Raw genomic sequence first — 202,189 nt, 5'->3', positions numbered from 1 at the left:
CACCCGTTCGCCACTAATCCACCCGAAGGCTTCATCGTTCGACTTGCATGTGTTAAGCACGCCGCCAGCGTTCGTCCTGAGCCAGGATCAAACTCTCCAACAATGTCTTCGAATTCAATCGAGGCAAATTTTACTTGCTCTCAAAGGAACCTCAAACGAGGTTCAAATACATAAGCTCTACTGGCTTAGTTCACTAGCACACTGTTGAGTTCTCAAGCAACACACCCCAGATCGCACCAGGCAAAACCCAGCCTTATCCGAAGCAGTCATTCCTAGCAGTTTTTGGTGAGACACCCACTCAATCACCCTGAAGTGAGAGCTTGGTTCGTGTCCCGCGGCCACCCGGTTTCCCTGGCGACTTGGAGAACTTTACATGGCCGGAAACCCCTCGAAACAGGGGGGTACCTTAACGACATTTCCGCAGGTCAGCGAGCAGAAATGGGCCCGCAACGGTCGATCACCCGGTGATCGCCCCGGGGCCGCCCAGGTGGACGCCGGAGAAGAAACATTGCTCCGAGTACATTGCACCGTATTGATCTACGGGATTGCTCCGATTAGCGTCGGGCTCATGAGCACTGCGGAACTCGACGGCATCTCCGTCGCCTACGACGACCTCGGCAGCGGGTTGCCTGTCGTCCTCGTCCACGGCCACCCCTTCAACCGTTCGATGTGGCGTCCCCAGGCCGAGCGCTTCAGCCGGGAGGGCTACCGGGTCATCACGGCGGACCTTCGCGGGTACGGCGAGACAACGGTGGTCCCGGGCAAGACCGGGCTCGACGTCTTCGCCGCCGACATCGCGCGCCTCGCGGATCACCTCGGTCTCGGGCGCTTCGTGCTCGGCGGCCTCTCCATGGGCGGGCAGATCGTCATGGAGTTCCACCGCACCTACCCCGACCGCGTCGCCGGGCTCCTGCTCGCGGACACCTCCCCGCAGGAAGAGACCGAGGACGGCAGGCGCGTCCGCAACGAGATGGCGGACCGGGTGCTCGCCGAGGGGCTCGGCCCCTACGCGGAGGAAGTCCTGACGAAGATGGTCTCCCCGGAGAACGTCCGCACGATGCCGGACGTGGCGGCGCACGTCCTGGAGATGATGCGCACGACGCCCAAGGAAGGAGCGGCGGCCGCGCTCAGGGGCAGGGCCGAGCGCCCGGACTACCGGAACAGCCTCACCCAGGTGCGAGTGCCGAGCCTCGTCGTGGTCGGGACCGAGGACGAGTTCACGCCGGTCTCGGACGCCGAGCTCATGCACGACCTCATTCCCGGCTCCACCCTGGCGGTGATCGAGGGCGCCGCCCACATGCCTAACCTGGAACGCGAGGCCGAGTTCGACGCCGTGTTCGCACGGTTCTTGAAAGAAATTGGGTGATCGTCTCCATGTCCCGGAAGACCGTTTTCGTGACCGGTGCCAGCGCCGGGTTCGGCGTCGAGATCGTCCGCCGGTTCGCCGCCGACGGCGCCAAGGTCGTCGCGGCCGCGCGGAGTAAGGACCGGCTCGACAAGCTGGCCGTCGAGCTGGGCGAGAACGTCCTCCCCTTCGAGCTCGACGTCCGGAACGCCGACGCGGTAGCCGCGCTCCCCGGCACGCTGCCCGCCGAGTTCGCCCAAGTCGACCTGCTGGTCAACAACGCCGGCCTCGCGAAGGGCCTTGAGCCCGCGCACCGCGCGAAGCTCGACGACTGGGACCAGATGATCGACACGAACATCAAGGGGCTCGCGCATCTCACCCGCGCGTTGCTGCCCGGCATGGTCGAGCGCGGCCGCGGGCACGTGATCAACATCGGGTCGGTCGCGGGCTCCTACCCCTATCCCGGTGGCAACGCCTACGGGGCGACCAAGGCGTTCGTGCACCAGTTCAGCCTCAACCTGCGCGCGGACCTGCAGGGCACCGGCGTCCGGGTGACCAACGTCGAGCCCGGCCTGGTCGGCGGCACGGAGTTCTCCGTCGTCCGGTTCGAGGGCGACCAGAGCAAGGCCGACAACGTCTACAAGGGCACGACGCCGCTGACGGCCGCCGATGTGGCCGAGTCCGTCTTCTGGGCGGCGTCGCAGCCGGAGCACGTGAACATCAACGTCATCGAGTTGATGCCGGTGGTGCAGAGCTTCTCCGCCTTGCATATCCATCGGGAGAGCTGAGCCCGAAGAGGTCGAAGAGCGCCTGCTGTTCCGGGCTCCGCTCGGTCAGCAGGCGCCGGGTCCGCGGGCGGCCGCCGGTGGACGGGTAGCGCAGCACCGTCTCCCCTATCCCCGCGAGACTGTCCATCAGCTCGCGGACCGACAGGTTCATCCCGGCGCGGTCCGCCTCGCGCCGCATGAGGTGCGTGACCGTGGACGCGAGCACCGTGACCAGCGTGTGCACCGCGATCCGGTGCGGGGTCCAGTCCCAGCGCGGGGCCGGGCCGGTGACGGCGGGTCCGGTCAGCCAGCGGAACGTCGAGTCGAGGTGGGTCCGGGCCCGATACGCGGTGACGACCTCGGACACCGGCCAGTCGTGGTCGGTGACCAGCACCTGTTTGCCGAAGAACTCGTCGTGCAGCCGCGACACGGCGGCGTCGTCGACCTTCCAGGTCAGCCGGATCTCCCCCGGCTTCGTCCCCGTCAAGGAAGGGGAGAGCACCCGTTCGACGCGGCGGCCGCGGGTGATCCGCGCGATTTCGGCGTTCACCTGGCTCCGGTCGCCGCGGTACGTGCCCGCGGCCAGTGCGGCGTCGAGGCCGTCGAGTTCACGCGTCGCGGTGCTCAGTTCCTCGCCGAACGCGCGGGCCTGCGCGTTGTGCAGGATCTCCGAATGGGTCAGGATCACACGCCGCCGGACGCCCGCGACCACGGCTCTGGTGTCGAGAGCGGTCAACCCGGCGAAGCGCTCCGGGTCGACAGGTTCGCGCGCGGACGGCGGTTTCACCAGTAGCTCCGGATGCTCCGAAAGCGGGAGCGCACCGACGAAATGCCTTCCGAGGTCCAGTTGCGCTGCCTGGCCGGCGGTGAAGATCAGCGTGACGGGGTACAGCGAGCGGAGTTGCTCGGCGAGCGCGGCGAACGGCTGTGCACCTTCCCTCGGATACACGTGCGACGCCAGCGGGATCGCGCCGTCCTTGGTCACCACCAGGCCGAGCCCGGCGAGTTCGCAGCGGCAGGGCTCGGCCGTGGTGAAGGTGGCGAACTGCGGCACGTCGACGGCGAGCGCGGCGTTCCCCGTCCCCAGCCAGGAGAGCACCGCTTCGGCGACCGTGGTCTCGATCCGCGCGATCCGTTCCGGAGTGAGCCGTTGCAGCGCGCGCCGATGATTCGCCAGGTCGGCTTTGAGGAATTCGCGTGCGACACCGTCCTCCCACCAGGTGGCGAGGTCCGTGTCCGGTGCCGTCGCCCGGTGCAGGACGGCGAGCGCGAGATGCGTCCCCAGTGTGGTCGCGGCGCGCTGGGCTCCGACGGCTTCGTCGACCCGGCGCACGAAGTCGAGCCGTCGCAGGGTGGCCCACACCGCCGCGACGTCACCGAAGGTCCGGTGACGCGCTTCGCCGGGGGCGGAGACGTCACCCTCCATCGCGCGCCCGATCTCCTCGGCCGTGCCGAGGTAGCGCTGCGACACGACCCTGGGCTCGCCGTCGATCCGCGCGGAGGTGACGAGGTAGTAGTACGTCCGCCCGCCGACCTTCTTGCCGATCACCGAAGCCACACTTTAGGTAATACACTTCAGCCCACCGATCGGCAACCAAGATCACGCTCTGACCAGCGAGAACGGTGACCACACCCGCGCGGGTGACGCGGTGGCGGGATGCGCACTGGCAGGTGGAGCGAGTCCGGCCATAGCGTGCGGGAATGGCATCCCCTGCTGACGCGAACGCCCCCACCACCTCGGCGATGCGCCGGGCACTCGCCAGGGCGCGCGACGGGAAGACCCTCGACCTCACCGAGGCCTCGATCCTGCTCCAGGCGCGCGGCGACGACCTCAAGACGCTGTCCGAGCACGCCTCCCGGATCCGTGACGCCGGACTCGTCGCGGCGGGCCGTCCCGGCGTGGTCACCTACAGCCGTTCGGTGTTCATCCCGCTGACCCGGTTGTGCCGGGACCGTTGTGGTTACTGCACCTTCGCGACCGTCCCCGGCCGGGTCGAGTCGCCGTTCCTCTCCCCCGACGAGGTCCTCGACATCGCCCGCAAGGGTGCCGCGATGGGCGTCAAGGAAGCGCTGTTCACCCTCGGCGACCGTCCGGAGGACCGCTGGACGGCGGCGAAGGACTGGCTCGACGCGCACGGGTACGACGACACGCTGTCCTACGTCCGGGCGATGGCGATCCGGGTATTGGAGGAGACCGGCGTCCTGCCGCACCTCAACCCGGGTGTGCTGACCTGGCAGGACTTCCAGCGGCTGAAGCCGGTTTCGGCGTCGATGGGCATGATGCTGGAGACGACGGCGAAGCGGCTGTACACCGAGAAGGGCGGCCCGCACTACGGCTCGCCCGACAAGGACCCCGACGTGCGCCTGCGGGTGCTGGAGGACGCCGGCCGCAGTTCGGTGCCGTTCACCACGGGCATCCTGATCGGCATCGGCGAAAACTTCGAGGAACGCGCCGACTCCCTGTTCGCGATCCGCAAGGTCGCGAAGACCTACGGCGGCATCCAGGAAGTGATCGTCCAGAACTTCCGCGCGAAGCCGGACACCAAGATGCGCGCGACCCCGGACGCCGATCTCGAGGAACTCGCCGCGACCATCGCCGTCGCGCGGCTCGTGCTCGGCCCGAAGATGCGCATCCAGGCGCCGCCGAACCTGATCGGCCAGCAGTACGAACTGATGCTGAACGCCGGGATCGACGACTGGGGCGGCGTCTCCCCGCTGACCCCCGACCACGTGAACCCCGAACGCGCGTGGCCGCAGATCGACGAACTCAAACGCCGCACCGAGGCGCTCGGCTTCACCGTGCGCGAGCGGCTCCCGATCTACCCGGAGTACGTCAAGACCGGCGAACCGTGGCTGGACCCGCGGATGAACGCGCATCTCGCGCCGCTGACCGACGCCGAGACCGGGCTCGCGATCGAAGAGGCCATCCCGGTGGGCATCCCGTGGCAGGAGCCCGATGGCGGCTGGAAGGAGGCCGGGCGCACCGATCTGCACGTCGAGGTCGACACGGTCGGGCGTACGGAAGACCGCCGCAGCGACTTCGACTCGGTCTACGGCGACTGGGCCGAGATCAAGGGCAACATCAAGACCGCGCCGCAGCGGTTCGACCTCGACATCCGGGACGCCTTGCGCAGCGCGGAAAAGAACCCTGCCGGACTGTCGGACGACGAGGCGCTGGCGCTGCTGCACGCCGAAGGCCCGGAGCTCGACGCCTTCACCAAGATCGCCGACGACCTGCGGCGTGCGGTGAACGGCGACGACATCACCTTCGTCGTCACGCGGAACATCAACTTCACCAACGTCTGCTACACCGGCTGCCGGTTCTGCGCGTTCGCCCAGCGGCGCACCGACGCCGACGCGTACACGCTTTCGCTGGAGCAGGTCGGCGACCGGGTCGACGAGGCGTGGGCCGCGGGCGCGACCGAGATCTGCATGCAGGGCGGCATCCACCCGGATCTGCCGGGGACCGCGTACTTCGACCTCGCGGCCGAGGTGAAACGCCGTCAGCCGGACATCCATCTGCACTCGTACTCACCGATGGAGGTCGTCAACGGCGCTTCGCGGACCAACCTCTCGATCGAGGACTGGCTGGCGCGCGCGAAGGAAGCCGGCGTCGACTCGCTGCCGGGTACGGCCGCGGAGATCCTCGACGACGACGTCCGCTGGGTGCTGACGAAGGGCAAGCTGCCGACGTCGGAATGGATCAACGTCGTCACCACCGCGCACAAACTCGGCATCACCACGACGTCGACGATGATGTACGGCCACGTCGACACGCCGTCGCATTGGGTCGGGCACCTGAAGCTGCTGGCGAAACTGCAGCGGGAAGGCCTGGAGCGCAACGGGCGGCGCGGCTTCAGCGAGTTCGTGTTGCTGCCGTTCATCCACCAGAGTTCCCCGATCTACCTCGCCGGGCTCGCCAGGGCCGGGACGACGCTGCGCGAGAACCGCGCGGTGCACGCGCTGGCCCGGCTGCTGCTGCACGGGACGATCGACAACATCCAGAGTTCCTGGGTGAAACTCGGTGAAGAGGGCAGCCGCGCCGTTCTCCAGGGCGGGGTCAACGACATCGGCGGGACGCTGATGGAGGAAACGATCAGCCGGATGGCGGGAGCGGCCAACGGGTCGTACAAGACGATCAGCGACATGCGCGCGATGGTCGAACCGCTGGGCCGTCCGCTGCGGCAGCGGACCACCGAGTACGGCACGCCGACGGCGGAACGGATCGCCGCTTCCCAGGCGTCCGACGGCGTCGCGACAGCGGTGCGGCGGCCGCTTCTGCCGCTTGTCACCAGCTGACGAAAGCTCCATGACGGCCCCCTTATCCGCGTACGAACGCGGATAAGGGGGCCGTCACGTTCCGTGTGGCACCGCTCACAAGGCGCGGGGGTCGCGGGCGTTTTCTGTGCTAAACCCGAGAATCACTTCCGGGCCAGCCGAGAGGACGTCGATGACCGCGAGCGCAGTCCAGGTGGCCGACACCGCCCGCTATCCGTTGTCCGCACCGGGAAGCCCGGCGTGGCGCGAAATCGTTTCCCGGACCCGCGCCGAACTGCGGGAAACGGGCTGCAGTGTGCTGGCCGACTTCATCCGTCCGGAGCTACGTGACGCCCTTCGCCACGAAGGCGCGGAGATCGCTCCGGAGGCGTACGCGAAGGTCGAACGCGTCAACGCCTACAACATCGCCATCGACACTCCGCTGCCGGAGGGCCACCCCGGCCGCACGATCATGGAACGCGGCAACGCCTTCGTGGCACGCGACCGGATCCCGGCGACCGCGATCATCCAGCAGCTGTACGCGAGCAGCGAGTTCCAGCGGTTCGTCGCCGACTGCTTCGAGCTCCCCGAACTGCACGAACTCGCCGATCCACTGGCAGGCCTGGTGCTCAACGTGATCGAACCGGGCCGCTCGCATCCGTGGCATTTCGACACCAACGAGTACACGGTCAGCATGCTCACGCAGGAGGCGGCCGAGGGCGGTGTCTTCGAATATTGCCCGAACATCCGCACCGGAACGGCGGAGAACTTCGACGACGTCCGTGCCGTGCTGGCGGGCGAAGGGGATCACCTGATCCGACGGCTCACTCTGCGTCCCGGCGATCTTCAGCTGTTTCGCGGACGCTTCGCGCTGCACCGTGTGAGTAGTGTTCAAGGGGCAGTCGCCCGCCATTCCGCGATCTTCGCGTACAGCGAGCGTCCTGGGGTCATCGGCAGTCCGGAGCGGACGAGACAGCTGTTCGGCCGGGTCCTGCCGGAACACGTCGCATCCGCGGCGGTCCGGGGCGATCAGCTGCTCGACTAAGTCAGGAGCTTGGCCGTGCCATTGGATTCGACCGGCAAGATCTCTTTCGATCACATCTATACCGAGCCCGATCCTCGTGCGTTCTTCGGCACCTTGCGCAGACTGGACTACTCCATCCCACAGCAGGCGAAGGCCTACTTCGCGAAACTGATCGACGAGTACCGGGCGGAGACCGACGTCAAGGTCCCGACGGTGCTCGACCTCGGCTGTTCCTACGGCGTCAACGCGGCACTGCATCGCTGTGACACGTCGATGGAGCGGCTGTACGACCACTACCGGGACAGCGAAGCGCTGAGCCGGGACGAACTGATCGCGCGCGATCGGCGGATGGTCGGGGAGCTCGCCGTGAGCGACAAGGTCCGCTTCATCGGCCTCGACGCCTCCGCGCCCGCGTTGGACTACGCGCTCGCCGCGGGCTTCATCGACGACGCGATCCACGCGGATCTGGAAAGCGAAGACCCGACAGAGGAGCAGCGCGCGCTGCTGGCCGAAGTCGACATCGTCATCTCGACCGGCTGCGTCGGCTACGTCACCGAGAAGACCCTCGTCCGGATCGCGCGGGAGAACCGGCCTTGGATGGCGCATTTCGTGCTGCGGATGTTCTCCTACGCGTCGGTCGCCGAAAGCCTCGCCGATCTGGAGTACGACACGACCGGGGCCGACGGCGTCTTCCGGCAGCGGAGGTTCGCCTCGGCCGAGGAACGGACGCAGATCCTGGACAATCTGTCCGTCGCGGGTGTCGACCCGCGTGGGCTGGAGTCCGGCGGCCGGCTGTACGCGCGGCTGTTCGTCTCCCGCCCGGACGGCGCGGCGGGCGACCTCGCCGCCGCGCTGAACGCCCTTCCCCTTCGAGATCAAGGATGATCGTGAGCAGTCCGGAACCGTCCACCCGCACGTTCGGCAACGAGGAGGTCCTGCCGAGGGTCCCTGTCCCCGGCCTGGAGGACACCTGCCGCCGGTTTCTCGAGTGGTGCTCGCCGCTGCTCACCCCCGGCGAGCTCGCGGAGACCGAAGGCGCCGTCGCCGAGTTCCTCGCGGAAGGAAGCCCGGCGCACGAACTGCAGAGCGCGCTCGAAGCCTTCGACAAGCGGGAAGGCGTCCACAGCTGGCTCGACACCTTCTGGCCGTACCGCTACCTCGGCCGCCGCGACCGGATCGCGCTCAACGCGAACTTCTTCTTCCTGTTCACCGAATCCCCGCTGGGACAGCTGGAACGCGCGGCCGAACTGGCGGCGTCGGCGGTGGACTACAAGCTGAAGCTGGACGAGGAACTGGTGCCGCCGATAATGCTGCGCGGGCAGCCGCAGTCGATGGTGCAGCACAAGTACCTGTTCTCGGCGACGCGGATCCCCGGCGCCGTACAGGACACCGCGCGCACGCCGTACCGCGAGGACTGGCCGGGGCCGTCGAGGGCGCGGCACGTCGTGGTGTTCCACCGCGGCACCCCGTTCCGGATGGACGTCATCGCACCCGACGGCCGCCCGTACTCCCCCGAACAGCTGGTCGCGGGGCTGCAGGTGATCGTCAAGTCGGGGAACTTCGTCGAAGACCCGCAGACCTCGGCCGGGCATTTCACCACCAAGGCGAGGGCGGAGTGGGCGGCGACGAGGGAAGCGCTGCTCGCCGGTGGGAACGCGGCCGCGCTCGACGACATCGAGACGGCGCTGTTCTGCCTGTGCCTGGAGGATTTCGCGCCGGCGGACACGCAGGAGGCGTGCGACAAGCTGCTGCACGGCGACAGCGCGAACCGCTGGTTCGACAAGGCCGTGTCGCTGATCGTGTTCGAGGACGGCACGGCGGGGATCAACGTCGAGCACTGCGAACTCGACGGGACCACGATCCTCGGGTTCACCGACGCGCTGCTGAGCGGGACCAGGCTGGAGCGACCGCCCGCCGACGGCGTCCCGGCGTCCGAGGTCATCGAGTTCGTCCTGGGTGACGCGCTGCGCGAGGACGCCCGTGCCGCGGCGGTGGCCTTCGCCGAGTACGCCGACGCGACCGCTACGAAGACGGTGTCCTTCACCGACTTCGGCGCGAAGCGGGCGAAGGAGCTGGGGATGTCCCCCGACGCCTTCGCGCAGATGGCGTACCAGCTCGCGCACAAGCGGGCGAAGGGGATTACCGGCGCGACGTACGAGTCGATCGCGACGCGGCAGTACCAGAACGGGCGCACCGAAGCGATGCGGGTGGTGACGCCCGAGGTGCAGTGGTTCGTCCGGGTGATGGACGATCCGCAGGCCGACCGGCAGACACGTCAGGCGGCTTTCCGCGCGGCGGCCGCGAAGCACGTCACGCGGGCGAAGGAATGCCAAGCGGGCGACGCGCCGGAGCAGCACCTGTGGGAACTGCAACTGATCCAGAAACGGCGTGGCGTCGAGGACTCCCCGTCGCTGTACTCGTCGCCCGGCTGGCTGAAGATGCGCAACGACTACCTGAGCACCAGCTCGGCGCCGTCGGTGAACATCCGGTACTTCGGCTTCGGGTCGACCAGCCCGCAGTGCATCGGCGTCGCGTACGTGCTGCTGCCGGACTCGCTGAATCTGTACCTGTGCACACCGAAGCACGTGGCGCACGAGATGGAGCTGTTCGCGACGGAACTCGACGCCGCCATCCGTGAGCTGCAGGAGTTGCTCGCCTCTTGAGGGAGTGAGGCGGGCGTGGCGGAGTCTGTGATGGGCCGAAGGCGTCCTTCACCGCGTCGGATGCGGTGAAGGACGCCTTCGGCCCAGGTGCGGCCGTGGGCGATCGGCCCGCGCGTGTTGCGAAAGCCACTTTCGCAACCTTCAACGTTGCGAAAGTGGCTTTCGCAACACGCCATCCCTACATAACCCACCAAGTACGTGAAGGGCGCCTTCACGTACTTGGATAAGGTTCCGGCGTGCTGGGAAAACTGGGGTTGCCGGGTGCACTGCTGCTCGTCGTGACGGGGTGCAGTTCGCCGCCACCACCACCCGCACCGCCGCCGCCCGCGGAAACGCCGGTGCCGGGCACCGTCGAACCGGCGGGTTGTCTCGGCACCGGGATCACGGTGAAGTCCGGCCCGGTCGACGCCGCGCTGGGCCATCGCGCGATCGTGCTCACCCTCACCAACTGCGGCACGGCACCGCGCACGCTCACCGGCTATCCCGAAGTCCGCTTGCTGGACAAGGAAAAGCGGCCGATGGCCGTCGAGGTCGAGCACGGGTCGTCGTACATGGCGATCGATCCCGGCGTCAGCCCGCAGACGGTGCAGCCCGGCGGGACGCTGCTCTCGGTCGTCTCGTGGTCGAACACCGTCACCGTGGGCTCGCCGGAGGCGGGCGCCTATGTGACGGTCGCGGCCGCGAAGGGTGACCCGGAGCAGCGGATCACCGTCGACACCGACCTCGGGACCACCGGCAAGCTGACGCTGACCGCCTGGAACGCCAAGCTCAAGAACTGAACCCGCTACATCGTCTTCGACATCAGGAACGCCTGTTCGGAGCCGTCGACCACGAACGCCGTCCGCGACTTGGTGGTCGTGGGCAGTTCGCAGGAGAGCCACTTCACGCCGGACGGCAGGAGCGCCTTCAGCTGTTCCGGCGCCGTCGGAGCCCCCGCATGGCACTTGAGATCGCTGATCAGCTTCGACACGGCTTCGAGTGGAAGCTTCACCAGCGCGGACAGCCGCAGGTCGGACGGCCCGGGTGCCTCGATCCGGCCTTCGGAGACGCCCATCCGCTCCTCCACCCAGCGCGCCTCGACGATCTCTCCGATGTCCGGGAAATCCTCGGCGACCGGCGCCGTATCGGTGCGGACGGCCATTTTCTCCGGCGGTGCCGGGGCACAGGCCGCGATCAGGACGATCGCGGCCAGGCTCCCCAAGGTCTTCCCCATGATGCGCATGGGGACATCTTCGCTCAGGCGGTGAGCTTCAGGATGTCGATTCCGCGAGTGTTGTCGGCGACATAGACGTAACCCTTGTGCCAGTAGGGCGCCCACGCGGCGGCGTCGGCAGGCCGGAAGTAGGCGATCTGCTTCGGGTCGGTCGGGTCGCTGACGTCGAGGAACCGCGTGCCCTGCCCGTAGAACGACTGCACGAGGACCTTGCCGCGGATGTCGAAGTAGTGCGCGGAGCAGTCACCCGACGCCGGGTCGCTGCCTTCCTGACCTGCGACGCTCCAGGTGCCGACGGATTCGAGGCGGAACGGCTTCTCCGGCGTCGAGCGCCAGCCCTCGCCGTTGTACGAGTTCTTCAGCGACGAGATCGTCAGCACGCCGTCACCGGCACAGCCGTCGAGGAAGCTCTCTTCGGTGGCGTAGATGAGGTCGCGGCCGCGCCAGCGGTTCGAGTCGGCACCGTCGGCCGAACGGTGTCCCGCCGGGTGGAAGCTGTTGTGCATGAACTTCGACGGTGCCGCCGTCTCCTCGACCCCGCCGCCCGCGTAGGGCACCGGGTCGAACGCCGTCGCGCGGCGGACCTTGCCCTGGACGGGGTCGCGGTGGAAGCCGTTGGTCCAGTAGCCGCGGACACCGCCTCGTCCGGACACCCACGCCACGCCCTCGTCGTCGACCTGGACGTCGTGCACGTAGTCGGTCTTGCCGTCGTTGCGCGCGAGTTCGATCGGGTTCGGGAACGTCTTGGGGTTACGCGGATCGCGGATGTCGGTCACCCAGATCGGGCGGCCGCCCCAGTCCGCGGGCTGGTTCGCGGCCTTCGCGGGACCGCCGGTCCAGAGGTAGCGGCAGTCGTCGACGCAGCTGGTCGTATGGCCGGCGGGCACCTTGGTGTAGCTCAGGATGGCCGGTTTGTCCGGGTTCTTGAGGTCGATGATGTAGATGCCGGACTCGCCGGTCTGCGTGGTGCCGCCGTAGGCCCGCGGGTCCCGCGCGAGGAAGACGAGCTTGCGCTTGACGTCGACCTCGGTGTCCTCGGTCTCCCAGAGGCCGGGCAGGCTGACCTCGCCGATCAGCTTCGGCGCCGTGGGATTCTTCGTGAGGTCGTAGACCTTCAGGCCGAACTCGCCGGAAACCGCCATGACATCGCGCTTGCCGTACTGCAGGAACCCCATCGCGATGGCGCCTTGCGCGTCGGGCACGTTGCCGACGGCCTTGACGTTCTTCACCGCGCCGGGCGCACCCGCGACCCGGACCTTCTCGTTGGCCGGTTTGTCCTCTTCGCCGCACGCGGCGGCGGGCAGGCCGGTGGCGATCAAGGTCGCGGTGACCGTGGCGAGCGCCAGACACGAACGGAGCAACCAGTTTCCTCGCACAGAAACCTCCCAGGCTGGTCCCCTCACCATAAGATCACCACTTTGCCCGCACAACCACCGATGGTCGGTGTGAGACTGCTATGACATGACCATGCGCTCGCGTCTTCTGGCCCCGCTCCTCGCCGCCTCACTGGCCGCGGCGGGCTGCACGGAATCCGGTGAACCGCCCGCACCGGACGTTCTTCGCGTGGGTTTGGCCGCCCCGGCGACCCTCCTGCCCGCCGACATCCGTGACCAGCCCGGACGCATGCTCGCCGGCGCGTTGTGGACGCCGCTCTCCGATTACGACCCCGCGACGGGAAAGCTGACGCCACGCGCGGCGGAATCGGTCACCAGCGCCGACCGGATCACCTGGACGGTCAAGCTCAAGGACGGCGGGAAGTTCCACGACGGCACGCCGGTGACCGCCCAGTCCTATGTGGACACCTGGCAGGCGATCGGCGCGGAGCGGTGGCAGGCGTCGCGCGTGGTCAAGGATCTCCTGCGGGCCAAGGAGATCGCCGCGCCGGATCCGCTGACCATCCGGCTCGTGCTCGACCGGCCGTCCGGGCAGGTCCCGGCGCTGCTCTCGTCGCCCGCGCTCGTCCCACTGCCCGCGTCGGTGCTGAAGTCGCGCGATTGGCCGGGGTTCGCGCAGCGGCCCGTCGGCAACGGGCCATTCCGGCTGGACGGCGCCTGGCAGCCGTCCGGCGGCAAACTGATCCGCGTGGCGGACGCGCCGGGCAAGGCGCGTGTGATCGAACTGAAGACCGGCGACGCGGCGGCACAGTACGACGAGGTCAAGGCCGGGAAGCTCGACCTCTCCACGTTCGTCCCCGGTGATCGCCACGAGGCCATGCACGCGGATTTCGCGCAGCGGCATGTGATGTGGGCGCTGCCGACCGCCGCCTACCTCGGGTTTCCCTTGACCGCGAAGCATTTCTCCGACGCGACGGTACGTCACGGCTTCGCGCTCGGGATCGACCGCGCGGCACTGGAGGCCGGCGCTCTCGGCAAGCAGGTGGACCCGGCGAAGTCGCTCCTGCCGCCCGCCGTCGCCCCCGGTGAACGCAGCAGCACCTGCCGCCCCTGCACCTTCGACGCCGGAGCCGGGAAGTCACTGTTGACGCAGGCGGAGTTCCCGAACACGCCCGTCCACTTCGGACAGTCACCGGCGAGCTGGCTGCGCCCGCTGGCGGACCAGGTCAGCGCGGCCGTCGGTGTCCCGCTGGCCGCCGAGCCCGGGGAGGGACCGTTCGCGATCGACGTGACCCTGTTGACGCCGAGCCCGCAGGAGACGCTGGCCGAGATCGTGAAGGCCACCGGATACTCCAGTGACGGGTTCGCCGACCTGCTCAAATCGGCCGAGGAGACCGACGCCGCCGAAAGCGGCGAGGTCTACCGGCTGGTGGAGAACCAGTTGCTGCGGGATCTCCCGGTCGCTCCGCTGTGGTCCGGGCACGGGCACGCCGTCTGGGCGGAGCGGGTCGGCGAGGTGAAGGCGACCCCGTTCGGCGGCGTGGACCTGTCAGGCGTTTCGGTGCGGTGAGCCGAGCGTGCACTCCCCCGCGACGACGTCGATGAAAGCCGAGGTCAACGGGTCGGGCGTGCTGCGGCAATAGGCGGCGAGTGTGCGCCGGATCGCCGGTTCGGGCCACAGGACACGACCGTGGAAACCTTCGGGCAGCACGTTGGCCGGGACCAGCGCGGGACCGAGCCCCGCCGCCGCGAGCACCGGCGCCGCCGCGGTCTGCTCGGTCCGGACCGCGGCCCTCGGCTGGAATCCCGCCGCGGCGCACGCCTGGTCGACGAGGTCGGCCAGGCCGTTGCCCGGCGCGTAGTGCACCCACGCGCAGTCCGCGAGGGTCGCCAGGTCGACGACGCCGGAGCCGTCGTCCTCACGCGGCCCGTCGATCGGCAGGACCACGACGAACTCCTCGGTGCCGAGTTCGCGGACCGGTCCGACCCAGCCCGGCGGGACCGGTCCGACCGCGACGTCGGCCTCCCCCGCCGCCATCGCCTCCCGGAGTTCGTCCGCGTGCCGGAACTCCACCAGGCGGACGTCGACGTCCGGCCGTTCCCTCCGCCACACCCGCAACGCCGCGGGCAGGACACCGAGGCCGACCGAATAGACCGTGGCGATCTGCAACTCCCCGGCTTCCAGCCCGGACGCCTGCCGGGCCGCGCACCGCGCGCGTTCGGCGTCGGCGAGGGTGGCGCGGGCGTGCGGCAGCATGGCCCGCCCCATCGGGGTGAGCCGGACGCTGCGCGGCAACCGTTCGAGCAGCGGTCCGCCGACGCCCTTCTCCAGCGCGCGCATCTGATGCGACAGCGCGGGCTGTGTCACGTGCAGCAACTCCGCGGCCCGGGTGAAGGAGCCGGTGTCGACGACGGTCACCAGGTACTCGAGTTGCCGCAGACTGGTCATGAAGAGAGTTTATCGGAGCGGTGATATGTATGCCTTGGACTTATCGCAACGCCGGGTCCAGGCTTGAGGACATGAACGAAGAACGCAAGGTCGCCCTGGTCGCCGGGGCCAACGGGGTCATCGGCAAGAACCTGATCGAGCACCTGGAGACCCTGCCGGGCTGGCGTGTCATCGGCCTGTCGCGACGTGGCGGCCCCGGCCAGATCGCCGTCGACCTGCTCGACGCGGACGACACTCGCGCGAAGCTCGGCGGCCTGGACGACGTCACGCACGTGTTCTACGCGGCCTATGTCGACAAGCCGACCTGGGCCGAACTGGTCGCGCCGAACCTGGCGATGCTGACCAACCTCGTCGACGCGATCGAGCCCGCCGCGCCCACGCTGCGCCACATCAGCCTCATGCAGGGCTACAAGGTCTACGGCGCCCACCTCGGCCCGTTCAAGACCCCGGCACGCGAAGACGACGCCGGGCACATGCCGCCCGAGTTCAATGTGGACCAGCAGGACTTCTTGGAACGCCGTCAGACCGGGAAATCCTGGACGTGGTCGGCGATCCGGCCGTCGGTGGTCGGCGGCACCGCGCTGGGCAACCCGATGAACCTCGCGCTGGCCATCGCCGTCTACGCCTCGATCTCGAAGGAACTCGGCCTGCCGCTGCGCTTCCCCGGCAAACCCGGCGCGTACGACAGCCTCCTGGAGATGACCGACGCCGGACTGCTGGCGAAGGCCACCGTCTGGGCCACCGGCTCGGAGAACGAGGCGTACAACATCGCGAACGGCGACCTGTTCCGGTGGAGCGACCTCTGGCCGCGGATCGCGCGGTACTTCGACCTGGAGGTGGCGCCGCCGCTGCCGATGTCGCTGGACGTCGTCATGGCGGACAAGGAGGAACTCTGGACGTCGATCGCCGCGAAGTACGGCCTCGAGGTGCCCTACGGCGCGGTCTCGTCGTCGTGGGCGTTCGCGGACTTCGTGTTCGGCTGGGACTACGACATGTTCGCGGACGGCTCGAAGGCCCGGCGGGCCGGTTTCCACGAGTACGCGGAGACTTCGGCGATGTTCTTCCGGCTGTTCGACGAATTCCGGAAGGCGAAGGTGATCCCCTGAGGCTCCTGTGGGTGCTCAGATTCCGCACCCCCGAGTTACGTCCCCAAGCACGTGAGTCACGCCTTGCCGAAGTACATGAAGGCCCCCTTCCTTGCGCTAGGCGCAAGGAAGGGGGCCTTCATGTACTTCACGACCGGCCGCCGAGGTCACAGCCGTCCCACTGTAGGCAAGGAGACCTTCACTACCAGGAGAACGCGTCGCAGGAGCGACACCGACCCCGCGCCACGACACGTTCGACTTACCCCTCAATAGAACCGTCCGTACCACGCACGAGCCTTGACGCCTAACCCCGTCCGATGTACGGCATCGCGGTCGCCGTGACGGTCAGGAAGCCGACGTTCGCGTCCAGCGGCAGCCCGGCCATGTACAGCACGGCGTCCGCGACGTGCCGGGCGTCGAAGGTCGGCTCGGCCTTGACGCTGCCGTCGGCCTGCGGGATCCCGTTCGCCATCCGCAGCGTCATCTCGGTGGCGGCGTTGCCGATGTCGATCTGTCCACAAGCGACGTTCCAGGCCCGGCCGTCGAGCGAGATCGACTTCGTCAGTCCGGTGACCGCGTGTTTCGTCGCGGTGTAGGCGACGGACGCGGGGCGCGGGGCGTGCGCGGAGATCGAGCCGTTGTTGATGATCCGGCCGCCGCGCGGATCCTGCGCCTTCATCAGCCGAACGGCCTGCTGTGCGCACAGGAACATCCCGGTCAGGTTGGTGTCGACGGCGCGTTTCCAGTCCGCGAAGGACAGTTCGTCGACGGTCCCGCCCACCGACACACCCGCGTTGTTCACCAGGAGATCCAGCCGCCCCCATTCCGCGCGGACCGTCTCGAACAACGCGGCGACGGAATCGGGATCGGCGACGTCGGTGGGCGCGGGAAGCGCGTTCGCGTCACCGTCGGCGGTCTCGGCGAGCGCGTCGCCGCGGCGGCCCGCGAGTGCGACGCGATAGCCGGCGCCGAGTAACGCGCGGGAGATCTCCCTGCCGAGCCCGGAACCCGCTCCGGTGACGACCGCGGTCCTGCCGTTGCCCATCGATCCTCCTCGCAGACCGTGCCGGAGCGAACCGGCTCGGTCATCGTTTTCCGATTACCCGCGTCCGTTCAGGCTAGCGCGTCGCCGTCAACGGAAAACGTTCACCCGGCGGCCGTCGCCCCTTAAGGAAAACCGGTAACCCCTTCACCACATCGCAGCGATTCACCGGATGTGCCCAGGGGGAATTCACATCGTTCACTTCGTCGCCGGAGCGGTGAACAGTGACCAAGAATCCACGTTTCCAGCTGGTCCAGACCGGCGAACAGACCATCCGATGGCGGCTGCTCGGCGGCAACAACGTCTCGCTGGGTTCGGCGCCCGCCGACTGTCCACACGCCGAGGAATGCCTCGCCGCCATCACCTGGCTCAGCGCGAACATCACCGAGCTGACCAGCGATTTCAGTCATCTCAGCGGAGGCCGCTGGCGCTGGCGCCTGCATACGGAAGACCGGATCGTCGCGATCGCCAGCCACGCGTACGGGCGGCGTATCGAGGCGCAACGCGGCCTCGACCGATTCCGGTCCGCCACCACCGAAGCGTCCATCGGCGAAGGGATCGAGACCATAACCGATTGGCGCCGGAAATACCGCCGTGATTCCGACGGATATTCACCGAATCGTTCTCGGTGACGGCCGATCACGGAAAGTGCGTTACCCGGACATTAACCACCAGGACGTCGGGCGGGAACGCGAAGCACCGCCGCCGGACAGTGTTGCGGAGCGAGGATTGGCAGCAAGTCACGGAATCCCGTGACGACTTGGGGACTAGAGAAAGAGTGCAAACAAGATGCGTGCTCGTACCACTCGGTTTCTCGGCGCCACCGCGATCGCCGCGTGCGCCTGCCTCACCCTGACCGGCACCGCCTCGGCGGCCGCCCCGGCCAACGGCCTCGGTGAGGTCATCGCCGCGGCGGGCTCGGACACCACCGTCGACATCACCGGCGCGATCCTGGCCGACGCGAACGGCGGCGCCTGGAACAGCGACCCCGACAACTTCGTCAACGTGCCGCCGCTGCTGTCCGGCACCCAGACGTTCACCGTCCCGGCCGACCCGTTCGCCGACGAGGTCGTCTACAGCGCCGGCAACCCCGCCCCGAACGGTTCTTCGCAGGGCAAGGCCGCGCTGAAGGCCTCGGCCGAAGCGGGCGACGGCAAGATCGACATCGCGCGGTCGTCCTCGGCCCGCGGCTCGTCCGACCCCGCCACCTTCGAGTACTTCGCCTTCGCCACCGACGGCGTCACCTGGGCCTCTTCGGCCACCGGTTCGGGCGCGGGCCTGAGCCTGACGCTGGCGCAGCTGCGCGGCATCTACGACGGCTCCATCACCAACTGGAACCAGGTCGGCGGCGCCAACTCCCCCATCGCGGTCTACCTGCCGCAGACCGGTTCCGGCACGCTGAGCTTCTTCACCGGCACCGTCCTCGGCTTCGACCCGACCACCAAACCGGTCACCATCAAGCGGTTCCAGGAGCACGACGGCAACTCCATCCCGGTCGGCGACCGCGCCACCGCCATCGCGCCGTTCTCCATCGCGCAGTGGATCGCGCAGGGCAACACGGTCGTCGCCGACAAGCGGGCGGGCTTCACCGTCAACCCGCTGACCGGAGCCGGCTTCAACGGCTCCCCGGTCTCCGGTTCCGCCGGCAACTACACCCCCGCCTTCACCACGGCGTTCCTGGGTTCGCGCAGTGTCTACAACATCGTCGACTCCCGCACCCCCAGCTACGACCAGGCCAAGCGCGCCGTCGGCTTCGACGACGGTGACTCGGCTTCGACCGCCAGCCCGCTGTGCGGCGGCCAGCTCGCCGCCACGATCCAGCGGTACGGCTTCCTGACCGTGTCGGGCCCGAACGGCCTGTCCTGCGTCAAGTCCTGAAGCTCCTGAAACAGTGAAACGGCCCGGTGCGCGCGCACCGGGCCGTTTCGTGGTTCGAGCTTGTGCTACTTCTTCGGGGCGACGCCGAGGGCGGCGAGCGCCGGATCGGTCATGATCACGCCCGCCCCGGTCACCGGGTCGAAGCCGGGGGCGCCGAGGTCGATCGCGGTCGACGTCAGTGCCGTGCGGATCTCCGCCGGGGTGGCGGTCGGCTTGCCCTGCATGAGCAGCGCGGCGATGGCGGCGGCGCTCGGCGCGGCGGCGGAGGTCCCGAAGAACGGCTGGAAGCCGGTCACCGAGGTCGCGACGCCGTCGGCCGCGGTGATGTCCGGCTTGTTCCGCGTCGCACCACCGGTCGAGGACACGTTGCCGGGGGTGATCACCGAACCGTCCGGGTTGTAGAACTGGTGACGGCGACCGTCCGAAGTGAACCGCTCCCATTTGCTGGCGGCGGTGAACAGACCCGGGTACGGGCCTGTCGGGTTCGCCGGGTCACCGGTCTCGAGCGCGCGGCCGAAGGCACCGGCGGCCGGGGCGGCCGCGACACTGAAGGCGTTGACGGCTGCCGAGTGGCCGGAGGTGACACCGTTGGTGCTGAAGGCTTTCAGCGCGCCCGAGGTGACGAAGCGGCCACGGATGACGTTGAGCGCGATGAACCGGTCGGAGCCGCTGTACTTGACCACGGCGACCTTGAAGCCCGAGCCGCTGGCCGGGACCTGGGCGATCTCGTACGGGTTCTGGGTGCCGTTCTGCGAGCCTTCGCTGGAGGCGACGACCGAACCGGACGAGTTCAGGACGAACAGGTCGTAGTCGCTGGTGGCCTTGCCCCACGGGTCGGACCAGAACAGGGTGACGTAGCGGCCGACCGAGTTCGGCGAGAGCGCGTTGTACAGCTGGGTCGTGCTGCTCGGGTCGAAGTCGTGCGGCGTCCCGGTGATCCCGGAGATCTTGCTGGCCGAGCCGCGGAAGTCGCCCTCGTAGTAGCCGCTGGTGCCGTCGGTCAGGTTGCCCGAGTTCCCGGCGGAGGAGAAGTAGAGCGCGCCCGCCGCGGTCACGTCGTTGACGGCCTGCGCGACCGGGCCGTCCTGGAACGGCGACTCGTCGAAGTAGGAGACGTCGTCGACGATGATCGTGCACTTGCCGGTCGTGCGCAGCGCGCGGATGTTGTCGGCGAAGCTCTGCTCGCTGGTGAAGGCGGTCGCGAAACCGAGGGCGGCGCCGGGCGCCATGTCGTGGATGATCTCCAGCATCGCGGTGCCCTCGTCACCGCTGCCCGCCTGGCCGGGGAGGACGTCGACGGCGGGCAGTTCGCCGGCGGTCTGGGACGCCTTGAGCGACTTGATGCCGTCCGAGAGCACGCAGACCTTCTGGCCCGCGCCGGTGACGCCGTACTTGGTGCGGGCGGTGTCGTTGCCATGCGCCTTGTCGCCCTCGGCGACCTGCAGCGCGGCGGCGGTCTGCTTGGCGGCGGCCTGCCGCCGGTCCTGCGGGGCGGACTCGTTCCAGGTCATGGCCTGGGAAGCGGCCTTGACCTCGGCGACGTCCCCGCGTCCGGCGATCGTGTCGACGGCGTTCAGTGGCAGGTCGGCGCGGATCGCGCCGGCGGGAGAGGCGTGGCGGACGGTGCCGCCCGCTGCCTTGACGGCGTCCACGAGTGACTGGCCCGCGCCCTTGATGTCCACCGCGACCGTGCCGGCGTCACTGACGCCCAGCCCGGTCCGGTACTCGGGCAGCTTGCCGGCCAGGCCCTTGTCGGCGCGGAGGCGCTTCTCGATGACGAGCTGGCTCGACTGCTTGCGCTCGGCCGGGGTGAGGCTCTTCTTGATGCTCTGCAGTGCGGTGATCCCGGTCTGCGTGCGCGCCTCCTCCGACGGCTGGGCACCGGACACCGCGGTCGACAGCAGCAAAGCGCCGACCGCGACCGGAACCGAGCATGTGACCACCCGGCTGAATCTGCTCATCGAACTCTCCCTGTGTTCAGCAATCCAGTCGCGCTCCGGCTAAAGCACGCTGGTGGCATGACACTCCGTCAGAAGAATTCCTTCGGTTGCCCGAATGAGTTACCCCTGACCGGGTGTAATGGGGAGAATCTAAAGAGCTGTCGGTGATCAGTCCACCGACCAAAGTCGGGAACGGGCGAAGATCCACATCCTGAGAACGGGTTCGGCCCGAAAAGACCGAAATCCTGGATTACGCCCAAGCCGGAAAGAGCCGCCACAGCGCCAATGCCGCCAGCGCGGCGAAAGTGAGCAGGACCGGCCCGGTGATGACATAGGTCGAAACCGGACGCCACCGGCGATAAAGGAAAGTCGCCCCGGCCGCCGCCGCCACGAATCCGCCGAAGGCCAGCACCAGCCCGGCCCACGCGTCACCGTCACCGGTCCGGCCGTCCTGTGCGTCCGCCTTGCCGTTCTGCGGGGTCGGGCGGAACGGCCTGCCCTCCAGTGCGGCAGTCACCACCGTCGCTTCGGCCGAGGCCAGCGGCCACCACGAGGCCGAGGTCACCAGCGTCAGCCGATCGTTCTCGGTCTTGCCGTAGTCGACTCCCTCGTCGAGGGGCCGGGTAGCCGTGTCGGTCACCCGGTAGACGGACTTGCCCTGTGTCGTCGCGACGACGATCTCGTCACCCTTCACCAAGGCGTCGAGTGAGCCGAACGGGCCGCCGAACCCGGCGTTGCGGGCGGCGATCACGGCGTTGCCCGGCTGCCCCAGCCCGGCCGTCCCCGGGACGTGACCGGGGCCGGACGCGGTTTCCCCGCTCGACGCGCCTTCGATGACGACCTGCCGCACCTTCAAGGCCGGGATCTCCATGACGGCCACCGGCCTGCCGAACTCGACGGGTTTGGCGGGCGGTGCCGCGCCGAACAGGCTCTGGCTGGCGCCCAGCGCCACGCCGATCTCAGTACGGATCTCCGTCAGCGCCTTCCGCTGATCACTCGACTGCAGCATCGGGCCCAGCGCGTAGACGACCAGCGCCAGCGCCACCAGGGTGGTGACCAGCCACGCGAACACGACGGCCCCGATCCAGCCGGGGCCGAACCGCAGGAACTCCCTTTCTTCTACCTCCGTGCTCACGCCACGTCACCCGAGGGCTTGCGGCGGAGGAGAGCGAACAGCATGGCGAACGCGGCACCGATCCCGACCAGCGCCCTGGTCAGCCAGGACGGCACCGGCCGACCGGCCGCGAGATACGCCGTCGCGGACGGCAAGGTCGCCAGGATCACCAGCGCCACCAAGGGAATCAGGGCTCCGAGCGCACCCGCGCCCGCGAACTTCGGGATGTCGATCGACTCGGCGAGGTTCTTCGCCGCGGCCACGCTTTCCGGGGACGGGGCGACCGCGGGCGCCGGTCCGGTGGCGGCCGCCACCGGGGTGCCGGCGGACGAACCGGGCCCTCCGGAGGGCCCGCCCAAGGAAGAGTTGGCGGCCTGCGTGGCGCCGGTCGCGCCCGGCGGCGGCGGATTCTTCGCCGCTTCCTTTTCCTGGCACGCCTTTTCGGCGGTGCCGGTACCGATCTTGGCGACACGCCGGCCGGCGGTCGCGGCCAGTCCGGGACTCAACCGGACCATCCCGGGGGGAAGCAGTGACTGCCCGAATCCGGCCGCGAGGTTGGCGAACGACTTCAGCTGCTCCTGCTTCTCCTTCATCGGCTGACAGTTCGCGTCGATCAACGGGTTGACCGGAACGGCCAGGTATTCGACGAAGGTGAGCGGGTACGCGCCGTCCTGGGAAACGGTGCCGGTCTCGGCCGTTCCGTCGGGGCCGATCTTCATCGCGTCGGCCGCCAGCCGCAGGCTCTGCTCGGTCGGCGCGACGAAGTTCCCCTTGCCGTCCGGGAGCGCCACCGGCGTCCAGCGGTTGACCGTGGCCGTCGCGAGGTCGGTGATCACCCAGTTCATGCAGCCGCCGGCGCAGTCCGCGCCCCTGCCGACGACGGCGTTGTCGACGGTCTTGCGCACCGACAGCTGACCGGTCTTCGCGTCGACGTTGTTGATCCGGAACTTGCCGGGGTCCAGCGCGCTCAGATCGGCGATCACCCCCGGCGACTTCCCTTCCAGGTCACCGAAGTAGCCCTCCCCCTTCTTCGGGAAGACCCAGGCTTCGGGTGCCGATCGGACGAGAGCCCGGCTCAGGGTGAACGGGACGGTGCCCGGTCCCGACTCCCCCGTCGCGCCGAAGAAGTCGGTGTTGCCGCCGTAACCGGATCGGGCGTTCACCGCGATCACCCCGGCAGGCTGGCCGTCCTTGATGGCCGCGAGCGCCGGATTCCTGGTGACCAGCGGGGAACCGTTCTTGAAGATGCCGCCGCGCCCGTCGGCGTCGGGTACCTGCCCGCCCTTCGTGAACATGTTCGCCACTTCGTCGTAGGCGAAGGACAGGGTTCCGGTGAACTTCGAGTTGAGCGGGCTGCCCCCGTCGTTGACGTCGGTCGGGGACCAGCCGACCGCGGCGATCACGGCCGCGTTGATCCCGACGGGGACGTATTCCCGGGACCGCACGGACTGCGCGGCCAGCGCGTTCCCGCTTCCGGTGATCATGAGATCGGAGGCGCCCTTGTCGAACGCGGTCAGCCCGACGTCCTCGGTCTCGCTCACGATGTTGGTGGGCTGGTCGGACCGCGTGGGCGCGCACAGCGCCTGGTTCCAGGCGACCGCGGTCCGGCCGAGCCGCTCCGGCATGCTGGCGTTGAGCGTGTTCCGGCCGATCCCCTTGCAGCCCTTGACCCCGATCCCCGGCAGGTACGGCGTGAACTTGAGGGATTCGTCGACCCAGGTCACCGTCTTGCCCGCGGCGTCCTGTGCGGTGATCTGGATCGTGACGGTGCACGGATTGTTCTCGTCACAGGTGAAGGAGAACTGCCTTCTGGACTTCGCGCCGGTCACCGGGTCGACGACGACGGGATTGTCCGCCCACGGCACCTTCGGGAATTTGTCGCCGGGATTCACCGCTTTTTCATAAGTGGTGTAAAGCGGATCCCACGCCACCGCATGCGGGCGCAAGGTACCGCGCGGGATCGTCGTGTCGAAGACGATGTCGCCGGTCGTGCTGCTCCGCACCCTTTCCATCGACTGCATTCCCGCGGCCTTGCCGGTGAATTCGTCGCCGAATTCGTCCTGGCAGTAGGCCTGCACCCGGGTGAGCAGCGTGCTGTCCTTGCTCCACGGCGGGACATACACCTTCTTCATGAGATTGTCCGGCACGTCCTTCGGGCAGACGACGAGTTTCGCCTTCGCCCCCTTGGGCAGGCCAGAGAGCGTGATCCGCAGTGGATCACCGTTCTGCACCGCCGACAGATCGGCGGGCTCGGTCTTGAGCTTGTACGGCGGATTGGCGGGCGCCTGCGCCTGCGCGGCGGGGACGGACACCCCCGCGACCGCCAGTATCCCGCAGATCAGCACGATCCCGGCTCGTCTCGCACGGACCAGGAACACGGACGACTCCCCAGATTTCACGGGATCCAACGTCCACGAGTCACCCGTTCGGGGTCAACCGGCTCGGACCGTCTGCCCGCACTGATTCACAAACGCCCCGTCGGGCGTTCTCCGCGTGGACACCTTTCCCGGCGGCGGGCACCACATACTGGCCGCATCGAGGGGCGACGTGGTGTGCCCTGAACTCCTTTACTTGCCAACACGAAGGAAGGCCGCCCGTGACCATCGCGCCACCCCGGCCCGACCCGTCCCCACCCGGAACCCCGGTGCGGCGGGTGATCACCGAAGTCCTGTCACGGGCCGACCGCGCTTTCCGCCGCGTCACCACCGGCGCCGGGCTGACCATGCTGGCGATCCTCGTGGTCATCGGCTTCTTCCTCGTCTACCGCTCCGGGCCGGCCTTCGACGCGAGCGGTTTCGGGTTCTTCACCACGATCCGGTTCGATCCGGCCTCGGGTGTCCTCGGGGTGCTCGGCCTGCTCTACGGGACCATCGTGGTCGCGCTGATCGCCATCCTGATCGCGGTCCCGCTGAGCATCCTGGCCGCGTTGTTCATCACCGAGTACTCGAGCGGGCGGATCCGGGGGTTCCTGACCGGGCTCGTCGACCTGCTCGCCGCGATCCCGAGCCTGCTGTACGGCCTGTGGGGATTCGCCTTCCTCGGCCCGCAGATCGTGCCCGTCTCGCTGTGGCTCACCGAAAACCTCGACTGGTTCCCGTTGTTCTCGTCGAAGGAGAACGCGCTGTACATCCAGTCCATGTTCATCGCGGGTCTGGTGGTCTCGCTGATGGTCCTCCCGATCACGACCTCGGTGATCCGGGAGGTGTTCGCGCAGACGCCGCCCGGTGAGAAGGAGGCGGCGCTCGCACTGGGCAGCACGCGGTGGGGAATGGTCAGGACGGTGGTCCTGCCCTTCGGCCGAGGCGGCGTCATCGGTGGCTCGATGCTCGGGCTCGGCCGCGCGCTCGGCGAGACGATCGCCGTTTCCCTGCTGCTGCCGCAGGTTCCGGAGATCACGAAGCACGTCCTCCAGTTCGGCGGCGCGACGATCTCCGGCTTCATCGCCAACAACTCCGGCGCGTCGGGGCTCGCGCTGTCCGGGCTGATGGCCGCGGGTCTGGTGCTGTTCGTCTTCACCCTGGCGACGAACTTCACCGCGTCGGTGATCATCTCCAAGAGCCGTTCGGGCGCGGGGGTGGACGCGTGACCACGACGTTGACTCCCCCTGTCACCCCTTCACCGCGCAAGCTCGTCAAACGCCGTCCGTCGGAGACGACCAGGCAGGACCGGCTCGCGGCGCTGGGCTGCGCGGTGTCGGCCACGCTGCTCACCTGGTTCGTCATGCATCTGCTGCTGGATTCCCCCGGCTGGCTGGCCGACCTGATCGTCGCGTACCTGCTGTACCTGTCGATGCTCTACCTGGTCACCCGCGACCGGCTGGGCAGACTCGCCGCGTCGGACCGGCTGGTTTCCACCGTCGTCGTCAGCGGGGCGCTGATCCTCCTCGCGCCGCTGCTGTCACTGCTGATCTACATCGTCGCGGAGGGCGCGCCGTATCTGCGGCTCGCGTTCTTCACCCACGACATGTCCACGGTCGCGCCGACCGATCCGGTGACCGACACCGGCGGCCTGCACGCCGTCATCGGCACCTTGCAGCAGACCGCACTGACCTTGGTCCTGGTCGTCCCGCTGGGCGTGCTCACCGCGGTCTTCCTGAACGAGACGCGGTCCAGGTTCCGGCGACCGGTGCGGATCATGGTCGACGCGATGAGCGGCCTTCCGTCCATTGTGGCCGGTCTGTTCGTCTACGCGGCCTTGATCATCCCTGGCATCCAGGCGGGTGTGGGCTTGTTCAGCTACAACGGGATGATGGCCACGCTCGCGTTGACGATGGTCATGCTGCCGACCGTCACGCGAACCGTGGACGTCGTGCTCCGCCTCGTCCCGGACGGCCTGCGCGAGGCGTCGTTGGCGCTCGGCGCGAGCCGGGCCCGCACGGTGTGGTCGGTCGTACTCCCGACCGCGCGGACCGGCGTCACCACCGCCGTGATCCTCGGCATCGCCCGGGTGGCGGGTGAGACCGCGCCGCTGCTGTTCACCTCGTTCGGCGCGCTGGGGATGAACGCGAACCCGTTCTCCGATCCGCAGGAGAGCATCCCGCTGTTCATCTACCGCTTCATCAAACAGCCGCTGGAGAACGTCCAGCAGCGCGGCTACGTCGGCGCGCTCGTGCTGATCCTGCTCATCTTCGGCCTGTTCGCGATCGCCCGTGTGGTGGGCCGCGACCGGTCCAAACGCAAGGCGAAGAGAACCACCGTCAAGACACAGGAGAACCGGTGACCGACACTGAAGTGTCCTACGTGGACAGTCCGGCGCGCCCGCTGGTGGCACTGACCGGCGGTCCGCCGCCCGGCGCGGCGGAACTCGAATCCCGCGAGATCGGTGCCTGGTTCGGTGACCGCTTGGTGCTCGAAGGGGTTTCGCTGCGGATGCCCGCCAAGGAGGTGACCGCGCTCATCGGCCCGTCCGGCTGTGGCAAGTCGACCTTCCTGCGCATCCTCAACCGGATGCACGAGCTGGTGCCGTCGGCGTCGCTGACCGGCGAGGTCCTGTTGGACGGCAAGGACATCTACGCCGACGGGACGCGTCCGCAGCAGGTGCGGCTGCGGATCGGCATGGTGTTCCAGAAGCCCAACCCGTTCCCGGCGATGTCCATTCGCGACAACGTGCTGGCCGGGCTCAAGCTCGCCGGCGTCAAATGCGGTGACAAGGACGCCCTCGTCGAACAGAGCCTCGAACGGGCCGGGCTGTGGCGCGAGGTCCGCGACCGGCTGAGCTCCCCCGGCGGCGCGCTGTCCGGCGGGCAGCAGCAACGGCTCTGCATCGCGCGATCGCTGGCCGTGCAGCCGAACGTGCTGCTGATGGACGAGCCCTGCTCCGCGCTCGACCCGACGTCGACCCGGCGGATCGAGCAGACCATCGCCGAGATCGGGCACGAGGTGACGGTCGTGATCGTCACGCACAACATGCAGCAGGCCCAACGGGTTTCGGACCACTGCGCGTTCTTCCTCGCGGCCGAGAACGAACCCGGCCGGGTGATCGAACACGGTCCGACGGCCACCATCTTCAACGCCCCGTCGGACGAGCGCACCTTCGACTACGTGAACGGGCGATTCGGATGATCCGGCGGCTGGCCGCGCTGGGCGGGGTCACGGTGTTGCTGTCGCTGGTGATCACTCCCGGCGCCGCGGCGCTGTCCAGGGTCACCGGCTCCGGCTCCAGCTACGTGGGCCCGGCGATGAACGACTGGCAGAACGGCGCGACGTCACGCGGTATCCCGGTCAACTACTCGGCCACCAACTCGCCCGCCGGGGTCAACCAGTACGGCGACCGGACGGTGGACTTCGGCGGGACCGAGGCCGAGGTGTCCTCGCTCATCGCGGCCGGTGGCGGCGGCCTTTCCGCGCAGACCCGCGGCTACCAGTACGTCCCGGACGTCGCGGGCGCGGTCGCCGTGATGTACAACGTGACCGACCAGGGCGGGAAGCGCGTCGACTACCTGCACCTCACCCGGGAGGTGATCGGCCGCATCTTCAGCCGGGACATCACCCGCTGGAGCGATCCGGCCATCACCGCGACCAACGGCGGCAAGCCGCTGCCCGATCAGCCCATCACGCTGGTCGGCCGGACCGGGCAGTCCGGGACGACGGCGTTGTTCTACGACTTCATCGCCCACGCCGCACCGGCCGCCTACAACCGGTTCGTCTCCCGCAACGTCGGGAACGGCATGGGGAACCTGCCGTCGGGCGTACGTCCCATCCAGCTTCCCGGACAGGGGCCGGACGCCGAGTGGTACCGGCTGCTCGCGGACTCGGACCAGATCGCGAAGTCCGTGGGTTCGGGCAGCATCCCGTTCTCCATCGCCTACGACGAATTCGCCTACGCCCAGCTCTACAAGGTGCCGGCGGCGTGGGTACAGAACGGCGCCGGCCAGTACACGCAGCCCTACGCCGAGAACATCGCGGCCGCGTTGAAGCACGCGGAACTGCGGCCGGACCTGAGCCAGAAGCTGGACAAGGTCTACTCGAACACCGATCCGAAGTCGTACCCGATCTCGGCGTACTCGTACGTCATGATGCCGTGCACCAGCGGCCGTGACACCTGCCGCGGCGGCTACGGCGACCAGGGCAAGACCGACACGATGGCCGCGTTCCTCGAGCACGTCGCCTGCGACGGCCAGATCAACATGGCCCGGATCGGCTATTCGCCGCTGCCGCCGAACCTGTCGCAGGAGATCATGAACTCGAACGCGCGGCTCACCGGGCGACCGGCGAAGCAGCTCAACGCGGGCAACTGCGGCAACCCGACCTTCCACGGCAGCCTCGGCGCCGGGGCCGCCAGCCCGCCCGACCCGCTGGTGACCGGCGGGATCATCAACCCGGACGGCAAACCCAAGGCGGGCACCGGCGCCGCCGGCCCCAACGCCTCCACCGGCCCCAGCACCGGTCCGGCCGCCGGCGACAAGACCGCGACCGCCACGGCGAACCCCGACGAGGAGTCGGCGGGCGGCGGCTCGAAGAACTGGCGGGAGGCCGCACCGGCGGCCTACGACGAAGGCGGTTTCGGCGGTTTCGGGGGCTGGGCGGCGCTGGTGCTCTTCGTGGCGATCGTGGCGCCTTTGGTGGTGCGCGGGGTGGTACGGAAGTTGCGGTAAGCGTGGGGCTCGGCACCAGCACCCTTGCCTCACCGAGTCCGTGAAGGCCTCCTTGAGGGACCCAGAGTCCCTCAAGGAGGCCTTCACGGACCGGACCCGGCATCAAACCGCAGCCGGAACGAGGCTCACGGGAAGGTCAGCACGACCTTGCCCTGCCCGTGCCCGGTCTCGATCTCCCGGTGCGCCGCCGCGGCCTCGCCGAACGGATACGTCCGCCGCACCAGGAACCGCAGCTCCCCCTTGGCGTACAACGACGCCAGCATCCCCAGCCGCTCCGCCGACCTCGTCCCGGTGACCACTCGCGCCCCCGCTTCGGGCGCGCGGGCGTGCTCGACCAGAGTGAGCACGCGGTCCGGATTCCCGACCAGCTCCAGCGACAGATCGAAGGCGACTCCGCCCGCACCGTCCAGCGCCGCGTCGATACCGGACGGCGCGAGGGTACGCACCCGGTCGGCGAGGCCGTCGCCGTAGACCACCGGTCCGGCGCCGAGCGAGCGGACGTAATCCTGGTTCGCCTCGCTCGCCGTCCCGATCACCCTCGCCCCGCGCAACACGGCGAGCTGGACGGCGGCCGTGCCCACCGCACCCGCCGCCCCGTGGACCAGCAGTGTCTCGCCGCGGGCGACCCGCAGGCCGTCCAGCGCCAGATAGGCGGTCTGCGTCCCCGCCGTGAAGCCGCCCGCGACCTCCCACGGCATCTCCGCCGGCTTCGGCGTGACGTTCTCCGCGGGCACCACGATGTACTCGGCGTACGCCTGCACGGCGGTGAAGCCGAGCACCTCGGCCCCGGCGACGAGGCCGGTCACCCCCGAACCGACCTCGTCGACGACCCCGGCGAACTCGTTCCCCGGGACACGCGGCCAGCTCAGCGCGAGCCCCGCGGGTTCCCAGCCCGCCCGCACGGCCGCGTCGTACGGCTGCACCCCCGCCGCCTTCACCCGCACCCGGACCTCCCCCGCCCCGGCGTGCGGCTCCTCCAACTCCAGCACCCGGAGCACTTCCGGGCCACCGGCTTCCGTGAACGCGGCCGCTTTCATCTCGTTCCTCCAGTTCGTCGTCTGCCCCCAGCCTCATACCTCCAGATAGCTGGAGGTCAAGAACTGTCGGTGTGACGTTCTAAGCTGCGCTCGTGACGAGCTACCGCATCTCCAGGGCAAGCGCTTCCGACGCAGTCAAGGTGACCGCGCTGATGCACGAATCGGCCGCCTATCAAGGGGAGTACGCGTCGATCCTCGAGGGTTACCGGGTCACCGAGGACTACCTCGCCACGCATCCCGCGTTCGTCGCCCACGCGCAGCGGGACGTGGTCGGCTTCTACAGCCTCATCGAGTACCCGGCCGAGCTGGACCTGCTGTTCGTCGCCGATTCCGCGCAGGGCACGGGCATCGGCGCGTGGCTGGTCGAGCATATGCTCATTCAGGCCGCGGACCTGGGCATGACCGAGATCCGCGTCGTCTCCCATCCGCCCGCCGCCGGGTTCTACGAGCGGATGGGCGCCCGTCGTGTCGGGGTCGTGCCGCCCAGCCCGCCGAAGATCACCTGGGAGCGCCCGGACCTGGTCTTCGACGTCAAGAGTCCACCGCGCGGCTGAACCGGCCGATCAGTTCGCGCAGGTGCCCGGCGAATTCCGGGGAGTCGACGACGTCGAAGTCCGTGTCGAGCATGCCCAGGTAGAGCGCCAGATACGCCAGCGTGTCCGCGCCCGCCTTGAGCAGGCAGGTCCGCTCGTCGACGGCTTCGACGACGACGGAGGGCGGCACCTTCGCCGCGGCTTCGGCGGCCGGGGCGTGCAGCCGGATCGTCGCGTGATGCCGCCACAGCGCCGCGCCCACACCACGCTGGAGGTACGCGACCACGCCGCCTTCGGGTGGTTCGCGTTCCTCGAAACGTCGTCCGTTGGGCGTACGCGGCCGCACGCGGTCCGCGCGGAACGTGCGCCAGTCCTGCCTGTCGGCGTCCCAGCCGACGAGGTACCACCGGCGGCTCATGTGTACGAGGCGGTGCGGCTCGACCTGCCGCCGCGTCTCGGACCCGTTGTGTCCCACGTAATCGAATCGCAGGGTCTCGCGGTCACGGCAGGCGTTGGCGATGACCGAGAGCACCTCGGCGTCGACCGTGGGGCCACCGCCCCGCACCGCGAGCGTCGCGGAATTCAGCGCTTCGACACGACGCCGCAGCCGCGACGGCAGCACCTGCTCCAGTTTCGCCAGCGCGCGGACCGACGTCTCCTCGATTCCCGCGATCGTGCCGCCCGCGGCCGTGCGCAGACTCATCGCCACCGCGACGGCCTCCTCGTCGTCGAGCAGCAGCGGCGGCATGGCCGCGCCGGCGCCCAGGCTGTACCCGCCGGAGACACCGGGAGTCGCGTCGACCGGGTAGCCCAAGCCGCGTAGCCGCTCCACATCGTTCCGGATCGTCCTGGTCGTGACGTCGAGCCGCTCCGCCAATTCCGGACCCGTCCAGTGTCGTCTGGCCTGCAGCAACGACAGGAGTCGCAGCAGTCTCGCCGAAGTTTCCGTCATGGATCCCACCTTGTTCGCAATCGCGGAACGAACCTTTCCGCGATTGTTCCTAAGCTAGCCCCATGACCGACATCAAGCCATTCCGCTTCGCCGTCCACCGAAAGCGCGTCTGACGATGGAACTTCTGAACCCCCGGGCCCTCAACCGCGCGACCCTGGCCAGGCAGCTCCTGCTCGACCGCGCCGTTCTGCCCGCCGTCACCGCGATCGAGCGGCTGGCCGGCCTCCAGGCGCAGGCGCCCGACGCGTCCTACGTCGGTCTGTGGTCGCGGCTACGGGATTTCGAAGTGGACGAGCTGGCGAAACCGCTGGCCGCCCGTGAGGTCGTCCGGTCGACGTTGATGCGCGGCACGGTGCACCTGGTGACGGCCTCGGACGGCCTCGCGCTGTGGCCCACCATCAAACCGGTGGTCGAGCGGGGTTTCCTCGGCCACTATTCGCGGGAGGTCGCCGGACTCGATCTCGCCGCGATCGCCGAAGCGGGGCGGGCCCTGCTGGCCGAGCGGCCCCGCACGCGCGCCGAGATCCGCGCCGCGCTGGCGGACCGGTGGCCGGACGCCGACCCGACCACCCTCGCCTACGCGATCCAGAGCCTTCTCCCCCTCGCGCACGTGACCCCGCGTGGCCTGTGGGGCCAGACCGGTCCGGCCGCGTTCGCCCTGCTCGAAGAGTGGGTCGGCGCACCGATCACCGGCGGCATCACGCTCGACGATCTGGTGCTGCGCTACCTCAAGGCGTTCGGTCCGGCGACCGTCCGCGACGCGCAGGTCTGGTCGGGGCTGACTCGTTTGAAAGAGGTCTTCGAGCGACTGCGGCCCAAGCTGGTGACCTTCACCGACGTCGACGGCAAAGAACTGTTCGACCTGCCCGACGCACCGCGTCCCGACCCGGAAACCCCGGCGCCGCCCCGGTTCCTGCCCGAATACGACAACGTCCTGCTCTCCCACGCCGACCGCGTACGGGTGATCCCGGACGGTCGCCGCGTGCCGCTGCCACCGGGCAACGGCGGCCGCCGGGGCACCCTGCTCGTCGATGGTGAATTCCTGGCCATTTGGGCGATAAAAGGGGCGACACTGACGATCGAATCACCGAAACCCTTGCGGGATCAGGATTCGATCGCCGAAGAGGGCGTGCGGCTGGTGCGATTCGTAGTGCCGGATCAGGACCACGAGGTACGTTTCGACATCGGCGGGTAACGGTCCGGCCTTTTGCCGTAACGAAGGGCGGCGTTCGGGCGAAGCATGGCGCGTGGAGCCTGAAAGGAGCGGGCCATGGGCAAGAACTACGGATTCATGACGGTGCTTGCGGGGCTGGGCGCGCTCGCGGTCATCGCGGTGGCGGCGGTCATGCGGTACCCGAACACGTCGGACGTCACGGCGGTGATCACCGCGGCGGGAACGGTGATCGGCACCGTGGTGGGTGCCTTCTTCGGCGTGAACGCGGCCTCGGCGGGACGCGTGAAGGCGGAGGAAAGCCGCGATCAAGCGACCGCGGCACTGGTGAAGGTCGCGGGCGAGGCGGACAAGGGCAGCGACGTCGCGAAGGCGGCGATGGAAGGCGTGAGCTGACAGTCCTCTATGGACACTCAGTCGAGCGCGTCGAGCAGGGCGAGGTCCGGCGGGACGAGCGTCGTGGACAACACGAGCTCACGCAACAGGTTGTCGTTCAACGCGTTGCCGACCGGTTCGCCGACCTCTTCGCGCCGCAAACCGTAAACTCCGCCGGCGGACAACCGCCCCCGGACGTCGATGACGACGTGCTCGACCCGGCGGCTGGTCCATGTCTCGCCAGGACGGAGTTCGGCGAGGATCTCGGCCGTCTGCTGACGGGACAACGGCTGCGGATTGAGGTCGTGCAGGAGATAACGCTGCCCGAAGACGACCAGGACCAGGCGTTCTTCCGCGCTGAGGCGCCAGCGGCGGGGCGGCACGGTGACGTCGTCGTGCCGGGTGGCGGGCTGCCCACCGTCGGGACCGGCGACGTACAACTCGAGCAGATGCTCCCGCCTGCCCGAGCCGCGGACGAACAGCGGCGTGTACCCGTCCGACAGGGGGATCGGCTCCTCGCCGCGGGAAAGCCAGCGGGAATTCGGCATCCGGATGGGCAACTGGCCGGTGTTGCTGACCCACCACCGCCCGCCGGTGAAGTTCAACAGCCCGTGCCTGCGGCTGACCTGCACGTCGTTCTCGCCCACACACACGTCGACCTGCGGCCGATTCCGCCCGAAGGAGATCTCGCCGCCCTCACCGGGATCGACGGACACCCCGCCCGCCAGCGCGAGAGCGAACACCGCGCCGGGAGCCGACGGGGGCACGCCGAGCGCCAAACTCTCGTGCGTCGTCGTGAGCCGCTTCATCGTGCCTCCTCCAGGACCCGGGCAGTATGCGGGACCCCGCCGGGGACGGGTCCCCGTGTCGCGTTCATCCGTATGTTGGACTACATGATTGACTTCTCCAAGGACACCGTCTTCAAGCTCACGCCATGCAAACCGAAGGACATCGCGCCGACGGTGCAGCCGATCATCATCCCCGGCGAACAGATCATCTCCTCGTTCAAGGCGGTGCGCGACTTCGTGGTGTTCACGAACAAGCGGCTGATCGCGGTGAACGTCCAGGGCATGACAGGCAAGAAGAAGGACTTCACTTCGCTGCCGTACAACAGGATCCAGGCCTTCTCGATCGAAACCGCGGGCACCTTCGACCTCGATGCCGAGCTGGACCTCTGGTTCAGCGGGCTGGGGAACGTGCGGCTGGAGTTCCGCGGGTCGGACATCCGGGCCATCGGCCAGCTGATCGCCACGCACACGCTTTAGCGTTTTGGCGTTGACGATGTGGGAATCGGGACGTTGAGTGTCCCGATTCCCACATCGTCGGGAGCCTTGGCTTGATCAACGGAGGATTGGGGACGTTGAGCGTCCCCAATCCTCCGTTGATCCAGGTCGTGCCGTTGAGTGGGGAAGATTTGGGACGTTGAGCGTCTCAAGGCATGACCGCCGCTCATAGCCACCGGCCTGCGCGGCAGGGCTGGACACTTTCGCCCCGACCGACGTCGGACGGCCTGGCGCTCGCCCGGTGCGGACAGTGCCGGGGGGGTCGTGAGTGTTTGGGTCGTTAGAGCCAAGGGTGTCTTAGGTACCTATGTGGTTCCGGCTGCGGTTGGTGCCAGGCCGGTCCGTGAAGGACCCCAGTCAGGCTCACGTGAGCTTTCGCGGTCGTGGGGATGTCGTGAAGGGCCCCTTTGAGACGTTGAAGGTCTCAAAGGGGCCCTTCACGACACACCGGCCCGCCTCAGCCCGGACCGAGGCGGCCCCGCTGCCACGGCCGGGCAGGAACGCCACCGTGAGCCTCAGCGCCACAGCGACAGCACGTGAAAGACCCCATCCTTGCGCCTAAGTACAGGAAGGGGACCTTCATGAACTTCAAACCAGGCATCACGCAAGAAACGCCGCAGGTCACGCAGTACGTACCCAAGAGGAAGCTCGCCACAACGACCCAAAACACTCACGAGGACCTACATGTTGATCTTTTGAGTCCCCGGCTTTTCTGACGTGGGCATGATCGCTTCTTCTGACCTCTGACCTGCGCGGACAGGGCTGGACGCTTCTCGCGTGTTCTCACCCCTACCCGACGTCTGACGGCCTGGAGACGGCCTGGCACTCGCCCACTCCTCCCCCATCTCCCCGATACGAAGCCATCCACGCGGCCGTCGCGTCGAGTCAAGGCACGCTTTCCCGCCTTGACGCGTCGTGGCGGCCGTTGTGACGATCTGGCATCGGGGCGGTGGCTCCGCGTAACAGCCGTTAGGCCGTTTGCGACCTCTGAGCACGATCGTCTGTGCGAGGAGGCCGACGTGCTCTTTGGCGTACATGCGCGCCGCTGGCGGCGGCTACACCTGTCCACGGCTTCAGCGGGCGCACCGCCCGGCCGGTGGGCGAAGCGGAGCGGCAGCCCGCCGTGTCGGGCAAGGTGCGCCCGCAGGCGAGACGCGGACGCAAGGTGACCAGCGCGCCGCCGACGGCGGCGCGCCTTGATCCCATAGAGCCAAGTTCGGCAATGTTCAACTAGATACGATCGTGGAATCGGATGCATCGATGACCGAAGAATATGTAACCGTGCGCTCCACTTCCAACGTTAGCGCTGACGTTCACCCCTTACCCCTTCGGCAAAGTGAACGCACGCGCCTAGTCTTTATACCCACTCTGGTAGACAACGAGAACGATCCACAATCTCCAGTAAAGGCAACCTTCGCCTACCAAAAAAAGAAGACGGAGGACGCCTGGGAGGCCGAGACAGCAATCAATCTTGCAAGCCTACACAGCGGAGAAGGCGTAAAACTTGCACTAAGCGCAGAGGAAACAGCGAAATTATACATGTACCTGCAGGCGCTATACGATCTACATGATGCACGAGGAATTCGAAACGGGAGACGGCGATACCTACTTGTCGATACCGAGAAGCCAATGGCACAAGCGCTCGAAAAACTCCAGAGTTCCAGTTCTGCTGAGTCTATTTCTGCCGCTTTCGACTGGTTTGCGGCACAAGATGAGGACGTTCTAACAAAATACTTCAAGTCATCACCAGGCGAAGTACTTTCATCACTCGACAAAGCCCTTGGAATCAGCCGTATTGAGCGATTTATTGAGCGCGCAAAGGCGCTCATGTCCAGCGACAACGAGAGCGCATGGCAGACGCTGCTACAGGAAGAGAACTGGGCGGTCAGTCAGGTTTTCGCGGACCCAGTCGTCATCGTAGGAGAAAAGGTTTACGTAGGAGGGAAGGACTACACGAGGAAGAAGGGAAATGAGGCAGACTTTCTTTACCGCAGAGAAATCAGCGACGACTGCCTGATAGTTGAGATAAAGACACCGAAGACACCACTACTGTACACCAAGAAAGAGTACAGAAACCGCGTCTACAACATAGATAAAGAACTAGCTGGCGCCACACAGCAAATCAGGCAGTACAGCTACTCCCTAAGTGAATCCTATAGGCAAATCGCAGATCAGGACGATCCAGAGTTTCGCGCCTTTGCCCCAAGGCTACTTCTAATTATCGGCTCCTCAAGCTCGCTTGAAAACGTTACCCAGAAGAGAAGCTTTGAGTTTTACAGAAAGAATCAGCATGACGTACAGATCATCACTTTTGACGAACTGATTCGCAAGGCAGAGGCGCTTCTTGATCTTCTAAGTTCTTCGCCAGACACCTCAAGCGAACCAACGAGAATGATTAACTTCAATTCATATTGACCGCAAAGAAGCCGGGAATTCCTAGCTAAAGTACGGTCCAGGATGCGGCTCCAAAGCATTCTTGAGGCGCAACGATATGGAGGGGTGAATATTAACCTCTCCCATTTTGGAAGGACTCATCCAGAGAACTTCTTTACTCTCAGAACTCGTGCGCAAAGCACCTCCAGTCATAGTGGCACGGAAGCAAATCGAGAACTCCTGCCGCACTTCACCATCGTCGTAGGCGATGACGTGGTTCGGGTTCGAGTACAGGCCGATGACCCCGGTCACCTCGCACTCAATACCGGTCTCCTCGCGAACCTCCCGCACGGCGGCCTGCGCCAAGGTCTCACCGAGTTCGAGCTGTCCACCAGGGATCGAGTACAGGTCGTTGTCGGTGCGCCGGATCATGAGGATGCGGCCTTCGTCGTCCTGGATGAACGCGGATACCGCTACTGCGATGCTGTTCGCCTTGGGGGCGTTCGGGTCGTTGTAGTAGTCGACGCGTGCCATGCGTGGCCTCCTAGAAGGTGGCGGGTTTGGCGAGGTTCCAGACGGCTTCGAAGCTCTCCGAGTAGGTCTCGAAGAGGTCCCCGGCGGATAGTCGGCGGAGGTGCAGGGATGGGGCGTGGGCTCCCTGGAAGCCGTAGACGTGCGTGTTGATGATCATTTCGTCGTCGAAGCGGAAGATCGAGTTGTAGAGCGTGGTGTTGTGGAAGCGCATCTCCACCCCGTCTACCCCGATCAGCGGCCGGTAAGACGCCAGTGCGTTGCGGATACGCGCCGCAAGTGTCCCGTCGCCTAGCTGCTCCTCGTCCCCGCGCAGAGCGACACTCTCCCCCTCTGGATCTCCGAAAATCAGCCGAATCTTGGCCCCGGCCTGGGCTTTTGCCGTCAGGTCCTTGATGAACCGCGGGCGCTCCACCAGGAACAGCGCGGCGTGGACCAGAACTTCGACGGTGCCCGACGCTTCCTTGATCAGCCGGTCCCACAACTCGACGGGGATGGCGTTGCGATGCGGGAACACGCGCACGACCTCGGCGGCAGCCGTCTCGGCCTTGCGCTCCGGGGCCACCGAGTCCGGCCATAGATAGGTCTCGGACTCGCGCGCCATCGCGGCGATCTTGTGACGGTGCTTCGGGTACGGCGTCCGCCCCTTGGTGATCCACCGTTCCACGGTCTTCTGATCGACCCCGGTGGCGTCGGCGACTTGTTCCAGCGTGAGGCCGTTGCGCAGCAGGGCGTCCCGCAGGCGTTCGTTCGGCATCCGCCCTCCTAGGGACTTTTAGGGACGTCTTCGACCGTACCAGGGACGTCCCTAGATGTCCTGCCAGGTGGTGATCACGTCCCGCGTTTTGGCGGAGATTAGGTGCAGGTTGCCGGGGAGTCGCCCCAGCACCGAGACACCAAGAGGGAGGCAGGCATGACGACTCCAACCGCCAGTCGGGCAGCGTCCGCGCGTAGCTCGGGAACGTGGACAGCTCGCCGGTTCGTGATCTGAGCGCCCGATGCGCGACACGGTCCAGATCCACGTCACGGCAGACCTGCCGATCCGCGTCCGCGCGCTCACCTACGCCAACCGGGCGGAGATCCGTTTCGGCAAGGCGTTCCCCGTGGTCCTGCTCGTCGATTCCGACGCGATAGCGGTGCTGGGGAGAGAACTCGCAGAGGTACAGGCCGCACTGAGCGCGGCTGCCGCAAGGGGCAAAGACGGCGACGAAGTGCCGACAGACACAGACAAGCAAGGGAACTAACGACATGGCTATCTACAAGGGACACCGTTTCGCCATCGACTTCGACGAAGCGTTCGGACAGGGCCTCGTGATGGTCGGCGAGGTCTCGCCGGACAACGAGTACCAGTCGCGGGAAGACCGTGCTGCGGGTCGTCCGGCGCGTCAGCGGGTCGACGAGGTGACGGGCAAGCGTCAGTGGAAGGCCACCGTGACCGACCCGGACGAGACGAAGGCGAAGCGCGCTTCGTTCGAGATCACGCTGCTGGCCGACGTTCAGCCCGTTCCGGCTACGTCCGAGGTCCTGCCGGGTATGCGGCCGATCGAGTTGGAGGGCCTGACGGCTGAGCCGAAGGTGGCGGGCCAGGGCGAGTTCAAGTACCAGTCCTACCTGTTCCGCGCGACCGGCTTCAAGGCTGCGATGGGCGGTGGCGGATCCAAGTCGGGCCGGGCCTCCGCCGCTGCCGAGTCAACGTCCAAGGCGGCGTGATGACGGGCGGGGCGCCGGGGAGCCAACGGGTTGCCGTGGCTTCCCCGCACCTGGTCCAAGCCTGGGAAGCCGCTTACCGCCACTACAGCGCGATGACACAGCGAACTGCCCAGAGCGGGAATGCCCTGGCGGCGCATGACATGGCCGTCGCTTCCTTCGCGGTGGCGTCGGCGTGGCGGGATCTAGCGACTCAGGGCCAGTTGCCCTGGTGGGTATTGGCAGCGGTGACGGCGGCGGCCGAGGGATTCGAGGACAACGCGCGATCTTGGGAGCTGCGCGCTTACAGCGAGGAAGGGCACAGCCGTGGCGTTCAACGCGATGTGGAAGCCGGGACGGCAGGCGGTCGCGGGAATGCAGGGCAATGGTTCGGCGAACCCGGCCTTGGTGATCTACCTGGACCCGGACAGCTTGGCGATTCTGCCGCCATCCGATCCGGCCGAGTGGCCGGAGTTCATCCGGCTCCTTCGCCAAATCCGCGACAGCGCGGACGAACTGGCCGTGTTTCTCGGCAAGCACGCGGTGGTGCGCAATGACGACTCCGGGCCGGAATGAGCCGCAGACCCTCAAGGACGCGCACCTGGTCGCTTCCGCTCGTCGGCCGAGGCCTGGGTCGAACCGGTCGACGTGGTTGAAGTTCCACAAGGAGAACGCGCGCATGTATCAGGCCGTGTCCGATGTGGACCGCGCTCACCACCACGAGCTCAAGTACTGGGTCGGCTATGAGGAGCGGAAGGCCGAGGAGGTGGCCGCCCAGATCCAGAAGGAGAAGTCGCAAGCCAGCTAGAAACTGAACAACAGAGCAAAAACGCACGCGGGGACGTGCGGCGTACAAACACGTCCTCATGCGGTCTTCTTGTCCTGTAAGGCGCAGAAGCGGAATCCGGCTACCAACCTTGCCGCTCCTGCGCTGTCCACAACCTCTGGAAGTGAACAATGACAACGCTAAACGATGGCAACAAGCGTGCGCTAGACGGGGTCACCCGAACGCGCTGCGCACTCTGTAAGCGGTTCGCCAAGCTGTTGCCCGGTGAGAACGAATGTGCTCCCTGCCGGGGAATGCTCCCGCTAGACCTGACCGGCGGTGGTCGCCGATGAACACGAACGGAATCGGTTTCCTTCTTATCGGCGGCGGCGTGCTCGGTGTGGTGGTGTGGATGCTGCACAAGCTCGGACGCGCGCTCGCCACGATCGCGGAAGTCCTCGCCGCCGCTGCCGTGGTCTTCATCGCCTTATGGTCGGCCGTGAAGTTGTTGATGTGGCTAGGAAAGCAAGTCTTCACACACTGGCGGACCAGTCTCGGCGTCCTTGCCTTGGTGGCCTGGTGGCAGTGGCTTGGCTGGCTGTCGCTGGCCGTAACGGTGGGTTCGGTCGCGGTGGTCCTGGTGCTGTGGCGGCTGCTCGACGTGGTGTCGTTCGACCGGTGCTGTGGCCGGTTCCTGCGGGCGTGGTGGCTGCGCTGGTTCACCTACGCCCGGAAACTGCCGGGCTGGCTGCACGCCTGCGGTCTGTCCATCTCTGACGGCACCGTGCCGGTGGAAGTGACCGTGAACCTGGTCGGCCGTCGCCGGAAGGCGGTCTCGCGCACTGCGGGCGGCGGTGCTGCGGTGCAGGTCCCGAAGGTGCTGGGCGTGAAGTCGGGGCCGTCGTGGGACGAGGTCCGCGTCCGGCTCGTGCCCGGTCAGAAGCCGGAAGACTTCGACGACGCCGCCCGTGCACTGGCCGTTGCCCGCAAGGTCACGCGGTGCCAGGTGCGGGAGCTGGAACCCAACGTCGTCTCGCTCGACTTCCAGCGCCGCGACCTCCTCAAAGCTTCGGTGGACTGTGCGGAGCTGCCCGAGCTGGCAGCCGTCGTCGCGGTGGATCTGCGGCGGGTGCTCGCCGGACGGACCGAGTACGGCAAGGACTGGCGGCTGCCCTTGACCGGTCCGGGCGCGCACATGCTCGTCGCCGGTGCCACAGGGGCCGGGAAGAACTCGGTCATGTGGTCCCCACTCGTGTCGGCCGCCTCGGCGATCCGGGCCGGGACGGTGCGCGTCTCGGGGATCGACCCGAAGGGGATGGAACTGGCCTACGGGCGGGGGATCTTCGCCCGCTATGGCGTCGCGGGGAAGGAAGCGATCGAGGTCCTGGACGACCTGCTCGGCGGTCTTGAGTCCCGCAAGCGCGAGTTCGCCGGACACACCCGCAACGTCCCGATCTCCACCGATCACCCCTTGGAGATCTTGGAGTTCGACGAGATCGGCGCGCTCACCAAGTACACCGACCGCAAGACCCGCGAAGCCATCGTCGAACGGGTCGCGATCCTGACCACACAGGGCCGGGCGCTGGGCTACACGGTGCGCGGATACGTCCAAGAGCCGACAAAAGACACCGTTCCGGTTCGGGAGCTGTTCCCCCGGCGGGTGTGCCTGCGCGTTACTTCCAAGACTCACGTCGGGATGGTCCTCGGTGATGGCGCGTACGAGCGCGGGGCGTGGGCCAACCGGATCGAGGAGTCGGCTGCGGGCGTCGGCTACATCTGGGGCGAGGGCATCCGCGAACCGCTGCGGGTCCGTGCTGGCTGGGTGCCGGACGAGACGGTCAAGGCGCTGGAGACCTACGTGACCAACGGCGGCGCCCATGTCGTCGACCTGGCCACCCGTCGCGGTCCTGAGGGGGTGGCGGCGTGAACCGGCTCATGGTCTTCCTCGACGCGATCCGCGATCACCTCGACTCGTTCGCGCTTCCTCCGGCGGCCTCGGTTCGGGTTGGGGTGGGGCCTGATCCGATCACTGTGCAACTCGACTCCCATCGGCTTGAGGACGTGGCTCGCAGCTTGCTCACGTGGGCCAACTCCTTGGAAGACGTGAAGGCGTCCCTGTGGCGTCCGGAGCATGGCGGGTCTGTGCATCTGGAGCTGAGCGGCCGTACTCCCTGCGGCATCCCGGTCGTCGTCTACGGCGGCGTCTGGTTCGACGACGCGACCTTCCCGGACTTGCCTGCGGGGATGCGGCAGGAGATGCCGGTGTTCGTGCTGCGGCAGTGGCACACGCCTGGGGAGGTGGCCGCCTGATGAGTACCAATGAAGCCGCGGTGACCATGCCGGCCAAAACCCGGGCCGCTCGGATGAGGGAACCACTGGCCTCGGACGTGGTGAAAGCGACGGCGGAGAAGCACGGCGTGTGTGTCCGGCCGTTCACAATGGAGGTTGGGGACACCGACACCGGAGAACTCCGGTACGTCCCTGTCCCGTGTGGCTCCACCGTCGAATCGGTGTGCCTGCCCTGCGCTCGCAAGGCCAAAGCGCTCAGGCAGGTTCAGTGCCGTGAGGGCTGGCACATGGCCGAAGAACCTGACTTCACCGCAGAGCCACCGAGTGAGGTTCAGACGGAACTACTGGCATTCCGGGCTGACCTCGTCGCCGCCTACCGTCAAGAGACCAACCAGGCCGAAGCCGAGGAGCTGCGGGCGGAGATCGAGGGCGTCGACGAGGAACTTCGGCAACTCGGGATGCGCGGCCGTCTCCCGTCGATCGACCTGCCCGCGAAGAAGGCGGTGAAGCGCTCGACCAAGCGGCGGCAGGACGCGCCAAACCTGCCTCGGCGCAAGGTCGCCAAGACCACGGTCGGACGGGAGTATGCGGGGCGGTTCCGGCCGTCGATGTTCGTCACGCTCACCTGCGACACCTACGGCCCTGTTCGGTCGGACGGCGCTCCTGTCGATCCGTCGACCTATGACTACCGGCGGGCCGCTCGGGACGCGGTCCACTTCTCCGCGCTCGTGGACCGGTGGTGGCAGAACCTCCGGCGGGTCGTCGGCTGGGACGCGCAGTACTTCGCCACCGTCGAACCTCAACGGCGGGCGGCTCCGCACCTGCACGCAGCTATCCGGGGGTCGGTGCCGCATGACGTCATTCGGCAGGTGACGGAGGCGACCTATCACCAGGTGTGGTGGCCCAACCATGACCAGGTCGTCTACGTCGACCGGCTGCCGCTGTGGGACGGCGACCGCAGGGTGTTCGTCGACCCCGACACCCGCGAACCGCTGACCGACTGGGACGACGCGGTAGAGGCCGTGGAAGACCCGGCGCACGTGGTCACCTTCGGCCGCCAGGTCCACTCCAAGGGCATCCTCGGCGGCTCGGAAGAGGCCGGACGCCACATCGGCTATCTGACCAAGTACCTCACCAAATCCACCGGCGAAGTCGTCGAAGCCGACACCGCACGGCAGAAGGCTCACCACGACCGGCTGCACGCGGAACTGTCCGTGACACCCTGCTCGCCTCGCTGCGCGGTATGGCTGCTGTACGGGATCAATCCCAAGGGCGCCAACGGAAAGACGGCTCCGGGGCACTGCAAGGGGCGGGCGCATCGGCGGACCACGCTCGGCCTGCCCGGTCGGCGGGTGCTGGTGTCACGCAAGTGGTCGGGCAAGACGCTCGTCGACCACAAAGCGGACCGCAAGGCGTTCGTGATCGAAGCGCTGGCGGCCGTGGGGATCGAGAAACCAACACCCGATCCGGCTCGGCTGGTCTGGCGCAAGGTCGACTCCGGCGACCCCTCCGTGCCACCACGGGACCACCTGGTCATGCACGCCATCGCCGAACGCATCACCTGGAAAGCCGAGTACGACAAAGCACTACTAGCCGCGCAGAGTCCGCCAGATCTTTCGGCAACTCCACTCGCGGCCTAAGGGGGAAGGCATGGACAGCATCGATCCACTGTGGTCAGTCGAAGACGTCGCGGACTACCTCCGCGTGCCAGTGAAGACGCTCTACCAATGGAAATGGCTCGGCGAGGGGCCGCCGGTACGCAAGATCGGCCGTCACCTCCGCTATGACCCGACGAAGGTCCGGGCCTGGGTTGCCGAGGAGGCCGCCTGATGGGACACATCCAAGATCGCTGGTACAAACCTGCCAAGGACGCCAAGGGGAACCTGCGGCTCAACGCTCGGGGGCGGCCGGTTCTGGAGAAGACCGAACTGTACGGCGTCGGGATGCGGTACAAGGTTCGCTACCTCGACCCGGATGGTAGCGAGCGGTCGAAGTCCTTTCCGGACAAGCAAAAGAAGCGCGCCGAAGACTTCCTCATCGAGATGGAGTCGGACAAGCGCGAGGGCAAGTACATCGACCCTCGCGCGGGCCTGGTGCTCTTTGAGGTCGTCGCACAGAGCTGGCTAGACTCGCAGACGGTCGACTACACCAGCCGGGAGCGCTTCGCGACGCGCGTCAACGTCCACCTGCTTCCGTACTTCGGCAAGAAGGCGGTCGGATCGATCCGACCGAGTCACATCCAGACGTGGTTACGGAAGCTCCAAGATGCCGAAGCCTCGGAGACGTCGCGGGCGCTCTACTTCGGGCACCTGGTGTCGATCCTGAATTTCGCGATGGCGGACAAGAAGATCTCGGAGAATCCGGCGCTGTCCAAGGTGATCTCGCGTCCGAGGGCGAGTCGCAATCAGGTCGTGCCCTGGTCTCGCAAACGTGCTCGGGGCGTGCGGGACAACCTTCCGAGGCGGTACAAGCCCGCTGTCGACGTCCCGGCCGGTCTGGGGCTGCGGAAGGGTGAGCTGTTCGGGTTCTCGCTCGATGACATCGACCGGAGCAAGAACCTGGCGTACATCACCCGACAGGTGCGAGTGGTCGCCGGGAAACCGGTGTTCGCTCCGCCCAAGGGCGGCAAGTCACGTGAGGTGCCGATCGGGCGGAAGCTGCTCGGTCTCCTCGACGAGTACGCGGAGGAGTTCCCTGCGACCGAAGTCACGCTCCCCTGGTCGCATCCGGGCGGCGAACCCACCACGGTCCGCCTGCTCATGGTCAACGGGTACGGGCGGGTCTTCCGGGCGGAGTGGTTCCGAGTGAACTTCTGGCTGCCCGCGCTCAAGGACGCCGGGGTGGAGAAGCCGACTAGGGCGGACGGCGTGCACGCGCTGCGGCACCTCTACGCCTCGGTACTGCTCGACGCTGGCGAGTCGATCAAGGCGCTGTCTCAGTACCTCGGCCACACCGACCCCGGCTTCACGCTCCGGGTGTACACGCATCTGCTGCCGAGTAGCCACGCTCGGACACGGAAGGCCGTCGACGACTTCTTCGACGACACGCTCGGCGACCAGGCCGCATGACGGCCTGGCCACGGCCTGACACCTGCCCTGACCCGCGAACCCGCAGGTCAGGGCAGGTTCGCGCTTACATGTTGATCATATGCCCGGCAAGACCGTGCACGGCTTCCTTGACCGCTTCCCCCAAAGTCGGGTGAGCGTGCACGTTCCGCGAAATCTCGTGCACCGTCAGGTCCCACTGCTGCGCCAAGGTGAGCTCCGGCAGCAGTTCGGTCACCTCGGGGCCGATCAGGTGCGCGCCCAGCAGCTCGCCGTGTTCACCGTCGCTCAGGATCTTCACGAAGCCGACGGCCTCGCCGAGGCCGTGTGCCTTTCCGTTGGCGGTGAAGGGGAACTTCGCCACCTGGACGTCGAAGCCCTTTTCGCGGGCCTGTTCTTCGGTCCAGCCGAAGCTGGCGATCTGCGGCTGGCAGTAGGTCGCGCGCGGGATCATCACGAAGTCGAGTTCCATGGTCTCGGCGCCGGCGATGGTTTCGGCGGCGACGACGCCCATGGACTCGGACGCGTGCGCGAGCATCAGTTTCGCGGTGACGTCGCCGATCGCGAAGATGTGCGGGACGTTGGTGCGGCCGCGCGAGTCGATGGCGATGGCGCCGCGGTCGGTCAGTTCCACGCCGGTCTTGTCCAGGCCGTAGCCCTCGACCCGCGGCTGGAAACCGATGGCCTGCAACACCTTGTCCGCTTCCAGGACGCGTTGCTCGCCGTTCTTCGACACGGTCACCAAGACCTGCTCGCCGGTGTCGTCGATCGTCTCGACCTTGGTGGAGGTCAGCACCTCGATGCCGAGCTTCCGGTAGCGGCGCGCGAGTTCGGCGGAGACCTCGGCGTCCTCGAGCGGGACCACGCGGTCGAGGTATTCGACGATGGTCACCTTCACGCCGTAGTTGTGCAGCACGTAGGCGAATTCGACGCCGATCGCGCCCGCGCCGGCGATGATGATGCTCTCCGGCAGTTCGTTTTCCATGATCTGCTGTTCGTAGGTGACCACGCGGTCGCTGCGCGTGGTTCCCGGCAACAGGCGCGCGGTGGCGCCGGTGGCGATCACGCAGTTGTCGAAGGTGACCCGCTCGCCGTTGACCTCGATGGTGTTGGCGTCGACGAAGGTGCCGTGCCCGTCGTATTCGGTGATCTTGTTCTTCTTCATCAGGAAGTGCACGCCCTTGACGCGACCGTCCGCGACCTTGCGGCTGCGGTCGAAGGCGGCCTGGTAGTCGAAGCTGACCTTGCCTTCGACCTGGATCCCGAATGATTTCGCCTCTTTGGTCACGATGTGCGCGAGTTCGGCGTTGCGCAGCAGTGCCTTCGACGGGATGCACCCGACGTTGAGGCAGACCCCGCCCCAGTATTTCTCCTCCACGACCGCCGCGCTCAGCCCCAGTTGCGACGCCCGGATGGCGGCCACGTAACCGCCGACCCCGGCGCCCAGGACAACGACGTCATAATGTGCGCTCATACTTCGAAACCTACCCCTGACCGGGACGATCCGAAGGGTGAGACTGCCTACTCAGGGCGGGAGCCGCGGATCCCGATCAGCAGGTCGGTCACCGCGGTCATGATCCGTTCGGTCGCCTCCTCCAGCACCTCACGCGACGGTGTGTGCGTCACGAGGTCCGAGAGATCCACCGGCGGACCGGCGACCAGGTTCACGGTCTTGCGTGGGAAGGCGCGCGGGAGCACGGCGTCGGACGGCAGCAGGTGGTGCGTGCCCCAGTTCGCCAGCGGGATCACCGGGACCCCGGTCTCCAGCGCGATCCGCGCGATTCCGGTCTTGCCGCGCATGGGCCACCCGTCCGGGTGATCCGTGAAGGTGGCTTCCGGGAAGATGGCGACGCATTCACCCTCACGGACGGCTTTGACGGCGTCGCGGTACGCGTCCGACGCGGTGGCCGCCCCGCGGTAGACGGGGATGTGCTTGCCGGAGCGCATGACCGAGCCGATGACGGGCGCGTCCCACAGACTCGCCTTCGCCAGGTAGCGCGGCACGCGGCCGTGTGCGAGGCAGTACGCCGTCACGGTCGTCGGGTCGGCGAAGGACAGATGGTTCGACGCGACCAGGAAGCCACCCGACGCGGGCAGGTGCTCGCCGCCGCGCACCCGGAACCGGGTGAACAGCACCAGGAACGGCCAGACGACGTTGATCGCGAGGCTGTACCAGGCGCCCCGGCCGGCGCGGGCGAAGCGCCGGCCGAAGGCGATCATCTGGCGGAACGTCAGCAGGTCACCCGAAACGGGGCTCAGCGCGGTCCAGCGTTCACGGGGTCTCAGCACCATGGACGTAATTCGTAGCCGAACCAGGCCCGGTTCGGCTGAAACCACGCGCGAACGCGGCGCGGATCACACGCGCTCGAGGACCACCACGGGGATCTCACGGTCGGTCTTCTTCGCGTACTCGTTGTAGTCCGGCCAGACGGCGGCGAGCTTCTCCCACAGCTTCGCGCGCTCCTCACCCTCCAGGGTCCGGGCCCGCGCGGTGAACCTGTCCGCCTTGACCTGGGCCTTGACCTCGGGGTTGGCCTGCAGGTTCTTGTACCAGCCCGGGTCCTCCGGCGCGCCGCCCTTGGACGCCACGATCACCGGGTTGCCGTCGTCGTCGAACTGGTAGATCAGCGCGAACTTGCGGTCCTCGCCGGTCTTGCGGCCCTTGGTGGTGAGGACGAGGCAGGGCGCGCCCTTCTCCCAGTCGTGGCCCACCTCGCCGTCGGTCTCTTCGTAGCGACGGACGTGCTCGTCACCGAAAAGCATGTCTGCGTTCCTCTCCTCGTCCTGGCGTGTACCGGCGCCCTGCCAGTCTGACGCGAATCGGTCGGTCGCGCTGATCAACTCGTGCAGGGTGCCGGGCTCGTCGAACGCGTGACCCGAGTCGCCGACCATCTTCAGTTCCGCGGTCGGCAGCACCTGGCTGAGCTCCCACGCGGTGATGGCCGGGGTGACCACGTCGTAGCGTCCCTGGACCAGAACGCACGGGATGTCCCGGAGCTTCCCGGCGTCGCGCAGCAGCTGGTCCTCGGCCAGCCAGCCGCCGTGGCGGAAGTAGTGGTTCTCGATCCTCGCGATCGCGAGGGCGAACGAGGGATCGGTGAACCCGTCGATCACCTCGTCCCGCGGGCGCAGTTTGACCGTTTCCCCCTCCCAGCGGCTCCACGCGATCGCGGCGGGCCCGTGCACGGCGGGATCCGGATGGCTCAGCAGTTCGTGGTACACCTCGATGAGGTTCTCCTGACGGCGCGAGAACGGCACCGGCGCCAGGAACCGCGACCACGCCTCGGGAAAGAGGTACGCCGCTCCTCCGCCGTAGAGCCATTGCAGTTCCTTCACCCGCAAGGTGGCCACGCCGCGGAGGACGAGTTCCGTGACCCGCCCGGGGTGGGTTTCGGCGTAGGTCAGCCCGAGCACACTCCCCCACGAGCCGCCGAACACCATCCAGTGTTCGATGTCGAGATGCTCGCGCAACCGCTCGATGTCGGCGACCAGATGCCACGTCGTGTTGACGATGAGATCCGCTTCCGGCGTGGCGCAGTTCGGCGTGCTGCGCCCGCAGCCGCGCTGGTCGAAAAGCACGATCCGGTACCGCGCGGGATCGAACAGTCTGCGATGTCTGGCGCTCGAACCGCTTCCGGGGCCGCCGTGCAGGAAGATCACCGGCTTGCCATCGGGGTCGCCGCATTCCTCCCAATAGATCTCGTTGCCGTCACCGACAGGCAACATCCCTTGGACGTAAGGTTCGATTTCCGGATAAAGGCCGAGCATGTCCGCCACTATGCCCCAAACGCCAGCTTGGAGGATCGATGAAGGCCCGCCCCCACGTGACGCTGGAAGATGTGGCCCGCACCGCGGACGTCTCGCTCGCGACCGCGTCCCGCGTACTCAACGGCACCGCCACCGTCCGAGGGGATCTCCGCGAACGAGTGATCGCCGCGGCCTCCGACCTGTCCTATACCCCCAATGCTCACGCTCAGGCATTGGCCGGTGGCTCACAGCCCACCGTAGGCGTGATCTGTCACGACGTCGGCGATCCGTATTTCGCCGCGATCGCCGGCGGGGTCATGCGGGTGGCGAGTGAAAACGATCTTCTGGTGATGCTCGCGAGCACGTTCCGCGATCCGGCCAAGGAGGTCGCCTACGTTTCGACGCTGCGTGCCCAGCGCGCGTCGGCCATTCTGCTGATCGGTTCCGCGTTCGAAGACAAGGCGTGGGAAAAGGCGATGGCCGCCGAACTCGAACCGTACCGGCGCGGCGGCGGGCATGTCGCCGCGGTCAGCAGGCACCGCGGGCTCAAAGTGGACACCGTCCAGCCCGACAACCGGGGCGGCGGCGCCGAACTGGCGAAGGCACTGCTCGGCATGGGGCACCGCCGGTTCGCCGCGCTCGCCGGGCCGAGGAGCCTGACCACCGTCGTAGACCGTCTCGACGGTTTCGCCGCGGAACTGCTGGCGCAGGGCGTCGAGCTGGCCGAGGACGACATCGCCGAGGCGGCGTTCACCCGCGACGGCGGCTACGAAGCGATGGAGAAGATACTCGCCCGGCCGCGGAAACAGTGGCCGACCTGCGTGTTCGCGGTGACCGACGTGATGGCAATCGGCGCGATGTCGGCGTTGCGCGACGCCGGCGTCTCCATCCCCGGCGAGATGTCGATCGCCGGTTTCGACGACATCCCGGTAGTGCGCGATCTCACGCCGGCGCTGAGCACGGTCGCGCTGCCGCTGGAGAAGCTGGGCGAACGGGCCATGGACCTGGCACTCAAGGCCGCCCCCGGCACCCGGCCGCGGATGGTGCGGATGTCCGGCGAGGTCGTCCTGCGTCGCAGCACCGCCGCTCCCGCTCGCTGAAACCCTTGTGTGCGGCCCACGAGGTGACTTAACGTGGCACGAGAAAGCGCTTTCTCACCCCGTGCCACGGAGACCCGATGACCTTGATCGCCCTGCCCACCGCCGACGGCGGCCTGGTGGAGTGGACGCCGCGAGGGGCGGAAACGCCCGCGAAACCGGCCTCGCCGCCGACCTCCCGGATCGCTTACGCGGCAGCACACGTCGTCGCCGACCCGCTCGCCCCCGCCGATCCCGAAGAAGGCGCCGTGCTGGACTGGGACACCACGCTCGCCTTCCGCGAGCACCTGTGGTCCTGCGGTCTCGGCGTGGCCGAAGCGATGGACACCGCGCAGCGCGGGATGGGCCTGGACTGGGACACCACCAAGGACCTCATCCGGCGCACCGGGGCGCTCGCCGCCGGACGGCCGTGGGTGGCGGGCGTCGGCACCGATCAGCTTCCCGACGGGGAGACCACCGCCGAGTCCATTGTGGACGCCTGGCGCGAACAGCTCGACCTGGTCGGCGAGGCCGGGGCGATCCCGGTCGTGATGGCCAGCCGCGCGCTGGCCGCGTCGGCGTCCGGCCCCGCGGATTACCATGCCGCGTACGGGAAACTGCTCTCCGGCGCCGACCGTCCGGTCCTGCTGCACTGGCTGGGCGAGCAGTTCGACCCGGCACTGGCGGGGTACTGGGGCCACGGTGACGTCCGTGAGGCCGCCAAGGAACTGGGCAGGCTCTGTGCCGAGCACGCCGACGTGATCGCCGGGGTCAAGGTCTCGGTGCTCGACGCGTCGATCGAGACCGAGTTCCGCCGGGCGCTACCCGAAGGCGTCAAGTGCTACACCGGCGACGACTTCAACTACCCGGAACTGATCGCCGGGGACGATCAGGGCCACAGCGAAGCACTTCTGGGCATTTTCGACGCCGTCGCGCAGGTCGCCGGCGCCGCGCTCGCCCGGCTCGACAAAGGCGACAAAGCGGGTTTCCACGGCCTGCTGGACCCGACGGTGGCGCTGAGCCGCGCCATCTTCCGTGCACCCACCAGGAACTACAAGACCGGTGTCGTGTTCCTCGCTTACCTCAACGGGCACCAGGAGCACTTCCGGATGGTCGCCGGCCGCGAGTCGGCCCGGTCCATCACGCATCTGGCCGAACTGCTGCGCCTGGCCGACGCCGCCGGGGCGCTCGCCGACCCGGATCTCGCCGTCGCGCGGATGCGTCCGCTGCTGGCCGCGGCGGGGGTGGCCTGATGGACCGGTTGAGCCTGAACCAGATCACCACCAAGGCGTGGTCGCTGCCGGAAGCCGTCGCGGGCTGCGCCGAGGCGGGGGTCCGCTGGATCGGCCTGTGGCGGGACAAGGTCGCCGAGACCGGCGTCGAAGAGACCGCGCGGCTGCTCAAGGAGTACGACGTCGGCGTGTCGTCGTTGTGCCGTGGCGGTTTCTTCACCGGGGTCACCCCGGAAGGGTCTCCTGTGGACGGTGTCGCGCAGACCAGGGAGGCGATCGACGAAGCCGCCGCGCTGGGCGCCGACGTCCTCGTCCTGGTCGTGGGCGGGGTGAACGGCGACCTGGCGTCGTCGCGGCAGCGGGTCGCGGACGCGGTCGGCGAACTGGCGCCGTACGCCGGTGCGCGCGGGGTCCGCCTCGGTCTGGAACCGCTGCACCCCATGCAGTGCGCCGAACGTTCCGTCCTGTCCACTGTGGAGCAGGCGCTGGCGATCGCGCTGGAACATCCGGCCGAGCAGGTCGGCGTGATCGTCGACGAGTTCCACGTGTGGTGGGATCCGCGGATCGAGGAGTCGATCGCCGCGGCGGCCGGGCGGATCGCCGGCTTCCACGTCTGCGACCAGAAGGTGCCGCTGACCGACACCCTGCTCGGCCGGGCGCTGCCCGGTGACGGCCCGATCGACCACCGGCACCTGAAGGCCTGCGTCGAGGCAGCCGGGTACACCGGGCCGATCGAGGTCGAGGTGTTCGACGCCGATCTCTGGCGCCGTCCCGGTGGCGAAGTGCTCGCGGAGACCATCACGGCCTACCGGGACCACGTTTCCTGACGAAAGTAAGGGGCACTCGCTGCCCAAGGTCCGCTGTCGGGGCGGCCGTGGTTTCCTACCGTTCGCGGCATGAAACCACGGCTGCTCTGGTGGCTGGGCACAGCGCTGCTCCTGCTCGCCGTCCACACCGACTGGAACGTCCCGCTCGCAACGTGGGTGTTCCCCGTCTTCCTGCTCCGCTACGCCCGTCAGGTGCCCGTGCGGCGCGCGATCCTGATGGTGGGCTTGTCCCTGCTGATCGGGCAACTCTTCTGGCTCGGTGTCACCGGCCTGCTGTTCGTGCTCTCCGCGCTGCTCACGTTCACCCTGCTCGCGGTTTTGCAGACGACGGCGTTCCTGGCCGATCGCCTGCTCGCCGACCGTGCCGGGGTGTTGAGGACGCTGGTGTTCCCGGTGACGCTCGTCGCGGGCGAGTACCTCTTCACGGTGATCACCGGCTTCGGGGATTTCGGCGCGCTCGGCAGCACCCAGTCCGGGAATCTGCCGCTGCTCCAGACGGCGTCCGTGACCGGCGTATACGGCCTCACCTTCGTCCTCGCGTGGTTCGCCTCGGTCGCGAACACGGTTTGGGCGGAGGGGTGGCCGCGGGCCAAGCGCACGGTCCTCGTCCACGTTTGCCTGCTCGGCCTGGTGTTCGCCGCCGGTGGCGCGCGGTTGCTGTTCGACGCTCCCACGACGAAGACGGTGCGGATCGCGGGGATCAGTCCCTCGGCCGAGGCCGACCGGTCGAGTTCCGACGCGCTGGAGCGGATCGGGGTGAAATATTGGCGAGCACAGGAGGTCGGCGCGGCGGATCCGGCCGCGGTCGGCGCCGCCTTCGCCCCGGTCACCGAGGATCTCGTGGCCAGGACCCGGCAGCAGGCGTCCGCGGGGGCGAAGATCGTGCTCTGGCCGGAAACGCACGCCAGGGTGCTGGAACGCGATCAGGCGGCACTGCTCAGCCGGGTCGGCGCCGAAGCGAAACAAGCGGGCATCCACGTCGGCCTCGCGTACGCGCTCTACACCGCGCAGGCGCCTTACATCCGCAACCTGGCCGTGCTCGTCGGGCCGACCGGCGAGGTGTCGTGGACCTACGACAAGACGCATCCCACGCCGATGGAACCGATGACTCCCGGTCCGGGCATCGTCGCAGGCGCGGATTCGCCGTACGGACGGCTCGCGATGGTCATCTGTTACGACGCGGACTTCCCGGGCCTGATGCGCCAGGCCGCGGACAAGGGAACCTCGCTCATGCTCGTCCCCGCCAACGACTGGCCGGGATTCGGCTCGCTGCACGCGGAAAAGGCCACCTTCCGCGCGGCGGAGAACGGTTACGCGCTCTTCCGGCACTCCACCCACGGGAATTCCACAGCTGTGGACAGCCAAGGGCGTGTGCTCGGGCATGCCGACTACTACCGCACGGATCAGCAGACGCTCGTCGCGGATCTTCCGGTTCAGTCGCGAACACAGACCGTGTACGGCCATGTCGGTGACGTGTTCGCCTGGTTGTGTCTCGCGGCGGCCGCGCTCTGTCCTTTATGGACATATCGAAGGAACCGTTAGCGCTCTGTTACGGAAGAGGTGGTGTTCGTAACGTCTCAGCCGAAAAGAACAGTGTTCAACGGTTAAGCTGCCCCGCATGCCGAAACTGCTGGTGGTCGAAGACGACGACGCGATCGGCGGTGTCCTCGAATCGACGCTCCGTCTGCACGGCTACGAGGTTTCCTGGCAGCGCGACGGCCGCACCGCACTCGCGGCCGCGGCGGAGGGCGACATCGACTTCGTCCTGCTCGACCTCGGCCTGCCGGATCTGGACGGGGTCGAGGTCTGCCGACGGCTGCGGGCGGAGCTGCCCGGCGCCGTCCTGGTCATCCTGACCGCCCGGCAGGAGGAGATGGACGTCGTCGTGGGCCTGGAGGCAGGCGCCGACGACTACCTCACCAAACCCATCCGCCTCGGTGAACTGCTCGCCAGGGTGCGGGCGCATCTGCGGCGCGGGACGGCTCCGCCCGAAAGCAAGCCCTCGATCGCCGTCGGCCATCTGCGGGTGGACACCGCCGGACGGCGGGTCAGTGTCGGTGGACGGGAGATCCCGTTGCGGGCCAAGGAGTTCGACCTGCTCGCCCGGCTGGCCGAGCAGCCGGGTGTCGCGGTCAGCCGGGACACCCTGATGTCGGAGGTGTGGGACGCGCACTGGTACGGCTCCACGAAGACCCTGGACGTGCACATCGCCGCGCTGCGCCGGAAACTGACCGAGTCGGCGCCCACGCCTGAGCAGGCGCCGCGGATTTCGACCTTGCGCGGCCACGGGTACCGCCTCGAACAGCCCTTCGAAGCTCAGTAATCGCGCAGGTCGGAGACCTCGTCGCGGGCGGCGAGCTGCGCGATCCGCGCCGACGCCGCCACGCACGAAACGATCACCACCGCCGCCAGCAGGCCGAAGTACCCGTGCGGCGGAGGCACTCGTTCCAGGCGCGCGAGGACGACGAACAGGATGCCGAGCAGGTGCCCTCCGAGCAGGCCCCCGCCGGCGACCACCAGCGCGTCACCCGCGATGAACGCCGCCACCTGCCGCCGTTTCCCGCCGAGCGTGCTCACGATCAGCAGGTCGCGGCGACGTTCGTTGAGCGCCGCCCCGAACGACGGCCCGGCCGCGGCGGCGGCGAGGATCAGCGACACGATCAGGTCGACCTTGGCCTCGCCGCAGCCGTCCTTGGTCAAGACGGTCGAGATGGCGAACGCCACGGCCAGCGCGACCAGCACCACCGACCGCGCCAGCAGCGCGCTCCGCCACGAAATGGACAGCGCGAGCACGCCCGCCAGCCCCGAGACGAGCGGCCGGAGTATTCCGCCGATCGCCCGCTTTCCCTTCCGCAGCCCCAGCTCCACCAACCGCCACAACAGCATCGTGCCGCCTGCCCAGCCGAACAGCGGCCAGGCGAAGGCGAGCGCGAGCAGGAGGAAGTCGAGGCCGTAGGGCGACCACCATGGCGGCCCGTCGTCGGCCGGGACGAAATACCACTCGCGCAGCACCGGAGGCAGGACGGCGAGCGCCGCGACGAGCGTCCCGGCGAGCAGCAAGAGAACGATTTCCCGGACGAGCGCTACGCCGGAGCCGGTCGAGAAACCACAAGCCAGTGACAGGGCGACCCCGACCAGGCCGCCGGCCAGCCCCGAGGCCGTGGCTTCGGCGGCGGCCAGCCCGAGTACCTGCCCGCCGGTGGCCCCGCGGGCGCGCAGCAGGTCCTGATCCGCCCGCAGCACCCGCGCCGAAGGGGTGGCCAGCAGCACCACGAGCACCATCGCGGGCACCCATCGCGGCGCCAGAGTCCCCGTCCAGCCGTGCACCGCGAGCAACGTGGTCACGATCGCGACCCCGGCCGCGGGCACGCCGAGCCTGGCGGGGCGCACGCGCGCGAGCCCGCCGACCCACAACGCCATCGCCGCCATCATCGGTCCCGCACCAGCTTCCCGTCGACCATCGCCCACTGTTCGCCGAACAGCCCGGCCGGGGCCGGTTCGGCGGTGGCCACCAGCAGTCCGGCGGCCAGCCGGTCCGCGGCCTGCACGAGCCTGCCGAGGAGCCGCTCCCCCGCGCGCTGGTCCAGCCAGCCCGCCGGGTCGTCGGCGAGGATGAGTTTCGGTGCGGGCGCGAGCGCCCTGGCCAGGACGGCGAGCCGGATCTGCTCACCGGTCAGGTCGCGAGGCGCCTTCTTGGCGAAACCGGCGAGGCCCACGAGCTCCAGCGCGCCGTCGACGGCGTCGCGGACCGCGGTGCCGGTGCGGCCCGCGAGGACCAGCGGCAGGGCGACGTTGAGCCGGACGTCGAGATCGCGCAGCAGCCCGCCGTCCTGCAGCACCAGCCCGATCAGGTCGGGCCCCGGCGGCGACGGCTCGAACGCGGGCCACTCGATGGTGCCCGCCGTCGGCTTCTTCATCCCGGCGAGCACGTGCAGCAGCGTGGTCTTCCCGGCACCGGCCCTGCCGGTCACGACCGCGCGGGTCTCCGCGCGGATCACGCAGGTGACGCCGTGCACGGCGACCACCGCGGTCAGGCCGGAACCGTAGGTGTGCGCCAGCTCGTCGGTGCGGACCAGTGGCGGCGTCACGCCACTCTCACGATCCGGTGCGCCGCCGCGGCGATCTCGTGGTCACGGGTCGCCACGACGACGGCCGTCCCGCGGGCCGCGACCGCGCACAGCAGATCCATGAGTTCGAGCGCGGCGAGCCCGTCGAGTTCGCCTGCCGGTTCGTCGGCGACGACGACCCCGGGCGCCCCGGCCAGCGCGACGGCGACCCCGGCCCGCGCGCCTTCCAGCGGCGACAGCGTGCCCGGATAGGTATCACCTCGGCCTGCCAGTCCGACCAGTTCGAGCAGGTCGCCGGCGTCGCGCAGGGAGCGGCGGCCGGCGAGCCTTCCCGCCAGCACGACGTTCTGCCCGACGGTGAGATGGCCGAAGAGGTTCCCGCGCCTGAGCAGCACTCCGACATCGGGAGAACCGGCGGGGGCGTCGCCACTTCCGGCGGGCAGCACGGCCACACACTCGCCCGGGACGGCGAACCGGACGAGGGGGACGGATCCGGGCCCCGGGCCTGCCATGACGGCGGCACGTCGGCGCATGGCCCCAAGGTAAAGCGAACGGGGTCAACATCGCCTTGATCTCAGGTCAACGGACGGCAAAATATCGCGTCGAGTGGGTGATCCTCTCCCTCGTCGGCCACACTCTGTCCGTGCGCCGCCGGATCGTCACCCTCACCGTGCTGGCCGCGGTGCTGGCGATCACCCTCTTCGGAGCCCCGCTGGCCATCGCGGTCGCCAGATTCCACGAGGGCAACTCGACCCACGACCTCGAACGGGTCGCCGACACGGTCGTGCTCGACGTGACCGGCGATCTCGCCAACGGCCGGGTCCCGGAGCTCCGGCCGATCAAACCGGACAAGGACCACATCCGCGGGATCAGGGTCGCGGTCTACACCCCGACCGGCAGGCTCCTCGCCGGTAACGGCCCGGCCAGCGAAGACCGATACGTCCGCGAAGCGCACTACACCGACATGGCGACCGGGACGCGCGAAGACGAGGTCGTCCTTGCCGTCCCGGTGCTCAGCGGGCAGTCGCTGGTCGGCGTGGTCCGCGCCGCCCACCCCCGGTCCGAACTGGACGCCCAGATCCGGCTGACCTGGATCAAGATGATCGTGCTCGCCGGGCTCGCGATCGGGGCCAGCTGGCTGATCGGGCGCCGGATCGCCACCCGGCTGGCGCGGCCGCTGGAGGATCTGGCCGCCACCGCCGAACGCCTCGGCGAGGGCGACTTCACCGCCCGCGCCCGCCGGACGGGGGTCCGCGAGATCGATCAGGTCGCCGAGGCGCTCGACGTCACGTCCGAGCGGATCGGCGAGACACTGGAACGCGAGCGGACCTTCTCCTCCGACGCCTCCCACCAGCTGCGGACGCCGTTGACCGGCCTGCGCCTGCAACTCGAGGCGGCGCTGGAGAGCCCCGATCGCGACCCCTACGCGACGATCCGCGACGGCATCGCGTCGGCCGACCGGCTGGAACGCACCATCGACGACCTGCTGGCGCTGGCCAAACAGACCAGGGCGCCGCGTGCGCTGCTCGACCTCGGCAAACTTTTCGAAGAGGTCCGCCAGACCTGGCACGGCCTGCTCGCCGGACGCGGCCGCGCGCTGCGGATCAGCGGACGCGAGGCCCTGCCGGCGCGGGCGGCGGACGCGGCCGTACGGCAGGTGCTCGCCGTGCTGCTCGACAACGCGGCGACGCACGGACGCGGCACGGTCACCGTCCTCGCCCGAGACGCCGGGGACGCGCTGGCCATCGACGTGAGCGACGAGGGCACGATCGAGGACGGTCACGATCCGTTCGTGACCGGGGAACGGTCCGAAGAGCGCGAAGGGCATGGGATCGGGCTGCGGCTGGCGCGGAGCCTCGCCGAGGCGGAAGGCGGGCGGCTGCGGCTGACCAGCCCGTCGCCGGCGACGTTCACGCTGCTCCTGCCCGCCGAACGCCCGCCACGGTAAAGGCGGGTTCACGCGTCGGGTCCATTCGACGAGGCCGTCCTCAGCTCCGCCAACAGGCTCGTAAGAAGGCCCGGGCCTGGCGAGCTAGGGGGGGTTACTCGCCAGGCCGGGCCGGTAGGAGGCAAACGCGCCCCGACAGCGCGCACGGCATGCCACCTGAATGAAGACGGTAAAGACCAGCGGGCCAACAGACGGTACACGCCGGATTAACTGACACTTTGCTTTTTCATGTCACAGCAATACGGCCGTTGTGCGGCCGGGCTGAATCGATCGTGGGAAGATTGACCGCATGACCACCGAGCCGGCGCCGAGATGGCGGAGACTGGAACCGGACGAACGCAAGGAGCAGATCTTCGCCTGCGCGGCCCGCCTTTTCGCGGACCGTCCCTACTCGGAAGTGTCCACTTCGGACATCGCGGCGGCGGCCGGGGTCGCCAGGGGGTTGATCAACCACTACTTCGGCACCAAACGCGAGCTGTACCTGGAGATCATCCGCCGCGCGCTGACCGTGCCGAGGCTCGCCGTCGACATCCTGCCGGAGGGCCCGCTCGAACTGCGCGCCGACGTCGCCATCGACTGGTTCCTGGACATGGTCACCAGTCAGGAGAAGATGTGGCTGGCCGCGATCGCGCCGGAGGGCATCGGCCGGGACCTCGAGGTCGAACGGATCCTCGAAGAGGCCGATCGCGAATCGGCCGACCGGGTACTCGAAGCCGTCGGCCTCTCCCGCGAGAGTGAACACGGGCAGGAGCTGAACGCGCTGGTCCGCGCGTTCGGCGGGATGGTCAAGGCGGCGGGCCGCGAATGGCTCGTCCGCGGTTCGCTCGACCGCGCGCAGGTGCACACGCTGCTCAGCAAGTCACTGGTCACACTGGTCGGCGAGGTCTTCCCCGAGATCCAGCGCGCCGCCCCGCGTCACGGGTAGGCGCTGTCCGGCATCGAGAGGGAAGGCGAACTTGGCGGGTTCGGTGCCGGGGGGTCGTGAGTGGCGATTCGGGTTCTAACCCGAATCGCCACTCACGACCCCCCGGCACGACACTTTTGCCTTACCCCTCAACAAGTCTGTTCGATGACTTGCAGGACAGCGCCTAAAAGAAGCCCCCGGCACCTCGAGGGGGAGGTTGGTGCCAGGGGCTTCGGGACCGGTGACGAGCACCGGTATTCCTCCACACTACGCCGATTCGCTGTCACGGCTCTGTCAAACTTCCGAGAGCGTTCAACTGGGTGAGCCGATGCTGGAGCCCGTCGAGACAGCGCTGCACGGCGTAACCGTAGAGCCGCTCGTAGTAACCCGCCGCGAGATCGGGATCCGCGACCAGCGCCGAAATCGATTCGCCCAGCGCCGCCATCCCCGGCAGATCCTCGCGGGTGCGGTACGCCGCGTAGCCCTCGGACCGGTCGAGCTGGAGCGCCATCGCGCTCTCGCGGTCGTCCTCCATCGCGACGAACTGGCAGGCGGTGGCGAGCAGCAGGTTGTAGGCGAACGGCGCCTCGGTGCCGAAGCCCGCCGCGAGCAGACGGCCGATGCCGGTGTTCATGGTCGGCACGGCGGCGGCGACCGACGGCCCGAACAGGGCCAGCCGCCGCGCCGAGCCGGGATAGCGGCGCAACACTGTCCGCACGGTCGGCAGGAACTCGTCGAACCAGTCCCGCCACGGCAGGGTCTCGTCGGGCAAGGTCAGCTCGCCGACCACCCGGTCCAGGACCGCGACGACGACGGTGTCGCGGTCGCCCACGTGGTGGTAGACCACCGCGGGGTAGGCGTCGACGGCGGCCGCCAGCTGCCGCAGCGTCCAGTTCTCCAGCCCGGACTCGGCCGAAAGCTCCAGCGCCGCGTCGACGATGCGGTCTCTGGTGACCGCCTGCCGTCCGGAAGCCGCGCGCGACCTCGGCCGGGAACCCGCGTCTTCGGAGAAAGTCGGCATGCGGGCTACCGTATCCGCCTTCGCCTGGTCCGATGGTGGCGGTTCCGGCAGGATCGTGGCATGCCCCGCGCGCGTGTGAACGGTCTCGAACTCGAGTACGACACCTTCGGCTCCCCCGCGGATCCGCCGCTCGTCCTGGTGATGGGTCTCGGCGCCCAGATGGTGACGTGGGAAGTCGGCTTCTGCGAACTGCTCGCCGCGGGCGGGTTCCACGTCGTCCGGTTCGACAACCGCGACATCGGCCTCTCGTCCTATCTGGACGATCTCCCCGCGCCGGATCTGGCCGCGCTCGCCGCGGGCGACCTGACCTCCGCGCCGTACCTGCTTTCCGATCTCGCCGCCGACGTCACCGGGCTGTTCGACGCGCTCGGCTTCGAGCGGGCGCACGTCGTCGGTGCCTCGATGGGCGGGATGATCGTGCAGCAGCTCGCGATCGACGCGCCGAAGCGGCTGCTGAGCCTCACCTCGATCATGTCGACGACCGGGGATCCCTCGGTCGGGCATCCGGAGCCCGCCGCGCTCGCCGGGCTGACGCGTCCGCCCGCTGCCACCCGTGAACAGGCGATCGCGGACGGCGTCGAGTGGTTCAAGCTCGTGGGCTCGCCTGGGCACCCGTCCGAGGACGAATTCCTGCGGATGAAGGCCGCCCGCAACTATGACCGGGCGAATCACCCCGCGGGCGCGTTGCGGCAGGCGGCCGCCGTCGTCGCCTCGGGTGACCGCACGGCGAAGCTACGCGAGGTCCGCGTCCCGACGCTCGTCATCCACGGCGAGAGCGACCCGCTGATCAACGTCAGCGGCGGGAAGGCGACCGCGGAAGCGATCCCGGACGCCGAACTGCTGCTGTTCCCCGGAATGGGGCACGACCTGCCGCGGCAGTTGTGGCCCGCGATCGCCGACGCGATCATCGTGCACGCGCGGAAGGCTTGAGGGGCAAGGCAAGGGTGGCGTGGTCGGTGCCGGGGGTCGTGAGTGGCGATTCGGGTTCTAACCCGAAACGCCACTCACGACCACCTCACGCCAGACCACCAGCCTCACGACACCTTTGACCTTCTCCTCGATAAGGGGTCAGTGTTCCGTCAAGAATTCCGGCGGAGGCGTAGGGAACCCGTCGACGCCGACGGCATGCTCGGTGACGTGGAGTTGACTGGGCGGATGAGGAAACCCGAGTGCTTCGGCTTCCCGTTCGGTTGTGTCTCCGTCGTCGTCGCGGCGTCGGTGGCCGGGCTCCTCGGTTCCGCCCGACATCACAGCTTTTCCTTGGTGGTCTTGGGTTTCGTCGTGCTCGCCACCGGCGCCGTGACACGCCTGGCCGCGGCGGCCGGGACGGCGCTGATCGCCTGGAGTGTCCATTCGGGATTCACCGTCGGCACGGCGGGCGAGCTTCAGTTCACCACCGAGACCGGTGTCGCCGCGGTCGTGTTCGCCACCGCGACCACGATCGGCGCGCTCGCCGGAGCGGTACGACGTTCCGTGCGAAAGGCCGTGTCCGAGTCGCCCCACCCCCTGGAAGGGGCGACTCGGACACGGCTTCCCGGCGTGCGCGCACCTGCCCACTCCCCTCCGGTGGGCGGATGCGAAGGGGATCATCGGCTACCGGAAGGTTCCAGCTGGTCCGCCCGGACCCAGGTCGCGTGAAAACCGAGCGGGACACGCTGGGGCAAAAGGACCCTGGCCACGGGTCCGGCAGCGAGATCGGCGGCGTCGAAGACGTCCAGTTCCGAGCGCCCCTCGCGCTCGTCCTGGACGAAGGTCACCAGATAGCCGTCAGCGGAATCGGCGGCCGCGCCGTCGCGTGGTGCGAACGGCGCCTCACTGCCCCACCGGCCCGGACCGAAGCGATATTCGGTCTTGGCGCCGGCACGATTGTCGTAGCACACCAGGCCGTCGAACTTGAGCGTCGAATCCGGCGAGATGTGCACCGCGTAGGAAAAGCGATTCCGGCCGCCGACCACCCTCGAGTCGACGGACGGAAACTCGGTGTTGTCGTCGTCGAGCTGGTCCTCCAGGCACTGCCCGGTCCGCAGGTTGAACCGGTAGCGGTGCGGTGAGGCGTCCAGCCGCAGGTACGACAGCATCTTGGCGAGCGGGGTGCGTGCGTCGGCCCGAGGGCTCGGCCGCTGGACGCGGCAGACGTCGAGGACGATTTCCTCGCCCTGCTCCCAGGCGTTGACGACGTGGTAGATGTAGCACGGGCTGGCCTCGAACCAGCGGATCTGGCTACCGTTACCGTAGCGAGGCAACACCCCGAACCGGCTCGGCAGCGACCGGTCGAACACCAGCTTGTGACGGCCGTTGCGCGCCGCCTCCCTGTCCTGCACCAGCGGCAAGTCCATCAGGATCGCGTAGTTCTCGGTGATCGCCATGTCGTGCGGCAGGCGCGGACCGGGGAGTTCGATCTCGGTCGTGCTCGCGACCCTGCCGTCGGCGCTGATCACGCCGTAGCGCAGGTACGGCGGCCGCGGCCCGTAGTCGAACCAGAACATTTCGCCGGTGCGCTCGTCGACCTTCGGATGCGCCATCAGGTCGCCGACCAGCGTGCCGAGGAAGTCCTCGGCGCCCAGCGTCTCCAGCGACAGCGGGTCGACCCCGTACGGCTCGCCGCACATGTACCAGGTGGAGAGCACCTTGCCTCGATGGAAGATCAGGTCGGTATTGGCGCTGTCCTTGACGTTCAGGCCGTGCGAGTTGCCGAACGGGTTGCCCTTGGGTGACTCCATGACGCCCTTCCAGAGCGCCTTGCCCGCTTCGGATTCGGCCTCGAACGCCTTGGTGCGGATCCAGCGGTTGCGGTAGCGGGCCTTGCCGTTCTCCAGGTGGACGGCGTGGATCATGCCGTCGCCGTCGAACCAGTGGTAGCGGCCCTCCGGCTCGAATCGCGGATTGGGGCCGTTGCGCAGGTACACACCGTTCAGGTCCGCGGGGATCTTGCCGATGACCTCGAGATCACTCGCGTCGATCTCTTCGCCGACCGGGGCGTAGACACCCAGCAGGTACGGGTTGACCTCGGGTTCTCCGGCGGCGGCTGCCACCAGGACCGGCTGCTCGGAGGTACTGGTCATCGGTTCTCCCCGGCTGGTTCGCGTTGACCGATTGCCGAGACACTATGATTTCTGTAGTCAGCTGTCAATAGACTTCTGCTGCTGTAGTCAGTAGTACGCTGACAGCGACATCACCGGAGAGGCACGTACGTGACAGAGGCGACGGCGCACCGCGTCCGGCCGGCGGGCGATCCGTTGCGCCGGGCGCTCGAACTGCTCGGCGACCAGTGGACCTTGCTGATCCTGCAGAGCCTGTTCCTGCGCTTCCGCCGGTACGAGGAACTCCGGCTGCGACTCGGCATCTCCCCCACCGCGTTGTCCGGGCGGCTCCGCGAAATGGTCGACGGCGGCATGCTCGTCCGCACGCCGTACCGCGACGCGCGCCGCACCCGGCACGAGTACCGGCTCACCGAACGCGGTCTCGCGTTGTGGCCGCTGCTGATCTCGATCTGGGCGTGGGAACGGGAATGGGTCGAGGGACGGCGTGCCGTGCTGCCGACGCTGATCCACCTCGACTGCGAGCTGCCCACTTCGGCGCCGCTCGGCTGCGCCTCCTGCGAACGCCGGGTCGACGCCCGCGACGTCCGCGCGCGGCGGCTCGACGACACCGGCGTCGTCGAAGCGACGGCGACGAAACGCTTCCGCCGCAAGGACGCCGAATCCCTCGCCGGTGACCCGCTGATGTTCTTCCCCGACACCATGGAACTCCTCGGCGACCGGTGGTCGACCGGGCTGGTGGTGAGCGCACTGCTCGGGGCACGGCACTTCTCGGAGTTCGAACGCGAACTCGGCATCGGCCCGAGCGTGCTTTCGGGGCGGCTGTCGAAACTCGTGGACGTCGGCGTGCTGCGGACCGGGACCGCGAAGACCCGCACCGACGCGCACGACTACCGGCTGACGGCGAAAGGGCTCGCGTTCTTCCCCGCGCTGGCGTTCATCGCCGAATGGTCGCGGGGCTTCGAGGTGCCGGGACAGGACCCGGACATCACGCTGGAGCACGTGGACTGCGGCAACCGGCTGAAGCCGATCCTGCTGTGCGACCACTGCTGGCGGCCGCTGCTGCGCGACCGGGTCCGGTTCGGCGGCCCGGTCCGGCTGCCCACGCCGCCCAGGTGACGTAAATCGACTCGCCAATCCGGATGGTTCCTGACAGGGTGAGAACGTCACATGTCGTCACCTCGGAGGTAGTAATGACTGAACCGGCACCGTCCCCAGCGGATGGCGAAGAGGACGACACCAAGCGCAAGTTCCGCGAGGCCCTGGAGCGCAAGCAGGCCCAGGCCCGTTCGGGCTCGGCACACGAGAACGCCGGCGGCAAGAACCTGCACGCCCACGGCCCGGCCGCGAACAAGCGCACCTTCCGTCGCAAGAGCGGCTGAGTCCCCGCGCCTCTGGATACACATGACGCGAAAGCCACTTTCGGAGCACCTGGTGTCCCGAAAGTGGCTTTCGCCGCTTCCGAGCCCTGTATCGGCTCCGTGCCTGTGAAGGGGCAAAGCCGGCGTTGCGAAAGTGGCTTTCGCAACCTCTCGGATCGCCACCGCACCGCACCGCAGCACACCGGCCACCTCCGGGCACCCCTGCGGCCAAGTCCCCAGTGCAATGAAGGGGCCTTTCATAGCAAATTTTGCTATGAAAGGCCCCTTCATTGCACTTGCGGGGAGAGCTACACCGTCAGGATCGACCGCAGTCCGCCGACCTCGGCCATCCGGCGCTCCGCCAGCCGGTCGGCCGCCGTCGACGGCGGGACCCCGTCGGCCTTGGCCAGTGCGAACACCGCCTTGGTGGTGTCGAAGATGGCCGTCGTCTTGCGCTTGGCGCGCGCGAAGTCGAAGCCGTGCCGCTCGTCGTCGACCTGGATCACGCCACCGGCGTTGACCAGGTAGTCCGGCGCGAAGAGGATGCCGCGGTCGTCGAGTTGCTTGCCGATGCCCGGGTGCGCGAGCTGGTTGTTGGCCGCGCCGCAGACGATCTTGCCGCGCAGCAGCCCGACCGTCTCGTCGTTGAGCACGCCGCCCAGCGCGCACGGCGCGAAGACGTCGAGTTCGGTGCGGATCAGCGTGTCGAGGTCTTCGACGACCTCGACCCCGGGGTACGCCGCGCGGGTGCGTTCGATCGCCGCGGGCGACACGTCGGTGATGACCACCTGCGCGCCCGCCTCGATCAGATGCCCGACGAGGATGTGCCCGACCTTGCCGACCCCGGCGACGCCGACCTTGCGGCCCGCGAGGTCCGGGACGCCCCAGACGGCGTCCGCGGAGGCGCGCATGCCCTGGTAGGTGCCGAAGGCGGTGAGCACCGAGGAGTCGCCGGCGCCGCCGTTCTCCGGCGAGCGGCCCGTGACGAACTCCGATTCGCGGGCGACGATGTCCATGTCCTGCACGTAGGTGCCGACGTCGCAGGCGGTGATGTAGCGGCCGCCCAGCGACTGGACGAACCGGCCGAAGGCGCGAAGCAGCGCTTCGGTCTTGTGCTTCTGGGGATCGCCGATGATGACGGCCTTGCCGCCGCCGAGGTCGAGCCCGGCGAGCGCGTTCTTGTAGGCCATCCCCTTCGACAGCGCGAGGACGTCCGCGAGCGCGGCTTCCTCGGACTCGTAAGGGTAGAACCGGGTTCCGCCGAGCGACGGACCCAGCGCCGTCGAGTAGATCCCGATGATGGCCTTCAGGCCGGTGGCCTGGTCTTGGCAGAAGACGACCTGTTCATGGCCGGTACCCTGGCCGAACACTTCGGTCACTGTGGTGACTCCTTGTCCTGGAGTGCACGCTGCTTGTGGCTCACGTGCGAAGTTCCTGCAACAAGGCACAGTCCCCGACGAAGGTCGTCCGGCGGCGACGGTGCCACATCGCAAACCTAGATCGCCCCGGTCCGTTCGCCAAACCGGGGCAGAGCCGTCTCAGCCGTCGACGACCTCTTGGAGGACGTGGAGCGCGGAGTCGAGCTGGCGATCGGACAGGTACGGTGCGGGCCCGAACCTCAGGTACGGGCCGCGGCTGTCGGTACGGACGCCGCGTCCGGCGAGGGCGGCCTGAAGCGCGCCGGCGTCGGCGCACTTCAGTGACAGGAAACCGCCGATCCGGTCCAGCGGTGTCTCGCGGTCACGCGTGATGACCTTTTCGGGCAACCCGAGCTTGTCGAAGCCCTCGGCGAGGAAACCGACCTGGTGCCGCGAGACCTCCCGCAGGAACTCGGGCGTGAGCCCCTGCTCGGCGAAGAACCGGAAGACGCGAGCACCCCGGTAGTGGCTCGTCGGGTCGTAGGTCGCTCCGGCGAACCTGTCCGATCCGTAGGCGTAGGCGACCTGGCCGGGTCGGCGCTCGTCCGCGAGCGCGCCGAACTCGGCGTACCAGCCGGTGACGACCGGGCGCAGTTCCTGCGCGTGCGCGGGCATCCGCAGGAAACAGTTGCCCTCACCGAGCTGGAGGTACTTGTAGCCGCCGCCGAGGACCCAGGCGTTGGTGAGCCCGAGGTCGTGCAGCGAGAACGGGACGGCGCCGAGCGCGTGGTAGGCGTCGACGACGAGGTTCACCGACTTCGAAAGGCAGACGTCGGCGAGATGCGCGAGGCCCGGCACGAGCCGGGAGGTCTCGAACAGCACGGCCGAGACGAGCACGGCGGCGGTGTCTTCGGTGACCTCGGCCGCGACGCGTTCGGCCAGGGTGTTGACCGGCGTCGCGGGGACGCGGACCACCTCGACGCCTTCCTCGGCCAGCCGTGCCAGCTGACGGCGCAGCGTGTGGAACTCCCCGTCGGTGGTGACCAGCCGCGGATGGCGCGGGAGATCCATCGCCGAGAGGAACCGGATCACCAGATCGTGGGTGCTCGCGCCGAGCGCGATGGCGCCGTGCGGGTCACCGAGCAACGCCCGGAACCCGGCCCGCATCTCGTCGGCCTTCGCGAAGGCCCGGTCCCACTTCGTGTCGACCTCTTCGGCCGCGTCGGCGAAGGCATCGAGAAGGCCCTCCCGCGCGACGTCGGGCCAGGCCTGATGCGAGTGCCCGGTCAACAGGATCCGGTCCGCCACGCCGAATTCCGCGTAGTGCGCCGCGAGCGCGTTGGGGTCGCGGCGGAGTTCGTCGAGGTTCGTCAAAGCCTGCTCCGCACCGCCCAGAGGTCCGGGAACATCGGGGAGAAAAGCGTCGAACGAAGATAGTGCGCGCCCGACGAACCCCCCGTCCCGGTCTTGTCTCCGATGGTGCGCTCGACCATCTTCACGTGCCGATACCGCCACTCCTGCATCCCTTCGTCCAGATCGACCAGGTGCTCCGCCACGACGGACGGCCCGGTGTCATCGCGGTAGACCCGCAACAGAACCTCTTGGAGCGCCGGAGAGGGTTCGAGTGGCTTGGTGACATCGCGCCCGGTCGGGACGTCGTACTCCTTCACCGCGAGGTAGGTGACGAAGGAATCGAAGAGCGACGGCCGTGACATCGCGTCGGAGATCTGGGCGCGCTGTTCACCGCCTTCGGGGTAATGCGCGAACACCCGCTCGTCCCGGCGGCCGAGAACGGCCTCCAGAACGCGGAATTGAGCCGACTGGAACCCGCTCGAAGCGTCGAGTCGCGCACGGAAACTGGTGAACTGGCTCGGAGTCATCGTCTCGAGCACATCTATCTGCGCGACCACCACCTTGAAGATAGTCAGGATTCGCCGCAGAGTACGGACGGAGTGAGCGGTGTTACCCGCCTCGAGCTGCGCCTGCAGGTAAAGCGCCTCGTGGAGAACTTGTTTGAACCAAAGTTCATACACTTGGTGGATAACAATGAAGAGCAACTCGTCGTGTTCGTCGGAGCGGGGATGCTGCGCGTCCAGCAATTCGTCCAGCGAAAGGTAGGACGTGTAACTCAATGCGGCCTGAGTGTCGCCTGTCATTTTTCTGTCACCTCATCGAAATGGCGTTGCGCGGCCGGGGCCAGTGCCTGGTAAAGATCGTGGAACAGGTCGACCGCGGCCGCCCGGCTCGGCGGAGCCGGTACCAGCTCGACCGGGAGTTCCGGATCGAGCGACGGGAAGGCGCGGAAGGTGTGCGTCAGCCAGGTCCGGACGGCGAACGCCTCCGGGTCGGGCAGGTCACCTGGGTACCCGCCGAAATCCCGGACGAACGCGTCGTATCGCGCGGCGAGGCCGTCGAGGTTCCAGGCCCGGCCGGCGAACCGCCGGACGTCGAGGCCCGCCGACGGTTTCCCGAGCATCAGCCCGGCGTACTCGGAGACGTCCAGTTCGGCCAGCAGGGCGAGCACCTCGGCCTCGCGGTCGTGCGGAGCGATCCAGGTGCCGTCCTGCACCGGCCCGAAACCGAGGAAGCGCAGACGGCGCACCAGCCGTTCCCGGGCTTGGCGGCGGCTTTCGGGAATGCTCTGCCACAGCACGGTCCACTCCCCGACCTCGCGTTCGCGCCTGCCGAGGGAGAAGATCCGGCGGTCGCCGTCCTCCAGGAGCGCGATCGTGCGGCGGGTCAGCGAGTAGTGGGTGAGCCTGCCGGCCTTGTGTCTCGCGAGCAGGTCGCGGCGGGCGAGCCTGGCCAGCGCGATCCGCGCGGCGCCGTCGGAGAAGCCGAGCCCGGCGAGCACGGCGACCAGGCCGCCGGACCAGACACGGCGGCTCTCGCGCGGCGACACGTAGGTGCCGAGCAGCGTCATCACCAGTTCCTGGGGACCTGGGTCGCCGTGCGGTGTGGCCGATTCGGGCATGCGCGCAACTCTATACACCTCAGGCCGCTGCGGTGTAGCTTGATTCGGGTGACGTACTTCGCGGAGTTGAGCTCGCGTCAGGTGGCCGCGCTCGCGTCCGATGCGCGCGTCCCCGTGCTGCTACTGCCGGTGGGCGCGGTCGAACCACACGGGCCGCACGCGCCGCTGGGCACCGATCCCCTGATCTCACGGGGGATGTGCGAGCGTGCCGCCGCCCGGCTGGCGGGTGACCCCGGCGTCCGCGTGCTGATCCTCCCCGAGGTGCCCTACGGCGTGACCCGGTTCGCGGCCGGCTTCGCGGGCGGCATCTCGATCGGCGAAGAGACCCTGCACGCGCTGCTGACCGAGATCTGCGGGGCGCTCGCCGAGCAGGGTTTCTCCCGGATCCTGCTGGTCAACAACCATTTCGAACCGGCACATCTGGCCGTGCTGCGGCGCGTGGCGGAGATCGGCGGCGTCGGCTTCGTCGACCTCGTCCGCCGCCGGTACGCCACCCGGCTCACCGACGAGTTCCGCTCGGGCGAGTGCCACGCCGGGCAGTACGAGACGTCGCTGGTGCTCGCCGACCGGCCGGACCTCGTCGACGCCGCCGTCCAGCGCACGCTGCCCGCGGTCCACGTCGACCTGGCGCGCGGCGGGGTCACGGACTTCGCCTCGGCCGGGATGACCGAGGCCTACTGCGGCACTCCTGCCCAGGCGAGCGCCGAAGAAGGCGAGAAGACCTTCTCGGTGCTCACCGACATCCTGGTCGAAGCGATCCGGGAGCTGGTATGACCTTCAACCTGGCGACCCATTTCGTGGACCGCCTCCCCGGCGAGCGGACGGCGTTGCTGTGCGGCGACGAGGAGGTCACGTACGCGGAACTGGCGGCACTGGTGAACCGCGCCGGGAACGTACTGCGCGACCTCGGTGTCCGAAGTGGACAGCGGGTCCTGCTGGCGCTGAACGACAGTGTCGAGTTCGTGGCCGTCTGGTACGCGGCGCAGAAGATCGGCGCCGTCACCGCCGAGGTCTATTCCTTCCTCCAGCCCAAGGATTACGCGTACTACCTGGCCTACACCGAGGCCGTCGTCGTCATCGCGGACGGCTCGACGTTGCCCGCGCTGCGCGAAGCCGGGGCACGGAACCTGCTGGTCATCGGCGATGTCGAGGTGGAGCCCGGCGAGCACTCGTTCGACGCGCTGGTCGCGTCGGCTTCTCCCGACCTGAAAGCCGCTCCGACCACTTTGGACGATGTCGCGATCTGGAAGTTCACCACCGGGAGCACCGGCTCGCCCAAGGCCTGCGTGCATCCGGCGCGCAGCGCGCTGGAGAGCTTCGACCGGTACGCGCTCGGCGTGCTCGGCCTCCGCGAGGGCGACCGCGTTCTGGCCGTGCCGAAGTTGTTCTTCGGCTACGCGCGGGATCTGACCGCGTTGTTCCCGTTCGGCGTCGGCGCGTCCGGGATCGTGTTCCCGCAACGCAGCACCGCCGAACTGCTGTTCTCGCTGATCGAGCGCTACCGCCCCACGATCCTGGTCAACGTGCCGACCATGATGAGCGCGATGATCGCCCATCCGGCAGCGTCTACTGTGGACATGAGTTCGCTGCGGCTCGCCACGTCGGCGGGCGAGGCATTGCCCTCGGAGCTGCATCGCAAGTGGGACAACACGTTCGGCGTCCCGGTGATCGACGGGATCGGCTCGTCGGAGGCATACCACATCTACCTGTCCAATGTGCCCGGCGCGCAGCGGGTCGGCAGCCTCGGCCGCGAGGTCCCCGGTTACACCGCTCGCGTTCTCGACGAGAGCGGCGATCCCCTACCGGACGGGGAGATCGGCACCCTGGAGGTGACCGGCCCGACCATCGCGCGGGAGTACTACGGCGACGCGGAGAAGACCGCGCGGACGTTCCACGGCGACACCCTGCGCACCGGTGACCTCTTCAGTCGCGACACCGACGGGTACTTCCACCACCACGGCCGCGCCGACGACCTGCTGAAGGTGTCCGGCGTGTTCGTCGCGCCGAGCGAGATCGAAGACTGTCTCATCGGTCATCCCGCCGTCGTCGACTGCGCGGTGCTGGGGGTGACCGTCGACGGCCTGGTCGTCCCGCGGGCGTGCGTCGTCCTGGCGGAGGGCGCTTCCGTGACCGCCGACGAACTGAAGGACCACGCGCGGGCTCAGCTGGCGAAGCACAAGTATCCACGCGAGGTGGTGTTCGTGACCGAACTTCCCCGCACGGCCAACGGAAAACTCGATCGGCGCGCGTTGCGCCGGGTGGAGGCAGAGTGAGCAGGATCGTCGTCGTAACCGGCGGGACACGCGGGATCGGCGCGGCCATCGCCGCCCGGTTCCAGGCCGCCGGGGACAAGGTGCACGCGCCCGGCCGGGCCGACTGCGACGTCACCGACGAAGACGCCGTCGCCCGGTACTTCGACGACCTCGGCCCGGTGGACGTGCTGGTGAACAACGCCGGGATCTCGGCGAGCGCCCCGCTGGCGAAGACGTCGCTGGAGCAGTGGCGGAGCCAGTTCGAGGTCAACGCGACCGGTGCTTTTCTGTGCACACGGGCGGTTTTGCCCGGTATGCGGTCGCGTGACACCGGCCGGATCGTCACCGTCGCCTCGACCGCGTCGCATATCGGCTACCGCTACACGGCCGGGTACACCGCGTCGAAGCACGCGGCCGTCGGCCTGATGCGCGCCACCGCCGCGGAACTGGCGGGCACCGGCGTCACCGCGAACGCCGTCTGTCCGGCCTTCGTGCGCACGGACATGACGGCCGCCTCGGTCGCCCGGATCCAGGAACGGACCGGCCGCGACGAAGCCGGCGCGGAAGCCGCCCTCGCCGCCGCGTCCCCGCTCGGCCGCCTGCTCGAACCCGACGAGGTCGCCCACGCGGTGACCTTCTTCGCGGCGCCCGAAGCCGCCGCGATCAACGGACAGACACTCGTCCTCGATGGAGGTGGGATCCAGTCATGAGCCCGTTCCGCGCCACGCCGCCGATCACGACGGACTGGGAGCACTTCGAGTTCACCGTGGACGACGGCGTCGCCACGGTCACCTTGGACCGCCCCGAAAAACTGAACGCGCTCACCTTCGACGCCTACGCGGACCTGCGCGACCTGCTGGCCGAGCTGCCGCACCGCGGCGACGTCCGGGTGCTGGTCATCACCGGCCGCGGGCGCGGTTTCTGCTCCGGCGGCGACGTCGAGGAGATCATCGGCGAACTGCAGAAAATGGAGTCCGCGGAACTGCTGGACTTCACCCGCATGACCGGCGCGGTGGTGAAAGCGCTACGAGAGTGCCCCATCCCGGTGATCGCCGCGGTGAACGGCATCGCGGCGGGCGCGGGTTCGGTGATCGCGCTGGCGAGCGACTTCCGGCTCATGGCGTCGTCGGCGAAATTCGCTTTCCTGTTCACGAAAGTCGGCCTGGCCGGCGCGGACATGGGCTCGGCGTACCTGCTGCCGCGGCTCGTCGGCCTGGGCCGCGCGACGGAACTCCTGATGCTGGGAGACAAGATCGACGCGGCCCGCGCGGAGGCGATCGGCCTGGCTTCGAAGGTGGTACCCGACGATTCGCTCGCCTCCGAGGCTTCCGCTTTGGCCCGGCGGCTCGCCGACGGACCCGCGTTGGCCTACAGCACGACGAAGGTGCTGTTGACGCGGGAGCTCGACATGGACCTGGGGAGTTCCATCGAGCTCGAGGCGATCACGCAGGCTCTGCTGATGACGGCGAAGGACCACGGGGAGTTCTATGCGGCCTGGACGGCCGGGCGTTCGCCTCAGTGGACCGGACGGTGAGCTCTTACCGCCGCAATTAGTCACCTACTTGCGTGCCGGTCGGCTGGTGTCGGCGATCAGGCGTGCCCCCGACGTTGCGAAAGCCACTTTCGCAACATTGAAGGTTGCGAAAGTGGCTTTCGCAACACCTGGCAGACCGGGCCCGGCCCGCACCCAACGCCGGGCCGCACGCCCCTCTCCCCACCCGACCGGCCTTAGAGTCCCCCGCAACTAGGCGCTGTCCTGTAAGTCTGTTCGATGGGCTTCGTGATCCAGGTGGTTCCTGGCGGTGCGGGCGGATCGGCCTCGTACCGGGTCGTACTCGGCCGCAGCCGCCCGTGCCGTCAGGAACCGCCTGGGCGCGAAGACCGCGAACATGACTTACAGGACAGCGCCTAGTCACCTACTTGCGCAGGTCCTGCGGCCCCGAGTAGCCGTTCGGCCAGAACCCGGCACCGCTCCCCCAGCTCCGCCGGTTCGATCACCTCGAACGCGTGCCCCAGCACCACCACGTGCATCAGCAGGAAGTCGAGATCCCCGGCCCCGCTCAACACCTCGCATCGCGAAGGCCCCCGTTCCCGCACCACGGCCGCCGAAGCCGGGACCTGCGCCCGCACGACCGGAGCGGGCGCGTGCACCAGGAACCGTGCCTGATGCCGGTAGACCCGGCTGGCGATGTTCTCCTGCACGTAGGCCGCCGCGTCCGGCGCCGGGCGCGGACGGAAACGCCATGACCGCGCGGAAACCTCGGTCATCCGGTCGACGCGGAAGGTGCGCCAGTCGTCGCGGCCGAGGTCGTAGGCGAGCAGGTACCAGCGCCGGCCGGAAGCCACCAGCCGGTACGGCTCGACCCGTCGCGGCGTAAATCCCGAAGGCGACGGATACCCGAAGCCCGCCTCGACCTCGTCGCGGCAGGCGCGGGCCAGTGTCATGAGGACGTCGGGGTCGATCGGCGCGCGGATTCCGTCGAAGGCGACCACCGAGCCGGACAGCGCGCTCACCTCGTGCCGCAGTCTGGTCGGCAGCACCCGGTCGAGCTTCGTCAGCGCGCGGAGTGTGGCTTCACCGCTGCCCGCGCCGGCGAGCAGCGAGACCGCGGTGGCGATCGCCTCCTCGTCGTCCAGCAGCAGCGGTGGCATGTCGTGGCCGGGGCCGAGCTGGTACCCGCCGCCGACACCGTTGCTGGCCTGCACCGGATAGCCGAGCGCCCGCAGCCGTTCGACGTCCCGCCGGATCGTGCGCGGGGTGACGCCGAGCCGTTCCCCCAGCTCCGGGCCGGTCCACACGGCGCGCTGCTGGAGCAGCCCGAGCAGGGTGAGCACCCGCTCGGTCGTCCCGCGCTCGTCCTCCATGTCACCCACTGTGCCAGAGATAGCGGACCGATCCTGTCCGCTAGGCATGTCAGAGTGGTCCCATGAACCGCAAGAGCCGCGAATTCCAGGTCAGCTTCGACGCCCTCGACCCGAAAGCCCTCTCGATCTTCTGGCGTGACGCCCTGGGCTACGTCCACCCCGGTCCTCCCGGGGTGGAGGTACCCGAGGGCACGGATCCGCTGGACGCGTGGGCCGAGTTCCTCGAGCGGGTCGGCGTGCCCGAGGATCAGCGCAACAGCCGCTCGGCCCTCGAAGACCCGGACGGCGAAGGGCCGAAGATCTTCTTCCAGCAGGTCCCGGAGGACAAGATCGCCAAGAACCGCGTCCACCTCGACATCCGCGCCGCTCCCGGGCTGGTGGGAGACGAGCGCATGGCGGCGCTCGAAGCCGAGTGCGACAGGCTCGTCGCGCTGGGGGCGAAGCGGATTCAGCGCTTCGAGCCCGAGGAGCCGTTGAGCCTCGGCTTCATCGTGATGAACGACCCGGAGGGCAACGAATTCTGCCTAGACTGAGGTGACGGCGATCGCGTTGTCCTCCAGGGAGCCGAAGTAGAGGGTCCCGGCCCGCTCGCGGACGCCGACGAGCAGGTGGAACCCGTCGATCTCCCCGCGTAGTTCGTGGACCTGCTTCCCGTCCGGGGTCACGCCGCGCACCCCGCATTCCCGCGCGGGTGCGGGCTGCAGGGCCGTCGGCAACGCCCGGACACCGGCCCGCAACGGCGCGGGGAGCTTCTGCACCAAGGAAAGCGCGGGCACCTTCGGACTCGCCACGGTGATCCAGATCAGCCCGTCGCTGCCGGTCGAGATGTTGTCGGGATAGCCCCACAGGTCGTCGACGAGGTAGTCCCGCGTGCCCGCCTTGCCCCCCGTGAGCCACACCCGTGCGACTCGGTAGGCGCCGGTCTCGGCCACGGCCACATAGGACTCGTCGGGCGGCAGCGCGACGCCGTTGGCGAACTGGAAACCGTCGGCGAGCTGCTCGATCTTCCCGTCCGGCGTGCGCCGCAGAAGCCTGCCGCCGCCGGTCTGCTCGATCAGGTCGTCGCGCCAGTTCTCGATGCCGAAGCGGCGCGACGAGTCGGTGAAGTACACCGTGCCGTCGGTGGCGACGGCGGCGTTGTTGCAGAACACGAAATCGAGTCCCACGGCCGAAGTCGCCAGCGTGGTCACGGGACCGCCCGCGAGCGGCATGGTGAGCAGACCGGCCTTGGCGTCGCAGATCAGGAGGTCTTCGCCGTAGAACTCCAGCCCCAGCGGACGGCCGCCGGTGTCGCCGAGGACGTCGATCCGCTTGCCGTCCGGCGTGACGCGCAGGATCCGCCCGTCGTCGACGCCGGTGTAGATCCGCCCCTGGTCGTCGACCACGACGTCCTCGGGACCGTGCCCGTTGACCGGGATGACCGTGACCTCGCCGAACGCCATCGGGTTTCTCCTAGTGTCGCGCACCGGAATGCGGTGCGTGAGTCGGTGGATCCAGGTTTCCGCCGGCGGTGTTGCCGGTTCGTCCTCGTACCGGGTTGTACTCGGGCGGACCGGCAACTCCGCCAGCGGGAAGCTGGGCCGCCGAATCATGTGTCGCATTCCGGTGCGGGACACTAGCGGTAGGTGAGTAGTTCCGCGGCTTCCGCCTCGAAATGCGGATGTTCGTTGAACGACAACAGGGTCACGCCGCCACGGCCGGACACCAGTTTCGTGATGCCCGCGTTCACGGTGACCCGGTTCAGCTTCAGCAGCCCCGCCTCGGGCGTACCCATGAGCGCGCCGCAGACCGTCGCGATCACTCCGCCGGAGCTGAAGACGACCGCGTGCTCACCCTTGCCCAGCGACGCCACGACGTCGGCCAGCGCCCCCTTGACCCGCTCCAGGAACCGAGGCCAGGTTTCCGCGCACGGGCTGTCCTCACCGGCGGCGACCCAGGCGTTCAGCGCACCGTCCAAAGCGGCCTGATACGCCCGCGAATCGGTCTGCTGGACGCCGGCGGCGTGGTACTTCGCGATGTCGACGTGGTCGTACTCGTTCCAGCGCTCGTCCTCGACGACGGCGATCCCGGAGCCGAGCATCTTCAACGCCGTCGCGGCCGTGTCCCGTTGGCGGGCAAGGGAACCCGCTCGCGCCTTGGTGAATTCGACACCCCGCCGCAGCAGTTCTTCACCGACCACGGTGGACTGTTCGAAGCCGCGCGGCGAGAGCTGGTCGTAGTTCTCCGCGCCGAACGACGCCTGCCCGTGCCGGACCAGATAGATCGCGCCCACTACGCGCGTCCTCCTCCGATGATCCGGCGGCAGCGCCCGTCGAGGTAGCCGACGAACTGCCACAGATCCTTGAACGCCGGATTGGTCGTCTGTCCACTGTGGAACCGGTAGTAGATCTGCTGGATCACCACCGCGAGCCGGAACAGGCCGTACACCTCGTAGAAGGTCCAGTCGCCGATTTCGAGCCCGGATCGTTCCGCGTACCGCCGCACGAACTCCTCACGCGTGTACATCCCGGGTACGTGCGTCGGCTGACGGCGGCTGAGCTTCATGACGTCGTCATCGTCGTCCTGTACCCAGTACGCCAGGGTGCTGCCCAGTTCCATCAGCGGATCACCGAGGGTGGCCATCTCCCAGTCGAGCACGCCGACGATGTCGCGGTCGCCGTCGAGCACCAGGTTGTCGAGCCGATAGTCGTTGTGGATCAAGCAGATCTTGACCTCGGACGGCTGGTTCTCCTTCAGCCACGCCATCACGTCGGCGCAGTCCGGGACGTTCTCCGTGCGCGCTTTGAGGAACCGCTCCGACCAGCCGCGCACCTGACGCTCGACGTAGCCCGCGCCCTTGCCGAGATCGGCCAGCCCGGCGGCCTCGACGTCGACGGCGTGCAGCTCGACCAGCCTGTCGACGACCTTGCCGCACAGCTCCCGCGCGCCCTCCGGCGGCAGGTCGAGGCCGGCGGGCAGATCTCCGCGCAGGATCAGTCCTTCGAGGCGTTCCATCACGTAGAAGTCGCCGCCGAGCACGGTTTCGTCGTCGCAGAAGGCGAGCATTTCGGGCACGTAAGGAAAGACCGGCCGCAATCCTTGCTGAACCCGGAACTCGCGGCGCATGTCGTGCGCGGACGCGGCCTTGTGCCCGAGCGGCGGGCGCCGCAGGATCAGCTCGCGATCCGGATAGGTCAGCAGGTACGTGAGATTCGAGGCACCGCCGGGGAATTGCCGGACCTCGGGCGGCGAGTCGCCGAGCCCGGGAACCCGTCCGGCCAGCCAGGTGTGCACCGCGGCCGGGTCGAACGAGTCCTCGCCTCGTACCTCGACGGTCTTGTCCGGGGCCACCGTCATCCGAACTTCTTCAGCAACGACGCCGGGACGAACGGGAAGAGCTTCGAGAGCACGCTCCACGGCCACGTCGGCACGAACGCCTTCGCCGTCTCGGATTCGATCGCCTTCACCAGCGCCTGCGCGCCGGGCTCCGCCCTGACCGCGCCCGGGAGCTTCGAGATGTCTTCGTTCATCTCCGATTCGATGAACCCGGGATGCAGGGTGGTGACCTTGATCGGCGTCTTCATCAGCTCGATCCGGGTGCCCTCGGCGAACGCCGAGATACCCGCCTTCGAGGCGGCGTACGCGGTGGTGTTGCCGGGGACACCGCGAAGCGCGAGGAAGGAGGAAACGACCACGAGGTGGCCGTTCTTCTGCTTGCGGAAGATGCCGACGGCGGCCTCGATCTGGGCGGCCGCGGCGAGGAAGTTCGTCTGGAGCGTCTGGCGGTTGGCGTCGAACCGGCCGGTGCCGACCCGCTGCCCCTTGCCGAGCCCCGCGTTCACGATCACGCGGTCGAGGGAGCCGAGTTCCTCGCGGAACTCCTCGAAGACGGCGAACACCTGGTCGTGGTCGTTCACGTCCAGCTTCCGGGTGACCACCCTGATGCCGGGATAGGCCTTCTTGAGTTCCGCGGCGAGGGTTTCCAGCCGTTCGACACGGCGGGCGGCCAGCGCCAGATCGCGGCCTCTGGCGGCGTACTGCCTCGCCATTCCCTCGCCGAGTCCGGAGCTCGCCCCGGTGATCAGGATGTTCTTCCGCAGGACCATGGGCTGGAGCTTACCGGTTGGTAACAAGTCTGGTACCCCTCGGACAGGGGCTGCCCCCGGCGCCTGGAGTACGCCGGGGGCAGCCTGTCCGAAAGGGTCTTACTTGACCTGGAGCAGCTTGTTCGCCGTTCCACCGGTCGGGTTGCTGATCTTGCCGTCCGCGGCGGCGCCGACCAGGCCTTCGGCGACCTGGGCCGGGGTGGCCTCAGGGTTCGCCGAGAGGTACAGCGCGGCGGCACCGGCGACGTGCGGCGCGGCCATCGAGGTACCGCTGATGGTGTTGGTGGCGTCGTCACCGGTCGCCCACGACGAGGTGATGTCGACACCCGGCGCGTACAGGTCCACGACCGAACCGTAGTTCGAGAAGCTGGCCTGCTTGTCGGTCTTGTCGCTGGCGGCCACCGTGATGGCCTCCTTCACCCTGGCGGGCGAAGTGGTGCCGGCGTCGGAGGACTCGTTGCCCGCCGCGAGCGCGAAGGTCACGCCCTTGTCGATGGCTCCCTTGACCGCCGCGTCCAGGGCGTCGTCCGCGCCGCCGCCCAGGCTCATGTTGGCGACCGACGGGCCCTTGGCGTTCGCCGCGACCCAGTCGACACCGGCGACGACACCCTCGGTGGTGCCGCTGCCGTTGGCGTCCAGCACGCGGACGCCGACGATCTTCACACCCTTGGCCAGGCCGTGGTCCGTGCCGCCGATGGTGCCGGCGACGTGCGTGCCGTGACCGTGCTCGTCGTTGGGGGTGTCGTCGTTGTCGACGAAGTCCTTGCCGCCGGTCGCGCGGTCGCCGAAGTCCTTGTGCGAGCCGCGGACACCGGTGTCGATGACGTAGGCGGTGACGTTGTCGGCCTTCGTCGGGTAGGTGTACTTGTTGTCGAGCGGCAGGTCGGCCTGGTCGACGCGGTCGAGGCCCCACGACGGCGGGTTGTCCTGGGTCTCGCTGATCTTGAACTTCTTGTTCTGGACGACGTACGCGACCTGCGGGTCGGCGGCGAGACGCTTCGCGGCGGCCTCGTCGGCCTTGATCGAGAAGCCGTTCAGCGCCGAGCCGAACGTGCGGGACAGCGTGGTGCCGTACTGACCGGTGAGGCCCTGCGCCTTCGAGGCGACGTTCGCGGTGATCTCGCTCGCCGCGGCCACGCCCTGGCCGACCGCGGTGGGCTTGAGGACGACGATGTAGCTGCCGCCGACGGCGTTGGCCGCACCCGCGCCGCGGATCTCGCCCTGCTGGTCGGCGTTGGCGGCGCCCGCGCCGAACGTGGCGACCGCCGCGGTCACACCGGCGAGGGCGACTCCCGCCACCAGGCCACTACGGGTCTTTCGGGACTTCAGGTTCTTCCGGGACTTGCTCACTGGTTCCCTTCCTGCCGCGCCGTGCGGATCACCCGGGAGGATGATCGTTGCTGAGAGCCATGCAAGCCGGTGCGCTGGTGGCCGGGCAATGATTCACAGTTACCAGTACTAGGCCATCCGGAGTAACGGCGCTCGTCCGGAAAGTCGTTTTCTCCTGGCAGAAGGTGTCCCTGAAGCGTTACCTCAGACTGTTAAAGTTATTCGTGTTGTTATCAACCGGGCGGTGTCAGGGAACGGCAGACGGGGGCGGTCGGGCAGCATATGGTGGCGGGGAGCGCGGCGGACCGAGTGACCACGGACGATGAAGATCAGCCGCGTACCGCGTTCGCCACCGCGTTGAGATCGGCCATCGCCACCAGCGGCCTGAGCCTCGACCGTATCCAAGCCCGGCTGCTCGCGCGCGGCGCGTCGGTGAGCGTGACCGCGCTGAGTTACTGGCAATCGGGCAAACGTCAGCCGGAACGGCAGAGTTCGCTGTCCGCGGTCCGGGTCCTCGAAGAGGTCTTGGCGATCCCCGCCGGGTCGCTGCTCGGCCTGCTGCCGCCGCCGCGGCCGCGTGGAGCGTCGTCACGCCGCAGCCGGGCGACCACCGAGCAGCCGCTGACCTTTCCGCTCGAAGCGCTCCAGGCGTTGCTGGAGAAGGTCGGCGCGCCCAACGCGCTCGAACAACACCATCAGCTGAAGCTGGTCGGGCTGCACGACCTGTGCGAGATCGCGGAGGACGGCGGGCAACGCGCGGTGACCGCACGGGCGGTGTTCCAGGCGGGCGCGGACGGACAGGACCGCTGGCTGCTGGTCTACGCCCAGGGTGATCCGGAGGCCGGGCCGCCGGCGCTGAACACGCTGCGCAACTGTCACGTCGGCCGCGCCGAAGTCGACGACGAACACGGGCTCACGGTGGCCGAACTGCTCTTCGACCGGCCCATCGACCGCGGCGAGACGCATCTGATCGAGTACTCCCTCACCAATCCCGGGCCGCCGTATCCGGAATGCCGGAACACGCATTACCGCGAGTTCCGGCGTCCCGTCCGCGAGTACCTGCTGGAGGTCCGGTTCGACCCGGGCACCGTCCCGGCGAAGTGCTGGCAGTACTCCAGGCAGGGGACGTCGCCGCTGGACCGGAAGGAACTGAAACCGGACCAGGGCAACGGTGTCCACGCCGTCGCGCTCGACTTCGGCCCCGGCGTCTTCGGCATCGACTGGGAGTACTAGTGCAGCTTGTTCCGCAGCACCTTCCCGGTCGCGTTGCGCGGTAGCTCGTCGAGGAACTCCACATCGCGCGGCACCTTGTACCGGGCGAGGTTGGCCCTCACGTAGTCCCGCACCCCCTCGACGTCCAGATCCGACTTCTCGGCCCGCACCACGAACGCCTTCAGCCGCTGCCCGAACTCGGGGTCCTCGACGCCGACGACCGCCGCTTCGAGCACGTCCTCGCGTTCGACCAGGAGGTTCTCCACCTCGATCGGGAAGACGTTCTCGCCGCCGGAGACGATCATTTCGTCGTCACGGCCGTCGATGAACAGCAGGCCGTCCTCGTCGAAGTGCCCGACGTCGCCGCTGGAGAGCAGCCCGTCGATGATCTCCTTGTTACGTCCGTCGGTGTAGCCCTGGAAGCTCAGCCCGCTGCCGACGAACACCCGGCCGGTGACCTGCGGCTCGGTGATCTTGCCGCCCTTTTCGTCGTACAGCGCGACCTTGCAGCCCACCGGCGCGCGGCCGACCGTGCCCGGCGCCTTGCGCCAGTCCTCGGGGGTCGCGACCGTCGCGACCGCGACCTCGGTCGAGCCGTAAAGGTTGTGCACGACGTCGCCGAACGCGGCGGTCGCGCGGTTCCCGAGGTCCGGGGACAGCGCGGAGCCGGCGACGAAGATGATCCGCAGGCACGAGGTGTCGTACTTGGCGCGGACCTCCTTGGGCAGATCGACGATCCGCTGGAGCATCGTCGGCACGAGGACCAGCGTGGTGCAGCGGTTCTCCGCGACGCCGCGCAGCGTCTCCTCCGGCACGAACTTGCGCCGCATGACGACCTTCGAACCGAGCGCGAAGGACAGGATGAACTGTGACAACCCGGTGCCGTGGAACAGCGGCGCGCCCATGTACGTCGCCTCGCCGGTCCGCAGCGGGATGCGGTCGAGGAACTGCGCGGAGGCCAGCGCGGAAGTGTGCGGCCGCGGAGCGCCCTTCGGCGTCCCGGTGGTGCCGCTGGTCAGCAAGATGAACCCGCCCGGTTTAGCGGGCGCGGGCCACGGACGGTCGTCGGTGCTGGCGACCAGTTCGGTGACGATCGGGATCTCGTGCCCGGAGAGCTCGGCGTCCGAATCGACCCACGCGAGGTAATGGTCGACGTCGCCCTCGACCGCGTCCAGCAGGTCGGTGAACTCCTGGTCGTACACGAGCGCCGTGACGCCTTCGCGTTTCGCGACGTCCGCGAGCTGCGGTTTGGCGAACCCGGTGTTCATCAGCAGCAGCTTCGCGCCGAGCTTGCCCGAGGCGAGCATCGTCAGCACGAGACCGCGGTGGTCGCGGCAGAGCGCGGCGATCACCGAGCCCGGGCCGAGGCCGCGTTCGGACCATGCCCTGGCCAGCGCGTTCGACTGCGTGTCGAGCTGCTTGAAGGTCAGCGGGCCGAGTTCGTCGATGATGCCGGTCGCGGTCGGGTCCCGGCGGGCGGCGATCATGTTCGCCCCGGCGAACGGACCCCACTTCCGCACCATGACCAGCGAACGCAGGCCCTCGTCGACCCGCGGGATGGGGAGCAGGCCCGCTTGGCGCATCACGTCGATGCTGCGCACGGTCTCGGTCACCTTGCCCGCCACCAGGGTGGCGAGGCCGGTGGGGTTTCTCATCCGGGCACCTCCGTTGCTGCTGCGGCGAGACACCATGCCGCCGGCGGTTCGCGTACCGGCGGTATGGGGTTGCTACTCGACAGTAGCCGACCGATAGCGCAGGCGCACTAGCCGTCTGGTGACAGAAATGTCGGGGGGAACCACCACAATGTGAGTGTGCAGGCGATCGCAGGTCAAGAGGAGGATGGCGACTTCACGATCGCTCTTTCCGGGCAGCCGCCGCGGCGGGGCATGAAGCTCCCGGAGTTCGTCGACGAGGTACGGAGCCTGGAGGCGGAGCACTCACCCCGTTGGGTGTTCCCGTCGGTCGAAGGGACGTACCCGGCGTTGATCAAGGCCGGCGTCCGGGTGCGGCGCTGTCATGACCTGGCGCTGACCGAGGGATTGCTCCTTGCCCACGAAGGCCGCCCGCAGGAGTCGCGGAGCCTGCGTGCCGCGCTGGCCAGGGCGAACGGACAGGAGGCGCCCGCCGACGAGCCGCCGCTCTGGGCCGAGGACGATCAGCCGACGCTGTTCGAGACACGCGGCCCGCGGCTGCCCTCCGGCGTCACGGTGCTCGACGCGGCGCGCCGGGTGCTGGCCGAGCAGGAGAAGCGGGTCGCCGTCACCGATCATCCGGAGCGGCTACGCCTGCTCTTCGCGGCGGAGTCGGCGAGCGCCCTGGCGGCGGCGGAGATGTCGGCCGACGGGCTGCCGTGGCGGGCCGACCTGCATTCGGCGTTGCTCGCCGACCAGCTCGGGCCCCGCGTCCCGGCCGGGCACCGGCCGAAGCGGCTGGTCGAGCTGGCGGCGAAGATCAGCGACGCGTTCGGCGGGCGGCCCGTCAACCCGGACGCCCCAGCCAGCGTCGTCCGTGCGCTCGGGCGGGAGGGCATCGAGGTCACGTCGGCAAGGAAGTACCTGCTGCGCGACATCGACCACCCCGCCGTCCCGCCGCTGCTGGAATACAAGGAACTCGCGCGACTGCATTCGGCCAACGGCTGGACGTGGCTCGACGAGTGGGTGCACGACGGCCGGTTCCGCCCGCATTACGTGGTCGGCGGGGTCGTTTCGGGTCGCTGGGCGAGCCGGGGTGGCGGCGCGCTGCAGATCCCGAAGATCCTGCGGACCTGCGTCCGGGCCGATCCGGGCTGGAAACTGGTGGTCGCCGACGCCGCCCAGCTGGAGCCGCGGGTGCTGACGGCGTTGTCCGGAGACCGCAAACTGGCCGAAGTCGCCGCGGCCACGGATCTGTACGCGAGCCTCGCCGAGGCGATGTTCTCCGGAGTGCGCCGCGTGCCGGTGCCGGCCTGGGACGACAGGGACGACCGGGACCGCGCGAAGATCGCGATGCTGTCGGCGATGTACGGCGGTACGTCCGGCGAGGCGGGGCCACTGCTGGCGTTGCTGCGGACCAGGTTCCCCGACGCGGTGTCCTATGTGGAGCGTGCCGCGCAGGCGGGGGAACGCGGGGAGCGCGTCCGCTCGCGGCTGGGCCGCACGTCACCCGCGCCGTCGGAAGCCTGGCGCGCGCTGACCGCCGGCGTCGCGGAGGACGAGGCCGGTGAGCTCAAGGCCCGGCAGGCGTCCCGCAACTGGGGCCGCTTCACCCGCAACTTCGTCGTTCAGGCGAGCGCCGCGGACATGACCGCGATCCTGCTGGCGACCCTGCGGAGCAAGCTCCCCTCCCCCGCGCACCTGGTGTTCTTCCAGCACGACGAGGTACTGGTGCACACCCCGGCCGAGTTCGCCGACGAGGTCTCGCAGTCCATTGTGGACAGCATGACCGAGGCGGCGCGGATGATGTTCGGCCCCGCTTGCCCGGTCCGGTTCCCGCTGCACATCGCCGCCGTGGACACCTACGCCGACGCGAAGTGACCCCCTCCCGCAATTAGTCACCTACTTGCGCCGGTCGAGCCCTCGCGCGCCTGATTCGAGCCGCAAGTAGGTGACTAATTGCGGGAGGGTGGTGTCGTCCGGCCGATGGCGCGAGTTACGCCTTCAATCACGTGAGTTACGCCTTCGATCACGCGTGATCGCCGCCCAGTCACGTGAGTTCCGGCCTCCGTCACGGTGGCCACAGGACGGAGGGGCAACAACACGCGTGATTGAGCGCGCGACTCGCGTGATTGAAGGCGTAACTCGCGTGATGGGGCGCGGGACTCGCGTGAGCACCGCAAGTAGGTGACTAATTGCGGGGGGCGGCGGCGTCGTCGAGGGCCTTGATGACCCGCTTCAGGGAGACGGGGTGGGCGGTACCGAGTGTCTGGGCGAAGAAGCTGACCCGCAGTTCCTCGATCATCCAGCGGATCTCCCGCAGCGCGGGTGAGGAGGTGCCGGGCGGCAGGGCGTCGAGCGCCGACTGGTACTCGTTGCGGAGCCAGGCGATGTCGCCGGTGCGCTGGATGTCGCGAGTGGGCTCGGTCGGGAGTTTCTCCAGCCGCCGTTCGATCCCCCGCAGGTACCGGACGACGTGCTTCAGCCTGTCCTGCCCGGTTTCGGTGACGAAACCCTTGTGCACCAAGCCGTCCAGTTGCGTGCGGATGTCGGCGAGCGAATCCGCCGGGCCGCGGGTGTCGGCCAGCCGCGTTTCGACGTCGTTGGCCGCGCGCAGGATCTTCTCGACGTTGGCCAGCACGTCGAGCACTCCGGGGTTCAGCCCGGCGCGCACCTTTTCCAGCAGGACGGCGAAGCCGGCCTCGTCCCAGCGAGGGCCGCCGTTGTCGGTCACGAGCTTGTCGACGGCGCAGTCGACGCAGTCTTCGAGCAGCGCCGCCACGGAGCCGTGCGGGTTCCGGTTCAGCACGAGTTTCGACGAGTTGCCGAGGTTGCGGGTGATGAACTTCATCGGTGACGGCAGATTCAGCCGCAGCATCCGCCGCGTGCCCGCCCACATCGACAGTTCCTGCTGCCCCGGCGTGTCCAGCAGCCGCACCGCGACGGTGCCGCCTTCGTCCACCAGCGCCGGATACGCCTTGACATCGTGCCCGCGCTGCTTGCTCGCGAACACCTTCGGCAGCTCGCCGAACGCGGGTGTCGTCAGACCTTGGCGCTCGATGCTGTCGGCGGCCTTCGAGATCGTCGCGCGTACCTGGCCGCTCAAGTCCCGTTTGAGTGCCTCGACGTCCTTGCCCTCGGACACCTTCTTGCCGCGGACGTCGACCACGCGGAAGGTCATCTTCAGATGTTCGGGGACGGCGGAGAGCTGCCAGGCGTCGTCGGGGATCACCACCCCACGCAACGCCTCCAGTTCGTCGGCCACCGCGTGCAGCAGCGGACCGTCGCCCGGGCCGACCCGCGACAGCACCAGTTTCGCGTGGTCGGGCGCCGGCACGAAGTTACGCCGGATCGCCTTGGGCAGCGACTTGATCAGCTGCGTCACCAGTTCTTCGCGCAGGCCCGGGACCTGCCAGTCGAAGCCGTCCGGGGTGACCTGGTTCAGCACCGGCAGCGGGATGTGCACGGTGACACCGTCCGCGTCCGCACCCGGCTCGAACTGGTACGTGAGCTTGAAGGTCTGGCTGCCCTGTGTCCAGAAGTCGGGGTAGTCGGCCTCGCGTATGCCGCCCGCCGTCTCGTTGATGAGCATCGTCTTCTCGAAGCTCAGCAGGTCGGGCTCGGTGTGCCGCGCCTTCTTCCACCAGCTGTCGAAATGCCGTGCGGAGACGACGTCGGCCGGGACACGCTGGTCGTAGAACTCGAACAGCGTCTCGTCGTCGACCAGGATGTCACGGCGGCGAGCCCTGTTCTCCAGGTCTTCGACCTCGTCGAGCAGCGCGCGGTTCTCGCGGAAGAAGTGGTGCCTGGTCTCCCAGTCGCCTTCGACGAGCGCGTGCCGGATGAACAGCTCGCGGCTCACCTCGGGATCGATGCGGCCGTAGTTGACGCGGCGGTCGGCGACGAGCGGAACGCCGTACAGGGTCACATTCTCGAGCGCCATCACCGCGCCCTGTTTGCGTTCCCAGTGCGGCTCGGAGTAGTTCCGCTTCACCACGTGGCCGGCGAGCGGCTCGACCCATTCCGGCTCGATCCGCGCGTTGACCCGGCCCCACAGGCGTGAGGTTTCGACCAGTTCGGCCGACATCACGAACCGCGGCTGCTTCTTGAACAGCGCCGAACCCGGGAACACCGAGAAGCGCGCCCCACGCGCGCCGAGATAATCGCCCTTGGCCGGATCCTTGAGGCCGACGTGCGACAGCAGCCCGGCGATCAGCGACGTGTGCACCCGTTGCGGATCGGCCGGGCCGTCCGTGCTGAGGGTGATGCCGAGCGGTTTGGCCAGCTGACGCAGCTGGCTGAAGATGTCCTGCCATTCGCGGATGCGCAGGTAGTTCAGGTACTCGTTGCGGCACATCCGGCGGAACTGGCTGGTGGACAACGCCTTCTGCTGTTCGGTGACGTACTCCCACAGGTTCAGGTACGCCAGGAAGTCCGACGTCTTGTCCACGAACCGCGAGTGCTGCTCGTCCGCCGCCTGCTGCTTCTCCGCCGGCCGCTCACGCGGGTCCTGAATGGACAGTGCGGCGGCGATGATCATCACTTCGCGGACGCAGCCGTTACGGGAGGCTTCCAGCACCATCCGCGCCATCCGCGGGTCGACCGGGAGCAGCGCGAGCTTGCGGCCGGTCTCGGTGAGCTTCTTGCCGTCGGACATCTCGAACGCGCCGAGCTCCTGCAGCAACTGGACACCGTCGGCGACCTGACGGCGATCCGGCGGCTCCACGAAGGGGAACGCCGCGATGTCGCCGAGGCCGAGCGAGGTCATCTGCAGGATGACCGACGCGAGGTTCGTCCGCAGGATCTCCGGATCGGTGAACTCGGGCCGGGCGTCGAAGTCGTCTTCGGAGTACAGCCGGATACAGATACCGTCGGACGTCCGGCCGCAGCGGCCCTTGCGCTGGTTCGCCGACGCCTGCGACACCGGCTCGATCGGCAGCCTCTGCACCTTGGTGCGGTGGCTGTAGCGCGAGATGCGCGCGGTGCCGGGGTCGACGACGTACTTGATACCCGGCACGGTCAGCGACGTCTCGGCGACGTTCGTGGCGAGTACGACGCGGCGCCCGGTGTGCCGCTGGAACACCCGATGCTGGTCCGACGACGAAAGCCGGGCGTACAGCGGCAGGATCTCGGTGTTCCTGAGGTCCTGTTTGGACAGGGCGTCCGCGGCGTCGCGGATCTCCCGCTCGCCGGAGAGGAACACCAGGATGTCGCCCGGTCCCTCGTGCTGGAGTTCGTCGACGGCGTCGCAGATGGCCTGCGTCTGGTCGCGATCGGAGTCGGCGTCCGGGTCGTCGGGGTCGATGATCGGCCGGTAGCGGACCTCGACCGGATACGTCCGGCCGGAGACCTCCACGATCGGCGCGTCATCGAAATGCTTGGAGAAGCGCTCCGGATCGATCGTCGCCGAGGTGATGATCACCTTGAGGTCGGGGCGGCGCGGCAGGAGCTGTTTGACGTAGCCGAGGATGAAGTCGATGTTGAGGCTGCGCTCGTGCGCCTCGTCGATGATCAGCGTGTCGTACTGGCGCAGCATCCGGTCGGTCTGGATCTCGGCGAGCAGGATGCCGTCCGTCATCAGCTTGACCAGCGTGTCCTGGCCGGAGTGGTCGGTGAACCGGACCTTGTAGCCGACGGCCTCGCCGAGTTCGGTGTTCAGCTCGGAGGCGATGCGGTCGGCGACCGTGCGCGCGGCCAGCCGCCTCGGCTGCGTGTGCCCGATCTGGCCGCGGACGCCGCGGCCGAGTTCGAGGCAGATCTTCGGCAGCTGGGTCGTCTTCCCGGAGCCTGTCTCCCCCGCGACGATCACCACCTGGTGGTCGCGGATGGCGTCGGCGATCTCGTCCTTGCGCTGGCTGACGGGCAGCTCTTCGGGGAACGAGATCTTCGGGACGTTGTCGCGCCGACGGGTGACCCGCAGTTCGGCGGCCTCGATGTCGGCCTCGATCTGCGCGGCGAGCGACTCGGCGTTACGCGCTTTCCGGGCACCGTCGAGCCTGCGCCGGAGGCGATGCTCGTCGCGCGACATGAGTTCGGGCAGGCGAGCGCGCAGGGCGCCGAGCGGGGAAGGTTGAGAAGCCATGACCGGCACCAGGATAGCCGTGCGTCACGATCCCGGCCTCCGAATATCCCGCACGTCACCACCACCGCCGCAATTCGTCACCTGCTTGCGGTGGTTCGCCCTGCGAACTACCGCAAGCAGGTGACGAATTGCGGGGAGGTCAGGAGCGCGTGAGGGAGCCGGGGGTGAGGTCGGCCAGGGTCCGGTGCCCGGACAGGCCCATGGTCAGGTCGAGGTCGGCGAGCAGGCTCCGCAGCACGTGCCGGACGCCGTCCTCCCCCGCGTGCGCCAGGCCGTACACCCACGGCCGCCCCACCAGCACGGCCTTCGCCCCGAGCGCGAGCGCCTTGGCGATGTCGGCGCCGGTGCGGATGCCGGAGTCGAACAGGATCTCGAGCCGGTCGCCGACCGCGGCCACGATCTCCGGGAGCGCGTCGAGCGAGGCGATCGCGCCGTCGACCTGGCGGCCGCCGTGGTTGGACACGACGATCCCGTCCATCCCGGCCTCGACGGCGCGGCGCGCGTCGTCGGGGTGCTGGATGCCCTTGAGCACGATCGGCCCGTCCCAGTGCTCACGCAGGAACGGCAGCCGGTCCCAGGTGCTGTCCGTGCCGGTGATCATCGAGATCCAGCGCAGGATCGCGGTGGGCGGATCCTCTTCCGGTGTCTTCTCCAGCAGGCCGCGGAACACCGGGTCGCTCAGGGGGACGCCGAGCCCGATGCCCTTGATGAACGGCAGGTACGCGTGGTCGAGGTCGTTCGGGCGCCACGCGAGCGTCCAGGTGTCGAGCGTGACCACGAGCGTGGTGAAGCCCGCGGCCTTCGCTCGCGCCAGGATGCTCGCGCAGACCTCGTTGTCCGTCGGCCAGTACAGCTGGAACCAGCGCGGCCCCTCGCCACTGGCCTCGGCGACGTCCTCGATGCTCGTGGACGACGCCGTCGACATGACGTACGGCAGGCCGACCGACGCCGCCGCGCGAGCGGCCGCCGGTTCGGCGCCCTCGTGCACGATCGACTGGACACCGACCGGCGCCATCAGCACCGGCGCCGGCACCGGCGTCCCCAGCACCGTCGTCGACAGATCGCGTTCGGTGGCGCCGGTGAGCATCCGGGGCACCAGGCGCCAGCGGTCGAACGCCTCCCGGTTGGCGCGGGCCGTTGCGCCGGAACCGGCCGAGCCCGCGACGTACCAGAACGGCCCCGGCTCGAGGATCTCCCGCGCCGACTCCTCCAGCTTCGTGGCGTCGGTGGAGCAGGGCGGGAGGGTCCCGCCGAGCCCCTGCAGGTAGATCTCGTTCTGGTAGCCACCGAACCGTTCCGTCACCCAGGCCTCCTCGTCACGTCGCCCTGGCCGGCTCTTCGCGGCGGGTCGAGTCTCGGACGATACCCGCCGGTAGCAACCAGGTGAGTTTCTCCGAGCGGATGACCGCGATCGGGCCGATCACGGCCAGCAGCAGGACGTAACCCGCGACGAACGGCGCGACCCGCGAGTCCAGCCCGGCGGCGGTCGCCATCGCGGCGAGCACCAGCGAGAACTCGCCGCGGGTGAGCACGGTCAGCCCGATGTTCACCCCGGACTGGCGATCGAACCCGTTCAGCCGCGCGGCGAGCGCGCCCGCGCCAAGGTTCAGCACGATCGTCAGCGCCACCGCGATCAGCACCGGCACGACCACCGAACCGACCGCGTTCGGGTCGATGCTGAGTCCGAAGATGAAGAAGAACAGCGCGCCGAACGCGTCCCGCAGCGGGAGTACCAGTTTGTGGATCCGCGGCGCGACCTTCGACCCGCCGAGCATCATGCCGACCATGAACGCGCCGATGGCGTCGGACACCCCGACCTCTTCGGCGACGGCGGCGCCCATGACCGCGACACCGACGAAGCAGACCGTCAGCAGTTCGTCGTCGGCCGAACCGAACAGCTTCGACACCACGCGGCCGCCCCAGCGGGCGAGCGCGGCCATCACGAGCAGGAACCCGAAGGCCTTGCCGAAGTCGGCCATCGCCGAACCGAAGCTCCCGGCGCCGGACAACACCGGCTGCAGCAACGCCAGGTACAGCGCGAGGAACAGGTCCTCGATCACGATGATGCCCATGATCAGCCGGGATTCGGGATTGTTCATCCGGCGGGATTCGAGCAGGAGTTTCGTGACGATCGCCGACGACGAGATACCGATGGCCCCGGCGATGACCAGCGCTTCCCTGGTCCCCCAGCCCAGCAGGAAGCCGAAGCCGAGCCCGCCGCCGATGTTGAGGATCAGGTAGATCAGCCCGGACCAGACGAGTTTGCGCCCGCCCTTGGCCAGGTCGTCGAGGGAGAATTCGAGGCCGAGGTAGAACAGAAGGAAGACGAGACCCAGCCCGGCGAGCACACCGAGCTCAGCCGGATCGTCCACAAGGGACAGTCCGGGGGTGTTGGGGCCGAAGACGAAACCGGCCAGCATGAACAGGGGGATGGTCGGCAGCCCGATGCGGGCGCCCGCTCTGGCGATGACACCGGCGGCGAGGAACGCCCCGCCGACGGCCAGCAGGGCATGACCGGAACTCATGGAGACCTCCGATGGATGGCTGATGCGGCGATGTGGGAACCGATCAGCGCGGAGGTGCCCGTGCGGGCGCCTGGGGCACCGCACGGGTGACGACGACGGGTTCGCCCTGCTCAGGGGCGTCGCCGGCGTCGGGGAGGTCGACGGTCACCGTTTCGGCGGGTACGTCGGCGAGGGGAACGGCTTGCCCGCCGTGGAAGGCGGGCAGCGGATGGGTCGCGAAGACGGCGACCGGATCTTCCGTCGCCGCCCGGCCGTGCCCGTGGGGAACGGTCGGCGTGACGAAGGCGAAGACGAGCAAGATCAGAAGAAAGAAGACGGAACGGTGCCGTGGTGTGGGGGCACGGTTCGTCGTCATCTGGCCGCTACTTTACCAGTCCTTTATAGACAAATCGACGAGGGATCCGTCACGGCTCCCGCCACATGGGCAGCATCGGCGGCCCGCCCTCGGCCGCGAACGCCGGGCCGTGATCGCGGAAACCCAGCCGCCGGTACAGTTTCGCGCTCTCCGAACTACTGGCCTCCAGGTACGCGGGCACCGTGCCATACCTGTCGAGCCCGTGCTTCAGCAGCCGCGCGCCGATCCCCTGCCGCTGCGCGCTCTTGCGGACGCCGACGAACTGCGCGTGGTGGTATTCGCCGCCGGGGGCGCGCTCGGTCATCAACTCGAACAACGCCGCGAGCCTGCCGAGTTCTTCCTCGGTGAGCCCGGCGAACGCGTCACCGTCCATGTCCTCCTCACCGCCGGGCGACCAGAGGACGGCGGCGGACAGGTCTCCGGCGACGTCGACGTGGCCGCCCGCGTCCAGTGTCCCGAGCAGGACCGCCCGGTGGAAGATCGGCAGCGCCACCGCGCGGCGCTCGTCACCGGGAAAGACCCAGGCGCTCACGGGGTCGTCGTGGAAGGCCTCGGACAGCACGTCGACCACGGTGTCCATTTCGGACGGTTCGGCGGCGCGGACGATCATCGGACCGCCCTGAGCCGGACGGGTTCGGCGTCCTCGTCTTCGGGTGGACCGCCGATGGCGGCGTACGTGCCGGGATCCTTGGTCCGCAACACTTCCGCGCGCAGGAAACCGACCAGTGCCGCGACGAGCACGAGACCGGGCAGGCCCCAGCGCAACAGGAACGTCCCGGCAGGCCCGAGCAGCAGGTCGAAGTTGACCAGGATCAGCGCGAGGACGGCCGACAACGCGAGGATCGCCAGCCCCGGCGCGATCCACCGGCGCCAGGCGTTTTCGGCGTGACGGCGCCGTTTGAAAAAGCCGATCACCGAAAGCGAGACGGCGATCATGATCACCACGACGCCGGTGGACGCCGTCGTGCCGAGCCAGGTGAACAGTTCGGTCACCGGGTCGCGGTCCGCGATCGCGAACAGCGACACGACCGCCAGCGCGAGCGCGGTCTGCGTGAGCGAACCGGCCACCGGCGCGCCGGTGCGTTTGCTGGTCTTGGCCAGCGAGCGCGGCAGCAGCCCTTCCCTGCCCAGCGCGAAGAAATACCGGGCGACCGCGTTGTGGAAGCTCAGCAGCGCCGCGCACTGCCCGGTCACGAACAGTGTGTACGCGACGTCGGAGAACGTGCCACCGAGATGCTCGCCCGCCAGGTTGAACAGCAGGTCCGGGCCCTGGGCGGCCGCGGCGGTGACGATGACGTCCGGCCCGGTGCCCACGGCGAGCGCGAGCGACGAGACGACGTAGAGCACCGCGGTGAGACCGATCGCCGCGAACGTCGCCCGGCCGACCGTGCGGCTGGGTTCCCGCGTCTCCTCGCCGTAGGTCGCCGCGCCCTCGAAGCCGATGAACGCGGCGGCGGAGAACGCGAACACCGCGCCCACACCGGTCGTGAACAGGCTCGACGGTTCCAGCGGGACCCAGGAGACACTGCCGCCCGCCGGATTCGCGAACAACGCGATGTCGACGATCGCGACGACGGCGACCTCGAGGCACAGCGCCACCCCGAGCACCTTGGCGTTCAGGTCGATCCGCAGGACACCGAGCGCGCCGACGATCAGCACCATCACCAGCGCGCACAGCCACCACGGCGGCGGGGATCCGGTGAGGGTGCCCAGCCACGTCGACACCGACCAGCCGAACAGGCCGTAGATGCTGATCTGGATGGCGTTGTAGGAGAACAGCGTGACGAACGCGATCCCGGCGCCGGTGGATTTGCCGACGCCGTTGGCGACGTAGGGATAGAACGCGCCCGCGTTGGTGATGTAGCGGCTCATCGTGGAGTAGCCGACCGCGAACAACCCCAGGATCGGGGCGAGCAGGAGGAACGACAGCGGCACCCCGACACTGCCGGTGACCGCGTAGTTCGTCGGGACCCCGCCCGCGATGGCGAAGAGCGGACCCACCGCGGCCACCACGAAGAAGACGATCTGCGCGGCTCCGAGCCGTCGATGGCCGAGACCGCGCCGCGGTCTTTGCGTACCCATGAACCGTCCCCCCGGACGTCGGTTTGGCGCTGAAGGCTCTTGATCTTGCGAGAGCCATCCCACCCTAGGGCCGGGCACCCCGGCGAGGTACGTCCGTTCAGGCTAAAAACGGACCTCGGCTCGCAGTGGTACACCCGCTACCGCTACCTTGGCCGTCCCGCACCACAACGCCGGAGGGCGTGCCATTCATGCGTCGGCTGACCTTGGTCGATTCCCTGTTCTTCCTCGCCCACGACGAGTTCACCGGAAAACCCGCGCTGCGCCGCACGGGGCTCGGCATCGGAATGGCCGGTTCCGCGCTCTGCGATCTCCTCCTCGCCGAGCGGATCACCGTGGAACGCAAGCGAATCCGCCCGCTGACCCGGCGCGGTCTCGCGCATCCACCGCTGGATCGGGTGTTTTCGGAAATCCTCCGCGAACGCGAGCCGCAGACCGTCCGGGAATGGGTCACCCACCTGCGTCACGAACTGGGTGAAACGGTCGCGGAGAATCTGCTCGCCGCGGGCGTGATCGACCGTGAGACCGACCGGATGCTCATGCGGAAGAATCACCGGTACCCGCCGCGGGATCTGCTGATGTCGACGGCCGCGCGCAGCAAGTCGAGGGCGGCCGTCCTCGGCACCGAACAGCCGGATCCGCATTCGGTCTGCCTGGCCCTGCTGGCCTGGACCATCGGTCTCGACGACTTCTGCGAACCCGAACTCGACCGCGCCGGCCTGCGGACCTGGGCCGAGTCCACGCACCGGGACCTCCCGAGGGCGCTCGCCGAGCTGATCACGGGGGTGGACGCGGTGAGCGCCGCCGTCGTCTACACCGGCGACAGGCGTTGATCGGCGGTAGCCTCACGCCATGCCCACCGACCGTGACCACGACGTCGTCCTGTTCGGCGCCACCGGGTTCACCGGTGGCCTGACGGCGGAATATCTCGCCCGCGCCGCCCCGCCCGGTCTGCGCCTCGCGGTGGCCGGACGTGATCCGGTCAAGCTGGAAGCGTTGCGGGAAAGGCTTTTCTCGATCAACCCGGGGCTCTCCGGGTTGTCGTTGTTGCGAGCCGATGTCTCCGACGCGGACTCGCTGCGGAAGGTCGCGGAGTCCGCGAAGGTCGTCGCTACCACTGTCGGCCCGTACGTCCACTACGGAGAGCCGCTGGTCGCCGCGTGCGCCGAAGCCGGGACCGACTACGCCGATCTGTGCGGCGAGCCCGAGTTCGTCGACAAGATGTATGTCGCCCACCATGCCCGCGCCGTCGAAACCGGCGCCCGGCTGGTGCACGCGTGCGGATTCGATTCGATCCCGCACGACCTCGGCGCCCTCTTCACCGTTTCTCAATTGCCGCAAGGGAAACCGATCCGGATCGACGGTTACGTGCGCGCCGGCGCGATGCCGTCGGGTGGCACCTTCCTTTCGGCGCTGACGGCGTTTTCGCGGCTGCCGTCGAGTTTCCGTGCCGCACGGGACCGCGCCGCGGCCGAACCACGGCCGGAAGGCCGCCGGGCGCGAGCCACGCTCGGCACCCCGCACCGCAACCCCGACGGTTTCTGGGCGGTGCCGCTGCCGACCATCGACCCGATGATCGTCGAGCGGTCCGCCGCGGCACTCCCCGCGTACGGCCCCGACTTCACGTACCGGCATTTCGCGGCGGTCAAACGGCTTCCAGTGGTGGCCGCCGGTGCCGCCGGGATGGGTCTCGTCTTCGCCGCCGCCCAGATCCCGCCCGCGCGGCGGGCACTGTCGAAACTGGTGAAGCCCGGCGGCGGCCCGGACGAGCAGCGGCGCGCGCGGTCGTGGTTCTCCGTGCGGTTCCACGCCGAAAGCGGCGGTGAACGCGTCGTGACCGAGGTGTCCGGCGGTGACCCGGGTTACGACGAGACGGCGAAGATGCTCGGCGAGTCCGCCCTGTGCCTGGCGCTGGACGACCTGCCCGCGACGGCCGGGCAGGTCACCACGGCGACCGCGATGGGGCAGGCTCTGATCGACAGGCTGAGTGAAGCGGGCCTGCGGTTCGCGACACTGCCCCACCACGCCGGCTGAGGACTAGCCCGCCGCGACCGAAGACAGGTGCGCCCACGGGTTCGCGGCCTTGAGGCCGGTGAAGGTGAACTTCTGATTCGTGCCCTTGGGGCAGGCCTTCCGGCTGCTGTCCCAGCGGTTCTCGCTCGGCCAGTACACCTTGAGCACGATGCAGCGGTTGTCGGACGCACTGTCGTAGACCTTGCCCTTGATCGTGACGGTGTTCCCGCTGCAGCTCACCCAGAACTCGGTCCACCCGCCGGGAATGGCCTCGTTGAACTGGAAGTCCCGGCACTTCAGCTGCCAGCTCTTGGTCGCCGCCGCGGAAACCTCCCCGCCGGCCGCCGCGGTGGCGGGAGTGGCCGCGAACAGCGACCCGAACGCCATCAACGCACCCGTGGCGGCGAGACCGAATTTCCTGATGTTCATGTTCATCCCCTCAGTAGTGGACCCTGCTCCACGAACCGTCTCAGGCGCCCCGAGTCGTCCGGCGCAGTTTTAGTTCTGGCTGAAACATCGCCAAGCCGCGCGTTTCGTGCGTTAATTCCTCCGGGGATCTGGGGAGGGGGAAGCTGTGCTGCGCGTGCATTTTTCCGGAGAGGATCTTGGTCGGGTCAGGGTCGCGACGAGGCCGGATCCGTTGTGGGAGACGACGCTGAGCCTGCACCGGCTGCAGCGTGGGGACGGCGGCCTGCCGGTACGGAAGTGGCGCGGCGCTGTCCGCAGCCGTCTCCCGAAGGCCGCCGGGCCGTTGCTGACGCTGGTCCCGCCCAGCGGGTACTTCCCCGATTTCCTCACGCCGTCCGGCGAAGATCTCGACGAGCAACTGGAACTGGTGAGCGGCACCAAGCGCTGCGCCCTGCGCCGGGATCTGGCGATCTTGGCCCGATCCCGCCGGCCGACGCCGTGGGCACGGGATCTGGGTGACGCGAACCCGGCGGCGCTCGACGCGCTGACACGAGCGGTCCGGTCGTATCACCAGGCGGCGATCGAGCCGGTCTGGAACGACATCCTCGCGTGCTTCGACCGTCAGCGCGTGAGACAGGCGCGGGTCCTGCTCGCGGACGGCGTCGAAGGACTGTTGTGCGGCCTCTCCTCCGCGATGCGGTGGAAGGCACCGGTGCTCGAAGTCGACTACCCGGTGCACCACGACCTGCGTCTCGACGGGCGAGGGCTACTGCTCATCCCGTCGTTCTTCTGCTGGCGAACCGGGGTGACCCTGGTCGAGAACGACCGCGTGCCGGTGCTCGTCTACCCCATCGAAGAGCATCTCCCCGACGTCGTGCCCCACGACCACGGCTCCGCCCTGTCCGCACTGCTGGGGCACACCCGTGCCGCCGTACTGGAGACGATCGAAGACGGCGGGCGGACCTGCGATGTCGCGCGGCGCGCCGGGATCTCCATGTCCTCGGCGAGCCAGCACGCCACAGTGCTGCGTGAAGCGGGTCTCGTGCTCAGCGTGCGTGAGGGCAACACCGTGCGCCATCACCTCACGCCGCTGGGGTCGGCCTTGCTGCGCAAAAATCTTTAACCGTCCTGCCCCCTTGCCGGAAACTGTCACCCGTGGTTATCGTGTTCGCACGCCGCAGTTACACCTGACAGAAGATGACAATTCTCTGTGGAAAGGGACACCTTTCATGAGTGACACCCTGCGGCCCGCGATGCGCCGTGCTCTCGGCGCGGTCTCCGTTCTCGCCCTCGCCGTTTCCGGTCCTCTCGCGCTCTCTTCACTGGCGTCCGCCGAGCCCGCCCCGGCGTCGGCGTCGATCTTCGCCTCCGGTGGCGACCTCGCCTCGCCGGAGAAGAAGGAGATCGCGATGCAGATCGTCTCCAGCGCGGAAAACTCTTCCCTGGACTGGAAAGCACAGTACTTGTACATCGAGGACATCGGCGACGGACGCGGGTACACCGCCGGCATCATCGGGTTCTGCTCGGGCACCGGGGACATGCTCGAACTCGTCGAACGCTATACGAACTCGGCCCCGGACAACCCGCTCGCGGAATACCTCCCGGCGCTGCGCAAGGTCGACGGAAGCGATTCCCACGAAGGCCTCGGCAGCGGTTTCGAAAACGCGTGGCGGGAGGCCGCCGGTCGCGAGGACTTCAAAGCGGCACAGAACAGCGAACGCGACCGCGTCTATTTCGACCCGGCGGTGAACCAGGCGAAATCGGACGGTCTGGGCGCACTGGGACAATTCATCTATTACGACGCCATCGTGATGCACGGCCCGGGCACCAGCCAGGCGAGCTTCGGCGGCATCCGCTCGGCCGCACTCCAGCAGGCGAAGCCGCCCGCACAGGACGGTGACGAGACGGCGTACCTCAAGGCGTTCCTCGACGCGCGGCGCATCGTCATGAAGCAGGAGGAGGCGCACGCGGACACGTCGCGGATCGACACGGCGCAGCTCGTGTGGCTCAACGACGGCAACCTCGACCTGCACACCCCGCTGAAGTGGGCGGTGTACGGGGACCCGTACGAGATCAACTAGCGCGTCGCTGCCCGGCCGGGGGTCGTGAGTGGCGATTCGGGTTAGAACCCGAATCGCCACTCACGACCCGTGGCCTGCGGCTTTGCTCGCGTGAAGTACATGAGGGCCCCATCCTTGCGCCAGGCGCAAGCAAGGGGGCCTTCATGTACTGGGGAAGGTGTGAAGGTCGAGTTTCTTCGGCTGAGCCGAGCAAGGAGTCCTTCACGGACCGGCCACTACCCGGCTCACCTCCAGTAGGTCCTGAAACGCCCTTGGCCAGAACCCGAATCGCCACTCACGACGCCAGCAGGTCCTCGGCGGTCCGCGTGTTGATCACCCGGTCCGGCTCGATCCCCAGTTCGTTGGCCCTCGCGCAGCCGTAGACGAGCCAGTCCAGCTGGCCCGGCGCGTGCGCGTCGCTGTCGATGGCGAAGTCGCAGCCCAGGTCCACGGCCAGGTTCAGCAATCGCGTCGGCGGGTCCCGGCGTTCGGGACGCGAGTTGATCTCGACGGCGACCCCGTTGTCCCGGCAAGCGGTGAACACCGCCTCCGCGTCGAACTCCGATTCGGGCCGCTTCCCGCGGCCGCCCATCACCAGCCGCCCGGTGCAGTGCCCCAGCACCCGGACCTGCGGATGCTGGACGGCGGCGATCATCCGCGGCGTCATCTCCCGCGCGGGCATCCGCAGTTTCGAATGCACGCTCGCGACGACGAAGTCCAGCTGCTCCAGCAGGTCTTCCTCCTGGTCGAGCGTGCCGTCGAGGTGGATGTCGACCTCGATGCCGTGCAGGATCCGGAACGGCGCCATCGTCTCGTTCAGTTCCGCGACGACGTCCATCTGCCGCCGCAGCCGCTCGGGCGAGAGGCCGTTGGCGACGGTGAGACGCGGTGAGTGGTCGGTCAGCACCATCCATTCGTGGCCGAGCGCGCGGGCGGCCTCGGCCATCTCCTCGATCGGGCTCCCGCCGTCGGACCAATCCGAATGGGTGTGGCAGTCGCCGCGCAACGCCGCCCGCATCGGACCGCCGTCGGGCAGCTTCGGCTCACCGATCTTCTCGAAGTACGCGGGCCGGCGTCCGGCGAGGACGTCTTCGACGACGGCCGCAGTCGCCTTGCCGATGTTCGGCAACGCGGTCAGCGTGCCTGCCTCGGCACGTTTGCGCAGGTCATCCGGCTTGACCTTGGCGATCACCGAGGCCGCCTGCCGGAAGGCACGCACCCGGTAGGTCGGCTCGCCCGCGCGCTCCAGCCGGAACGCGATCTCCCTCAACGCCTGCGCCGGTTCCATGGCTACCTGTCTACCCCGTCAGCGGCGAAGAGGCAGCTCATGCAGAACGACGTCGCGCAACTCGCCGTCGCGGATCTCGGCGGTCTGATACGTGCAGAACGGCTGCCGCCGCCGGTCGGTCGGCGAACCGGGGTTCAGCAGCCGCAGCCCGTTCGGCGTGACCGTGTCCCAGGGGATGTGGCTGTGCCCGAACACGAGGACGTCGGTGCCGGGGAACTGTTCGTCGCAGCGACGCTCGCGCCCCTGTTTGCCGCCGGTTTCGTGGATGACCGCGAGACGGACGCCGCCGAGGTCCGCCCGCGCGATCTCAGGAAGCCGCGCCCGCAGATCCGCGCCGTCGTTGTTGCCGTAGACCCCGATGAGCCGCTTGCTCCGGGCCTCGAGTTCGTCCAGCAGGGCGACCTCGACCCAGTCTCCGGCGTGGACGACGACGTCCGCCGCTTCGGCCTCGCGCCAGACCTGATCCGGCAGCGCCTTCGCACGCAATGGCAGATGTGTGTCGGCGATGAGCAGCAGGCGCGTCATTCTTCTCCGATCGCCCCGAGTATCCGGTCCAGGAAGTCTCCGATGTGCGCGCGCAGCAGCCCCGCCGCGCCCTCGGCATCACCCTTCTTCGCCGCCGCCAGTACCGCTTTGTGCTCGTTCCATTCCTTGCGCCAGCTGGGATTCGTCTCCCAGCCGACCACGGAGATCAGCGCGGCGCGATCCCTGAGGTCGTCCAGCATCGAGACCATCAGCGGATTGCCGCAGCCACTGTAGAGCGCGCGGTGGAACCGGCGGTTGAGCAGGCTGAGCGCGGCCTGATCCTTGTCCGAGATCGCCGCCGACGCCTCCTTCAAAGCTTCCGCCGCGTCTTCGAGCAAGTCCGGCGAGCGGCGTTCCACCGACCGCCGCACGGCTTCGGGCTCCAGCACCATGCGGACGTCGTAAACGGACTTCGCCAGCTCCGCGTCCACCACGCACACCGAAGCACCCTTGTACGGGCTGAACATCACGAGTCCCGTGTTCGACAGCACCTTGAGCGCCTCGCGGACCGGCGTCTTCGACACGCCGAGCCGGGCCGCGAGTTCGGCTTCGACCAACGGCTGGCCGGGCTTCAACTCCCGGGTGAGGATGCCGCGGCGGATCTCCTCGAGCACCACTTCGGTGCGGGAGGCGGGCAGGCTGAAGGTCGATGGCATGAGCAGATCATATATGAGATGTCATACTCGGTGTCATGAGGAACCCCGAGGAACTCCGCAGCCACCGCTGGTTCGGCGGCGACGAACTACGCGGCTTCAGCCACCGGGCCCGGAGCAGGCAACTGGGCTACAACCCGGAGGAGCACCTCGGGAAACCCGTCATCGCGATCCTCAACACCTGGAGCGACATCAATCCCTGCCACCTGCATCTGCGCGAACGCGCGGAACAGGTCAAACGCGGGGTGTGGCAGGCGGGCGGTTTCCCACTGGAGTTCCCGGTCGCGACCCTGTCGGAGACCTTCCAGAAGCCGACACCGATGCTCTACCGCAACCTGCTTTCGCTGGAGACCGAGGAAATCCTGCGGTCCTACCCCATCGACGGCGCGGTCCTCATGGGCGGCTGCGACAAGACGACACCGGCGTTGCTGATGGGTGCGGCGAGCGCGGGCCTGCCTGCCATCTTCGTCCCCGCGGGGCCGATGTTGCGCGGGCACTGGCGGAACGAGGTACTCGGCAGCGGCACCGACATGTGGAAGTACTGGGACGACAAGCGGGCCGGGCTGATCGGCGACGAGGAACTGTCCGAATTGGAGCGTGGGCTCGCGCGTTCCCCCGGAACCTGTATGACGATGGGGACCGCGTCCACGATGATGTCGGTCGCCGAAGTGCTCGGGCTGACCTTGCCCGGCGCGGCGTCGATCCCCGCCGTCGACTCGGCGCACCACCGGATGGCCGCGGCGAGCGGCGCGCGCGTGGTGGACATGGTGTGGGAGGACCTCACCATCACGAAGATCCTCGACGAACGCGCGTACGCCGACGCGATCACCACCGTGCTGGCGCTGGGCGGCTCCACCAACGCCGTCATCCACCTGATCGCGATGGCCGGTCGCGGGCGGATCCCGTTGTCCGTCGACGATTTCGACGCGATCGCGCGCCGGGTCCCCGTGCTGGCGAACATCCGCCCTGGCGGCGACTGGCTGATGGAGGACTTCTACTACGCGGGCGGGCTTCCCGGCCTGCTCTCGCGGCTGACCGATCTGCTGCACACCGATCGCGTCACCGTCACCGGCCGGACCCTCGGCGAGAACCTGGAAACGGCGCAGGTGCACGACGACGACGTCATCCGCACCCGCGAAAACCCGGTCGCCACCGAAGGCGGAGTCGCGGTGCTGCGCGGCAATCTCGCGCCGTCGGGCGCCGTGATCAAGCACCTCGCCGCCGATCCCCGGCTGCTCGTCCACACTGGACCCGCGGTGGTCTTCGACGACTACCGGGACTTGAAGAACCGCATCAACGATCCCGCTCTCGGCATCACCGAGGAGTCCGTTCTGGTGCTGCGCGGATCCGGTCCGCTCGGCGGCCCCGGCATGCCCGAGTACGGGATGCTGCCGCTGCCCGATCACCTGCTGGCCAAGGGGGTCCGGGACATGGTCCGCGTATCCGACGCCCGGATGAGCGGCACCAGTTACGGCGCGTGCGTGCTGCACGTCGCGCCGGAGTCCCATGTGGGCGGACCGCTCGCGTTGGTCCGCGACGGGGATCCGATCACCTTGGACGTCCCGTCGCGACGACTGAGCATCGACGTCGATGATGCGGAATTGCAACACCGCCGGGAACGGTGGTCCCCGCCGCCCCCACGCTTCGAACGGGGTTACGGCGCGTTGTACTCCGAACACATCACGCAAGCCGACGAGGGCTGTGACTTCGACTTTCTCGCCAGAGTGGGCGAAAATCCGGAACCTGACGCCCAGTGACCACCCGACGGAGTGACCCGCTCACCCAACCGGGCGAGTTGCACGACCACAAAACGTGCCCCGTATCTTGAACCTACGTCCGGAACGTAGGGAAAGCCCGGATGTTCGATCACGACGCCCGGCCTCGCCGGACCGTGGAGGGTGGAGAGTTGCCGCAGGAACCGCGCTGGCCCGAGTCCCATGCCGAGCAGACGGACATTCTCCCGGTCGTCGCGCCCGGGTTCGCGGAGTCTGCCACGCCGGAGGAGCCCGCGCCACCGAAACGCCGTCGGAGCTACCGCAAGGCCGCCTTCATCGGCGGCGGTGTGTTCGGCCTGCTGGTCGTCGCGTACGCCCTCGACGTACTGGTCTCCCAGGGCAGCGTCCCCCGCGGCGTCACCGTCGCCGGGGTCGACGTCGGCGGGATGGACCGCGCGGCGGCCGAGAAGGAGCTCCGGGGTGGCATCGAGCCCCGGCTGACCCGGCCGGTGAAGATCGTCGCGGGCGACGCCGAGGAGTCGCTGGCGCCGAACAACGCGGGCCTGCGCCTCGACTGGCCCGCCACCCTGGACCAGGCGGGCGATCAGTCGCTGAACCCGTTCACGCGGATCGCGTCGTTCTTCTCGACCACCGAGGTCGGCGTCGTCACGCAGACCGACGACGCCAAGCTCACCGCCGCGCTGGAGAACCTGCGCGGCAACGTCGACCGTGACCCCATCGAGGGCACCGTCCGCTTCGAGGACGCCAAGCCGGTCGCCGTCGAGCCCAAGACCGGGCAGAAACTCGACGTCGAGGCCGCCAAGCGGACGATCCTCGACCGCTGGGCAGGCGGTGAGCCGCTGACGCTCGCGGTCACCCAGACCCCGGTCAAGGTGTCGCCGGAAGCCGTCCACGCCGCCCTCGAACAGATCGCCAAGCCCGCCGTGGCGTCGCCGATGGTCATCAAGGGCGAGGGCAAGGACGCGGTCGTCAAACCCGCGGACATCGCGGGCGCGCTGACCTTCGAACCCGCCGACGGCGGCGTGCTGAACCCGAAGGTGGACAACAACAAGATCATCGAGGCCGCGGGGCCGCAGCTGAAGTCCACCGAGAAGGAGGGCAAGGACGCGCAGATCGTCTTCGAAGGCGGCAAGCCGACCGTCCAGCCCTCCGAGGACGCCAACGTCGTCGACTGGGAGCCCAGCCTCAAGCCGGTACTCGACGTGCTCAAGCGTGCGGCGCCCCGTGAGCTACCGGTGACCTACAAGAAGACCCCGGCCAAGGTGACCACCGAGCAGGCGAACCAGCTCGGCATCAAGGAGGTCGTCAGCGAGTTCAAGACCGGCGGGTTCGCGCCGGACTCGGGGACGAACATCCGGGTCGTGGCGCAGAAGGTCAACGGCGCCATCGTGAAGCCGGGCGAGACGTTCAGCCTCAACGGGTTCACCGGGCCGCGCGGCGCGGCGCAGGGTTACGTCGAGGCCGGCGTCATCAAGGACGGCGCGCCCGGCCGCGAGGTCGGCGGCGGGATCTCGCAGTTCGCGACCACGCTGTACAACGCCTCGTACTTCGCCGGTATGAAGGACACCGAGCACAAGGAACACAGCTACTACATCAGCCGTTACCCCGCCGCGCGTGAGGCGACCGTGTTCCAGAACCACAACGGCGGCAGCGTGATCGACCTCAAGTTCACCAACGACGGTGACACCGGCGTCGCGATCCAGACCATCTGGTCGCCGTCGGACATCACGATCCGGCTGTGGGGCACCAAGAAGTACACCGTCGAGTCGATCCCCGGCGGCCGCACCAACCCGTCCGAGCCGCCGACGAAGCCCGGCCCCGCCGAGAACTGCAAGCCCAGCAACGGCGCGCCCGGCTTCACCACGTCGGACACCCGGGTCATCAAGGACGCCGCGAGCGGCCGCGAGGTGCGGCGCCACACCCGGAACGTGCACTACAACCCGCAGCCGAAGATCACCTGCGGCACGGAGCAGTAGTCCCTAGCGCGTGAAGGCCCCTGCATCGCGTCTTAGCGCAGGGACCGGCAAAGTCGCATAACCGCTGGTCAAGTGGGCGGCGGGGCGGAGGCGGCTCGTCACAGTGGCCGGCCACCTTCTCGACTGTCCACAGGGGACGGCTTCGGGGCGGCAGTGCCCGGTTCGGGCGTTCGCGGAGGGGTCGTGAGTGTTTCGGAGGGTTGGAGCGAACCGTCTCTTAGGTACCTGCGCGTGGCTTGCGGCTTTGCTCGCGTGAGGTACATGAAGGCCCCCATCCTTGCGCCTGGCGCAAGGATGGGGGCCTTCATGTACTGGGGAAGGTGTGAAGGTCGGGTTACCTCGGCTGAGCCGAGGTAAGGGGTCCTTCGCGCCGCCGTTTGTGGCTGGCGATGCCGCTGAGGCCCGTGATGGCCTTCCGGGGTCCGTGAAGGACTCCTTGAGGGACCCTGGGTCCCTCAAGGAGTCCTTCACGGACTGGCCGCTACCCGGCTCACCCCCAGCAGGTACCTGGCCAGAACCCTCCTAACCACTCACGCCCCCTGCGGACAGTCGACGATGGCCCGGTTCACATCACCCATGAGCGCCGCCGACCTGCGGTTATGCGACTTTGAAGGCCTCCTTCACGTACTGCGAGGCTTCACCACGTGCGTCCAGGGCGGTACGCTGAGTGACTCACCCGACCGAGTGGGGGTGGTCACCTCGTGAGTTCCCAGGCGACCTTCCGGCAGATCCTCGCGGTCGGTGAACTGCGGGCGATCTGGTTCGCGGAACTCCAGTCGATCCTCGGGGACCAGGTGGCCAGGGTCGCCCTGTCGGTGCTGGTGTTCGAGCGGACCGGTTCGGCGACGTGGCCCGCGCTGACCTACGCACTCACGTACCTGCCCGACCTGGTCGGCGGGCCATTGCTCGGCGGACTGGCCGACCGGTTCCCGCGCCGCGCGGTGATGGTCTGCTCCGACGTCGTCCGGGCCCTTCTGGTCGCGGTGCTCGCGATCCCCGGGATCCCGTTGCCCGTGCTCGCCGTCGTGCTGGTGGTGGTGCAACTGGCCAACGCGCCGTTCACCGCCGCACAGGCCGCGGTGCTGCCGTCGATGCTCAGCGGGGATCAGTACGTCCTCGGCCAGTCACTGCTGAAGATCACCAACCAGATCGGCGAGCTCGCCGGGTTCGCCCTCGGCGGCGCGGTGATCGCCACGGTCGGGACCGGAAAGGGCCTCGCCCTCGACGCGGTCACGTTCGGGGTTTCGGCGATCGTCCTGCGCCTCGGTGTCCGCACCCGCCCCGCGACGGGTGCGCGCGGCCCCGCGACGTCGACCCTGCGGCGGCTTCGTGCGGGCGCCCGCACGATCTGGCACGACCGCCGGTTGCGCGCGCTGGTCGGTCTCGCGTGGCTGGCCGGTTTCGTGATCGTGCCGGAAGGGCTGGCCGTGCCGTACGCCGCGGAGATCGGCGGCGGGGCGGTGACGGCGGGACTGCTGCTCGCGGCGCATCCCGCGGGGATCGTGCTCGGGGTGTTCGTACTGGGCCGCCTGGTGCGGCCCGAAGTCCGGTTGCGCATGGTCGGACGGCTGGCGCTCGGCGCGATCGTGCCGCTCGCGGCGTTCTGGTTCCGGCCCTCGCTCCCCTACGCCGCCGGACTGCTCGTGCTGTCCGGGATGTGCGCGGCCTACCAGGTCACCGCGAGCACCACGTTCATGCGGTTGGTGCCCGACACCGAACGAGGCCAGGCTTTCGGCCTCGCCGGGTCGGGACTCATCGCCGTGCAGGGAATCGGGCTGATCGCCGGCGGCCTGCTCGTCGGCGTACTCGGTTCACCCGCGACGACGGTCTCGGTCATCGCACTCGCCGGTGTCGTAGTGGCTGTTCCGGCCACCCGGGCTTGGCGCCACGTGGCCCCGCTTCACCCCCTTTGACCGGAACCGGGTGTTCACCAGTTCTGCCCGCGCATGGAGCTCACCCCCTCCACTTCCCCGATGCCGGTCACGCGTGGTGCACCCACGCCTACCCATACAGCGTAGTGACACCTAGTATCCAACCGATTACGTTCGACTCCGTGGCGCTAACGAATTGGGCGCTGTGGCGGCTACCCCACCGCGGTTTGATCGGCTTCGTCCTCCTGGTGGACGTCGCGGCGATCGCCGGATCCGCCTGGTCTCTTGTCCGCGTCCCGTTCACCCATGGCGACGCGATCCCCTTCGCGATCCTGATCACCAGCGCCGTGTTGTACACGGAGTTGTCACGTCCGGTGGAGCGGGTGCGGGAACGGTTCGCGGGCACGCCGCACATCTCGCTCGACAGCGTCTGGACCTTCGCCGCCGTACTGCTGGTGCACCCGGCACTCGCCGCGCTGGTCATCGCCGTGTCGTTCTTCTACCGCTGGTTCCGCGGGCAGCCGAACCCGTTGTTCCGGCGCACGTTCTCCGCCTCGGCGACCGTGCTCGCGGGCTTCGCGGCCGCCGCGTTCCTCTCCCGGTACGCGGCCCCGTTCGACGTCCTACCCCGCGACGAGTCCTCCTTCGGGTCGGTGGTCGCGGCGGGCGGGGTGTTCCTGCTGGTCAACACCGCGTTGATGACGGTCGCGGTGCACTACGGCACCCCGCACGAGCGGCTGCGCGACGCGCTGGCGCAGCCGTTCGAGTACGCGCTCGAAGCGGCGACGATCGCACTCGGGATCATCGTGGCGTGGGCGCTGCGGGACTGGCCGGTGGTGCTGCTGCTCGTCGTCGGGATCACCCTGGTGCTGCACCGCGGCGTGCTGCTGCGGCAGCTGAAACGGCAGGCACGCAGTGACGCCAAGACCGGGCTGCTCAACGCCAAGGCGTGGCGCGAGGCCGCGGCCGACGAACTCGACCGCGCGCGGCGCGCGGGGCGGCACACCAGCCTGCTGATGGTCGACGTCGACCGGTTCAAACTGATCAACGACCGCCACGGGCACCTGGTCGGCGACCAGTACCTGGCGGCGATCGCGGAAACCCTGCGCACCGAGGTGCGCGGCACGGATCTGGTCGGGCGGTTCGGCGGGGAGGAGTTCGTCGTCCTGCTGCCCGGTACGTCCGCCGTGTACGCCCACGCGATCGCGGAACGGATCCGGTCGAGCGTGGCCTCCCGCGCCGGTGACCTGCCCGAGCACGTCACCGTGTCGATCGGGCCCGCCGACCGGCCGGGCGTCGCCGACCTGGACGCCGTGCTCGCCGCCGCGGACCGGGCGCTGTACGAGGCCAAGAACACCGGGCGGAACCGGACGTCGGGCTACCAGGTGACCGGCTGACCCCCGCAATTCGTCACCTACTTGCGGTAGTGACCGCAAGTAGGTGACGAAATGCGGTCAGGGGAGGCCGGCAAGGGACTTCGCGAGGACCTCGTCGGACAGCGCGTGGTCGGAGATGTCGCCCGCCAGGTACGCGCCGTACGCGGGAAGGTCGAGGTGCGCGTGCCCGCACAGCGCGGTCAGTATCACCTTCTCCTCCCCGGTTTCCTTGCACCGCAACGCTTCCTCGATGCACGCGGCGAGCGCGTGGGTCGGCTCGGGTGCCGGGATGATGCCCTCCGTTCGGGCGAATCGCACGCCCGCGGCGAAGCAGTCCTCCTGCCCGACGGCGATCGCGTCGATCAGCCCGAGTTCGTAGATATGCGAGATCAGCGGCGACATCCCGTGGTAGCGCAGGCCGCCGGCGTGGATCGGGTCGGGGATGAAGTCGTGACCGAGCGTGTGCATCTTCAGCAACGGCGTCAACCCGGCGGTGTCCCCGAAGTCGTACGCGTACTTCCCGCGGGTGAGGGTCGGGCAGGCGGCCGGTTCGACCGCGCGGATCACCGGGTCCATCCGCCCGGCGAGTTTCTCGCGCAGGAACGGGAAGGCGAGCCCGCCGAAGTTGGAGCCGCCGCCGGTGCAGCCGACGAGCACGTCCGGGGTGTCCCCGGCCAGTTCGAACTGCTTGAGCGCCTCTTCACCGATGATCGTCTGGTGCAGCAGCACATGGTTGAGCACGCTGCCGAGCGCGTAACGGGTGTTCTCCGCCTGCGCCGCCTGCTCGACCGCCTCGCTGATCGCGATGCCGAGGCTCCCGGTCGAGTTCGGGTCGGCGGCCAGGATCGCGCGGCCGGATTCGGTCAGCTCGGACGGGCTCGGGTGCACCGTGGCGCCGAAGGTCTCCATCATCAGCTTGCGATACGGCTTCTGGTCGTAGGAGGCGCGGACCTGCCACACCTCGCATTCGAGCCCGAAGGTGGCGCAGGCGAACGCGAGCGCGCTTCCCCACTGTCCGGCGCCGGTTTCCGTGGTCAGCCTGCTGACACCCTCCGCGGCGTTGTAGAAAGCCTGCGGCACGGCGGTGTTGGGCTTGTGCGAGCCGACCGGGCTGACGCCCTCGTACTTGTAGTAGATGCGGGCGGGAGTGCCGAGCGCCTTCTCCAGCCGCCTCGCGCGGAACAGCGGCGACGGCCGCCAGAGCCGGTAGACGTCCAGGACCTCTTCCGGGATGTCGACGTACCGTTCCGTGGTGACCTCTTGGGCGATGAGCGCCTGCGGGAACAGCGGCGCGAGGTCGTCGGGGCCGATCGGCTCGCGGGTGCCAGGATGCAGTGGCGGAGGTGGCGGCTCCGGCAGATCCGGGATGACGTTGTACCACCTCGTCGGCATGTCCTGTTCGTCGAGGATGTATTTCGTCCGCTCCGCCATTGAGCCTCCTCTGTCCGTCCCTTCAACCTAAAGGGACGGACGGCGTGACACCAGGCGTCACTACTACGGTGTGGGCATGGGGAATTTCGTACTACTCGACGCGCCGTCCAATCTCGGGCTGCGCCCGCCCGCCGAAGGTGTGGTCCCGGGTTGCTACAAGGCACCGGGCGCGCTGCGTGACCACGGCCTGCTCACCCGTCTGGATGCCAGGGACGGCGGTGTCGTCACCCCGCCGCGGTATCTGCCCGCCCGGTCGCCCGATGGCGGCGTGCGCAACGCGGCCGGGATCGCGGCTTACACGGAGACACTCGCCGGACGGCTCGCGAAGATCCGCGCCGACGGCGGCTTTCCGGTCGTGCTCGGCGGCGACTGCTCGATCGCGCTCGCCGCGATGCTGACCCTGCGTCGCGAAGGACGCTTCGGCATCGTCTACTTCGACGGACATGACGACTTCCGGCACCTGGGCAACTCCGATCACGTCGCCAACGTCGGCGGCGAAACGCTCGCCGTCGTGACCGGTCGCGGTCAGCCGGAACTGGCCGATGTGGACGGTCTGCGCCCCTACGTCCGCGACGAAGACGTCCTCGTGCTCGGTGTTCGCGCGGAGGCGTCCGCCGAGGCGCGGGAGGCCGGGCTTCGCGTCGTGACCAGCCAGGAGATCATGGCGTCCGGCACCGACGGCGCGCTCGCCGCCGCCCGCGAGATCTTCGCGCCGCTGGACGGTTTCTGGATCCACATCGACATCGACACCCTCGACCCGGAATTCGTGTCCGCTGTGGACAGTCCCGATCCCGGCGGGCTCAACCCGGACAAGCTCGTCGAGCTGCTGCGGGGGCTGCTCGCGATCCCCGGCGCCGCCGGGCTGGAGCTGACCATCTTCGATCCCGACCTCGACCCCGACGGCACGCAGGCCGCCCTCGTGGCGGACTGTCTCGTGCGCGCGCTGGAAGGAACCCGATGACCGAGGTGACCGTCGCCGACGGCTCGTTCGACGCCCCGCTCTGGCTGCCCGAATCCGGCTCCGGCCCGGGCTTGGTACTGATCCAGGAGATCTTCGGCCTCGACGACTACCTCAAATCGGTCGCCGCCGACCTGGCCACCCTCGGCTACGTCGTCGCCGTGCCCGAACTGTTCTGGCGGATCGCCCCCGGCTGGTCGGCCACGCACGACGAAGCCGGGGTCTCGGCGTCGATGGAGGTCTCCGGCAAACTCGACCCGGCACGCGCCGTCACCGACGTCCTCGCGACCCTGGCGACTCTGCGCGCGCTGCCCGAAACCGACGGCCGCGCCGGCGTCTTCGGCTTCTGCCTCGGCGGCTCGATGGCCTACGCGGCCGCCGCCGAAGGCGACCCGGACGTCGCGGTCTCGTACTACGGCTCCCGGGTGCCCGAGCAACTTCCGTTGCTGGACAAGATCACCTGCCCGATCCAGTTCCAGTTCGGCGGCGCGGATCCGTACATCCCCATCGAAGGCGTGGGGAAGCTCGCCGACGCGGTGGCTTCCCATGACGGCGCGGAGATCCACATCCACGAAGGCGCGGGACACGCGTTCCACAACCATGTGGCGCCGATGTTCCACCAGCCGGAGCCCGCCGCGGCGGCTTGGGCGCTGACGCTGGAGTTCCTCGGGCGGGTCTTTCCGGCGTGAGTGAGCGGTGGGGCTCGTGAGTGGCGATTCGGGTTAGAACCCGAATCGCCACTCACGACGGAATATGTCGGTGCCTCCCGGTAGTTTCCCCACCATGGCCACATTGGTGAGTTTTCACGCCCACCCCGACGACGAGTGCATCGTCGCGGGGGGCGTCATGCGCAAGGCCTTCGAGGAAGGTCACCGTGTCGTGCTCGTCGTCGCGACCAGGGGGGAGGTCGGCGAGGTGCCGGACGGGTTCCTCGACGACGGAGAGGAGTTGTGGCAGCGCCGCGTGCAGGAGACGCACGCTTCCGCCGAGGTCCTGGGGGCCAAGCGGGTGGAGTTCCTGGGGTACACCGATTCCGGCATGATGGGCGAGCCGCGCAACGACGTGCCCGGCACGTTCTGGCAGGCCGACGTCGAGGAGGCCGCGCAGCGGCTGGCCGAGATCCTGCGCGAAGAGCAGGCCGACGTCCTGACCATCTATGACGACAACGGCGGCTACGGGCATCCGGACCACATCCAGGTGCATCGCGTCGGCATGCGCGCGGCCGAGCTGGCGGGCACGCCGCGGGTCTACGAGGCGACGAGCAACAGTGACGAGATGCGCCGCGGCATGGAGGAGGCGGTGCGGACAGGGCAGCTGAAGGCCGAGGACCTGCCCGATTTCGAAGACGGTTCCGAGTTCGGCAAGCCGGAAGCGATCCTGACCGCGAGGGTCGACGTCACCGCGTACCTGCCCTACAAGCGGGCGGCGATGCGCGCGCACGCCAGTCAGATCAGTGAGGACTCCTTCTTCCTCGCGATGCCGGACGAGGCTTTCGCGGGGGCGTTCGGCGTCGAGTGGTTCATCCGCGCCGGGCAGGGTCCTGGCATCACGGAGACCGACCTCATGGCCGGTCTCTGACCGATGGGCATGTGCGGCGCGTATCTGCGGGTCACGCCCGGGGAATTGCGTGAACTGAGCGAGAAACCCGAGCGGTACTGGGAGTACGCCGAGAAGGCCGTCGGCACCGAACGGGCGGTGGACATCGACAAGGCGTGGCACGCGCTGTGGTTCCTGGTGGGGCGTGCCGGGTTCGAGGTCGACTTCGTGCTGGGCGGGACGCTGCTGGGGGAAGCCGACAGTGACGGGCCGCCGCGGCGGTTCACCGCGGACGAGGTGCGGACGATCTCGGCGGAGATGGCGCGGACCGGGTTCGATCAGCTCTCGCAGGGCGTCGAGCTCTCGGACCTCGAGGCCGAGGGGATCTACCCGTCGATCTGGGACGAGCCCGACGCGCTGGACTACGTGCGCGGCTACTACGACGAGCTGGTGACCTTCTTCGCGGCGGCCGCGAAAGCCGAGGAGCCGGTCGTCACGATCATCACCTGACGTGGGGCGCGCGCCCGGAAGTCCGTGAAGGCCTCCTTGAGGGACTCTGGGTCCCTCAAGGAGGCCTTCACGGAACTTCGCAGACTCGGCGAGCGAGAGATCAGGCCGTGGCGGCGGTGACGTCGAGCTCGACGAGCTGCCCGGGGTAGCCGAGCTGCGCGACGCCGAGCAGCGTGCTCGCGGTCGTGAAGGCGCCCCCGATCTCCGACTTCACGAACCGGTCCCATACGGCGGAAAGCACCTCGGCGTCCGGCGTCACCACGTAGATCACCGTGCGGACGACGTCGGCCGGGGTCGCCTTGGCGAAGGCGAGCGCGGCGGCGGTGTTCGCGACGACCTGGTCGACCTGGGCGAGGACGTCACCGTCGACGACCTTGCCGTCTTCGGCGAGCGGGCATTGGCCGGCGAGGTGGACGTCCCGTCGTCCTTCGACGATGGTCACGTGGTGGTAGGTGGGCGTGGGGTGCAGACCGGGCGGATGGTGGCGTTGAATGGTCACGAGCCGCATCCTCATCGAGGCGGTCGCGACGGGACAACCGGATTTCACGGGGGAGCCATGCGCAGGACGATCGACTGGACCGGCGACGCGGTCACGATCATCGACCAGACCGCCCTGCCGGCCGAGTATCGCGTGCTCGAACTGCGCACGGTCGGCGAACTCGTCGGCGCCGTCCAGCGGCTCGCGGTCCGCGGGGCACCGGCGCTCGGCGCGGCGGGGGCGCTCGGTGTGGTGCTCGCGACCCGCGCGAAGGGTGACGTCGAGGCCGAGGCGCGCCGGGTCGCGCAGGCCCGGCCGACAGCGGTCAACCTGAGCTGGGGTGTCTCCCGTGCGCTCGCGAAGCTCCCGGAGGGGCCGGAAGCCGTGCTCGCCGAAGCGCTGGCGATCCTCGACGAGGACGAGCGGATCAACCACGAAGCCTCCCGGCTGGCGACCGAAGTGGTGCTCGAACACTGCGAGCGGCGGCCGTTGCGGCTGCTCAGCCACTGCAACGCGGGCCATCTCGCGACGGTCGGCTGGGGCAGCGCGCTCGGCGTCGTCTGGCATCTGCAAGCCCGTGGCCTGGTCGAATCCGTGCTGGTCGACGAGACCCGCCCGCTGTTGCAGGGTGCCCGTCTGACCGCGTGGGAACTGGCACAGGCCGGTGTCCCGTACCGGATCCAGCCCGACGGCGCGGCCGCCGCGGCGATGGGCCGCGGCCTGGTCGACTGCGTGCTCGTCGGCGCCGACCGGATCGCCGCCAACGGCGACGTCGCCAACAAGATCGGCACCTACGGCCTGGCGATCGCGGCGAAGCACCACGGAGTCCCGTTCGTGGTCGTCGCCCCGTCGTCCACTGTGGACACCGCGATGCCGGACGGCGCCGGGATCGTGATCGAGGAACGTGATCCCGGCGAGGTCCTGAGCTTCGGCGGTACGAAGGTCGCGCCCGAAGGCGCGGAGGTGTTCAACCCGGCCTTCGACGTCACACCGTTCGACCTGGTCACCGCGGTGGTCACCGAGCAGGGGGTGCTGAACCCGTGAGCAGCTTGGTGAACAGGGCACCCATCTCCGCGTCGTCGTAGTTCAACGGGAGTGTGTCGAAGTAGTAGCGGACCATGCCGGGCTCGGTGCCCACGATCACCCCGAAGTCGATCGTCCGCCCCTTCGCCCGCACGGTCCCGCGGTACTCCTGGAACTTCGTACGCGGGCCCGCGGCCGCCTGATCCGCCGTCAGCCGTACGTCGCTCGTCGCGCCCGAAAGCCTGCCGAGGTAGGCGAGATGACACTTCGGGTCGGTCACCGGTGCCGTCAGCCCCGGTCCGGTGAAGGCGGGACCTTGCCGAGGACAGTCGTCGGCGACACCGGCGAACAGTTCCCGAAGGGCGTCCTTCTCGACCGGCCGGAACCATTCCGTCCGATCGTGATAGCGACGCCCCTCGGTGACCTCACCGTTCTCGAGCACCACCCGGTAGACGGCCGGATAGCGCACCACCTGTCCGTTGATCGCGGCTTCGTTGGCCGCCTCGTAGAAAACGGCGTCGCCGTTCACCACGATCTTCACCGGGGTGAACCGGAAGGCAGGGAAGGCTCCCAGCAGGGTCCGAAGGTTGTTCTCGATGTCGGCCCTGCCGCGCACCGGCGCCGCGCTGCCCGATTCGGCGAGCGTTCCGTCCGCGGCGAAAACGGTGCCGTACAACCGAACGCGGGCTTCCCGCGCTTCGGGCGTGTCCGAACGCATCGCCCCGAACTCGGTCTGTTTCGTGATGAAGGCGCAGGCACTCGGGGACACCTCGCCTTCGACTCGGTCACCCAGCTGCTCCAGGATCGCGCAACCCTCGTTCGTCTCCGCCACCGCCGGTCCGCTTCCCATCACCATCGCACTGACCAGAACCGCTGCCACACCAAGGAATCTCTTGATTTTTCGCACCTGTTCACCTTGGCGAGGGAGACCGTGCGAAGTCGATTACCCGGCAGGTAATGCGGGCTAGAAGGATTCGAGACAGGACGGCTCGCGGTCGGAGGCGAAAGCCGCCGTCGCCCGCGAAACCGCGCCGGCCGTCCGCTCCTTGATCCGCCCGGCCGCGGTCAGCGTGCTCGGCCGGGTGCCGCCGAGGAAGATCGCGCCGAGGTCGATCACGTCCAGTTCGAGGTCCGGCGCGTCCTCCACCCTGGTCACGTCGGCGTTCCCGGCTTCGTCGGTGACGAGCCGCCAGTTCCCGGTGTTCCACGGGCAGAAGGCGTCACGTACGCCGAACACCAGATCCACCGGAATGCCGTAGTGGCGCGTCTTCAGCGCGCGATCGACGTCGACGAGCCGGACCCACAGGGAGTCACCGGCGGCCCGGCTGATCTTGCGGGGATCGGCCAGGAGGTGGATGAGCGGTTCGTCGAGCGCGGCGAAGGTCTCCACCGTGCCGACCAGGTCGTAGTCGAGCAGGAAGCGGTACAACGTCGCGTACGCCTCCGGCGTGGTCGCGACCAGTTCCTGCACGATCAACGTCCCTCGCGGACCTTCTTCGTGCCAGCCGCTCTTCACCCGGTAGATCGCGTAACCGTCCGGCAGGACGGCGAACTTCAACGCGGTCGCGCCGTCGCGCCGCTGCTCCGGATCGTCGAGGTTGAACTCCCACGTCGCGCCCGGCCGGTCCAGTGCGCCGACCCGCTGTGGGGCTTCCTTGTCGTAGATCGCTTTGATCAGCGGGATCGCCTGCTCGCGCCCGACTTCGCGCACGCGTTCGGCTTCCAGTTCGACACCGGGCCGGTACGCCGCCTTCGCCTGGATCTTGGCGCGGTAGAGCTGCGCCGCGAGGCCGTACCCGAAGCGGGGGTAGATGACCGATTCGGACGACCACAGCGCGGCGATCGGTTCGGCGCCGTCGTCGTGCAGGCCGTGCAGCTGCGCCCGCATGACGCGGGTGAGCGCGCCCCGCCGCCGATGTCCCGGAGCGACGCCGACCGACGTGATCCCCGCGAACGGCGTCGGGCCGGACCCGGGGACGGTGATCTTCCGGCTGAGGATCTCCCCCATCCCGATCAGCTCGTCTCCGTCGAAGACGCCGTGCGAACGGTCGGGTTCGAACACCAGCCCCTCACGGTGCCGGAATCCATCCGACGGGTCGGAGAGGAACGCTCGCGCGAGCATGTCCGAAAGGGCGGGCAGGTCGTCGGTGGTCAAGGTGCGGAGGGTCAAGCTGTCGTCGCTCACCCTGTGGTCCTACGCCTCTTCACCGACGACCGCCAACGCATTAACGAGCGATCATCAGGGCCGCGGCCCGATCACCTCGCCCTTTTCCGTCACCTCGATGGCCATCGCGGGGCACGAATCCGCCGCGTCCAGCACTGTCTCGTCCGGATCCACCTCCCCCTTGACCACCGTCGCCGTGGCGCCTTCGAGTTCGAAGACCTCCGGCTTCAGCGCGGCACACATCCCCGAGCCGATGCACGTGTCGCCATCGACGTCGACTTTCCAGCTCATGCTCACCATCCGATCGGCATGGAACGGGGCCCCCGCACCAGCATCTGTGTCTTCCACACGATATCGCCGTCGAGGTGCAGTCCGGGGAGATCTCGCAGCAATGCCCGCATGGCCTCCTGCAGTTCGAGCCTGGCCAGCGGGGCACCGAGACAGTGGTGCACGCCGTGCCCGAAACCGAGGTGGGGATTGCTCTCCCTGCCGAATTCGAGGGTTTCCGCCGAGGTGAACTGGAGCGCGTCCCGGTTGGCGGCACCGATGGCCACCATCACCGGCTCGCCCTCCTTCACCAGCACGTCACCCACGTGGATGTCTTCGGTGGCGTAGCGGGCGAATCCGGCTCCGGCACCCAACGGGATGAACCGCAGCAGTTCCTCGACCGCGGCCGGGATCAGGTCGAGGTCCGCGCGGAGGCGGGCGAGCTGGTCCGGCTGTTCGAGCAGGGCGTAGACGAAGTTGGGGATCTGGCTGGCGGTGGTCTCGTGCCCGGCGATCAGGATGCCGATGCACATGTCGACCAGTTCCAGTTCGCTCAGCCTGTCGCGGACGTCGCGCGCTTCGATCAGCGCGGTCATCAGGTCGTCCTGCGGCCGGGCGCGGTGCTGCTCGACGAGCACGTGCATGTACGCCCGCAGCTCGTCCTGGTTGGCCATCATCTCTTCGGTGGTCAGCGGGCTGGTCGACAGCGCGGCGTCGCTCCACACGCGGAACTTGGGCCGGTCCTCGACGGGGACGCCGAGCAGTTCGCAGATCACCGCGACCGGGATCGGCAGCGCGTAGTCCTCGACCAGGTCGGCGGGCTGTCCCTTGGCCTTCATGTCCTCGATCAGCCCTGCCGCCAGCTCGGCGACACGCGGTCGCAGCAGTTCGACGCGGCGCATGGTGAACGCCTTCGCGACCAGCGTGCGCAGCCGGGTGTGATCGGGCGGGTCCATGCTCAGGATCCCGCCCGGCCGCCTGCCCGGTGCCATCCGCGGCTCGTCCTTCTCCGCGGCCATCGCCCGCGAGAACCGCCTGTCGCCCAGTACGAAGCGCGCGTCGGCGTATCGGGTGGCGAGCCAGGCCGGCTCACCGTGCGGGAGCCGGACGCGGAGCATGCCCTTGGTGGCGCGGGCCGTCGCGTACGCCTCGTTGAGCTCAAGACCGGCGTCTTCGTTGAAGGGATAGGCGATGAATTCGGTGTCGGTGGTGGTCATTTTGTCCGGAAACCCCCCGGCTCGGCGGTTTGTAAGCAACTGCTTACAACGCTAGCCACGACCACGGTGAGCGTCAATGCGCCTACCGTGCGACGTCCGGCTAGCCTTTGCCCGATGACGGAAGAACCGCAGGTCCGCAAGCGTGACGCGGCCGCGACCCGAGCCTCCCTGCTCGGCGCGGCGGCGGCGCTCTTCGCCGAGCGCGGCTTCGACCGGACGACCGTGCGGGACATCGCGAAACGCGCCGGGGTCAACCAGGCGCTGCTGTTCCGCTATTTCGGCTCGAAAGACGCCCTCTTCGAGGAAGTACTGGCACGCGGCGGGCGCGAGCAGCTCGCCACCACGCCACCGGACGAACTGCTCGGGACGGCGTTGCGCAGCATGCTGGACTCCCACCCGGGCCGCGACCGCGCACTCGACGCCTACCTGCGCTCGACCGGCCACGACAGCGCCGCGGCCGCGGTCCGGCGGCAGCTCGGCGAGGAGTACGCGCAGGTGCTCGCCACGCTGACCGACGCCGACGACGCCGACCTGCGGGCCGACCTCGTCCTCGCCTGGCTGCTCGGGATCGGCCTGGTCCGCGACATCACCGGCAAGGAGCCGCTGGCCAGCGCGGATCCCGACGACGTCTGCCGCCTGGTGCTCGGTGCGGCGCGGACGCTGCTGGAGCGCAGCGGGTAAATGCGTCGCCGCTCGCGGCCCACTGCTCTACGGTCGGCTCCGTGATCTCGCTCCCGCCCGCCGGCACCGAAGCCGAGTTCGACGCGTTGACCAGGCAAGACCTGCTTCCGGCGGTGACCTCGCTGACCGGTTCGCTCGGCCTCGGCGAAGTCGTCCCGTTCACCGAGGGCTCGCTGCCGGTCTACGCCGTCGGCGACGATCTGGTGCTCAAGCTGTTCCCGCCGGTGCATCTCGGGGAACTCCCCACCGAGCGGACGATGCTCGAGGTCCTGCACGGGAAACTCCCGATCCCGACCCCCGCCGTGCACGGCGTCGGCGAGCGGGACGGCTGGGGCTACATACTCATGGAGCGCCTGCGCGGCGAAACGTTGAAGGACGCCTGGCCGAAACTGTCCACAGAGGACAAACAACGGCTCGCTCCCGAACTCGGCGAGGCGCTCGCCGCCCTGCATTCGCTGCACGACCCGCGCCTCGACGTCCTGGATCCGGCGGACTGGGCCACGTTCGTCGCCGGGCAGCGTGAAAAGGTCGTCGAACATCACCGCCGGACCGGCCTCGACGAAAGCTGGATCGCGCAAATCCCGGCGTTCCTCGACTCCGTCGACCTCGGCACGCCGCCCGTCGTCCCGCTGCACACCGAGTTCATGCGCGACCACCTCATGGTCGTCCACGACGGCGGACGTCCGCGGCTGACCGGGCTCTTCGACTTCGAACCGGCGATGCGAGGCGCGGCCGAGTACGACTTCGTCGCCGTCGGCCTGTTCGTTTCGGGCGGGGACAAGGACTTCCTGCGACGGCTGCTGACCGGATACGGCGCCGAGCCGTCCGAGGAGTTCTCCCGGCGTTGCCTGGCGTACGCCCTTCTGCACGTCTACAGCAATTTCACCTGGTACTTCAAGGTTCTTCCCGCGCCGGAAGAACCGACGCCGGAGAGCCTCAGCCGCGCTTGGTGGTAGCCCACGTCACCGGCACCGCTTCGGGGCCGCGGATCGAAAGCGGCGGACGCCAGACGATGTCCGACGCCGGGACGGCGAGGTCCAGTCCCGGCAGGCCGTCCAGCAGGGTCCGGAACGCGATCTCTCCTTCGAGCCGGGCGAGCGCCGCGCCGAGACAGAAGTGGATGCCGTGCCCGAAGCCGAGCTGCGGCGCGTTCCGGCGCCGGATGTCGAACCGCGACGCGCCAGGGAAGGCGGCTTCGTCACGGTTCGCCGCGCCGGTGTGGGCCAGCACGGCCTCACCGCGCCGGACCAGACCGCCGCTCAGTTCGACGTCCTCCAGCGCGACCCGGAGCAGGGACGCGTCGGCCGGTCCGTCGAAGCGCATGATCTCCTCGACGGCCCCCGCCGTCAGCCCGGGATCCGAGCGCAACGCCGCGAGCTGATCCGGATTCCCCGCCAGCAGGACGATCCCGGTCGCGATCAGGCTGACCGTGGTCTCGTGCCCGGCGAGCAGGAGCTGCGTGGCCAGATCGATCAACTCGGCCTCGGTGAGCCGGTCACCGTCCTCGTCGTGCGCATGCACGAGAACGCTGAGCAGGTCCTCGCCCGGCTTCGCCCGCTTGACAGCGACGAGTGCCGCCATGTCTTCCGCCCCGTCACGCCGGGCCCGCACCACTTCCGCCGGGGTGTACGCCATCGGCGTGACGATCACCCGCGACCACTGCCGGAACCGTTCCCTGCCTTCGAAAGGGACGCCGAGGATCTCGCACATGACCGCCGTGGGCAGCGGAAAAGCGAACATCTCCACCAGATCCACCGGCGGACCGTGCTCGGCCAGCTCCCGCAGCAGCGTGTCGGCGATCTCCTGGATCCGTGGCCGCAGCGCGGCGATCCGGCGGACGGTGAAGGCCTGCGCCGTCAGTTTCCGCAACCGCGTGTGATCCGGCGGGTCCATGTTCAGGATGCTGTGCTCGCCGGTGGAGAAGTCACCCGGTTCGACGAGGCACGGCGCGTCCGGTGCGAGCAGGTTCCGGGAGAACCGGGTGTCCGAGAAGATCAGGCGGACGTCTTCGTACCGGGTCACCAGCCAGCCTTCGCAACCGCTGGGGAAGACGACCCGGGACATCGGCGGATACTCGGCGTAGACCGCGCCCATCGGGGTCGCGGGGACGTCCTTCGCCGCGGGATACGTGGCTGTCATGGAGCCGATGATGAGTGGCGTGAAGCGCCGCCGGAAGGCTCCGGCGGCTCACCCGCCCGAAGAGCCGAAGATCCCTCTCACCCGGTGATAATCCCGCGCAGGAACTCCAGATAGCCCGGCCGCTCGGTCGCGGACAGCAGCGTTCCGCCGCTCGCCCGCTGAGCCTGGATCAGTCCGATGAAAGCCGTGTACGCCAGCAAACCCCGATGCCGGGCCTCGGTTTCCGGGCAGTCCATCTCCAGGAAGCAGCGGACGATGAAGTCGACGCGCCGCGCGGTGACGTCGGCGAGCAGCGGACCGATCACCGGATCGCCGGCGTGGGCGAGCAGCGCCAGTTCGGCCCGCTCGTCGTCCTTGCCCCCGAAGACGAGTTCGAAGAGCTCACGCAGCCTTCGTTCCGGGTCCGCGATGCCGTCCAGCAACGTGATCAGCGCCTCGGTGTCCTGCTCGGCCCACCGGCGCACGGCGGCCTCGACCAACGCGTCCCGATTCGCGAAATGCCAGTAGAAGCTGCCTTTCGTCGTCCCGAGCTTCGCCGCGAGGGGCTCGACGGCGATCGCGGCGACCCCGCCTTCGCACAGCGCTTCGAGCGCCGCGTCCGCCCAATCCTCACGTGCGAGCTTCCTTTTCACGCCACGTACGCTACCGTATGGAAAACCATACGGCACCGTACGGAGGCGGCCATGTCTTTCGGTTCACCCGCGAACTGGGGCGCGACCCCGGAAGAACGCCGCCGCGCGCAGCCGGCGGACACCCTGCTCGACGGCCCTGTCGCGCGCTTCGACCGCGCGGTCACCGTGCACGCGCCCGCCGCGCTCGCCTACCGCTGGCTCTGCCAGATCTCGGTCGCGCCCTACAGCTACGACCTGCTCGACAACCTGGGGCGCCGCAGTCCCGGCACCCTCACCCCCGGCGCCGACGAACTCGCGCCCGGCGACACGCTGATCGTGTTCGAGCTGACCGAGGTCGAACGCGGACACCACCTCACCGGCCGCACCTTCGCCAAATCGGAGAACCTGTTCGGCCCGGTGGCCGCGACGTACTCGGTCGAACCGATCGACGAGCGGTCCTGCCGGATGCTGTGCCGCATCGTCGTGACCTCGAAGGGCTTCCGCGGGCGCCTCAAGGAGTTCCTGCTGGGCTGGGGCGACCTGATCATGATGCGGAAACAGCTGCTGACATTGAAGAAGCACGCGGAACGGGACGCGCGCCTCGGCCGCGTGTCGTGAGTGGTGACCCCGGTTAGGCCCCGGCGGCCTGGCGTCACAACCGTCCCGTGTCACCAGGGATCACACCGGCGGGTAGCGAAGGGCCCCTTCACTACCTTGAGGGTCAGGGTCCCGACAAAGTCGAGATCTCGCAGGTCAGGCGACTATTCCTGCACTGTCGGCAGGCCGGATTCTGGGCGCCGGCGGGGCTTCGGTGTCCACAAGGGGCACCGCCGGGGGAGTGAGCGTCCGATTGATGCCGCTATGTACGTTTCTGCGGGGGTCGTGAGTGGCATTGAGGGTTAGAACAACAAAAATCACTCACGACCCTCTCGCGAAACCGTGCAAATCATCTAAATCAGGCACCTTTGTGTCGTAAAGTGTCCCTTGTGGACAGCCAAGAGCCAGGTGAGGCTCCTTGCGGGAGGCCGCTCCAGTCGGGTCCACCGCGACACGTTCGCCTTGTCCCGCTCTGGCGGCGGAGCCGACCAGCAGTTATGCGACTTGGCCGGGACCCTGACCCTCAAGGTAGGCAAGGAGGCCTTCACGGACCGGAGAGCGGCGGCCCATACGCCACTTTTGCCTTACCCCTCAACTAGATGACCCGAAATCCACACGGTCCCGCTCTCCTGCCCGAGCACAGCGCATGTCTCAGCGGAACCCGGCCTCCAGGAGCGCGGTGAGGACGGCGCCCGGGTCGTCCCATGCCCCGGTCGCCCAGTCGGCGTTGATATTCGCCGCCATCAGGTGCGTGCCGTCGCGGGAGCCGTAGACGTAGGTCCACGAACCGAAAAGCGCTCCACCCATCCCCCACACCTCCGTTCCATCGGACAGGGTCAGCGACGAGACGCCGAGCCCGTAGGACGCGCTGTCGAGCCAATCCCTGGTGGGTGTCGTGGTGAACATCGCGCTCTGCAGCTCCGGCGGCAGCAGGCGCCCGCCCAGCAGGGCCTCGAAGAACCGCAGGAGGTCGCCGGCACTGGAGACCATGCCGCCCGCCGCCCAGTACGGGCTCGGCTCCAGCGCGGAGGCGTCGTGGATCTCCGCGTCGGGATCGGGTGAGAACAGTTTCGTGTAATGAACGGAATGCGGCTCGCCGAGGGTTTCGTCGCCCGCCCGCGGCAGCCTGGTCGCGGTCAGCCCGAGCGGGCGGGTGACCCGGTCGGTGATCTCGTCGGCGAGATCCCTTCCCGTGACCCGTTCGGCGACCATTCCGGCCAGAACGTAGTTCGTGTTCGAGTAACCCCACCCCGCACCGGGCGCGAAGTCGGCCGGATGAGCCATCGCGATCTCGGCGAGCTGGTGGGGGGTATAGGTTTCGCGCGTGGACAGCGCGGGCTGGTCCTGGGTGTAGTTGAACAGGCCGCTGGTGTGGTTCAGCAGCCGCCGGACGGGGATCTCGTCGCCGCGCGCGACCAGCCCCGGCAGCCACTTCCCCACCGGGTCGTCCAGGTCGAGCCGGTTCTCGGCGGCCAACTGCAGGACCACCGTGGCGGTGAACGTCTTGGTGACGCTCCCGATGCGGAACCGGTCCTCCGCCGAGCGCTCCCGCACCTCGGACCAGGTCTGATCGTGCTCGCGGATTTCAGCAAGGATGCCGGGCACGCCCGCCTCGGACACCGCCTTGTCGAGGACGTCCCGTACCTCGTCGATCTTCGTCATGACGTCGACGCTAGGTTTGCGTTTCCACAAGCGTCAACACCAGCGAAGGCCGTTTCAGCGAAATATCGGGGAATTAGTGCGATCCATTGCACTGAGCTGTCGATGAACGCACACTGGTGCGATGACCGCCGCAAGACTCACCGCTCAGGAGCGCGGACGCATCGCGTCCGGCCTGGCCGACGGCCTCGGGTACGCCGAGATCGCGCGAGCGCTGGGCAGACCGACATCGACCGTGAGCCGTGAGGTCACCCGCAACGGCGGGCGGCGTGGTTACCGCGCCGAGCACGCCCAGCACGCCACCGCCTGGCGCGCTCGCCGAGGAGCGGCTTCCCCGGCGGAGCCACCGTCCTTTCCGGACACTCACGGCCGGGATCCGGCGGCCGTCCTCGCCTACGCCGACCGGTTCGCCGCGATGATGGTCCGCGCCGGGCTTCCCCGGATGGCGGCACGGGTGCTCGCCTGTCTGGTCACCACCGATTCCGGTGGCCTGACCGCCGCCGAATTGGTCGGGAGACTGCGGGTCAGCCCAGCTTCGGTCTCGAAGGCGGTCGCTTACCTGGAAGGCCTCGAAGTCGTCGAGCGCGAAGCCGTGGGCAGACGTGAGCGGTACTTCATCGACGACGACGTCTGGCTGCGTGCGTGGCTGGCCAGTGCCCGGACCAACGCGACCTGGGCGGACACCGCCCGCGACGGCGCCCGCGTCCTCGACCCTGGCACCCCGGCCGGCGCACGGCTGGCCCGGATGAGCCGGTTCTTCGCGACCGTGACCGACGACATGGCGGCGAGCCCCAGCGCCACCGCGCGGGACGACGCCGTGACCGTGCTCGCCGCCCTCGCCGTCGCCGACCCGGCCGTGGTGGACCGGATCACCGGGTCGTTCGGCTGGGAACGGGACCGCGTCGACGCGGTCCGTGAACTGCTATGGCAGCGCACGCCTCAGTAGTTCCGCGAGGTGCACGGCCCGCCGCCCGTCGAGTTGCTCGATCTGCGTCCGGCAGCTGAACCCGTCCGCGACCACCTCGGTGCCCTCGGCCGCGGCGCGGATCGCGGGCAGCATGCGGTCTTCGGCGCAGGCGACGGAAACGTCGTAGTGCCCGCGTTCGAAGCCGAAGTTGCCAGCCAGTCCACAGCAACCGGAGTCCATTGTGGAATTGTGGATACCCGCGGCGCGCATCGCGGCCTCGTCGGCGTCGAAACCGAGCACGGCGTGCTGATGGCAGTGCACCTGGCTGAGCGCCTCGACGTCCAGTGACCGGAACTCGAGCGGTGAGTCCTCGACGAGTTCGGCGAACGTCCTGGTCTGTTCGGCCAGCAGTTTCGCCACCGGGTCGTCGGGCACGAGAGCCGGAAGGTCACCGCGGAACAGCGCCGTGCAACTCGGCTCCAGTCCTGCGACAAGGTAGCCCGATCGCAGATACGGTTCGAGCACGGAAAGCGTACGGCGCAACACTTTCTTCGCCAGGTCGAGCTGTCCGGTGGACACCAAGGTGAGGCCGCAGCAGACACCTCGATCGGGCAGCACGACGTCGTAGCCCGCCGCGGTGAGCACCTCGGCCGCGGCGTCGAGGACGTCCGGGGTGAGGTAGTTGTTGAAGGAGTCGGGCCACAGCACCACGGGCCGGGAGCCGGTCGCCCAGCGCTTGAGATCGGCGCGGCGCCGCGTGAACGGCGCCGGGGCGAAGGTCGGCAGGTCCCGTTCCGGCGCGATCCCGCCGAACTTCTTCAGCAGCCCGGAGAACCGGCGCGACATCGTGTTCGCCGGCCGGGGCGCCAGCGAGGCGGCGCGCAGCCACACCGGCAGCCAGCCCATCGAATAGTGCGACGCCGGGCGCAGCCGTCCCTTGTGGTGCTGGTGCAGGAATTCCGCCTTGTAGGTCGCCATGTCGACGTCGACCGGGCAATCGGACAGACAGCCCTTGCAGGACAGGCAGAGGTCCAGCGCCTCGGCGACCTCCTCCGAACGCCAGCCGTCGGTGATCAGTTCGCCGTTCACCATTTCGGCGAGCAGATGCGCGCGGCCCCGCGTCGAGTGCTTCTCCTCGCGTGTGGCGCGGTAACTCGGGCACATCACGCCCGCTCCGGTGGTGTTGCGGCATTTCCCGACGCCGACGCAGCGCCGCATCGCCTGCCCGAAGCTCCCCCTGTCCTCCGGGTACGCGAGCGCGGTGACGTCTTCGAGGTCCAGCGGCGCGCGACGCACGCGGAGATCGGCGTCGACCGGCCTGGGATTCACCAGGATGCCCGGGTTCATCCTGCCCGCCGGATCGAAGATTCCCTTGAACCGCGCGAAAAGCGCGAGCATCTCGGGGCTGTACATCCGGGAGAGCAGTTCCGAGCGGGCCTGTCCGTCGCCGTGTTCCCCGGACAGCGAGCCGCCGTGCGCGGCGACCAGGTCGGCCGCCTCTTCGAGGAACGACCGGAATCCGGCGATCCCTCGCGGGGACAGCAGATCGAAGTCCAGCCGCAGGTGCAGGCAGCCCTCGCCGTAGTGGCCGTAGACCACGCTCTTGCGGCCGTGCTCGCGCATGAGTTGTTTGAACTCCCGCAAGTAGGCGCCCAACCGCTCGGGCGGGACGGCGGCGTCCTCCCACCCGGGCCAGGCTTCCTCACCCCCGGCCAGCCGTGTCGCGAGACCGGCACCCTCCTCCCGGATCCGCCACAACCGCTTCTGCGCGGCCGCGTCGTCCAGCAGCGCGGAACCGGTCAACGCGCCGCGCAGGCCGGCGATCAGCCCGCGTGCCTGATCCGGATCGGCCATCTCGACGAACAGCCAGGCGCCGCCCGGCGGAAGCCCGTCGGCGCGGCCCGGTTCCAGCAGTGCGACGAGGTCCGCGTCGACACCCTCCACGGTCAGCGGCGACCACGGCAGGATCGCCGGGACGGCGTCGGCCGCGGCGATGTCGGACTCGAAACCGAGCACCGCGAGCACCTTGCGTTTCGGGACCTCGGCGAGGGAGACGGTCGCCTCCAGCACGGTGACGCAGGTTCCTTCGCTGCCGACGAGCGCCTTGGCGACGTCGAAACCGTTTTCCGGCAACAGGTGTTCCAGCCCGTACCCGGACACCCGCCTGCTGAAGGTGGACAGTTCGGTACGCAGCGACGCCAGGTTGTCCCGGACGAGCGCGCGCAACTCCGAGAAGACCCGGCCTTCCGTGCCGGGCTTGGCCGCCCGCGCGTCCACTTCGGACGGCGAGGTGGGGCCGACGGTCAGCCGGGTGCCGTCGTAGAGCAGCACGTCCAGCTCGCGGACGACGTCGACCGTGCGGCCATAAGCGACCGAATGCGAGCCGCAGGCGTTGTTGCCGATCATCCCGCCGATCGTGCACCGCGAATGCGTCGACGGATCGGGTCCGAACCGGAGGCCGTGCGGCGCGGTGAGGCGCTGGAGGTCGTCGAGGACGGTTCCCGGGGCGACCCTCGCCGTGCGCGCGCCCGGATCGAGAGCGAGGACGCCGCCGAGGTGGCGCGAGGTGTCGATCACGACACCCGGCCCGCACGAGTTGCCCGCGACGCTGGTGCCGCCGCCGCGGGCGATCACCGGCAGCCCGGCCTCACGGCAGGCTGCGACGGCCGCGATCACCTCGTCGACGCTCCTCGGCAGCACCACACCCTTCGGCACGTGCCGGTAGTTGGAGGCATCGGTCGTGTACAGCGCCAGTGTCGCGGCGTCCGCCAGGATCTCCACGGGTCCATTCAAGACAACCGCGGGCGAGAACGCATCGGCGAACCTCTCCGGACGGGTGTGTCGGAAACCACGTCCGATGTGCGATCGTGAGCGCGTGACGGCGAGACGGCACGCCGCTGAAGACCTCGCCGCCGAGCACAGCGCGGTGCTCGGCGGGCTTCTTCGCGAGCGCGAAGAGCTGCTCGCCACCCTCGACCGGGTCGCGGCGCTCAACGGCACCGCGCGGCTGATCCGCGAGTCGATCGGCACCCATTCCGGCTTCGTCGCCGAGCTGACCGGACCCGAGCAGGCGGTGATCCGCTGGATGTCGGGCACCCGCACGGACGCGCTGCAGGATCTCGCCGTGCCGATCGGCCAGGGCATCGGCGGACGCGTGCTCGCGCTGGGCAAGCCGGTGCGGGTCAACGACTACGTCAACTCGCCGAGCATCACCCACCAGTTCGACGCGCAGGTGCGCGGCGAGGGCCTCGCCGCGATGATCGCCGTCCCGATCGTCAACGGGAACGAGACCGTCGCCATCGCGTACGCCGCCATGCGCGAGCGCCGCGACTTCGGCGACGACGCGGTCAAGTCGCTCGAAGACATCGCCGGCGAGGCGGGCCGGGCGCTGAAACTGGCGTCGGTCGCCGAGGCCGACCGCGAAACGGCGCTGTCCGCCGAGCGGCTCCGGATGCAGAGCGCGCTGCACGATTCGGTCGGCGCGCTGCTGTTCTCGATCGGCGTCCAGGTCCGGAACCTGCACGAGGACATCAGCGACAACCCGGCGCTCGAATCACGGCTGCGACGGCTGGAAGGCGACGTGTCGGCCGCGTCGAGGGCGCTGCGCGAGTCGCTGCTGGCGTTGTCGGAGTCGAGCCCGGAACGCGCGCTGCCGGTGGAACTGGCCGAGCACTGCCGCTCGTTCCAGGCCCGCTGCGGCGTCCCGGCGCGGTTCGTCCAGCTCGCCCCCGTGCCGCGGCTCGACGCCGAACGCACCGGCCTGCTGGTGGCGGCCGTCCGGGAAGGCCTGCTCAACGTGGAGAAACACGCCGACGCGCTGTCCGTCGTGGTCAGCCTGCTGCCCAGCGACGACGGCGTGCAGGTGGTCGTCGCCGACGACGGGACCGGTCATCGCACCGAAGAGGCCGAAGAACCCGAACCCGGCACCGGGATGGGGCTGCGCGCGCTGGCCGAACGCGCCGCGCGGCTCGGCGGCCGGGTCAGCCTGGTCCGCGACGAGGACGACGGGTGCACGCTGCGCGCATGGGTACCGGAACCGTGCCGTCGCCGGTGACGGTGCTCGTCGTGGACGACCATCCGGTGGTCCGCGACGGGGTGAGCCTGCTGCTGCGCTACGACCCGGCGATGACCGTGGTCGGTTCGGCCGAGACCGGCCGGTCCGCGATTCAGCGGGCGGGTGAGCTGAAGCCGGCGCTGATCCTGCTCGACCTGCGGTTGCCGGACATGCTCGCGCCCGAGGTCATCGCCGAACTCCGGCGTGTGCACCCGGCGGGGCGGATCGTGGTGTTCACCGCGCACGGCGACCATCAGGGTGTCCGGGCCGCGCTGGACTCCGGGGCGCACGGCTGCCTGCTCAAGGACGTCGCCGGGACGGATCTGGTGGCGGCGTTGCGGCAGGTGCTCAAGGGCGAACGCGTCGTCGATCCGCGCATCTTCCCCGACGACGGCCAGCGGTCGGACGCGCTGGCCCGCAGCGGCCTGACGCGGCGTGAGTACGAGGTCCTGAGGCTGGCCGCGCAGGGGCAGACGAATCCGGAGATCGCGGAATCGATCGGGCTGGCGCGGAACACGGTGAAGACGTACCTGCAGTCCGCTTTGCACAAACTCGGCGCCCGGAACCGCGTCGAGGCCATCGGCAAGGCCTCCGAAGCCGGCCTCCTCTGACCCGCCACAACGGTCTCCCCAAGGGCGCCCCGCAAGATCACGCGAGTCCTCTTCGGTCCGGCGCCCTGCGGAACGTTTCCGTCAGCGCGCGACAGACGAGCACTGTGTCCGTTTTGTAGCCGTGTGGGTCTCCAGGTGGGGGTAACGCAACGGAGGGTGCCCACGCAGGATGACCGCCACCGATCGTGACTCGTGTCACACGAACGGAGGAGGCGGCTTGCTGAGTGTCCGTGATCTTCAGGTGCGGTACGGCCGATCGGTGGCCGCACTGCACGGGGTCGACCTCGACGTTTCGCCCGATGGGGTGCTGGCGGTGCTCGGCAGCAACGGTGCCGGGAAATCGACGCTGCTCCGCACCGTGTCGGGCACGCTGCGTATGCACCGGGGCTCGGTTTCCGCGGGCGAGGTGCGCTACGACGGCAAACCACTGTCCAAACTCGACCCTGCCCGCATCGTCGGTCTCGGCGTGGTCGGCGTCCCCGAAGGCCGCCAGGTTTTCGCGCGGATGACGGTCGAGGAGAACCTGCGCGCGGGCGGGATCGGCGCCCGCTCCCCGGAACAGCGCGCCACCGCGAGGAAACGCGTCGACGAGCTCTTCCCTGTCCTGTCCGAGCGGGCCAAACAACGCGCGGGCCTGCTTTCCGGCGGTGAGCAGCAGATGCTCGCGATCGGCCGCGCGCTGATGTCCGGCCCGCGGCTGCTGCTGCTCGACGAACCCTCCCTCGGCCTCGCGCCGAAGATCGTCGAGCGGATCGGCGACATCATCCGCGAAATCCACGAACAGGGCACCGCCGTGGTGCTGGTCGAGCAGAACGCCGTGATGGCGTTGCGCGTCGCCGATCACGCGATCGTCCTCGAGGTGGGCCGGGTCGCACTGGCCGGGACGACGGCCGAGCTCGCGGCGAGCGAGGAGGTCCAGCGGCTCTACCTCGGCGGTCACGCCGAATCGCAGGCCACCGCCGAGGCCGAAGCCGCCGACGCCCGCAAGCAGCGTGCGGGCCGGAGCCTGACGAGGTGGGCCGGATGACGCCGCCCGAGTTGCACGTCGACAACGTGACCCTGCGCTTCGGCGGGATCACCGCGCTGGACGCCGTCTCGTTCACCGTCGGCTCAGGTTCGCTGCACGCGCTCATCGGCCCGAACGGCGCCGGGAAGTCCAGCTGTTTCAACGTGATCAGCGGGCTCTACCGGGCGGACACCGGCAGTGTCCGCCTCGGCGACACTGTCCTTTCCGGACTCCCGCCGCACCGGCTCGCCGGCCTCGGGGTCGGCCGGTCGTTCCAGAACGCCGCCCTCTCCCCCGGCTCCACCGTGCTCGACAACGTCATGCTCGGACGGCACGCGCTGACCAAGGGCGGTTTCCTCGCCTGCGGGCTCCGTCTGCCGTGGACGGTCCGGGCCGAACGGCGCCATTCCGAACGGGTCCGGGAGATCTGCGACTTCCTCGGCATCGGCGCGCTGGTGGACCTCCCGGTCGGCGCGCTGCCCTACGGCGCGGTGAAACGCGTCGACCTCGCCCGCGCGCTCGCCGTCGAACCGGTCCTGCTCCTGCTCGACGAACCCGCGGCGGGCATGAACGCGACCGAGACCGCCGAACTGGCCGGGACGATCCGCGACGTCCGTGACGAACTCGGTATCTCGATCCTGCTGGTGGAACACGACATGGGGCTGGTGATGGGCATCGCGGACCGGGTCACCGTCCTGGACTTCGGCAGGCGCATCGCCGACGGCACACCGGCCGAGGTCCAGTCGGATCCGGACGTGATCAGGGCATATCTCGGCACGGAGGCCACGGCGTGAACACTTTCCTGCAACTCGTGGTGAACGGACTCGGCAAGGGCGCGGTGTTCGCGTTGCTGGCGCTGGGTTTCGTGATCATCTTCAAGGCCACCGAGGTGGTCAACTTCGCGCACGGCTCGCTCGTGCTCTTCGGCGGCTACCTGGTCGTCGTGACCCGCGAATCACTCGGCTGGGCGGGCGCTTCACTGGTCGGCATCGTCTCCGCCGGTCTGCTGGCCCTCCTGCTGGAACGGTTCCTGCTGTCCCGCTCGCGGCACGCGGACGCGAACAGCCTGGCGTTGCTGACCATCGGCGTCGACGTGATCGTCACCGAGGAGATCGTGCGGCGCCTCGGCGTCACGCTGCCCTTCCTCGGCGACGCCTGGGACGCGCAGCCGTTCCAGATCGGCGGGATCACCCTGTTCCGCACGCATCTGGTGGCGTTGGTGGTCGCCGCCGTGCTGATCACCGCGTTCACCTTGGCCTTCAAGTACTCGAACTGGGGTGTCGCGATGCGGGCCCAGGCCGAGAACCGCGAAGCCGCCGCGCTGATGGGGATCCGCAGTTCCCGGGTGACGGCGACGGCGTGGGTGGTCGCCGGGGTGCTCGCCGGGGTCGCGGTGCTCTTCATCGCCACGCAGGACTTCTCCGGCGCGGGACTGTCCCGCGGCACGCACTCCATCGCGCTCGCGGCGTTCCCCGCGGCCATCCTCGGCGGGCTCGACTCGACGGCGGGCGCGGTGGTGGGCGGCCTGGTCGTCGGGCTGGTCGAGGCGCTTTCGGCGCAGTACGTGTCGTTCGACTTCTCCAAGAGCGCGGTCTTCCTCGTGATGCTCGTGGTGCTGGTGGTGCGGCCGTCGGGGTTGTTCGGGACGAGGGAGAGCACACGTGTCTGACACCGCTGTGAAAACTCCTGCCTCGGCTCCGCCCGCACCACCCGCGAAACGCGATCGGGGGCGGCTGCTCAAGGCGCTGGCCTGGGTCGCGCTGCTCGTCGTCCTGCTGGCGATCCCGCTGTACCTCGACGCCGCCTGGCTGAAGGCCGGGCAGTACATGATGATCGGCGGGGTCGGCGCGATCGGGCTGACCCTGCTCGTCGGGCAGGCCGGACAGCTGTCGCTGGCGCACGCGTTCTTCCTGCTGGCGGGCGCGACCGGGTACACCGTCCTTTCCGGACCCGCCGACGACGAGCGCGTGTTCGGGCTCGGCCTCGATCCCGCTTTGTCGCTGGTCGGCGCGGTGGTCATCACCGCTCTGCTGGGGCTGGCGTTCGCGCCGGTTTCCGGACGGCTGCGCGGGATCTACCTCGGTGTCGCGTCGCTGTCACTGGTGTTCCTCGGGCTCTACTTCGGACAGTCGGCCGAAACGCTGACCGGCGGGACGTCGACCGGGCGCACCCCCGAACCGTTCTCGCTGTTCGGTTTCCCATTCACCAACGGCGGCCCGGAGATCGAACTGATGGGTGTGCCGATCCGGCAGGCGGAACGGCTCTGGTACCTGTTCCTGCTGCTGACCGTGCTCGCGTTCGTGGTCGCCAAGGCGGCGGTGCGCAGCCGGGTCGGCCGGTCGTGGCGGGCGGTGCGGGACAACGAAGCCGCCGCGTCCGTGATGGGTGTCAGCGTCACGCGCGCCAAGGCGGGCGCGTTCGCGGTCTCCTCGGCGTACGCGGGGCTCGCCGGCGCGATGACCGTGCTGTGGTTCGACATCCTCAAACCCGACGAGAGCGAATTCGGTACGTACGGCATCAACATCTCCATCGCCTTCCTGGCCATGGTGATCATCGGGGGACTCGGCTCGGTGCCGGGCGCGCTGGTCGGCGCGCTGATCGTCAACGGGCTGCCGCAGGTGCTTTCGCTGTATTCCGCCGATCTCGGCTGGTTCTCCGGAACCGGCGACGGCGCCTTGACCCCGATCCTGGTCAGCTCGTTCGTCTACGGTGCCGCGATCATCCTCGTGGTGCTCTTCGAACCGGGTGGGCTCGCCGCGATCGGCCGCCGAATCACGTCCGTCAGGAAACCTCATCTCCCGGAGGAGCAAGACAAATGAAGCGCACATATCCGGCCGTCGCGCTGGCGGCGGTCCTCGCCCTCTCGGCGTGCAGCACGAAAGCGGGCGACTCGGGGTCCTCGGGGGCGGACGGTTCGGGCGTCAAGACCGACAAAGGGGTGACGGCTTCGGAGATCACCCTCGGCGTGATGACCGACAAGACGGGGGTGTTCAAGAACCTCGGGCTCGGCATCACGCAGGGCAACGAGTTGTGGGCCAAGGACTTCAACACCGCGGGCGGGGCGTGCGGCCGTCAGGTCAAACTCGAGACCGTCGACCACGGCTACAAGGCGGACACGGCGAAGACGCTGTATCCGCAGATCGAGCCGAAGGTGCTCGGCTTCGTGCAGCTGCTCGGCTCGCCGGTGGTGGCCGCGTTGAAGCAGAACATCGCCTCGGACAAGACCGTCGCCGCGCCCGCGTCGTGGTCTTCCGAACTGCTCGACAATCCGTACGTGATGATCGTCGGGACGACGTACGACCTGGAGATCATCGACGGGCTGTCGTACTTCCAGGAACAGGGCCTGGTGAAGGACGGCGACACGATCGGGCACGTCTACATCGACGGCGAGTACGGCAAGAACGGCCTGCGCGGCTCGCAGTTCTACGCCAAGAAGCACAATCTGACGGTCAAGGAGGTCAAGGTGACCTCGACCGACAACGACCTCACCAACATCGTCACCGGCCTCAAGGGCGCCGGGGTGAAGTCCATCGTCCTCACCACCACCCCCGCGCAGACCGGTTCCGCGCTCGCGGCGAACAAGGCGCTCGGGCTGAACGTCCCCGTACTCGGCAACAACCCGGTGTTCGACCCCGTGCTGCTGAAGAGCCCGGCGGCGAACGCGCTGGACAAGCTGACGATCGTCGCCAGCAGCGTGCCGTTCTCCGCCGACATCCCCAAGGCCAAGGACGTCGCGACGAAGTACAAGGCGGCGTACAAGGAGACCCCGAACGGCGGGATCCCCTACGGCTACGCGGTCGGCGAGGTGTGGGGCACGGTGCTCAAGAAGGCCTGCGAGAACAAGGACCTCACCCGGGAGGGTATCGCCGCGGCACTGAAGCAGACGACGTCGGCGAGCACCGGCGATCTGGTGGCGGCACTGGACTTCTCGAAGGCGGGCACCCCGGCGACGCGCCAGGTGTACGCGGCGACACCGGACGCGTCGGCCGAGGGTGGGGTCCGCTACGTCAAGCCGCTGTTCGAGGCTCCCGAGGCGAAGGAGTACGTGGCCCCGCACCAGAAGTGAGGCGGGATTCGGCGAGTGCGTCCGCTTCGGCCAACGGTGTGGTGCCGTTGGCCGAAGCGGCGTCGAGAAGCCTTCGCGTCGTCTCCTCCAGGGTTTCGACGCGGGCGAGTGCCGCGGCGTGGGTGAGGCTTTCGGCCTCGCGGCCGAGCGTGTAGATGACTCCCCCGGCGCTCGCGACGAAGTCCGGGATCCACAGGACTCCCTTGGCGGCGAGGTCTTCCGCCACCATATCGTCGGTGAGCTGGTTGTTGGCCGGGCCGACGACGAGCGGCGCGGCGACCTCGGTTCCGGGGCCGAAGACCCCGCCGACGGCGGCCGGGATCAGGACGTCGGCCTCGATGCCGAGCACCTCCTCCGGCCGGGCGACGCCCAGGCCCTGCTCCCCGGCGGCGGCGAGGCGTCGTTCGTCCACATCGGACACGGTGACCTTCGCGCCCTGCTCGACCAGGTCGGCGGCGAGGTGGGCGCCGACCGAGCCGTAGCCGCTGATGACCACCCGGCGGCCTTTCATGTCGTGGTCGCCGAAGACCGCTCGCGCGCCCGCTCGCAACGCGGCGAGCACCCCGACGGCGGTCGGCCCGCTCGACGAACCGGTGCCGCCGTGCTCCTCGGGGAGGCAGAACACGTGCGGGGTCCGTTCACTCAGCACCAGCATGTCCTCCGGGCCGGTGCCGACGTCCGGGCCGGCGAGATACGCGCCGTCGAGTGACTCGATGAGGTCGGCGTGGTCGAGCAGGATCTCACGCCGCTGCTCGGCGGTCGGCACGGTATCGAGGGCGACGACACTCTTGCCGCCGCCGAAGTCCAGGCCAGCGACAGCGCATTTGCGCGTCATCGCCGCGGACAGCCGCAGGACGTCGCCGATCGCGTCGTCGATGCGCGGATAGACCTTGAACCGGCAGCCGCCGACGGCCGGACCGAGCGTGCGCGAGTGCACCGCCACCATGGTGGTCACCCCGGATCGGCGGCCCCGCCGGACGACCAGCTCCTGTACGGACATTTCGTTCCCTTCCACGCAATTAGTCACCTACTTGCGCCGAAGTTAGGCTGATCCTCAGGTTTGCAGGGGTTCTGCCGAACGTTATTCGGCAGGAGACGCGAAGGAGTGGGCATGGACGAACTTGATTCGGCGATCATCCGGGAACTCCAGGCGGATGCGCGGCAGTCGAACCGCGACATCGCCCGCAAGGTCGGCGTCGCGCCGTCGACCTGCCTGGAACGCACGCGGCTGCTGCGGGAGCGCGGCGTCATCCGCGGGTATCACGCGGACATCGACCTGCGCAGCCTCAACCGCGGCGTGCAGGCGATGGTCTCGGCGCAGGTGCGGCCGCTGAGCCGGGAGGTGATCGACTCCTTCCAGCGTTCGGTCGCGGAATTGCCGGAGGTCCTTTCGGTCTTCGTCACCGCGGGCAGCGATGATTTCCTGATCCACGTCGCCGCGCAGGACGTCGATCAGCTCCACGCATTCCTGGTGGATCGGTTGGCGAAGCGCAAAGAGATCATCGGATTCCGGAGTTCGATCATTTTCCGGCATCTGCGCAAGACCGAGCTGGAACCGCTTCCGCGCCGAATACCGGGTGAGAACCCCTAGGTGTTCACCCTTGAATACGCGACACACCACCCTTGAGTACGCCCTAAATCCGAGACTTCGCATCGGAGAAGACGGAAACTGTCGGGGGTATGGGTTTCACTGTTCAGAGCGGAACAGAAAGGAGGCACGCCATGGACGTTCGGACGGAACTGAACCATCGTGAGCGGGCCACCCTGAGAGCCGTGGCCGAGGGCCACGCCGAAATCAGCTGCAGCTGCGAGCCGGACCTGTTCGTCGACGGCCTCGCCTGCTGCGACCAGCACACCGCGCACCGCCTGGCCCACCTCGGCCTGGTGGCGCCCGCCAGGGGCGGCCACTGGGGTGAGCGCGTGCCCGCCCTGCTCACCGACGCCGGAGCGGTGGCGCTGGGCGGCCTCGCCAGGCCCGGGGTCGCCGCGTAAAACGGGTTGCCCGGGCACGCCCTCGGCGCCACGCTTTGCCGATGCGTGTCTTTCTGGAGACCGAGCGGCTCCTGCTGCGACAGTTCACCGACGCCGACGTCGACGACCTGTTCGCGCTCTACGACGACCCAGAAGTCATGCGATACCTCAATGGGGGCGAACCCGCCGACAGGGCGGAGATCGAAGAACACGACCTTCCCGCGTTTCTCGGTTACTACGAGCGTTTCCCCGGTTACGGGTTCTGGGCGGCGATCGAGAAATCCAGCGGGTCTTTTCTGGGGTGGTTCCATTTCCGTCCGTTGCGTGGTCATCACACGGACGATCCCGAACTGGGCTACCGGCTGAACCGGTCTTCCTGGGGCAAGGGCTACGCGACCGAAGGTTCGCTCGCACTCCTGGAGAAGGGTTTCACGGAACTGGGTGCCCAGCGGGTCTGGGCGGGGACGATGGCGGTGAACCTGGGGTCCCGGCGGGTCATGGAGAAGATCGGGATGCGGCACGTCCGGACCTATCACGAGCACTTCGACAACCCGATCCCCGGCACGGAGGAGGGCGAGGTCGAGTACGCCATCACGCTGGAAGAGTGGCAGGCCCGCACCCACCCGTGACCAGACCCGTCACTCGCGTGATCAGAGACGTCACTCGCGTGATCAGAGGCGTACACACGTGATCAGAGAGTTACGCCTTCAATCACGCGAGTTACGCCTCCAATCACGTGAGTTACGGGCTTGATCACGTGAGTCGCGGGGTGGGCAGCCAGGTTTCGCCGATCTCCTCGGCGAGGGCCTCCCCGCCGGTCAGGTCGGCGAGCCAGGCGTGGAACGCGTCGCCCTGGTCGGGCGCGAGCCCGACGTCGAAGTGGGCGACGTCCTCGAAGCGGGTCGCGTGCAGCAGGTACGGCGACGAGCGGATGTCGTTCTCCAGCCGTCCGGCCCGGTCGTAGTCGACGACGACCTCCACCAGCCGCAGCCGCCGGTACTCCCGGACGCCGATGACGTCGACGGCCTCCGAAACGGCCTGCCCGTACGCGCGGATCAGGCCGCCGGCGCCGAGCAGCACCCCGCCGAAGTACCGGGTCACCACCGCGACCGTGTCGGTCAGCTCCCGGCGGCGGAGCACCTCGAGCATCGGGGTGCCCGCCGTGCCCGCGGGCTCACCGTCGTCACTGGAACGCTGAGCGCGCCCATCGGCGCCCAACACGAACGCGTGACAGTGGTGCCGGGCCGCCGGATCGGCCTTCTTCCTGGCGGCGATCACCGCACGCGCGGCCTCTTCCGAGGTGACCGGGGCGAGCGCGCAGAGGAAGCGTGACCGCCGGATTTCGATCTCGTGGACCCCGGTGCCCGCCACGGTGAGATAACGATCCGCCATCGGCCAAGCCTCTCAAACCAGGCAGGACGCTCTGCCGTTCGGGCGATCCGCCGGTCACCGCGGGTCACCGCAACACCGGTGAAACCCACTCTCCCGCGCGACCCAGGTCACACTTTCGGACTAGGTGGGCGATCGTTTACGCAGGTCAGAGCGCCGGTGCCCCACTCAGTGGACATCTCATTCCAGTCAGTGGGCAGATGATGTTTGAAGTCAACGCCCGCGTGGCATTTCCCACCCCGACCAAGAGACGTATGTCGATAACAGCGATTTCACACTATCGTCATAAGACCGGCGAACCCGGGAGTAACACGTGTACCCGTCAGCCGCCCACCACAGTGGCCAGACGGCACCCATGTGCACAGCAGTACCGATATGCGCATCGGCCGCCCAGTGCAGTGCGGCTCTACGAGGCCTGCCCCCGTTTCCGCGGGCGGGATCGTTCCCTCTCGACTGACCATCGCGGTCCCGGACCACTCCGTTAACTGGTTCACGTACGAACCACCCGAACGGAGTGGTACCGGTCGCGCCGACGCCTTGGGAGGCGGCCAGCCGTGACCCACCATGCCAGCTACAAGGGCAGCAAGGCCCCCGAAGGCCTGTACGACCCGGAGTTCGAACACGACGCCTGTGGTGTCGCGTTCGTCGCAGACCTCTCCGGTAAACGCGATCACGGCATCGTCGCCAAAGCACTGATCGCGCTGCGGAACCTGGAACATCGCGGAGCCCGCGGCGCCGACCCGGAGACCGGCGACGGCGCCGGGATCCTCATCCAGGTCCCCGACGAGTTCTACCGCGAGGTCGTCGGCTTCGAACTTCCCGAGCCCGGCGCGTACGCCGTCGGCACGGCTTTCCTTCCGCAGGACGAAAACGCCCGCGGCCGGGCGATGACGACCATCGAGCGCGTCGCCGCCGAAGAGGGCATGCGCGTGCTCGGCTGGCGCGACCTCCCCGTCGACACCGACCACGTCGGGACGGGCGCGGCCGAGACCATGCCGCATTTCAGCCAGCTGTTCCTGACAGGACAGGACGCGCTGGAGGGCCTTGCCCTGGAACGCGCCGCCTTCGTGGTTCGCAAACGCGCCGAGCACGAGCTCGTCGAGGACGACGTGTACTTCCCAAGCCTGTCTTCGCGCACGATCGTCTACAAAGGAATGCTCACCGAGCCGCAGGTCGAGAAGTTCTTCGCCGACCTCACCGACGAGCGCGTCACCAGCGCCATCGGCCTGGTGCACTCCCGGTTCTCCACCAACACCTTCCCGTCGTGGCCGCTGGCGCATCCGTACCGGTACGTCGCCCACAACGGCGAGATCAACACCCTGCGCGGCAACCGCAACTGGATGGACGCGCGTGAGGCGCTGCTCGAATCCGACCTGATCCCCGGTGACCTCAAGCGGATCTACCCGATCATCACCCGCGGCGCGAGCGACTCGGCGTCCTTCGACGAGGTGCTGGAGCTGCTCCACCTCGGCGGGCGGCCGCTGCCGCACGCGGTGCTGATGATGATCCCGGAGGCCTGGGAGAACCATCAGGAGATGGACCCCGCGCGCCGCGCGTTCTACGAGTTCCACTCGACGCTGATGGAACCGTGGGACGGCCCCGCGCTGGTCTCGTTCACCGACGGCACCCAGATCGGCGCGGTGCTCGACCGCAACGGCCTGCGCCCCGCCCGGTACTGGGTCACCGAAGACGGCCTCGTCGTCCTCGCCAGCGAGGTCGGCGTGCTGGAGCTGGAGCAGTCCACGATCGTCCGGAAAGGACGGTTGGAGCCGGGCCGCATGTTCCTCGTGGACACGGCCGCCGGCCGGATCGTCGAGGACGAGGAGATCAAGGACCGGCTCGCCACCGAGCACCCGTACGACGAATGGGTCGAGGACGGGCTGCTCCCGCTCGACGGGCTTCCCGAGCGTGAGCGCGAGATCCCTCCGCACGCCGCGCTCGTGCGCCGTCAGCAGGCTTTCGGCTACACCGAAGAGGAACTCGACGTCCTGCTCCAGCCGATGGCCCGCACCGGCGCGGAGCCGATCGGCTCGATGGGCAACGACTCCCCCATCGCGTCGCTGTCCAGCCGTCCTCGGCTGATCTTCGACTACTTCATCCAGCTCTTCGCCCAGGTGACCAACCCGCCGCTGGACGCGATCCGCGAAGAACTCGTCACCGCGCTCGGCACCCAGCTCGGCGCGCAGCCGAACCTGCTTCAGGCCGACGCGAAGTCGTGCCGCCGGATCGTGCTGCCCTTCCCCGTACTGGACAACGACGAGTTCGCGAAACTCGTGCACGTCAACGACGACGGCGACCTTCCGGAGTTCCAGGCGGTCACCGTGCACGGCACCTACGACGTCCACGGCGGCGGCGAGGCGCTCGTGCGTCGGCTCGACGAGATCCGTGCCGAGGTGTCCGCGGCCATCGCCGAGGGCGCGCGGCTGATCGTGCTGTCCGACCGCGGGATCGACGAAGACCACGCGGGTATCCCCTCGCTGCTGCTCACCGGCGCGGTGCACCACCACCTGGTGCGCGAGAAGACCCGCACGCAGGTCGGCCTCATCGTCGAGGCGGGCGACGCGCGCGAGGTGCACCACATCGCGCTGCTGATCGGCTACGGCGTCGCGGCGGTGAACCCGTATCTGGCGATGGCGACCGTCGAGGAGATGGCCGACCAGGGCCTGATCCCCGGTGCCACCGCCAAGCAGGCCACCGCGAACCTGATCAAGGCGCTGGGCAAGGGCGTCCGCAAGACGATGTCGAAAATGGGAGTGTCCACAGTGGCCTCCTACACCGGCGCGCAGATCTTCGAAGCGGTCGGGCTCGGCGACGAGGTCATCCAGAACTGCTTCACCGGTACCACTTCCCGGCTCGGCGGCGTCGGCTTCGACACGCTCGCGCTGGAAGTCGCCGAGCGGCACCGCCGGGCGTTCCCGCGCGACGGGTTCCGCGCGAACCATCGCGAGCTGGAGACCGGCTCGGACTACCAGTGGCGCCGCGAGGGCGAGCCGCATCTGTTCAACCCGCAGACGGTGTTCAAGCTGCAGCACTCCACCCGTGCCGGGAAGTACGAGGTCTTCAAGGAGTACACGAAGGCCGTCGACGACCAGGCGCAGAAGCTGTACACGCTGCGCGGCCTGTTCGACTTCAAGATCGGGCAGCGTCCCGCGGTGCCGATCGACGAGGTCGAGCCGGTCTCCGAGATCGTCAAGCGGTTCGCGACCGGCGCGATCTCCTACGGCTCGATTTCGGCGGAGATGCACGAAACCCTGGCCATCGCGATGAACCGCCTCGGCGGCAAGTCGAACACCGGTGAGGGCGGCGAGGATCCGGACCGGCTCTACGATCCCGAACGCCGCAGCGCGGTCAAGCAGGTCGCGAGCGGCCGGTTCGGCGTCACGAGCGAGTACCTGGTCAACGCCGACGACATCCAGATCAAGATGGCGCAGGGCGCGAAGCCCGGCGAGGGCGGCCAGCTGCCCGGCGCGAAGGTGTACCCGTGGATCGCGAAGACGCGGCACTCCACGGCGGGTGTCGGGCTGATCTCGCCACCCCCGCACCACGACATCTACTCGATCGAGGATCTCGCCCAGCTGATCCACGACCTCAAGAACGCCAACCCGGCCGCGCGCATCCACGTGAAGCTCGTGTCCGAGGTCGGCGTCGGCACGGTCGCGGCCGGTGTGTCCAAGGCGCACGCGGACGTCGTGCTCATCTCCGGGCACGACGGCGGCACGGGTGCTTCCCCGCTGTCGTCGATCAAGCACGCGGGCGGCCCGTGGGAACTCGGGCTCGCCGAGACGCAGCAGACGCTGCTGGCCAACCGGCTGCGCGACCGGATCGTCGTGCAGACCGACGGCCAGCTCAAGACCGGCCGTGACGTGGTCATCGCCGCGCTCCTCGGCGCCGAGGAGTTCGGTTTCGCCACCGCTCCGCTGGTGGTGTCCGGCTGCATCATGATGCGGGTGTGTCACCTCGACACCTGTCCGGTCGGCGTCGCGACGCAGAACCCCAAGCTGCGCGAGAAGTTCAGCGGCAAGGCGGAGTACGTGGTGAACTTCTTCGAGTTCATCGCGCAGGAGGTCCGGGAGTACCTGGCGGAGCTGGGTTTCCGGTCCATCGCCGAGGCCGTCGGCCACGCGGAGATGCTCGACAAGCGCAAGGCGATCGATCACTGGAAGGCCGCCGGGCTCGACCTGTCGCCGATCTTCCACGTGCCCGCGATGGCCCCGGCCGGTCTGCGGCACCAGCAGACGGTGCAGGACCACGGGCTGGAGAAGGCGCTCGACAACACGCTGATCCAGCTCGCCGAGGGCGCGCTGTCCTCCGGGGACAAGGTGCGGCTGGAACTGCCGGTCCGCAACGTGAACCGGACCGTCGGCACCATGCTCGGCCACGAACTCACCAAGCGGTGGGGCGGCGAAGGCCTGCCGGACAACACGATCGACGTCACCTTCACCGGGACCGCCGGTCAGTCGTTCGGCGCGTTCGTGCCCAAGGGCATCACGCTGCGGCTCTACGGCGACGGCAACGACTACGTCGGCAAGGGTCTCTCCGGTGGACGGCTCATCGTGCGGCCGCCGAAGGTGGCGCGGTACAACGCCGAAGAGCACATCATCGCGGGCAACGTGATCGGCTACGGCGCGACCAGCGGCGAGATCTTCATCCGCGGCAAGGTCGGCGAGCGGTTCTGCGTGCGCAACTCCGGCGCGCTGGCCGTCGTCGAGGGCGTCGGCGACCACGGTTGCGAGTACATGACCGGTGGCCGTGTCGTCGTGCTCGGCAACGTGGGCCGCAACTTCGCGGCAGGCATGTCGGGCGGTGTCGCCTACGTGCTGGACCTGCCCGCGCACCGGATCAACCCGGAGATGGTCGACGTCGACCCGCTGGATTCGTCCGATGTGGACTTCCTGCGCGAGGCACTCGAAAAGCATTACGACGAAACGGAGTCCGCGGTCGCGCGCACGCTGCTCGCCGATTGGGACGCCGCCGTCGACCGGTTCGGCAAGGTCATGCCGAAGGACTACAAGCGCGTGCTCGCGGCGCAGGCTGAGGCCGAGCGTGACGGGCGTGACGTGAACGAGGCGATCATGGAGGCCGCACATGGCTGACCCCAAGGGCTTTCTGACCACCACTCGCGAGACGCCCAAGAGCCGTCCCGTCGACCTGCGCCTGATGGACTGGCGCGAGGTGTACGAGGACTTCGCGACGTCGAAGCTGCAGAAGCAGGCCGGACGCTGCATGGACTGCGGCATCCCGTTCTGTCACCAGGGCTGCCCGCTCGGGAACCTCATCCCCGAGTGGAACACCCTGACCTGGCGCGACGATTGGCGTGAGGCGGCCGAGCGGCTGCACGCGACCAACAATTTCCCGGAGTTCACCGGGACCCTCTGCCCGGCGCCGTGCGAGACGGCGTGTGTGCTCGGGATCAACGACGATCCCGTCACCATCAAGCGGGTCGAGATCTCGATCATCGACCGGGCCTTCGAAGAAGGCTGGGTCACGCCGGAACCGCCGGTCGTCAAGACCGGCAAGAAGGTGGCGGTGGTCGGATCCGGCCCGTCGGGACTCGCCGCGGCGCAGCAGCTCACGCGCGCGGGCCACAGTGTCGTGGTCTTCGAGCGGGCCGACAAGATCGGCGGGCTGCTGCGCTACGGCATCCCCGAATTCAAGATGGAGAAGCACCGGCTCGACCGGCGCCTCGACCAGATGCGGGCCGAGGGCACGGAGTTCCGGACGTCGGTGAACGTCGGCGTCGACCTCACCGTCGAGGAACTGAAGTCGTCCTACGACGCGGTGGTCCTCGCCGGTGGCGCGACGGCGTGGCGCGACCTGCCGATCGACGGCCGCGAGCACGACGGCGTCCACCAGGCGATGGAGTTCCTCCCGCACGCCAACCGGGTCGCCGCCGGCGAGCTGGACGTGTCGCCGATCAGCGCCGAGGGCCTCGACGTCGTCGTCATCGGCGGCGGCGACACCGGCGCGGACTGCGTCGGGACCTCGCACCGCCAGGGCGCGAAGTCGGTGACGCAGCTGGAGATCATGCCGAAGCCGCCGCTTTCGCGGTCGGACGCGCATCCGTGGCCGACGTACCCGATGATCTACCGCGTCTCGTCCGCGCACGAGGAGGGCGGCGAGCGGCTGTACTCGGTCAACACCCAGGAGTTCGCGGCCGACGCCGACGGGCGCGTGCGCGCACTGAAGCTGGTCGAGGTGCGCAACGAGGGGGGCAAGTTCGTCCCGGTTCCCGGAACGGAACGCGAACTGCCCGCGCAGCTGGTGCTGCTCGCGATGGGCTTCGTCGGCCCGGAGCGGGAAGGCCTGCTGGAGTCGCTCGACGTCGAACTGGACCAGCGTGGCAACGTCGCCCGCGACAAGTCCTTCAAGACCAGCGTCGACAACGTGTTCGTGGCGGGCGACATGGGCCGCGGCCAGTCGCTCATCGTGTGGGCGATCGCCGAAGGCCGCTCCGCCGCGGCCGGGGTGGACGCGTTCCTCACCGGGCGGGACGTGCTGCCCGCCCCGATCGCGCCGACCGACCGGCCGCTCACCTAGGCGACCCTTTTCAGTACATGAAGGCCCCCTTCCTTGCGTCAGGCGCAAGGAAGGGGGCCTTCATGTACTTGGGCGACGCGCGCGACTCTCGCAAGTAGGTGACGAATTGCGGGGCGTGACCGGCGCACTGGTTCTTTCGGGTGATAAAACCGCCGAAAGAGGGTACTTGCGGGTGAGGACGGCGAGGTTTCGGTATCGGTTGTATCAAGGGGTAAGACCCGGACGGCGGCGGGGACCGGCACCATCCGCCTGGCCGCCGGACGGGTTTCCGAGGAGGGGGTTCCTTGATATGTCCGTCGACCTGAGCATGCCGTTGGAATGGAAGACCGCGACCGGCGACGCCGCGAAAATGCTCGAAGAACTACAGCCGAACATCCTCAAAGCACACAATCGCGACCATTTTTCCGCGCTTTTCCTCCGTTTTTCGGAGGCCGCGAGCGCGAAGAAGTTCCTCGCGTCGCTCGTCCCGCTGATGAAGTCCGCGAAGACCCACTTGACCGAGGTCGAGCGCTTCAAGACCGAAGGGGTGAAGGGAACGCCCTACGTCGGCACCGGGCTGACGTCGGCAGGCTACCGGTTCCTGAAGATCGAGGGACCACAAGACGGATCCTTCCTGGTGGGCATGCGCGCGCAAGAGATCCGCGAGAAGCTGAACGACCCGCCGCGCTCCACATTCGACAGTGGATATCACGACGAGATCCACGCCGTCGTCATCATCGGTGACGGCGCGGACGCGGCGATGACCGCACGCCGGAACGAGGTTCTGGCGCTGATTCCGCCGACGATTTCCGTGGTCGCCGAGGAAACCGGATTCGGCCGTCTGAACGTCAACGGCGATGGGATCGAACATTTCGGTTATGTCGACGGCCGGAGCCAGCCGCTCTTCCTGATCGAGGACATCCGCGCGGAAAAGACGGAATCGGACGGGATCACTGTCTGGAACCCGACCGCGCCGCTGAACCAGGTGCTCGTCCCCGATCACGCGGCTCCCGATCCCGCGGTGCATTTCGGCAGCTACTTCGTTTTCCGCAAACTGGAACAGAACGTGCGGCGGTTCAAGCAGTCGGAAGAGGCTCTGGCGGATCAGCTGGGTCTCGTCGGCGAAGACCGGGAACGTGCGGGGGCGATGATCGTCGGCCGGTTCGAGGACGGAACGCCGCTGACCGCGCAACGGGAAGCAGGCGCGGAAAGTCCGGTACCGAACAACTTCGACTACGGAAACGACGCCGCCGGCGCCAAATGCCCCTTCCAGGCCCATATCCGGAAGACGAATCCGCGGGGCAGCGGCGGCGCGGAAGAGCCACCGCTGGAGCGTCTGCACCTGATGGCGCGGCGAGGCGTGCCGTACGGCGAACGGGCCGACGACCCGAACGCCGACCTGCCGCCTTCGGCCCGGCCGAGCGGCGGGGTCGGCCTGTTGTTCATGGCGTTCAATTCGGCACTGGGCGACCAGTTCGAGTTCACCCAGGCGAACTGGTCGAACAACCCTGGGTTCCCGATCCCGGACGACGGGGTCAAGCCGCCGGGGCTCGATCCGGTGATCGGTCAGGGCCCGCGCCCGGAATCCGGCTACACCGCGGAATGGGCGGGCACGCGAACGGTGACCGCGGATCCGATCCCGCAGGCGGTGACCTTGAAGGGCGGCGACTACTTCTTCATGCCGTCACTCGCCTTCTTGCGCGGACTCGACGGAAAGGGCTGATCCTTCACGCACTGCGGCCGGTTCCGGTGATCGGATGGCGGATTATCCGCCCGGCGTCACCGGAACGGGCGTAAAGCGGGCGCCGGTCGCACTGGGGGTGGCCGGCGCCTTTTTCTTCCCGATGTCCCAAACCTGCTGCTTCCCTCCGCCCGTATCGCGACGCGTAGTACTTTGTCCGGTGCGGTAAGCGACATCGCGCTTCGGGGAGGGAGCTGGAGATGAATCGCCATGAACGGCTGACGGCTTTATTGGACATGGTGGGAGTGCGGGAAAAAGTCGACGTCGAGGTTTCGGCGGGCGAACTCGGTGTCTCACCCGCGACGATCCGCCGGGATCTCGATCACCTGGCCGGCCGGAACCTCGTGGTCCGCACTCGCGGCGGCGCCGTCGCGAGCAACGTGGCCTACGACCTTCCGTTACGGCACAAGGCGGCCCGCAACGCGCCGGAACAGCAACGGATTTCCGCCGCCGCGGCCAAAATGGTCGACCCCGGCATGGTGGTCGGGCTCAACGGCGGCACGACGGCCACCGAAGTGGGCCGCGCGCTCGCGACCCGGCCGGATATGGGCGAGGCGACCGGCGGGCCGTCGCTCACCGTGGTGACGAACGCGCTCAACATCGCCCACGAACTCGCCGTGCGGCCCAATATCAAGATCGTGGTGACCGGCGGGGTCGCGCGACAGCAGTCGTTCGACCTGTCCGGGCCGCTGTCACAGCTGTTCCTCGACCAGATCTCGCTGGATCTGGTGTTCCTCGGGGTGGACGCCTTCGACCCGGTGCACGGCGCGCAGGCGCACCACGAAGGCGACGCGAGCACGAACCGGCTGATGGCGGCCCGTGCCCGTCAGGTCGTCGTGCTCGCCGACAGCGGAAAACTCGGCGGTCACGCCTTCGCGAAGATCTGCGCGACGACCGATGTCGATGTTCTCGTCACCGACGGCCGCGCGGACCCCGCGCGAGTGCTCGCCTTCGAGGAGGAAGGCGTGCGGGTGGTCAAGGCTTGAGCCGGTCGAGCGCCAGCAGCGCCGCGCCCAGCCTGCCGGCCTCGTCGCCGAGCTGCGCGATCCGCAGTTCGGGCATCCGCTGGAACTGCAGGTTCGCCGCCAGCCACGCCCGCACCGGCTCGAGGACGTAGTCGCCCGCGGTGAACAGGCCGCCGCCGAGGACGACGACTTCGGGCGCGAGCAAGGTGACCAGGGTCTTGATGCCGTGGCCGAGCCCTTCGAGCGCGTCGTTGACCACGGAGATCGCGGCTTCGTCACCGTGCCGGGCGGCGTCGACCACCTGCTCGGCGCCTTCGGCCGGGCGCCCGGTGTGCTCGCTGTAGCGGCGGGCGATGGCCGACGCGGAGGAGATCGCCTCGAGGCATCCGGTCGCCCCGCAGCCGCACGGCAACCGGTGGCCGACGTCGATATGCCCGATTTCGCCGCCTTGCCCACCCGCCGCGTACAGCTTCCCGTCGAGCTGGAGCGCGGCCGCGATCCCGGTGCCGACCGGGATGAAGGCGGCGTCGGTGCAGCCCTTGCCCGCGCCGACCCGGAACTCCGCGAGCCCGCCCGCGCGGACGTCGTGCCCGAACGCGAACGGCAGCCCCAGCCTGCGGTCGAGCATCTCGCCGAACGGCACGTTCCGGAAGTCGAGGTTCGCCGAGAACCGCGCCACCCGCTCGACGTCGTCGACGATGCCCGGGATGACCACGCCGACGGCGTCGGGCGTGCCGGTGCCCGCCTGCTTGCCCAGCGTTTCGACGATCCGCGCGACCTGGTCCGCGAGCGCCTCGCCGTCCGCTCCGCGCGCCGTCGGCTCGCGCAGGCTGGCGAGGTCTTTCAGGTCAGCGTCGTACAGGGCCGCCTTGATGGACGTTCCGCCGACATCGAGTGCCGCCACCGCAGGTGTCATAGCTGGATTTTGGCATGCGCCGCGCGGGGCACGCGGACCGTTCGGCGGTAACGAGCCTGCGCCGATCGGGTTCCGTCACATTGACCTGACACTTCGTGGCGACCTACGCTCGACCGGCCAGACGACGGCACCCGGAACGCGGTGAGATTCCGCGCGGTCGCGCCACTGTGACTCCGAGCCATCGGGGAAGCCAGACCCGGAGCCGTCGTGTAACCCCTGAAGAGGCCGCGCTAGCCCGAGGAGGTCCCACCGCCATGTCCGAAGCGGTAGCAGCAGTACCCGTCCCCGTCCGGATCCCCGTCCGCGAGATCCTGCCCTGGGCGGTGCTCGTCATCCTCCTTTCGCTGATCACGCTGTACTTCATCAGCGCCGAACAGGGTGCGGTGTCGGTGTTCGCGAACTCGTACGTCCACGAGTTCGTCCACGACGGCCGGCACCTGCTGGCCTTCCCGTGCCACTAGGCGGGCAAGCGCCCCATGATGAGGACCTTGCTGGTCCGCGGCATGCTCGCGGGCCTGGTCGCCGGTGTCCTGGCGACCCTTTTCGCCTATTTCTTCGGTGAGCCTTCCGTCGATACCGCCATCGGTCTCGAAGGCACCTCCGCGCATTCGCACAGTGCGCCGGGTGCCCACGAACACGCCCCCGCCGAGGCCGAGGCCGAGGCCGAGCTCGTCACCCGTGGTGTGCAGAGCACCGTGGGTCTGCTGACCGGCGTCGGCCTGTACGGCGTCGCGGTCGGCGGGCTGTTCTCGCTCGCTTTCGCGTTCGTCTACGGACGGCTCGGCACCCTTCGGCCGCGGGTGACCGCGGCGCTCCTCGCGGGCGGCGCCTTCGTGGTCGTGTTCCTGGTGCCGTTCCTGAAGTACCCGGGGAATCCCCCTGCCGTCGGGCAGGCGGGCACGATCGGGAGCCGGACTTCGCTGTACTTCGGCTTCGTCGCGCTTTCGCTGCTGGTCGGCATCCTCGCCGCGGCGTTCGGCCGGAAGCTGGCCGACAAGCTCGGCGCCTGGCGCGGTGGCCTGATCGCCGCGGGCGGGTACGTCGTGGTGATCGCGGTGGCGGCGGCGCTGTTGCCGTCGATCGACGAAGTCCCCGACGGGTTCCCGGGTTCCACGCTGTGGACCTTCCGGCTGGCGTCGGCGGGTACGCAGGTGGTGCTCTGGACCGCGCTCGGCCTGACCTTCGGGGCCTTGGCCGAGAAGGCACTGGCCGGGAAGGCGTTGGCGGACAAGACCGCTTAGGGCTCTGATGTCGTGAAGGGCCCCTTTGAGACCTTCAACGTCTCAAAGGGGCCCTTCACGACATACCCACGACCGGGGAAACTCACGAGACCCCAGGCGGCACGAACGGTAGGTCGCGGCCGGGACCGTCCTCCATCAGCCTCAGCAACGCCTCGGTGTCGACGTGGTCTTCGACGGCGTCGGCGAGCCGGTCCAGCATGCGCTCCCGGAGCAGGCCGAAGCCGGGCGCGCCGTCGACCGGTGACCAATCCGCCACCTCGCCCAGCCAGGCGCGGCGGAAACCGTCGTTCTCGAAGGCGCCGTGCCACATCGTGCCCCACACCGCGCCCTGCCGGTATCCGTCCAAAAAGGACTCGGCGGGACCGGTGGCGGTCACCTTGCCGTGGTGGATTTCGTACGCCTCCACGGGTTGCCCACGCCATGAGCCCGAGGGCCGGGCCAGCACCTTGTCGGTGCCGAACGAGACGCGCGTCGGCAGCAGGCCGAGACCGGGGACCGTTCCGGCGCCGGACTCGACGTCGTCCTCGATCTCGGCGGCCAGCATCTGGTAGCCGCCGCAGATGCCCAGCACAGGACGCCCCGCCGCGCCCCGGGCGCGGACGGCGTCCGCCAGGCCGCGCGCACGCAGCCACGCCAGATCGTCCACGGTCGCGCGGGAACCCGGCAGGATCACCACGTCGGCGGAACGGACCGTGTCCGGGTCGGCCGTCAGCGCGACCGAAACCCCGGGCTCGGCGGCGAGCGCGTCGACGTCGGTCGCGTTGGAGGCACGCGGAAACCGCACGACGGCGATCCGGAGAGACCCGCCCGAGGCGCCCCAGCCCGCGGCGGCCAGCGCGTCCTCCGAGTCGATCCACACCTGGTCGAGCCAGGGCAGCACACCGAAGACCTCGCGGCCGGTGAGCTTCTCCAGCGTCTCCAACCCCGGCCGCAGCAGGCCGACGTCACCGCGGAACTTGTTGACCAGCCAGCCGGAAACCAGCGCCTGGTCTTCGGCGGACAGCAAGGCGAGGGTGCCGAACATCGCGGCCATGACACCGCCACGGTCGATGTCGCCGACGACGACCACGGGCAGGCCGAAGCGCCGTGCCAGCCCCATGTTGACGTAGTCGCCTTCGCGAAGGTTGATCTCGGCCGGGCTGCCCGCGCCTTCGCACAGCACGACGTCGAAGCGCTTTCGCAGTGAAGCGAAGGTGTCGAAGGCGATCTCGGCGAGACCGGCCCGGCCGGTCGCGTACTCCCCCGCTTCCAGCGTGCCGAACGGTTTCCCGAGCGCGACGACGTGGCTGCGGCGATCGCTCCCGGGTTTCAGCAGCACCGGGTTCATCGCGGCTTCGGGTTCGACGCGGGCCGCCCGCGCCTGCAGCCATTGCGCGCGGCCGATCTCGGCGCCGTCCGCGCACACCATCGAGTTGTTCGACATGTTCTGCGACTTGAACGGCGCGACCCGCACGCCCTGGCGCGCGAGCCAGCGGCACAACGCGGCGGTGACCAGGCTCTTTCCCGCGTCCGACGTCGTTCCCGCGATGAGCAGGCCGGTCATCGCGTGACCGCCACCGCGACGGCGAGCGCCGCCAGGCCGACCGCCCGCGACAGCCGGACCGCGCGCCGCACGTCCACCGGTTCCGGCTCGCGGCCGTCGCCGAGGACGCCACGACGTTCGGCACGGCCGCCGTAACTGTTCGTCCCGCCCAGCCTGATCCCGAGCGCGCCGGCGAAAGCGGCCTCGACCTGGCCCGCGTTGGGGCTCGGATGGTGCTTCCCGTCGCGGCGCCAGACGCGGAACGCGGGTTTGGCGAAGCCGCCGGCCAGCGGCGCGGACGCCACGGTGAGTGCCGCGCCGACGCGGGACGGGACCAGGTTGACCAGGTCGTCCGTCCTCGCCGACGCCCAGCCGAAGTTCGCGTACTTCGGCGAGCGATAGCCGACCATCGCGTCGAGCGTGTTGAGCGCGCGATAGCCCAGCAGGCCGGGGATCCCGGCGACCGCGCCCCACAGCAGCGGCGCGACGACGGCGTCCGAGGTGTTCTCGGCGATGGACTCGGTGGTCGCGCGCGCGAGCTGTTCGGTGTCGAGGCCGGTGGCGTCGCGGGCGCACAGATGCGAGAGCCGCTGCCGCGCGCCGGGCAGATCGCCGTCGTCGAGCAGTCGAGCCATGCGCGTCCCCTCGGCCGCGAGCCCCTTGCCGCCCAGAACCACCCAGGTGGACGCCGCGGTGAGCGCGAACCGGGCGAACGGACGCTTCCGGGTCCAGAACTGGGCCGCGACCCCCAATCCGGTGACACTGCCCGCGCAGATCGCGGTGTACGCCGCGCCCCGCGTCTTCGAATCGGCGTAAACCCGCTGTTCGAGGGCTTGCGCGGCGCGGCCGAAGCCGGCGACCGGATGCCTCCGGCGTGGATCTCCGAACACGGCGTCGGCGACGTAACCGGTAACGAGTCCGGCTGCGGTGGCGGCTTGTCGGAGTGGCACGTGGCGAACGGTAGCGCGTGCACGAGAATGCGGGGTATGACCAAGCTGACGCATCGCCTCGCGAGGGTCCTGGAGACTCTCGCGCGGGCACTTCGCCGCTATTCGCGCGACGACGGCAAGGTGCTGATACTGGGCGGCGTCCGCTCTGGGAAGTCACACCACGCCGAGCGGCTCGCGTCCCGCCACCCGCACCTGACCTACATCGCGCCCGGCCTGCCGCCGAGTGCCGCCGACCCCGAATGGGCCGCTCGCGTGGCCGCCCACCGGGCGCGGCGACCGGCCAACTGGAAGACAGTGGAGACCACCGACCTGGCAACGGTGCTGCGGACGGCGACGCATCCGCTGCTCATCGACTGCCTCGGCACCTGGATCAGCCGGGTGCTCGACGAGGTCGGCGCCTGGGAGCAGCGCGACGGCTGGGAACGGCGGCTCGACGACCGGTTGGAGGACTTCCTGGCGGCGTGGGCGCAGGCCGGCGTGCCGGTGATCGCGGTCAGCAACGAGGTCGGCAGCGGTGTGGTGCCCGCGACGGTGTCCGGACGGGTGTTCCGTGATGTGCTGGGCGCGCTGAACAACCGGGTGTCCGCCGGGTCCGACCGGACCGTGCTGGTCGTCGCCGGACGGATGCTCGACCTGCCGTGAGGAGCCTGCCCATGCGTATCGCCATCCCGGACGCCGCCGCCGAAGCCGCCGCGCGCGCCAGACTGGACGGCCTGGTCAAGCCGCTGGGTTCACTCGGGCGGCTCGAAGACCTGGCCGCGTGGCTCAGCGCGGCGCACGGCGTCGTCCCGCCGAGGCCGCTCGACGACGTCCGCGTGGTCGTCTTCGCCGGGGACCACGGAGTTTCCGGGATGTCGGCGTATCCGCGCGAGGTCACCGCCGCGATGGTGCGGGTGTTCCTTGCCGGGAAGAGCGGCGTCGGTGTGCTGGCCAAGCTCGCCGGAGCGACGGTGCGAGTGTGCGACATCGCGGTGGACTGGGACGGCGCGGACGTGCCCGCCGGGGTCACCGCGCACAAGGTCCGCCGGGGTTCCGGTTCGATCGACGTCGAGGACGCGCTCGCCGAGGGCGAGGCGCGCACGGCGTTCGAGCACGGGCTGGCGATCGCCGACGAGGAGATCGACGGCGGCGCGGATCTGCTCGTCCCCGGCGACATGGGGATCGGCAACACGACGATCTGCGCGGCCGTGGTCGCCTCGCTGCTCGGCCTTCTCCCGGAGGACGTCGTCGGGACGGGCACCGGGATCGACGAGGACACGCGGGCACGGAAGCTCGCGGTCGTCGAGGCCGCGTTGGTCAGGTCCGGTGCGGTGAAGGACCCCTTCGCGGTGCTGACGTCACTCGGCAGCGCCTGTCTCGCCGCGACGGCGGGCTTTCTCGTGCAGGCGGCGGTTCGCGGGGTGCCGGTGCTGCTCGACGGCGTGTTCTCCGGGGCCGCGGCGCTCGTCGCCCGCGAGATCGCGCCGGGTGCCGAACAGTGGTGGCTGGCCGGGCACCGGTCGACCGAGCCGTCGCAGGCGTTCGCGTTGAAGGCACTCGGGCTGGAGCCGATCCTCGACCTCGGGCTGCGGCTCGGCGAGGGCAGCGGCGCCGTGCAAGCGGTGCCGACGCTGAGGGCGGCGCGAGCGATCCTCGCGGACATGGGTCTGCTGGCGGATCTGGCTTGATCGCCGACGCGCTGAAGATGGCCGTCGGCACCCTGACCACGGTCCGGGTGCCGGCACCGGGCCTGATCGACCGGCGGGTGGCGGGCGGCGCGATGGTGCTCGGCCCGCTGGCCGTCCTGCCGCTCGCCGCCGTCGCTTCGGTGATCGTCTTCTCGGGTGAACTGATCGGCCTGCCCGCTTTCGCGTCGGCGGCGCTCGCGGTGGGTGCGGTGGCGCTGGGCAGCCGCGGCCTCCATCTGGACGGGCTCGCCGACACGGCCGACGGGCTCGGCGCTTCGTACGACCGCGCACGCGCGCTGGAGGTCATGCGACGCGGGGACTCCGGGCCGACCGGGATCGCGACCCTGGTGCTGACGCTGCTCGTGCAGGTCGGCGCGCTGGCCGGGGCGATCTCGGCCGGACACGGGGTCGCAGCGGTCGCGATCGCGGTCGTCGCCGGACGCGGGGTGCTGTCGCTGTGCTGCGCGCGCGGCGTCCCCTCGGCCCGGCCGGAAGGGCTCGGCGCGACCGTCGCCGGTTCGGTGCCGGCGTGGACGGCCGCGGTCGTGTTCGCCGTCCTCGCGGGCGCGGCGGCGCTGGTACTTCCGTGGTGGCAAGGGCTGATCGCGGTGACGCTGGGATATCTGGCCGCGTCGGCGCTGCTGGCGCGATGCGTTCAGCGGCTGGGCGGGGTCACCGGGGACGTGCTCGGCGGTTGCGTCGAGGTCGCCGTCGCGGGGGTCTTGCTGGCTGTGTCCTTCTGACTGGCCGTGTCCTTCTGAGGAGCCGCCAGTTTCTCGTCGATTTCCGGCAACCAGAAGCACAGCTCGAGGGTCTTCATCCCGGCCCAGAGGCCGAGCTTCCGGCCCTGCGAAACCAACGTGAGCGACGCGAACAGGAACAGCGCCGCGAGCCCGCCGGCGATGAACGGATGCTTCCCGGCGAAGATCTCGACGATCGCGGCGACCGCTCCGAACAGCAACGGCGGCGCGCAGTTACGCACCATGAGCCCGGACGCGCGCAGCCGCGTGACGTCGACCGCGACCTCCTTGTCGTGCAGTTGCAGCGCGCACAGCAGAAGATGCGTGTTCTCCTTCAGGAACGCGCGATCCTTGGCCGCGGGCATCCGGCGGAGGAACTCCTCGGCGGCGTTCCTGCTCCGCCTCCGAGGCACGATCCGCTCCAGCGCCTCACCGAGCGGATAGGCCAAATAGCCCAACAGGAAACTCAGCACCACGATCACCACGACCAGCACCACGGTGGGCACGCCGCCGATGCTCGCCGCGGTCAGGATGTGGAGTTTCGCCCCGAGGTACCCGAATAACGCGACGTACAACGCGCCGGGGATGGTGTAGGCGAAGAGATCAAAGACGCCGATCACGAAGTTCACCGGCTCATCCAACCACTTCGAGCGACAAGCTGGTCGTGAGTGGCGATTCGGCCGGGTTCACCACAGGATCGAAAGCGTAACTCGCGTGATTGGAGCCGTCACTCGCGTGATTGGAGCCGTAACTCGCGTGATTGGAGCCGTAACTCGCGTGATACGGCTTCAAGCACGCGAGTGCGGTGTCGTCGCGGTCGAACCGGCGAGGGCCGCCAGAAAGGCGTCCACCGTCTCCCTGTCCCGCACCGCGATCCGCAGGTACCGCGCGTCCAGCCCTGGGAAGGTGTCCCCCCGCCGGACGGCGAAGCCCTTCTCCCGCAGCCGTTCCCGGACACCGTCAGCGCCGGGGAGCCGGACGAGCACGAAAGGCCCCCGCGGCTCCCCCAGCACTTCGACGCCCAAGGCGGTCAGACCCGAGACCAGGTACTCCCGGTCCGATTCCGCCGCGACCGCCAGCTTCTCGGCTTCCTCCAGCGCCGCCGGGCGGCAGCACGCCTCCACGGCGACGGCGGCGAGTGACGACACCGACCACGGCGGCTGGACCGCACGCAGTCTGTCCACAATAGACTCGTCCGCCAGTACGTATCCGGCGCGCAGTCCGGCGATGCCCCAGGTCTTCGTCAGGCTGCGGAGGACGGCGAAACCGGGTTGTCCCGCAACGCTTTCGGTCTCGCCGGGGACGGCGTCGAGGAACGCCTCGTCGACGACGACCAGGCGACCAGTGCGCCGCAAGGCGAGCAGGTCCGCGGCCGGATGCAGGACCGAGGTGGGGTTCGTGGGGTTCCCGACGAAGACCAGGTCCGCTTCGTCCGGGACGCCGCCCAGCCGGAAACCGTCGTCGGGCGACAACAGGACCCGGTGCACTCGATGTCCGGCCGCGCGCAAAGCGGCTTCCGGTTCGGTGAACTGCGGGTGCACGACCACGGCGTGCGCGGGCCGCAACGCCGTGGCCAGCAACGTGAAGGCCTCGGCCGCGCCCGAGGTCACCAACACCTGCGACTCCGGCAAACCGTGTCGCCGCGCCACGGCCACCACAGCAGCGGTCACGTCCGGGTAGGCGGCCAGGTCGTCGAGGGCCGCCGCCAGTTCGGCGCGCAGCCACGCGGGCGGCGCCGGGAGCCGGACGTTCACCGCCAGATCGACGAGCCCCTCACCGACCTCGCGATCGCCGTGGTGCCAGAGGTCGTAGTCAGCCATGGTCGTGCACCGCGGCGGCGAACCGTTCGGCGAGTTCGGGGTAGCCCGCCCAGTGGACGTGCAGGTACGACGCGTGCAGTGACGCGGACGCGAAGCCGTCGGGTGTGCGGTCCCAGCCCCAGGCCGGAGTCGGCCCGCTGCCGGGTTCGACGATCGTGCGGTGGAATTCGTGGCCGGTGACGCGTTGCCCCGCCACGGCCAGCAGGCTGTCCGCAGGCGCGAAAGCCTTGCGGTAGCCGAGTTTCCCGCGTTTGGTCATGGTCGCCGACGCGTCGAGGACACCGGTCATCGGCAGGCCGTCGATGTCCTGGCACAGATACAACAGTCCCGCGCATTCCGCGACGACGGGCATTCCGTCGCCGACGGCTCGCGCGATCGCCGTCCGCAACGGGACATTCGCCGACAGCTCTTCGGCGTGCACCTCGGGAAAACCGCCGCCGAAGTACAGCCCGGCGCAGCCTTCGGGGAGTTCCTTGTCCTGCAACGGATCCACCTCGACGACGTCGACGCCGGCGGCGGCAAGCAGTTCGACGGCCTCGGTGTAGCGGAAGGTGAACGCGGGACCGGCCGCCGCGGCGACGACCGAACGCCGCCCGTCATGGGAAAGCGGCGGGCGCCAAGGCTCCCCGGAAAGGCGGGAAGCCGAGCGCGCCACCTGCACGACCGCGCCGAGGTCCACTCCCTCGCTGATCCATGCGGCCAGTTCCGGCAGCAGCCGCGCCGACTCGCTCGCCCGTTCCGCCGCGGGCACCAGACCGAGGTGACGGCTGGGCGCGTGGATCTCTTCGTTGCGGTACAACGTTCCCAGCAGTGGGACGCCGGTCGCTTCCAGTGCGGTGACGATCTCGTCCGCGTGCCGCTGCGAGCCCAGCTTGTTGAGGATGACGCCGGCGAGCCGGACGCGCGTGTCGTACTGCGCGAACCCGAGCACGGTCGCGGCGACACTGCGCGAAGCGGCCGAGGCGTCGACGACGAGCACCACCGGCGCGTCCAGCAGCCGCGCGACATGCGCCGTCGACGCGTATCCCTCGGTGCCGAGCGCCCCGTCGAACAGGCCCATCACGCCTTCGATGATCGCGATGTCGGCACCGGCGGAACCGTGCCGTAGCAAGGGAATCAGCCGGTCCTCACCCTGGAGGAACGGGTCGAGGTTGCGCGGCGGCCGTCCGGTGGCGAGGGCGTGGTAGCTCGGGTCGATGAAGTCGGGGCCGACCTTGTGCCCGGACACCTTCAGTCCCCGCGCCCGCAACGCCGCCATCAGCCCCGCGGCGATCGTGGTCTTGCCGTGCCCGGAACCGGGCGCGGCGATGACCACGCGGTTCACCATTCGATGCCTCGCTGGCCTTTTTGCCCGGCGTCCATCGGATGCTTCACCTTCGTCATCTCGGTCACCAGGTCCGCCGCTTCGATCAGCTCCGGCGGCGCGTACCGGCCGGTGATCACCACATGCTGGTGACCGGGGCGCGCGGTCAGCGTCGAGACGACGTCGTCCACTTCGAGCCAGCCCCATTTGAGCAGGTAGCTGAACTCGTCGAGGACGTAGAAGTCGTGGGTTTCGGCGGCGAGACGGCGTTTGATCTCGGCCCAGCCCTCACGGGCGTTCTCGGCGTGGTCCTCTTCGGAACCGGATTTACGCGCCCAGCTCCAGCCTTCGCCCATCTTGTGCCACTCGACCGCGCCGCCCTGGCCGGTGTCGTCGTGCAGTTTGCCGAGCGCGCGGAACGCGGCTTCCTCGCCGACGCGCCATTTCGCCGACTTGACGAACTGGAACACGCCGATCGACCAGCCCTGGTTCCATGCGCGCAACGCCATGCCGAACGCGGCCGTGGACTTGCCCTTCATCTCGCCGGTGTGCACGGCGAGCAGCGGGCGGTTGCGGCGCTGCCGGGTGGTGAGCCCGTCGTTCGGCACCGTTTCCGGTTTACCCTGCGGCATTACGCGGCCCTCCCGGAAATACGCGTGCGGACGGCGCCCGCCAGTGTGTCGGCGGCGACTTCGGCGACCGGGACGTGTTCCGCGCCGAGGTGTTCCGCCAGTTCCGCGGCGAGCCCGAGGCGCATCTTCCCGCTCTCGCAGTCCATTACGACCGAGGTCACGTTCCCGGCCAGCAGCCCGGCCGCCTGCTTCGCGCGCTGGACGGCGTCGGCGCCGCTGGTCGCGCGGCCGTCGGTGACGACGACGAGCAGCGGACGCCGCAGCGGATCCCGGACCGCTTCGATCCGCAGAACCCGCGCCGCCTCAAGGAGTCCCTCCGCCAGCGGGGTCCGGCCGCCGGTCGCGAGACCGTCCAAACGGGACGCCGCGGCGTCGACGCTGATCGTCGGCGGAAGCGCGAGTTCGGCACCGGAGGCCCGGAAGGTCACCAGGCCCACCTTGTCGCGTCGCTGGTAGGCGTCGAGCAGCAGGGACAGCACGGCGGTCTTGACCTCGCGCATCCGCTGGCGCGCGCCCATCGAGCCGGACGCGTCGACGCAGAACAGCACCAGGTTGCCCTCGCGCCCTTCCCGCCGCGCGAACCGCAGGTCCTGGGGCCGTACGACGAGTCCGGCGCCGCTGCGGCCGCGAGACCGCTGATGCGGCGCGGCCGCGCGTACGGTCGCGAGCAGATGCGGATGCCCGTCCTTGGTCCCGGCGGGCTGGACGCCGATCGTCCGCCCGTTGGTGGTGATGGCGCGGGACCGGCGGCCCGCGGCACCCTCGCCGGTGCCCTTCACCTCGAAACGCCTGGCACGAAAGGCTTCCCCGGCGCCGACCGGCTTCTGCTCACCGCCGCTCCGGCCACCGCCCGATGGCTCCTCGCCGCCTTCCGACGGCGGCGGGCCCGACGTTTCGCCACCCTCAGGCGGTGCACCGGAACCGGGGCCGTCGTCGTCGGGACCCGGACCTTCCGGCTCGGCGTCCTGCAGCGCCTGTTCCAGCTGTTCCTCGGAGATCCCGGGCGCGTCGAAGGGATTCCGGCGACGGCGGTGCGGCAGCGCGAGCCGGGCCGCGACCCGGACGACCTCGGTGGTCACCTCGGTGCGGCCGGCCCAGGCGGCGTGCGCGACGGCCGTCCGCGCGGTCACGATGTCCGCGCGCATACCGTCGACCTCGAAGGACGCACAGACCTCGGCGATCTGCCGCAGCGCGTCGTCCGGCAGTTTGACCGACGGCAGAAGTCGTTGTGCCGCCTCGATGTCCGCGGCGAGTTCGGCGTCGGCAGCGGCGTACTGGCCGGCGAAACCGTCGGGATCCGCCTCGTAGGCGAGCCGCCGCCGGACGACCTCGACCCGCAGTTCGGGATCCCGGCTGGACGCGACCTCGACGGTGAGGCCGAAACGGTCCAGCAGCTGCGGCCGCAGTTCGCCTTCCTCGGGGTTCATCGTGCCGATGAGGACGAACCTGGCCGCGTGCGAGACCGAAACGCCCTCGCGCTCGACGGTCGCGCGGCCCATGGCGGCGGCGTCGAGCAGCGTGTCGACCAGGTGGTCGTGCAGGAGGTTGACCTCGTCCACGTACAGCAGGCCACGATGCGCGGCCGCGAGGAGGCCGGGCTGGAAATCGGTGACACCGTCGGCCAGCGCGCGTTCCAAGTTCAGCGAGCCGATCACCCGGTCCTCGGCCGCGCCGACCGGCAACTCCACGAGTCGTGCGGGACGGCGGTGCGCGGGCGAACCTTCGGCGTGCGGGCCGTCGGGACACGCGGGGTCGGGCTCGACGGGATCGCAGGAGAACCGGCACGCGTCCACGACGTCGACGCCGGGCAGCAGACCGGCCAGCGCGCGGACCATCGTCGACTTCGCCGTGCCCTTCTCCCCGCGCACCAGCACCCCGCCGACGGCGGGCGAGATGGAGGAAAGCACCAGCGCCAGGCGCAGATCCGGCATCCCCACAACGGCGGTGAACGGGTACGGCTTCACAGCACTCCCTCATCGTCGACGACCTCCGGCCGATCATCGCATAGGAAAACCGTCATCTACGGTGACGAACGTGCGCGAAAAATCACCCCTGACGGTCGTCGGGATCGGAGCCGACGGCTGGCCCGGTCTGTCCTCGCAGGCCAGGGAAGCGGTGGTGAACGCGGATCTGGTCGTCGGCGCTCCGCGTCAGCTCGCGTACCTGCCCGCCGGGATGAAAAGCGAACCCTGGCCCAGTCCGCTCCTGCCCGGACTGGACGAGTTCCTCGCCGGACGAGAAGGCCGCGTCTGCGTGCTGGCCAGCGGTGATCCCCTGCTGTCCGGCATCGGCACGACGCTCGTCCAGCGCGGCTACGACGTCGAGATCCTGCCCGCGTTGTCCTCGGTGACGCTCGCCCGCGCGAGGCTCGGCTGGTCCGCGGAGGAGACCGAGGTGGTCACCGTCGTCGGCCGCGCGATCGGCCGGGTGAGCCGCGCCTTGGCGCCCGGCCGGAAGATCCTCGTCCTCGGCGCGAACGCCGAAGACCTGCTCGACCTGCTCAAGGCCCGCGGTTACGGCAAGAGCCGCGTCACCGCGCTGTCCGACCTCGGCGGCCCAGACGAGCGGATCGGCCCCGGCTCGTTGACCGTGTTCGCCGTCGAGGCCGACGGGCCCGCGCTGCCGCTGACCGGTCTCCCGGACGACGCCTTCGAGCACGACGGGCAGCTCACCAAACGCGATCTTCGCGCGTCCGCGCTGGCCAGGCTCGCGCCGTCACCCGGCGAACTGCTGTGGGACGTCGGCGCGGGCGCGGGCAGCGTCGGGATCGAATGGTCCCGGACGCATCCGCTGAACCGGGCGATCGCGATCGAGCGCCTCCCGGAGCGGGCCGCCCGGATCACCCGGAACGCGGACGCGCTCGGGGTCCCGGAACTCGACGTGGTGATCGGCCCCGCGCCGGAAGCACTCGAAGGACTGACCAGGCCGCACGCGATCTTCGTCGGCGGCGGGCTGACCGTGCCCGGTGTGCTGGACGCCTGCCTGGCGACCGGCGCGAGGATCGTCGCGCACGGCGTGACCCTCGAATCCGAACAGGCACTGGCCCGCGCGTACGGCGAACACGGCGGTGAGCTGATCCGCGTCGCCGTCGAACAGGCCGCGCCGCTGGGCGGATTCACCGGCTGGACCCCGGCGCGGGTCGTCACACAGTGGACATATCGGAGCAAACCTTGACAGTGCACTTCATCGGCGCGGGTCCCGGCGCGGCCGACCTCATCACCGTCCGGGGCCGTGACCTGCTCGGGCGCTGCGACACCTGCCTGTACCCCGGCAGCATGACGCCCACGGCGCTCTTGGAGTACTGCTCTCCGGAGGCGGTGCTCATCGACACCGCGAACCTCGATCTGCCCGCGATCGTCGAGCGCATGGTCGAGGCCCACGAGGCCGGCCACGAGATCGCGCGGCTCTGTTCGGGCGATCCGTCGATCTACAGCGCGGTCGCCGAGCAGATGCGCCGGCTCGACGCGGCCGGCGTTCCCTACGACGTCACGCCGGGTGTGCCCGCGTTCGCCGCCGCGGCCGCGCTGCTCAAGCGCGAACTGACCGTGCCCGAAGTCGGCCAGAGCCTGGTCATCACGCGGGCGCAGGCCCTGTCCACCGCCATGCCACCGGGTGAAACGCTGGAGAACTTCGCGCGCACCGGCACCACGCTCGCGTTGCATCTGGCGATCAACCGCATCGAGCAAGTAGTCGACGAATTGCTGCCCTTTTATCAAGAGAACTGCCCGGCGGCGGTGGTCGCGCTGGCGAGCCAGCCCGGTGAGCAGGTGCTGCGCGGCACGCTCGGCACCATCGCCGCGCAGTCCCGCGAGGCCGGGATCAGCCGCGCCGCGATGATCTTCGTCGGGGAAGTCCTTGCCGCCGAAGGGTTTCCCGACAGCTTCCTGTATTCGGCCACCCGTGATCGCGCCAACCAACCGGAGTCGCTGTGAAGAACGTTCGCTGGGGCCTGCTGGCCGCCGGGACCATCGCCGCCGAGTTCGCGGCGGGCGTCGAAGAGAGCAAGCACGGCGTGCTGGAGGCCGTCGCCGCGCGGTCCGGTGACCGGGCGGCCGAGTTCGCGAGCCGCTTCGAGATCCCGAAATGCTACGGCGCCTACGAAGACCTGCTCGCCGATCCGGACGTCGACGCGGTCTACATCTCGACGCCGCATCCGCTGCACGGCGAGTGGGCGATCCGCGCGGCCGAGGCGGGCAAGCACATCCTGTGCGAGAAACCGCTGACCGTGTCCGTCGCCGAAGCCGAGAAGGTCATCGAGGCGGCCCGCGTCAACGACGTCTTCCTCATGGAGGCGTTCATGTACCGGCTGCATCCGCAGATCCGGCGGCTGGCCGAGCTGATCTCGTGCGGCGCCATCGGCGAGGTCCGCGCCGTGGATGTCGCCTTCAGCTACAACTTCGCGGTTCCCCGGCTGACCGATCCCGCGCTGGGCGGGGGCGGGATCTTCGACGTCGGCTGTTACTGCACGTCGCTCGCGCGGCTGGTCTCGCAGGCCGCGACCGGGCAGGACGTCGTCGAGCCCGACGAGGTACTCGGGATGGCCAGGCTCGACGAGAACGGCATCGACGAGGTCGCGTTCGGACTGCTGCGACTGCCCGGCGGGATCCTCGCGCAGCTGGCATGCGGCTTCCAACTGACGCAAGACGACCACATCCGCGTGTACGGCTCACAAGGACAGCTGTACGTGCCGAAACCGGCGTGGATCCACGAAATGCGCAAGCCGATGACCTCGCAGATCATCCTCACGCCGGAAGGCGGCGAACCCGAGGTGATCGAGGTCGAAGCGACTCAAGGCCTCTTTGCTCGCGAGGCCGACCACGTCGCCGCACACCTCGAAGACCGTCAGGCGCCCGAACTCACCTGGGCGGAAACGCTCGCCAACCTGCGCACGCTGGAACGGTGGCGCGCGGCCGTGGCGCGATGAAGCTGCTGATCCTGGGCGGGACCGGCGAAGCACGCGACCTCGCGAAGGAGCTTGTGACGCGTGGCGAGCACGTCGTCTCGTCGCTGGCAGGCCGCGTCGCACGACCGAAACTGCCCGACGGCGAAGTCCGCGTCGGCGGCTTCGGTGGCCCGGAAGGTCTCGCGCGCTGGCTGACCGAGAACGACATCGACGCGGTGATCGACGCCACGCACCCCTTCGCCGAACGCATCGGCGCCAACGCGGTCTTCGCGGCGAGGGAAACGGGAACACCGCTGCTCAGGCTCGCCAGGCCCGGCTGGACCGAACGGCCCGACGACAGCTGGCACTGGGCCGACGACCTCGACCACGCCGCGCGACTGCTCCCGGCGCTCGGCGAACGCGTGTTCCTCACCAGCGGCCGTCAAGGGCTCGCCGCCTTCGCCGAGCTCGATCTCTGGTTCCTGATCCGCTGCGTCGACCCGCCCGAGGCACCGCTCCCCCGCCGTCACGAAGTCCTGCTGGACCGCGGGCCGTACACGGTGGACGGGGAACGCGAGCTCATGGAACGGCACGGCGTCGAGGTCCTCGTCACCAAGGACAGCGGCGGCGCGATGACCGCCGCGAAGCTCACCGCGGCCCGCGGGCTCGGCCTCCCGGTGGTCGTCGTCCGCCGGCCCCAGCGACCCGAAACGGCCAGCGTAACGACAGTTCAGGACGCTGTCGGCTGGATCGGCGCCCAGGAGAAGGGCAGCCCTGCGTAAGCCGTTCGGACCAGACCCGTTAGCGTTGCGCCGATGCGTTTGATCGCTGTCACGCTGGGGTTGCTGTCCGCCTTGTGCGCATTGGCTTTCCCCTTCCTGCCGGTGGTGCAGGACACAGCGGAGGTCGTCTGGCCAACGGGCGGCGACACCCGTTCCGTCAACGCGCCCTTGACCGGGTACTGGGCGCAGGATCTGCGCGTCGATCTGCCGTGCACGACCGTCCGGTCGCTGGACGCGCGTTCGCAGGGACAGGCACTGCTGTTCTCCACCGTGCCCGACGGCCGCACCGACCCGCGCGCGGGCAAGGGCGTCGGCCTCCAGCTGCGTATCGACAACGGCGTGCTGCTCGCCTCCAGCCAGGGTCAGCAGATCGCGCAGCAGCCGCTGCCGGAGGCCAACTGCGACGTCAAGTTGTCGGCGGACGCGAACCAGATGACGCTGTCCGTCGCCAAGACCGTGGTGTTCCACGCGGAGGGTGACGTCCGGCCGCGGCTGGTCGGGATCTACTCGTCGATCAACGCGGGCAAGGACCCGATCGCCGGTCTGCACGTCTCGGTCGTCCCGGACACCCGCTACCAGACCTCGCCCACACTGCTGAAGTGGATCGTCGGCCTGATCGCGGCGCTGTCGTTCATCGGCTGCCTGATCGCGGTGTGGCGGATGGACTCCGGGTTCGCCCGCCGCGCGCCGCGCTGGGCACCGATCGGCTGGTGGCGGCTGACCGCCCGCGACGCGACGGTGATCGTCGCGCTCGGCGCGTGGGTCTTCATCGGCCCGGTGACCTCCGACGACGGCTACATCCTCACGATGTCGAGAGTGGCCGAAGAGACCGGCTACCTCACCAACTATCACCGCTGGTTCGGCGTCGCCGAGGCGCCGTTCGGCTGGTTCTACCACGTGTATCAGCTGATGGCGCACGTCAGCACGGTGCCGCCGTGGATCCGGCTCCCGTCGTTCCTGCTCGGCGTGCTGAGCTGGCTGCTGATCAGCCGCGAGGTCATGCCGCGCCTTGGCACCCAGGTCCGGACGAGCCGCGCTGCGGGCTGGGCCGCCGCCGCGGTCTTCCTGGTCTGGTGGATGCCGTACAACAACGGCGTCCGGCCGGAACCGGTCGCCGCGCTCGGCTCGCTGCTGGCGATCTGCGCCGTGGAGCGCGCGCTGGTGACACGCCGTCTGCTGCCGCTCGCCCTCGGGCTCACCGCGGCCGGGTTCACCCTGGCCGCGACGCCGACCGGGCTGATCGCGGTCGCGCCGTTCCTCGTCGCCGCCCGCCCGCTGTTCAAACTGGTCCGCCAGCGCGCCGAGAACGGCTGGCTGCCGGTGCTCGCGCCGGTGCTGGCCGCGGGGCTGCTGGTGCTGGTCGTGGTGTTCGCCGACCAGACCTTCGCCACCGTGCAGGAGGCGACCCGGATCCGCACCCAGGTCGGCCCGAACCTGTCGTGGTTCCAGGAACTCGCGCGGTACCAACTGCTCTTCGAAAGCCTGCCGGACGGTTCCGTGTCGCGCCGGTTCCCCGTATTGCTGGTGCTGCTGTGCGTCGGGACCTGTCTGGTGGTGCTGCTGCGCCGCGGCCGGATCCCCGGTGCCGCGCTCGGTCCCAGTCGCCGACTGATCGGCACGGTCGCGCTGTTCTTCCTGCTGCTGGCGCTGACCCCGACCAAGTGGACGCACCACTTCGGCGCGTTCGCCGCGGTCGGTGCGGCCATGGCGGCGTTGACCGCGCTGGCGACCAGCTCGACGGTGCTGCGGTCCAGGCGCAACCGGGCGGCGTTCCTCGCCGGGCTGCTGGTGGTCGGCGCGCTGGCCGCGACCGGGCCGAACTCGTTCTGGTTCGTCTCGAAACTCGGCGTGCAGTGGACCGCGGTCGCGCCCTCGATCGGCGGGATCCCGCTGTCGACGATCCTGCTCATCGCGGCCGGGATCTCCGGCGTGTACGCGTTCGTGGAGAACGTCCGCGCGCATCGGCCGGGGCTACAGGCCGTGCCACAGGAAGGGCGGAGCCGCTCGCTGCGGCTCGGGTCGCTTTCGCTGGTGGTCGTCTGCGGTCTGATGGCCACGGGCGAATTCGTCAGCATGGCGTGGGCGATCCACAACCAGGCCGGTTCCTACAGCCTCGGCGCCGCGAACTTCGGGCATCTGTCCGGCAAGAGCTGCAACCTCTCCGACCACGTGATGGTGGAACGGGACGCCGCCACCAGCATCCTGCGGGCCCAGCCCGAACAGCGGACGGTGCCGGTGAAGAAGGAGGAGCCGCCCGCCGGCCAGACCCCGCCGCCGTTGCCCGATCCGGAGCAGGACAACGGCCGCGTGCAGACCGGGTTCCACACCCGCGCGATCGACGACAAGGACCCGCTCGCCGAACCGCCGCACGGCTTCAAACCCGACGAAGTGCCGATGTGGAGCAGTTTCCTCGACCCCGAAACGCGGGCCGGGCGGTTGCGCAGCGACTGGTACGCCCTCTCGGAAAAGCCCGCCGACGGCCAGATCGTGGTCGCCACCGCGGGCGCGGCGCGGCGTCCGACGTCGGTCAGCCTCGACTACGGCGTGAACACCAGCGAAGGTGTGAAGGTCGTCCGCAGCCAGTTCGTGCTCCCGCCGGGCGCCGGGACCAACGGCTGGAACGACACCCGGATCAACCTGCGCGACCTCCCCGCCGAGACGACGTCCGTGCGGATCAACATCGTCGACAACGACCTCACCGAGGACGGCTGGATCGCCGCGTCGGCGCCCCGCGTGCCGACGTTCACCACGCTGACCGAGAAGATCGCGGGCAAACCGGTGTACGTCGACTGGCCCGCGTCGTTCGTGTACCCGTGCGTCCAGCCGGTGACCTCGCACGACGGCATCTCGAAGATGCCCGAATACCGGATCACCGCCGGCGCCGTCGCCGACGAGGCGAACTGGGCCTCCAGCACCAACGGCGGCCCGATCGGCTGGCTCGAAGAAGTCGCCGCCGAACCCGAGGTGCCCAGCTACCTGATCGGCCAGCCGAGCCAGTCTTGGGGACAGCTGCTGCAGGTCGAACCGTTCACCGAGGGGATCGCGCCGACGATCGTCCACGGCGAGAAGGTCGTCCCCGGCTGGTGGTCGCCGGGTCCCGGGCCGCGGCAGCCGAACGGCAAGGACCCGACACGCTAGGCGTCACTCGCGTGTTTGAATCCGTAACTCACGTGATTGGAGACGTAACTCGTGAGTTACGCCTCCAATCACGCGAGTGCGGTCTCTGATCACGCGAGTTACGAGTTCAGGCCCTTCAGCGCGGGCGGCAGCGGGCCCTCGTGCAGGACTCCGAGGCGCTGCGTAGCGCGCGTGAGGGCGACGTAGAGCTCAGCCGCACCGCGCGGGCCGTCGGCGAGGATCCGCGCCGGGTCCACGACGAGGACGGCGTCGAACTCGAGTCCCTTCGTCTCCGAGGCGGGCACGGTGCCCGGCACGCCCGGCGGCCCGATCACGACGCTGGTGCCTTCACGACCGGCTTCGTCCTTGACGAACTCCTCGATGGCGCCCGCCAGCGAGTCCTCGGTGACCTGCCGCGCCCACGGCCGGACCCCGTTGGACCGGACCGACTCCGGCGCCCGGACGTCCGGCGCGAACTCGGCGAGCACCGAGGCGGCGACGGCCATGATCTCCGCCGGGGTGCGGTAGTTCACCGTCAGCGACCGGTAGACCCAGCGGCCCGGCACGTACGGCTCCAGCATCGCGCCCCACGACCGCGCCCCTGCCTCGGACCGGCGCTGCGCCAGATCGCCGACGACGGTGAACGACCGGTTGGGGCAGCGCCGCATCAGCACCCGCCAGTCCATTTCGGACAGTTCCTGTGCCTCGTCGACGACGACGTGCCGGTACGTCCAGTCCCGGTCCGCGGAGGCGCGTTCGACGAGGCTACGCGTGTCGTGCTCGACGAACCGGTCGGCGAGTTCGTCGGCGAAGAGCAGGTTCTCCGCCGACAGCATGACGTCCTCGTCCATCTCCTCGCGGTCCAGCTTCATCGTGTCGAGCACACCTTCGGCGTACTCGGCCTCGGCCTTCTTCTCCCGCGCGAGCGCCTTTTCTGCCACCTGTTCCGCCCGCTTGTCGCGGCCGAGTAGGTCGACGAGTTCGTCGAGCAGCGGCATGTCCGACACCGTCCAGGCTTCCCCGTCCGCACGCAGCAGCGCCTGGTCGGCACCGGCCGCGCCAAGCCGTTCCGGGGACGACAGAAGCGAGCCCAGCAGGCTTTCGGGCGTCAGGATCGGCCAGAGTCCCTCGATGGCGGTGGTGAACGTCTCGCTCTCCGCCAGCTCTTTGAGCAGGTCCTTCCGCAGCCGCTCCCATTCGTCACGGTCGTCGCGGCTGAGCCAGCCGCGGCCGATCCGCGCGATCGCCCGCTCGGTCAGGACGTAGGTGACGATGTCGGTGAACGTCCCGCGCGCCTCGTTGTGCGGAAGGCCGCTCTTGCGTGCCTCGTCCCTCGCCCATTCCGCGGTCTCGGCGTCGATCCGGACGGTGACGTCGGCCAGGTCGATCAGCACCGGCTCCTCCGGCAGCCGCTGCCGGTCGGCGACCGCGGCCTTGAGGACGTCCAGCATCTTCAGCGAGCCCTTGAGCCGCGTCGCCTCCGGTCCGTCCTCCGCGGTGACGTGCTTGCCCGGCACGAAATCGCCGGTGGTCATGAACACCACGTCGGTCTCGCCCAGCGAAGGCAGCACCCGGCCGATGTGGTGCAGGAACGCCGGATTCGGCCCGACCACGAGCACGCCGTGGCGCTCCATCCGCTCGCGCTGCGTGTAGAGCAGGTACGCGACGCGGTGCAGCGCCACCACGGTCTTCCCGGTACCCGGCCCGCCCTCGATCACCAGGACCCCGGGATGTTCGTGCCGGATGATCTCGTCCTGTTCGGCCTGGATCGTCGCGACGATGTCGCGCATCCCCTCGCCCCGCGGCGCGTTGACCGCCGCGAGCAGCGCCGCGTCGCCTTCCGCGTCCCCGCCGGGACGGCCGAACACCTCGTCGGTGAACCCGAGCACCTCACGCCCGCGCGTGTGGAACTGACGGCGACGGCGCATCTTCTCCGGTGTCGCGGCGGTCGCGGTGTAGAACGGGCGCGCCGCCGGTGCCCGCCAGTCGAGCAGCACCGGTTCGTAGTCGTTTTCCTCGTCGAAGAGACCGATGCGGCCGATGTGGGAGGTCTCCCCCGCGGCGCTGTCCAGCCTGCCGAAGCAAAGGCCGTTGTCCACGACGTCCAGCCGGCGCGACTCCCTGGCCAGCGCGCGCACCTCGACGTCGCGTTCCATGGCCGTCCCGCCGGTTCCCCCGAGCGCCGCCTGGTACTCCCCCTTCACGCGCGCGCGTTCGGCGTCCAGGCGCGCGTAGAGCCCGGCGACGTATTCGCGTTCGGACCGCAGCTCTTGTTCATGACCCTGAGTTGACACAGACTCCCATTTCGCCAGGTTTCGGCTACGGCGAGTGAGTCTGGAGCATGACCGGGGTCTTGTGGCAAGTCCCCCTATGCGCTATATGTTTATTACGGAGGGAGTTACTCCCCGCATCGCGGCGCGCGCGAACGCCTCCCGTTCAGACCTTTCAGGCTCCCTCGGCTAGCGTCGAGCTCCTATGTCGTGAAGGGCCCCTTTGAGACCTTCATCGCCTCAAAGGGTCCCTTCACGACATCTGCTCCCAAGGCACGCAACGCCGGCCTGGGCCGTTACTCGTAGGTGCGCGGCGTCCAGACGATGCCGTTCTCGGCGCGGGTCTTCGACGAACCCACGATCAGCAGGCAGCGCATGTCCACTTCCGACGGCTCCAAGGTGCCGAGGGTGACCACGCGGATGTCCTCCTCGGGCCCGCCGACGTCACGGGCGACGACGACCGGGGTCTCCGGCGCACGGTGCCGGAGCAGGACTTCGCGGGCCTGCGCGAGCTGGGTGGTCCTCGTGCGCGACGCCGGGTTGTACAACGCGAGCACCAGATCCGCCGCGCCCGCCGCGTCGAGCCGTCGTTCGACGATCTCCCACGGCTTGAGCCGGTCGGACAGCGAAAGCACGCAGTAGTCGTGGCCAAGCGGCGCACCGACCCGGGACGCGGCCGCCTGCGCGGCGGTCACCCCCGGCACGATCCGCACCCGCGAACCCTTGCCGTGCCCGGCGGCGACCTGCTCCAGCACCGCCGACGCCATCGCGAACACGCCGGGATCACCCGACGAGACGACGGCGACCTTGGCGCCGTTCGCGGCCAGCTCCAGCGCTTCGACGGCGCGTTCGGCCTCGACGCGGTTGCCCGACGCGTGCCGCTGCTGGCCCGCGCGCTGCGGCACCCGCGCGACGTACGGGCCGTAGCCGACGATGTGCTCCGCCGCGGCCAGTTCCTCGGTCGCTTCGGGGGTCAGCCAGCCGGGGCCCGCCGGGCCGAGGCCGACGACCACGACTTCACCTCCGGTGTGCGTTTCCCGCTCCCGGGGCGTTTCCGGTTCGTCGGCGAGCCGGGAGGCGTAGGCGGGGCTGGGCAGCAACGCCAGCGAGAAGTACGGCACCGACTCCGGGTCGACGTCGGCGAACGGCTCGACGCGCTGCGCCTGCCAGGTCGCCCGTTCGATGTAGAAGGCGTCGTCCAGTTTCCCGGCTTCGGCCAGCGCCTCGCGGACGTTGCCGAATGTGCGGCCGAGCTTCAGCACCGCCGCCGCCTGTGTGTCGGCCAGCCGCCGCGCGAGTTCCGGCGCGGGCAGGGTGCCGGGCAGGATGGTGAGGACCTCGTCGCGCTGCACCAACGGACGGCCGAGCACCGAGGACGCCGCGCTGACCGACGTCACGCCGGGCACCACGGTCGCCTCGTAGCGGTCGGCGAGCCGCTCGTGCATGTACATGTAGGAGCCGTAGAAGAACGGGTCGCCTTCGCAGAGCACGACGACGTCGCGTCCGGCGTCGAGGTGTTCGGCGAGCCGTTTCGCGCTCAGCTCGTAGAAGTCGGCGATGGCGCCTTCGTAGCCGCCGGGGTGGTCGGTGGTCTCGGTGGTGACCGGATAGACCAGCTTCTCCTCGACCTGGCCGTCCCGCAGATACGGCTCGGCGACCGAACGCGCGATGCTCCGGCCGTGCCGCGCGCTGTGATAGGCGATGACGTCGGCCTCGCCGATCAGCCGCGCGGCCTTGACCGTCATCAGTTCCGGGTCACCGGGACCGAGCCCGACACCCCACAGTTTCCCGAGCCCGCTCATTCGACCTCACTCGCCATCGCGTTGATCGCGGCCACGGCCATCGCGCTGCCGCCGCGACGTCCGTGCACCACCAGATACGGCGCGGGTGCCCGCTTCGCGAGCTCCACTTTGGACTCGGCGGCCCCGATGAAGCCCACCGGGACCCCGATGATCACCGCCGGGGCACCGACCCCCTCGTCGAGCAGTTCCAGCAGCCGGAACAACGCGGTGGGCGCGTTGCCGATCGCCACCACGGAACCGGGCAGCTTGTCCCGCCACAGCTCCAGCGCGGCCGCGGACCGCGTGGTGCCCATCCGCTCCGCCAGCCCCGGCACCTTCGGGTCGGACAGTGTGCACAGCACCTCGTTGGCGGCAGGCAAACGTTTGCGGGTCACCCCGGAGGCGATCATGTTCGCGTCGCACAGGATCGGCGCGCCCGCTTCGAGCGCGGCGCGGCCGGATTCCACCACGTCCAGGCTGTAGCGGAGGTCGTCGACCAGGTCGACCATCCCGCAGGCGTGGATCATCCGCACGGCCAGCGCCGCGAGGCCGTCGGGCAGGATCGCGAGATCCGCCTCCTCACGGATGGTGGCGAACGAATGCCGGTAGATCTCGGCCCCGTCCCGGATGTAGTCGATCACTGCTGTCCCTTCAATTCGGCACTGTCCTTCTCCGCCAACGTCGCCAAGGTCTCTGTGAGCTCGCCGACCGGGACGTACGCCCCGTCGACCAGATAACCGTCCTCCGTTGCGAGCACGTCGACGTGCTCGCGCGCGGGCTTCCCGCATCGCCGTTCACAGCCGGCGAAATGAACCCTCGGCGTCCTGCCGACCCTCGCCGCGTCGGCCCGGACGTCGGCGAGCGACTTCGCGCAACCCGGTCGTCCGATGCAGGCACTGACCCCGAGCGACGGCGCGCCCGGATCGGTGACCAGCCCTGTGCCCGCTTCGAGAGCGCCGCGGACCAGGATCGACCGCCACGGGGTGACCACGGCGTCCCCGGCCTTCGCGATCGCCCGAGCCTGAGCCGAGGTCAGCCTGCCGAAGACGGGGGCGACCACGATCGCTTCGCCGATCGGTCCGATGGGAAGGCCGGGATTCACCGCGAACTTCCGCGGCTCCCCGGTTTCGCCTGGTACGCCCTTGAGCAGCGGTCCCGTGTCGGGCAGTTCGCTGACCCGCCAAGCGGTTCCTCTCGTCCGGAGGAACGCGCCGGCGACCGAAAGCAGCGCTGCGACGGCGTGCTCGGCGGGGACGCGCAGGCCGGTGTCTTCGCCGGCGAGCAGCAACGCGCCGTCGCGCCAGCAGACGTCGGCGCCTTCTCCGGCGACGTCACCTTGGCCTCCGTCGAGGGCGAAAAGGAAGCGGCCAGGGAGTTCGGCCAGCTCGGGGACGGCGCACAGGGCCTTGTCGAGTGCGGCGGCGAGTCCCTGGGCGACGCCGCTCACCGGCGAGGCGAGGATGTTGCGGACACGTTCGTGCGACGGCGACGGCAGGAGCCCTGCCGCGGAAAGTCTGCCGGCGAGACCGGGCCGGGTGACGCCGCGCAGCTGGACGTTGCCGCGGGAGGTCAGGTGCAGGGCGCCGTCGCCGAGGTCGTCGGCGGCGTCCGCGAGCGCCCCGAGCCGGGCCCGCGTGATCGCGCCTCCGGGCAGCCGGACGCGGGCGAGCGGACCGTCCGCGGCGTCGTGCGTGGCGAAAACACCAGGGCACGCGTCGGCTCGGACACGTGCGCTCGTGGACATGCGCTCACTGTAGATGGCCGTTCTGGACGAGAGTATGTCTCAGATCATATGTAGTAGGTGTGCTACATTCGATCGCAGCACTGAGATGGGGGTGACCAATGAGAGATCCACAGGACGTGATGATCTCCGTCAAAGATCTCCGGATGCGCTACGGGACGAACGATGTCCTCCACGGCGTGGACTTCACCGCGCACCGTGGCGAGGTGATCTGCCTGCTCGGTCCGAACGGGGCGGGCAAGACCACGACGATCGAGATCCTCGAAGGCTTCCGGATGCGCTCGGAAGGCGAGGTCAGCGTGCTGGGCAGCGACCCGGCACACGCGGACGAGAACTGGAGGGCGCGGCTGGGGGTCGTCCTCCAGGCCTGGCGCGACCACGCGAAGTGGCGGGTGCGGGAACTGCTGGAGCACCTCGGCGGCTACTACGCGCCGTATTCCACCGACCGCATCAAGCGGCCGTGGGATCCGGACGAACTGGTCGCCGCGGTCGGCCTGACCGAACACGCGGACAAGAGGGTCCGGATGCTCTCGGGCGGGCAGCGGCGCCGCCTCGACGTCGCGATCGGCATCGTCGGCCGCCCGGAACTGCTGTTCCTCGACGAGCCGACCGCCGGACTGGACCCGGAGGCCCGGCGCGAGTTCCACGAACTCGTCCACCGGCTGACCGATGACGACGACACGACGATCCTGCTGACCACCCACGACCTCGACGAGGCCGAGAAACTGGCCGACCGGATCCTGATCCTGAACCACGGCCGGATCGTCGCCGACGGTTCGGCAGACGCGCTGAGCAGGCAGATCGCCGGCGAGGCCGAGGTGCGCTGGACGCTGGACGGCCAGCGGTTCGTGCACTCCACCACCGAATCGACGAAGTACGTGCACGAACTGTTCAAGCAACACGGGGACGCAATCGGCGATCTGGAAGTCCGGCGGGCCTCACTCGAAGACACGTACATGACCCTGGTCCGCAAGGCCGAATCCCTCGAGGCGGTGGGCGCGCGATGAACACGATTCAGCACAGTGTCCGGCTGGGCGTCCGGCGCGGTCTGCTCGAAGGCCGCCAGATGATGACCAACAGGGAAGACCTCTTCAACACCTTCCTCTTCCCGGTGATCTTCGTGGTCGTCATGTTCTTCATGCGCGACTCGAAGCTCCCGGGAACGGAGTTCTCGCTCGGTGCCGCCACCGTGCCGAGCGTGCTGGGCGCGTCGATCGTGTTCACCGGCATGCTCGGAATGGCGGGTGTCCTCGCCGTCGAACGCGAAGACGGCACGCTCCTGCGCGCCAAGGCCACCCCGAACGGCATGATCGGCTACCTCGTCGGCAAAGTCGTCACCGTGTCGTTGAGCACCGTCATCGGGATGCTGCTGGTGCTGATCCCCAGCCTGTTCCTGTTCGACGGCATCGCGCCCGGCGGGCTGACGTCGTGGCTGGGCCTGCTGTGGGTACTGGCGCTCGGCCTGCTCGCCACCATGCCGATCGGCGCGATCTTCGGCTCGCTGACCTCGAACGCGCGCAGCATCGGCCTGATCATGCTGCCCACACTGGGAATCGGCGCGATCTCGGGGATCTTCTACCCGATCACCGCGCTGCCGGAATGGCTGCAGGGCCTGGGGCAGGTGTTCCCGATGTACTGGCTCGGCCTCGGCATGCGGTCGGCGCTGCTGCCGGACTCGACGGTGATCATCGAGATCGGGCAGTCCTGGCGGCCATGGGAGACCCTCGGCGTACTGGCCGTCTGGGCCGTGATCGGATTGACACTGGCCCCGGTCGTCCTGCGGCGCATGGCGCGGCGCGAGTCCGGGTCCTCGGTGGCGGCACGACGGGAAAAGGCGATGCAGCGAATTGGTTAGTTCATGAGCGAGGTTGTTTACAACCGGATCGCGATGCTGCGCGCGGAACGAGGCATCTCCCGCCGCGAGCTCGCCGACGCGCTGGGCGTGCACTACCAGACCATCGGCTACCTCGAACGCGGCGAGTACAGCCCGAGCCTCTACCTCGCGTTGCGGATCGCGGAGTTCTTCGAGGTCGCGGTGGAGATCATCTTCTCCACCGCGCCTTTCCCGCGGATCGGTGACTCTTCGTCGGAGCGGTCGGCGTGACTTCCGGGAACCACAATTCGTCGACTGATTGAGTGGTAAGGCGAACGTGACCGTGTTGCGAGTGAACCGCCACGACCCGACACCTTTGCCTTAACCTAAAAGGGTCGAATATCAGGTCAGTGCTTGAATCTCGGTCGCCGGCTTCTCCTGGCCGGCCGCCCACGACGCCAAGAGGGCCAGACCGTCCGCGGTCGCCGTGCCGGCGGGCGCGGTGTAGACGGTCAGGAGCAGGCCGGGTTCCGCGGCCAACTCCATCGACTCGACGTCCAAGTCGAGCCGGCCCACGACCGGATGGTGCATCCGTTTGCGTCCGGACCGGTGGAGCAGAACATCCTGAGATGCCCACCGCCGCCGAAACAGTTCACTGCTTGTCGCCAATTCGCCGACCAGGGTGATCAGCTCCTCGTCGTGCGGATTGCGGCCGGCTTCCATGCGTAGCTTCGCGGCCACATCACAGACGATCCGGTCGTAGTCGACGAAGAACGTTTTCGCCGCCTCGGGATCCAGATACACGAACCGCGCGGTGTTCGCCGGCCGTCGCGGGTCGGCCAGCACCGGTGCATACAGCGCGCGGGCGAGGTGGTTCATGGCCAGCACGTCATAACGGCCGTTGCAGATCCACGCCGGCGCATCGGTGATGGCGTCGAGCACCTGATGAAGCGCCGGACGCACCGTCACGGTGGATCGCGGACGGCGTGGACCGCCGGGCGCCCTGGACTGCCGCGCGAGGTGGAACAGGTGATCGCGCTCCGCCTCGTCAAGGTGCAAGGCAGAGGCCAACGCGTCGAGCACCCCGTCGGAGGCGCCGGCGAGGCCGCCGCGCTCCATACGCACGTAGTAGTCGACAGATACCCCAGCCAGTAGTGCTACTTCTTCGCGACGCAGACCTTTGACCCGGCGGTTGCCGCCGTAAGCGGACAGTCCGGCCCGCTCAGGTGTGATCCGCGCGCGACGCGAGCTCAGGAACTCCTTGATCTCAGTGCGCAGATCGATCGTGGCCACCCCTTCACCGTAGGCCCTGTCCGCATGCGAAGGGAGGTACTGCTGGTGCCCCCGTCGAGATCCGACGCCTAGGTACCCGATGCGGTCGTGGCCGTGCCGCCGTCGACCGGGACGATGGCGCCCGTCAGGTAAGACCCGGCCCGGCTGGCGAGGAACACGGCGACACCTGCCATGTCGTCGTCGCGGCCTAGCCGGCGCAGAGGGGCCTTCGCCGCGATCGTGTCGCCGATGGCGTCGATCGTGGCCGCCATCATCCGCGACGGGAACACTCCTGGGGCTACCGCGTTCACCGTGATGTGCTGTGGGCCCAGTTCCCTGGCAAGCACCCTGGTGAGTTGATGGAGTGCCGCTTTGCTGCCGGCGTACGAGTAGTTGGGCGCCTCGGCGACGTGGATGGCGGCGATACTGCCGATGTTGATGATCCGCGCGGGATCATCGGCCGTGCCCGCCCCGCGCAGTGCGGGCAGCAGCGCCTGCACCAGCCAGAACGGCGACTTGAGGTTGAGGTCGATCACCGTGTCCCAGGCCTCGGCCGGGAACGTCTCCAGCGGCTCGCGCCACATCGCTCCCGCGTTGTTGACGAGAATGTCCAGGCGTTCCGAGCCGGCCTTGACCAGATCGGCGAGGCGCTGACACTCGTCGTACCTGGACAGGTCGGCGGGGATCGCTCGAACGTCGCCGAATTCGGACAGTAGACGCTGTGCCTCCGCGCACGCGTCCGCCTTACGTGAGCTGACGACGACGCGGGCACCTGCCTGCAGAAGGCCGCGCGCGATCATCATCCCAATGCCCCTGGTTCCGCCAGTGACAAGTGCGAGCTTCCCACTCAGATCGAAAAGGTCTGCGTGAGTGGTGAACTGGTTGTCCGCCATCGGTCTTCGTTCCTTCTGTCGTGGAAGCATGTGCCTCCCGTGGCTGCGGGCCGGCTCGAACAGGCTGACAGTCGTCCTGGACGTCCGGGAGTTCCTGGCGATCCGGGCACCGCGAGGGCCCCCAACACCGCAAGTAGTCGACCAAACGCGGGACGCGGCCACCCCTGATGGGCACATCACCTTGACGCCGAGCCGAGCCGCACCGGAGAGTGAGCTCCGAACCCACGCGTCGGCAGGTGGAGGAACCCGGTGAGAGTCCGGGGCGGTCCCGCCACTGTCACCCCTCCCGAGCAAGGAGGGGAAGCCAGGAACTCCGGCCGGCGCGACCGCACGACCCGGGGCGCGGACACCCCGAGTGAGGACTGCTGTGATCCTGCTTCTGTCCACTTCGGACACCGACCTGCTCAGCGCCCGTTCCAGCGAGGCCGAGTACCGGCTGGCGAACCCCGCCCGGCTCGACCTGGCGGAGCTGCCGGCCCTGCTCGAAGGCGCCCCGATCGTCGTCGTCCGGATCCTCGGCTCCGAACGCAGCTGGCAAGAGGGACTCGACACGGTCCGCGCGAGCGGCGCGCACGTGGTGGTCCTCGGTGGTGAGCAGACGCCGGACGCGCAGCTCATGAAGCTGTCCACGGTCCCGGCGGGCACGGCGGCGGAGGCACACGCGTACCTCGCGCAGGGCGGGCCGGAGAACCTCACCCAGCTGCACCGCTTCCTGAGCGACACGCTCCTTCTGACGGGTGACGGCTTCGAGCCGCCCGCGGTGCAGCCGCTCTGGGGTGTCCTCGATCGCACGCCCAAGACCACCGAGGGTCCGGTCATCGCGATCCTCTACTACCGGGCGCATCACCTGTCCGGCAACACCGAGTTCGTCCACGCCCTTTCCGACGCCGTCGAGGACGCCGGGGGCCGCGCGCTCCCGATCCACTGCGCGTCCCTGCGCACCCGCGAGCCGGAGATGATGGCCGAGCTGGCCAAGGCCGACGCGCTCCTGGTCACCGTGCTGGCCGCCGGCGGCACCAAGCCGTCCGAGGTCGGTGCGGGCGGGGACGACGAGGCGTGGGACGTCGCCGAGATGGCCGCGCTGGACATCCCGATCCTCCAGGCCCTCTGCCTCACCAGCGACCGCGAGACGTGGTCCGCGAACGACGACGGCCTCTCCCCGCTCGACGCCGGCAACCAGATGGCCGTCCCCGAGTTCGACGGCCGCCTCATCACCGTCCCGTTCTCGTTCAAGGAGATCGACGACGACGGCCTGCCCAAGTACGTGCCGGACGCCGAACGCGCGTCCCGCGTCGCGAAGATCGCGCTGGCCCACGCCCGTTTGCGGCACACGCCGCCCCCGGAGCGCAAGATCGCGCTGATGCTGTCCGCGTATCCGACGAAGCACTCCCGCGTCGGCAACGCCGTCGGTCTCGACACGCCCGCGTCCGCGATCGAACTGCTGCGCCGCATGCGCGAACGCGGCTACGACCTGGGCGAGGACCCGTTCCCCGGCGTCGAGCCCACCGGTACCGACCAGCCCGACGGTGACGCGCTCATCCACGCCCTCATCGCCGCGGGCGGCCAGGATCCGGAGTGGCTCACCGAGGAACAGCTGTCCGGCAACCCGATCCGCGTCCCGGCCGACAAGTACCGCCAGTGGTTCGCCGAGCTGCCCGCGGAACTGCGCGAGGGCATGGAGGAGCACTGGGGCCCCGCGCCCGGCGAGCTCTACGTCGACCGTTCCGTCAACAAGGCGGGCGACATCGTGCTGGCGTCCCTGCAGTCCGGCAACGTCATCCTGATGATCCAGCCGCCGCGCGGGTTCGGCGAGAACCCGGTGGCGATCTACCACAACCCGGACCTCCCGCCGAGCCACCACTACCTGGCCGCGTACCGCTGGCTGGAAGAGGAGTTCGGCGCGCACGCCGTCGTCCACCTCGGCAAACACGGTTCGCTGGAATGGCTTCCCGGCAAGACCGCGGGGCTGTCGGACTCCTGCGCGCCGGACGCCGTCCTCGGCAACCTGCCGCTGATCTACCCGTTCCTGATCAACGACCCCGGCGAGGGCGCGCAGGCGAAACGGCGTGCGCACGCCACGATCGTCGACCATCTGATCCCGCCGATGGCGCGCGCCGAAAGCTACGGCGACATGGCCCGCCTGGAGCAGCTTCTCGACGAGCACGCCAACATCGCCGCGATGGACCCGGCGAAGCTGCCCGCGGTCCGCGCGCAGATCTGGACGCTGATCCAGGCCGCGAAACTGGATCACGACCTCGGTGTCGAGGAACGTCCGCACGACGCCGAGTTCGACGACTTCCTGCTGCACATCGACGGCTGGCTGTGCGAGGTCAAGGACGCGCAGATCCGCGACGGCCTGCACATCCTCGGCGCCGCACCGGAAGGCGAGGCGCGGATCAACCTCGTGCTCGCGATGCTGCGTGCCCAGCAGATGTGGGGCGGCAAACAGGGCGCGGTTCCCGGTCTGCGTTCCGCGCTGGGGCTCAAGGAGAACAGCGACGCTCCACTGTCCGAAGTGGACGCCATCGAGCAGAAAGCCCGGTCGCTCGTCGTGGCGATGGAGGCCAAGGACTGGTCCCCCGCCGCGGTCGCGGAGGTCGTCGCCGACGTGCCGGAACACCAGGAGGTCGCCCGCGTGCTGGCCTTCGCCGCCACCGAGATCGTGCCGCGGCTCGCGGGCACCGGCGCCGAGATCGACGCCGTGCTCCACGCGCTCGACGGCGGCTACATCCCCGCCGGGCCCAGCGGTTCTCCCCTGCGCGGCCTGATCAACGTGCTGCCGACCGGCCGCAACTTCTACACCGTCGACCCGAAGGCCATCCCGAGCCGTCTCGCCTGGGAGACCGGGCAGGCGCTCGCGGACTCGCTTCTCCGCCGTTACAAGGACGACACGGGCGACTGGCCGCGTTCGGTCGGCCTTTCGGTGTGGGGCACGTCGGCCATGCGCACGTCGGGCGACGACGCGGCGGAAGTCCTTGCCCTGCTGGGTGTCCAGCCGGTCTGGGACGAGGCCTCGCGACGGGTCACCGGGATCGAGGCCATCCCGCTCGCCGAACTCGGCCGCCCGCGGATCGACGTCACCGTGCGGATCAGCGGTTTCTTCCGCGACGCCTTCCCGCATGTGATCACCCTGCTGGACGACGCCGTCCGCCTGGTGGCGAATCTCGACGAATCGGACGAGCAGAACTTCGTCCGCGCCCACACCCGCGCGGATCTGGCCGCGCACGGTGACGAACGCCGTGCCACCACGAGGATCTTCGGCTCCAAGCCCGGCGCGTACGGCGCGGGCCTGCTGCCGCTGATGGATTCCGGGAACTGGCGCGACGACAAGGATCTCGCCGAGGTCTACGCGGTCTGGGGCGGCTTCGCCTACGGCCGCGACCTCGACGGCAGGCCGGCGCGCGAGGACATGGAGAACTCGTACAAGCGGATCGTGGTCGCGGCCAAGAACACAGACACCCGTGAGCACGACATCGCCGACTCCGACGACTACTTCCAGTACCACGGCGGGATGATCGCGACGGTCCGCGCGCTCACCGGCACCGCGCCCGCGTCCTACGTCGGCGACAGCACCACCCCGGACGCGGTCCGCACGCGCACCCTCGGCGAGGAGACCGCCCGCGTCTTCCGTGCCCGCGTGGTCAACCCGCGCTGGCTGGCGGCGATGCGCAAGCACGGCTACAAGGGCGCTTTCGAGCTGGCGGCGACCGTCGACTACCTCTTCGGTTTCGACGCCACGGCCGGGGTGGTCGGCGACTGGATGTACGAGAAGCTCACCGAGTCCTACGTGCTCGACGAGGTCAACCAGGAGTTCCTCCGCCAGGCCAACCCGTGGGCGTTGCGCGGCATCATCGAACGGCTGAACGAGGCGGCCGACCGTGGGCTCTGGGCGGAGCCGGACGCCGATCTTTTGGCTCAGCTGCGCGAGGTCTATCTCTCACTGGAGGGCGACCTCGAATCCTGACGTCACCCGCTGGAGCAGCGCCATGGCACTCCCGGCGGTACCACTGTCATATGCGCAGAACTTAGCGTGACAAGGGCGGTGGGACGTCAATGATCGGGAGGACAGCGATGATCAAGCGTCTGTTGAAGGTCGTGCTTCGCCACGGTTGCTGCTCGGCGTGCACCGGTCTGGGCTGCGGCTGCTGCGACGCCTGCAAGTAGTTCAGAGGTGGACACCCGGGATATGGGTGTTCGCGCGGCGGACGTCGGCGGCGAGGGCGGGTACCTCGATCACCCGGCGTCCGGCCGCCTCCAGCGTTTCGGCGCCGACGCAGTCGACGAACACCGACGGCTCGCGCCAGGCGAAAACGACGCGCGGGATGCCGGCGTCGAGGATGAGCTGGGTGCAGCTTCGCGGATGTGACGTCCGCGAGCTGCACGGCTCCAGTGACGTGTACATCGTCGCCTCCGCCAGTCTCGGATCTCCCGGTTCGAGCTTGGCGAGGGCGGCTTCTTCCGCGTGGTTGGCGGGATCGCCGTCGCCCGAGTAACCGGTGGAGATCACTTCGCCGTCGGCGGCGGTGATGACGGCGCCGACGCGGAACGTGCGCGGCGGGCAAAGGTCCGCCAGCGCGATTGCCTCCCGCAACCGCCGAATGTCCACTTCGGACGGTTCCGGCGTCGCGTGGTATTCCAGTACGGCGATGTCACCCAGCCTCGTCGTGCTGGTCAAAGTCAGCCCGCGCGGGAACGCGCCGGGCCCGGTGAACCGGGGCGCGCGCGGGTCGCCGACGAAGAACGGCGCGATGGCCAGGTGCAGTTCGTCGACCAGGCCTTCGGTGAGGAACTGGGTGTGGATCGCGCCACCGCCTTCGACCATCAGCCGCCGGATCCCACGCGCGTGGAGATCGGCCAGCATTTCTCTTAGGCCGGACAGTTCGACGACGGTCGCCTTCACTCCCGTGACGACGCCAGGCGGGGCGTAGACCAGCTTCTCGGCGTCACCGACGGTGAAGAACTGGGCCGCCGGATCGAGTGACCCGCTCCGCGTGAGAGTGACCTTGACCGGTTGCTCCGGGCGTCCCTGGCCGACCCGTCCGGCGACCAGCTCCGGCGAACGGACCAGCAACCGGGGGTCGTCCGTGCGGACGGTGTTCGCTCCGACGAGGATCGCGTCCGACGCGGCGCGCAGCCCGTCCACCCTGGCCCAGTCCTCCTCGTTGGACAGCACCAGCCGGGTGTCGGTCGCGTCGTCGAGGTAGCCGTCCAGCGAGACCGCGGCGGACAGCAGGACATGGGGGCGTTCGGTCACGCCCGTCAGTATGCCCCGGCCGGTCGCGGGTCGCCGAGGTGACAGACCGTGTCTCGGGGCGGTGGGGCTTGTGCCAGGTGCGCCGTTGCCGGAATTCGGCAACGGATGGGCGTGGGATCCGGGGACGACCCGGTGATCTAGGTCGACGCACCGGAGCCATTACCGGAATACGGCAACGGTCGCCCGCGGGACCCACAGAACACCCCCGGCGACCGAGGCAACCCGCAGGGGCCATTACCGGAACCCGACAACAGCTGCCCGTCGGATCCGCAGAACAACCCCGACGACCGAGGCCACCGCCGGAGCCATTACCGCAATACGGCAACGGTCGCCCGCGGGACCCACGGAACACCCCCAGCAACCGAGACCACCCACCGGACCATCACCGAAACCCGACAACAGCTGCCCGTCGGATCCGCAGAACAACCCCGGCAACCGACGCAACCCACCGGAGCCATTACCGCAATACGGCAACGATCGCCCGCCAGACCCACAAAACACCCCCAGCAACCGAGACCACCCACCAAAACCATCACCGAAACCCGACAACAAGAGACCCGCGAACCCCAAGGACAGCACCCAAGAATCCTGTCTGCACACTGCTTACCACTACCGGGCGAACATCACCAAGCGCGCACATCCCAGTTTTCCCTTGCCACGACTAGCATTACCGAATATCGACGACGACGGCGGCAGTCGCGTGATCCAGAACTGTCGGTGGGGGGTTGTAGGTTCGTCGGGTGGACACTTACCGAGCCACCGCTGTGGCACTACTCGAGGAAATCATCACTCCCGACAACCTGAAGACCATCAATGCCGCCGCGGATTCGTTGGACGACAACGAATCCGTCGCCCTCGCGAAAGCGGCATCGGCGGGGATCGCCCGGCTGGAAGCGATCCGCTACCGTGCCCTGTCCCAGCTGAACCGGCATCGCGAAGGCGCGCGTAGCGTCGCTCAGGAAGTCGCGTTCGCCTTGTCGGTGGGTGACAAGTACGCGGCCGGGCTGGTCGCCGCCGCCGACGCGTTGACCACCAGGCTTCCCCGCACTCTTGGTTTGATGGACAAGGGGCAGGTGGACGGGTTCGGCGCGATGAAAGTCGTGACGGCCACAGCGTGGCTGTCCGACGAGCACGCGCTCGCCGCCGACGCCTTGCTGGAAGACCGATTGCCCGGCAAGAATGCCGAACAGATCCGCAAAGCGGCGAACCACGCGGCGACAACTGTCGATCGTGAGGGGGCGGACAAGCGCTGCGAGCAGGCCCGCGAAGGCCGCCGGCTCGTGGTGAGTCAGGGTGAGGCGGGTGTGGCCTCGCTGGGGATCGAGGACGGCCCGGTGGAGAAGGTCACCGCCGCCTACAACCGGATCAACCGGGAAGCCCGCGCGCTCAAAACCGGCGACGAGACCCGCACTCTGGACCAGCTCCGCGCCGACGTCGCCCTCGACCTCCTGTTGGGCGGCAGCGGCGGGAAAAGTGAACGCGCCGAAGTATTCCTTTATCTGGACCTCTTCACCTACCTCGGCCTCAACGACGACCCGGCGGAAATGGCCGGACACGGCCACATCCCGGCGTCGCTGGCGCGGCACATCGCGAGCGGACCCAACACGGTGCTGCGGCGGATCATCACCGACCCGCTATCAGGTCAGGTCGCGGACCTCGGCCGGGACCGGTATCGCCCGACGGCCGGTCTCGACGAGTTCGTCCGGGTCCGCGACCGCGAATGCCGAAGACCAGGGTGTCACCGGCCCGCTCAGGCCTGCGATCTCGACCACTCCATCCCGTGGCAGTTCCAGGGGAACACCGACGCCGGCGACCTCATCGACTTCTGCCGCCGCGACCATCGGCTCAAGGACGAACCCGGGTGGATCTACCGGCTGGCACCGGACGGAACCCTGACGATCACGACGCCGACAGGCCAGACCTACGACAGCACGCCGCCGCCTCTGCACACACCCCGTACCGAGGAACCACCGTTCTGACCCGGTTGCCGCTAAACGGCGACGGCTTGTTCAGGTGATCCACGGGACTGCCTTGCTTCCGCACGAAACAGTCTTCCTTACGCGCTGGGATGTTCGGCGATAGCTTTCACATTCTGCGCGGCAGCGGTGAAACCGCGCCGGGGCCGGCCCAGCATCCTGACCGCTCCGTTGCCGCGAAACGGCAACCGGCCTCCCACTTCGCTCCGGTCACACTCGCGCGTCGAGACCGCGGCGGACAACAGTAGGCCCCGGAGAAAATCGGTCGCACCGAAGCCGGCGGTCGGTTAGCCTGTCGCGGTGATCTTCTGAGACGAACCTGCGCCCTTAATCCACCTCCTTCGCAGGGAGTCTCATGTCTTCTTCCTTGACGCTTTCCGACGTCACCTTCACCTGGCCGGACGGTGTTCCGGTGTTCGAACGCCTTTCGCTCACCATCGGGGCCGGCCGCACCGGCCTGGTCGGCACCAACGGTTCCGGTAAGTCCACGCTGCTCAGGCTGCTCGCCGGCGACCTGCGAGCCACCACAGGCTCGGTCACCACACCGGGCGAACTCGGGTACCTGCCCCAGAACCTCGTCCTCGGCACCGGCCGCCGCGTCGACGACCTGCTGGGCGTCACCGCGATCCGCGCGGCGATCAAGGCTGTGGAGATCGGTTCCGCGGCCGAAGCGCATTTCGCCACCATCGGCGACAACTGGGACATCGAGGAACGCATTCACGCGATCCTCGGCAGGCTCGGCCTCGACACCGTCCGCCTGGACCAGCGGGCGGGCGAGCTGTCCGGCGGCGAGCTCACGCTGCTCGGGCTGGCCGCCCTGCTCCTGCGCCGGCCCGCCGCACTGCTGCTCGACGAGCCGACCAACAACCTCGACCTGCGGGCACGCGAACTCGTGCACCGAGAGGTGGAGAGCTGGGGCGGCATCCTCGTGGTGGTCTCGCACGACCGCGAGCTGCTGCGGCTGGTCGATCGGATCGCCGAAGTCCGTGAGCGCGAGGTCACCCTGTACGGCGGCGATCTCGACGACTACGAGCACGCCGTCGAGGTCGCGCAGGAAGCCGCGCGGCGGCACGTGCGCGCGGCGGAGTCGGACGTCAAACGGCAGAAGCGGGAGCTGGTCGAGGCCGGGACCAAACTCGCCCGGCGCGCCCGCTACGGCCAGAAGATGTGGGACACCAAACGCGAGCCCAAGGGAAGGATGCGCAAACGGCAGGAGGACGCGCAGATCGCCGCGGGCAAGTACCGGAATCTGCACACCGACAGGCTGGAGAACGCCGTCGAGACGCTGAAGGCCGCCGAGGAACTGGTGCGCGAGGACGCCGAGATCCGCGTCGAGCTGCCGGAGACCACGGTCCCGCGCGGAACGGACGTACTGCGGATCGACGCGGTGCCCCGGTTCGGCCCGCCGGTGGACCTGCACGTCATGGGGCCCGAGCGGATCGCGCTCGTCGGCCCCAACGGTTCGGGCAAGACCACCCTGCTCCGCACGATCACCGGTGAACTCCCGCCGGAGTCGGGTGACGTGGGACTGTTCGTGCCCGCCAGGCTGCTCCCCCAGCGGATCGACATCCTCGAAGAGTCGCTGTCCATTGTGGACAATGTGCGGCTGGTCGCGCCGTCGCTCACGGACAACGAGATCCGCGCGAGGCTGGCGCGGTTCCTGTTCCGCGGCAAGGCGGCCGACCGCGAGGTGGCGTCGCTGTCCGGCGGGGAACGCTTCCGGGCAGCACTGGCGACCCTGTTGCTGACCGAGCCCACGCCGCGCCTGCTGCTGCTCGACGAGCCGACGAACAACCTCGACCTGGCGAGCGTGCGGCGCCTCACCGAGGCGTTGCTGGCCTACCGGGGCACGCTGATCGTGGCGAGCCACGACCGGCCGTTCCTCACCGACATCGGCATCACCCGGTGGCTACCTCTCCGCAACTAGTCATCTGAATGCGGTACTTGTGTGTGCGACTACCGCATTCAGATGACGAAATGCGGGGCGATCAGGCGTCGAAGTCCACCGTCACCGTGTCGGAGATCGGCACCGACTGGCAGGTGAGCACGAAACCGGCGTCGACTTCGGCCTTCTCCAGGGCGAAGTTGCGCCGCATGTCCACCTTGCCGTCGCAGATCTTCGCCCGGCAGGTGCCGCAGACGCCGCCCTTGCAGGCGAACGGCAGGTCCGGGCGGTACTTCTGCGCACCGTCGAGCAGGGAGGAGCTTCGCGGCAGCGTCATCGTCGTCGACCGGCCGTCGAGCACCAGCGTGACCTCGCTGGACGCACCCACGACGGCCGGATCGATGTGGTGCACCGGCTCCGGCGGAGTGTCCACATAGAACAGTTCCTGATGCACGCGTTCGTCGGAGACGTCCAATGAGCGCAGCAGTTCCTGTGCGCCGGTCACCATCTCGAACGGCCCGCACAGCCACCAGTGCGCGACGTCCTCGACCGGGATCAGCACGGTGCACAGGCGCCGCAGCTTCTCCACGTCGAGCCGCCCGGTGAACAGCTCGGCCTCGCGCGGCTCGCGGGAGAGCACGTGGACGAGTTCGAGCCGCGCGGGATAGCGGTCCTTCAGGTCCGCGAGGTCGTCGGCGAACATGACGGTGTCCGTCCGGCGGTTGCCGTAGAGCACGGTCACCGTCGCATCCGAGTCGCTGAGCAGCGAAGACGCGATCGACAGCACCGGCGTGATCCCGGATCCGGCCGCGATCAGCACGTGGTGGCCCGCCGCTGCCAAATCGGGGCTGAAGTTGCCGGTCGGCGGCGCGACCTCGATCTCGTCGCCGGGCTTCACGTCGTGCACGAGCCACGACGAGAACAGTCCGCCCGGAACTTCGCGGACACCGACGCGCGGTGCCGCGCCGGCGGGTGCGCAGATCGAGTACGAACGGCGCTCGTCGCGGCCGTCGATCCGGCGGCGCAGGGTCAGCGACTGGCCCGGCTTGAAGCGGAAGGTGTCCGCGAGGTCTTCGGGCACGTCGAAGGTCACCGCGACGGCGTCGTCACACAAGCGCTGGACGTCGGACACCTTGAGGGTATGGAAACCCGTGCGGCGCAGGGTCGCTGTCACTAGATCTCCTTGACGTGTTCGAACGGTTCGAGGCAGAACCGGCAGCGGCGCAGGGCTTTGCACGCGGTCGCGCTGAACCGGGACTGCTCTTCGGTGTCCGCCGAGCCGCAGCGCGGGCAGCGGACCGACGACACCGGCGCGCTCAGTGTGAGCGGGATCGGGCCGGTCCGGCGCGGTGCTGCCCCCGGCGGCGCGATGCCCGCTTCGGCCAGCTTCCGCTTGCCGTCCTCGGTGATCCAGTCCGTGGACCAGGCGGGCTGGAGCACCGTGCGGACCTCGACCTCGCCGTAGCCCGCGCCGGTGAGCGCGTGCACGAGGTCGTCGCGCATGGTGTCCATCGCCGGGCAGCCGGTGTAGGTCGGGGTGATCGCGACGACCACCCGACCGCCGGATTCGGACACTTCACGCAGCACGCCGAGGTCGGCGAGGGTGAGCATCGGCAGTTCCGGATCGGTCACCGTGGCCGCCACGGCGTACGCGGTCACCATGTCGCGTCCGGGTGTTCCCTGGCGACACTCTGCAGGGTCGCCAGCAGGAAGCCCATCCGCTCGGTGTGCACGCCGTCGCGGCCCATCCGGCCGGAAACCCCTGCGATGGCGCCGATTTCGGGCCGCGTCAGCTTCGCGACGGCCAGCACCTGGTCCAGGATCGCGTCGAACTCCGGCCGCAGCGACGGCGACTCGACGAATTCGGCTTCGTGCGCCGTGAAAAGCTCGTCGACGTACGGCCAGACCGCGTCGAGGCCCTCCTGCATCCGCGAGTGCGACAGCTCGGTGCCGTCGCCGAGGCGCACGGCCCATTGGGCGGCGTAGTCACGGTGATACGCGACTTCCTTGACACCCTTGTCCGCGATGGCCGCCAGCACCGGGTCCACGCTGGTCTGCAACCGCTGCACCAGGGCGAGCCGCCAGATCGAGAACACCAGCAGCCGCGCGATCAGGTGCCCGAAGTGCCCGCCTTCGAGTTCGGCGAGCCGGACGTTGCGGTACTCCTGCTCGCTGCGGAAGAAGGCGTACGAGTCTTCGGTGCGGTCGCTGCCGTCTGCCTTGCCCGCGCGGGCGAGCAGCAGTCGCGCCTGTCCGAGCAGGTCGAGCGCGATGTTCGCGATCGCGACCTCGTCCTCGAGTTCGGGCGCGTTCGTGCACCACTCCTGCAACCGGTGCGAAAAGATCAGCGCGTCGTCGCCGAGCATCAGGCAGTAGGCCGCGAGCCGCGCACCGTCCACACCGGACGGGACCGTGGCGTCCACACCGGACAGCGGATCCTCGAACCCGGTGCCGAAGGCCCAGCGGGAGTCGTTCTCCTCGGTGATCGCCTCGTAGGCGTTGTCGAAGCTCATGTCAGATGTGCGGAACGTTGTCGGGGATGTCGTAGAACGTCGGGTGCCGGTACACCTTGTCGCCACTGGGCGCGAAGAACGGATCCTTCTCGTCCGGCGAGGACGCCGTGATGTCCGACGCGCGCACGACCCAGATCGACACGCCCTCGTTGCGGCGGGTGTACAGATCCCGCGCGTGGTGCAACGCCATGTCGTCGTCGGCGGCGTGCAGCGAACCCACGTGCACGTGGTTCAGGCCGCGCTTGCCCCGGACGAACACCTCGTACAACGGCCAGTCGTGTTTCATCACGAACCCTTCTTCGCTGCGTGCGCCGTGGCGGCTTCCCGCACCCACGCGCCGTCTTCCTGGGCCCGACGCCGGTGCGCGACGCGCTGAGCGTTACAGGGGCCGTTGCCCTTCAACACGTTCTTGAACTCGTCCCAGTCGACGGCGCCGAAGTCGTAGTGCCCGCGCTCGGCGTTCCACTTCAGGTCCGGGTCCGGGAAGGTGACGCCCAGCGCTTCCGCCTGCGGGATGGACATGTCGACAAAGCGCTGGCGCAGCTCGTCATTGGTGTGCCGTTTGACCTTCCACGCCATCGACTGCGCGGTGTTCGGCGAATCCGCGTCCGGCGGGCCGAACATCATCAGCGACGGCCACCACCAGCGGTTCACCGCCTCCTGCACCATTTCCCGCTGCTTCTCGGTGCCGCGCATCATCGTCATCAGCAACTCGAAGCCCTGCCGCTGGTGGAAGGACTCCTCCTTGCAGATGCGGATCATGGCGCGCGCGTACGGCCCGTACGAGCTGCGGCACAAGGGAACCTGGTTGCAGATCGCGGCGCCGTCGACCAGCCAGCCGATCACGCCGACGTCGGCGAAGGTCAGCGTCGGATAGTTGAAGATCGACGAGTACTTCTGCTTGCCGTTGATCAGTTTGTCGGTCAGGTCCGCGCGGTCGGCGCCGAGCGTGGCCGCCGCCGAGTACAGGTACAGCCCGTGCCCGGCCTCGTCCTGCACCTTCGCGAGCAGGATCGCCTTGCGCCGCAAGGAAGGCGCGCGTGTGATCCAGTTTCCCTCCGGCTGCATGCCGATGATCTCCGAATGCGCGTGCTGCGCGATCTGCCGGATCATCGTCTTGCGGTAGCCCTCGGGCACCCAGTCGCGCGGCTCGATGCGCTGATCACGCGCGATGGTCGCTTCGAAATGCCGTTCCAGATCTTCCTCAGGAAGGGTGGCCGTCATGACTGCTCCTTCGCGACCAGGGTGAGCACGTCGTACTTGGCGACCGAGTCGCCGTCGGCGTTGGTGACGTCGGCGTCCCAGCGGACTTCGCCGTACTCCTGGTCGATGCGCGGGGTGATCTGCTTGGCGGTCAGGGTCACGGTCAACGAGTCGCCGACCTTGACCGGGGTGAGGAACCGCAGGTTCTCCAGGCCGTAGTTGGCCAGCACCGGGCCGGGCTCCGGCGAGACGAACAGGCCGGCGGCGAACGAGACCACGAGGTACCCGTGCGCCACGATCCCGCCGAAGAGCGGGTTCGCCGCCGCGGCCTCGGGATCTGTGTGGGCGTAGAAGGTGTCTCCGGTGAACTCGGCGAAGTGGTCGACGTCGGACTGCAGGACCTCACGCGGCCCGGCGACGACCGAGTCGCCGATCTTCAGCTCCGCCAACGACTTCCGGAACGGGTGGACGTCGCCTTCGGTGCGCGGGGCGCCCGCGACCCAGCGGCCGGTGACCGTGCTGAGCACCTTCGGGCTGCCCTGGACGGCCGTGCGCTGCATGTGGTGCAGCACGCCGCGGATCCCGCCCATCTCCTCGCCGCCACCTGCGCGGCCGGGACCGCCGTGGACCAGCTGCGGCATCGGCGAACCGTGGCCGGTGGACTCCTTGGCGTCGTCGGCGTCCAGCACCAGCAGACGGCCGTGGTACGGAGCGACGCCGAGCACGACCTCGCGCACGAACTCCTGGTCCGCGGAGACGACGGAACCCACGAGACTGCCGCCGCCGCGTGCGGCGAGCTCGATGACCTGGTCGGTGGAGGTGTACGGCAGCAGCGTCGACACCGGGCCGAACGCTTCGACCTCGTGTGGCTCGGAACGCTCCGGGTCCGCCTTCAGCAGTACCGGCGAGATGAACGCGCCGCGTTCGGCGTCCGCGCCGACGACCTCGACCTGCTCCGGGTCGCCGAAGACGACCGTGCCGACGTCCAGCAGCGCCTTGAGCGACCGCCGGACCTCCTCACGCTGCTCCAGGCTGGCCAGGGCGCCCATCCGCACACCTTCGGCGGTGGGGTTGCCGATGGTGACCTTCGCCAGCCGCGCGCTCGCGGCCTCGGCGACGTCGTCCAGCAGGTCGGCGGGGACGAAGGCGCGGCGGATGGCGGTGCACTTCTGACCTGCCTTGACCGTCATCTCGGTGGTCAGCTGCTTGACGAAGAGGTCGAACTCGGTGGTGCCGGGTTTGGCGTCCGGACCGAGGATCGACAGGTTCAGCGAGTCGGCCTCGGCGTTGAACCGGACGGAGTTGCGCACGACCGCGGGGTGCGCGCGCAGCTTCTGCGCCGTCGACGCGGAGCCGGTGAACGAGACGAGGTCCTGCGCGGTGACATGGTCGAGCAGGTCGCCGACGCTGCCCGCGACGAACTGCAGCGTGCCCTCGGGCAGGATGCCGGAGTCGATGATGATCTCCACCAGCCGCGCGGTGAGGTACGCGGTCTGGCTGGCGGGCTTGACGAGGCTCGGCACCCCGGCGAGGAACGCGGGCGCGAACTTCTCCAGCGGGCCCCAGACCGGGAAGTTGAACGCGTTGATCTGGACGGCGACCCCGCGCAGCGGCACGGCGATGTGCTGGGCGACGAAGGTGCCGCCCTTGCTCAGCGGCTCGACGTTGCCGTCGACGTAGACGGTGTCGTTCGGCAGCTCGCGCTTGCCCTTGCTGGAGTAGGCGAACAGGACGCCGATGCCGCCGTCGATGTCGACCATCGAGTCGGTCTTGGTCGCGCCGGTGCGCGCGGAGAGCGCATAGAGCTCGTCGCGGTGTTCACGCAGGTGGGAGGCCAGTGCCTTCAGCAGTGCGGCGCGCTGGTGGAAGGTCAGCTCACGCAGCGCGGGGCCGCCGACGCGGCGGCCGTACTCCAGGGCGGCGGCGAAGTCGACGCCCTCGGACGAGACCCGGGCGACCTCCTCACCGGTCGAGGCGTCGTGCAGCGGTACGCCGTCTTTGTCCGCCGTGTGCCATCCGCCGGAGACGTAGCTGCGCAGCAATGCCATGGGGCGACCCTTCATGGTGGGCTGGATACCTTGAGTGATTAACAGACCGTCCGTTCAGTAATTCACTGTAGCTCGCGTCCGGGGTCTTGCAAACCCCCGGACGGCGGCGGATCCTTGACATCCACCCGGAAGCGCGCCTTTACTTGCGACACCCTTTAACAACCGTCCATTCGGTCAGTAACTAGGTGGTCTGGCTTGACTAACGCCGCGCACACGATGTTCGCCGACGACCAGGCGTCGAAGGCGCTGGGCATCGAGCTGGTCGAGGCCGCCGAAGGGCACGCCGTCGCCACCATGCGGATCACCGAGACGATGGTCAACGGCCACGACATCGCCCACGGCGGCTACGTCTTCCTGCTGGCCGACACGACGTTCGCCTGCGCCTGCAACAGTGTTCACGCGCCCTCGGCGGGAGAAAGTACCTCGGGACGGCACGGCCCCATGACCGTCGCGTCCGGCGCGGAGATCTCGTTCGTCGCGGCCGGCAAACTCGGCGACCACCTCATCGCCACCGCCACCGAGCGGACCCGCTACGGCCGCAACGGCATCTACGACGTCACCGTGCACCGGGAGACCCCCGACGGGCCGGAGGTCGTCGCCGAATTCCGCGGCCGCAGCCGCACCATCGAGAAAGCATCACGATGACCGCCTTCAGTGACGAAGCCGAGAACCTGACCATCGACGAACTCCAGGCGCTGCAGCTGAAGCGCCTCCGGTGGACGCTGCGGCACGCCTACGACAACGTGCCGTTCTACAAACGGAAGTTCGACGAGTCAGGCGTTCACCCGGACGACTGCAAGGCGCTCGAAGACCTGGCGAAGTTTCCCTTCACCACCAAACAGGACCTGCGCGACAACTACCCGTTCGGCATGTTCGCCGTGCCGGAAGCGCAGGTCAGCCGCATCCACGCGTCCAGCGGCACCACCGGCAAACCGACCGTCGTCGGGTACACGTCCGAAGACATCGACACGTGGGCGACGGTGATGGCCCGCTCGATCCGCGCGGCGGGCGGGCGTCCCGGTGACAAGGTCCACGTGGCCTACGGGTACGGCCTGTTCACCGGCGGTCTCGGCGCGCACTACGGCGCCGAGAAACTGGGCTGCACGGTGATCCCGGCGTCCGGCGGCATGACCGCGCGCCAGGTGCAGATCATCACCGACTTCAAACCCGAGATCATCATGGTCACGCCGTCGTACATGCTCACGCTGCTCGACGAGTTCGAACGCCAGGGTGTCGACCCGCAGACGAGTTCGCTGAAGGTCGGCATCTTCGGCGCGGAGCCGTGGACCGAACAGATGCGCGCGGAGATCGAGGAACGCGTCGGCATCGACGCCGTCGACATCTACGGCCTGTCCGAGGTGATGGGCCCCGGTGTCGCGCAGGAATGCGTCGAGACCAAGGACGGGCTGCACATCTGGGAGGACCACTTCTTCCCCGAGGTGATCGACCCGTTCACCGAGAAGCCCACCGACGCCGAGGGTGAACTGCTGTTCACCTCGCTCACCAAACAGGCGCTGCCGATCATCCGGTACCGCACGCGCGACCTCACCAGGCTGCTGCCGGGCACCGCGCGGCCGGCGTACCGGCGGATGGAGAAGGTGACCGGGCGCAGCGACGACATGATCATCCTGCGCGGCGTCAACGTCTTCCCCACGCAGATCGAGGAAGTCGTGCTGGTGACCCCCGCGCTCGCGCCGCATTTCCAGCTGATCCGGTCCACGAAGGGCCGGATGGACCACCTGACGGTGCGGGTCGAAGCGCGTCCGGACGCGTCCGCCGAGCAGCGCGCCGAGGCCGCCGCCCGGCTGATCGCCGGGATCAAGGACGGGGTCGGCGTGAGTGTCGGCGTCGAGGTCGTCGACCCGGACACCCTCGAACGGTCGCTGGGCAAGATGCGTCGCGTACTCGACGAACGGGACCGCGGTTGAACACCCCCGCCCGCCGGGGACGCCCCGGCTACGACCTCGAGTCGCTGCTGCAGGTCGCGGTCAAACTGTTCAATGAGCGCGGCTACGACGGCACCAGTATGGAGGACCTCTCCCGCAAGCTCGGCATCACAAAATCCGCGATCTACCACCACGTGCCGAGCAAAGAGGAACTCCTGCGGCTCGCCGTCGACCGCGCGCTGAACGGCCTGTTCGCCGTAGCCGCCGAGACGGAATCCTTCGAGGGCAAGGCCATCGAGAAGCTGGAGCATCTGGTGCGGGGCAGTGTCCTCGTGCTGGTCGAGCAGCTGCCGTTCGTGACGCTGCTGCTGCGGGTGCGCGGCAACACCAAGATCGAGCGCGCGGCGCTGGCGCGGCGGCGGGAATTCGACCGGCTCGTCACGGAACTGGTGAAACAGGCCGAAACGGAAGGCGACGTGCGGCCCGACATCGATCCCGCGGTCACCGCGCGACTGCTGTACGGCATGGTGAACTCGCTCATCGAGTGGTACCGGCCGCGGCGGGGTTCGGCCGGGACGGAACTGGCGGACGCGGTGTGCAAGATCGCCTTCGACGGCCTTCGGACGCAGTGAGGCTGGACGCCGATGGCGCGTGAAGGCCCCCTTCCCTCGGGTCAGCCGAGGAAACTCGACCTTCATGCCTTCCGCGTGAGATGAAGGAGCCTTTCATTGCAAAATTTGCAATGAAAGGCTCCTTCATCTCACGCCCCGCTACTCTCCCGCGGCCTTGGGCGGCCGTCGCGCCTGCCAGATCAGGGCGTCGCGCAACTGCTGGATGAGCTGTTCGTCGTCGGCCTCCGACGGATCGAGCCCGAGCGGGATCCAGCGTTCGCCGACCTCGGCGCCGTTCTCGAAACTGGTGATCACGATCCCCGCGTACGAGACGGATTCCGCCCCGCTGTCACCTTGGATCCGGACGTCACGATGCTGCAGCCGCACACTGACCCACCGGCCGGTACGGCAAACCGGCTCGCGTTCGGCACTGGCCATTCGTCCCTACCCATAACGCCCGGTCCCCCCGCCCCGAACGTCGCCGAGAGGGCCCCTGGGGTTACCGACGGGTTGTTCCGAATGAGTAACGGCAGGCGGTCACGTGAAACGGTTACGCTCGGCCCATGAGCACCGATCCGGAGATCCGGCGGCGCCGCCTCGAACCGGCCGCCCGGCGTGCCGAGATCCTGACCGCGGCCCGGCGGTTGTTCGGCGCGGGCACGTACGCCTCGGTTTCGACCTCGGACATCGCGAAGGCCGCGGGGGTGGCCAGGCCGCTGATCAACCACTACTTCGGCGGCAAGCGGGAGCTGTATCTGGAGGTCGTCCGGCAGATGATGATCGTGCCGGCGCCGGTGATCGAGAACCTGCCCGACACGACGGCCGAAGAACGGCTCGCGATGAGCGTCCGGCATTGGATCGAGGTCGTCGAACGCAACGAGCAGGCGTGGCTGACGGCGATCGGGCCGGAGGCGGTGGGCCGCGATCCGGAGATCGAGCGGATCATGCGGGAGGCCGACGAGATCGCCGCCGATCGCGTGCTCGCGGCCGCGCTGATGAGCGACGTCACCGAGGGTCGCGAGGAACTGCGCGCGATGATCCGTTCGTACGGCGGGATGCTGCGGGCCGCGTCACGCGAATGGCTGATCCGCGGCACGCTCGGCCGGGAGGAGCTGCGGGTCTTCCTCACCGAGTCGATCCTCCACCTGCTGCGGGTCACCTACCCGGCCGTGCTCGCAACGCGTTCCGCCGGGCGTACGCCGCCGGCGTCATCCCCTTCCAGCGTTTGAACGCGTAGATGAAACTCGACGCCTCGGCGTAGCCCAGCCGCAGCGCGACGTCCTCCACGCTGAGCGCGCCGGTGTCGAGCATTTCCTCCGCCAGGGTCTGACGGACCTCGTCCAGCAGCGCGCGGTAGCCGGTCCCGGCCTCGAACAGGCGCCGTCGCAGCGTGCGCGGGCTGAGCGCGAGCTGCCGCGCGACCTCCTCCATTCCCGCGTCGACGCCGCCGAGCCGCACCAGCCGTTCCCGGACCTGCTGCGCGATCCCGGATCGTTCGCGTTTCCGCGACACCAGCAGGTCGCATTGCGCGGCGCACACCGCGACCGTCTGGTCGTTGGCCTGCGGCAGCGGTTTGTCGAGGAACAGCGGGTCCAGGGTGGCCAAGTGTGACGGCGCGGAGAACGACGGCGCCAGGCCGAACGTCCGCACGTATTCGTCCACTGTGGAGGGTCGCTCGTGACGGAAGGCCAAGGAGCGCAGGGAGATGTCCGGCAGGATGTCGCGCATGACGGTGTGAATGGCGCCGAGGTCGCGCAGCAGCAGGAAGCGGGCGACGTCGCCCGGTACGCGACTGTCGTCCATGGCCAGCCCGAGCCGCCCGGCCTCGACGGTCACGTGCGGGATGCAGAAGGTGAAACTCAGGTCCAGGTATCGCAGGGCGAAACGCATCGCGTCTCCCAGCGTCGGGCTGCTGATGCACGCGAAGCCGAAGATGCCGAACGCGCTCACGCGGTACCGCCTGCTCAGCCGCAGCGCGACGTCGTCCCCGGCGCCGAGCCCGCGGACCAGTGCCCGGACCACCGCGAGCTCCTGACGCGCGTCGACCTGGCCGTCCACGGGCGCGTACTCGTAGGACTCCAGCCCCGTGACGCCGTTCTCGGCGGCGAAGCGCGCCATGAGCACGATGCTCGCCGTGCCGCGCGGGTAGTCCCAGTCCCGGATCACCGGCGGCGGTAGTTCCATGGCCGGGATTATGGATCGCGGCGGCGATCGGCGCATTGAGGACCGTAACTGTCCTTGATCCCGTTTAGGGTGAGCGGCATGTCCGACACGTTGAGCAGGCGCGCGCTGAACCGCGCCATGCTGGACCGGCAGCTGCTGCTCCGGCGTTCGAAGATGACCGCGCTCGAAGCGGTCGAGCAGCTGGCCGGATTGCAGGCGCAGGCGCCGAATCCGCCGTACTTCGCGCTGTGGACGCGGTTGCACGGCTTCCGCCAGGAAGAGCTGGCGAACCTGCTGCTGGACAAGAGGGTCGTGCGGATCGCGCTCATGCGCGGCACGGTGCACCTGGTGAAACCGGCGGACGCGCTGGCGTGGCGGCCGATCGTGCAGCCCCTCTACAACCGCTCGGTGGACGGCAACACCCAGTTCACCCCGGAGATCAAGGGCCTCGACCACCAGGAGATCGCCCGCACTGCCCGCAAACTGCTCGGCGAGCGGCCGCTGTCGTCCGCCGAACTCGGCGCGGAACTGGCAAAACGCTGGGACAGCGCGGGACCGTCGGCGCTGGTGCACGTCGCGCGGGCGCTGCTGCCGCTGGTGCAGATCCCGCCGCGCGGGATCTGGGGCAAGTCCGGGCAGCCGACTTACCAGACCACCGGGGACTGGCTGGGCGCCGAGCCGGACGCGACGCCGTCGCCGGAAGCGATGTTCCGGCGCTATCTGGCCGCGTTCGGGCCCGCCGGCGTGCAGGACGCGCAGGCGTGGGCCGGGATCACGAAGCTCGGCGAGGTCGCCGAACGGCTGCGACCGGAACTGCGGACGTTCCGCGACGAGAACGGACGCGAACTCTTCGATCTCGAAGACGCCCCGCGCCCGGACCCGGACACGCCCGCGCCTGCCAGGCTGCTGGGGCCGTTCGACCAGACCATCCTGTCCTACGCCGACCGCACCCGCGTGATCAGCGACGAGCATCGCAAGGTCGTCATCACGCAGAACGGCCTGGTCAAGGGCACCATCCTGGTCGACGGGTCCGTGAAGGGCTTCTGGGAGATCAAGGCCGCGAAGAAGGCCGCTTCAGTGGTGATCACGCCGTTCGAACGCGTCCCGAAGCGCGACATGGACGCCCTCGAAAGCTCCGCTCACCGCCTCCTGACCTGGGCCCACCCGAAGGCCGAGTCCCACTCCGTGCAATTCGGCACCTGATTGCGTCAGTTCGCACTGCCAACGACCGCAACCAGGTGCCGAATCGCGGGAGGTGAGTGGCCGAAAATCTCGATTGAGTGGCCGGTCGTGTACTTCCACCAGGGCTGACGGGTGCGTAACTTCGATCGGCATGGGCAAGACGAGCGTGCTGATCGTAGGGACGGGCTTCGGCGGGGTCGGGACGGCGATCGAGCTCAAACGCGCCGGATTCGACGACTTCACCATCCTGGAGAGCGCCGCCGAACCGGGCGGCGTCTGGCGGGAGAACACGTATCCCGGCGCCGGCTGCGACATCCCGTCGCCGCTGTACTCGTTCTCCTACGAGCCCAATCCCGACTGGCCTAAGCGGTTCTCGCTGCAACCGGACATCCACTCGTACCTCAAACGCGTGGTGCGCCGCTACGGGCTCGAACCGCACATCCGCTTCGACACGCGCGTCACCGCCGCGGCCTTCGACGAGGAGCGCGGGCTTTGGCGGGTGGAGACCGCGGGCGGCGAGACGTTCGAGGCCACCGTGTTCGTCCCCGCCGTCGGCCAGCTCTCGCGTCCGGTCCAGCCGGACATCCCCGGCCAGGAAGCCTTCGAGGGTGCCAGTTTCCACTCCGCGCGCTGGGACCACGACGTCGACCTGCGCGGCAAGAAGGTCGCGGTGATCGGCACCGGCGCGAGCGCGATCCAGTTCGTGCCCGAACTCCAGCGCCAGGCGGGTGAACTGACGGTGTTCCAGCGCACCGCGCCCTACATCATGGCCAAACGGGACACCCACTACCGGCGCTGGCAGCAACGGTTGTTCCGGCACCTCCCGGCCACCCAACTGCTCGGGAGGCTGCGGATCTTCCTCCTCGCCGAGTACGCGACCTACGCGATGACCGAACATCCGTTGCTGGCCAAGGTCTTCGAACTGCGGACGGCCCAGCTGCGCCGCCGTCACATCAAGGACCGGGCGCTGCGCGAGAAACTCACCCCGGACTATCCGCTGGGCTGCAAGCGGATCCTGTTCACCAACGAGTATCTGCCCGCGCTGGCGCAGCACAACGTCGCCGTGGAGACGCGGCGCATCAGCGCCATCACGCCGTCCGGGGTGCTCACCGAGGACGGCGTCGAACACGAGGCCGACGTCATCGTCTATGGGACAGGTTTCGCGGCGACCGACTTCCTCGGCGAGCTCAAGGTGGAGGGTCTCGGCGGACGGGCGCTGTCCGACACTTGGAAGGGCGGCGCGCGAGCGTACCTCGGCATGACCGTGCCGGGTTTTCCGAACCTGTTCTGCGTCTACGGGCCCAACACGAACCTCGGTGCCGGCTCCATCATCTACATGATCGAACGGCAGGCCCGCTACATCCGCCAGGCCGTGGAACACCTCACCAGGCCCGAAGTGTCCTATATGGACGTCGTGCCAGAGGTCGAGCAGCGATACGACGAGGAGATCCAGCGACGCCTCGGGCGCAGTGTCTGGACGACCTGCGCCAGCTGGTACCGCCAGGAGAACGGCCGCGTGAGCACGAACTGGCCGGGTCTGGTCACCGAATACGACCGTCGGACGAAGAAACTCGACCTCGGCGACTACCGGACGGCGGGAGCGCGATGAACTACGACGTGCTGGTGATCGGCTCCGGTTTCGGCGGCAGCGTGACCGCGCTGCGGCTCACCGAGAAGGGGTACCGCGTCGGCGTGCTGGAGACCGGTCGCCGGTTCGCCGACGACGAGTTCGCGAAGACGTCGTGGCGGCTGCGGAAGTACCTGTGGGCCCCGAAACTGGGCTGCTACGGCATCCAACGGCTGACCCTGCTGAAGAACACCTTCGTACTGAGCGGCGCGGGCGTCGGCGGTGGCTCGCTCGTCTACGCGAACACGCTTTACCAACCCCCGGACACCTTCTACGAAGACCCGCAGTGGGCGCACATCACCGACTGGAAAGCCGAACTCGCCCCGCATTACGACCAGGCCGGACGAATGCTGGGCGTGGTGGAGAACCCGCTGGTCACCCCGGCCGACCGCGTACTGCGCGAGGTCGCCGAGGACATGGGCATCGCGGACACCTATCGGCCGACGCCGGTCGGCGTCCACTTCGGCAAGCGCGACGTCGACCCGTTCTTCGGCGGCGAGGGCCCGTCGCGGAAGCCGTGCACGCACTGCGGCGAGTGCATGACCGGCTGCCGGGTCGGCGCGAAGAACACGACCGTCAAGAACTACCTGTACCTGGCGGAAAAGGCGGGCGCGGAGGTCCATCCGCTGACCACCGCCGTGTCGGTCCGGCCGATCGACGGCGGCTACGCGATCGACACCGTCCGAACAGGACGTTGGGTGCGCAAGCGCAAACGGACCTTCACCGCTTCCGAGGTCGTGTTCGCCGCCGCTTCCCTGGGCACGCAACGGCTTCTGCATTCGCTGAAGGACTCCGGCACGCTGCCGGAGCTGTCACCGCGCCTCGGCTTGCTCGCCCGCACGAATTCCGAGGCCGTGCTCGCCGCGCGTTCACTGCGCAAGGACACGGACTTCACCCGCGGCGTCGCGATCACGTCGTCGATCCATCCCGATGCCGTCACGCACGTCGAACCGGTGCGCTACGGCAAGGGCAGCAACTTCATGGGCCTGCTGACGACGGTGCTCGTCGACGCCGAACCGGGCAAGCGCCGGTGGGTGCTGGGCGCACGGGAACTGTGGCGGAACCGGCGGCGGCTGGTGCGGCTGCACAATCCGCGACGGTGGTCGGAGCGGATGGTCGGGCTGCTGGTGATGCAGACGTTGAACAATTCCGTGACCACGTACACGAAACGCGGGCTCTTCGGCCGCCGGATGACCACGAAGCAGGGCGTCGGCGAGCCGAACCCCGAGTGGATCCCCGCCGGACACGAGGTCACCAGGCGGGTGGCGGACAAGATCGGCGGGCTGGCGCAGGGCGCGTGGACGGATCTGGCGAACATCCCGATCACCGGGCATTTCATCGGCGGCTGCGCGATCGGCGACAGCGCCGAGACCGGCGTCGTCGACCCGTACCAGCGGGTGTACGGCTATCCCGGGCTGCATATCGCGGACGGTTCGGCCATCTCGGCGAACCTCGGGGTGAACCCGTCGCTGACCATCACCGCGCAGGCGGAACGCGCGATGTCGTTGTGGCCCAACAAAGGCGAGGCCGACCCGCGGCCGCCGCTCGGCTCCCCCTACCGGCGCGTGAACCCCGTCGCCCCGCTCAAGCCCGTCGTGCCCCCACACGCCCCCGGCGCCCTGCGTCTCCCCCTCACTCCGCTCTGACCCCACGCAATTCGTCACCTACTTGCAATGTTCGCGTCGCGCAAATCTCGCAAGTAGGTGACGAATTGCGACGTGGAAAGGGCGGGGCACCGTCGCCCGCGCGACGACGGTGCCCCGCCCCGGTCTAGCGGATCATCACGGGAGGCCGGCCAGACCCGCGCTCACCGTGTTCGACCACGCGTAGCCCTGCGAGGCGTCCCAGTTGATCGACCAGGTCATCGCGCCCCGGATCGTCGGGTACGTCGTCGTCGGCTTGAACGAACCGCAGTTCGTGCCCTTCGCCAGGCAGTTCAGCGCGTTGACCGTGTTGCCGGGCGCCTGGTAGCCGCCACCGGCCGCCGAGCCCGACGCGGGCAGGCCGAGCCCGACCTGGTCGGCCCGCAGACCGCTCTGCAGCTGGATGCAGGCCAGCGCGGTGAGGAAGTCGACCGTGCCCTGCGAGTAGACCTTCTGGTCGCAGCCGAGCATCGTGCCGCTGTTGTAGTACTGCATGTTGACGATCGTCAGGATGTCCTTGACGTTCAGCGCCAGCTTGAAGTACTCCGCCGCCGGGTTCTGCATGTCGATCGTCTGCGGCGCCATGGTGATGACCGTGCCGCCCGCGGCGTGGATGCTGCGCAGCGCCTGCGCCATGTAGGTCGCGTTGACGCCGTTCTCCAGGTCGATGTCGACGCCGTCGAAGCCGTAGGTCGCGATGAGCGACTTCATGCTGTTGGAGAAGTTCGTGGCCGCGGCAGCGGAGTCGACGCGGATCGTGCCCTTCTCCCCGCCGACGGACAGGATGACCTTCTGCCCGCGTGCCTGCGCCGTCTTGACGTCGGCCTTGAACTGCGCGTCGGTGTAGCCGCCGAGCTGGCTCGACAGCCCCGAGTCGAGGGTGAAGGTGACCGCGCCCGGCGTGGCCGTCGCGTCGGCGAAGGACACCGCGATGATGTTGTACTTCGTCGGGACGTCGGCGAGCTTGAGCGCCTTCGCGCCGTTGTAGAAGTTCTGCCAGTAGCCGGTGATCACGTGCTTCGGCAGGTTCCCGGTCGGCGGGGTGCTCGCCGAGGTCGTCGGTGGGTTCGACGTGGTGGTCGTGGGCGTGGTCGGCGTGGTGGGGGTCGTCGGGGTCGTGGTCGGCGAGCCGCCGGGACCGTCGAGGTTCACGTCGTCGGCGAAGTACGCGGGCTGGCCGTACCAGCCGTGCAGGTAGATCTGGACGCTCGTGGTGGACGCGCCGGTGGTGAAGCTCAGCGAGAGCTGCGACCAGCTGGCCCCGCCCGGGGTCCAGGTGTTCTTGTCACCCGTCCCGGTGCCCGTGACACCGAGGTAGGTGTAGCTGCCCTGCACCCACGCCGAAAGCGTGTACGCGGTGTTGGCCTTCACGGCCACGCTCTGCGAGCAGCGGGCGTTGTCCTGCCCCGCGGGAGTGGCGCTGAGCGCGCGGCTGCCCGAGTGGACCGGCGTGGTGACCACCGCGTTCGCGCCGGTGCAGGTCCAGCCGCTCGTGGTCCCGAGTTCGAAGCCCGGGTTGGTCAGGATGTTGGCGGCCGAGGCGCTGCCCGAGACCGCGAAAGTCACCCCCAGGCACACGGCCAGTGACGACAGCAGGGCGAGGAACGCGTGTTTCGGCTTCACTTTCACGACTGGCCTCCACGAACGGGTGATGTCGGCCACACCAAAATGGACTAGACCAATACAACTGTCAAGGGTTCGGTTAGAGGAGGCCATACGAAAGTCGGCTCGGCGGAAGCGGCAGAATGCAGGGTCCGAGAGCACCCGAGGGCGGATTCAGGAGCGTGGGAGTGAGCGTGCAGGGCCTGCAGACAGTCGAGCAGAAGATCGCCGAAGAACTCGGTGTGCGCGAAGGGCAGGTCAAGGCGGCCGTCGACCTGCTGGACGGCGGATCGACCGTGCCGTTCATCGCCCGGTACCGCAAAGAGGTCACCGGGATGCTGGACGACACCCAGCTCCGCACCCTCGAAGAACGCCTCCGCTACCTGCGGGAACTCGGCGAACGCCGGGTCGCGGTGCTGGAGTCGATCCGTAGCCAGGGCAAGCTGGACGAGGCGCTCGAAGCGTCGATCATGGCGGCGGACACCAAGTCCCGCCTCGAGGACATCTACCTGCCGTACAAGCCCAAGCGGCGGACGAAGGCGATGATCGCCCGCGAGGCCGGTCTGGAGCCGCTCGCCGACGGGCTGTTGAACGACCCGAACACCGACCCGCAGGCCGCGGCCGCGGTGTTCGTCGACGCCGACAAGGGAGTCGCCGACGCGCAGGCCGCGCTCGACGGCGCCCGCGCGATCCTCGTGGAACGCTTCGCCGAGGACGCCGACCTGATCGGCGAGCTGCGCGAGAAGATGTGGTCGCAGGGCCGCCTCGCGTCGAAGGTCCGCGACGGCAAGGCCGAAGAGGGCGCGAAGTTCTCCGACTACTTCGAGTTCTCCGAGCCCTACAGCAAGCTCCCCTCGCACCGGATCCTCGCGATGTTCCGCGGTGAGAAGGAAGACATCCTCGACCTCACCATGGAGTCGGAGGAGCCCACCGAGGAACCACGCACCGGGCCGACGGAGTACGAGACCCGCATCGCGCACAAGTTCGGGATCTCCAACGAAGGCCGACCCGGCGACAAGTGGCTCGGCGACACCGTCCGCTGGGCGTGGCGCACGAAGATCCTGCTGCACCTCGGCATCGACCTGCGGATGCGGCTGCGTCAGTCGGCCGAGGACGACGCCGTCCGCGTGTTCGCCGCGAACCTGCGCGACCTGCTGCTCGCCGCCCCGGCGGGCACCCGCGCCACGATGGGCCTCGACCCGGGTTTCCGCACCGGCGTCAAGGTCGCCGTCGTCGACGACACCGGCAAGGTCGTCGGCACCCACGTGATCTACCCGCATCAGCCCGCGAACAAATGGGACCAGTCCATCGCCGAACTCGCCGCGCTGTGCGCCCGGCACAAGGTGGACCTGATCTCGATCGGCAACGGCACCGCGTCCCGCGAGACCGACAAACTCGCCGGCGAGCTGATCAAGAAGCATCCGGAACTGAAGCTGACCAAGGCCGTCGTCTCCGAGGCGGGCGCGTCGGTGTACTCGGCGTCGGCGTTCGCGTCGCAGGAACTGCCGGGGATGGACGTCTCGCTGCGCGGCGCGGTCTCCATCGCGCGGCGGCTGCAGGACCCGCTGGCGGAACTGGTGAAGATCGACCCGAAGTCGATCGGCGTCGGGCAGTACCAGCACGACCTGTCGGAGATCTC

Annotated in this window: 180 protein-coding genes, 1 rRNA gene and 1 riboswitch (1 of these 182 cut by a window edge); of the genes, 102 read left to right on the top strand and 79 right to left on the bottom strand. The window is 68.8% G+C overall.

Features of this window, described 5'->3' with window-relative positions; all coding sequences use genetic code 11:
• Positions 1-103 (bottom strand): 16S ribosomal RNA (locus DL990_RS28825); the annotation flags it as partial.
• A gap of 465 nt (positions 104-568) precedes the next feature.
• Between DL990_RS28825 and DL990_RS28820 the strand changes: the two genes are divergently transcribed.
• On the top strand, positions 569-1,366 hold the full coding sequence (locus DL990_RS28820; protein ID WP_125800510.1) for an alpha/beta fold hydrolase: 798 nt from the start codon (positions 569-571) through the stop codon (positions 1,364-1,366).
• An 8-nt stretch (positions 1,367-1,374) separates the two neighbouring features.
• Positions 1,375-2,133, top strand: a complete 759-nt coding sequence (locus DL990_RS28815) for an SDR family oxidoreductase (RefSeq protein ID WP_125787565.1) — start codon at positions 1,375-1,377, stop codon at positions 2,131-2,133.
• On the opposite strand, the gene DL990_RS28810 is transcribed toward DL990_RS28815, so the two are convergent.
• A complete protein-coding gene (locus DL990_RS28810) occupies positions 2,072-3,670 on the bottom strand; it encodes a transposase (protein WP_125800509.1) in 1,599 nt (532 codons plus the stop codon). The two genes, DL990_RS28815 and DL990_RS28810, sit on opposite strands and share 62 nt — an antisense overlap.
• A 143-nt stretch (positions 3,671-3,813) precedes the next feature.
• Between DL990_RS28810 and DL990_RS28805 the strand changes: the two genes are divergently transcribed.
• The 5 genes from DL990_RS28805 to DL990_RS28785 all read left to right on the top strand — a co-directional run bounded on the left by DL990_RS28805 (position 3,814) and on the right by DL990_RS28785 (position 10,835).
• On the top strand, positions 3,814-6,411 hold the full coding sequence (locus DL990_RS28805; RefSeq protein WP_125787567.1) for a bifunctional FO biosynthesis protein CofGH: 2,598 nt from the start codon (positions 3,814-3,816) through the stop codon (positions 6,409-6,411).
• A gap of 151 nt (positions 6,412-6,562) precedes the next feature.
• A complete protein-coding gene (locus DL990_RS28800) occupies positions 6,563-7,414 on the top strand; it encodes an arpA protein (RefSeq protein WP_125787568.1) in 852 nt (283 codons plus the stop codon).
• Positions 7,415-7,429: 15 nt separating this feature from the next.
• Positions 7,430-8,278: a class I SAM-dependent methyltransferase gene (locus DL990_RS28795; RefSeq protein WP_233620603.1), complete on the top strand. Its 849-nt coding sequence runs from the start codon at positions 7,430-7,432 to the stop codon at positions 8,276-8,278.
• The gene (locus tag DL990_RS28790) at positions 8,275-10,056 is read left to right on the top strand and encodes a choline/carnitine O-acyltransferase (protein ID WP_199746635.1); all 1,782 of its coding nucleotides are present in this window, start codon (positions 8,275-8,277) and stop codon (positions 10,054-10,056) included. The genes DL990_RS28795 and DL990_RS28790 overlap by 4 nt, the downstream gene beginning before the upstream one ends.
• 236 nt (positions 10,057-10,292) lie before the next feature.
• Positions 10,293-10,835, top strand: a complete 543-nt coding sequence (locus DL990_RS28785) for a DUF4232 domain-containing protein (RefSeq protein WP_233620602.1) — start codon at positions 10,293-10,295, stop codon at positions 10,833-10,835.
• Positions 10,836-10,840: 5 nt separating this feature from the next.
• Here DL990_RS28785 and DL990_RS28780 read toward each other — a convergent pair whose 3' ends face one another.
• Both DL990_RS28780 and DL990_RS28775 read right to left on the bottom strand, forming a co-directional pair.
• Positions 10,841-11,278 (bottom strand): hypothetical protein, encoded by a 438-nt coding sequence (locus tag DL990_RS28780; RefSeq protein ID WP_125787570.1) that lies wholly within the window; start codon positions 11,276-11,278, stop codon positions 10,841-10,843.
• 14 nt (positions 11,279-11,292) lie between these two features.
• Entirely contained in the window at positions 11,293-12,630 is a 1,338-nt protein-coding gene (locus tag DL990_RS28775) for an LVIVD repeat-containing protein (protein ID WP_199746634.1), read from the bottom strand.
• A 100-nt stretch (positions 12,631-12,730) separates the two neighbouring features.
• Between DL990_RS28775 and DL990_RS28770 the strand changes: the two genes are divergently transcribed.
• On the top strand, positions 12,731-14,173 hold the full coding sequence (locus DL990_RS28770) for an ABC transporter substrate-binding protein (RefSeq protein WP_125800507.1): 1,443 nt from the start codon (positions 12,731-12,733) through the stop codon (positions 14,171-14,173).
• Here the strand turns inward: DL990_RS28770 and DL990_RS28765 are convergent.
• A complete protein-coding gene (locus tag DL990_RS28765; RefSeq protein WP_125800506.1) occupies positions 14,153-15,052 on the bottom strand; it encodes a LysR family transcriptional regulator in 900 nt (299 codons plus the stop codon). The two genes, DL990_RS28770 and DL990_RS28765, sit on opposite strands and share 21 nt — an antisense overlap.
• Before the next feature lie 71 nt (positions 15,053-15,123).
• Between DL990_RS28765 and DL990_RS28760 the strand changes: the two genes are divergently transcribed.
• Positions 15,124-16,158 carry an SDR family oxidoreductase gene (locus DL990_RS28760; RefSeq protein ID WP_125800505.1) on the top strand — a complete coding sequence of 345 codons (1,035 nt, stop codon included), beginning with the start codon at positions 15,124-15,126 and terminating at the stop codon, positions 16,156-16,158.
• A 283-nt stretch (positions 16,159-16,441) separates the two neighbouring features.
• Here the strand turns inward: DL990_RS28760 and DL990_RS28755 are convergent, their stop codons facing one another.
• Positions 16,442-17,182, bottom strand: a complete 741-nt coding sequence (locus DL990_RS28755; RefSeq protein WP_125800504.1) for an SDR family oxidoreductase — start codon at positions 17,180-17,182, stop codon at positions 16,442-16,444.
• A 221-nt stretch (positions 17,183-17,403) separates the two neighbouring features.
• On the opposite strand from DL990_RS28755, the gene DL990_RS28750 reads away from it, so the two are divergent.
• Both DL990_RS28750 and DL990_RS28745 read left to right on the top strand, forming a co-directional pair.
• Positions 17,404-17,811 carry a DUF1508 domain-containing protein gene (locus DL990_RS28750; protein ID WP_125800503.1) on the top strand — a complete coding sequence of 136 codons (408 nt, stop codon included), beginning with the start codon at positions 17,404-17,406 and terminating at the stop codon, positions 17,809-17,811.
• A gap of 157 nt (positions 17,812-17,968) precedes the next feature.
• The gene (locus DL990_RS28745; protein ID WP_125800502.1) at positions 17,969-19,057 is read left to right on the top strand and encodes a substrate-binding domain-containing protein; all 1,089 of its coding nucleotides are present in this window, start codon (positions 17,969-17,971) and stop codon (positions 19,055-19,057) included.
• A 65-nt stretch (positions 19,058-19,122) separates the two neighbouring features.
• On the opposite strand, the gene DL990_RS28740 is transcribed toward DL990_RS28745, so the two are convergent.
• The 3 genes from DL990_RS28740 to DL990_RS28730 form a co-directional block, all read right to left on the bottom strand.
• Positions 19,123-21,018 (bottom strand): S8 family serine peptidase, encoded by a 1,896-nt coding sequence (locus DL990_RS28740; protein WP_125800501.1) that lies wholly within the window; start codon positions 21,016-21,018, stop codon positions 19,123-19,125.
• 229 nt (positions 21,019-21,247) lie between these two features.
• Entirely contained in the window at positions 21,248-22,132 is an 885-nt protein-coding gene (locus DL990_RS28735; protein WP_125800500.1) for a sortase, read from the bottom strand.
• A complete protein-coding gene (locus DL990_RS28730; RefSeq protein WP_125800499.1) occupies positions 22,129-24,489 on the bottom strand; it encodes a hypothetical protein in 2,361 nt (786 codons plus the stop codon). Before DL990_RS28730 ends, DL990_RS28735 begins: the two co-directional genes overlap by 4 nt.
• A 218-nt stretch (positions 24,490-24,707) precedes the next feature.
• Between DL990_RS28730 and pstC the strand changes: the two genes are divergently transcribed.
• The 4 genes from pstC to DL990_RS28710 are packed head-to-tail and all read left to right on the top strand — an operon-like array spanning position 24,708 to position 29,204.
• A complete protein-coding gene (pstC, locus tag DL990_RS28725) occupies positions 24,708-25,697 on the top strand; it encodes a phosphate ABC transporter permease subunit PstC (RefSeq protein ID WP_125800498.1) in 990 nt (329 codons plus the stop codon).
• Positions 25,694-26,830: a phosphate ABC transporter permease PstA gene (gene pstA / locus DL990_RS28720; protein WP_125787582.1), complete on the top strand. Its 1,137-nt coding sequence runs from the start codon at positions 25,694-25,696 to the stop codon at positions 26,828-26,830. Before pstC ends, pstA begins: the two co-directional genes overlap by 4 nt.
• Before the next feature lie 44 nt (positions 26,831-26,874).
• A complete protein-coding gene (locus DL990_RS28715; RefSeq protein ID WP_255431394.1) occupies positions 26,875-27,672 on the top strand; it encodes a phosphate ABC transporter ATP-binding protein in 798 nt (265 codons plus the stop codon).
• Entirely contained in the window at positions 27,669-29,204 is a 1,536-nt protein-coding gene (locus DL990_RS28710) for a substrate-binding domain-containing protein (protein WP_125800496.1), read from the top strand. Before DL990_RS28715 ends, DL990_RS28710 begins: the two co-directional genes overlap by 4 nt.
• A gap of 125 nt (positions 29,205-29,329) precedes the next feature.
• On the opposite strand, the gene DL990_RS28705 is transcribed toward DL990_RS28710, so the two are convergent.
• The gene (locus DL990_RS28705; protein ID WP_125800495.1) at positions 29,330-30,241 is read right to left on the bottom strand and encodes an NADP-dependent oxidoreductase; all 912 of its coding nucleotides are present in this window, start codon (positions 30,239-30,241) and stop codon (positions 29,330-29,332) included.
• 92 nt (positions 30,242-30,333) lie between these two features.
• Here DL990_RS28705 and DL990_RS28700 point away from each other — a divergent pair, with 92 nt between their 5' ends.
• On the top strand, positions 30,334-30,795 hold the full coding sequence (locus DL990_RS28700) for a GNAT family N-acetyltransferase (RefSeq protein ID WP_125800494.1): 462 nt from the start codon (positions 30,334-30,336) through the stop codon (positions 30,793-30,795).
• Here the strand turns inward: DL990_RS28700 and DL990_RS28695 are convergent.
• On the bottom strand, positions 30,773-31,726 hold the full coding sequence (locus DL990_RS28695) for a YafY family protein (RefSeq protein ID WP_125800493.1): 954 nt from the start codon (positions 31,724-31,726) through the stop codon (positions 30,773-30,775). The genes DL990_RS28700 and DL990_RS28695 overlap by 23 nt on opposite strands.
• A 115-nt stretch (positions 31,727-31,841) precedes the next feature.
• Between DL990_RS28695 and DL990_RS28690 the strand changes: the two genes are divergently transcribed.
• On the top strand, positions 31,842-32,921 hold the full coding sequence (locus tag DL990_RS28690; RefSeq protein WP_199746633.1) for a winged helix DNA-binding domain-containing protein: 1,080 nt from the start codon (positions 31,842-31,844) through the stop codon (positions 32,919-32,921).
• 75 nt (positions 32,922-32,996) lie between these two features.
• Positions 32,997-33,293, top strand: a complete 297-nt coding sequence (locus DL990_RS28685) for a hypothetical protein (protein ID WP_125787589.1) — start codon at positions 32,997-32,999, stop codon at positions 33,291-33,293.
• 17 nt (positions 33,294-33,310) lie between these two features.
• On the opposite strand, the gene DL990_RS28680 is transcribed toward DL990_RS28685, so the two are convergent.
• Positions 33,311-34,081 (bottom strand): FHA domain-containing protein, encoded by a 771-nt coding sequence (locus DL990_RS28680; protein ID WP_125787590.1) that lies wholly within the window; start codon positions 34,079-34,081, stop codon positions 33,311-33,313.
• Between the two features lie 84 nt (positions 34,082-34,165).
• Here DL990_RS28680 and DL990_RS28675 point away from each other — a divergent pair, with 84 nt between their 5' ends.
• Together DL990_RS28675 and DL990_RS28670 are read left to right on the top strand one after the other, a co-directional pair.
• The gene (locus tag DL990_RS28675) at positions 34,166-34,537 is read left to right on the top strand and encodes a PH domain-containing protein (protein WP_125787591.1); all 372 of its coding nucleotides are present in this window, start codon (positions 34,166-34,168) and stop codon (positions 34,535-34,537) included.
• 1,278 nt (positions 34,538-35,815) lie between these two features.
• Positions 35,816-36,970 carry a Shedu immune nuclease family protein gene (locus DL990_RS28670; protein ID WP_125800491.1) on the top strand — a complete coding sequence of 385 codons (1,155 nt, stop codon included), beginning with the start codon at positions 35,816-35,818 and terminating at the stop codon, positions 36,968-36,970.
• Positions 36,971-36,991: 21 nt separating this feature from the next.
• On the opposite strand, the gene DL990_RS28665 is transcribed toward DL990_RS28670, so the two are convergent.
• Positions 36,992-37,462: an NUDIX hydrolase gene (locus tag DL990_RS28665; RefSeq protein ID WP_125800490.1), complete on the bottom strand. Its 471-nt coding sequence runs from the start codon at positions 37,460-37,462 to the stop codon at positions 36,992-36,994.
• 10 nt (positions 37,463-37,472) lie between these two features.
• Positions 37,473-38,216: a DUF5919 domain-containing protein gene (locus DL990_RS28660; protein ID WP_125800489.1), complete on the bottom strand. Its 744-nt coding sequence runs from the start codon at positions 38,214-38,216 to the stop codon at positions 37,473-37,475.
• Between the two features lie 241 nt (positions 38,217-38,457).
• On the opposite strand from DL990_RS28660, the gene DL990_RS28655 reads away from it, so the two are divergent.
• The 9 genes from DL990_RS28655 (at position 38,458) to DL990_RS28615 (ending at position 45,268) form a co-directional block, all read left to right on the top strand.
• The gene (locus DL990_RS28655) at positions 38,458-38,703 is read left to right on the top strand and encodes a hypothetical protein (RefSeq protein ID WP_125800488.1); all 246 of its coding nucleotides are present in this window, start codon (positions 38,458-38,460) and stop codon (positions 38,701-38,703) included.
• Positions 38,704-38,707: 4 nt separating this feature from the next.
• Positions 38,708-39,169, top strand: coding sequence for a hypothetical protein (locus DL990_RS28650; RefSeq protein ID WP_125800487.1), 462 nt, complete (start codon positions 38,708-38,710; stop codon positions 39,167-39,169).
• A 303-nt stretch (positions 39,170-39,472) separates the two neighbouring features.
• Entirely contained in the window at positions 39,473-39,721 is a 249-nt protein-coding gene (locus DL990_RS28645) for a hypothetical protein (protein ID WP_125800486.1), read from the top strand.
• On the top strand, positions 39,699-39,953 hold the full coding sequence (locus tag DL990_RS42330) for an AMED_5909 family protein (RefSeq protein WP_125800485.1): 255 nt from the start codon (positions 39,699-39,701) through the stop codon (positions 39,951-39,953). The genes DL990_RS28645 and DL990_RS42330 overlap by 23 nt, the downstream gene beginning before the upstream one ends.
• A 307-nt stretch (positions 39,954-40,260) precedes the next feature.
• Entirely contained in the window at positions 40,261-41,838 is a 1,578-nt protein-coding gene (locus tag DL990_RS28635) for an FtsK/SpoIIIE domain-containing protein (RefSeq protein ID WP_125800484.1), read from the top strand.
• Complete coding sequence (locus DL990_RS42480; protein ID WP_125800483.1) at positions 41,835-42,221, top strand: hypothetical protein; 387 nt, start codon at positions 41,835-41,837, stop codon at positions 42,219-42,221. The genes DL990_RS28635 and DL990_RS42480 overlap by 4 nt, the downstream gene beginning before the upstream one ends.
• The gene (locus tag DL990_RS28625; protein WP_125800482.1) at positions 42,221-43,840 is read left to right on the top strand and encodes a replication initiator; all 1,620 of its coding nucleotides are present in this window, start codon (positions 42,221-42,223) and stop codon (positions 43,838-43,840) included. The genes DL990_RS42480 and DL990_RS28625 overlap by 1 nt, the downstream gene beginning before the upstream one ends.
• A 10-nt stretch (positions 43,841-43,850) precedes the next feature.
• A complete protein-coding gene (locus tag DL990_RS28620) occupies positions 43,851-44,030 on the top strand; it encodes a helix-turn-helix domain-containing protein (protein WP_007033922.1) in 180 nt (59 codons plus the stop codon).
• Complete coding sequence (locus DL990_RS28615) at positions 44,030-45,268, top strand: site-specific integrase (protein ID WP_125800481.1); 1,239 nt, start codon at positions 44,030-44,032, stop codon at positions 45,266-45,268. The genes DL990_RS28620 and DL990_RS28615 overlap by 1 nt, the downstream gene beginning before the upstream one ends.
• A 64-nt stretch (positions 45,269-45,332) precedes the next feature.
• On the opposite strand, the gene lpdA is transcribed toward DL990_RS28615, so the two are convergent.
• From lpdA to pip, 3 genes are all read right to left on the bottom strand, one after another.
• Positions 45,333-46,718 (bottom strand): dihydrolipoyl dehydrogenase, encoded by a 1,386-nt coding sequence (lpdA, locus tag DL990_RS28610; protein WP_125800480.1) that lies wholly within the window; start codon positions 46,716-46,718, stop codon positions 45,333-45,335.
• 47 nt (positions 46,719-46,765) lie between these two features.
• Positions 46,766-47,536 (bottom strand): 1-acyl-sn-glycerol-3-phosphate acyltransferase, encoded by a 771-nt coding sequence (locus tag DL990_RS28605; RefSeq protein WP_125788005.1) that lies wholly within the window; start codon positions 47,534-47,536, stop codon positions 46,766-46,768.
• Positions 47,537-47,599: 63 nt separating this feature from the next.
• Entirely contained in the window at positions 47,600-49,012 is a 1,413-nt protein-coding gene (pip, locus tag DL990_RS28600) for a prolyl aminopeptidase (protein ID WP_125788006.1), read from the bottom strand.
• A 38-nt stretch (positions 49,013-49,050) separates the two neighbouring features.
• On the opposite strand from pip, the gene DL990_RS28595 reads away from it, so the two are divergent.
• The 5 genes from DL990_RS28595 to DL990_RS28575 all read left to right on the top strand — a co-directional run bounded on the left by DL990_RS28595 (position 49,051) and on the right by DL990_RS28575 (position 54,449).
• Entirely contained in the window at positions 49,051-50,091 is a 1,041-nt protein-coding gene (locus DL990_RS28595) for a LacI family DNA-binding transcriptional regulator (protein ID WP_125800479.1), read from the top strand.
• A gap of 77 nt (positions 50,092-50,168) precedes the next feature.
• Positions 50,169-51,320, top strand: coding sequence for a dihydrodipicolinate synthase family protein (locus DL990_RS28590; RefSeq protein WP_199746632.1), 1,152 nt, complete (start codon positions 50,169-50,171; stop codon positions 51,318-51,320).
• On the top strand, positions 51,320-52,126 hold the full coding sequence (locus DL990_RS28585) for a sugar phosphate isomerase/epimerase (RefSeq protein ID WP_125800478.1): 807 nt from the start codon (positions 51,320-51,322) through the stop codon (positions 52,124-52,126). The genes DL990_RS28590 and DL990_RS28585 overlap by 1 nt, the downstream gene beginning before the upstream one ends.
• A gap of 69 nt (positions 52,127-52,195) precedes the next feature.
• Entirely contained in the window at positions 52,196-53,668 is a 1,473-nt protein-coding gene (locus DL990_RS28580) for a nitrilase-related carbon-nitrogen hydrolase (protein WP_125800477.1), read from the top strand.
• A 76-nt stretch (positions 53,669-53,744) separates the two neighbouring features.
• Entirely contained in the window at positions 53,745-54,449 is a 705-nt protein-coding gene (locus DL990_RS28575; RefSeq protein ID WP_125800476.1) for a response regulator transcription factor, read from the top strand.
• Here the strand turns inward: DL990_RS28575 and DL990_RS28570 are convergent.
• Genes DL990_RS28570 through DL990_RS28560 form a run of 3 tightly spaced genes read right to left on the bottom strand, consistent with a single transcriptional unit; the run spans position 54,443 to position 56,726 of the window.
• Complete coding sequence (locus tag DL990_RS28570) at positions 54,443-55,546, bottom strand: ABC transporter permease (RefSeq protein WP_233620600.1); 1,104 nt, start codon at positions 55,544-55,546, stop codon at positions 54,443-54,445. The two genes, DL990_RS28575 and DL990_RS28570, sit on opposite strands and share 7 nt — an antisense overlap.
• An 8-nt stretch (positions 55,547-55,554) precedes the next feature.
• On the bottom strand, positions 55,555-56,214 hold the full coding sequence (locus DL990_RS28565; protein WP_125788012.1) for an ATP-binding cassette domain-containing protein: 660 nt from the start codon (positions 56,212-56,214) through the stop codon (positions 55,555-55,557).
• Positions 56,211-56,726: a lipoprotein ABC transporter ATP-binding protein gene (locus tag DL990_RS28560; RefSeq protein WP_233620599.1), complete on the bottom strand. Its 516-nt coding sequence runs from the start codon at positions 56,724-56,726 to the stop codon at positions 56,211-56,213. Before DL990_RS28560 ends, DL990_RS28565 begins: the two co-directional genes overlap by 4 nt.
• A 77-nt stretch (positions 56,727-56,803) precedes the next feature.
• On the opposite strand from DL990_RS28560, the gene DL990_RS28555 reads away from it, so the two are divergent.
• Positions 56,804-58,141, top strand: coding sequence for a HAMP domain-containing sensor histidine kinase (locus DL990_RS28555; protein WP_125788013.1), 1,338 nt, complete (start codon positions 56,804-56,806; stop codon positions 58,139-58,141).
• Between the two features lie 289 nt (positions 58,142-58,430).
• Positions 58,431-59,066 carry a TetR/AcrR family transcriptional regulator gene (locus DL990_RS28550; RefSeq protein WP_125788014.1) on the top strand — a complete coding sequence of 212 codons (636 nt, stop codon included), beginning with the start codon at positions 58,431-58,433 and terminating at the stop codon, positions 59,064-59,066.
• A gap of 262 nt (positions 59,067-59,328) precedes the next feature.
• Here DL990_RS28550 and DL990_RS28545 read toward each other — a convergent pair whose 3' ends face one another.
• Complete coding sequence (locus DL990_RS28545; protein WP_125789932.1) at positions 59,329-60,066, bottom strand: TetR/AcrR family transcriptional regulator; 738 nt, start codon at positions 60,064-60,066, stop codon at positions 59,329-59,331.
• 60 nt (positions 60,067-60,126) lie between these two features.
• On the opposite strand from DL990_RS28545, the gene DL990_RS28540 reads away from it, so the two are divergent.
• Positions 60,127-60,996 (top strand): alpha/beta fold hydrolase, encoded by an 870-nt coding sequence (locus tag DL990_RS28540; protein ID WP_125800474.1) that lies wholly within the window; start codon positions 60,127-60,129, stop codon positions 60,994-60,996.
• A 225-nt stretch (positions 60,997-61,221) separates the two neighbouring features.
• Entirely contained in the window at positions 61,222-61,704 is a 483-nt protein-coding gene (locus DL990_RS28535) for a hypothetical protein (RefSeq protein ID WP_125800473.1), read from the top strand.
• Here the strand turns inward: DL990_RS28535 and DL990_RS28530 are convergent.
• Positions 61,653-63,128 (bottom strand): carotenoid oxygenase family protein, encoded by a 1,476-nt coding sequence (locus DL990_RS28530; protein WP_125800472.1) that lies wholly within the window; start codon positions 63,126-63,128, stop codon positions 61,653-61,655. The genes DL990_RS28535 and DL990_RS28530 overlap by 52 nt on opposite strands.
• Positions 63,129-63,257: 129 nt before the next feature.
• On the opposite strand from DL990_RS28530, the gene DL990_RS28525 reads away from it, so the two are divergent.
• Together DL990_RS28525 and DL990_RS28520 are read left to right on the top strand one after the other, a co-directional pair.
• Positions 63,258-64,223 (top strand): helix-turn-helix domain-containing protein, encoded by a 966-nt coding sequence (locus tag DL990_RS28525; protein WP_125789936.1) that lies wholly within the window; start codon positions 63,258-63,260, stop codon positions 64,221-64,223.
• A 74-nt stretch (positions 64,224-64,297) separates the two neighbouring features.
• Positions 64,298-64,486, top strand: a complete 189-nt coding sequence (locus DL990_RS28520; protein WP_076164687.1) for a DUF5302 domain-containing protein — start codon at positions 64,298-64,300, stop codon at positions 64,484-64,486.
• Positions 64,487-64,773: 287 nt separating this feature from the next.
• Here the strand turns inward: DL990_RS28520 and DL990_RS28515 are convergent, their stop codons facing one another.
• The 4 genes from DL990_RS28515 to DL990_RS28500 all read right to left on the bottom strand — a co-directional run bounded on the left by DL990_RS28515 (position 64,774) and on the right by DL990_RS28500 (position 68,797).
• Positions 64,774-65,844, bottom strand: a complete 1,071-nt coding sequence (locus DL990_RS28515) for a Glu/Leu/Phe/Val dehydrogenase (protein WP_125789937.1) — start codon at positions 65,842-65,844, stop codon at positions 64,774-64,776.
• Between the two features lie 159 nt (positions 65,845-66,003).
• Entirely contained in the window at positions 66,004-67,197 is a 1,194-nt protein-coding gene (locus DL990_RS28510; protein WP_125800471.1) for a DegT/DnrJ/EryC1/StrS family aminotransferase, read from the bottom strand.
• Complete coding sequence (locus DL990_RS28505) at positions 67,194-67,979, bottom strand: tryptophan 2,3-dioxygenase (RefSeq protein ID WP_125789939.1); 786 nt, start codon at positions 67,977-67,979, stop codon at positions 67,194-67,196. The genes DL990_RS28510 and DL990_RS28505 overlap by 4 nt, the downstream gene beginning before the upstream one ends.
• Positions 67,976-68,797, bottom strand: coding sequence for a PaaX family transcriptional regulator C-terminal domain-containing protein (locus DL990_RS28500; protein WP_125800470.1), 822 nt, complete (start codon positions 68,795-68,797; stop codon positions 67,976-67,978). The genes DL990_RS28505 and DL990_RS28500 overlap by 4 nt, the downstream gene beginning before the upstream one ends.
• A 48-nt stretch (positions 68,798-68,845) precedes the next feature.
• Between DL990_RS28500 and DL990_RS28495 the strand changes: the two genes are divergently transcribed.
• The 4 genes from DL990_RS28495 to DL990_RS28480 are packed head-to-tail and all read left to right on the top strand — an operon-like array spanning position 68,846 to position 72,583.
• The gene (locus DL990_RS28495) at positions 68,846-69,571 is read left to right on the top strand and encodes a creatininase family protein (protein WP_125800469.1); all 726 of its coding nucleotides are present in this window, start codon (positions 68,846-68,848) and stop codon (positions 69,569-69,571) included.
• Positions 69,568-71,070 carry a benzoate-CoA ligase family protein gene (locus tag DL990_RS28490; protein WP_125800468.1) on the top strand — a complete coding sequence of 501 codons (1,503 nt, stop codon included), beginning with the start codon at positions 69,568-69,570 and terminating at the stop codon, positions 71,068-71,070. The genes DL990_RS28495 and DL990_RS28490 overlap by 4 nt, the downstream gene beginning before the upstream one ends.
• Entirely contained in the window at positions 71,067-71,759 is a 693-nt protein-coding gene (locus DL990_RS28485) for an SDR family NAD(P)-dependent oxidoreductase (RefSeq protein ID WP_125789943.1), read from the top strand. The genes DL990_RS28490 and DL990_RS28485 overlap by 4 nt, the downstream gene beginning before the upstream one ends.
• The gene (locus tag DL990_RS28480) at positions 71,756-72,583 is read left to right on the top strand and encodes an enoyl-CoA hydratase family protein (protein ID WP_125800467.1); all 828 of its coding nucleotides are present in this window, start codon (positions 71,756-71,758) and stop codon (positions 72,581-72,583) included. The genes DL990_RS28485 and DL990_RS28480 overlap by 4 nt, the downstream gene beginning before the upstream one ends.
• A 374-nt stretch (positions 72,584-72,957) precedes the next feature.
• On the opposite strand, the gene DL990_RS28475 is transcribed toward DL990_RS28480, so the two are convergent.
• Positions 72,958-73,914 carry a YafY family protein gene (locus tag DL990_RS28475; RefSeq protein ID WP_125800466.1) on the bottom strand — a complete coding sequence of 319 codons (957 nt, stop codon included), beginning with the start codon at positions 73,912-73,914 and terminating at the stop codon, positions 72,958-72,960.
• A 62-nt stretch (positions 73,915-73,976) separates the two neighbouring features.
• On the opposite strand from DL990_RS28475, the gene DL990_RS28470 reads away from it, so the two are divergent.
• Positions 73,977-74,447, top strand: coding sequence for a VOC family protein (locus tag DL990_RS28470; RefSeq protein ID WP_125800465.1), 471 nt, complete (start codon positions 73,977-73,979; stop codon positions 74,445-74,447).
• Here DL990_RS28470 and DL990_RS28465 read toward each other — a convergent pair.
• The 5 genes from DL990_RS28465 to DL990_RS28445 form a co-directional block, all read right to left on the bottom strand.
• A complete protein-coding gene (locus tag DL990_RS28465) occupies positions 74,439-75,356 on the bottom strand; it encodes an SMP-30/gluconolactonase/LRE family protein (RefSeq protein WP_125800464.1) in 918 nt (305 codons plus the stop codon). The two genes, DL990_RS28470 and DL990_RS28465, sit on opposite strands and share 9 nt — an antisense overlap.
• Positions 75,357-75,529: 173 nt before the next feature.
• A complete protein-coding gene (locus DL990_RS28460) occupies positions 75,530-76,186 on the bottom strand; it encodes a histidine phosphatase family protein (protein WP_125800463.1) in 657 nt (218 codons plus the stop codon).
• Complete coding sequence (locus tag DL990_RS28455; RefSeq protein WP_125800462.1) at positions 76,186-77,250, bottom strand: phosphotransferase family protein; 1,065 nt, start codon at positions 77,248-77,250, stop codon at positions 76,186-76,188. Before DL990_RS28455 ends, DL990_RS28460 begins: the two co-directional genes overlap by 1 nt.
• Positions 77,247-77,999 (bottom strand): SDR family oxidoreductase, encoded by a 753-nt coding sequence (locus tag DL990_RS28450; protein WP_125789950.1) that lies wholly within the window; start codon positions 77,997-77,999, stop codon positions 77,247-77,249. The genes DL990_RS28455 and DL990_RS28450 overlap by 4 nt, the downstream gene beginning before the upstream one ends.
• Positions 78,000-78,098: 99 nt before the next feature.
• The gene (locus DL990_RS28445) at positions 78,099-79,349 is read right to left on the bottom strand and encodes a S8 family peptidase (RefSeq protein ID WP_125800461.1); all 1,251 of its coding nucleotides are present in this window, start codon (positions 79,347-79,349) and stop codon (positions 78,099-78,101) included.
• A gap of 261 nt (positions 79,350-79,610) precedes the next feature.
• On the opposite strand from DL990_RS28445, the gene DL990_RS28440 reads away from it, so the two are divergent.
• Positions 79,611-80,561: a hypothetical protein gene (locus DL990_RS28440; protein ID WP_199746631.1), complete on the top strand. Its 951-nt coding sequence runs from the start codon at positions 79,611-79,613 to the stop codon at positions 80,559-80,561.
• On the opposite strand, the gene DL990_RS28435 is transcribed toward DL990_RS28440, so the two are convergent.
• Positions 80,558-82,195, bottom strand: coding sequence for an acyl-CoA synthetase (locus tag DL990_RS28435; RefSeq protein WP_125789953.1), 1,638 nt, complete (start codon positions 82,193-82,195; stop codon positions 80,558-80,560). The genes DL990_RS28440 and DL990_RS28435 overlap by 4 nt on opposite strands.
• Positions 82,196-82,345: 150 nt before the next feature.
• On the opposite strand from DL990_RS28435, the gene DL990_RS28430 reads away from it, so the two are divergent.
• Positions 82,346-84,052 (top strand): bifunctional 3'-5' exonuclease/DNA polymerase, encoded by a 1,707-nt coding sequence (locus DL990_RS28430; protein ID WP_199746630.1) that lies wholly within the window; start codon positions 82,346-82,348, stop codon positions 84,050-84,052.
• Positions 84,053-84,362: 310 nt separating this feature from the next.
• Here DL990_RS28430 and hrpA read toward each other — a convergent pair whose 3' ends face one another.
• The 6 genes from hrpA to DL990_RS28400 form a co-directional block, all read right to left on the bottom strand.
• Positions 84,363-88,199, bottom strand: coding sequence for an ATP-dependent RNA helicase HrpA (gene hrpA / locus DL990_RS28425; protein WP_233620604.1), 3,837 nt, complete (start codon positions 88,197-88,199; stop codon positions 84,363-84,365).
• A 193-nt stretch (positions 88,200-88,392) separates the two neighbouring features.
• Entirely contained in the window at positions 88,393-89,556 is a 1,164-nt protein-coding gene (locus tag DL990_RS28420; protein WP_125789956.1) for a lactate 2-monooxygenase, read from the bottom strand.
• 13 nt (positions 89,557-89,569) lie between these two features.
• Complete coding sequence (locus DL990_RS28415; protein ID WP_125789957.1) at positions 89,570-90,778, bottom strand: cation:proton antiporter; 1,209 nt, start codon at positions 90,776-90,778, stop codon at positions 89,570-89,572.
• A 43-nt stretch (positions 90,779-90,821) separates the two neighbouring features.
• Positions 90,822-91,133 (bottom strand): hypothetical protein, encoded by a 312-nt coding sequence (locus tag DL990_RS28410; RefSeq protein ID WP_125800458.1) that lies wholly within the window; start codon positions 91,131-91,133, stop codon positions 90,822-90,824.
• 49 nt (positions 91,134-91,182) lie between these two features.
• On the bottom strand, positions 91,183-91,743 hold the full coding sequence (locus tag DL990_RS28405) for a GNAT family N-acetyltransferase (RefSeq protein WP_125789959.1): 561 nt from the start codon (positions 91,741-91,743) through the stop codon (positions 91,183-91,185).
• The gene (locus DL990_RS28400) at positions 91,740-93,215 is read right to left on the bottom strand and encodes an APC family permease (RefSeq protein ID WP_125789960.1); all 1,476 of its coding nucleotides are present in this window, start codon (positions 93,213-93,215) and stop codon (positions 91,740-91,742) included. Before DL990_RS28400 ends, DL990_RS28405 begins: the two co-directional genes overlap by 4 nt.
• A 188-nt stretch (positions 93,216-93,403) precedes the next feature.
• Between DL990_RS28400 and DL990_RS28395 the strand changes: the two genes are divergently transcribed.
• Together DL990_RS28395 and DL990_RS28390 are read left to right on the top strand one after the other, a co-directional pair.
• Positions 93,404-94,045: a GPP34 family phosphoprotein gene (locus tag DL990_RS28395; RefSeq protein ID WP_125789961.1), complete on the top strand. Its 642-nt coding sequence runs from the start codon at positions 93,404-93,406 to the stop codon at positions 94,043-94,045.
• Between the two features lie 19 nt (positions 94,046-94,064).
• Positions 94,065-95,246 carry a trans-acting enoyl reductase family protein gene (locus DL990_RS28390; RefSeq protein ID WP_125800457.1) on the top strand — a complete coding sequence of 394 codons (1,182 nt, stop codon included), beginning with the start codon at positions 94,065-94,067 and terminating at the stop codon, positions 95,244-95,246.
• 3 nt (positions 95,247-95,249) lie between these two features.
• Here the strand turns inward: DL990_RS28390 and DL990_RS28385 are convergent, their stop codons facing one another.
• Complete coding sequence (locus DL990_RS28385) at positions 95,250-95,654, bottom strand: hypothetical protein (protein ID WP_233599324.1); 405 nt, start codon at positions 95,652-95,654, stop codon at positions 95,250-95,252.
• A gap of 154 nt (positions 95,655-95,808) precedes the next feature.
• On the opposite strand from DL990_RS28385, the gene DL990_RS28380 reads away from it, so the two are divergent.
• A complete protein-coding gene (locus DL990_RS28380) occupies positions 95,809-96,756 on the top strand; it encodes a helix-turn-helix transcriptional regulator (protein ID WP_233620598.1) in 948 nt (315 codons plus the stop codon).
• A 106-nt stretch (positions 96,757-96,862) separates the two neighbouring features.
• On the top strand, positions 96,863-97,714 hold the full coding sequence (locus DL990_RS28375; protein WP_125800455.1) for a chitosanase: 852 nt from the start codon (positions 96,863-96,865) through the stop codon (positions 97,712-97,714).
• Between the two features lie 274 nt (positions 97,715-97,988).
• Here the strand turns inward: DL990_RS28375 and DL990_RS28370 are convergent, their stop codons facing one another.
• Genes DL990_RS28370 through DL990_RS28360 form a run of 3 tightly spaced genes read right to left on the bottom strand, consistent with a single transcriptional unit; the run spans position 97,989 to position 100,162 of the window.
• Positions 97,989-98,981: a PHP domain-containing protein gene (locus DL990_RS28370; RefSeq protein ID WP_125800454.1), complete on the bottom strand. Its 993-nt coding sequence runs from the start codon at positions 98,979-98,981 to the stop codon at positions 97,989-97,991.
• An 18-nt stretch (positions 98,982-98,999) separates the two neighbouring features.
• The gene (locus DL990_RS28365) at positions 99,000-99,506 is read right to left on the bottom strand and encodes a metallophosphoesterase (RefSeq protein WP_125789967.1); all 507 of its coding nucleotides are present in this window, start codon (positions 99,504-99,506) and stop codon (positions 99,000-99,002) included.
• A complete protein-coding gene (locus tag DL990_RS28360; RefSeq protein ID WP_125789968.1) occupies positions 99,503-100,162 on the bottom strand; it encodes a GntR family transcriptional regulator in 660 nt (219 codons plus the stop codon). The genes DL990_RS28365 and DL990_RS28360 overlap by 4 nt, the downstream gene beginning before the upstream one ends.
• A 35-nt stretch (positions 100,163-100,197) precedes the next feature.
• On the opposite strand from DL990_RS28360, the gene araD reads away from it, so the two are divergent.
• From araD to DL990_RS28340, 4 genes are all read left to right on the top strand, one after another.
• Positions 100,198-101,916, top strand: coding sequence for an L-arabinonate dehydratase (gene araD, locus DL990_RS28355; protein WP_125789969.1), 1,719 nt, complete (start codon positions 100,198-100,200; stop codon positions 101,914-101,916).
• A gap of 101 nt (positions 101,917-102,017) precedes the next feature.
• Positions 102,018-103,871 carry a VanW family protein gene (locus DL990_RS28350; protein ID WP_125800453.1) on the top strand — a complete coding sequence of 618 codons (1,854 nt, stop codon included), beginning with the start codon at positions 102,018-102,020 and terminating at the stop codon, positions 103,869-103,871.
• A 701-nt stretch (positions 103,872-104,572) separates the two neighbouring features.
• Positions 104,573-105,784 (top strand): MFS transporter, encoded by a 1,212-nt coding sequence (locus DL990_RS28345; protein WP_125800452.1) that lies wholly within the window; start codon positions 104,573-104,575, stop codon positions 105,782-105,784.
• 140 nt (positions 105,785-105,924) lie between these two features.
• Entirely contained in the window at positions 105,925-107,139 is a 1,215-nt protein-coding gene (locus DL990_RS28340) for a GGDEF domain-containing protein (RefSeq protein WP_233620597.1), read from the top strand.
• Between the two features lie 57 nt (positions 107,140-107,196).
• Here the strand turns inward: DL990_RS28340 and DL990_RS28335 are convergent, their stop codons facing one another.
• A complete protein-coding gene (locus tag DL990_RS28335; RefSeq protein ID WP_125789972.1) occupies positions 107,197-108,549 on the bottom strand; it encodes a TrpB-like pyridoxal phosphate-dependent enzyme in 1,353 nt (450 codons plus the stop codon).
• Positions 108,550-108,625: 76 nt separating this feature from the next.
• Between DL990_RS28335 and DL990_RS28330 the strand changes: the two genes are divergently transcribed.
• The 4 genes from DL990_RS28330 (at position 108,626) to DL990_RS28315 (ending at position 111,553) form a co-directional block, all read left to right on the top strand.
• The gene (locus DL990_RS28330) at positions 108,626-109,510 is read left to right on the top strand and encodes an arginase family protein (RefSeq protein WP_125789973.1); all 885 of its coding nucleotides are present in this window, start codon (positions 108,626-108,628) and stop codon (positions 109,508-109,510) included.
• Entirely contained in the window at positions 109,507-110,196 is a 690-nt protein-coding gene (locus DL990_RS28325; RefSeq protein ID WP_125789974.1) for a dienelactone hydrolase family protein, read from the top strand. The genes DL990_RS28330 and DL990_RS28325 overlap by 4 nt, the downstream gene beginning before the upstream one ends.
• 94 nt (positions 110,197-110,290) lie before the next feature.
• Positions 110,291-111,085 carry a PIG-L family deacetylase gene (locus tag DL990_RS28320; protein ID WP_125789975.1) on the top strand — a complete coding sequence of 265 codons (795 nt, stop codon included), beginning with the start codon at positions 110,291-110,293 and terminating at the stop codon, positions 111,083-111,085.
• Between the two features lie 3 nt (positions 111,086-111,088).
• Complete coding sequence (locus DL990_RS28315) at positions 111,089-111,553, top strand: YfbM family protein (RefSeq protein ID WP_125800451.1); 465 nt, start codon at positions 111,089-111,091, stop codon at positions 111,551-111,553.
• A 100-nt stretch (positions 111,554-111,653) separates the two neighbouring features.
• Here DL990_RS28315 and DL990_RS28310 read toward each other — a convergent pair whose 3' ends face one another.
• Positions 111,654-112,061, bottom strand: a complete 408-nt coding sequence (locus DL990_RS28310; RefSeq protein ID WP_233598910.1) for a RidA family protein — start codon at positions 112,059-112,061, stop codon at positions 111,654-111,656.
• Positions 112,062-112,109: 48 nt separating this feature from the next.
• On the opposite strand from DL990_RS28310, the gene mtnA reads away from it, so the two are divergent.
• On the top strand, positions 112,110-113,075 hold the full coding sequence (mtnA, locus tag DL990_RS28305) for an S-methyl-5-thioribose-1-phosphate isomerase (protein WP_125800450.1): 966 nt from the start codon (positions 112,110-112,112) through the stop codon (positions 113,073-113,075).
• Here mtnA and DL990_RS28300 read toward each other — a convergent pair.
• The 4 genes from DL990_RS28300 to DL990_RS28285 form a co-directional block, all read right to left on the bottom strand.
• Positions 113,047-113,934, bottom strand: coding sequence for a nuclear transport factor 2 family protein (locus DL990_RS28300; RefSeq protein ID WP_233620596.1), 888 nt, complete (start codon positions 113,932-113,934; stop codon positions 113,047-113,049). The genes mtnA and DL990_RS28300 overlap by 29 nt on opposite strands.
• 84 nt (positions 113,935-114,018) lie before the next feature.
• Positions 114,019-115,239: a GNAT family N-acetyltransferase gene (locus DL990_RS28295; RefSeq protein WP_125800449.1), complete on the bottom strand. Its 1,221-nt coding sequence runs from the start codon at positions 115,237-115,239 to the stop codon at positions 114,019-114,021.
• Positions 115,240-115,293: 54 nt separating this feature from the next.
• Positions 115,294-115,509 (bottom strand): ferredoxin, encoded by a 216-nt coding sequence (locus DL990_RS28290; RefSeq protein ID WP_125785759.1) that lies wholly within the window; start codon positions 115,507-115,509, stop codon positions 115,294-115,296.
• 2 nt (positions 115,510-115,511) lie between these two features.
• Positions 115,512-116,702 carry a cytochrome P450 gene (locus DL990_RS28285; protein WP_125800448.1) on the bottom strand — a complete coding sequence of 397 codons (1,191 nt, stop codon included), beginning with the start codon at positions 116,700-116,702 and terminating at the stop codon, positions 115,512-115,514.
• Between the two features lie 114 nt (positions 116,703-116,816).
• Here DL990_RS28285 and DL990_RS28280 point away from each other — a divergent pair, with 114 nt between their 5' ends.
• Together DL990_RS28280 and DL990_RS28275 are read left to right on the top strand one after the other, a co-directional pair.
• On the top strand, positions 116,817-117,383 hold the full coding sequence (locus tag DL990_RS28280) for a TetR/AcrR family transcriptional regulator (protein ID WP_125785757.1): 567 nt from the start codon (positions 116,817-116,819) through the stop codon (positions 117,381-117,383).
• A 41-nt stretch (positions 117,384-117,424) separates the two neighbouring features.
• Complete coding sequence (locus DL990_RS28275; RefSeq protein ID WP_125785756.1) at positions 117,425-118,339, top strand: phosphotransferase family protein; 915 nt, start codon at positions 117,425-117,427, stop codon at positions 118,337-118,339.
• Here DL990_RS28275 and DL990_RS28270 read toward each other — a convergent pair.
• Both DL990_RS28270 and DL990_RS28265 read right to left on the bottom strand, forming a co-directional pair.
• Complete coding sequence (locus DL990_RS28270; protein ID WP_125800447.1) at positions 118,320-119,522, bottom strand: cytochrome P450; 1,203 nt, start codon at positions 119,520-119,522, stop codon at positions 118,320-118,322. The two genes, DL990_RS28275 and DL990_RS28270, sit on opposite strands and share 20 nt — an antisense overlap.
• Before the next feature lie 77 nt (positions 119,523-119,599).
• Positions 119,600-120,154, bottom strand: a complete 555-nt coding sequence (locus DL990_RS28265; protein ID WP_158632662.1) for a TetR/AcrR family transcriptional regulator — start codon at positions 120,152-120,154, stop codon at positions 119,600-119,602.
• A gap of 51 nt (positions 120,155-120,205) precedes the next feature.
• Between DL990_RS28265 and DL990_RS28260 the strand changes: the two genes are divergently transcribed.
• Positions 120,206-120,751 (top strand): hypothetical protein, encoded by a 546-nt coding sequence (locus tag DL990_RS28260; RefSeq protein WP_125785753.1) that lies wholly within the window; start codon positions 120,206-120,208, stop codon positions 120,749-120,751.
• 630 nt (positions 120,752-121,381) lie between these two features.
• Here DL990_RS28260 and DL990_RS28255 read toward each other — a convergent pair.
• Positions 121,382-122,392 carry a serine hydrolase gene (locus DL990_RS28255; protein ID WP_125800446.1) on the bottom strand — a complete coding sequence of 337 codons (1,011 nt, stop codon included), beginning with the start codon at positions 122,390-122,392 and terminating at the stop codon, positions 121,382-121,384.
• 121 nt (positions 122,393-122,513) lie between these two features.
• Between DL990_RS28255 and DL990_RS28250 the strand changes: the two genes are divergently transcribed.
• Positions 122,514-123,335 (top strand): helix-turn-helix domain-containing protein, encoded by an 822-nt coding sequence (locus DL990_RS28250; protein WP_125800445.1) that lies wholly within the window; start codon positions 122,514-122,516, stop codon positions 123,333-123,335.
• Here DL990_RS28250 and DL990_RS28245 read toward each other — a convergent pair.
• Positions 123,312-126,077 carry an FAD-binding and (Fe-S)-binding domain-containing protein gene (locus tag DL990_RS28245; RefSeq protein WP_125800444.1) on the bottom strand — a complete coding sequence of 922 codons (2,766 nt, stop codon included), beginning with the start codon at positions 126,075-126,077 and terminating at the stop codon, positions 123,312-123,314. The two genes, DL990_RS28250 and DL990_RS28245, sit on opposite strands and share 24 nt — an antisense overlap.
• A gap of 76 nt (positions 126,078-126,153) precedes the next feature.
• Here DL990_RS28245 and DL990_RS28240 point away from each other — a divergent pair, with 76 nt between their 5' ends.
• From DL990_RS28240 to DL990_RS28210, 7 genes are all read left to right on the top strand, one after another.
• Positions 126,154-127,350: a GAF domain-containing protein gene (locus DL990_RS28240; RefSeq protein WP_125785749.1), complete on the top strand. Its 1,197-nt coding sequence runs from the start codon at positions 126,154-126,156 to the stop codon at positions 127,348-127,350.
• Entirely contained in the window at positions 127,320-127,961 is a 642-nt protein-coding gene (locus DL990_RS28235; protein WP_125785748.1) for a response regulator transcription factor, read from the top strand. The genes DL990_RS28240 and DL990_RS28235 overlap by 31 nt, the downstream gene beginning before the upstream one ends.
• Positions 127,962-128,178: 217 nt before the next feature.
• On the top strand, positions 128,179-128,988 hold the full coding sequence (locus tag DL990_RS28230; RefSeq protein WP_125800443.1) for an ABC transporter ATP-binding protein: 810 nt from the start codon (positions 128,179-128,181) through the stop codon (positions 128,986-128,988).
• Entirely contained in the window at positions 128,985-129,761 is a 777-nt protein-coding gene (locus tag DL990_RS28225) for an ABC transporter ATP-binding protein (protein WP_199746629.1), read from the top strand. The genes DL990_RS28230 and DL990_RS28225 overlap by 4 nt, the downstream gene beginning before the upstream one ends.
• Complete coding sequence (locus DL990_RS28220; RefSeq protein ID WP_125785745.1) at positions 129,758-130,636, top strand: branched-chain amino acid ABC transporter permease; 879 nt, start codon at positions 129,758-129,760, stop codon at positions 130,634-130,636. The genes DL990_RS28225 and DL990_RS28220 overlap by 4 nt, the downstream gene beginning before the upstream one ends.
• A complete protein-coding gene (locus tag DL990_RS28215; protein ID WP_125785744.1) occupies positions 130,629-131,786 on the top strand; it encodes a branched-chain amino acid ABC transporter permease in 1,158 nt (385 codons plus the stop codon). Before DL990_RS28220 ends, DL990_RS28215 begins: the two co-directional genes overlap by 8 nt.
• On the top strand, positions 131,783-133,033 hold the full coding sequence (locus DL990_RS28210; RefSeq protein ID WP_125785743.1) for an ABC transporter substrate-binding protein: 1,251 nt from the start codon (positions 131,783-131,785) through the stop codon (positions 133,031-133,033). Before DL990_RS28215 ends, DL990_RS28210 begins: the two co-directional genes overlap by 4 nt.
• Here the strand turns inward: DL990_RS28210 and DL990_RS28205 are convergent.
• Positions 132,975-134,033 (bottom strand): Glu/Leu/Phe/Val dehydrogenase dimerization domain-containing protein, encoded by a 1,059-nt coding sequence (locus DL990_RS28205; protein ID WP_125800441.1) that lies wholly within the window; start codon positions 134,031-134,033, stop codon positions 132,975-132,977. The genes DL990_RS28210 and DL990_RS28205 overlap by 59 nt on opposite strands.
• A 111-nt stretch (positions 134,034-134,144) precedes the next feature.
• Between DL990_RS28205 and DL990_RS28200 the strand changes: the two genes are divergently transcribed.
• The 3 genes from DL990_RS28200 (at position 134,145) to DL990_RS28190 (ending at position 135,633) form a co-directional block, all read left to right on the top strand.
• Positions 134,145-134,624 (top strand): Lrp/AsnC family transcriptional regulator, encoded by a 480-nt coding sequence (locus DL990_RS28200; protein WP_125785741.1) that lies wholly within the window; start codon positions 134,145-134,147, stop codon positions 134,622-134,624.
• 131 nt (positions 134,625-134,755) lie between these two features.
• The gene (locus tag DL990_RS28195) at positions 134,756-135,025 is read left to right on the top strand and encodes a hypothetical protein (protein ID WP_125800440.1); all 270 of its coding nucleotides are present in this window, start codon (positions 134,756-134,758) and stop codon (positions 135,023-135,025) included.
• A gap of 41 nt (positions 135,026-135,066) precedes the next feature.
• Positions 135,067-135,633 carry a GNAT family N-acetyltransferase gene (locus tag DL990_RS28190; RefSeq protein WP_125800439.1) on the top strand — a complete coding sequence of 189 codons (567 nt, stop codon included), beginning with the start codon at positions 135,067-135,069 and terminating at the stop codon, positions 135,631-135,633.
• A gap of 124 nt (positions 135,634-135,757) precedes the next feature.
• On the opposite strand, the gene DL990_RS28185 is transcribed toward DL990_RS28190, so the two are convergent.
• A complete protein-coding gene (locus DL990_RS28185) occupies positions 135,758-136,396 on the bottom strand; it encodes a YigZ family protein (protein ID WP_125800438.1) in 639 nt (212 codons plus the stop codon).
• 551 nt (positions 136,397-136,947) lie between these two features.
• On the opposite strand from DL990_RS28185, the gene gltB reads away from it, so the two are divergent.
• The 4 genes from gltB (at position 136,948) to DL990_RS28165 (ending at position 145,636) form a co-directional block, all read left to right on the top strand.
• Positions 136,948-141,486 carry a glutamate synthase large subunit gene (gltB, locus tag DL990_RS28180; RefSeq protein ID WP_125800437.1) on the top strand — a complete coding sequence of 1,513 codons (4,539 nt, stop codon included), beginning with the start codon at positions 136,948-136,950 and terminating at the stop codon, positions 141,484-141,486.
• The gene (locus DL990_RS28175; protein WP_125785736.1) at positions 141,479-142,930 is read left to right on the top strand and encodes a glutamate synthase subunit beta; all 1,452 of its coding nucleotides are present in this window, start codon (positions 141,479-141,481) and stop codon (positions 142,928-142,930) included. Before gltB ends, DL990_RS28175 begins: the two co-directional genes overlap by 8 nt.
• A 289-nt stretch (positions 142,931-143,219) precedes the next feature.
• Positions 143,220-144,632, top strand: a complete 1,413-nt coding sequence (locus tag DL990_RS28170) for a Dyp-type peroxidase (RefSeq protein ID WP_125800436.1) — start codon at positions 143,220-143,222, stop codon at positions 144,630-144,632.
• 218 nt (positions 144,633-144,850) lie between these two features.
• Complete coding sequence (locus DL990_RS28165; RefSeq protein ID WP_125785734.1) at positions 144,851-145,636, top strand: DeoR/GlpR family DNA-binding transcription regulator; 786 nt, start codon at positions 144,851-144,853, stop codon at positions 145,634-145,636.
• Here DL990_RS28165 and DL990_RS28160 read toward each other — a convergent pair.
• Positions 145,626-146,519 (bottom strand): ROK family protein, encoded by an 894-nt coding sequence (locus DL990_RS28160; protein WP_125785777.1) that lies wholly within the window; start codon positions 146,517-146,519, stop codon positions 145,626-145,628. The genes DL990_RS28165 and DL990_RS28160 overlap by 11 nt on opposite strands.
• A 266-nt stretch (positions 146,520-146,785) precedes the next feature.
• On the opposite strand from DL990_RS28160, the gene DL990_RS28155 reads away from it, so the two are divergent.
• Together DL990_RS28155 and DL990_RS28150 are read left to right on the top strand one after the other, a co-directional pair.
• Positions 146,786-146,992: a CbtB-domain containing protein gene (locus DL990_RS28155; protein WP_005162643.1), complete on the top strand. Its 207-nt coding sequence runs from the start codon at positions 146,786-146,788 to the stop codon at positions 146,990-146,992.
• 15 nt (positions 146,993-147,007) lie between these two features.
• A complete protein-coding gene (locus tag DL990_RS28150; protein WP_125800435.1) occupies positions 147,008-147,772 on the top strand; it encodes a CbtA family protein in 765 nt (254 codons plus the stop codon).
• An 82-nt stretch (positions 147,773-147,854) separates the two neighbouring features.
• Here the strand turns inward: DL990_RS28150 and DL990_RS28145 are convergent, their stop codons facing one another.
• Both DL990_RS28145 and DL990_RS28140 read right to left on the bottom strand, forming a co-directional pair.
• Complete coding sequence (locus DL990_RS28145; protein ID WP_125800434.1) at positions 147,855-149,315, bottom strand: cobyric acid synthase; 1,461 nt, start codon at positions 149,313-149,315, stop codon at positions 147,855-147,857.
• Positions 149,312-150,244: a cobalamin biosynthesis protein gene (locus tag DL990_RS28140; RefSeq protein WP_125785731.1), complete on the bottom strand. Its 933-nt coding sequence runs from the start codon at positions 150,242-150,244 to the stop codon at positions 149,312-149,314. The genes DL990_RS28145 and DL990_RS28140 overlap by 4 nt, the downstream gene beginning before the upstream one ends.
• A gap of 36 nt (positions 150,245-150,280) precedes the next feature.
• On the opposite strand from DL990_RS28140, the gene DL990_RS28135 reads away from it, so the two are divergent.
• The 3 genes from DL990_RS28135 to DL990_RS28125 are packed head-to-tail and all read left to right on the top strand — an operon-like array spanning position 150,281 to position 152,654.
• A complete protein-coding gene (locus tag DL990_RS28135) occupies positions 150,281-150,886 on the top strand; it encodes a bifunctional adenosylcobinamide kinase/adenosylcobinamide-phosphate guanylyltransferase (RefSeq protein ID WP_125785730.1) in 606 nt (201 codons plus the stop codon).
• Positions 150,887-150,897: 11 nt separating this feature from the next.
• Complete coding sequence (gene cobT, locus DL990_RS28130) at positions 150,898-151,911, top strand: nicotinate-nucleotide--dimethylbenzimidazole phosphoribosyltransferase (RefSeq protein ID WP_125800433.1); 1,014 nt, start codon at positions 150,898-150,900, stop codon at positions 151,909-151,911.
• Positions 151,908-152,654: an adenosylcobinamide-GDP ribazoletransferase gene (locus DL990_RS28125; protein ID WP_125800432.1), complete on the top strand. Its 747-nt coding sequence runs from the start codon at positions 151,908-151,910 to the stop codon at positions 152,652-152,654. The genes cobT and DL990_RS28125 overlap by 4 nt, the downstream gene beginning before the upstream one ends.
• Here the strand turns inward: DL990_RS28125 and DL990_RS28120 are convergent.
• The 5 genes from DL990_RS28120 to DL990_RS28100 form a co-directional block, all read right to left on the bottom strand.
• Positions 152,567-153,280 carry a hypothetical protein gene (locus tag DL990_RS28120; protein ID WP_233620595.1) on the bottom strand — a complete coding sequence of 238 codons (714 nt, stop codon included), beginning with the start codon at positions 153,278-153,280 and terminating at the stop codon, positions 152,567-152,569. The genes DL990_RS28125 and DL990_RS28120 overlap by 88 nt on opposite strands.
• Positions 153,281-153,439: 159 nt before the next feature.
• Positions 153,440-154,471, bottom strand: a complete 1,032-nt coding sequence (gene cobC, locus DL990_RS28115; protein WP_125800431.1) for an Rv2231c family pyridoxal phosphate-dependent protein CobC — start codon at positions 154,469-154,471, stop codon at positions 153,440-153,442.
• Positions 154,464-155,798 (bottom strand): cobyrinate a,c-diamide synthase, encoded by a 1,335-nt coding sequence (locus DL990_RS28110; protein WP_125785726.1) that lies wholly within the window; start codon positions 155,796-155,798, stop codon positions 154,464-154,466. The genes cobC and DL990_RS28110 overlap by 8 nt, the downstream gene beginning before the upstream one ends.
• Positions 155,792-156,406, bottom strand: a complete 615-nt coding sequence (gene cobO / locus DL990_RS28105; protein ID WP_125681135.1) for a cob(I)yrinic acid a,c-diamide adenosyltransferase — start codon at positions 156,404-156,406, stop codon at positions 155,792-155,794. The genes DL990_RS28110 and cobO overlap by 7 nt, the downstream gene beginning before the upstream one ends.
• Positions 156,406-158,370, bottom strand: coding sequence for a putative cobaltochelatase (locus DL990_RS28100; RefSeq protein WP_125800430.1), 1,965 nt, complete (start codon positions 158,368-158,370; stop codon positions 156,406-156,408). Before DL990_RS28100 ends, cobO begins: the two co-directional genes overlap by 1 nt.
• A gap of 61 nt (positions 158,371-158,431) precedes the next feature.
• Between DL990_RS28100 and cbiE the strand changes: the two genes are divergently transcribed.
• The 5 genes from cbiE to DL990_RS28075 are packed head-to-tail and all read left to right on the top strand — an operon-like array spanning position 158,432 to position 165,208.
• A complete protein-coding gene (cbiE, locus tag DL990_RS28095) occupies positions 158,432-159,580 on the top strand; it encodes a precorrin-6y C5,15-methyltransferase (decarboxylating) subunit CbiE (RefSeq protein WP_125800429.1) in 1,149 nt (382 codons plus the stop codon).
• Entirely contained in the window at positions 159,577-160,338 is a 762-nt protein-coding gene (gene cobM, locus DL990_RS28090) for a precorrin-4 C(11)-methyltransferase (protein WP_125800428.1), read from the top strand. Before cbiE ends, cobM begins: the two co-directional genes overlap by 4 nt.
• Entirely contained in the window at positions 160,335-161,330 is a 996-nt protein-coding gene (locus tag DL990_RS28085; RefSeq protein ID WP_125800427.1) for a Gfo/Idh/MocA family protein, read from the top strand. Before cobM ends, DL990_RS28085 begins: the two co-directional genes overlap by 4 nt.
• Positions 161,327-162,070: a cobalt-precorrin-6A reductase gene (locus DL990_RS28080; protein WP_199746645.1), complete on the top strand. Its 744-nt coding sequence runs from the start codon at positions 161,327-161,329 to the stop codon at positions 162,068-162,070. Before DL990_RS28085 ends, DL990_RS28080 begins: the two co-directional genes overlap by 4 nt.
• A 33-nt stretch (positions 162,071-162,103) precedes the next feature.
• Positions 162,104-165,208 carry an arabinosyltransferase domain-containing protein gene (locus tag DL990_RS28075; RefSeq protein WP_125800425.1) on the top strand — a complete coding sequence of 1,035 codons (3,105 nt, stop codon included), beginning with the start codon at positions 162,104-162,106 and terminating at the stop codon, positions 165,206-165,208.
• A gap of 98 nt (positions 165,209-165,306) precedes the next feature.
• On the opposite strand, the gene helR is transcribed toward DL990_RS28075, so the two are convergent.
• The 4 genes from helR to DL990_RS28055 all read right to left on the bottom strand — a co-directional run bounded on the left by helR (position 165,307) and on the right by DL990_RS28055 (position 170,982).
• Entirely contained in the window at positions 165,307-167,481 is a 2,175-nt protein-coding gene (gene helR / locus DL990_RS28070) for an RNA polymerase recycling motor ATPase HelR (protein WP_199746628.1), read from the bottom strand.
• Between the two features lie 272 nt (positions 167,482-167,753).
• Positions 167,754-169,259 carry a precorrin-2 C(20)-methyltransferase gene (locus tag DL990_RS28065; protein WP_125785720.1) on the bottom strand — a complete coding sequence of 502 codons (1,506 nt, stop codon included), beginning with the start codon at positions 169,257-169,259 and terminating at the stop codon, positions 167,754-167,756.
• Positions 169,256-169,879, bottom strand: a complete 624-nt coding sequence (locus DL990_RS28060) for a precorrin-8X methylmutase (RefSeq protein WP_125800424.1) — start codon at positions 169,877-169,879, stop codon at positions 169,256-169,258. The genes DL990_RS28065 and DL990_RS28060 overlap by 4 nt, the downstream gene beginning before the upstream one ends.
• On the bottom strand, positions 169,876-170,982 hold the full coding sequence (locus DL990_RS28055) for a precorrin-3B synthase (RefSeq protein WP_125800423.1): 1,107 nt from the start codon (positions 170,980-170,982) through the stop codon (positions 169,876-169,878). The genes DL990_RS28060 and DL990_RS28055 overlap by 4 nt, the downstream gene beginning before the upstream one ends.
• A gap of 98 nt (positions 170,983-171,080) precedes the next feature.
• Here DL990_RS28055 and DL990_RS28050 point away from each other — a divergent pair, with 98 nt between their 5' ends.
• The 3 genes from DL990_RS28050 to DL990_RS28040 are packed head-to-tail and all read left to right on the top strand — an operon-like array spanning position 171,081 to position 173,083.
• Positions 171,081-171,986: an ABC transporter ATP-binding protein gene (locus DL990_RS28050; RefSeq protein WP_125800422.1), complete on the top strand. Its 906-nt coding sequence runs from the start codon at positions 171,081-171,083 to the stop codon at positions 171,984-171,986.
• Complete coding sequence (locus tag DL990_RS28045; protein ID WP_125785716.1) at positions 171,983-172,834, top strand: ABC transporter permease; 852 nt, start codon at positions 171,983-171,985, stop codon at positions 172,832-172,834. The genes DL990_RS28050 and DL990_RS28045 overlap by 4 nt, the downstream gene beginning before the upstream one ends.
• Before the next feature lie 3 nt (positions 172,835-172,837).
• Positions 172,838-173,083 carry a helix-turn-helix transcriptional regulator gene (locus DL990_RS28040; RefSeq protein ID WP_005162705.1) on the top strand — a complete coding sequence of 82 codons (246 nt, stop codon included), beginning with the start codon at positions 172,838-172,840 and terminating at the stop codon, positions 173,081-173,083.
• Between the two features lie 111 nt (positions 173,084-173,194).
• On the opposite strand, the gene DL990_RS28035 is transcribed toward DL990_RS28040, so the two are convergent.
• Positions 173,195-174,085 carry a helix-turn-helix transcriptional regulator gene (locus DL990_RS28035; RefSeq protein ID WP_125800421.1) on the bottom strand — a complete coding sequence of 297 codons (891 nt, stop codon included), beginning with the start codon at positions 174,083-174,085 and terminating at the stop codon, positions 173,195-173,197.
• 68 nt (positions 174,086-174,153) lie between these two features.
• Positions 174,154-174,957 (bottom strand): SDR family oxidoreductase, encoded by an 804-nt coding sequence (locus DL990_RS28030; RefSeq protein ID WP_125800420.1) that lies wholly within the window; start codon positions 174,955-174,957, stop codon positions 174,154-174,156.
• A 239-nt stretch (positions 174,958-175,196) separates the two neighbouring features.
• A riboswitch (cobalamin riboswitch) is annotated at positions 175,197-175,271 on the top strand.
• Positions 175,272-175,324: 53 nt separating this feature from the next.
• Here DL990_RS28030 and cobN point away from each other — a divergent pair.
• On the top strand, positions 175,325-178,921 hold the full coding sequence (gene cobN, locus DL990_RS28025) for a cobaltochelatase subunit CobN (protein ID WP_125800419.1): 3,597 nt from the start codon (positions 175,325-175,327) through the stop codon (positions 178,919-178,921).
• Positions 178,922-179,122: 201 nt separating this feature from the next.
• Here the strand turns inward: cobN and DL990_RS28020 are convergent, their stop codons facing one another.
• On the bottom strand, positions 179,123-180,211 hold the full coding sequence (locus tag DL990_RS28020; RefSeq protein WP_125800418.1) for a dihydrofolate reductase family protein: 1,089 nt from the start codon (positions 180,209-180,211) through the stop codon (positions 179,123-179,125).
• Between the two features lie 800 nt (positions 180,212-181,011).
• Between DL990_RS28020 and DL990_RS28015 the strand changes: the two genes are divergently transcribed.
• Both DL990_RS28015 and DL990_RS28010 read left to right on the top strand, forming a co-directional pair.
• Positions 181,012-182,190 carry an HNH endonuclease signature motif containing protein gene (locus tag DL990_RS28015; RefSeq protein WP_125800532.1) on the top strand — a complete coding sequence of 393 codons (1,179 nt, stop codon included), beginning with the start codon at positions 181,012-181,014 and terminating at the stop codon, positions 182,188-182,190.
• 352 nt (positions 182,191-182,542) lie between these two features.
• On the top strand, positions 182,543-184,114 hold the full coding sequence (locus DL990_RS28010; protein WP_125800417.1) for an ABC-F family ATP-binding cassette domain-containing protein: 1,572 nt from the start codon (positions 182,543-182,545) through the stop codon (positions 184,112-184,114).
• 61 nt (positions 184,115-184,175) lie between these two features.
• Here the strand turns inward: DL990_RS28010 and paaE are convergent, their stop codons facing one another.
• Genes paaE through paaZ form a run of 6 tightly spaced genes read right to left on the bottom strand, consistent with a single transcriptional unit; the run spans position 184,176 to position 189,836 of the window.
• Positions 184,176-185,246, bottom strand: a complete 1,071-nt coding sequence (gene paaE / locus DL990_RS28005; protein ID WP_125800416.1) for a 1,2-phenylacetyl-CoA epoxidase subunit PaaE — start codon at positions 185,244-185,246, stop codon at positions 184,176-184,178.
• Positions 185,246-185,734 (bottom strand): 1,2-phenylacetyl-CoA epoxidase subunit PaaD, encoded by a 489-nt coding sequence (gene paaD / locus DL990_RS28000; RefSeq protein WP_125796017.1) that lies wholly within the window; start codon positions 185,732-185,734, stop codon positions 185,246-185,248. Before paaD ends, paaE begins: the two co-directional genes overlap by 1 nt.
• A complete protein-coding gene (paaC, locus tag DL990_RS27995) occupies positions 185,728-186,585 on the bottom strand; it encodes a 1,2-phenylacetyl-CoA epoxidase subunit PaaC (RefSeq protein WP_125800415.1) in 858 nt (285 codons plus the stop codon). The genes paaD and paaC overlap by 7 nt, the downstream gene beginning before the upstream one ends.
• Before the next feature lies 1 nt (position 186,586).
• Positions 186,587-186,871: a 1,2-phenylacetyl-CoA epoxidase subunit PaaB gene (paaB, locus tag DL990_RS27990; protein ID WP_005168080.1), complete on the bottom strand. Its 285-nt coding sequence runs from the start codon at positions 186,869-186,871 to the stop codon at positions 186,587-186,589.
• Positions 186,871-187,809: a 1,2-phenylacetyl-CoA epoxidase subunit PaaA gene (paaA, locus tag DL990_RS27985; protein WP_125785707.1), complete on the bottom strand. Its 939-nt coding sequence runs from the start codon at positions 187,807-187,809 to the stop codon at positions 186,871-186,873. Before paaA ends, paaB begins: the two co-directional genes overlap by 1 nt.
• Positions 187,806-189,836 carry a phenylacetic acid degradation bifunctional protein PaaZ gene (paaZ, locus tag DL990_RS27980; protein WP_125800531.1) on the bottom strand — a complete coding sequence of 677 codons (2,031 nt, stop codon included), beginning with the start codon at positions 189,834-189,836 and terminating at the stop codon, positions 187,806-187,808. The genes paaA and paaZ overlap by 4 nt, the downstream gene beginning before the upstream one ends.
• A gap of 216 nt (positions 189,837-190,052) precedes the next feature.
• Between paaZ and DL990_RS27975 the strand changes: the two genes are divergently transcribed.
• Genes DL990_RS27975 through DL990_RS27965 form a run of 3 tightly spaced genes read left to right on the top strand, consistent with a single transcriptional unit; the run spans position 190,053 to position 192,354 of the window.
• Positions 190,053-190,481: a hotdog fold thioesterase gene (locus DL990_RS27975; protein ID WP_199746644.1), complete on the top strand. Its 429-nt coding sequence runs from the start codon at positions 190,053-190,055 to the stop codon at positions 190,479-190,481.
• The gene (gene paaK, locus DL990_RS27970) at positions 190,478-191,764 is read left to right on the top strand and encodes a phenylacetate--CoA ligase PaaK (RefSeq protein WP_125800414.1); all 1,287 of its coding nucleotides are present in this window, start codon (positions 190,478-190,480) and stop codon (positions 191,762-191,764) included. The genes DL990_RS27975 and paaK overlap by 4 nt, the downstream gene beginning before the upstream one ends.
• Positions 191,761-192,354 (top strand): TetR/AcrR family transcriptional regulator, encoded by a 594-nt coding sequence (locus DL990_RS27965; protein ID WP_125785704.1) that lies wholly within the window; start codon positions 191,761-191,763, stop codon positions 192,352-192,354. Before paaK ends, DL990_RS27965 begins: the two co-directional genes overlap by 4 nt.
• 138 nt (positions 192,355-192,492) lie before the next feature.
• On the opposite strand, the gene DL990_RS27960 is transcribed toward DL990_RS27965, so the two are convergent.
• Positions 192,493-192,771 carry a hypothetical protein gene (locus DL990_RS27960; protein WP_125785703.1) on the bottom strand — a complete coding sequence of 93 codons (279 nt, stop codon included), beginning with the start codon at positions 192,769-192,771 and terminating at the stop codon, positions 192,493-192,495.
• Positions 192,772-192,896: 125 nt separating this feature from the next.
• Here DL990_RS27960 and DL990_RS27955 point away from each other — a divergent pair, with 125 nt between their 5' ends.
• Entirely contained in the window at positions 192,897-193,562 is a 666-nt protein-coding gene (locus DL990_RS27955) for a TetR/AcrR family transcriptional regulator (protein WP_125785702.1), read from the top strand.
• On the opposite strand, the gene DL990_RS27950 is transcribed toward DL990_RS27955, so the two are convergent.
• The gene (locus DL990_RS27950; protein WP_125785701.1) at positions 193,489-194,517 is read right to left on the bottom strand and encodes an AraC family transcriptional regulator; all 1,029 of its coding nucleotides are present in this window, start codon (positions 194,515-194,517) and stop codon (positions 193,489-193,491) included. The two genes, DL990_RS27955 and DL990_RS27950, sit on opposite strands and share 74 nt — an antisense overlap.
• A 78-nt stretch (positions 194,518-194,595) precedes the next feature.
• Here DL990_RS27950 and DL990_RS27945 point away from each other — a divergent pair, with 78 nt between their 5' ends.
• The 3 genes from DL990_RS27945 to DL990_RS27935 all read left to right on the top strand — a co-directional run bounded on the left by DL990_RS27945 (position 194,596) and on the right by DL990_RS27935 (position 198,951).
• Positions 194,596-195,699, top strand: a complete 1,104-nt coding sequence (locus DL990_RS27945) for a winged helix DNA-binding domain-containing protein (RefSeq protein WP_125800413.1) — start codon at positions 194,596-194,598, stop codon at positions 195,697-195,699.
• A gap of 130 nt (positions 195,700-195,829) precedes the next feature.
• Positions 195,830-197,287 (top strand): NAD(P)/FAD-dependent oxidoreductase, encoded by a 1,458-nt coding sequence (locus DL990_RS27940; RefSeq protein WP_125800412.1) that lies wholly within the window; start codon positions 195,830-195,832, stop codon positions 197,285-197,287.
• Positions 197,284-198,951 carry a GMC oxidoreductase gene (locus tag DL990_RS27935; RefSeq protein ID WP_125800411.1) on the top strand — a complete coding sequence of 556 codons (1,668 nt, stop codon included), beginning with the start codon at positions 197,284-197,286 and terminating at the stop codon, positions 198,949-198,951. The genes DL990_RS27940 and DL990_RS27935 overlap by 4 nt, the downstream gene beginning before the upstream one ends.
• 135 nt (positions 198,952-199,086) lie before the next feature.
• On the opposite strand, the gene DL990_RS27930 is transcribed toward DL990_RS27935, so the two are convergent.
• A complete protein-coding gene (locus tag DL990_RS27930; RefSeq protein ID WP_125800410.1) occupies positions 199,087-200,577 on the bottom strand; it encodes a chitinase in 1,491 nt (496 codons plus the stop codon).
• Positions 200,578-200,738: 161 nt separating this feature from the next.
• Here DL990_RS27930 and DL990_RS27925 point away from each other — a divergent pair, with 161 nt between their 5' ends.
• Positions 200,739-202,189, top strand: the 5' portion of a protein-coding gene (locus DL990_RS27925) for a Tex family protein (protein WP_199746627.1). 934 nt of this gene lie beyond the right edge of the window; the window shows 1,451 of its 2,385 coding nt (coding positions 1-1,451); the start codon lies at positions 200,739-200,741; the stop codon falls past the right edge of the window.

This window comes from Amycolatopsis sp. WAC 01416 (assembly GCF_003947485.1).
Classification (GTDB): Bacteria; Actinomycetota; Actinomycetes; order Mycobacteriales; family Pseudonocardiaceae; genus Amycolatopsis.
Note: the sequence above shows the minus strand (reverse complement) of the source record. Positions and strands in the feature narration are given on the sequence as shown.

Coding starts and splice junctions, on each gene's coding strand:
- DL990_RS28410 (WP_125800458.1), bottom strand. CDS start 91,133: ATGACGACGAACCGTGCCCCCACACCACGGCACCGTTCCGTCTTCTTT.
- DL990_RS28620 (WP_007033922.1), top strand. CDS start 43,851: ATGGACAGCATCGATCCACTGTGGTCAGTCGAAGACGTCGCGGACTAC.
- DL990_RS28450 (WP_125789950.1), bottom strand. CDS start 77,999: ATGGTCCTGCGGAAGAACATCCTGATCACCGGGGCGAGCTCCGGACTC.
- DL990_RS28155 (WP_005162643.1), top strand. CDS start 146,786: ATGTCCGAAGCGGTAGCAGCAGTACCCGTCCCCGTCCGGATCCCCGTC.
- DL990_RS28200 (WP_125785741.1), top strand. CDS start 134,145: ATGGACGAACTTGATTCGGCGATCATCCGGGAACTCCAGGCGGATGCG.
- DL990_RS28225 (WP_199746629.1), top strand. CDS start 128,985: ATGACGCCGCCCGAGTTGCACGTCGACAACGTGACCCTGCGCTTCGGC.
- DL990_RS28185 (WP_125800438.1), bottom strand. CDS start 136,396: ATGGCGGATCGTTATCTCACCGTGGCGGGCACCGGGGTCCACGAGATC.
- DL990_RS28480 (WP_125800467.1), top strand. CDS start 71,756: ATGAGCCCGTTCCGCGCCACGCCGCCGATCACGACGGACTGGGAGCAC.
- araD (WP_125789969.1), top strand. CDS start 100,198: ATGAGGAACCCCGAGGAACTCCGCAGCCACCGCTGGTTCGGCGGCGAC.
- DL990_RS28780 (WP_125787570.1), bottom strand. CDS start 11,278: ATGCGCATCATGGGGAAGACCTTGGGGAGCCTGGCCGCGATCGTCCTG.
- DL990_RS28255 (WP_125800446.1), bottom strand. CDS start 122,392: ATGACGAAGATCGACGAGGTACGGGACGTCCTCGACAAGGCGGTGTCC.
- DL990_RS28280 (WP_125785757.1), top strand. CDS start 116,817: ATGACGGAAGAACCGCAGGTCCGCAAGCGTGACGCGGCCGCGACCCGA.
- lpdA (WP_125800480.1), bottom strand. CDS start 46,718: ATGAGCGCACATTATGACGTCGTTGTCCTGGGCGCCGGGGTCGGCGGT.
- DL990_RS28660 (WP_125800489.1), bottom strand. CDS start 38,216: ATGCCGAACGAACGCCTGCGGGACGCCCTGCTGCGCAACGGCCTCACG.
- DL990_RS28065 (WP_125785720.1), bottom strand. CDS start 169,259: ATGAGCGGGCTCGGGAAACTGTGGGGTGTCGGGCTCGGTCCCGGTGAC.
- DL990_RS28370 (WP_125800454.1), bottom strand. CDS start 98,981: ATGGAACCGGCGCAGGCGTTGAGGGAGATCGCGTTCCGGCTGGAGCGC.
- DL990_RS28545 (WP_125789932.1), bottom strand. CDS start 60,066: ATGCCGACTTTCTCCGAAGACGCGGGTTCCCGGCCGAGGTCGCGCGCG.
- DL990_RS28465 (WP_125800464.1), bottom strand. CDS start 75,356: ATGGCGTTCGGCGAGGTCACGGTCATCCCGGTCAACGGGCACGGTCCC.
- DL990_RS27955 (WP_125785702.1), top strand. CDS start 192,897: ATGAGCACCGATCCGGAGATCCGGCGGCGCCGCCTCGAACCGGCCGCC.
- DL990_RS28650 (WP_125800487.1), top strand. CDS start 38,708: ATGGCTATCTACAAGGGACACCGTTTCGCCATCGACTTCGACGAAGCG.
- DL990_RS28325 (WP_125789974.1), top strand. CDS start 109,507: ATGACCGAGGTGACCGTCGCCGACGGCTCGTTCGACGCCCCGCTCTGG.
- DL990_RS28260 (WP_125785753.1), top strand. CDS start 120,206: ATGTCTTTCGGTTCACCCGCGAACTGGGGCGCGACCCCGGAAGAACGC.
- DL990_RS28625 (WP_125800482.1), top strand. CDS start 42,221: ATGAGTACCAATGAAGCCGCGGTGACCATGCCGGCCAAAACCCGGGCC.
- DL990_RS28695 (WP_125800493.1), bottom strand. CDS start 31,726: ATGACGGAAACTTCGGCGAGACTGCTGCGACTCCTGTCGTTGCTGCAG.
- DL990_RS28745 (WP_125800502.1), top strand. CDS start 17,969: ATGCGTGCTCGTACCACTCGGTTTCTCGGCGCCACCGCGATCGCCGCG.
- DL990_RS28050 (WP_125800422.1), top strand. CDS start 171,081: ATGAGAGATCCACAGGACGTGATGATCTCCGTCAAAGATCTCCGGATG.
- DL990_RS42330 (WP_125800485.1), top strand. CDS start 39,699: ATGACGACTCCGGGCCGGAATGAGCCGCAGACCCTCAAGGACGCGCAC.
- mtnA (WP_125800450.1), top strand. CDS start 112,110: ATGCGCAGGACGATCGACTGGACCGGCGACGCGGTCACGATCATCGAC.
- DL990_RS28740 (WP_125800501.1), bottom strand. CDS start 21,018: ATGAGCAGATTCAGCCGGGTGGTCACATGCTCGGTTCCGGTCGCGGTC.
- DL990_RS28010 (WP_125800417.1), top strand. CDS start 182,543: ATGTCTTCTTCCTTGACGCTTTCCGACGTCACCTTCACCTGGCCGGAC.
- DL990_RS28760 (WP_125800505.1), top strand. CDS start 15,124: ATGAACGAAGAACGCAAGGTCGCCCTGGTCGCCGGGGCCAACGGGGTC.
- DL990_RS28475 (WP_125800466.1), bottom strand. CDS start 73,914: ATGGAGGACGAGCGCGGGACGACCGAGCGGGTGCTCACCCTGCTCGGG.
- DL990_RS28385 (WP_233599324.1), bottom strand. CDS start 95,654: ATGAACATCAGGAAATTCGGTCTCGCCGCCACGGGTGCGTTGATGGCG.
- DL990_RS27950 (WP_125785701.1), bottom strand. CDS start 194,517: ATGGAACTACCGCCGCCGGTGATCCGGGACTGGGACTACCCGCGCGGC.
- DL990_RS28635 (WP_125800484.1), top strand. CDS start 40,261: ATGAACACGAACGGAATCGGTTTCCTTCTTATCGGCGGCGGCGTGCTC.
- DL990_RS28315 (WP_125800451.1), top strand. CDS start 111,089: ATGGGCATGTGCGGCGCGTATCTGCGGGTCACGCCCGGGGAATTGCGT.
- DL990_RS28110 (WP_125785726.1), bottom strand. CDS start 155,798: ATGGTGAACCGCGTGGTCATCGCCGCGCCCGGTTCCGGGCACGGCAAG.
- DL990_RS28030 (WP_125800420.1), bottom strand. CDS start 174,957: ATGGCGGACAACCAGTTCACCACTCACGCAGACCTTTTCGATCTGAGT.
- DL990_RS28500 (WP_125800470.1), bottom strand. CDS start 68,797: ATGCCCGAATCGGCCACACCGCACGGCGACCCAGGTCCCCAGGAACTG.
- DL990_RS28560 (WP_233620599.1), bottom strand. CDS start 56,726: ATGCGCCGACGTGCCGCCGTCATGGCAGGCCCGGGGCCCGGATCCGTC.
- DL990_RS28790 (WP_199746635.1), top strand. CDS start 8,275: ATGATCGTGAGCAGTCCGGAACCGTCCACCCGCACGTTCGGCAACGAG.
- DL990_RS28505 (WP_125789939.1), bottom strand. CDS start 67,979: ATGACAGGCGACACTCAGGCCGCATTGAGTTACACGTCCTACCTTTCG.
- DL990_RS28595 (WP_125800479.1), top strand. CDS start 49,051: ATGAAGGCCCGCCCCCACGTGACGCTGGAAGATGTGGCCCGCACCGCG.
- DL990_RS28190 (WP_125800439.1), top strand. CDS start 135,067: ATGCGTGTCTTTCTGGAGACCGAGCGGCTCCTGCTGCGACAGTTCACC.
- DL990_RS28575 (WP_125800476.1), top strand. CDS start 53,745: ATGCCGAAACTGCTGGTGGTCGAAGACGACGACGCGATCGGCGGTGTC.
- DL990_RS28570 (WP_233620600.1), bottom strand. CDS start 55,546: ATGGCGTTGTGGGTCGGCGGGCTCGCGCGCGTGCGCCCCGCCAGGCTC.
- paaB (WP_005168080.1), bottom strand. CDS start 186,871: ATGAAACACGACTGGCCGTTGTACGAGGTGTTCGTCCGGGGCAAGCGC.
- DL990_RS28210 (WP_125785743.1), top strand. CDS start 131,783: ATGAAGCGCACATATCCGGCCGTCGCGCTGGCGGCGGTCCTCGCCCTC.
- DL990_RS28490 (WP_125800468.1), top strand. CDS start 69,568: ATGACCTTCAACCTGGCGACCCATTTCGTGGACCGCCTCCCCGGCGAG.
- DL990_RS28135 (WP_125785730.1), top strand. CDS start 150,281: ATGACCAAGCTGACGCATCGCCTCGCGAGGGTCCTGGAGACTCTCGCG.
- DL990_RS28165 (WP_125785734.1), top strand. CDS start 144,851: ATGAATCGCCATGAACGGCTGACGGCTTTATTGGACATGGTGGGAGTG.
- paaD (WP_125796017.1), bottom strand. CDS start 185,734: ATGGTGACCGCGTACGCCGTGGCGGCCACGGTGACCGATCCGGAACTG.
- DL990_RS28435 (WP_125789953.1), bottom strand. CDS start 82,195: ATGAGAAACCCCACCGGCCTCGCCACCCTGGTGGCGGGCAAGGTGACC.
- DL990_RS28615 (WP_125800481.1), top strand. CDS start 44,030: ATGGGACACATCCAAGATCGCTGGTACAAACCTGCCAAGGACGCCAAG.
- DL990_RS28705 (WP_125800495.1), bottom strand. CDS start 30,241: ATGAAAGCGGCCGCGTTCACGGAAGCCGGTGGCCCGGAAGTGCTCCGG.
- DL990_RS28150 (WP_125800435.1), top strand. CDS start 147,008: ATGATGAGGACCTTGCTGGTCCGCGGCATGCTCGCGGGCCTGGTCGCC.
- DL990_RS27945 (WP_125800413.1), top strand. CDS start 194,596: ATGTCCGACACGTTGAGCAGGCGCGCGCTGAACCGCGCCATGCTGGAC.
- DL990_RS28580 (WP_125800477.1), top strand. CDS start 52,196: ATGAAACCACGGCTGCTCTGGTGGCTGGGCACAGCGCTGCTCCTGCTC.
- paaK (WP_125800414.1), top strand. CDS start 190,478: ATGACCGCCTTCAGTGACGAAGCCGAGAACCTGACCATCGACGAACTC.
- DL990_RS27975 (WP_199746644.1), top strand. CDS start 190,053: ATGTTCGCCGACGACCAGGCGTCGAAGGCGCTGGGCATCGAGCTGGTC.
- DL990_RS28690 (WP_199746633.1), top strand. CDS start 31,842: ATGGAACTTCTGAACCCCCGGGCCCTCAACCGCGCGACCCTGGCCAGG.
- paaZ (WP_125800531.1), bottom strand. CDS start 189,836: ATGGCATTGCTGCGCAGCTACGTCTCCGGCGGATGGCACACGGCGGAC.
- paaC (WP_125800415.1), bottom strand. CDS start 186,585: ATGAGCTTCGACAACGCCTACGAGGCGATCACCGAGGAGAACGACTCC.
- pip (WP_125788006.1), bottom strand. CDS start 49,012: ATGCTCGGCCTTTATCCGGAAATCGAACCTTACGTCCAAGGGATGTTG.
- DL990_RS28330 (WP_125789973.1), top strand. CDS start 108,626: ATGGGGAATTTCGTACTACTCGACGCGCCGTCCAATCTCGGGCTGCGC.
- DL990_RS28455 (WP_125800462.1), bottom strand. CDS start 77,250: ATGACGGTGGCCCCGGACAAGACCGTCGAGGTACGAGGCGAGGACTCG.
- DL990_RS28250 (WP_125800445.1), top strand. CDS start 122,514: ATGACCGCCGCAAGACTCACCGCTCAGGAGCGCGGACGCATCGCGTCC.
- DL990_RS28820 (WP_125800510.1), top strand. CDS start 569: ATGAGCACTGCGGAACTCGACGGCATCTCCGTCGCCTACGACGACCTC.
- DL990_RS28235 (WP_125785748.1), top strand. CDS start 127,320: ATGGGTACCGGAACCGTGCCGTCGCCGGTGACGGTGCTCGTCGTGGAC.
- hrpA (WP_233620604.1), bottom strand. CDS start 88,199: ATGTCGCGCGACGAGCATCGCCTCCGGCGCAGGCTCGACGGTGCCCGG.
- DL990_RS28175 (WP_125785736.1), top strand. CDS start 141,479: ATGGCTGACCCCAAGGGCTTTCTGACCACCACTCGCGAGACGCCCAAG.
- paaA (WP_125785707.1), bottom strand. CDS start 187,809: ATGACGGCCACCCTTCCTGAGGAAGATCTGGAACGGCATTTCGAAGCG.
- DL990_RS28585 (WP_125800478.1), top strand. CDS start 51,320: ATGGACCGGTTGAGCCTGAACCAGATCACCACCAAGGCGTGGTCGCTG.
- DL990_RS28310 (WP_233598910.1), bottom strand. CDS start 112,061: ATGCGGCTCGTGACCATTCAACGCCACCATCCGCCCGGTCTGCACCCC.
- DL990_RS28440 (WP_199746631.1), top strand. CDS start 79,611: ATGGTGGCGGGGAGCGCGGCGGACCGAGTGACCACGGACGATGAAGAT.
- DL990_RS28335 (WP_125789972.1), bottom strand. CDS start 108,549: ATGGCGGAGCGGACGAAATACATCCTCGACGAACAGGACATGCCGACG.
- DL990_RS28400 (WP_125789960.1), bottom strand. CDS start 93,215: ATGGGTACGCAAAGACCGCGGCGCGGTCTCGGCCATCGACGGCTCGGA.
- DL990_RS28270 (WP_125800447.1), bottom strand. CDS start 119,522: ATGACAGCCACGTATCCCGCGGCGAAGGACGTCCCCGCGACCCCGATG.
- DL990_RS28285 (WP_125800448.1), bottom strand. CDS start 116,702: ATGACCACCACCGACACCGAATTCATCGCCTATCCCTTCAACGAAGAC.
- DL990_RS28395 (WP_125789961.1), top strand. CDS start 93,404: ATGCGTCGGCTGACCTTGGTCGATTCCCTGTTCTTCCTCGCCCACGAC.
- DL990_RS28040 (WP_005162705.1), top strand. CDS start 172,838: ATGAGCGAGGTTGTTTACAACCGGATCGCGATGCTGCGCGCGGAACGA.
- DL990_RS28530 (WP_125800472.1), bottom strand. CDS start 63,128: ATGACCAGTACCTCCGAGCAGCCGGTCCTGGTGGCAGCCGCCGCCGGA.
- DL990_RS28710 (WP_125800496.1), top strand. CDS start 27,669: ATGATCCGGCGGCTGGCCGCGCTGGGCGGGGTCACGGTGTTGCTGTCG.
- DL990_RS28240 (WP_125785749.1), top strand. CDS start 126,154: ATGTGCGATCGTGAGCGCGTGACGGCGAGACGGCACGCCGCTGAAGAC.
- DL990_RS28805 (WP_125787567.1), top strand. CDS start 3,814: ATGGCATCCCCTGCTGACGCGAACGCCCCCACCACCTCGGCGATGCGC.
- DL990_RS28375 (WP_125800455.1), top strand. CDS start 96,863: ATGAGTGACACCCTGCGGCCCGCGATGCGCCGTGCTCTCGGCGCGGTC.
- DL990_RS27940 (WP_125800412.1), top strand. CDS start 195,830: ATGGGCAAGACGAGCGTGCTGATCGTAGGGACGGGCTTCGGCGGGGTC.
- DL990_RS28320 (WP_125789975.1), top strand. CDS start 110,291: ATGGCCACATTGGTGAGTTTTCACGCCCACCCCGACGACGAGTGCATC.
- cobO (WP_125681135.1), bottom strand. CDS start 156,406: ATGCCGCAGGGTAAACCGGAAACGGTGCCGAACGACGGGCTCACCACC.
- DL990_RS28765 (WP_125800506.1), bottom strand. CDS start 15,052: ATGACCAGTCTGCGGCAACTCGAGTACCTGGTGACCGTCGTCGACACC.
- DL990_RS28535 (WP_125800473.1), top strand. CDS start 61,222: ATGAGGAAACCCGAGTGCTTCGGCTTCCCGTTCGGTTGTGTCTCCGTC.
- DL990_RS28205 (WP_125800441.1), bottom strand. CDS start 134,033: ATGTCCGTACAGGAGCTGGTCGTCCGGCGGGGCCGCCGATCCGGGGTG.
- DL990_RS28170 (WP_125800436.1), top strand. CDS start 143,220: ATGTCCGTCGACCTGAGCATGCCGTTGGAATGGAAGACCGCGACCGGC.
- DL990_RS28665 (WP_125800490.1), bottom strand. CDS start 37,462: ATGGCACGCGTCGACTACTACAACGACCCGAACGCCCCCAAGGCGAAC.
- DL990_RS28550 (WP_125788014.1), top strand. CDS start 58,431: ATGACCACCGAGCCGGCGCCGAGATGGCGGAGACTGGAACCGGACGAA.
- DL990_RS28815 (WP_125787565.1), top strand. CDS start 1,375: ATGTCCCGGAAGACCGTTTTCGTGACCGGTGCCAGCGCCGGGTTCGGC.
- cobC (WP_125800431.1), bottom strand. CDS start 154,471: ATGGCTGACTACGACCTCTGGCACCACGGCGATCGCGAGGTCGGTGAG.
- DL990_RS28605 (WP_125788005.1), bottom strand. CDS start 47,536: ATGGTGCTGAGACCCCGTGAACGCTGGACCGCGCTGAGCCCCGTTTCG.
- DL990_RS28755 (WP_125800504.1), bottom strand. CDS start 17,182: ATGGGCAACGGCAGGACCGCGGTCGTCACCGGAGCGGGTTCCGGGCTC.
- DL990_RS28685 (WP_125787589.1), top strand. CDS start 32,997: ATGGGCAAGAACTACGGATTCATGACGGTGCTTGCGGGGCTGGGCGCG.
- DL990_RS28145 (WP_125800434.1), bottom strand. CDS start 149,315: ATGACCGGCCTGCTCATCGCGGGAACGACGTCGGACGCGGGAAAGAGC.
- DL990_RS28075 (WP_125800425.1), top strand. CDS start 162,104: ATGCGTTTGATCGCTGTCACGCTGGGGTTGCTGTCCGCCTTGTGCGCA.
- DL990_RS28365 (WP_125789967.1), bottom strand. CDS start 99,506: ATGACGCGCCTGCTGCTCATCGCCGACACACATCTGCCATTGCGTGCG.
- DL990_RS28290 (WP_125785759.1), bottom strand. CDS start 115,509: ATGAGCTGGAAAGTCGACGTCGATGGCGACACGTGCATCGGCTCGGGG.
- DL990_RS28390 (WP_125800457.1), top strand. CDS start 94,065: ATGCCCACCGACCGTGACCACGACGTCGTCCTGTTCGGCGCCACCGGG.
- DL990_RS28055 (WP_125800423.1), bottom strand. CDS start 170,982: ATGTCCACGAGCGCACGTGTCCGAGCCGACGCGTGCCCTGGTGTTTTC.
- DL990_RS27960 (WP_125785703.1), bottom strand. CDS start 192,771: ATGGCCAGTGCCGAACGCGAGCCGGTTTGCCGTACCGGCCGGTGGGTC.
- DL990_RS28405 (WP_125789959.1), bottom strand. CDS start 91,743: ATGATCGTCCGCGCCGCCGAACCGTCCGAAATGGACACCGTGGTCGAC.
- cobT (WP_125800433.1), top strand. CDS start 150,898: ATGCGTATCGCCATCCCGGACGCCGCCGCCGAAGCCGCCGCGCGCGCC.
- DL990_RS28195 (WP_125800440.1), top strand. CDS start 134,756: ATGGACGTTCGGACGGAACTGAACCATCGTGAGCGGGCCACCCTGAGA.
- DL990_RS28670 (WP_125800491.1), top strand. CDS start 35,816: ATGACCGAAGAATATGTAACCGTGCGCTCCACTTCCAACGTTAGCGCT.
- DL990_RS28520 (WP_076164687.1), top strand. CDS start 64,298: ATGACTGAACCGGCACCGTCCCCAGCGGATGGCGAAGAGGACGACACC.
- DL990_RS28590 (WP_199746632.1), top strand. CDS start 50,169: ATGACCTTGATCGCCCTGCCCACCGCCGACGGCGGCCTGGTGGAGTGG.
- DL990_RS28655 (WP_125800488.1), top strand. CDS start 38,458: ATGCGCGACACGGTCCAGATCCACGTCACGGCAGACCTGCCGATCCGC.
- DL990_RS28540 (WP_125800474.1), top strand. CDS start 60,127: ATGCCCCGCGCGCGTGTGAACGGTCTCGAACTCGAGTACGACACCTTC.
- DL990_RS28770 (WP_125800507.1), top strand. CDS start 12,731: ATGACCATGCGCTCGCGTCTTCTGGCCCCGCTCCTCGCCGCCTCACTG.
- DL990_RS28800 (WP_125787568.1), top strand. CDS start 6,563: ATGACCGCGAGCGCAGTCCAGGTGGCCGACACCGCCCGCTATCCGTTG.
- DL990_RS28675 (WP_125787591.1), top strand. CDS start 34,166: ATGATTGACTTCTCCAAGGACACCGTCTTCAAGCTCACGCCATGCAAA.
- DL990_RS28360 (WP_125789968.1), bottom strand. CDS start 100,162: ATGCCATCGACCTTCAGCCTGCCCGCCTCCCGCACCGAAGTGGTGCTC.
- DL990_RS28080 (WP_199746645.1), top strand. CDS start 161,327: ATGAAGCTGCTGATCCTGGGCGGGACCGGCGAAGCACGCGACCTCGCG.
- DL990_RS28350 (WP_125800453.1), top strand. CDS start 102,018: ATGTTCGATCACGACGCCCGGCCTCGCCGGACCGTGGAGGGTGGAGAG.
- DL990_RS27935 (WP_125800411.1), top strand. CDS start 197,284: ATGAACTACGACGTGCTGGTGATCGGCTCCGGTTTCGGCGGCAGCGTG.
- DL990_RS28415 (WP_125789957.1), bottom strand. CDS start 90,778: ATGAGTTCCGGTCATGCCCTGCTGGCCGTCGGCGGGGCGTTCCTCGCC.
- DL990_RS28680 (WP_125787590.1), bottom strand. CDS start 34,081: ATGAAGCGGCTCACGACGACGCACGAGAGTTTGGCGCTCGGCGTGCCC.
- DL990_RS28045 (WP_125785716.1), top strand. CDS start 171,983: ATGAACACGATTCAGCACAGTGTCCGGCTGGGCGTCCGGCGCGGTCTG.
- DL990_RS28470 (WP_125800465.1), top strand. CDS start 73,977: ATGAACCGCAAGAGCCGCGAATTCCAGGTCAGCTTCGACGCCCTCGAC.